The sequence below is a fragment of the Halomarina litorea genome (assembly GCF_024227715.1).
Taxonomy (GTDB): domain Archaea; phylum Halobacteriota; class Halobacteria; order Halobacteriales; family Haloarculaceae; genus Halomarina; species Halomarina litorea.
This window is the reverse complement of the sequence record NZ_CP100448.1, coordinates 982,588-1,197,097: the sequence shown is the minus strand read 5'-3', so window position 1 is coordinate 1,197,097 and position 214,510 is coordinate 982,588. Positions and strand designations below refer to the sequence as shown.

252 protein-coding genes, 3 tRNA genes, 1 other RNA gene and 1 pseudogene (2 of these 257 running past the window's edge) are annotated in these 214,510 nt (G+C 68.3%); 117 read left to right on the top strand and 140 right to left on the bottom strand.

Annotated features, from left to right (window positions below):
* The 4 genes from NKG96_RS06620 to NKG96_RS06605 all read right to left on the bottom strand — a co-directional run.
* Window positions 1-54, bottom strand: the beginning of a protein-coding gene (locus NKG96_RS06620; RefSeq protein ID WP_254537727.1) for a DUF7520 family protein. It extends 234 nt beyond the left edge of the window; the window shows 54 of its 288 coding nt (coding positions 1-54); the start codon lies at window positions 52-54; the stop codon falls past the left edge of the window.
* Window positions 55-405: 351 nt separating this feature from the next.
* Window positions 406-2,163, bottom strand: coding sequence for a cytochrome c oxidase subunit I (ctaD, locus tag NKG96_RS06615; protein WP_368409293.1), 1,758 nt, complete (start codon window positions 2,161-2,163; stop codon window positions 406-408).
* Window positions 2,164-2,355: 192 nt separating this feature from the next.
* Window positions 2,356-2,733: a DUF6684 family protein gene (locus NKG96_RS06610; RefSeq protein ID WP_254537726.1), complete on the bottom strand. Its 378-nt coding sequence runs from the start codon at window positions 2,731-2,733 to the stop codon at window positions 2,356-2,358.
* Between the two features lie 93 nt (window positions 2,734-2,826).
* Window positions 2,827-3,357, bottom strand: a complete 531-nt coding sequence (locus tag NKG96_RS06605) for a DUF6789 family protein (protein ID WP_254537725.1) — start codon at window positions 3,355-3,357, stop codon at window positions 2,827-2,829.
* 212 nt (window positions 3,358-3,569) lie between these two features.
* On the opposite strand from NKG96_RS06605, the gene coxB reads away from it, so the two are divergent.
* From coxB to NKG96_RS06575, 6 genes are all read left to right on the top strand, one after another.
* Window positions 3,570-4,346, top strand: coding sequence for a cytochrome c oxidase subunit II (gene coxB / locus NKG96_RS06600; protein ID WP_254537724.1), 777 nt, complete (start codon window positions 3,570-3,572; stop codon window positions 4,344-4,346).
* Window positions 4,343-6,865: a cbb3-type cytochrome c oxidase subunit I gene (locus tag NKG96_RS06595; protein WP_254537723.1), complete on the top strand. Its 2,523-nt coding sequence runs from the start codon at window positions 4,343-4,345 to the stop codon at window positions 6,863-6,865. Before coxB ends, NKG96_RS06595 begins: the two co-directional genes overlap by 4 nt.
* A 2-nt stretch (window positions 6,866-6,867) precedes the next feature.
* A complete protein-coding gene (locus NKG96_RS06590) occupies window positions 6,868-7,128 on the top strand; it encodes a cytochrome C oxidase subunit IV family protein (protein WP_254537721.1) in 261 nt (86 codons plus the stop codon).
* Window positions 7,125-7,442: a hypothetical protein gene (locus tag NKG96_RS06585; RefSeq protein WP_254537720.1), complete on the top strand. Its 318-nt coding sequence runs from the start codon at window positions 7,125-7,127 to the stop codon at window positions 7,440-7,442. Before NKG96_RS06590 ends, NKG96_RS06585 begins: the two co-directional genes overlap by 4 nt.
* The gene (locus NKG96_RS06580) at window positions 7,439-7,714 is read left to right on the top strand and encodes a hypothetical protein (RefSeq protein ID WP_254537718.1); all 276 of its coding nucleotides are present in this window, start codon (window positions 7,439-7,441) and stop codon (window positions 7,712-7,714) included. The genes NKG96_RS06585 and NKG96_RS06580 overlap by 4 nt, the downstream gene beginning before the upstream one ends.
* Window positions 7,715-7,785: 71 nt before the next feature.
* Window positions 7,786-7,983, top strand: coding sequence for a hypothetical protein (locus NKG96_RS06575; RefSeq protein ID WP_254537716.1), 198 nt, complete (start codon window positions 7,786-7,788; stop codon window positions 7,981-7,983).
* Window position 7,984: 1 nt separating this feature from the next.
* On the opposite strand, the gene NKG96_RS06570 is transcribed toward NKG96_RS06575, so the two are convergent.
* The 7 genes from NKG96_RS06570 to NKG96_RS06540 form a co-directional block, all read right to left on the bottom strand.
* Window positions 7,985-8,269, bottom strand: a complete 285-nt coding sequence (locus NKG96_RS06570) for a DUF7410 domain-containing protein (RefSeq protein ID WP_254537715.1) — start codon at window positions 8,267-8,269, stop codon at window positions 7,985-7,987.
* Window positions 8,266-9,651, bottom strand: coding sequence for a hypothetical protein (locus NKG96_RS06565; protein ID WP_254537713.1), 1,386 nt, complete (start codon window positions 9,649-9,651; stop codon window positions 8,266-8,268). The genes NKG96_RS06570 and NKG96_RS06565 overlap by 4 nt, the downstream gene beginning before the upstream one ends.
* Window positions 9,648-10,337, bottom strand: coding sequence for a DUF7546 family protein (locus NKG96_RS06560; protein ID WP_254537712.1), 690 nt, complete (start codon window positions 10,335-10,337; stop codon window positions 9,648-9,650). The genes NKG96_RS06565 and NKG96_RS06560 overlap by 4 nt, the downstream gene beginning before the upstream one ends.
* A 3-nt stretch (window positions 10,338-10,340) precedes the next feature.
* Window positions 10,341-10,802: a hypothetical protein gene (locus tag NKG96_RS06555; RefSeq protein ID WP_254537711.1), complete on the bottom strand. Its 462-nt coding sequence runs from the start codon at window positions 10,800-10,802 to the stop codon at window positions 10,341-10,343.
* A gap of 103 nt (window positions 10,803-10,905) precedes the next feature.
* Window positions 10,906-11,340, bottom strand: coding sequence for a DUF7541 family protein (locus NKG96_RS06550; protein ID WP_254537709.1), 435 nt, complete (start codon window positions 11,338-11,340; stop codon window positions 10,906-10,908).
* Between the two features lie 133 nt (window positions 11,341-11,473).
* Complete coding sequence (locus NKG96_RS06545) at window positions 11,474-11,644, bottom strand: hypothetical protein (RefSeq protein ID WP_254537707.1); 171 nt, start codon at window positions 11,642-11,644, stop codon at window positions 11,474-11,476.
* A 102-nt stretch (window positions 11,645-11,746) separates the two neighbouring features.
* Window positions 11,747-13,222, bottom strand: a complete 1,476-nt coding sequence (locus tag NKG96_RS06540; RefSeq protein WP_254537706.1) for an alkaline phosphatase D family protein — start codon at window positions 13,220-13,222, stop codon at window positions 11,747-11,749.
* A 226-nt stretch (window positions 13,223-13,448) separates the two neighbouring features.
* On the opposite strand from NKG96_RS06540, the gene NKG96_RS06535 reads away from it, so the two are divergent.
* Window positions 13,449-13,760, top strand: coding sequence for a hypothetical protein (locus tag NKG96_RS06535; protein ID WP_254537705.1), 312 nt, complete (start codon window positions 13,449-13,451; stop codon window positions 13,758-13,760).
* Between the two features lie 378 nt (window positions 13,761-14,138).
* Here the strand turns inward: NKG96_RS06535 and pan1 are convergent, their stop codons facing one another.
* Window positions 14,139-15,353: a proteasome-activating nucleotidase Pan1 gene (pan1, locus tag NKG96_RS06530; RefSeq protein WP_254537703.1), complete on the bottom strand. Its 1,215-nt coding sequence runs from the start codon at window positions 15,351-15,353 to the stop codon at window positions 14,139-14,141.
* Window positions 15,354-15,506: 153 nt separating this feature from the next.
* Between pan1 and NKG96_RS06525 the strand changes: the two genes are divergently transcribed.
* From NKG96_RS06525 to rad50, 4 genes are read left to right on the top strand one after another with little or no spacing between them, the layout of a single operon-like run.
* Entirely contained in the window at window positions 15,507-15,761 is a 255-nt protein-coding gene (locus tag NKG96_RS06525) for a helix-turn-helix transcriptional regulator (RefSeq protein WP_254537702.1), read from the top strand.
* Window positions 15,762-15,810: 49 nt separating this feature from the next.
* Window positions 15,811-16,110 carry a DUF7966 family protein gene (locus tag NKG96_RS06520; RefSeq protein ID WP_254537700.1) on the top strand — a complete coding sequence of 100 codons (300 nt, stop codon included), beginning with the start codon at window positions 15,811-15,813 and terminating at the stop codon, window positions 16,108-16,110.
* Window position 16,111: 1 nt separating this feature from the next.
* Window positions 16,112-17,434 (top strand): DNA double-strand break repair protein Mre11, encoded by a 1,323-nt coding sequence (mre11, locus tag NKG96_RS06515; RefSeq protein ID WP_254537699.1) that lies wholly within the window; start codon window positions 16,112-16,114, stop codon window positions 17,432-17,434.
* Window positions 17,434-20,109 carry a DNA double-strand break repair ATPase Rad50 gene (gene rad50 / locus NKG96_RS06510; RefSeq protein WP_254537697.1) on the top strand — a complete coding sequence of 892 codons (2,676 nt, stop codon included), beginning with the start codon at window positions 17,434-17,436 and terminating at the stop codon, window positions 20,107-20,109. Before mre11 ends, rad50 begins: the two co-directional genes overlap by 1 nt.
* Before the next feature lie 7 nt (window positions 20,110-20,116).
* Here rad50 and NKG96_RS06505 read toward each other — a convergent pair whose 3' ends face one another.
* The 3 genes from NKG96_RS06505 to NKG96_RS06495 are packed head-to-tail and all read right to left on the bottom strand — an operon-like array spanning window position 20,117 to window position 21,201.
* Window positions 20,117-20,554, bottom strand: coding sequence for a DUF7346 family protein (locus NKG96_RS06505; RefSeq protein WP_254537696.1), 438 nt, complete (start codon window positions 20,552-20,554; stop codon window positions 20,117-20,119).
* Window positions 20,555-20,578: 24 nt separating this feature from the next.
* Window positions 20,579-20,968: a DUF7322 domain-containing protein gene (locus NKG96_RS06500; protein ID WP_254537695.1), complete on the bottom strand. Its 390-nt coding sequence runs from the start codon at window positions 20,966-20,968 to the stop codon at window positions 20,579-20,581.
* 50 nt (window positions 20,969-21,018) lie between these two features.
* Complete coding sequence (locus NKG96_RS06495) at window positions 21,019-21,201, bottom strand: DUF7331 family protein (protein ID WP_254537693.1); 183 nt, start codon at window positions 21,199-21,201, stop codon at window positions 21,019-21,021.
* A 153-nt stretch (window positions 21,202-21,354) separates the two neighbouring features.
* Here NKG96_RS06495 and NKG96_RS06490 point away from each other — a divergent pair, with 153 nt between their 5' ends.
* From NKG96_RS06490 to NKG96_RS06460, 7 genes are all read left to right on the top strand, one after another.
* Window positions 21,355-24,129: a DNA-directed DNA polymerase gene (locus NKG96_RS06490; protein ID WP_254537692.1), complete on the top strand. Its 2,775-nt coding sequence runs from the start codon at window positions 21,355-21,357 to the stop codon at window positions 24,127-24,129.
* 162 nt (window positions 24,130-24,291) lie between these two features.
* A complete protein-coding gene (locus NKG96_RS06485) occupies window positions 24,292-25,212 on the top strand; it encodes an ABC transporter ATP-binding protein (protein WP_254537690.1) in 921 nt (306 codons plus the stop codon).
* Between the two features lie 27 nt (window positions 25,213-25,239).
* A complete protein-coding gene (gene sufB, locus NKG96_RS06480; RefSeq protein ID WP_254538123.1) occupies window positions 25,240-26,670 on the top strand; it encodes a Fe-S cluster assembly protein SufB in 1,431 nt (476 codons plus the stop codon).
* A 1-nt stretch (window position 26,671) separates the two neighbouring features.
* On the top strand, window positions 26,672-27,940 hold the full coding sequence (gene sufD, locus NKG96_RS06475; RefSeq protein WP_254537688.1) for a Fe-S cluster assembly protein SufD: 1,269 nt from the start codon (window positions 26,672-26,674) through the stop codon (window positions 27,938-27,940).
* Window positions 27,941-28,100: 160 nt separating this feature from the next.
* A complete protein-coding gene (locus tag NKG96_RS06470) occupies window positions 28,101-28,592 on the top strand; it encodes a ferritin-like domain-containing protein (RefSeq protein WP_254537686.1) in 492 nt (163 codons plus the stop codon).
* Window positions 28,589-29,038 (top strand): metal-dependent transcriptional regulator, encoded by a 450-nt coding sequence (locus tag NKG96_RS06465; RefSeq protein ID WP_254537684.1) that lies wholly within the window; start codon window positions 28,589-28,591, stop codon window positions 29,036-29,038. The genes NKG96_RS06470 and NKG96_RS06465 overlap by 4 nt, the downstream gene beginning before the upstream one ends.
* A 108-nt stretch (window positions 29,039-29,146) precedes the next feature.
* Window positions 29,147-29,250 (top strand) — tRNA-Gln (locus tag NKG96_RS06460).
* A 142-nt stretch (window positions 29,251-29,392) separates the two neighbouring features.
* Here the strand turns inward: NKG96_RS06460 and NKG96_RS06455 are convergent.
* The 3 genes from NKG96_RS06455 to NKG96_RS06445 all read right to left on the bottom strand — a co-directional run bounded on the left by NKG96_RS06455 (window position 29,393) and on the right by NKG96_RS06445 (window position 31,297).
* Window positions 29,393-29,599, bottom strand: coding sequence for a DUF1328 domain-containing protein (locus NKG96_RS06455; RefSeq protein ID WP_254537683.1), 207 nt, complete (start codon window positions 29,597-29,599; stop codon window positions 29,393-29,395).
* 170 nt (window positions 29,600-29,769) lie between these two features.
* Window positions 29,770-30,498, bottom strand: coding sequence for a GNAT family N-acetyltransferase (locus NKG96_RS06450; RefSeq protein ID WP_254537681.1), 729 nt, complete (start codon window positions 30,496-30,498; stop codon window positions 29,770-29,772).
* Between the two features lie 58 nt (window positions 30,499-30,556).
* On the bottom strand, window positions 30,557-31,297 hold the full coding sequence (locus NKG96_RS06445) for an alanyl-tRNA editing protein (RefSeq protein ID WP_254537680.1): 741 nt from the start codon (window positions 31,295-31,297) through the stop codon (window positions 30,557-30,559).
* A gap of 105 nt (window positions 31,298-31,402) precedes the next feature.
* Between NKG96_RS06445 and NKG96_RS06440 the strand changes: the two genes are divergently transcribed.
* Window positions 31,403-32,104, top strand: a complete 702-nt coding sequence (locus NKG96_RS06440) for an HD domain-containing protein (protein WP_254537678.1) — start codon at window positions 31,403-31,405, stop codon at window positions 32,102-32,104.
* A gap of 1 nt (window position 32,105) precedes the next feature.
* On the opposite strand, the gene NKG96_RS06435 is transcribed toward NKG96_RS06440, so the two are convergent.
* Together NKG96_RS06435 and NKG96_RS06430 are read right to left on the bottom strand one after the other, a co-directional pair.
* Window positions 32,106-32,732: a LysE family translocator gene (locus tag NKG96_RS06435; RefSeq protein WP_368409292.1), complete on the bottom strand. Its 627-nt coding sequence runs from the start codon at window positions 32,730-32,732 to the stop codon at window positions 32,106-32,108.
* A gap of 264 nt (window positions 32,733-32,996) precedes the next feature.
* Window positions 32,997-34,169, bottom strand: a complete 1,173-nt coding sequence (locus tag NKG96_RS06430; RefSeq protein WP_254537676.1) for a threonine synthase — start codon at window positions 34,167-34,169, stop codon at window positions 32,997-32,999.
* Between the two features lie 92 nt (window positions 34,170-34,261).
* On the opposite strand from NKG96_RS06430, the gene NKG96_RS06425 reads away from it, so the two are divergent.
* The gene (locus tag NKG96_RS06425) at window positions 34,262-35,524 is read left to right on the top strand and encodes an NAD(P)/FAD-dependent oxidoreductase (protein WP_254537675.1); all 1,263 of its coding nucleotides are present in this window, start codon (window positions 34,262-34,264) and stop codon (window positions 35,522-35,524) included.
* Between the two features lie 9 nt (window positions 35,525-35,533).
* Here the strand turns inward: NKG96_RS06425 and NKG96_RS06420 are convergent, their stop codons facing one another.
* The 3 genes from NKG96_RS06420 to NKG96_RS06410 all read right to left on the bottom strand — a co-directional run bounded on the left by NKG96_RS06420 (window position 35,534) and on the right by NKG96_RS06410 (window position 38,160).
* On the bottom strand, window positions 35,534-36,715 hold the full coding sequence (locus NKG96_RS06420; RefSeq protein WP_254537674.1) for a Vms1/Ankzf1 family peptidyl-tRNA hydrolase: 1,182 nt from the start codon (window positions 36,713-36,715) through the stop codon (window positions 35,534-35,536).
* A 130-nt stretch (window positions 36,716-36,845) separates the two neighbouring features.
* Window positions 36,846-37,544 (bottom strand): metallophosphoesterase, encoded by a 699-nt coding sequence (locus tag NKG96_RS06415; protein ID WP_254537673.1) that lies wholly within the window; start codon window positions 37,542-37,544, stop codon window positions 36,846-36,848.
* 4 nt (window positions 37,545-37,548) lie between these two features.
* Window positions 37,549-38,160, bottom strand: a complete 612-nt coding sequence (locus NKG96_RS06410; protein ID WP_254537671.1) for a J domain-containing protein — start codon at window positions 38,158-38,160, stop codon at window positions 37,549-37,551.
* Between the two features lie 69 nt (window positions 38,161-38,229).
* Here NKG96_RS06410 and NKG96_RS06405 point away from each other — a divergent pair, with 69 nt between their 5' ends.
* On the top strand, window positions 38,230-38,502 hold the full coding sequence (locus tag NKG96_RS06405; protein WP_254537670.1) for a DUF8075 family protein: 273 nt from the start codon (window positions 38,230-38,232) through the stop codon (window positions 38,500-38,502).
* Here NKG96_RS06405 and NKG96_RS06400 read toward each other — a convergent pair.
* The 5 genes from NKG96_RS06400 to NKG96_RS06380 form a co-directional block, all read right to left on the bottom strand.
* A complete protein-coding gene (locus NKG96_RS06400; protein ID WP_254537668.1) occupies window positions 38,490-39,230 on the bottom strand; it encodes a proteasome assembly chaperone family protein in 741 nt (246 codons plus the stop codon). The two genes, NKG96_RS06405 and NKG96_RS06400, sit on opposite strands and share 13 nt — an antisense overlap.
* A 5-nt stretch (window positions 39,231-39,235) precedes the next feature.
* Window positions 39,236-39,418 (bottom strand): RNA-protein complex protein Nop10, encoded by a 183-nt coding sequence (locus tag NKG96_RS06395; protein ID WP_254537667.1) that lies wholly within the window; start codon window positions 39,416-39,418, stop codon window positions 39,236-39,238.
* Between the two features lie 7 nt (window positions 39,419-39,425).
* Window positions 39,426-40,226, bottom strand: coding sequence for a translation initiation factor IF-2 subunit alpha (locus NKG96_RS06390; protein WP_254537666.1), 801 nt, complete (start codon window positions 40,224-40,226; stop codon window positions 39,426-39,428).
* A 107-nt stretch (window positions 40,227-40,333) separates the two neighbouring features.
* Window positions 40,334-40,510, bottom strand: a complete 177-nt coding sequence (locus NKG96_RS06385; RefSeq protein WP_254537665.1) for a 30S ribosomal protein S27e — start codon at window positions 40,508-40,510, stop codon at window positions 40,334-40,336.
* A gap of 4 nt (window positions 40,511-40,514) precedes the next feature.
* Complete coding sequence (locus NKG96_RS06380; RefSeq protein WP_254537664.1) at window positions 40,515-40,799, bottom strand: 50S ribosomal protein L44e; 285 nt, start codon at window positions 40,797-40,799, stop codon at window positions 40,515-40,517.
* Window positions 40,800-40,950: 151 nt separating this feature from the next.
* Between NKG96_RS06380 and NKG96_RS06375 the strand changes: the two genes are divergently transcribed.
* From NKG96_RS06375 to NKG96_RS06365, 3 genes are all read left to right on the top strand, one after another.
* Entirely contained in the window at window positions 40,951-41,217 is a 267-nt protein-coding gene (locus tag NKG96_RS06375; RefSeq protein ID WP_254537662.1) for an HAH_0734 family protein, read from the top strand.
* Window positions 41,218-41,425: 208 nt separating this feature from the next.
* A complete protein-coding gene (locus tag NKG96_RS06370; protein ID WP_254537661.1) occupies window positions 41,426-42,100 on the top strand; it encodes a halocyanin domain-containing protein in 675 nt (224 codons plus the stop codon).
* A gap of 454 nt (window positions 42,101-42,554) precedes the next feature.
* The gene (locus NKG96_RS06365) at window positions 42,555-43,484 is read left to right on the top strand and encodes an aldo/keto reductase (RefSeq protein WP_256558113.1); all 930 of its coding nucleotides are present in this window, start codon (window positions 42,555-42,557) and stop codon (window positions 43,482-43,484) included.
* A 69-nt stretch (window positions 43,485-43,553) separates the two neighbouring features.
* Here NKG96_RS06365 and NKG96_RS06360 read toward each other — a convergent pair whose 3' ends face one another.
* A complete protein-coding gene (locus NKG96_RS06360) occupies window positions 43,554-44,084 on the bottom strand; it encodes a type II toxin-antitoxin system RatA family toxin (protein ID WP_254537659.1) in 531 nt (176 codons plus the stop codon).
* 93 nt (window positions 44,085-44,177) lie between these two features.
* Here NKG96_RS06360 and NKG96_RS06355 point away from each other — a divergent pair, with 93 nt between their 5' ends.
* Entirely contained in the window at window positions 44,178-44,960 is a 783-nt protein-coding gene (locus tag NKG96_RS06355) for an FAD-binding protein (protein ID WP_254537658.1), read from the top strand.
* A 63-nt stretch (window positions 44,961-45,023) separates the two neighbouring features.
* Window positions 45,024-46,184, top strand: a complete 1,161-nt coding sequence (gene coaBC, locus NKG96_RS06350; RefSeq protein ID WP_254538122.1) for a bifunctional phosphopantothenoylcysteine decarboxylase/phosphopantothenate--cysteine ligase CoaBC — start codon at window positions 45,024-45,026, stop codon at window positions 46,182-46,184.
* A 12-nt stretch (window positions 46,185-46,196) separates the two neighbouring features.
* Here coaBC and mnhG read toward each other — a convergent pair whose 3' ends face one another.
* From mnhG to mbhE, 7 genes are all read right to left on the bottom strand, one after another.
* Window positions 46,197-46,586 (bottom strand): monovalent cation/H(+) antiporter subunit G, encoded by a 390-nt coding sequence (gene mnhG, locus NKG96_RS06345; RefSeq protein ID WP_254537657.1) that lies wholly within the window; start codon window positions 46,584-46,586, stop codon window positions 46,197-46,199.
* Window positions 46,587-46,590: 4 nt separating this feature from the next.
* Complete coding sequence (locus tag NKG96_RS06340) at window positions 46,591-46,890, bottom strand: MrpF/PhaF family protein (RefSeq protein WP_254537656.1); 300 nt, start codon at window positions 46,888-46,890, stop codon at window positions 46,591-46,593.
* Entirely contained in the window at window positions 46,874-47,455 is a 582-nt protein-coding gene (locus tag NKG96_RS06335; protein ID WP_254537654.1) for a Na+/H+ antiporter subunit E, read from the bottom strand. Before NKG96_RS06335 ends, NKG96_RS06340 begins: the two co-directional genes overlap by 17 nt.
* Complete coding sequence (locus NKG96_RS06330; protein ID WP_254537653.1) at window positions 47,452-49,029, bottom strand: complex I subunit 5 family protein; 1,578 nt, start codon at window positions 49,027-49,029, stop codon at window positions 47,452-47,454. The genes NKG96_RS06335 and NKG96_RS06330 overlap by 4 nt, the downstream gene beginning before the upstream one ends.
* A complete protein-coding gene (locus NKG96_RS06325) occupies window positions 49,026-49,406 on the bottom strand; it encodes a sodium:proton antiporter (protein ID WP_254537652.1) in 381 nt (126 codons plus the stop codon). The genes NKG96_RS06330 and NKG96_RS06325 overlap by 4 nt, the downstream gene beginning before the upstream one ends.
* Before the next feature lie 112 nt (window positions 49,407-49,518).
* The gene (locus NKG96_RS06320; protein WP_254537651.1) at window positions 49,519-50,037 is read right to left on the bottom strand and encodes an MnhB domain-containing protein; all 519 of its coding nucleotides are present in this window, start codon (window positions 50,035-50,037) and stop codon (window positions 49,519-49,521) included.
* 73 nt (window positions 50,038-50,110) lie between these two features.
* On the bottom strand, window positions 50,111-52,543 hold the full coding sequence (gene mbhE / locus NKG96_RS06315) for a hydrogen gas-evolving membrane-bound hydrogenase subunit E (RefSeq protein WP_254537650.1): 2,433 nt from the start codon (window positions 52,541-52,543) through the stop codon (window positions 50,111-50,113).
* Window positions 52,544-52,841: 298 nt separating this feature from the next.
* Here mbhE and NKG96_RS06310 point away from each other — a divergent pair, with 298 nt between their 5' ends.
* Genes NKG96_RS06310 through NKG96_RS06300 form a run of 3 tightly spaced genes read left to right on the top strand, consistent with a single transcriptional unit; the run spans window position 52,842 to window position 55,642 of the window.
* A complete protein-coding gene (locus NKG96_RS06310) occupies window positions 52,842-53,255 on the top strand; it encodes a type IV pilin domain-containing protein (RefSeq protein WP_254537649.1) in 414 nt (137 codons plus the stop codon).
* Between the two features lie 42 nt (window positions 53,256-53,297).
* Complete coding sequence (locus NKG96_RS06305; protein WP_254537647.1) at window positions 53,298-53,768, top strand: hypothetical protein; 471 nt, start codon at window positions 53,298-53,300, stop codon at window positions 53,766-53,768.
* A complete protein-coding gene (locus tag NKG96_RS06300; RefSeq protein ID WP_254537645.1) occupies window positions 53,765-55,642 on the top strand; it encodes a hypothetical protein in 1,878 nt (625 codons plus the stop codon). Before NKG96_RS06305 ends, NKG96_RS06300 begins: the two co-directional genes overlap by 4 nt.
* 40 nt (window positions 55,643-55,682) lie before the next feature.
* On the opposite strand, the gene NKG96_RS06295 is transcribed toward NKG96_RS06300, so the two are convergent.
* The gene (locus NKG96_RS06295) at window positions 55,683-56,687 is read right to left on the bottom strand and encodes a homing endonuclease associated repeat-containing protein (RefSeq protein ID WP_254538121.1); all 1,005 of its coding nucleotides are present in this window, start codon (window positions 56,685-56,687) and stop codon (window positions 55,683-55,685) included.
* 1,536 nt (window positions 56,688-58,223) lie between these two features.
* Between NKG96_RS06295 and NKG96_RS06290 the strand changes: the two genes are divergently transcribed.
* The 6 genes from NKG96_RS06290 to NKG96_RS06265 all read left to right on the top strand — a co-directional run bounded on the left by NKG96_RS06290 (window position 58,224) and on the right by NKG96_RS06265 (window position 63,959).
* Window positions 58,224-58,451, top strand: coding sequence for a hypothetical protein (locus NKG96_RS06290; RefSeq protein WP_254537644.1), 228 nt, complete (start codon window positions 58,224-58,226; stop codon window positions 58,449-58,451).
* A 305-nt stretch (window positions 58,452-58,756) separates the two neighbouring features.
* Window positions 58,757-59,233, top strand: coding sequence for a hypothetical protein (locus NKG96_RS06285; protein WP_254537643.1), 477 nt, complete (start codon window positions 58,757-58,759; stop codon window positions 59,231-59,233).
* Between the two features lie 100 nt (window positions 59,234-59,333).
* The gene (locus tag NKG96_RS06280; protein ID WP_254537642.1) at window positions 59,334-59,726 is read left to right on the top strand and encodes a type IV pilin domain-containing protein; all 393 of its coding nucleotides are present in this window, start codon (window positions 59,334-59,336) and stop codon (window positions 59,724-59,726) included.
* 79 nt (window positions 59,727-59,805) lie between these two features.
* Window positions 59,806-60,369, top strand: coding sequence for a hypoxanthine/guanine phosphoribosyltransferase (gene hpt, locus NKG96_RS06275; RefSeq protein WP_254537641.1), 564 nt, complete (start codon window positions 59,806-59,808; stop codon window positions 60,367-60,369).
* 95 nt (window positions 60,370-60,464) lie between these two features.
* The gene (locus NKG96_RS06270; RefSeq protein ID WP_254537640.1) at window positions 60,465-61,166 is read left to right on the top strand and encodes a type 1 glutamine amidotransferase domain-containing protein; all 702 of its coding nucleotides are present in this window, start codon (window positions 60,465-60,467) and stop codon (window positions 61,164-61,166) included.
* A gap of 84 nt (window positions 61,167-61,250) precedes the next feature.
* Window positions 61,251-63,959 carry a DUF2298 domain-containing protein gene (locus tag NKG96_RS06265; RefSeq protein ID WP_254537638.1) on the top strand — a complete coding sequence of 903 codons (2,709 nt, stop codon included), beginning with the start codon at window positions 61,251-61,253 and terminating at the stop codon, window positions 63,957-63,959.
* A 349-nt stretch (window positions 63,960-64,308) separates the two neighbouring features.
* On the opposite strand, the gene NKG96_RS06260 is transcribed toward NKG96_RS06265, so the two are convergent.
* From NKG96_RS06260 to NKG96_RS06250, 3 genes are all read right to left on the bottom strand, one after another.
* A tRNA-Met gene (locus NKG96_RS06260) sits at window positions 64,309-64,383 on the bottom strand.
* A gap of 80 nt (window positions 64,384-64,463) precedes the next feature.
* The gene (locus NKG96_RS06255; protein ID WP_254537637.1) at window positions 64,464-64,922 is read right to left on the bottom strand and encodes a GtrA family protein; all 459 of its coding nucleotides are present in this window, start codon (window positions 64,920-64,922) and stop codon (window positions 64,464-64,466) included.
* The gene (locus NKG96_RS06250; protein ID WP_254537636.1) at window positions 64,919-65,689 is read right to left on the bottom strand and encodes a glycosyltransferase; all 771 of its coding nucleotides are present in this window, start codon (window positions 65,687-65,689) and stop codon (window positions 64,919-64,921) included. The genes NKG96_RS06255 and NKG96_RS06250 overlap by 4 nt, the downstream gene beginning before the upstream one ends.
* A gap of 103 nt (window positions 65,690-65,792) precedes the next feature.
* Between NKG96_RS06250 and NKG96_RS06245 the strand changes: the two genes are divergently transcribed.
* Window positions 65,793-68,144, top strand: a complete 2,352-nt coding sequence (locus NKG96_RS06245; protein ID WP_254537634.1) for a DUF2298 domain-containing protein — start codon at window positions 65,793-65,795, stop codon at window positions 68,142-68,144.
* A 58-nt stretch (window positions 68,145-68,202) separates the two neighbouring features.
* On the opposite strand, the gene NKG96_RS06240 is transcribed toward NKG96_RS06245, so the two are convergent.
* From NKG96_RS06240 to NKG96_RS06230, 3 genes are all read right to left on the bottom strand, one after another.
* Window positions 68,203-68,382, bottom strand: a complete 180-nt coding sequence (locus tag NKG96_RS06240; protein WP_254537632.1) for a hypothetical protein — start codon at window positions 68,380-68,382, stop codon at window positions 68,203-68,205.
* Between the two features lie 95 nt (window positions 68,383-68,477).
* A complete protein-coding gene (locus NKG96_RS06235; protein ID WP_254537631.1) occupies window positions 68,478-69,563 on the bottom strand; it encodes a M42 family metallopeptidase in 1,086 nt (361 codons plus the stop codon).
* A 47-nt stretch (window positions 69,564-69,610) separates the two neighbouring features.
* The gene (locus NKG96_RS06230) at window positions 69,611-70,675 is read right to left on the bottom strand and encodes a polyprenyl synthetase family protein (protein ID WP_254537630.1); all 1,065 of its coding nucleotides are present in this window, start codon (window positions 70,673-70,675) and stop codon (window positions 69,611-69,613) included.
* Between the two features lie 351 nt (window positions 70,676-71,026).
* Here NKG96_RS06230 and NKG96_RS06225 point away from each other — a divergent pair, with 351 nt between their 5' ends.
* The 3 genes from NKG96_RS06225 to NKG96_RS06215 all read left to right on the top strand — a co-directional run bounded on the left by NKG96_RS06225 (window position 71,027) and on the right by NKG96_RS06215 (window position 73,649).
* A complete protein-coding gene (locus NKG96_RS06225; RefSeq protein ID WP_254537629.1) occupies window positions 71,027-72,352 on the top strand; it encodes a M28 family peptidase in 1,326 nt (441 codons plus the stop codon).
* Between the two features lie 31 nt (window positions 72,353-72,383).
* On the top strand, window positions 72,384-73,130 hold the full coding sequence (locus tag NKG96_RS06220; protein ID WP_254537628.1) for a diacylglycerol kinase catalytic domain-containing protein: 747 nt from the start codon (window positions 72,384-72,386) through the stop codon (window positions 73,128-73,130).
* 72 nt (window positions 73,131-73,202) lie between these two features.
* A complete protein-coding gene (locus NKG96_RS06215) occupies window positions 73,203-73,649 on the top strand; it encodes a DUF7313 family protein (RefSeq protein ID WP_368409287.1) in 447 nt (148 codons plus the stop codon).
* A 377-nt stretch (window positions 73,650-74,026) separates the two neighbouring features.
* On the opposite strand, the gene NKG96_RS06210 is transcribed toward NKG96_RS06215, so the two are convergent.
* From NKG96_RS06210 to NKG96_RS06175, 8 genes are all read right to left on the bottom strand, one after another.
* The gene (locus NKG96_RS06210) at window positions 74,027-74,284 is read right to left on the bottom strand and encodes a DUF7314 family protein (RefSeq protein ID WP_254537626.1); all 258 of its coding nucleotides are present in this window, start codon (window positions 74,282-74,284) and stop codon (window positions 74,027-74,029) included.
* 10 nt (window positions 74,285-74,294) lie between these two features.
* Window positions 74,295-74,633 carry a DUF7315 family membrane protein gene (locus tag NKG96_RS06205; protein ID WP_254537625.1) on the bottom strand — a complete coding sequence of 113 codons (339 nt, stop codon included), beginning with the start codon at window positions 74,631-74,633 and terminating at the stop codon, window positions 74,295-74,297.
* A gap of 48 nt (window positions 74,634-74,681) precedes the next feature.
* Window positions 74,682-75,443 carry a cytochrome b family protein gene (locus NKG96_RS06200; protein WP_254537623.1) on the bottom strand — a complete coding sequence of 254 codons (762 nt, stop codon included), beginning with the start codon at window positions 75,441-75,443 and terminating at the stop codon, window positions 74,682-74,684.
* A gap of 192 nt (window positions 75,444-75,635) precedes the next feature.
* Window positions 75,636-76,436, bottom strand: a complete 801-nt coding sequence (locus NKG96_RS06195) for a cytochrome b (RefSeq protein ID WP_254537622.1) — start codon at window positions 76,434-76,436, stop codon at window positions 75,636-75,638.
* A 29-nt stretch (window positions 76,437-76,465) separates the two neighbouring features.
* Window positions 76,466-77,302 (bottom strand): Rieske (2Fe-2S) protein, encoded by an 837-nt coding sequence (locus NKG96_RS06190; protein ID WP_254537621.1) that lies wholly within the window; start codon window positions 77,300-77,302, stop codon window positions 76,466-76,468.
* Complete coding sequence (locus NKG96_RS06185) at window positions 77,302-77,688, bottom strand: DUF7318 family protein (RefSeq protein WP_254537619.1); 387 nt, start codon at window positions 77,686-77,688, stop codon at window positions 77,302-77,304. The genes NKG96_RS06190 and NKG96_RS06185 overlap by 1 nt, the downstream gene beginning before the upstream one ends.
* A complete protein-coding gene (locus tag NKG96_RS06180) occupies window positions 77,688-78,368 on the bottom strand; it encodes a halocyanin domain-containing protein (protein WP_254537618.1) in 681 nt (226 codons plus the stop codon). Before NKG96_RS06180 ends, NKG96_RS06185 begins: the two co-directional genes overlap by 1 nt.
* A gap of 69 nt (window positions 78,369-78,437) precedes the next feature.
* A complete protein-coding gene (locus tag NKG96_RS06175) occupies window positions 78,438-79,280 on the bottom strand; it encodes a DUF7319 domain-containing protein (RefSeq protein ID WP_254537616.1) in 843 nt (280 codons plus the stop codon).
* Between the two features lie 97 nt (window positions 79,281-79,377).
* On the opposite strand from NKG96_RS06175, the gene NKG96_RS06170 reads away from it, so the two are divergent.
* Window positions 79,378-79,872 carry a DUF7321 family protein gene (locus tag NKG96_RS06170; protein ID WP_254537615.1) on the top strand — a complete coding sequence of 165 codons (495 nt, stop codon included), beginning with the start codon at window positions 79,378-79,380 and terminating at the stop codon, window positions 79,870-79,872.
* A gap of 16 nt (window positions 79,873-79,888) precedes the next feature.
* On the opposite strand, the gene nth is transcribed toward NKG96_RS06170, so the two are convergent.
* On the bottom strand, window positions 79,889-80,572 hold the full coding sequence (gene nth / locus NKG96_RS06165) for an endonuclease III (RefSeq protein WP_254537614.1): 684 nt from the start codon (window positions 80,570-80,572) through the stop codon (window positions 79,889-79,891).
* 137 nt (window positions 80,573-80,709) lie between these two features.
* On the opposite strand from nth, the gene NKG96_RS06160 reads away from it, so the two are divergent.
* Together NKG96_RS06160 and NKG96_RS06155 are read left to right on the top strand one after the other, a co-directional pair.
* Window positions 80,710-81,231: a hypothetical protein gene (locus NKG96_RS06160; RefSeq protein WP_254537613.1), complete on the top strand. Its 522-nt coding sequence runs from the start codon at window positions 80,710-80,712 to the stop codon at window positions 81,229-81,231.
* Window positions 81,232-81,254: 23 nt separating this feature from the next.
* On the top strand, window positions 81,255-81,782 hold the full coding sequence (locus NKG96_RS06155) for a GNAT family N-acetyltransferase (protein ID WP_254537612.1): 528 nt from the start codon (window positions 81,255-81,257) through the stop codon (window positions 81,780-81,782).
* Window positions 81,783-81,839: 57 nt separating this feature from the next.
* Here the strand turns inward: NKG96_RS06155 and NKG96_RS06150 are convergent, their stop codons facing one another.
* From NKG96_RS06150 to NKG96_RS06140, 3 genes are all read right to left on the bottom strand, one after another.
* Window positions 81,840-82,115, bottom strand: a complete 276-nt coding sequence (locus NKG96_RS06150) for a DUF6199 family natural product biosynthesis protein (protein ID WP_254537611.1) — start codon at window positions 82,113-82,115, stop codon at window positions 81,840-81,842.
* Window positions 82,116-82,201: 86 nt separating this feature from the next.
* The gene (locus tag NKG96_RS06145) at window positions 82,202-83,344 is read right to left on the bottom strand and encodes an acyl-CoA dehydrogenase family protein (protein ID WP_254537610.1); all 1,143 of its coding nucleotides are present in this window, start codon (window positions 83,342-83,344) and stop codon (window positions 82,202-82,204) included.
* A 66-nt stretch (window positions 83,345-83,410) separates the two neighbouring features.
* A complete protein-coding gene (locus tag NKG96_RS06140) occupies window positions 83,411-84,193 on the bottom strand; it encodes a DUF7537 family lipoprotein (protein ID WP_254537608.1) in 783 nt (260 codons plus the stop codon).
* A 164-nt stretch (window positions 84,194-84,357) separates the two neighbouring features.
* Between NKG96_RS06140 and NKG96_RS06135 the strand changes: the two genes are divergently transcribed.
* Entirely contained in the window at window positions 84,358-85,164 is an 807-nt protein-coding gene (locus NKG96_RS06135) for an RIO1 family regulatory kinase/ATPase domain-containing protein (protein ID WP_254537607.1), read from the top strand.
* 6 nt (window positions 85,165-85,170) lie between these two features.
* On the opposite strand, the gene NKG96_RS06130 is transcribed toward NKG96_RS06135, so the two are convergent.
* Complete coding sequence (locus NKG96_RS06130; protein ID WP_254537606.1) at window positions 85,171-85,491, bottom strand: hypothetical protein; 321 nt, start codon at window positions 85,489-85,491, stop codon at window positions 85,171-85,173.
* Window positions 85,492-85,537: 46 nt separating this feature from the next.
* Entirely contained in the window at window positions 85,538-86,041 is a 504-nt protein-coding gene (locus NKG96_RS06125; protein WP_254537605.1) for a DUF4112 domain-containing protein, read from the bottom strand.
* 131 nt (window positions 86,042-86,172) lie between these two features.
* On the opposite strand from NKG96_RS06125, the gene NKG96_RS06120 reads away from it, so the two are divergent.
* Window positions 86,173-87,714, top strand: a complete 1,542-nt coding sequence (locus tag NKG96_RS06120) for an aldehyde dehydrogenase family protein (RefSeq protein ID WP_254537604.1) — start codon at window positions 86,173-86,175, stop codon at window positions 87,712-87,714.
* Between the two features lie 429 nt (window positions 87,715-88,143).
* Here NKG96_RS06120 and NKG96_RS06115 read toward each other — a convergent pair whose 3' ends face one another.
* Genes NKG96_RS06115 through NKG96_RS06100 form a run of 4 tightly spaced genes read right to left on the bottom strand, consistent with a single transcriptional unit; the run spans window position 88,144 to window position 89,884 of the window.
* Complete coding sequence (locus NKG96_RS06115; protein ID WP_254537603.1) at window positions 88,144-88,941, bottom strand: carbon-nitrogen family hydrolase; 798 nt, start codon at window positions 88,939-88,941, stop codon at window positions 88,144-88,146.
* Between the two features lie 2 nt (window positions 88,942-88,943).
* Window positions 88,944-89,372: an SRPBCC family protein gene (locus tag NKG96_RS06110; protein WP_254537602.1), complete on the bottom strand. Its 429-nt coding sequence runs from the start codon at window positions 89,370-89,372 to the stop codon at window positions 88,944-88,946.
* Window positions 89,373-89,423: 51 nt separating this feature from the next.
* A complete protein-coding gene (locus tag NKG96_RS06105) occupies window positions 89,424-89,654 on the bottom strand; it encodes a DUF7123 family protein (RefSeq protein ID WP_254537601.1) in 231 nt (76 codons plus the stop codon).
* 38 nt (window positions 89,655-89,692) lie between these two features.
* Complete coding sequence (locus tag NKG96_RS06100) at window positions 89,693-89,884, bottom strand: DUF7525 family protein (protein ID WP_254537600.1); 192 nt, start codon at window positions 89,882-89,884, stop codon at window positions 89,693-89,695.
* A gap of 210 nt (window positions 89,885-90,094) precedes the next feature.
* On the opposite strand from NKG96_RS06100, the gene NKG96_RS06095 reads away from it, so the two are divergent.
* From NKG96_RS06095 to NKG96_RS06080, 4 genes are all read left to right on the top strand, one after another.
* On the top strand, window positions 90,095-91,399 hold the full coding sequence (locus NKG96_RS06095; RefSeq protein ID WP_254537599.1) for an MFS transporter: 1,305 nt from the start codon (window positions 90,095-90,097) through the stop codon (window positions 91,397-91,399).
* A 209-nt stretch (window positions 91,400-91,608) separates the two neighbouring features.
* Entirely contained in the window at window positions 91,609-92,625 is a 1,017-nt protein-coding gene (locus NKG96_RS06090) for a DUF7490 domain-containing protein (RefSeq protein ID WP_254537598.1), read from the top strand.
* Window positions 92,622-92,957 (top strand): DUF8060 family membrane protein, encoded by a 336-nt coding sequence (locus tag NKG96_RS06085; RefSeq protein WP_254537597.1) that lies wholly within the window; start codon window positions 92,622-92,624, stop codon window positions 92,955-92,957. Before NKG96_RS06090 ends, NKG96_RS06085 begins: the two co-directional genes overlap by 4 nt.
* A 91-nt stretch (window positions 92,958-93,048) precedes the next feature.
* A complete protein-coding gene (locus NKG96_RS06080) occupies window positions 93,049-93,489 on the top strand; it encodes a hypothetical protein (protein ID WP_254537595.1) in 441 nt (146 codons plus the stop codon).
* 36 nt (window positions 93,490-93,525) lie between these two features.
* Here the strand turns inward: NKG96_RS06080 and NKG96_RS06075 are convergent, their stop codons facing one another.
* Window positions 93,526-94,245: a DUF2797 domain-containing protein gene (locus NKG96_RS06075; RefSeq protein ID WP_254537594.1), complete on the bottom strand. Its 720-nt coding sequence runs from the start codon at window positions 94,243-94,245 to the stop codon at window positions 93,526-93,528.
* A gap of 447 nt (window positions 94,246-94,692) precedes the next feature.
* On the opposite strand from NKG96_RS06075, the gene NKG96_RS06070 reads away from it, so the two are divergent.
* On the top strand, window positions 94,693-95,304 hold the full coding sequence (locus NKG96_RS06070; RefSeq protein WP_254537593.1) for a VOC family protein: 612 nt from the start codon (window positions 94,693-94,695) through the stop codon (window positions 95,302-95,304).
* Between the two features lie 20 nt (window positions 95,305-95,324).
* Here the strand turns inward: NKG96_RS06070 and NKG96_RS06065 are convergent, their stop codons facing one another.
* On the bottom strand, window positions 95,325-95,687 hold the full coding sequence (locus NKG96_RS06065) for a winged helix-turn-helix transcriptional regulator (protein WP_254537592.1): 363 nt from the start codon (window positions 95,685-95,687) through the stop codon (window positions 95,325-95,327).
* Between the two features lie 68 nt (window positions 95,688-95,755).
* On the opposite strand from NKG96_RS06065, the gene NKG96_RS06060 reads away from it, so the two are divergent.
* Entirely contained in the window at window positions 95,756-96,418 is a 663-nt protein-coding gene (locus tag NKG96_RS06060) for an alpha/beta hydrolase (protein ID WP_254537591.1), read from the top strand.
* Between the two features lie 140 nt (window positions 96,419-96,558).
* On the opposite strand, the gene NKG96_RS06055 is transcribed toward NKG96_RS06060, so the two are convergent.
* On the bottom strand, window positions 96,559-96,756 hold the full coding sequence (locus NKG96_RS06055) for a hypothetical protein (protein ID WP_254537590.1): 198 nt from the start codon (window positions 96,754-96,756) through the stop codon (window positions 96,559-96,561).
* 280 nt (window positions 96,757-97,036) lie between these two features.
* Between NKG96_RS06055 and NKG96_RS06050 the strand changes: the two genes are divergently transcribed.
* Window positions 97,037-97,363: a BsuPI-related putative proteinase inhibitor gene (locus tag NKG96_RS06050; protein WP_254537589.1), complete on the top strand. Its 327-nt coding sequence runs from the start codon at window positions 97,037-97,039 to the stop codon at window positions 97,361-97,363.
* Here the strand turns inward: NKG96_RS06050 and NKG96_RS06045 are convergent.
* Complete coding sequence (locus NKG96_RS06045; protein WP_254537587.1) at window positions 97,353-98,291, bottom strand: NAD-dependent epimerase/dehydratase family protein; 939 nt, start codon at window positions 98,289-98,291, stop codon at window positions 97,353-97,355. The two genes, NKG96_RS06050 and NKG96_RS06045, sit on opposite strands and share 11 nt — an antisense overlap.
* Before the next feature lie 85 nt (window positions 98,292-98,376).
* Between NKG96_RS06045 and NKG96_RS06040 the strand changes: the two genes are divergently transcribed.
* The 3 genes from NKG96_RS06040 (at window position 98,377) to NKG96_RS06030 (ending at window position 99,697) form a co-directional block, all read left to right on the top strand.
* The gene (locus tag NKG96_RS06040; RefSeq protein WP_254537585.1) at window positions 98,377-98,937 is read left to right on the top strand and encodes a tRNA (cytidine(56)-2'-O)-methyltransferase; all 561 of its coding nucleotides are present in this window, start codon (window positions 98,377-98,379) and stop codon (window positions 98,935-98,937) included.
* 154 nt (window positions 98,938-99,091) lie between these two features.
* Window positions 99,092-99,490 (top strand): DUF8147 domain-containing protein, encoded by a 399-nt coding sequence (locus tag NKG96_RS06035; RefSeq protein WP_254537584.1) that lies wholly within the window; start codon window positions 99,092-99,094, stop codon window positions 99,488-99,490.
* Window positions 99,491-99,511: 21 nt separating this feature from the next.
* A complete protein-coding gene (locus NKG96_RS06030; protein WP_254537583.1) occupies window positions 99,512-99,697 on the top strand; it encodes a hypothetical protein in 186 nt (61 codons plus the stop codon).
* A 30-nt stretch (window positions 99,698-99,727) separates the two neighbouring features.
* On the opposite strand, the gene NKG96_RS06025 is transcribed toward NKG96_RS06030, so the two are convergent.
* Entirely contained in the window at window positions 99,728-100,108 is a 381-nt protein-coding gene (locus tag NKG96_RS06025; protein ID WP_254537582.1) for a hypothetical protein, read from the bottom strand.
* A gap of 99 nt (window positions 100,109-100,207) precedes the next feature.
* On the opposite strand from NKG96_RS06025, the gene tfe reads away from it, so the two are divergent.
* From tfe to NKG96_RS05985, 8 genes are all read left to right on the top strand, one after another.
* Window positions 100,208-100,738, top strand: a complete 531-nt coding sequence (gene tfe / locus NKG96_RS06020; protein WP_254537581.1) for a transcription factor E — start codon at window positions 100,208-100,210, stop codon at window positions 100,736-100,738.
* Window positions 100,739-101,407 carry a DUF2110 family protein gene (locus tag NKG96_RS06015; RefSeq protein ID WP_254537580.1) on the top strand — a complete coding sequence of 223 codons (669 nt, stop codon included), beginning with the start codon at window positions 100,739-100,741 and terminating at the stop codon, window positions 101,405-101,407.
* A complete protein-coding gene (locus tag NKG96_RS06010; RefSeq protein ID WP_254537579.1) occupies window positions 101,404-102,144 on the top strand; it encodes a DUF5803 family protein in 741 nt (246 codons plus the stop codon). Before NKG96_RS06015 ends, NKG96_RS06010 begins: the two co-directional genes overlap by 4 nt.
* Before the next feature lie 47 nt (window positions 102,145-102,191).
* The gene (locus tag NKG96_RS06005; protein WP_254537578.1) at window positions 102,192-102,887 is read left to right on the top strand and encodes a competence/damage-inducible protein A; all 696 of its coding nucleotides are present in this window, start codon (window positions 102,192-102,194) and stop codon (window positions 102,885-102,887) included.
* A gap of 216 nt (window positions 102,888-103,103) precedes the next feature.
* Complete coding sequence (locus tag NKG96_RS06000) at window positions 103,104-104,165, top strand: ATP-NAD kinase family protein (RefSeq protein ID WP_254537577.1); 1,062 nt, start codon at window positions 103,104-103,106, stop codon at window positions 104,163-104,165.
* 80 nt (window positions 104,166-104,245) lie between these two features.
* Window positions 104,246-105,280, top strand: coding sequence for a phosphate signaling complex PhoU family protein (locus tag NKG96_RS05995; protein WP_254537576.1), 1,035 nt, complete (start codon window positions 104,246-104,248; stop codon window positions 105,278-105,280).
* A gap of 193 nt (window positions 105,281-105,473) precedes the next feature.
* A complete protein-coding gene (locus NKG96_RS05990) occupies window positions 105,474-106,400 on the top strand; it encodes a phosphatase PAP2 family protein (protein WP_254537575.1) in 927 nt (308 codons plus the stop codon).
* Between the two features lie 57 nt (window positions 106,401-106,457).
* Window positions 106,458-106,814, top strand: coding sequence for a hypothetical protein (locus NKG96_RS05985; protein WP_254537573.1), 357 nt, complete (start codon window positions 106,458-106,460; stop codon window positions 106,812-106,814).
* Here NKG96_RS05985 and NKG96_RS05980 read toward each other — a convergent pair.
* From NKG96_RS05980 to NKG96_RS05965, 4 genes are all read right to left on the bottom strand, one after another.
* On the bottom strand, window positions 106,802-107,164 hold the full coding sequence (locus NKG96_RS05980) for a DUF7528 family protein (protein WP_254537572.1): 363 nt from the start codon (window positions 107,162-107,164) through the stop codon (window positions 106,802-106,804). The two genes, NKG96_RS05985 and NKG96_RS05980, sit on opposite strands and share 13 nt — an antisense overlap.
* Before the next feature lie 110 nt (window positions 107,165-107,274).
* Complete coding sequence (locus NKG96_RS05975) at window positions 107,275-108,534, bottom strand: LEA/WHy family protein (protein WP_254537570.1); 1,260 nt, start codon at window positions 108,532-108,534, stop codon at window positions 107,275-107,277.
* Window positions 108,535-108,576: 42 nt separating this feature from the next.
* Entirely contained in the window at window positions 108,577-109,680 is a 1,104-nt protein-coding gene (locus tag NKG96_RS05970; protein ID WP_254537569.1) for a glycosyltransferase, read from the bottom strand.
* Window positions 109,681-109,705: 25 nt separating this feature from the next.
* Window positions 109,706-110,755, bottom strand: a complete 1,050-nt coding sequence (locus NKG96_RS05965) for a glycosyltransferase family 4 protein (protein ID WP_254537568.1) — start codon at window positions 110,753-110,755, stop codon at window positions 109,706-109,708.
* Window positions 110,756-110,853: 98 nt separating this feature from the next.
* Here NKG96_RS05965 and NKG96_RS05960 point away from each other — a divergent pair, with 98 nt between their 5' ends.
* From NKG96_RS05960 to NKG96_RS05950, 3 genes are all read left to right on the top strand, one after another.
* Window positions 110,854-111,138 (top strand): ribonuclease P protein component 4, encoded by a 285-nt coding sequence (locus NKG96_RS05960; RefSeq protein WP_254537566.1) that lies wholly within the window; start codon window positions 110,854-110,856, stop codon window positions 111,136-111,138.
* Between the two features lie 73 nt (window positions 111,139-111,211).
* Window positions 111,212-111,457 carry a YhbY family RNA-binding protein gene (locus tag NKG96_RS05955; protein WP_254537565.1) on the top strand — a complete coding sequence of 82 codons (246 nt, stop codon included), beginning with the start codon at window positions 111,212-111,214 and terminating at the stop codon, window positions 111,455-111,457.
* Window positions 111,454-112,398 (top strand): mechanosensitive ion channel family protein, encoded by a 945-nt coding sequence (locus NKG96_RS05950; protein WP_254537564.1) that lies wholly within the window; start codon window positions 111,454-111,456, stop codon window positions 112,396-112,398. The genes NKG96_RS05955 and NKG96_RS05950 overlap by 4 nt, the downstream gene beginning before the upstream one ends.
* 201 nt (window positions 112,399-112,599) lie before the next feature.
* Here NKG96_RS05950 and ffs read toward each other — a convergent pair.
* Window positions 112,600-112,911, bottom strand: an RNA gene (ffs, locus tag NKG96_RS05945) — signal recognition particle sRNA.
* An 86-nt stretch (window positions 112,912-112,997) separates the two neighbouring features.
* Entirely contained in the window at window positions 112,998-113,420 is a 423-nt protein-coding gene (locus NKG96_RS05940) for a DUF7548 family protein (protein WP_254537562.1), read from the bottom strand.
* A 100-nt stretch (window positions 113,421-113,520) separates the two neighbouring features.
* Here NKG96_RS05940 and NKG96_RS05935 point away from each other — a divergent pair, with 100 nt between their 5' ends.
* The gene (locus NKG96_RS05935; protein ID WP_254537561.1) at window positions 113,521-113,898 is read left to right on the top strand and encodes a DUF5798 family protein; all 378 of its coding nucleotides are present in this window, start codon (window positions 113,521-113,523) and stop codon (window positions 113,896-113,898) included.
* A 30-nt stretch (window positions 113,899-113,928) separates the two neighbouring features.
* Here NKG96_RS05935 and NKG96_RS05930 read toward each other — a convergent pair whose 3' ends face one another.
* The 3 genes from NKG96_RS05930 to NKG96_RS05920 all read right to left on the bottom strand — a co-directional run bounded on the left by NKG96_RS05930 (window position 113,929) and on the right by NKG96_RS05920 (window position 115,963).
* Entirely contained in the window at window positions 113,929-114,339 is a 411-nt protein-coding gene (locus tag NKG96_RS05930) for a CoA-binding protein (protein WP_254537560.1), read from the bottom strand.
* A gap of 63 nt (window positions 114,340-114,402) precedes the next feature.
* Entirely contained in the window at window positions 114,403-115,008 is a 606-nt protein-coding gene (locus NKG96_RS05925) for an RAD55 family ATPase (protein ID WP_254537559.1), read from the bottom strand.
* Between the two features lie 106 nt (window positions 115,009-115,114).
* Complete coding sequence (locus NKG96_RS05920; RefSeq protein ID WP_254537558.1) at window positions 115,115-115,963, bottom strand: geranylgeranylglycerol-phosphate geranylgeranyltransferase; 849 nt, start codon at window positions 115,961-115,963, stop codon at window positions 115,115-115,117.
* A gap of 87 nt (window positions 115,964-116,050) precedes the next feature.
* Between NKG96_RS05920 and NKG96_RS05915 the strand changes: the two genes are divergently transcribed.
* A complete protein-coding gene (locus tag NKG96_RS05915) occupies window positions 116,051-117,010 on the top strand; it encodes a DUF4268 domain-containing protein (protein WP_254537557.1) in 960 nt (319 codons plus the stop codon).
* 380 nt (window positions 117,011-117,390) lie between these two features.
* A tRNA-Arg gene (locus NKG96_RS05910) sits at window positions 117,391-117,465 on the top strand.
* 131 nt (window positions 117,466-117,596) lie between these two features.
* Here NKG96_RS05910 and NKG96_RS05905 read toward each other — a convergent pair.
* The 3 genes from NKG96_RS05905 to NKG96_RS05895 all read right to left on the bottom strand — a co-directional run bounded on the left by NKG96_RS05905 (window position 117,597) and on the right by NKG96_RS05895 (window position 120,085).
* Window positions 117,597-118,880, bottom strand: a complete 1,284-nt coding sequence (locus tag NKG96_RS05905; RefSeq protein ID WP_254537556.1) for a thermonuclease family protein — start codon at window positions 118,878-118,880, stop codon at window positions 117,597-117,599.
* A gap of 154 nt (window positions 118,881-119,034) precedes the next feature.
* Complete coding sequence (locus NKG96_RS05900; protein ID WP_254537555.1) at window positions 119,035-119,373, bottom strand: retroviral-like aspartic protease family protein; 339 nt, start codon at window positions 119,371-119,373, stop codon at window positions 119,035-119,037.
* 76 nt (window positions 119,374-119,449) lie between these two features.
* A complete protein-coding gene (locus tag NKG96_RS05895) occupies window positions 119,450-120,085 on the bottom strand; it encodes a hypothetical protein (RefSeq protein WP_254537554.1) in 636 nt (211 codons plus the stop codon).
* A gap of 182 nt (window positions 120,086-120,267) precedes the next feature.
* Between NKG96_RS05895 and NKG96_RS05890 the strand changes: the two genes are divergently transcribed.
* Window positions 120,268-120,483, top strand: coding sequence for a hypothetical protein (locus NKG96_RS05890; RefSeq protein ID WP_254537553.1), 216 nt, complete (start codon window positions 120,268-120,270; stop codon window positions 120,481-120,483).
* Window positions 120,484-120,777: 294 nt separating this feature from the next.
* Here NKG96_RS05890 and NKG96_RS05885 read toward each other — a convergent pair whose 3' ends face one another.
* Both NKG96_RS05885 and NKG96_RS05880 read right to left on the bottom strand, forming a co-directional pair.
* A complete protein-coding gene (locus NKG96_RS05885; RefSeq protein ID WP_254537551.1) occupies window positions 120,778-121,068 on the bottom strand; it encodes a hypothetical protein in 291 nt (96 codons plus the stop codon).
* 97 nt (window positions 121,069-121,165) lie between these two features.
* Entirely contained in the window at window positions 121,166-122,059 is an 894-nt protein-coding gene (locus NKG96_RS05880) for an esterase/lipase family protein (protein WP_254537550.1), read from the bottom strand.
* A gap of 287 nt (window positions 122,060-122,346) precedes the next feature.
* Between NKG96_RS05880 and NKG96_RS05875 the strand changes: the two genes are divergently transcribed.
* Complete coding sequence (locus NKG96_RS05875; protein WP_254537548.1) at window positions 122,347-122,691, top strand: hypothetical protein; 345 nt, start codon at window positions 122,347-122,349, stop codon at window positions 122,689-122,691.
* A 9-nt stretch (window positions 122,692-122,700) separates the two neighbouring features.
* Here NKG96_RS05875 and NKG96_RS05870 read toward each other — a convergent pair whose 3' ends face one another.
* Both NKG96_RS05870 and NKG96_RS05865 read right to left on the bottom strand, forming a co-directional pair.
* Window positions 122,701-123,204 carry a gamma carbonic anhydrase family protein gene (locus tag NKG96_RS05870; RefSeq protein ID WP_254537547.1) on the bottom strand — a complete coding sequence of 168 codons (504 nt, stop codon included), beginning with the start codon at window positions 123,202-123,204 and terminating at the stop codon, window positions 122,701-122,703.
* A 91-nt stretch (window positions 123,205-123,295) separates the two neighbouring features.
* Window positions 123,296-123,430 carry a hypothetical protein gene (locus tag NKG96_RS05865; protein WP_438267393.1) on the bottom strand — a complete coding sequence of 45 codons (135 nt, stop codon included), beginning with the start codon at window positions 123,428-123,430 and terminating at the stop codon, window positions 123,296-123,298.
* Window positions 123,431-123,788: 358 nt separating this feature from the next.
* Here NKG96_RS05865 and NKG96_RS05860 point away from each other — a divergent pair, with 358 nt between their 5' ends.
* Together NKG96_RS05860 and NKG96_RS05855 are read left to right on the top strand one after the other, a co-directional pair.
* A complete protein-coding gene (locus NKG96_RS05860; RefSeq protein WP_254537546.1) occupies window positions 123,789-124,577 on the top strand; it encodes a BtpA/SgcQ family protein in 789 nt (262 codons plus the stop codon).
* Window positions 124,578-124,640: 63 nt separating this feature from the next.
* Window positions 124,641-125,618: a PLP-dependent cysteine synthase family protein gene (locus NKG96_RS05855; RefSeq protein WP_254537544.1), complete on the top strand. Its 978-nt coding sequence runs from the start codon at window positions 124,641-124,643 to the stop codon at window positions 125,616-125,618.
* 1 nt (window position 125,619) lies between these two features.
* On the opposite strand, the gene NKG96_RS05850 is transcribed toward NKG96_RS05855, so the two are convergent.
* Window positions 125,620-125,811, bottom strand: coding sequence for a hypothetical protein (locus NKG96_RS05850; protein WP_254537543.1), 192 nt, complete (start codon window positions 125,809-125,811; stop codon window positions 125,620-125,622).
* Window positions 125,812-125,905: 94 nt separating this feature from the next.
* On the opposite strand from NKG96_RS05850, the gene NKG96_RS05845 reads away from it, so the two are divergent.
* The 3 genes from NKG96_RS05845 to NKG96_RS05835 are packed head-to-tail and all read left to right on the top strand — an operon-like array spanning window position 125,906 to window position 128,189.
* Window positions 125,906-127,093, top strand: a complete 1,188-nt coding sequence (locus NKG96_RS05845; protein WP_254537542.1) for a cystathionine gamma-synthase — start codon at window positions 125,906-125,908, stop codon at window positions 127,091-127,093.
* A gap of 49 nt (window positions 127,094-127,142) precedes the next feature.
* Window positions 127,143-127,631 (top strand): cupin domain-containing protein, encoded by a 489-nt coding sequence (locus NKG96_RS05840; RefSeq protein ID WP_254537541.1) that lies wholly within the window; start codon window positions 127,143-127,145, stop codon window positions 127,629-127,631.
* A gap of 48 nt (window positions 127,632-127,679) precedes the next feature.
* Window positions 127,680-128,189, top strand: coding sequence for a cupin domain-containing protein (locus NKG96_RS05835; protein WP_254537540.1), 510 nt, complete (start codon window positions 127,680-127,682; stop codon window positions 128,187-128,189).
* Window positions 128,190-128,276: 87 nt separating this feature from the next.
* Here the strand turns inward: NKG96_RS05835 and NKG96_RS05830 are convergent, their stop codons facing one another.
* The 5 genes from NKG96_RS05830 to mvaD form a co-directional block, all read right to left on the bottom strand.
* Window positions 128,277-128,900, bottom strand: a complete 624-nt coding sequence (locus NKG96_RS05830) for a cupin domain-containing protein (protein WP_254537539.1) — start codon at window positions 128,898-128,900, stop codon at window positions 128,277-128,279.
* Between the two features lie 250 nt (window positions 128,901-129,150).
* Entirely contained in the window at window positions 129,151-129,540 is a 390-nt protein-coding gene (locus tag NKG96_RS05825) for a hypothetical protein (RefSeq protein WP_254537538.1), read from the bottom strand.
* Between the two features lie 111 nt (window positions 129,541-129,651).
* A complete protein-coding gene (locus NKG96_RS05820) occupies window positions 129,652-129,939 on the bottom strand; it encodes a hypothetical protein (RefSeq protein WP_254537537.1) in 288 nt (95 codons plus the stop codon).
* A gap of 36 nt (window positions 129,940-129,975) precedes the next feature.
* Window positions 129,976-130,344, bottom strand: a complete 369-nt coding sequence (locus tag NKG96_RS05815; RefSeq protein ID WP_254537536.1) for a hypothetical protein — start codon at window positions 130,342-130,344, stop codon at window positions 129,976-129,978.
* A gap of 108 nt (window positions 130,345-130,452) precedes the next feature.
* Window positions 130,453-131,421: a phosphomevalonate decarboxylase MvaD gene (mvaD, locus tag NKG96_RS05810; RefSeq protein ID WP_254537535.1), complete on the bottom strand. Its 969-nt coding sequence runs from the start codon at window positions 131,419-131,421 to the stop codon at window positions 130,453-130,455.
* A gap of 92 nt (window positions 131,422-131,513) precedes the next feature.
* On the opposite strand from mvaD, the gene NKG96_RS05805 reads away from it, so the two are divergent.
* On the top strand, window positions 131,514-131,780 hold the full coding sequence (locus NKG96_RS05805) for a hypothetical protein (protein ID WP_254537534.1): 267 nt from the start codon (window positions 131,514-131,516) through the stop codon (window positions 131,778-131,780).
* 21 nt (window positions 131,781-131,801) lie between these two features.
* Here the strand turns inward: NKG96_RS05805 and NKG96_RS05800 are convergent, their stop codons facing one another.
* Both NKG96_RS05800 and NKG96_RS05795 read right to left on the bottom strand, forming a co-directional pair.
* The gene (locus tag NKG96_RS05800; RefSeq protein WP_254537533.1) at window positions 131,802-133,061 is read right to left on the bottom strand and encodes a Glu/Leu/Phe/Val family dehydrogenase; all 1,260 of its coding nucleotides are present in this window, start codon (window positions 133,059-133,061) and stop codon (window positions 131,802-131,804) included.
* A gap of 81 nt (window positions 133,062-133,142) precedes the next feature.
* Complete coding sequence (locus NKG96_RS05795; protein ID WP_254537531.1) at window positions 133,143-133,973, bottom strand: HpcH/HpaI aldolase/citrate lyase family protein; 831 nt, start codon at window positions 133,971-133,973, stop codon at window positions 133,143-133,145.
* A gap of 175 nt (window positions 133,974-134,148) precedes the next feature.
* On the opposite strand from NKG96_RS05795, the gene NKG96_RS05790 reads away from it, so the two are divergent.
* The gene (locus tag NKG96_RS05790; RefSeq protein WP_254537530.1) at window positions 134,149-134,847 is read left to right on the top strand and encodes a hypothetical protein; all 699 of its coding nucleotides are present in this window, start codon (window positions 134,149-134,151) and stop codon (window positions 134,845-134,847) included.
* A gap of 66 nt (window positions 134,848-134,913) precedes the next feature.
* Window positions 134,914-135,369 carry a MaoC family dehydratase gene (locus NKG96_RS05785; RefSeq protein ID WP_254537529.1) on the top strand — a complete coding sequence of 152 codons (456 nt, stop codon included), beginning with the start codon at window positions 134,914-134,916 and terminating at the stop codon, window positions 135,367-135,369.
* A 143-nt stretch (window positions 135,370-135,512) separates the two neighbouring features.
* On the opposite strand, the gene NKG96_RS05780 is transcribed toward NKG96_RS05785, so the two are convergent.
* Window positions 135,513-135,842 (bottom strand): DUF5658 family protein, encoded by a 330-nt coding sequence (locus NKG96_RS05780; RefSeq protein WP_254537528.1) that lies wholly within the window; start codon window positions 135,840-135,842, stop codon window positions 135,513-135,515.
* 239 nt (window positions 135,843-136,081) lie between these two features.
* Between NKG96_RS05780 and NKG96_RS05775 the strand changes: the two genes are divergently transcribed.
* Entirely contained in the window at window positions 136,082-136,501 is a 420-nt protein-coding gene (locus NKG96_RS05775) for a DoxX family membrane protein (RefSeq protein ID WP_254537526.1), read from the top strand.
* A gap of 37 nt (window positions 136,502-136,538) precedes the next feature.
* Here the strand turns inward: NKG96_RS05775 and NKG96_RS05770 are convergent, their stop codons facing one another.
* The 5 genes from NKG96_RS05770 to NKG96_RS05750 form a co-directional block, all read right to left on the bottom strand.
* Entirely contained in the window at window positions 136,539-138,248 is a 1,710-nt protein-coding gene (locus NKG96_RS05770) for an acyl-CoA carboxylase subunit beta (RefSeq protein ID WP_254537525.1), read from the bottom strand.
* A gap of 55 nt (window positions 138,249-138,303) precedes the next feature.
* Window positions 138,304-138,687: a Zn-ribbon domain-containing OB-fold protein gene (locus tag NKG96_RS05765; protein WP_254537524.1), complete on the bottom strand. Its 384-nt coding sequence runs from the start codon at window positions 138,685-138,687 to the stop codon at window positions 138,304-138,306.
* On the bottom strand, window positions 138,684-139,856 hold the full coding sequence (locus tag NKG96_RS05760; RefSeq protein WP_254537523.1) for a thiolase domain-containing protein: 1,173 nt from the start codon (window positions 139,854-139,856) through the stop codon (window positions 138,684-138,686). Before NKG96_RS05760 ends, NKG96_RS05765 begins: the two co-directional genes overlap by 4 nt.
* A 114-nt stretch (window positions 139,857-139,970) precedes the next feature.
* Complete coding sequence (locus NKG96_RS05755; protein WP_254537522.1) at window positions 139,971-140,270, bottom strand: DUF7111 family protein; 300 nt, start codon at window positions 140,268-140,270, stop codon at window positions 139,971-139,973.
* A 49-nt stretch (window positions 140,271-140,319) separates the two neighbouring features.
* Entirely contained in the window at window positions 140,320-140,760 is a 441-nt protein-coding gene (locus NKG96_RS05750; protein ID WP_254537521.1) for a VOC family protein, read from the bottom strand.
* A gap of 114 nt (window positions 140,761-140,874) precedes the next feature.
* On the opposite strand from NKG96_RS05750, the gene NKG96_RS05745 reads away from it, so the two are divergent.
* Window positions 140,875-141,219: a PadR family transcriptional regulator gene (locus NKG96_RS05745; RefSeq protein ID WP_254537520.1), complete on the top strand. Its 345-nt coding sequence runs from the start codon at window positions 140,875-140,877 to the stop codon at window positions 141,217-141,219.
* Between the two features lie 77 nt (window positions 141,220-141,296).
* Window positions 141,297-141,611 (top strand): hypothetical protein, encoded by a 315-nt coding sequence (locus tag NKG96_RS05740; protein ID WP_254537518.1) that lies wholly within the window; start codon window positions 141,297-141,299, stop codon window positions 141,609-141,611.
* A gap of 161 nt (window positions 141,612-141,772) precedes the next feature.
* Here NKG96_RS05740 and NKG96_RS05735 read toward each other — a convergent pair whose 3' ends face one another.
* The 5 genes from NKG96_RS05735 to NKG96_RS05715 form a co-directional block, all read right to left on the bottom strand.
* The gene (locus NKG96_RS05735) at window positions 141,773-142,915 is read right to left on the bottom strand and encodes an acyl-CoA dehydrogenase (protein ID WP_254537517.1); all 1,143 of its coding nucleotides are present in this window, start codon (window positions 142,913-142,915) and stop codon (window positions 141,773-141,775) included.
* Window positions 142,916-143,146: 231 nt separating this feature from the next.
* Window positions 143,147-143,350 (bottom strand): hypothetical protein, encoded by a 204-nt coding sequence (locus NKG96_RS05730; protein ID WP_254537516.1) that lies wholly within the window; start codon window positions 143,348-143,350, stop codon window positions 143,147-143,149.
* A gap of 61 nt (window positions 143,351-143,411) precedes the next feature.
* Window positions 143,412-143,927, bottom strand: a complete 516-nt coding sequence (locus tag NKG96_RS05725) for a GNAT family N-acetyltransferase (RefSeq protein ID WP_254537515.1) — start codon at window positions 143,925-143,927, stop codon at window positions 143,412-143,414.
* A 46-nt stretch (window positions 143,928-143,973) separates the two neighbouring features.
* Window positions 143,974-144,834 carry a 3-hydroxyacyl-CoA dehydrogenase family protein gene (locus NKG96_RS05720; protein WP_254537514.1) on the bottom strand — a complete coding sequence of 287 codons (861 nt, stop codon included), beginning with the start codon at window positions 144,832-144,834 and terminating at the stop codon, window positions 143,974-143,976.
* Between the two features lie 57 nt (window positions 144,835-144,891).
* Window positions 144,892-145,533 carry an HAD family hydrolase gene (locus NKG96_RS05715; protein WP_254537513.1) on the bottom strand — a complete coding sequence of 214 codons (642 nt, stop codon included), beginning with the start codon at window positions 145,531-145,533 and terminating at the stop codon, window positions 144,892-144,894.
* 143 nt (window positions 145,534-145,676) lie between these two features.
* Between NKG96_RS05715 and NKG96_RS05710 the strand changes: the two genes are divergently transcribed.
* Both NKG96_RS05710 and NKG96_RS05705 read left to right on the top strand, forming a co-directional pair.
* Window positions 145,677-146,462, top strand: coding sequence for a class I fructose-bisphosphate aldolase (locus NKG96_RS05710; protein WP_254537512.1), 786 nt, complete (start codon window positions 145,677-145,679; stop codon window positions 146,460-146,462).
* Window positions 146,459-147,322, top strand: coding sequence for a class 1 fructose-bisphosphatase (locus NKG96_RS05705; protein ID WP_254537511.1), 864 nt, complete (start codon window positions 146,459-146,461; stop codon window positions 147,320-147,322). Before NKG96_RS05710 ends, NKG96_RS05705 begins: the two co-directional genes overlap by 4 nt.
* A gap of 11 nt (window positions 147,323-147,333) precedes the next feature.
* Here NKG96_RS05705 and NKG96_RS05700 read toward each other — a convergent pair whose 3' ends face one another.
* Window positions 147,334-148,122 carry an enoyl-CoA hydratase/isomerase family protein gene (locus NKG96_RS05700; protein WP_254537510.1) on the bottom strand — a complete coding sequence of 263 codons (789 nt, stop codon included), beginning with the start codon at window positions 148,120-148,122 and terminating at the stop codon, window positions 147,334-147,336.
* A 103-nt stretch (window positions 148,123-148,225) separates the two neighbouring features.
* Between NKG96_RS05700 and NKG96_RS05695 the strand changes: the two genes are divergently transcribed.
* Window positions 148,226-148,783, top strand: a complete 558-nt coding sequence (locus tag NKG96_RS05695) for a hypothetical protein (protein ID WP_254537509.1) — start codon at window positions 148,226-148,228, stop codon at window positions 148,781-148,783.
* A gap of 1 nt (window position 148,784) precedes the next feature.
* On the opposite strand, the gene NKG96_RS05690 is transcribed toward NKG96_RS05695, so the two are convergent.
* On the bottom strand, window positions 148,785-150,554 hold the full coding sequence (locus NKG96_RS05690) for a Rieske (2Fe-2S) protein (protein ID WP_254537508.1): 1,770 nt from the start codon (window positions 150,552-150,554) through the stop codon (window positions 148,785-148,787).
* Window positions 150,555-150,673: 119 nt separating this feature from the next.
* On the opposite strand from NKG96_RS05690, the gene dnaJ reads away from it, so the two are divergent.
* Window positions 150,674-151,816 carry a molecular chaperone DnaJ gene (dnaJ, locus tag NKG96_RS05685; RefSeq protein ID WP_254537507.1) on the top strand — a complete coding sequence of 381 codons (1,143 nt, stop codon included), beginning with the start codon at window positions 150,674-150,676 and terminating at the stop codon, window positions 151,814-151,816.
* A 1-nt stretch (window position 151,817) separates the two neighbouring features.
* On the opposite strand, the gene NKG96_RS05680 is transcribed toward dnaJ, so the two are convergent.
* Both NKG96_RS05680 and NKG96_RS05675 read right to left on the bottom strand, forming a co-directional pair.
* On the bottom strand, window positions 151,818-152,123 hold the full coding sequence (locus tag NKG96_RS05680; RefSeq protein ID WP_254537506.1) for a MazG nucleotide pyrophosphohydrolase domain-containing protein: 306 nt from the start codon (window positions 152,121-152,123) through the stop codon (window positions 151,818-151,820).
* Between the two features lie 47 nt (window positions 152,124-152,170).
* Entirely contained in the window at window positions 152,171-152,734 is a 564-nt protein-coding gene (locus NKG96_RS05675; RefSeq protein ID WP_254537505.1) for a hypothetical protein, read from the bottom strand.
* 121 nt (window positions 152,735-152,855) lie between these two features.
* On the opposite strand from NKG96_RS05675, the gene NKG96_RS05670 reads away from it, so the two are divergent.
* Together NKG96_RS05670 and NKG96_RS05665 are read left to right on the top strand one after the other, a co-directional pair.
* Window positions 152,856-153,572 (top strand): acyl-CoA synthetase family protein, encoded by a 717-nt coding sequence (locus tag NKG96_RS05670; RefSeq protein WP_254537504.1) that lies wholly within the window; start codon window positions 152,856-152,858, stop codon window positions 153,570-153,572.
* A gap of 202 nt (window positions 153,573-153,774) precedes the next feature.
* The gene (locus tag NKG96_RS05665) at window positions 153,775-155,238 is read left to right on the top strand and encodes a sulfatase (protein ID WP_254537502.1); all 1,464 of its coding nucleotides are present in this window, start codon (window positions 153,775-153,777) and stop codon (window positions 155,236-155,238) included.
* 7 nt (window positions 155,239-155,245) lie between these two features.
* Here the strand turns inward: NKG96_RS05665 and NKG96_RS05660 are convergent, their stop codons facing one another.
* Window positions 155,246-157,213, bottom strand: a complete 1,968-nt coding sequence (locus NKG96_RS05660) for an AMP-binding protein (RefSeq protein ID WP_254537501.1) — start codon at window positions 157,211-157,213, stop codon at window positions 155,246-155,248.
* A gap of 95 nt (window positions 157,214-157,308) precedes the next feature.
* Here NKG96_RS05660 and NKG96_RS05655 point away from each other — a divergent pair, with 95 nt between their 5' ends.
* Complete coding sequence (locus NKG96_RS05655; RefSeq protein WP_254537500.1) at window positions 157,309-157,887, top strand: GNAT family N-acetyltransferase; 579 nt, start codon at window positions 157,309-157,311, stop codon at window positions 157,885-157,887.
* A 9-nt stretch (window positions 157,888-157,896) separates the two neighbouring features.
* Here NKG96_RS05655 and NKG96_RS05650 read toward each other — a convergent pair whose 3' ends face one another.
* Window positions 157,897-158,838, bottom strand: a complete 942-nt coding sequence (locus tag NKG96_RS05650; protein WP_254537499.1) for a DMT family transporter — start codon at window positions 158,836-158,838, stop codon at window positions 157,897-157,899.
* A 183-nt stretch (window positions 158,839-159,021) separates the two neighbouring features.
* Here NKG96_RS05650 and NKG96_RS05645 point away from each other — a divergent pair, with 183 nt between their 5' ends.
* From NKG96_RS05645 to mce, 3 genes are all read left to right on the top strand, one after another.
* A complete protein-coding gene (locus NKG96_RS05645) occupies window positions 159,022-159,504 on the top strand; it encodes an Lrp/AsnC family transcriptional regulator (protein ID WP_254537498.1) in 483 nt (160 codons plus the stop codon).
* Window positions 159,505-159,793: 289 nt separating this feature from the next.
* Window positions 159,794-161,470: an acyl-CoA mutase large subunit family protein gene (locus NKG96_RS05640; RefSeq protein ID WP_254537497.1), complete on the top strand. Its 1,677-nt coding sequence runs from the start codon at window positions 159,794-159,796 to the stop codon at window positions 161,468-161,470.
* 89 nt (window positions 161,471-161,559) lie between these two features.
* A complete protein-coding gene (gene mce, locus NKG96_RS05635; protein ID WP_254537496.1) occupies window positions 161,560-161,943 on the top strand; it encodes a methylmalonyl-CoA epimerase in 384 nt (127 codons plus the stop codon).
* 279 nt (window positions 161,944-162,222) lie between these two features.
* Here mce and NKG96_RS05630 read toward each other — a convergent pair whose 3' ends face one another.
* The 5 genes from NKG96_RS05630 to NKG96_RS05610 all read right to left on the bottom strand — a co-directional run bounded on the left by NKG96_RS05630 (window position 162,223) and on the right by NKG96_RS05610 (window position 166,581).
* A complete protein-coding gene (locus tag NKG96_RS05630; protein WP_254537495.1) occupies window positions 162,223-162,492 on the bottom strand; it encodes a hypothetical protein in 270 nt (89 codons plus the stop codon).
* Window positions 162,493-162,541: 49 nt separating this feature from the next.
* A complete protein-coding gene (locus NKG96_RS05625; RefSeq protein ID WP_254537494.1) occupies window positions 162,542-163,945 on the bottom strand; it encodes an FAD-binding oxidoreductase in 1,404 nt (467 codons plus the stop codon).
* 119 nt (window positions 163,946-164,064) lie between these two features.
* Entirely contained in the window at window positions 164,065-164,622 is a 558-nt protein-coding gene (locus NKG96_RS05620; protein ID WP_254537493.1) for an NUDIX hydrolase, read from the bottom strand.
* A gap of 242 nt (window positions 164,623-164,864) precedes the next feature.
* A complete protein-coding gene (locus NKG96_RS05615; RefSeq protein ID WP_254537492.1) occupies window positions 164,865-165,881 on the bottom strand; it encodes an NAD(P)H-dependent flavin oxidoreductase in 1,017 nt (338 codons plus the stop codon).
* A gap of 43 nt (window positions 165,882-165,924) precedes the next feature.
* On the bottom strand, window positions 165,925-166,581 hold the full coding sequence (locus NKG96_RS05610) for an FAD-dependent oxidoreductase (RefSeq protein ID WP_254537491.1): 657 nt from the start codon (window positions 166,579-166,581) through the stop codon (window positions 165,925-165,927).
* A gap of 108 nt (window positions 166,582-166,689) precedes the next feature.
* Between NKG96_RS05610 and NKG96_RS05605 the strand changes: the two genes are divergently transcribed.
* Entirely contained in the window at window positions 166,690-168,453 is a 1,764-nt protein-coding gene (locus tag NKG96_RS05605; RefSeq protein WP_254537489.1) for a 2-oxoacid:acceptor oxidoreductase subunit alpha, read from the top strand.
* On the top strand, window positions 168,450-169,316 hold the full coding sequence (locus NKG96_RS05600) for a 2-oxoacid:ferredoxin oxidoreductase subunit beta (RefSeq protein WP_254537487.1): 867 nt from the start codon (window positions 168,450-168,452) through the stop codon (window positions 169,314-169,316). The genes NKG96_RS05605 and NKG96_RS05600 overlap by 4 nt, the downstream gene beginning before the upstream one ends.
* A 258-nt stretch (window positions 169,317-169,574) precedes the next feature.
* On the opposite strand, the gene NKG96_RS20880 is transcribed toward NKG96_RS05600, so the two are convergent.
* On the bottom strand, window positions 169,575-169,706 hold the full coding sequence (locus NKG96_RS20880; protein WP_256558112.1) for a hypothetical protein: 132 nt from the start codon (window positions 169,704-169,706) through the stop codon (window positions 169,575-169,577).
* Window positions 169,707-170,187: 481 nt separating this feature from the next.
* Here NKG96_RS20880 and NKG96_RS05595 point away from each other — a divergent pair, with 481 nt between their 5' ends.
* From NKG96_RS05595 to NKG96_RS05570, 6 genes are all read left to right on the top strand, one after another.
* Window positions 170,188-171,360, top strand: a complete 1,173-nt coding sequence (locus NKG96_RS05595; protein ID WP_254537486.1) for an MFS transporter — start codon at window positions 170,188-170,190, stop codon at window positions 171,358-171,360.
* A gap of 33 nt (window positions 171,361-171,393) precedes the next feature.
* On the top strand, window positions 171,394-172,158 hold the full coding sequence (locus NKG96_RS05590) for a hypothetical protein (RefSeq protein WP_254537485.1): 765 nt from the start codon (window positions 171,394-171,396) through the stop codon (window positions 172,156-172,158).
* Window positions 172,159-172,260: 102 nt separating this feature from the next.
* Window positions 172,261-173,535, top strand: a complete 1,275-nt coding sequence (locus NKG96_RS05585; RefSeq protein ID WP_254537484.1) for a digeranylgeranylglycerophospholipid reductase — start codon at window positions 172,261-172,263, stop codon at window positions 173,533-173,535.
* Between the two features lie 158 nt (window positions 173,536-173,693).
* On the top strand, window positions 173,694-174,482 hold the full coding sequence (locus NKG96_RS05580) for an aldo/keto reductase (RefSeq protein ID WP_368409291.1): 789 nt from the start codon (window positions 173,694-173,696) through the stop codon (window positions 174,480-174,482).
* A gap of 123 nt (window positions 174,483-174,605) precedes the next feature.
* The gene (locus NKG96_RS05575) at window positions 174,606-175,367 is read left to right on the top strand and encodes a hypothetical protein (RefSeq protein WP_254537482.1); all 762 of its coding nucleotides are present in this window, start codon (window positions 174,606-174,608) and stop codon (window positions 175,365-175,367) included.
* 32 nt (window positions 175,368-175,399) lie between these two features.
* Window positions 175,400-175,594: a DUF7333 family protein gene (locus tag NKG96_RS05570; protein WP_254537481.1), complete on the top strand. Its 195-nt coding sequence runs from the start codon at window positions 175,400-175,402 to the stop codon at window positions 175,592-175,594.
* A gap of 43 nt (window positions 175,595-175,637) precedes the next feature.
* On the opposite strand, the gene NKG96_RS05565 is transcribed toward NKG96_RS05570, so the two are convergent.
* From NKG96_RS05565 to NKG96_RS05540, 6 genes are all read right to left on the bottom strand, one after another.
* Complete coding sequence (locus NKG96_RS05565) at window positions 175,638-175,943, bottom strand: hypothetical protein (RefSeq protein WP_254537480.1); 306 nt, start codon at window positions 175,941-175,943, stop codon at window positions 175,638-175,640.
* Window positions 175,944-176,221: 278 nt separating this feature from the next.
* Window positions 176,222-177,178, bottom strand: a complete 957-nt coding sequence (locus NKG96_RS05560) for a phosphoadenosine phosphosulfate reductase family protein (RefSeq protein ID WP_254537479.1) — start codon at window positions 177,176-177,178, stop codon at window positions 176,222-176,224.
* A gap of 73 nt (window positions 177,179-177,251) precedes the next feature.
* Entirely contained in the window at window positions 177,252-177,434 is a 183-nt protein-coding gene (locus NKG96_RS05555) for a hypothetical protein (protein WP_254537478.1), read from the bottom strand.
* Between the two features lie 180 nt (window positions 177,435-177,614).
* Window positions 177,615-178,583, bottom strand: a complete 969-nt coding sequence (locus NKG96_RS05550; protein WP_254537477.1) for a phosphoadenosine phosphosulfate reductase family protein — start codon at window positions 178,581-178,583, stop codon at window positions 177,615-177,617.
* 246 nt (window positions 178,584-178,829) lie between these two features.
* Entirely contained in the window at window positions 178,830-179,438 is a 609-nt protein-coding gene (locus NKG96_RS05545; protein WP_254537476.1) for a DUF7110 family protein, read from the bottom strand.
* Between the two features lie 121 nt (window positions 179,439-179,559).
* Window positions 179,560-179,898: a glutaredoxin family protein gene (locus NKG96_RS05540; protein WP_254537475.1), complete on the bottom strand. Its 339-nt coding sequence runs from the start codon at window positions 179,896-179,898 to the stop codon at window positions 179,560-179,562.
* Window positions 179,899-180,025: 127 nt separating this feature from the next.
* Here NKG96_RS05540 and NKG96_RS05535 point away from each other — a divergent pair, with 127 nt between their 5' ends.
* Both NKG96_RS05535 and NKG96_RS05530 read left to right on the top strand, forming a co-directional pair.
* Entirely contained in the window at window positions 180,026-181,051 is a 1,026-nt protein-coding gene (locus tag NKG96_RS05535; protein ID WP_254537474.1) for an NAD(P)/FAD-dependent oxidoreductase, read from the top strand.
* A gap of 75 nt (window positions 181,052-181,126) precedes the next feature.
* Window positions 181,127-182,572 carry an amidase gene (locus NKG96_RS05530; protein ID WP_254537473.1) on the top strand — a complete coding sequence of 482 codons (1,446 nt, stop codon included), beginning with the start codon at window positions 181,127-181,129 and terminating at the stop codon, window positions 182,570-182,572.
* A gap of 22 nt (window positions 182,573-182,594) precedes the next feature.
* On the opposite strand, the gene NKG96_RS05525 is transcribed toward NKG96_RS05530, so the two are convergent.
* On the bottom strand, window positions 182,595-182,921 hold the full coding sequence (locus NKG96_RS05525; protein ID WP_254537472.1) for a 2Fe-2S iron-sulfur cluster-binding protein: 327 nt from the start codon (window positions 182,919-182,921) through the stop codon (window positions 182,595-182,597).
* A 117-nt stretch (window positions 182,922-183,038) separates the two neighbouring features.
* Here NKG96_RS05525 and NKG96_RS05520 point away from each other — a divergent pair, with 117 nt between their 5' ends.
* Together NKG96_RS05520 and NKG96_RS05515 are read left to right on the top strand one after the other, a co-directional pair.
* Window positions 183,039-184,409: a geranylgeranyl reductase family protein gene (locus tag NKG96_RS05520; RefSeq protein WP_254537471.1), complete on the top strand. Its 1,371-nt coding sequence runs from the start codon at window positions 183,039-183,041 to the stop codon at window positions 184,407-184,409.
* Window positions 184,410-184,717: 308 nt separating this feature from the next.
* Window positions 184,718-185,221, top strand: coding sequence for a DUF5797 family protein (locus NKG96_RS05515; RefSeq protein WP_254537470.1), 504 nt, complete (start codon window positions 184,718-184,720; stop codon window positions 185,219-185,221).
* Between the two features lie 6 nt (window positions 185,222-185,227).
* Here NKG96_RS05515 and NKG96_RS05510 read toward each other — a convergent pair whose 3' ends face one another.
* Window positions 185,228-186,271, bottom strand: coding sequence for a DUF5787 family protein (locus NKG96_RS05510; protein WP_254537469.1), 1,044 nt, complete (start codon window positions 186,269-186,271; stop codon window positions 185,228-185,230).
* The gene (locus tag NKG96_RS05505; protein WP_254537468.1) at window positions 186,272-186,763 is read right to left on the bottom strand and encodes a bis(5'-nucleosyl)-tetraphosphatase; all 492 of its coding nucleotides are present in this window, start codon (window positions 186,761-186,763) and stop codon (window positions 186,272-186,274) included.
* Between the two features lie 89 nt (window positions 186,764-186,852).
* Here NKG96_RS05505 and NKG96_RS05500 point away from each other — a divergent pair, with 89 nt between their 5' ends.
* Complete coding sequence (locus tag NKG96_RS05500) at window positions 186,853-187,182, top strand: uS10/mL48 family ribosomal protein (RefSeq protein WP_254537467.1); 330 nt, start codon at window positions 186,853-186,855, stop codon at window positions 187,180-187,182.
* Window positions 187,183-187,242: 60 nt separating this feature from the next.
* Here NKG96_RS05500 and NKG96_RS05495 read toward each other — a convergent pair whose 3' ends face one another.
* Window positions 187,243-187,752, bottom strand: a complete 510-nt coding sequence (locus tag NKG96_RS05495) for a hypothetical protein (RefSeq protein ID WP_254537466.1) — start codon at window positions 187,750-187,752, stop codon at window positions 187,243-187,245.
* 121 nt (window positions 187,753-187,873) lie between these two features.
* On the opposite strand from NKG96_RS05495, the gene NKG96_RS05490 reads away from it, so the two are divergent.
* Window positions 187,874-189,148 carry an amidohydrolase gene (locus NKG96_RS05490; protein WP_254537465.1) on the top strand — a complete coding sequence of 425 codons (1,275 nt, stop codon included), beginning with the start codon at window positions 187,874-187,876 and terminating at the stop codon, window positions 189,146-189,148.
* Window positions 189,149-189,283: 135 nt separating this feature from the next.
* Here the strand turns inward: NKG96_RS05490 and NKG96_RS05485 are convergent, their stop codons facing one another.
* Complete coding sequence (locus NKG96_RS05485) at window positions 189,284-190,174, bottom strand: coiled-coil protein (protein WP_254537464.1); 891 nt, start codon at window positions 190,172-190,174, stop codon at window positions 189,284-189,286.
* Between the two features lie 306 nt (window positions 190,175-190,480).
* Between NKG96_RS05485 and NKG96_RS05480 the strand changes: the two genes are divergently transcribed.
* Window positions 190,481-190,909: a DUF371 domain-containing protein gene (locus tag NKG96_RS05480; protein WP_254537463.1), complete on the top strand. Its 429-nt coding sequence runs from the start codon at window positions 190,481-190,483 to the stop codon at window positions 190,907-190,909.
* A 139-nt stretch (window positions 190,910-191,048) separates the two neighbouring features.
* A complete protein-coding gene (locus NKG96_RS05475) occupies window positions 191,049-191,906 on the top strand; it encodes an endonuclease III domain-containing protein (protein ID WP_254537462.1) in 858 nt (285 codons plus the stop codon).
* 38 nt (window positions 191,907-191,944) lie between these two features.
* On the opposite strand, the pseudogene NKG96_RS05470 reads toward NKG96_RS05475, so the two are convergent.
* The 3 genes and pseudogenes from NKG96_RS05470 to NKG96_RS05460 form a co-directional block, all read right to left on the bottom strand.
* Window positions 191,945-192,378 (bottom strand): annotated as a pseudogene (locus tag NKG96_RS05470) (disulfide bond formation protein B).
* Entirely contained in the window at window positions 192,375-193,160 is a 786-nt protein-coding gene (locus NKG96_RS05465) for a DsbA family protein (RefSeq protein ID WP_254537461.1), read from the bottom strand. The pseudogene NKG96_RS05470 and the gene NKG96_RS05465 overlap by 4 nt, the downstream one beginning before the upstream one ends.
* 58 nt (window positions 193,161-193,218) lie before the next feature.
* Complete coding sequence (locus NKG96_RS05460; protein ID WP_254537460.1) at window positions 193,219-194,391, bottom strand: 3-dehydroquinate synthase II; 1,173 nt, start codon at window positions 194,389-194,391, stop codon at window positions 193,219-193,221.
* A gap of 93 nt (window positions 194,392-194,484) precedes the next feature.
* Between NKG96_RS05460 and NKG96_RS05455 the strand changes: the two genes are divergently transcribed.
* A complete protein-coding gene (locus NKG96_RS05455) occupies window positions 194,485-195,162 on the top strand; it encodes an HAD family hydrolase (RefSeq protein ID WP_254537459.1) in 678 nt (225 codons plus the stop codon).
* A 7-nt stretch (window positions 195,163-195,169) separates the two neighbouring features.
* Here the strand turns inward: NKG96_RS05455 and NKG96_RS05450 are convergent, their stop codons facing one another.
* The 5 genes from NKG96_RS05450 to trpC form a co-directional block, all read right to left on the bottom strand.
* Window positions 195,170-195,943 (bottom strand): SDR family NAD(P)-dependent oxidoreductase, encoded by a 774-nt coding sequence (locus NKG96_RS05450; RefSeq protein WP_254537458.1) that lies wholly within the window; start codon window positions 195,941-195,943, stop codon window positions 195,170-195,172.
* 76 nt (window positions 195,944-196,019) lie between these two features.
* A complete protein-coding gene (locus NKG96_RS05445; RefSeq protein WP_254537457.1) occupies window positions 196,020-196,814 on the bottom strand; it encodes a 2-amino-3,7-dideoxy-D-threo-hept-6-ulosonate synthase in 795 nt (264 codons plus the stop codon).
* A 28-nt stretch (window positions 196,815-196,842) separates the two neighbouring features.
* The gene (trpA, locus tag NKG96_RS05440) at window positions 196,843-197,721 is read right to left on the bottom strand and encodes a tryptophan synthase subunit alpha (RefSeq protein WP_254537456.1); all 879 of its coding nucleotides are present in this window, start codon (window positions 197,719-197,721) and stop codon (window positions 196,843-196,845) included.
* Complete coding sequence (trpB, locus tag NKG96_RS05435) at window positions 197,718-198,989, bottom strand: tryptophan synthase subunit beta (RefSeq protein WP_254537455.1); 1,272 nt, start codon at window positions 198,987-198,989, stop codon at window positions 197,718-197,720. The genes trpA and trpB overlap by 4 nt, the downstream gene beginning before the upstream one ends.
* Window positions 198,986-199,747, bottom strand: coding sequence for an indole-3-glycerol phosphate synthase (gene trpC, locus NKG96_RS05430; RefSeq protein ID WP_254537454.1), 762 nt, complete (start codon window positions 199,745-199,747; stop codon window positions 198,986-198,988). The genes trpB and trpC overlap by 4 nt, the downstream gene beginning before the upstream one ends.
* Window positions 199,748-199,831: 84 nt before the next feature.
* On the opposite strand from trpC, the gene NKG96_RS05425 reads away from it, so the two are divergent.
* The gene (locus NKG96_RS05425) at window positions 199,832-200,476 is read left to right on the top strand and encodes an esterase/lipase family protein (RefSeq protein WP_254537453.1); all 645 of its coding nucleotides are present in this window, start codon (window positions 199,832-199,834) and stop codon (window positions 200,474-200,476) included.
* 66 nt (window positions 200,477-200,542) lie between these two features.
* Window positions 200,543-200,998, top strand: a complete 456-nt coding sequence (locus tag NKG96_RS05420; RefSeq protein ID WP_254537452.1) for a methylated-DNA--[protein]-cysteine S-methyltransferase — start codon at window positions 200,543-200,545, stop codon at window positions 200,996-200,998.
* A gap of 10 nt (window positions 200,999-201,008) precedes the next feature.
* On the opposite strand, the gene NKG96_RS05415 is transcribed toward NKG96_RS05420, so the two are convergent.
* Entirely contained in the window at window positions 201,009-201,347 is a 339-nt protein-coding gene (locus NKG96_RS05415; RefSeq protein ID WP_254537451.1) for a hypothetical protein, read from the bottom strand.
* A 130-nt stretch (window positions 201,348-201,477) separates the two neighbouring features.
* Between NKG96_RS05415 and NKG96_RS05410 the strand changes: the two genes are divergently transcribed.
* Window positions 201,478-202,386 (top strand): rhomboid family intramembrane serine protease, encoded by a 909-nt coding sequence (locus tag NKG96_RS05410; RefSeq protein ID WP_254537450.1) that lies wholly within the window; start codon window positions 201,478-201,480, stop codon window positions 202,384-202,386.
* A 4-nt stretch (window positions 202,387-202,390) separates the two neighbouring features.
* Entirely contained in the window at window positions 202,391-203,224 is an 834-nt protein-coding gene (locus NKG96_RS05405; protein WP_254537449.1) for an endonuclease V, read from the top strand.
* Window positions 203,225-203,227: 3 nt separating this feature from the next.
* On the opposite strand, the gene NKG96_RS05400 is transcribed toward NKG96_RS05405, so the two are convergent.
* A complete protein-coding gene (locus NKG96_RS05400) occupies window positions 203,228-203,548 on the bottom strand; it encodes a hypothetical protein (RefSeq protein ID WP_254537448.1) in 321 nt (106 codons plus the stop codon).
* 173 nt (window positions 203,549-203,721) lie between these two features.
* Here NKG96_RS05400 and NKG96_RS05395 point away from each other — a divergent pair, with 173 nt between their 5' ends.
* Window positions 203,722-204,543: an SDR family oxidoreductase gene (locus NKG96_RS05395; protein ID WP_254537447.1), complete on the top strand. Its 822-nt coding sequence runs from the start codon at window positions 203,722-203,724 to the stop codon at window positions 204,541-204,543.
* Between the two features lie 3 nt (window positions 204,544-204,546).
* Window positions 204,547-205,911: a glycerate kinase type-2 family protein gene (locus NKG96_RS05390; RefSeq protein ID WP_254537446.1), complete on the top strand. Its 1,365-nt coding sequence runs from the start codon at window positions 204,547-204,549 to the stop codon at window positions 205,909-205,911.
* Between the two features lies 1 nt (window position 205,912).
* On the opposite strand, the gene NKG96_RS05385 is transcribed toward NKG96_RS05390, so the two are convergent.
* From NKG96_RS05385 to NKG96_RS05375, 3 genes are all read right to left on the bottom strand, one after another.
* Window positions 205,913-207,019, bottom strand: a complete 1,107-nt coding sequence (locus NKG96_RS05385) for an ArsA family ATPase (RefSeq protein ID WP_254537445.1) — start codon at window positions 207,017-207,019, stop codon at window positions 205,913-205,915.
* 72 nt (window positions 207,020-207,091) lie between these two features.
* The gene (locus NKG96_RS05380; protein ID WP_254538119.1) at window positions 207,092-208,192 is read right to left on the bottom strand and encodes a pyridoxal phosphate-dependent aminotransferase; all 1,101 of its coding nucleotides are present in this window, start codon (window positions 208,190-208,192) and stop codon (window positions 207,092-207,094) included.
* A 58-nt stretch (window positions 208,193-208,250) separates the two neighbouring features.
* The gene (locus tag NKG96_RS05375) at window positions 208,251-208,799 is read right to left on the bottom strand and encodes a GNAT family N-acetyltransferase (protein WP_254537444.1); all 549 of its coding nucleotides are present in this window, start codon (window positions 208,797-208,799) and stop codon (window positions 208,251-208,253) included.
* An 84-nt stretch (window positions 208,800-208,883) separates the two neighbouring features.
* On the opposite strand from NKG96_RS05375, the gene NKG96_RS05370 reads away from it, so the two are divergent.
* Complete coding sequence (locus NKG96_RS05370; RefSeq protein ID WP_254537443.1) at window positions 208,884-209,408, top strand: CinA family protein; 525 nt, start codon at window positions 208,884-208,886, stop codon at window positions 209,406-209,408.
* Window positions 209,409-209,461: 53 nt separating this feature from the next.
* A complete protein-coding gene (locus tag NKG96_RS05365) occupies window positions 209,462-209,941 on the top strand; it encodes a metal-dependent hydrolase (protein ID WP_254537442.1) in 480 nt (159 codons plus the stop codon).
* 3 nt (window positions 209,942-209,944) lie between these two features.
* Here the strand turns inward: NKG96_RS05365 and NKG96_RS05360 are convergent, their stop codons facing one another.
* Both NKG96_RS05360 and NKG96_RS05355 read right to left on the bottom strand, forming a co-directional pair.
* Entirely contained in the window at window positions 209,945-212,044 is a 2,100-nt protein-coding gene (locus NKG96_RS05360) for a bacterio-opsin activator domain-containing protein (RefSeq protein WP_254537441.1), read from the bottom strand.
* On the bottom strand, window positions 212,041-213,615 hold the full coding sequence (locus NKG96_RS05355) for an ATPase domain-containing protein (protein ID WP_254537440.1): 1,575 nt from the start codon (window positions 213,613-213,615) through the stop codon (window positions 212,041-212,043). The genes NKG96_RS05360 and NKG96_RS05355 overlap by 4 nt, the downstream gene beginning before the upstream one ends.
* Before the next feature lie 173 nt (window positions 213,616-213,788).
* Here NKG96_RS05355 and NKG96_RS05350 point away from each other — a divergent pair, with 173 nt between their 5' ends.
* Entirely contained in the window at window positions 213,789-214,136 is a 348-nt protein-coding gene (locus NKG96_RS05350; RefSeq protein ID WP_254537439.1) for a DUF7344 domain-containing protein, read from the top strand.
* 52 nt (window positions 214,137-214,188) lie between these two features.
* Here NKG96_RS05350 and NKG96_RS05345 read toward each other — a convergent pair whose 3' ends face one another.
* Window positions 214,189-214,510: the 3' portion of a PHP-associated domain-containing protein gene (locus NKG96_RS05345; protein WP_368409290.1), read on the bottom strand. It continues 407 nt past the right edge of the window; only the last 322 of its 729 coding nucleotides appear in the window; its start codon lies off the right edge, out of view — the gene reads right to left on this strand; the stop codon is at window positions 214,189-214,191.

Sequence of the window (214,510 nt, the reverse complement as noted above, 5' to 3'; positions counted from 1 at the left end):
GTAGAGGATGAGGACGAACCAGCGACCGCCGAGTTCGCGCGCGTTCTCGCTCACGGCCGGGCTAGGGACGCGCGGACGATTACCCTTTTGTCTCGCGGTCCCCAACCCGAGACATGGAGGAGAAAGAGCTACTCCTGCTGATTCTGACCGGGGTAGCGGCGCTCATGTTCGTCACCGGTATCGTCCTCGTCATCAGTACCATCTCCTGACCGGGTCAGGAGTCGCCCTCCGAGATCACGCGCCGCCGAGCGACGGCGTCGTCGCGTCCCCGCGTCGACGTCGGGCCGGCGCGACCGCTCGTCAGTCGGAGGTCGTGAGAACGCGAACGTTCGTCGAACCGAAAACGAGTCGGACGCGAGCGGGTAGCGAGGTGAGTGAGAACCGCGGAAGACGAGGGCTGCGAGGTTACTCTTCGTTGCCGCCGTCGGTCACGACGTCCTCCTCACCACCGTCGGCGACGGCGGTCCGGAGGCGGTTGCGGTGCCACTCGAACTCGCGGCCGTACAGCGTGCTGTCCTCGAGGCCCCACGGGTCCTCGCCGACGTCGGGGCCCTCGTACCACGACTGGACGAAGTTGAACACCCAGACGATGGTGCCGAAGGCGATGAGGAACGCGCCCAGGGTCGCCACCTGATGGAGCGCCGTGATGACGTCGAGGTTCACGATTCCTGCGTCGAAGGTGTAGGTGGCGTACCGGCGAGGCATCCCCTCGTAGCCCAGCAGGAGCATGGCGAGGAACGTGAGGTTCGTCCCCACCATCCACAGCCAGAAGTGGGCCTTCGCCAGCGTACGCTGGTACATCTTCCCGGTAAAGATGGGATACCAGTAGTAGAGGCCCGCGAACCCGGCGAACGCGATGGCCCCCATGACGATGTAATGGAAGTGGCCGACGACGTAGTAGGTGTCGTGGAGGACGAGGTCGATGGGGATGGCGGCGAGGAAGACGCCGGTGACGCCGCCGATGATGAAGTTACTGACGAAGCCGATGCAAAACAGCATCGGCGTCGTCAGGCGAATCTTCCCGTTCCACATCGTCGTGATCCAGTTGAACGTCTTCACCGCGCTCGGTATGGCGATGGCCATCGAGACGGCCATGAACGAGGCGCGGACGCGGGGGTCGATGCCCGTACTGAACATGTGGTGGGCCCACACGCCGAAGGAGAGGACGCCGATTGCGAGCGTCGAGTAGACGACGAACTTGAAGCCGAACAGCTTTCGGCCGGAGAACTTCGGCAGCACGTAGCTGACGATGCCCATCGGGGGCAGGACGAGGATGTACACCTCGGGGTGGCCGAAGAACCAGAACAGGTGTTGCCAGAGGATGGGCGACCCCCCGTCGACGGTGAAGAACGTCGTCCCGAAGTTGCGGTCGAGCAGGAGCATGATGAGCGCGCTCCCGAGCAGGGGGAACGCGAACAGGATGAGCCCCGACTGCGTGAGGATGGTCCACGAGAAGATGTCGAGGTTCGCCCAGTTCACGTCGTCGCCGCGTTCGGTGAAGATGGTCGCGATGAAGTTGATGGCACCCATCGTCGCGGAGACGCCGGTGAGGTGCAAGCCGAGGAGCATCAGGTCCGTCGCGGCGTGGGTCTGCTCGATGGACAGCGGCGTGTACATCGTCCACGACGTCTGGGACGGTGCCATCCCCGGGATGAGGAAGCCGGCCCAGATGAGCAGGGCACCCGGCGGCAGGAGCCAGAACGCGATGGCGTTGATGCGCGGGAACGCCATGTCGTCCGCGCCGATGAGCAGCGGGACGAAGTAGTTCGAGAACGCGGCGATGATGGGCGTCCCGAAGAGGAACAGCATCGTGATGCCGTGGCTCGTCAACAGCCCGTTGTAGAAGCCGGCTTCGATGAGCGTCGCCGCGGGGTCGGCCAGTTCCGTCCGCATGATGAGGACGGCCAGTCCGCCCCAGACGAACGCGATGATGGCGTACGCGCCGTACAGCATCCCGATGTCCTTGTGGTCGACCGTCGTCAGCCAGCGAGTGATCCCGGAGGGCTTGTGCTGGACGGCGTGACCCGTCTCGTCGCCGTAGACGCCGCCGCTCGCGAGCGGCGTGTACGAGCGCCAGTCCTCGACGCGGGTGAGCAACACCGCGACGCCGACGAGGAACACCCCCATGAGGACCGTAAGCGCCAGTTGTCCCGACAGGTCCATGCCGGCTCCCTGGGCTGGCATCCCAGCGAGCAACTCTCTTGATAGGTCCATGGTACCCCTCCGGGTTGGTCCGTTAGAAAGGTTGTGTTCGCGTCTCGAGAGAGGAGGCGTCGGGCGGTTCGTGCCGGAGGCTCGGGGTCAGATTCCGCGGCCGCGACGGTGGCCGGGGACGGGCGGTCGGTGGTGCTGTCGTCAGTCCTGGTCGGAGGTCGAGCGGGTCTCGACGGCGCTCTCGGCGTCGCCCTCCGTCGCGTCGGGCGCGTCGGGCGCGTCGGGCGTCGACTCGCCCGCGTGTGCGCCCGGGGTGTCGTTCTCGGCGTGCGCGAGGTCGCCGCGCTCTTCCATCTTCGCCTCGGCCTCGGCGATGGCCTTCCCCGAGAAGTACGTCAGGATGGCCAGCCCGATGAACGGGATGACGAGCAACGCCATCTGAATCGTCGTGTCCACGAGGCTGTAGCCGAACGGCGCGACTGCCGCGAAGAGGACGATGAAGAACAGGATGATGAACAGCGGGATTACGTTGACCGAGAGGTCGAGCATCGTCTCCCGGTCGAACACGTCCGGTGCCATATCCGACCGTTACGGGGCAGCGATAAATAGGCTGTCCATTTGCGCTCGCCACGCCGTCGTCCACCTCGCTTCCGCGAGGGACCGCGAGGTGCCTCAGACGAGCGTCTCGGGCCGGTTGCCGAGGTAGTCGAAGACGGCGCCGAGGGTGAAGCCGTAGGCGAGGTGCGCGACGAACGTCAACACGAGGTAGAGCACCAGCGCGATACCCGACTGGGAGGTGTAGAACGCCATCGCGAACCCCGTCCAGAGGACGGCCCCGTACGGGAGTCCCTTGAGCGCGTAGGTCCTGCCGGGGAGGTACGCCCCCGTCGCGGCGAACAGGAGCGGCCACGTTATCATCCCGCCCGCGAGGAACATGAGGAACCCAACCGCGGGCGCGTTGGCCGGGAACACGACGTCGAGCGCGACGATCTGGGCGATCTCGGAGAACGCCTCGAACTCGAAGGCCCCGACCGTCGAGGCGACGAACAGTCCGACGGTGAGCGCGGCGGTCCCGACGAGGCCCCCGACCGCACCGATGAGACCGTCCGTGACGATGCCGGCCAGGTGGTCGAAGTCGGGTTCCGCACCCTCCTCTACGTCCACGTCGACGTCGGCGGCGAGCTCCGAAGGACTGTCTACCATGATACATGGTACCAAATAAAGTGACAAAAGCCTTGCTGGTCCTGTCACCTCCCGATACTGTTGTTCCGTGCGGTGGTACCGACGTTTGGATGACGGTCGGCGTCCCGTTTCACTCACGAGTGGACGAACGTCGTGTGGATTGGGACCGAGAACCGTGGTACACCTGCGCAATGTATAAGGCCCATGAAAGTTAATGAGCAACGTCGATAGCGATGTACGGAACTGACGTCTTCGCCGTGCTGGTGCAAGCCGACGGGTTGATTCCTCGTGGCTCCCGCGCCGAGGTGTTCGAGGAGATCTACTGGGTGTTCCTCGTCCTCGGGACCCTCGTCGGCGTCGTCGTCATCAGCTACATGGTGTACAACGCGTACAAGTACCGCGCGCGCGCCGGCGTGGACGCGGACAGCGCCGACCGGCCGAGCCTCGGGGAACTGCCGAGCGGGGGGGGCAAGGGCCGCAAACTGTTCCTCTCGCTGTTCATCAGCGCCATCATCGTCATCTCGCTCATCACGTGGACCTACGGGACCCTGCTGTACATCGAGTCGCCCGCCGACGACGCCTTCCAGGACGACACCGAGACGATGAACGTCACCGTCACCGGGCGACAGTTCATCTGGCAGTTCGAGTATCCCAACGGCCACCGCTCGACCGGCGAACTCCGCGTTCCGAAGGGCACCCGGGTCCAACTGTCCGTGACCTCCGCTGACGTGTTCCACAACTTCGGCGTGCCGGGACTCCGGGTGAAGACGGACGCCATCCCCGGCCAGACCACCGACGCGTGGTTCCTCGCCGACGAGGTCGGGACCTACACCGCCCAGTGTTACGAGCTGTGCGGGGCGGGCCACTCCGCGATGAACGCGCAGGTCGTCGTGATGGAACCGGAGGCGTTCGAGGAGTGGTACGCGGGGACGGGTAACGGGTCGAGCGACGGGTCCGGAAACGGCACGAACGCGACGAACGGCACGGCGAACATCGGGGTACCAGCATGACCGACGAGCACTCACGGACGGACGGCGGGACGGCGAGCGTCGACGGGGACCTCCCCGTCGGGACGGGCGACCGGACGGAGACCGACCACGGCCTCCCGCCGGTCACCTCGATACGCCGGTGGCTGGTCACGACCAACCACAAGGACGTCGGCATCCTCTACGTCGTGACGGCGCTGTTCTTCCTCGTCTTCGGGGGCGTCCTCGCCCTCCTGATGCGCCTCCAGTTGTGGACGCCCGGCGCGACGTTCCTCGCGCCCAACGCCTACAATCAGGCCGTCTCCCTGCACGGTCTCATCATGGTGTTCTGGTTCCTCTCGCCCTTTGCCTTCGGCTTCGCGAACTACGTCGTCCCCCTGCAGATCGGCGCGAAGGATCTCGCCTTCCCGCGCCTGAACGCCCTCTCGTTCTGGCTCTACCTCGCCTCGGGCGTCCTGCTGGGTATTTCGTTCTTCCAGGGGGGCACCTTCGCCGGCGGGTGGACGATGTACGCGCCGCTCAACATCCCCACCTACACGCCGAGTCTCGGCGGGTCCACGGCGATCCTCGCGCTCCTGTTGTTCGTCGTCTCGGTCACCGTCTCGTCGGTCAACTTCCTGACGACGATGCACCGCATGCGCGCGGAGGGGCTGACGCTCCGGCACCTCCCCCTGTTCACGTGGTCCATCCTGCTGACCGTCTGGATGATGCTGTTCGCGTTCGCGGCACTGCTGGCGGCGCTGATGATCCTCTCGGCGGACCGCCTGCTCGGGACGACTTACTTCGCCGCGACGAGCGAGGGCGGATCGCTGCTGTGGGCGCACCTGTTCTGGTTCTTCGGGCACCCCGAGGTGTACATCGTCTTCTTCCCGGCGCTGGGGGCGATGGCCGAGATGTTCCAGACGTTCACCGGGCGGCGCATCGTCGGGCGCAAGTGGTTCATCGCCGCGATGGTGCTCGTCGCCCTGCAGTCGTTCGTCGTCTGGATGCACCACATGTTCCTGACGGGCATCAACCTCCAGGTGAAGACGCTGTTCATGGCGACCACCATCGGCATCTCGCTCCCCTTCGACCTGATGGTGTTCTCGCTCATCTACACCATGATAAAGGGGAGAATCCGCTTCGACACGCCCTTCCTGTTCGCGTTCGGGGCGCTCCTGTTGTTCATCATCGGGGGCATCACGGGCGTCTTCCTCGGGGCCATCGTCCTCGACTACGAGTTCCGGGGAACCTACTGGGTCGTCGCGCACTTCCACTACGTGATGGTCGGCGGCGTCACCGGCCTCGTCGGGGCGCTGTACTACTGGTACCCGAAGATGACCGGGAAGATGTACGACGAGTTCCTCGGGAAGGTCCACTTCGCGCTGTACTTCGTCGGGTTCAACCTGCTCTACTTCCCGATGTTCGTCGCGTGGGAGACCCCCCGCCGGGTGTTCGACTACGCGCCCGAACTCGCGCCGTGGCACCAGTTGGCGACGGTGGGGGCATTCGTCCTCGCCGTCTCCTTCGCGGTGATGCTCTGGAACATGCTGACGAGTCTCTGGGCGGGCGACCCCGCCCCGGACAACCCGTGGGAGTACTCGACGACGGCGGAGTGGGCCGTCTCCTCGCCGCCGCCGCTGGAGAACTTCCCCGGGTCGCCCACCTACGGCGAGGGGTCGCTCTCCTTCCGTCAGCCGCGGGCCGCAGACGGCGGCGAGGGGGCGAGTCGGACCGACGGCGGCGTCGTCCACGCAGAGGGTGGAGCGCACGCCCACAGGGAGGAACACGCCAGCCACGCGAGCATCTGGCCGCTGGTCGTCGGCGTCGGGGCGCTGTTCACCTTCCTCGGTCTCTCGGGCCTGCAGGACGCCGCGTTCCCCGCCGGGATGGAGGGGATGTTCTACACGACGTCCCTGCTCGTCGGGTCGGTGGTCACCTTCGGGGCGCTGTTCTCGATGGCCCGCGAGCGGTTCCACGGCCCGGAAGTGGAGGAGGCCGGCGAGAAGTGGCCGTTCGCCGGCATCGAGAACATGAAACTCGGGATGTGGATATTCCTCGCCTCCGACGTGGTGCTGTTCGGGGCGTTCATCGGGTCGTACGTCTTCATCCGGGTCGCCTTCGGGTGGACCGAGTGGCACACCATCGCGGCGAACCCGATACCGGGGCTGATGAACACCTACATCCTGCTGACGAGCAGTTTCTCGGTCGTGCTGGCGCTGGTCGCCGCCGAGAAGAAGAACAAGTGGGGCGTCGTCGGCGGCCTCGCGGTGACGTTCATCCTCGGGGTGGGCTTCCTCGCCAACAAGGGCATCGAGTGGCTCCACCTCTACCACGAGGGCCACTGGCTGTCGACCGACATCCAGTCCTCGACGTTCTTCCTGACGACGGGCCTGCACGCCGCCCACGTCATCGCCGGCCTCGTCATCACCCTGTACCTGATCGCCCGCGCCCTCCGGGGCGCGTACCTGGAGGACAGCAGACCCGTCGAGTACTTCGGCCTGTACTGGCACTTCGTCGACATCGTCTGGCTGTTCCTGTTCCCGCTGTTCTACATCCTGTGACCATGGTATCCACGAAATTCTACACCGCCATCTTCGCCACCCTGTTCGTCTCCGCGACCGTACAGGTCGGCGTGGAGTTCGCCGGTCTCGACTACTGGACCGCCTTCGGAATCATCGTCGTGCTGTCGTTCGCGAAGGCGTTGCTCGTCGCCGCCTACTTCCAGCACCTCAGGTGGGAACCCCGGTCGCTGTCGTACCTGATGGTCATCGGCCTGCTGGCGGCGCTCGCACTGACCACCGCGGCGTCGTACTCCATCCTATGACGTCGCTCACGCTCCTGCCGTCGCTGACGCCGCTGGACTGGGGGCTGGTCGCGCTCGTCGTCATCCCCCTCGTCCAGATTCCCTGCGTGATCTACCTCTCGCGGTACGTCGACCGTGACGAGGGGGCCGTCGCCCCCACGCCGGCCCCGACTTACGGCCTCACCCCGTATCCGGGCCTCGCCGGAGGTGCGGAGTCGACGGTCCGGCCCCGGTGTGCCGACGGCGAGGGTCGGGTCGCCTGTCGGTTCTGCAGCGTGTGTAACGACGCGGCCTACGCGTTCTGCAGGGCCTGCGTCGGGAGGCTCCCGATGTGACGGCGGCGGACGGCACCACCGCCGACCGGCAGTCCCGAGACGGGGACGGTGGCGCGGTAGACCACCGAGGCCTCGACGCCCCGACCCGGACGAATCCGCTCTGGTACGTCGTCCTGTTCTCCGTCCCCCCCGGCGTCGGGATGGCGGGGTTCGTCGCCAGCGTGACCGGCGAGACGGTGAGCGCACTCTCCCTCGCGACGGGGCTGGTGACGACGCTCGCCATCGCCCTCTTCGTCCTCCTCGCCCTCCGGAGCGGGGAGGGCGCGGCGTAGGTCGCTGCGAATCGGGATCCCCGGTCGAACCGACTCGAAGGTTTATCATCGTGTGGGGTGATACCACGTCTATGGAGCAGGGTGCCTCACTCGTGGCGATGGTCGTCCTCGGCGTCGTGGCGGGGTTGCTCGTCCTCCTCTACGGGGAGGCTACGGGCGGGACGGAGGTGTTCGTCGTCGGCGGGGGCGTCGTCGTCCTCGTCTTCGTGGGCGTGTTGACCGCACAGATCGCGCGAACCGGCGAGTTGCCGGAGACGGAGACGCACTGACTCACCCGCTCACCGCGAGAACGACCATGTAGAGGACGACGAACGAGGCGTACAGCACCGTGAGCGCCGCGACCACCTTCAGGTGGAAGACGAACAGGTCGTCCTCCTCGTCTTCCCGCGCCGCCTCGTAGGCCTCGCGTTCGTCGGCCGTACAGGCCGCCACGTGACGCTCGCCGACGTGGAGCCACAGCGTGCGCTCGACGCGGAACGGACGTTCGCAGTACGGACACCGGACGGGGGCCTCACCGGCGTCGACGGCCGTCTCGGGGGTGACGTGGTGACTCATACGTAGGGTGGGGCGACGTAGGGTTGCGAGACGATCCACATGCTGGTCATCGTGTAGAAGACCATCACGAGGATGAACGGGTACTGGCTGCGGATGGGCTGGAGTCGTCCGGCGAACACCGCGAAGGCGAGCGAGTGAGCCACCCAGACGGCGACGAGGTGGCCGAGGACGACGAACCCCAACTGGAGCGTGCCGAACCACCCGGGCAGGACGAGCAGTCTGAGGTCCGGGGCGACGGCGAGGGGCGTCGCGAGCGACGCCGCGAGTGCGGGGACGAGCGTCAGGAAGTACCCGAGGAAGTGTGCGAGGTGGTAGCCCGCCGCTATGGGGAGGAGCGAGGGGACGAACCACCCGGCGATGAAGCGCGCCGAGACGTACGTCTCGGCCGTCTCGCGGGCGCGACGGGCGGCGAGTCGGTAGGCGACGAGGAACCCCGTGAACCCGACCACCAGCGCCAGCGCGTAGACGAGGAGTGCGGGGACGCCCGCATCGACGACCGGTCGGGCGAGCGACCGCCACGCGGGGGTGGAGACGAACCCGTCGAACGTCGTCACCCAGAGGAGGGCGACGACGAACGCCGTGTCGTCGCTCGATTCGGGGGCGTTCGCACGCGTGAGCGCACCGCCGGGGACCGTGAGTTCGACGCCCCGGTCGGTGCGCTGGAGGGGCGCGAGTCGCCCGTAGAACCGGAAGACGCGCGCGACGGGGTCCACCCGGTCGAACCAGACGTCCCGACCCACCGCGACGGCCCCGAGGACGGTGACGACGGTGTAGGCGACGACCACCCACGCGAGCACTCGGGGGCGTTCGGCGACGGGGCTGACGACCTCTAGGAGGACGAGTGCGAGGAGGCCGGCGACGCTCGGCCACGCGCCGAGTCGCTCGGGGTAGTCGACCCGAGGGAGTCCGGTCCCGAGGCGGTCGCCGACCCACGCGACTCCACCCGAGAGGGTGCGCCACGGGTCGAGCGCGGGCCACGTGTCGCCGACGAGGTAGACGCTCATCGTGTACCCGGCCCACCACCCCGCCCACACGAGCAGGACGGCGAGGTTGGCGACGGGGTTCTCGGGGCCGAACAGGCCGCTGACCACGACGAGTGCGAGGCCGACCACACCGAGCAGCCGGATGGCCCGGCGCGTAGCGGCCCGGAGGAGCGCGGGCGAGGGGAGTCCGAAGCGCCGGTCGTTGAGTTCCCGAATGAGGGCGTGGTCGGTCACGAGCGTCGTGAAGAGAAAGGAGGCCCCGATGAGGCCGCCCCCGGAGAGGACGACGAGCCACGAGGGGACGGGCACCGACTGGAGCGACCCGCTGAGCGACCCGGCGTGGAGGACGAGGGCCGGTGCGGGAACGAGGGCGACGGCGGTGGGGACCGAGACCGTCATCGGGTACCGGGCCGCCAGTAGAGGAGTGCGATCCCGGCGAGGAAGGCGGCCGTCGAGAGGTCGACCGAGTAGCCGGCGGCGGTCCCGGTCAGCGCGGCGGACCCGCCGACCACGCCGCCGAGGAGGGGAGTGACCGCGGGGAACGCACAGCCGATACAGGCCGCGACCCCGAGGACGCCGGGGAGGGGGCTAGCGCGGGCGTCGAGCAGGGCCGCGTAGAGCAGGTACGACAGCGAGAGGTAGCCGACGACCCGATACGGGACGAACGCGAGGTGGAACGCCTCCCCCGCGTAGGCGATTCGTGGTCCCCATCCGGGTGCGGAGGGCGTGAACTGGAACCCGACGACGTGGCCGTGGGCGTGACCGCTCGCCGCGGTAAACTCGAAGCCGACGAGGCCCGAGAGGTACGCCAGCGCGAGGAAGTAGGCGGCAGCGAGGGCGGCGGCGGCCCACCGATGAGGCCGGACGGCCGTCGGCGCGGAGACGTGTATCGCCGCCCAGACGCCGACGTTCATCCAGACGAAGGGGTACAGCGCGTAGCGGAGGGTCGTCGGGCGGGCCCCCGTCACGCCGAAGTAGCCGGCGAGCAGGAGGAGTTCCGCGGCGACGACGGCGACCAGCCACGCCCAGGCGGGGAGACGCTCCGCTCGACCCGGAACCGACACCGAGACGCTCGTGAGACCCACGGGCTACCCCGTCGCCGTCAGCAGTTGTATCGACACCGCGAGGACGAACAGGAGGCCGAACACCCAGAGGGCGACGGCCGCCGCCATCGGCCTGTAGAGGCCCTTCACCCGCACGACGCGGTAGACGGCGACGAAGAGGAACCCGGCGAGGAGGACGCCGAAGAGGACTGCGAGGGCGATGCCACCCATCGACACCATCGCCGGCGACGCCTCCCACCCGCCGAGGTACGCGACGGCCGTCCCCCCCGCCGCGAGGACGACGGCGAGGAACCCAACGACCCAGACCCGCTGACTGCTCGCGAGTCGGGCGTACTGGTCGTTGACCACGTCGAATCCGGACCCGCGCGGTTTGTCTGTCCCGGGTGAGTACGCCCGGGGCCGACCGGACCTGACGATGGTCCAGACGACGGCGACCAACAACAGCGCCATCAACACGCTACTCGCCAGGATGGAGACGGTTACCATGACATGAGACACCACGTCACGTGACGTACCCGACAGTCGTCGTTATGAATTATTAACCTTTGCGCCGGTGGCGGAGGCCGAGCGGCGACTCGTCGCGGGGGCGTCAGGCGGTTCCCGGGTCGCGGCGGGGTTCCATCACGACCGCGACCCTGCTCGCGACGAGGGCGATGGCGCCCGCGAAGGCGACGGAGAGACCGCGCTGGACGATAGCGTTGGCATTCGGCCCCGAGAACGCCCCGGTGACGGTGTCCGTGACGGCGGCGACGCTGACCGCCGAGACCTGCGTGGCGACGAGGACGCCGCCGAAAGCGACGAGTACCGCGCCGAGGCCGCCGAGGACGCCCCACGGCCGGTCGGTGTAGCCCGCCTCCTGGACGATGCCGGCGGTGGTGCCGACGAGGAGGAGGAGGCCGCCGACCGAGAGGGGCAGGATGTTCAACACGACGCCCACCTCGGAGATGGCGAGGCCGAGCGCGACGAACAGTGGCCACGGGCTGGCCATGCGGTACTGGTCGCTCAGTCCCGGTTGGTCGTCCATAGTGGAACGAGGGGGTAGACCCTCAAAGGGTCGTCGGATTGCGGGGCCGGTGCGTGCCAGACGAGGCACTTCGCGGGGACTCGCCTCCCTCGTAGGAGCTCTGCTCGACTGATAGATGCGTGCTGCGTGTGTATCAGGTGGACCGGGGCTGAAAGAGATATGCCCCTGCTGCTGCCCCTATCAATAAACCGATAATCGCACCCGGGAGTCCGTCAGTGAAGAACACTGCATAAATCAGCCCGCCGAACAGAGAGCCGAAATTCGCCATCGCGATGGTTATGAGGTCATACGTGGAGAGCGACATCACCTATGTGTACAACAATGTCTCCAGAGATAACTACATCGTCTATCCGATAGACCCACGCTCTCTATCTATCACTGGATATGTACCGTGTGCGACAGTCAGTCAGACGCCGGGAGACCCGTCTTCGACAGTGAAACTCGAATGGGTCCGCATCGGCGACCCCTCTTGGTCGACGTAGTCGAGGACACGGTAGTCAGTGGTCCAGGAAGAAGGCGTCACCGTACAGTGGACGTAGCCACGCTGATTGTTGTAATACTGGACGTTCTCATTGTCTCTGAGCACTTGCCGCCCGAAGTCGTTCATCACCTCCCCGTTCCCGCCGGAGGTGATGGACGTCGCGACGAACTCCGTCGCCACCGTCTCGGCGTCGGGGTCCTCGAAGTCTCGGCTAACGTCGCTCGCGAAGTTCGCGTGGAAGTCACCGGTGATGACCACGGGGTTACGCGTGTGTTCGTCGAACGCCCGCAGGACCGTCTCGCGGTCGTCGACGTAGCCGTCCCACTGGTCCATGCGGTAGCCCTCTTCCTCACCGGCCTCGAAGTCCATCGAAGCGAAGGGGACCTGGTTCGCGAGGACGTCCCACGTTGCGTCGGATTCCTCGAGGTTCTCGACGAGCCACTGTTCCTGGGTCTCGCCGAGGATCGTTCGGGACTCGTCGAACCGCTCCTCACAGCCAACGACGCTAAACGCGTCCTCACAGGCTTGGTCGGTCCGATACTCGCGTGTGTCGAGGACATTGAATCGGGCGAGATCGCCGAACGTGAAGTCTCGATAGAGTTTCTGGTCGGGACCATCCGGGCGCTGAGCCTGCCGGAACGGCATATGTTCGTAGTAGGCTTTGAACGCCGCAGCCCGGCGCTCGAGGAACGCCGCTCGGGTCTGGTCGTCGGGATCCTGCGGGACGTCGCCGGCCCAGTTGTTGTCTACCTCGTGGTCATCACGGGTGACGAGCCATGGCGCGCTGGCGTGGGCAGCCCGCAGGTTCGGGTCGGACTTATAGAGCCCATACTGGAGGCGGTAGCGGTCGAGTGTCTCCGTCTGGGAGCGAAAGACTGGTGGAACAGATGTCTCCCGAGCGCCGCCGTTCGGCCCGATAGCGTACTCATAGAGGTAATCACCGAGATGGACGATGAAATCGAGCTCGTCATCAGCCATGTAGTCGTAAGCGGTGTAGAACCCGTCGTCCCACGCTTGACAGGAGGCAAAGGCGAATCGCAGCACTTCGGGACTGGCGGTGGGGGCGGGCGCCGTCTTCGTCCGCCCGACGGGGCTTTCGTGGCCGCCAGCTGTAAACTGGTAATAGTACTCCGTCGCTGGTTCGAGGCCTGTCGCGTCCACGTGGACAGCATGGGCCTTCTCAGGTCGGGCGCGCACTTCGCCGGCGCCTGCTATCTTCGTCATGTCCTCGCGTTTTGATATTTTCCACTGGACGGGCACTTCCTCGTTCGGCATCCCGAAGCCCTCCTGAAGGGGGTTCGGCACCAGTCGGGTCCAGAGGACAACAGCGTTCGCGAGCGGGTCGCCCGAGGCAACGCCGAGCGTGTAGGGGTCTGATTCGAAGCGCCCCTCATCGTCCATTTTTGCGCTCGCGGTGCCAGCTCCAGACGCACCCACCGCAGCCAGCGCCGTCGCGGCGCCGGTGCGTTTGAGAAAGCGTCGTCGGCTGTGTGCTGTCGGGTCGGGGGTCGCCGGGTTCTCTAATTTCATGCAACCTGTCAGAGTCGCCCCTTTCATTTCACCTCTTATATTTTTGGTATATTCAAGAAACAAATGAACTGATACCCCTGTGAGACTCGGGAGTAGTATGTCAATGTGCATAGTGAAAGACACCGGCGGGGACTGGTCCGACGGCGGACAGTGGTGTCGCGTTCCCCCGAGCGTATCGTATTCAGGTTTGGTCGCGATATATGGCGTGAACTACGCCCACAGAGGGATGGGGAGCGTTGCAGACAGCAGTCGAGTGGGAGTACTCCGACGTATCACGACGGTCGAACTCGACGAGAAGGTAAGTATCGCCGACCGAAACCTCTCGAAACTGCTTCGGCGGACGACGACCAAATACGGCCGCTGGGAGACGTACCATTCGGACACGACAATTCCGTGGGTCGGCGAGTAGATACGAGCGACCTACCACTGCAAGACAGACGCTCTCTGTCTACCAGTAGGGGAATCTGCCGAGCAACCACACCTGAGGAGGAAACTACACGCGCTCAACGAGACCTCGAACGATAGACGGCTCGGTGGCCGGGAGTGCGTGTCCGAGCGACGCGAGGACCGCGCGACCCGGGGAAGGGCAGGGCTGTCGATGACCAGCAATCGTACCGCGAGTGAGTGAACCGAGTGAACGAACGAGCGGCACTCGAAGCGTGTCGCGCCGACTGGCGCGACCGCGCAGTTGGCCTGGTGGAATTGAAAAGGGCGAAGAACCGCTGCCAAGTGTCGGGAGCGCTCCGCGCTCCCGATGCGCGCTGCAGGCGCGCAGTTCTGAGGGCTTTCAGGCGAAGGTCTTGGACACGTCCTCGTCCTCGCCCTCCTCGTGTTGGATCTTCTCCCAGGCGGCCTCGAAGTCCTCCATCTTGACGGTGGTGCGGTCGTCGCGGATGGCGAACATCCCGGCCTCCGTGCAGATGGCCTTGATGTCGGCACCGGACGCCTGGTCGGCCTCCTCCGCGAGCGCCGCGAAGTCCACGTCCTCGGAGACGTTCATGTTCCGGGTGTGGATTTTGAAGATCATCTCGCGGCCCTCGGGGTCGGGTTTGGGCACCTCGATGAGGCGGTCGAAGCGACCGGGCCGGAGGATGGCGCGGTCGAGCATGTCGAAGCGGTTGGTGGCGGCGATGATGGAGATCTGCCCGCGCTCGTCGAAGCCGTCCATCTCGCTGAGCAACTGCATCATCGTGCGCTGGACCTCGGCGTCGCCCGACGTCTTCGAGTCCGTCCGTTTGGAGGCGATGGCGTCGATCTCGTCGATGAAGATGACGGCGGGTTCGTGCTGGCGGGCGAGTTCGAAGAGGTCGCGGACCAGTTTCGCGCCCTCGCCGATGAACTTGTGGACGAGTTCGGAGCCGGCCATCTTGATGAACGTCGCGTCCGTCTGATTGGCGACGGCTTTCGCCAGCATCGTCTTGCCCGTCCCGGGCGGCCCGTACAGCAACACTCCGGACGGCGGGTCGATACCGACCGCATCGAACATCTCGGGGGAGGTCAGGGGCATCTCGACGGTCTCGCGGACCTCCTCGATCTGTTCGTCGATGCCGCCGATGTCGGCGTAGCTGACCTCGGGCTTGCGCTCGACCTGCATGACGCGGGCGCGAACGTCGGTCTCGTTGGAGAGGCTCTTGACGATAGAGAGGGAGTTGTTGACCGCGACACGGGCGTCCGGTTCGAGTTCCTCGCGCATCTCGTCCGTGACCTCGGTGAGGGCCTCCTGGTTGTTCCCGTGCTGTTTGATGATGACGCCCTCGTCGGTGATCTCCTGGACCGTGGCGACGAACAGGGGGGACTGCTTGAGCTTCTTGTTCTCGTGGGTCAGTCGCTCCAGTTTCTGCTGGTACTTGTTGTTCTCGGCGTTGGCGTCCAGCAGTTTGTCCCGCATCTCCTCGTTCTGACGCTCGAGGATCTCCAGCCGTTCCCGGAGGGCTTCGATCTTGTCTTGCTGTGACGCGTCGTCGTCGTACGGCAGATCGACGTCGTCAACAGTGTCGGTCATTGCGGACCAGTAGCACGTGAATTCATAAGAGGTTTCGGGTCAGACTCCGGCGGAGGCCGTGTTCACGTGGCGCCCGGCGTCCGCGACACGGTTATTCACAGCAGTAATCTCTATATGGGAAATATTATCCCGTAGCATCCTGTACGGTGGAGCATGACCGCGGCCTGCCGTGACCCCGACGCGTCGCCGACTGACCGCCTCGCGGACCTCCCGCCGAGTGCGAAACTCGTCGCGAAGGTCCTCGAGTACGACGGGCCGCTGACCCAGTCCGACCTCTCGGAGGAGACGCTCCTCCCGACCCGGACGGTCCGGTACGCCCTGACCCGTCTGGAAGAGGTCGGCGCCGTGGAGTCGCGCGTCTCGTTCACCGACGCGCGCAAGCGCATCTACTCGCTGCCCGACGAGTAACCCGCTCACCGACCGAACGTTCAAGGGGGAACGGGGACCCACCGGCCCCATGGCCGACCCCGCCGCCGTCAAACGCGCCCTCGCCCGCCTCGCACGGGGCGAAGCGTCACCGCAGGAGCGACCCGTCGTCGCGCGCGCCGTCGCCGCCGTGGAGGACCTCCCCGCGGCCGCCGCGTTCGCCGAGTCGGGCGGCGTCGAACGCCTCCGGGAGACGCTCGCGGCGCAGTCCTCGCCGGACCCCGCCGGTGAGCGCGCCCTCCGAGCGTTCGAGCGCTATCGCGCCGCCTGCCACTTCCACTCCGGTCACGGAAGGGATTTACGAGGGCACCGGAAAGAGAAGGGCGACTGAAATGACGCGGGTCATCCACACGGGCGATACACACATCGGCTACCAGCAGTATCACCGACCCGAACGACGGAAGGACTTCCTCCGGGCGTTCGAGCGAGTCGTCGCCGACGCCGTCGACGCCGAGGTGGATGCCGTCGTCCACGCCGGGGATCTCTTTCACGACCGGCGACCCGACCTGCAGGACATCCTCGGGACGCTCTCCGCGCTCCGGACCCTCGCGGACGCCGACATCCCCTTCCTCGCCGTCGTCGGCAACCACGAGACGAAACGCGACGCCCAGTGGCTGGACCTCTTCGCGTCGCTCGGCCTCGCGGTTCGTCTCGGTCCCTCGCCCCACGTCGTCGGCGACACCGCCTTCTACGGACTGGACTTCGTCCCGCGCTCCCAGCGCGACGCGCTCGAATACGACTTCGAGTCACACGACGCCGAGCACGCCGCCCTCGTGACCCACGGCCTGTTCCAGCCGTTCGACTACGGCGACTGGGACGCCGCCGAGGTGCTCCGCGAGTCCTCCGTCGCCTTCGACGCGATGTTGCTCGGCGACAACCACAAGCCCGGCCGCAAGCAGGTCGAGGGGGCGTGGGTCACCTACTGTGGTTCCACCGAGCGCGCGAGCGCCGACGAGCGCGAGGACCGGGGGTACAACATCGTCGGCTTCGGCGACGGCGTCTCCATCTCCCGGCGGGGCCTCCCCACCCGCGAGTTCGTCTTCGTCGACGTGGAGCTGAACGCAGGCGAGGGCGCCGAACGCGTCCGCGAGCAGGTGGGTCAACACGACGTCGAGGAGTGCGTCGTCATCGTCGGTATCACCGGCGAGGGTGAACGCGTCGCGCCCGCGACCGTCGAGTCGTTCGCCGCCGAGCGCGGGGCGCTGGTCGCGCGCGTCACCGACCACCGCGAGTTCGAGGACACCGCGGACATCGAGGCCAACTTCGCCGACCCCGACGAGGCCGTCCGCGAGCGGGTCCGCGAACTCGGCCTCTCGGCGGCCGCACGCGACATCGACGAGACCATTCGGGCGAGCAAGGTGGCGGACTCGAACGTCACCGAGGCCGTCCAGTCGCGGGTCGCCGAACTCGTCGAGGATGCCGAGGCGTTCGCCCGCGCCGACCCGGAGACGGACGAGGAGACCGCTGAGGAGGAGCCTCCGGGAGCGTCCGACCCCGCACCACCGGACGAACCGGAGGGTGGCGACGAGGACCCGCCCTCCGCGGCGGCTCCTTCCCCGGCGGCGACGGCCGAAGCCGACGGCGGGGACGTCGCAGGCGACGGCGACGACGGTGAGGGTGACGGCGACGGGCAGGCGACGTGGGGTGACTACTGATGCGCTTCGAGCGGGTCCGACTGGAGAACTTCAAGTGCTACGCGGACGCCGACCTCACCCTCGGCCCGGGCGTGACGGTCATCCACGGCCTGAACGGGAGCGGGAAGTCCTCGCTCCTCGAAGCCTGTTTCTTCGCGCTGTACGGGGCGAAGGCGCTCGACACCACCCTCGACGAGGTGGTCACCATCGGCGCGGAGGAGGCCACCGTCGAACTCTGGTTCGCCCACGGCGGCGAGGAGTACCACATCGAGCGTCGGGTGCGCAACACGGGCGAGCGGGCGACCACCGCGAAGTGCGTCCTCGAGACGCCCGGCGACCCCGTCGAGGGGGCGCGCGACGTGCGCGGGTACGTCGCCGACCTCCTGCGGATGGACGCGGGCGCGTTCGTCAACTGCGCGTACGTCCGGCAGGGCGAGGTGAACAAACTCATCAACGCCTCGCCGAGTCAGCGACAGGACATGATCGACGACCTCCTCCAGCTCGGGACACTGGAGGAGTACCGCGAGCGCGCCAGCAACGCCCGCATCGGCGTCAATCGCGTCCTCGACGGCAAGCGGGAACTGCTGGACGACACCGTCTCGCGAATCGAGGAGAAGGAGGGGAAGGACCTCCACGCCACGCTGAACGAACTGGAGACCGAGCGCAACGAACTGGCCGAGAAGATCGAGGCCAAAGAGGAGAAGCGCAAACAGGCCGAACGGACCCGCGACCACTACGAGGGGGTCCTCGAGGAGGCCGCCGAGAAGCGCGAACGACTGGAGGAGGTCGAAGAGCGAATCGAGTCCCTCCAGTCGAAGATCGCGGAGACCGAACGCGAGCGCGACCAGCAACGGGAGCGCCTCTCGACGCTCCGCGAGGCGATCGAGGCGAAGGCCGACGAGCGCGACGATTTGCTGGCCGAGACCGGCCTCGACGCGGCGGACCCGGACGCCGCCGCCGACCGTCTCGCCGACCTCCGCGAGCGCACGGACGACCTGCGCGACCGCATCGAGGACCTCCGCCTGACCGCCCAGGAGGAGAGCGGCCGGGCCGACCGCCTCGTCGACGAGGCCGACGAGCGCGAGGAGCGCGCGGCGAGCAAACGCGAGGAGGCCGCCGACCTCGAATCGACCGTCGAGGACACCGAGGAGCGACTGGTCGAGGAGCGCGAACGGGTGGCCGACCTCGAGTCGACTCTGGAGGCGAAGCGCGAGGCGTTCGAGGACGCCCCCTGCGAGTTGGGCGCGGCGAGCGACCACCGCGAGTCGGTCGCCGAGACGGTCAGCGAGCGCCAGCAGGCCGAGGCGACCCGGAAGACCGAGCTGAAGAACGCCCGCGAGTCGCTGGAGGAGGCCGAACGCCTGAAAGCCGAGGGGAAGTGCCCCGAGTGCGGGCAGGCCGTCGAGGGGTCGCCGCACGTCGAGGCCATCGAGGAGCGTCGAGAGGCGGTCGCGGACCTCGAAGCCGCGCTCGACGACGCCCGCGAGGAGCGCGAGACCGCAGAGGCGCGCCTCGAACGCGCCGACGAACTGGTCGAACTGGAGGGCGAAATCGAGCAGGCGGCGTCCGACGTCGAAGCACGGCGCGAGCGCATCGCCGAGCGCGAAGCGACCGTCGAGAGCCAGCGCGAGCGCATCGCCACGCTCCGCGAGGAGGCTGAGACGCTGGAGACGGCGGCTGCCGAACGGCGTGAGACGGCCGAGGAAGCCGAGGCGGCCGCCGCCGAGGCGCGCGCCGCCATCGGGGAGGTCAACGGGGAGCGCATGAGCGTCAAGGAACGCGTCGAGACCCTCGAGTCGCTCCGGAAGGTCGTCGACGACATCGCTGATCACGAGGCCGAACGCGAGCGTCTGCGCGAGGATCGGGCGAAGGCCGACGAGGTCAACGAGGAGCGCCGCGAGCGCCTCGGCGAACAGCGCGAGCGCCGCGAGCGACTGGCCGAGGAGTTCGACGAGACGACGGTCGAGGAGGCCCGGGCGAACAAGCGGGGCGCGGAGGAGTACATCGAGTACGCCGACGAGGAACTGCTCCCGAAACTGCGAGGACGGCACGACGAGACACAGAGCCGCATCGGGGCGATTCGCAACGAACTCGACGCCCTCGCGGATCTCCGCGAGCGCCGGGAGGAACTCGCGGCCACCGTCGAGCGTCTCGAATCGCTGTCCGAGGAGACCGAGGAGCTACAGGCGATGTACGCCGACCTCAGGGCGGAACTCCGCCAGCGCAACGTCCGCAAGCTGGAGGCACTGCTCAATGAGACGTTCTCGCTCGTCTATCAGAACGACTCCTACGCGCGCATCCAACTCGACGGCGACTACGCGCTGACCGTCTACCAGAAGGACGGCGAGGCGCTCGAACCCGAACAGCTCTCGGGCGGCGAGCGGGCGCTGTTCAACCTCTCGCTGCGCTGTGCCATCTACCGCCTGCTGGCGGAGGGCATCGAGGGGGCCGCGCCCATGCCGCCGCTCATCCTCGACGAACCGACCGTGTTCCTCGACTCGGGGCACGTCTCGAAGCTGGTCGAACTCATCGAGTCGATGCGGCAGGTCGGCGTCGAACAGATCGTCGTCGTGAGCCACGACGAGGAACTGGTCGGGGCGGCCGACGACCTCGTGCAGGTCGAGAAGGACCCCACGACGAACCGCTCTGCGGTCACGCGGAGCGAGGCGGCGGCGGTGCTGACGAACGCGGACTGAAGGGGAACTACTCGTCCGTCCCGTCCTTCCCGCGCAGGTGCGCCAACCCCTCGCCTCCGAGGGGCGTCGTGTCGTAGCCGCGCTGACCGGCCACCGTCGCCTCCTCGACCAGCCCCGCGGCCCGGAACTCCGCCAGCAGGCCGTGAACGTCGCTCTCGCAGTAGTCGTAGTCGCCCATCAGGTCGACGGCGGCGAGGGGGCCGCGCCGGTCGAGTTCCAGCAGGAGGCCGAGCGAGCGGTCGTCGTGGACCGCGGAGAGGACTCGCCGGGCCGCCTCGGGGACCGCGCGGGCAGCCGTCTCCAGCGGTGACTCCCCGCCCGCGGGTTCGAGGTCGTCGTTCGGGAGGTAACGCTCCTCGCCGGTCGTCGGGTTTCGGACGAGCGAGGAGTCGCCGGACTGCTTGACGAGGAGGTAGCGCGTGCCGTCGGCGCGGACGCTTCGCATACCGGGAGGGACGGCCCGGCGGGGTTAGTCGTTGTCGTCCGTGGCGTCCGGCGTGTCGGCCACGTCGGGACCGTCCGACTCCGACTGTCCCTCCTCGTCCCCGCTCTGACCCTGGAATGCCCGGTAGCGCCGGTAGGTGAAGAGGAGGCCGAGGGCGCCGAGGGCGAAGACGAAGCCGCCGAGTTCGTACCGGCCCTGGAAGACGACGAGCATGAGGCCGAGGCTGGCGGCGAACAGGCCGAAGTTGGCGAGGAGGACCGCCGCCCAGAACGACTGGACCACGTCGTCGTCCGCGTCGCCGTCGAACGACGGTGCCTCGGGGATGTCCACCTTCGGCCCGATGCTGTCCGGGTCGAACTCCTTCGGCTCGTCGGGCCAGTAGTCGTCGCTGTCGTCCTCCTCGAAGGGACTCACGCCTCGTCTTCGAACCCCGGTGAAAAAAGTCTCCTCATCCGCGAAGTCGCTTACGCCGCGTCGTCGAGTCGCACCGCAGAGTTCGCCTGAATCCAGGCGAGGAGGTTGTCCCCGTCGAAGAGGACGATTCCGTCGTCGGTCTCGTAGGACTCCGTCGACGCGATGGCGTCGTCGGCCGCCTCGCTCGGTTCACCAAACGGCTCACCGTCCGACTGGACGTCTATATCGACCATTGTCGTCCCCACTGGTATGCTATCACATGGTAAAGGTCTTGTGTCTACTGCAACTCCCGCCACGGTGGGACGGGCCGCCGGTTCCACGCCCGCGGGCGGGGGCGTCGGTGGCGACCGCGGGGGTTTTTACCGGAGGAACCGAAGCCACCGTCAATGAACGCAGGACAGAGCAGCCTCTCGAATTTCGGGCGAGGGGAGCCTCAGGACGGCGACGACCGCCGCCCGACGGAGGCAGAAGCAGCGGAGGTCGCGGGCGACGGCGGCCTCGCCGCCGACGTGGTCGACACGTCGGACTACCGGTACCCCGACCCCGACGGCACCGTCGACATCGCCGTCACGCAGGTCGACTACACCGTCGAGGGGAGCGGTCGGAACGAACACCCGGTCCTTCACGTCTTCGGGCGGACGACGGACAACGAGGTCGAACACGTCCGGGTTCGCGAGTTCGACCCGTACTTCTACGCGCCCATCGACTCCTTCGACGGGTCCGGGTTCGACGAGGACCCCGTGACGCTCGACGACTTCGCCGACAGCCGTCTCCAGAACGACCGCCTCCGAGGGCTGGAGACCGAGGACGATGGCGAGACGGTCGTGCTCTACGAGGGCATCCGGGGCGAGCGACTCGTGAAGGTCCTCGGGCAGACGCCCCGCGACGTGGGCCAACTGCGCGACCGGTTCGACCACTACGAGGCGGACATCCTCTTCCCGAACCGCCTGCTCATCGACAAGGACATCACGAGCGGGATTCGGGTGCCCTGTCGGCGGTCCGACGACGGGGCCATCGACGTGCCCCACCAGGAGATACGGGCCGTCGACGTGGAGGCCGACCTCCGGGTGAACACCTTCGACATCGAGGTGGACGACCGACACGGCTTCCCCGAGGAGGGCGAGGAGACCATCATCTGCCTGACGAGCCACGACAACTACCGCGACGAGTACGTCGTCTGGCTCTACGAAGCACCCGACGGTGCCCCCGGCCCCGACGCCCTCGACGGCTACGAACCAATCGAGGACGCCGTGGACGTGGACGTCCGCCGGTTCGACACCGAGGAGGCGATGCTCGGTGCGTTCGTCGACTACGTCGAGGAGACGGACCCCGACGTACTGACCGGGTGGAACTTCACCGACTTCGACGCCCCGTACTTCATCGACCGACTGGAAGTGCTGGGCGGGGAGGGCGACCTCGACCCGGACCGCCTCTCGCGGGTGAACGAGGTGTGGCGCTCGGACTGGCAGGGGCCGAACGTCAAGGGCCGGGTCGCGTTCGACCTGCTGTACGCCTACAAGCGCACGCAGTTCTCCGAACTCGACTCCTACCGACTGGACGCGGTGGGTGAAGTCGAGTTGGGCGTCGGGAAGGAACGCTACCCCGGCGACATCGGCGACCTGTGGGAGGAGGAACCGGAACGACTGCTGGAGTACAACCTGCGCGACGTGGAGCTGTGCGTCGAACTCGACCGCAAACAGGACATCGTCGCCTTCTGGGAGGAAGTGGCCACGTTCGTCGGCTGTAAACTGGAGGACGCCACCACCCCCGGCGACGCGGTGGACATGTACGTCCTCCACAAGGCCCACGGGAAGTTCGCGCTCCCCTCGAAGGGCCGCCAGGAGGCCGAGGAGTTCGAGGGCGGAGCCGTCTTCGAACCCATCACGGGCGTCAAGGAGATGGTAAGTGTTCTAGACCTGAAAAGTCTCTATCCCATGTGCATGGTGACCATCAACGCCTCGCCGGAGACGAAGGTCGACCCCGCCGAATACGACGGCGAGACGTTCCACGCCCCCAACGGCCAGCACTTCCGGCGGGAACCGGACGGCATCATCCGGGAGATGGTGACGGAACTGTTGGACGAACGCGAGGAGAAGAAAGGTCTCAGGAACGAACACGACCCCGGCAGTCAGGCCTACGAGACCTACGACCGCCAGCAGGCGGCGGTGAAGGTCATCATGAATTCTCTCTACGGCGTTTCGGGGTGGGATCGGTTCCGCCTCTACGACAAGGAGAACGCCGCCGCCGTCACCGCGACGGGTCGGGAGGTCATCAACTTCACCGAGGAGTCGGTGAACGAACTCGGACATCAAGTCGCATATGGTGACACGGATTCGATTATGTTGGAGCTGGGGAAACAGGTATCGAAAGAGGAGGCAATCGAGCAGTCCTTCGAGATAGAGGAGGCGGTCAACGCCTCCTACGACGACTTCGCCCGCGAGGAGCTCGGGGCCGAGGAACACCGCTTCCAGATCGAGTTCGAGAAGCTGTACCGGCGGTTCTTCCAGGCGGGCAAGAAGAAGCGCTACGCGGGCCACATCGTCTGGAAGGAGGGGAAGGACGTCGACGACATCGACATCACGGGCTTCGAGTACAAGCGCTCTGACATCGCCCCCATCACGAAGGAGGTCCAGCAATACGTTCTCGAACTCATCGTCACGGGCGAGGGCGAGGAGTACCGCGAGGAGGCCAAGGAGTACGTCCACGGCGTCATCGAGCGGTTCCGCGACGGCGAGATGAGCGTCGAGGAGGTGGGCATCCCCGGCGGCATTGGCAAGCGACTGGACAACTACGACACGGACACCGCCCACATCCGGGGGGCGAAGTACGCGAACCTCATGCTGGGGACGAACTTCCAGCGCGGCTCGAAACCCAAACGCCTCTACCTGAAGAGCGTCCACAACGACTTCTACGAGCGCATCGAGGCGGAACTCGACATCGACGCCCGGTCGGACCCGGTCTACCGGGAGTTCCGCACGAAGGAGGACGTCATTTGCATCGAGTTCGCCGACCAGTTGCCCGAGGAGTTCGAGGTGGACTGGGAGGTGATGCTCGACAAGACGCTGAAAGGGCCCATCGAGCGGGTCCTCGACGCCATCGGCGTCTCGTGGGACGAGGTCCAGTCGGGGCAGACCCAGACGGGACTCGGCTCGTTCATGTAGGCGCGAGCGGTCCGCACGCCGGAACGACCCGTCGTCCCGACCCCACATCGACTTTGTCAAACGGCAATTTCAATTTCCGAACCGGGAAAACGAACGGGGTGAATACGAAACCATTAAACGGCCCACGACCCGAGTGATGGACGAACCCGACTGGTGCTCCTTATGGCACGATTAGAAATCAAGAACCTTCACGCGGAGGTCAACGAGGAAGACGGTGAGCAGATTCTGAACGGCGTGAACCTGGAGGTGGAGTCCGGCGAGATCCACGCGCTGATGGGTCCCAACGGCTCCGGGAAGTCCACGACGGCGAAGGTCATCGCCGGCCACCCGGCCTACCGGGTGACCGACGGCGAGGTCCTCATCCACCTGGAGGAGGGCGACTTCGGCGAGGACTTCGAGATTCCCGAGGACAAGCGCACGTGGAACCTGCTCGAGTTGGAGCCGAACGAGCGCGCCGCCCTCGGCGTGTTCCTCGCCTTCCAGTACCCCGCCGAGATCGAGGGGGTCACGATGGTCAACTTCCTGCGGACGGCCCTGAACGCCAAACTCGAGGAGCGCGAAGAGCTCTTTGAGGACGAGGAGAGCGAGGAGGCGGAGGCCGACGACGAAGAGGACTCGGGCTACGACACCTCACCGATGGAGGGGAACGTCGACGACGGTGCCGTCGGCGTCTCCGAGTTCCAGCAGCTGATGGCTGAGAAGATGGAGCAGCTTGACATGGACGAGAAGTTCGCCTCGCGCTACCTCAACGCCGGCTTCTCCGGCGGCGAGAAGAAGCAAAACGAGGTCCTCCAGGCCGCCATCCTCGAGCCGTCCATCGCGGTGCTCGACGAGATCGACTCCGGGCTGGACATCGACCGCCTGCAGGACGTCGCGACGGGCATCAACGCGCTTCGCGACGAACAGGGCACCGGCATCCTGCAGATCACGCACTACCAGCGCATCCTCGACTACGTCGAACCCGACCACGTCCACATCATGCTCGACGGGAAGGTCGTCAAGAGCGGCGGCCCCGAACTCGCCGAGCAGCTAGAGGACAAGGGGTACGACTGGGTCCGCGAGGAAGTGTACGAGACAGCCTGATAAGTCCACAGTCCCAACCCACATTACATCATGAGTTCCGAAGACCACCTCAAAGAGACGGACACCGAAGCTCGCTTCGAGTTCAAGAAGGAGCAGAAGTCCGCGTTCAAGACCGAGATGGGTCTCAACGAGGAGACCATCCGCGTCATCTCCGAAGACAAGGGCGAACCCGAGTGGATGCTCGACCGTCGCCTGCGCGCCCTCCGACAGTTCCAGGAGATGCCGATGCCGACCGACTGGCCGGGCCAGCCCGACCTGTCGGAAGTCGATATCGACGAGATCGTCCCCTACATCCGCCCGGACATCGAGACCCGCGGCGGCACCGACAACTGGGAGGACCTCCCCGACGAGATCAAGGACACGTTCGACAAACTGGGCATCCCCGAGGCCGAGAAGAACGCGCTCTCGGGCGTCGGTGCGCAGTACGAGTCCGAGATCGTCTACCAGAACATGCAAGAGCAGTGGGAGGAGAAGGGGGTCATCTTCTGTGACATGGACAAGGCCGTCCAGGAGCACGAAGACCTCGTCGAGGAGTACTTCATGACGAAGTGCGTCCCCCCGAGCGACAACAAGTTCGCCGCACTCCACGGCGCCGTCTGGTCCGGCGGGTCGTTCGTCTACGTCCCCGAGGGCGTCACCGTCGAGATGCCCATCCAGGCGTACTTCCGGATGAACTCCGAGGGGATGGGCCAGTTCGAGCACACGCTCATCATCGCCGAGGAGAACAGCGAGGTCCACTACATCGAGGGCTGTTCGGCCCCGCAGTACAGCAAGTTCAACCTGCACTCCGGCGGCGTCGAGGTGTTCGTCAAGGAGGGTGCCCACGTCCAGTACTCCACCGTGCAGAACTGGTCGAAGAACACCTACAACCTGAACACCAAGCGCGCCATCTGCGAGAAGGACGCCACGATGGAGTGGGTCTCCGGGTCGATGGGGTCGAAGGCGACGATGCTCTACCCCTGTACCATCCTCAAGGGCCCCGGCGCGACGGACAACCACATCACCATCGCGTTCGCCGGGAAGGGCCAGAACATCGACACCGGCGCGAAGGTGTACCACAACGCGCCCAACACGAAGTCGACCATCGAGTCGAAGTCCATCTCGAAGGACGGCGGCCGCACGAACTACCGCGGCCTCGTCCACATCGCGGACGGCGCCGAGAACTCCAGTACGAGCGTGGAGTGCGACGCGCTGATGTTCGACAACGAGTCCACCTCGGACACCATGCCGTACATGGAGATCGAGGAGTCGAAGGTCGACGTGGCCCACGAGGCCACCGTCGGGAAGATCGGCGACGAGGACGTCTTCTACCTCCAATCGCGCGGACTGGACGACGACGACGCCAAGCAGATGATCGTCGCCGGGTTCATCGAACCCATCACGGAGGAACTGCCCATCGAGTACGCGGTCGAACTCAACCGCCTCATCGAACTCGAGATGGAGGGGTCGCTGGGCTAACATGAGCACGCAGATACACGCCAACCTCACGGAAGAACAGGTGCGACAGATCAGCGAGGGCCTCGACGAACCCGAGTGGCTCCTCCAGACCCGTCTGGACGCCCTCGACGCACTGGCGGACCTCGACTTCCCCGACGTCATCCGCACGCCCGGTCGTCAGTGGACGAACCTCGCGAACCTCGACTTCGAGTCGTTCGTCGACCCGCTGAACGCCGCCGAGGAGAAAGACCAGGTCGGGCCCGACGACGTCGAGGTGCTCTCGATGGCGGAGGCCCTCGACTCCCACGAGGACCTCGTCAAGGAGCACTTCGGGAGCGTCGTCGACCCGCAGACGAACTACCTGACGGCGCTCTCGACGGCGCTGTTCTCGACGGGCACCGTCATCTACGTCCCGGAGGGCGTCGACGCGGAGGACGTCACCGTCCGGACGACGATGAACTCCCGGTCGCTGTTCAACTACACGCTCGTCGTCGCCGAGGAGTCCTCCTCGGTGACCATCCTCGAACGCCAGGAGACCGGCGGCGCGGCCGTCACGCCCGAGCGACGCCGGGCGAGCGACGACGACGCCGACTCGCGGACCGGCAACCGCTACTACTCCGGCATCGTCGAGGTCGTCGGCGGCGAGAACGCCTACGTCCAGTACGGCTCGTTGCAGGACCTCGACCGGACGACGTACAACTACCAGCTGAAGAAGGCGACCGTCGATACCTACGGGACGGTCAACGTCATCGACTGTAACATCGGCTCCCGGCTGACGAAGTCCTCCGTCGAGGCGAACCTCGACGGCGACAGTTCGGAGACGAAACTCATCGGGGCGTTCTACGGTCACGAGGACCAGCACTTCGACATCGACACGCGGGTGTGGCACAACGCCGAGCACACCACCGCGGACCTCGTCACGCGCGGCGTCATCGACGACCGCGCGCGCTCGGTGTACGAGGGCGTCCAGAACGTCGGTCGCGACGCCTGGGACACCTCCTCGTACCAGCGCGAGAACACGCTGATGCTGAGCGACGAGAGCGAGGCAGACGCCTCGCCGAAGCTCATCATCAACAACCACGACACGGAGGCCAGCCACTCCGCGACCGTCGGACAGGTCGACGCCGAGGACCTGTTCTACATGACCTCGCGTGCCGTGCCCGAACAGCTCGCGAAGAACATGCTCGTGGAGGGGTTCTACGTGCCCGTCCTCGAGGAGATCGAGGTCGACGAACTGCGCGAGGACCTGCAGAGTCGCATCCGCGACCGTCTCAAGGCCCGCGAACAGTAAGCGCCGTTCCGTCTGTCGTCGATTTTTCGCCCCGGACGCAACCGACCGACAGCGACCGCTTTTCGGCGCCGTGGTCGGACGAGGGAACGACTTAACTGTGCGCACGCGACAGTTCGAGTATGACCGAACCGTCCGCCGACCCCCCCGTCCGTCGCCCGCGATGAGCGTCACGCGACCGGTCGGGAGTGACCACCAACTGGCCCGACTCCTTCAGATCGGGATGGTCCTCGAGGAGGTGGTCGAGGCCCGGGCGCACAAGCACGCCCAGACGCTCGACGACGATGCCCTCGACGACGACGTGCGCGACCTCCTCTCGGAGGCCGCCGAGGAGTCCGCGGAGCACCGCGCGGCGCTGGCGTCACTGGTGGACGCCCTCGACGCCGAGCGGGTCCCCTTCGAGCAGATTCAGACACTCGTGGAGGCACAGTACGGCAAGACGAAGCCGGAGGACTTCGACGGCGTCCTCTACGACCAGTTGTGCAACGAGGAGACGGCGTACAAGTTCTACGACGACGTCATCGCCTCGCTCGAAGCTTCCGACGCGCAGTTCAGCGTGGACCGCGAGCGCGTCATCGAGGTGCTGAGCGACATCCGTGCGGAGGAGGCCGACGGCGTGGAGAAGGTGACCCGACTGATGGAGGAACGCGAATGAACACGGCAGACCAGTACCTCAAGGCCATCTACCTCGTCCAGGAGTCGGAGAACGCCCCCGCATCGACGGGTCGCGTCGCAGACCTGCTGGACGTGAGTCCCGCGAGCGCAAACGAGATGATCGGAAAGCTCGAGGCACGCGGCCTCGCGGACCACGAGAAGTACAAGGGCGTCTCGCTCACCAACGAGGGCATCGTTCGGGCGCGCGATGCCCTCCAGACGTACTGCATCATCGAGCGGTTCCTCTCGGAGGTGTTGGAAGTCGAGGAGTTCCGTGCGGAGGCCAAACAGCTAGAGAGCGTCATCGACGACACCGTCGCCGAGCGACTGGACACCATCATCAACCGCGAGTCGGAGTGCCCCGACTGCTTCGACCCCGAGGGCGACGTCTGCGCCCTCCTCGACGTGGAGTACCCGCAGGCGGCCGACTCGGAACTGGCGGACTGAAGCGGGCCACCTCGAAGCGTTGAAGTGCGACCCCCGGGTATCTCCCACTGCAGTCCCGTGATAGGAGCCGTCGCCCGGACGGCGAGGTAGACGGGACGAGCACCGCGAAGTCCCGTGGTGTAGTGGCCAATCATAGCGGCCTTTGGACGCGAGCGGTCACGAGCGCTCTCGAAAGAAAGCCGCTGACGGCGGTTCGAATCCGCCCGGGACTATGACAAATAAATTATTCATCTGCCCGACGCCGAACAGGAGTGCCGACGCGCCTACTGGCGTGACGGGGTGATCGCTCAGGGATCGGGTTCGAAAAGTCGGGTCGTTCGTCTCACTGTTCGTCGCTCCGGGCCGGGTCACGCGCTACAGGAGTAGCGAGATGACCGCGAGCACCAGGAACACGACGACGAACAGGCGCGCCGCGCTGGCGGAGATGCCGGCTACGCCGCGGAAGCCCACGAGGGCCGCGACGAGGGCGATGACGAAGAACACCACCGCCAAGTACAGGAAGTTGCCCGTGCCGAGTTGCATCGGGAGCGCCATCAACGCGTTCGTCATGGTCTGGAACATATTGTTCACCTTCGGGCGACCGTGTCGGGGGCGTCGCGACTCACGGTGGTGAGTCAGCCGCCATAACACGCGTTCGACCTGAGTCTCATAGAGGCGAGCCGAGGAGATAAACAGTGTAGCCGATTCGGCGTAGCGTCCGGCGGGCCGTCAGATTCCGGCGTCGGGTGGACTCAGAGGTACGCCGCGTCCCAGCGCGTCGCCTTGCTCGTGTTGCCACACTCGTTGCACTCGACGCGGCCCATCGTGTCGACGGCGACGTCGACGCCCTCGCAGTTCGTACAGTAGTAGCCGTAGCGCTCGTCGCGGCCGGCGTCCGCGTACACCGCGAGGAAGGGCGCGAGGGTGGCGCGGTCGGAGTCGTTGTAGTCGATGAACAGCTCCCGACCGTCGATGGAGATGGGTTCGAGTTCCTCGGGTTCGCTCTCGACGTAGACGTTCTCGACGTGTTCGGTGCCGTCGATGTCGATGGAGCCGTCCGCCACGCGGTTGAACCCCATGTGCTCGTAGAACTCGTTGCCGGCGGTGTTGTCGCGGAGGACGCGCCCGCGCATCCGGGCGGCCCCCTTGTCCATGAGACGCTCGCGGGTCGCGTCGAACAGGCGGCGAGCGATGCCCTCCCCGCGGTAGTCCGGGTCGACGTGGAGCCAGTTCATGTCGCCGTCGCCGTCCTCCGCGACGAGGACGGCCTCGCTGAACCCCCGAATGTCGCCGTCTTCCTCCGCGACGAGCAACACGGCGTCCGGGTCGTTCAGTTTCTCCTCGAAGGCCTCGTCGTCGTACCACTGCTTGACGGCCCCCTCGATGGTCTGCGGGCTGAGCGTGTACGACGCCTGCATGGACCGCAGCGACAGTTCGCGTACCGCCTCCACGTCGCGCTGCTCGGCTGCTCTGATTTCCATACCACGTCGTCACCCGCCGAGAAAATAAAGCTACGCGCGGCGGTTCCCGGCAGTCCCCTCACTCGAGGACGAACGAGAGCCGTTCGGCCTCCCGGCCCTGCGTGCTCCGCCCCGTCACGCGGAACCGCCCGAGGTCGGCGGTCGTCGTCACGTGCGTCCCCGCGCAGGCCGTCCGGTCGAAGGGGTCGTCGGCACCGTCCTCGCCGGCGATCTCGACGATTCGCAGGTCCGTGATGCTCTCGGGCAGGAGGTCGATTCGCGTCCGTTCGGAGTCGAGGGTCGCCTCCGCCTCCGCGCGGTCCGTCGTGTACCACGTCACGGCGAGGTCCCGCCCGACGATGTCGTTCATCCGGGTCTCGACGCGTTCGAGGTCCTCGGGCGTGAAGCGCTCGTAGCCCGCGTCGATGCGCGCGCGGTCGGCGTACAACTGGTTCCCGACGGTCGGCGCGTCGAACTGGTCGAGGAGAACCGCCGAGAGGAGATGCTGTGCGGTGTGATATCGCATGTGCGCCGCGCGGCGCTCCCAGTCGAGTTCGCCCGTCACCGTCGCCCCCTCCTCGGGGAGGCCGACGGTCCCGTCGACCGGTTCGAGGGTATGATAGATGGCGTCTCGCTTCTGGACGCTGACGACCCGCCAGCGGCCGTCCTCGGTGCTCACGGTTCCCCGGTCGGCGGGTTGGCCGCCGCCTTCGGGGTAGAAGTGCGTCCCGTCGAGGGCGACCCGGTCGTCGAGCGTTCGCTCGACACGCGCCTCGAAGCGCCGAACCGACGAGTCCGTGAGGTAGCGGGCCTCTGCCATAGTCGTTCGAGGATGTCGGTCCGTTTTTACCTGTCGTAAGCCTCAAGACTCGAACTGTAGTATTTACGGCCAATATGAACGAGCACGCCCTTCGGAGGTGGTACCGTGGGGGTTGAAATCCGCGAGTCGCCCGTCACGGATGCCGACTTCGAGCAGATGAAACGGTTCGTCCACGACTACCTCGCCGCCAGCGTCGAGAGCGAGGACGGCGGCGGTCGGATGCGCTGGTACCCGTGGCACTCCGCCGAGTACCGGTTCAACCACATCCTGAACGTCGTCGACCTGGCGACGCGCATCGCCCGCCGGGAAGGGGCGAACATGGACGTCGTCCGCGTCGCGGCCCTGTTCCACGACATCTCGAAACTGGAGGCCGACCAGGACGTCCACGCCGACGAGGGCGCGCGCGTCGCCCGCGAGTACCTCGAGGCGCACTGCGAGTACCCCGAGTCGTTCGTCGACGAGGTCTGTACGTCCATCGAGGAGCACTCCTATCAGGGACCGCTCTCGGACCTCCCCCTCGAGACGCGCTGTCTCATCGAGGCCGACCTGCTCGACAAGGTGGGAGCCAACGGGACGACGCTGATGCTCCTGCGGATGGGCTACGAGGCCCGCACGCACATGGACGCCTCCGAGATGGTCAAGCGCGTCCTCGAACGCGGCGAGGACGCCGTCCGGCGCATCGAGTCCGAGACGGCCGAGAGCATCGCCCACCAGCGCCTCAAGCGCGTACGCTGGTTCTGCGAGTGGCTGGAGAGCGAAGTCGTCGAGATGGAGTCCATCGACGACCCCACCGAGGACGAACGGTAACCTATAACACGGTCATCAGCGCGTCGTAGAGGAAGTAGACGCCGAACCCGCCGAGGACGACGGCGCTGACGCCCGCGACGACGGGCGCGAGGGCGTCCATGCGGCGCTCGGCGGCCACGAGCGCCGCGGGGAACCCGACCACCCAGACGGCGATGCCGCCGAACAGGCCCACGAGGAGCGCCGGGCTTCCGGTCCGTACCACGAGCAGGTCCGCCAGCGCACCGGAGAGCGGTTCCAGTACGTCAACGGTCCCCGGCGCGAGGAGGGCGACGCCGCCGGTCAGCCAGAAGACGACCTGATAGGGGTTGGTGATGGCGAGGACGAACGCCTTGCGAAAGCCCTTGCCGTCGGCCCCTTCGGCCCGGAAACCACTCTCCAGTTCTCTCGCCGCCCCGTAGCCGAAGTAGAGCATCAACACGCCGCCGACGCCGACCATCGCCCCCCGCACGAGCGGGTAACGCTGGACGAACGCGACGACGCCGAACAGGGCACCGAGGAAGAAACAGAAGTCCGCGAGCATCGCACCGAAGCCCGCACGCACGCCGGCGTCCCAGCCGCGGACGACGCTCTCCTCGGCGATGATGGCGTTCATCGGGCCCGGCGGGGCGGCGAGCGCCAACCCGAACACGACGCCCGCGAGCAAGGTGACGGCGACTCCCATTCACCCGCATTGCCGGGCGGCGGCCCGAAAAACACACCGAAAGCGTCGGGCGACGCGAGGGTTGAAGTACGGTTGCGGGACCACCCCCGCCGTGACCTGACGCACCGACGCGGGGCGGTCGCGGTCGGCGACGAGTCGACCGACAGCGACTGTGCGGCACGACGCCTCGCGAGCGGCACAGATACCCGCCGCCTGTTCGCCACACGACACCCACGAGCGACCGTTCCCGACTCAGAACCCCTGTCCCATCAGGTGACTGCGCAGGAGGTCCGCGTCCTTCGTCCCGGCGGAGGTGTTGACGAGGACGAGCGTGTCGTCGGGGCCGTACTCGTCGGCCACCGACCAGAGCGCGCTGGCCGCGCTCGCCGCCGAGGCGCTCATCTCGATTCCCTCCCGACTGGCGACGGCCGCCGCGCTCTCGAGGATGTCCTCGTCGTCCGTCGCGACGGCCCCGCCGTCGCTCTCGCGCAGCGCCGTCTGGACGAGTTCGCCGCCCGCCGGGTCGGGGAGTTCGATGCCGCCACAGACGGTGTCCGGGACCTCCCACGGGTCGTGACTCGACCGTCCCGCCTCGAACGCCTCCACGACCGGCGCACAGCCCGTCGACTGGCAGGCGTACAGCGGCGGCACGTCGTCGACGAGTCCCAACTCTCGGAACTCGCGTGCCCCCTTGTGCATCCCGACGAGGCCCGACCCACCCTCGAAGGGGTAGAAGACGGCGTCCGGGACCGACCAGTCCAGCTGTTCGAGGAGTTCGTACATCACGGGCTTCTGCCCCTCGTGACGGTAGGGCGTCGCGAACTCTTGCAGGGAGTACCAGTCCTCGTCGGCCGCCCCCTCCTCGAAGGCCGCCTCCGCGTCCGGGTAGCGCCCCTCGACGACGCGCATGTCGCCGCCGTGGACGTTTATCATCGCCTTCGTGACGAACGTCGACCGGGTCGGGACGAACGAGTGGCTCGTCAGTCCCGCGCGCGCGGCGTAGGCCGCCGCCGACTGCCCGCCGTCGCCCGTCGTCGCCAGCGCCACGTCCTCGGCGCCGTGCTGTCGTGCCGCCGCCACCGCGAGCGCTAGCCCCCGGTCCTCGAAGGTGCCCGTCGGGTTGCGCCCCTCGTCCTTGACGACGACGCGACCCACGCCGAGCGACTCCGCGAGCGCCGGTGCCTCGACCAGCGGCGTCGCTCCCTCGCCGAGCGTGAACCGCGCGTCCGGCGGGAACGGGAGCAGTTCGGCGTACTTCGCCGGCCCCGTGGGGCGCGATTCGAGTTGCTCGCGCGAGAGCGTCATCGAGTCGTAGTCGTACACCGCGTCCAGCGGCCGTCCCTCCGGGTGGTGGCTCGTCCCGGCGTCGAAGTGCTCGTCCGTCCCCGGACAGACCAGTCCCTCGAAGGCCGACGTCGTGTCCATACCGGCGCTAGCGCCGCGAGCGACTAAGCCGTGTCCGTCTCCGCCCGCGCCGCCCGCCGGTGTTTATACCCTCCCCGCGAGTGCTGTCGGCCATGACACGTGTTGCGGTCGTCGGTGGGGGACTCGCCGGGCTGGTGGCGGCACGGCACCTCGCGGTGGCGGGCGTCGACGTCCAGTTGTACGAACGCGAGGCGACGGTCGGCGGCAGGGTCAGAACCACCCACGAGGACGGCTTCACCTTCGACCGGGGGTTCCAGGTGCTGTTCACCGCGTACCCCGCCGCACGCCGGGAACTCGACTACGCGGCCCTCGACCTGCGGACGTTCACGCCGGGGGCGACCATCGCCCGTCCCGGCCACCGGAGCGTCCTCTCGGACCCCCTCCGCGACCCCGGCGCGCTGACCGAGACGCTGTTCAACACCGACGTGCGCCTCACCGACAAACTGCGGACGTTCCGCCTCCAGCGCGAACTCGAACACGAGGACGTCGACGCCATCCTCTCGGCCCCCGATACGGACATCCAGTCCTACCTCGCCGAGCGGGGGTTCTCCCGGCAGTTCGTCGAGAACTTCGCCGCGCCGTTCTACGGCGGCATCACCCTCGACCGCTCGCTCGGCACGTCGAGCGTCGTCTTCGAGTACACCTTCAAGATGCTCTCCGCGGGACGTATCGCGGTCCCCGCCGTCGGGATGAGCGCGATACCAGAGCAGGTGGGCGCGCGCGCCCGCGACTCGGGGGCGTCCATCGACACCGGCGTGACCGTCGAGGCGGTCCGCCCGGACGGCGACGGCGTGACGGTCGACCTCAGGGGCGAGACGGTCGCGTTCGACGCGGCCGTCGTCGCGACCGACCCCGCGTCGGCGGCCGAGTTGACCGGCGTCGAGACGCCCGAGGCGGCGAACGGCTGTGTCACCCAGTACCTCTCGCTGCCCGACCACGTCCCCCTCGACACCGGCAAGCGCCTGCTCCTCAACGCGGTCGACGACGCGCCCAACCAGGTCGCCCCGCTCTCGGACGTCGCGCCCGAGTACGCCCCCGACGGCCAGCAACTGCTCTCGGCGACGTATCTCGGGACGCCCGACGCGACCGACGAGGAACTCACCGAGCGGACCCGCGAGACGCTGGCAGCGTGGTTCCCGGTGCGGAACTTCGACGAGTTGACCCACCTGCGGACCGAGCGCGTCGAGTTCGCGCAGTTCGCCCAGCCACCCGGGTTCCGGGACACCCTCCCCGCCGTGGACGCGCCGGACGGACCGGTGTATCTCGCCGGCGACTACACCGAGTGGTCATCCATCAACGGTGCGCTGGAGAGCGGCAAGCGGGTCGCAGACGCGGTCGTCGACCGGGAGACGTAGCCCGGCGGCTCACTCGACGGGGAACCGCAGGAGCGCCCCGACGCCGCCGAAGCCGGTCTCGAACTGCTCGCCACGCTCGACGTCGGCGGGGACGACCACCACCTCGCCGCCGATGTCAGTGACGCGCTTCTCGTACTCGCCGAGTTCTTCGATGGAGAGCGACTCGGCGACGAGGAGCGTCTCGACGGCCTCGAACTCGATGGCCTGTGCCACGTCGTCGTGCCCGTAGACCACCGGGTCCGACTCCGTCCCTTCGTCGCCGCCGTCGTCCGTCGCCTCCCCCGACGCGCCGACCGCCGCGAAGAACCGGTCGAGCGTCTCGTGGGCGGCCCGTTCCTCGGGCGAGAGGAGGTGGCTCTCCCCCTTCTCGGCGAGTTGACGCAGCCCCTGCTCGGAGGCGTACTCGACGGGGAACGTCCCGCCAGCGACTCGCTCGCGCAGGCGGTGGTCGAGGAACTCGCCGGTCTGGAACTGGTCGACGGTCACGTCGGTCCCGCCGAGGAGGAGGGAGTCGACGGTCGGTTCGCCGCCTCGCTCGTCGTCGTCAGCGGCGGCTACGTCCTCCGTGGCGTTCCCGGTGGTCTCGGCGGGGAGGAACGCGCGGGCGGCGGCCTCGGCGACGGCCTCGAAGAAGTCCTCCTTCTGTTCCTCGCGCTTGCGCTCGAAGCGGTCGGCGGACTGCCCGCCGGCCCGCGTCTTCCCCATGACACCGCTCTCGACCGTCTCGACGTGTTCGACTCCGCCGTCTTCGAAGCGCCCGATCGCCCCGCCCCCGCGTTCGACCACGACGAGGCCGTGGGTTGCGTCGGGCGACGAGGCGGCTTCCAGCGGCCCCACGTCGAACGTGTTTGCCTGGGCGTACACCGAGGCGTCGACGGACCCGGGCAGGTCGTCGAAGATCCAGTCGGCCACCTCGCCGTCGACGACGCCCGCGTAGACGACGAGGCCGTTCGCGGGCGTTTCCTCGTACTCCCCCAGGACGCGCCGGACGCGTTCGAGGGCCTCGCGAACCGGCGCGTCGGTGCCGTCCGAGTCGATGTACTCCGCTTCGGCGTGTTCCGACTGGATGCGCTCGCGAGCCTCCGCGAGCGACCCGCCTGCCGGGAGCGAGAGCGTGACGAGTCGGTCCGTGTCCGCCTCGACGCCCGAGACCTGCTGGATGCGTTCGTGGAGTTCGTAGTCTGTGTGCATGCTGGTGTGCGTCGGCGGACGCGCGACGGGTCGTCGGGGACGTCGCGTCACGTCGCCGTTCAGTGGACCGTCGTACCGCGCCTTCGAGCGTGAAGCCGGCGCTTGCACAGGAAGCGTCCTCCCGGACGGGTCAGAGCAGGCGACGGAACTCCCCGAGCGGGGGGAACTCGTGGACCTCGTCGCTCGATTCGCTCGCGACCACCGGCCGGAGGACGTTCGCGTCCGTCACGAACGGCGACTGGAAGTCGCTCGCCCACATCCGGTTGATGACCACGCCCGCCGCGAGGCGGGTAAACGCCGGGAGCATCAGCACCTCGCTGCCTCGATGCTCGCCCCAGAGGTAGCAAGGGTGCGTGCGCCCCTCGATGGTGATGGTCGGGTGGTCGTGTCCGAGGACGTAGCGGGCGGCGTTCACGTCGGGGACCGCGTGGCCGTGACAGACGACGGTGTCGCCCTCGTCGCCGCCGACTCGGTGGGCGTCCGCGGTCGGGCCGTCCCACAGCGAAGCGAGCATCGTGTCGTGGTTCCCCGGCGTGACGACGAGGCGTGCGCCGGCCTCGCGGACGGCCCGCCGGAGCGCCGCCAGCGTCTCGGGCGTCTCCCGCGGTATCTCCGAGAACGAGTGGAGGACGTCGCCCGCGAACACGACCGTCTCGGGGGAGAACTGTGCCAGCAGCGCCTCGAGTCGCCCCGTCAGGTCGCGCCGCTCGCCGACGGGGAACGCGACGTCGCTCGTCGCGTCACGGCCGACGTGGAGGTCCGCGAGGACGAGCGTCGACGCCGGTTCGAGGTAGACGGCGCGGTCGCGGTACTGGACTCCCCCGGGCATCGCGTCACCCGGCGACCTGTTCGCGGGCGGTGGCGTAGGCCTCCTGAAGCTGTCTGAACTCGTCGGGGTCGCCCCCCTGGTCGGGGTGGACGGCCTTGACCTTCGCGCGGTAGGCCGCCCGCACCTCGTTCTCGCTTGCACTTGCCGGGAGGCCGAGGACGGCGAAGGCGGCCCGATCCCGGTCTACCTCGTCGTCCCGCTCCCCGTCGCCGAACCCGAGGTCCGGCGTCTCGAAGGGGAGGCGCGACCCGAGGAACATTCCCGGCATCTCGTGTTCGACGAGGACGGGGTACGTGTAGGCGGACCCGCGCTCGATGGCGTAGAACACCCGCGGGTCGAAGGTGATGGCGACGTCGCGTCGCGGCAGGTAGAACTCGACCGTCTCGCCGGCGACGACGTGGTCCTCCGCGAACGGTTCGTCGATGGCGCGGAGGTACTGGCGAATCTCGGCGCGACGACGCGTCTCGCCGCTCCGCCGGGGACCCGTCGACGGCGGGTCGGGGAACGCCCGCCGCCCGACGACGAACGCCCCGGCGACGAAGACGCTCAGGCCGATGCCGATGAGTATCCCGAGGAAGAGCCAGTTCGGCAGTACCGCCTGCGCCACCGTGTTCACACGCGAGGTAGGGATGGTACCCTCAAGAACCTCACGAAGGGTAAAGCGCTGGCGGCCCTCTCCTCACCCGTGCCAGTCATCAGGTTCGAGGCGGCTGACGGGGAGGAGTACACGGCCATCGGCGAGGGACTGACCCGACCCGCACGGGAGGCGGGACGACTCCGGACGGACGTGGAGGGCACGAAGTACGCCATCGACCACGCCGACGGCTGTGCGGTCTGTGGCGCGTCCGTCGGGGCGGGCGAAGCGTTCTACCTCGACAGCGAGGCGGGCGAGGTGCTCTGTGAGGGGGACGGCCGGGAACGGCGGGTGGAGAGGTCGCGGGACGGTCAGCCGATGTAGCGCAGGTCGTCGTCGCTCGGCGCCGCACCCTGTTCCATCTCCTGTATCTTCTTGACGACCTCTTCCATCTCCTCGGCGCGGTCCTCGAGGGAGTCGTAGCCCACCTCGAAGTCGACGATGTCCTGTAACACTTCGAGGACCGCGCGGGCACTCTTGGGGTCGACGAGGTAACCCGACGTCTCGCCCATCAGGCAGGCAGTCGGGATGCCACGACGCTCGCCGAGGCCGAGGAGAAGCCCCGAGACGCCGACGATGCCGCCGGCGGGTTCGTCCTCGCGGAACTCGACCATCGGTTCGAGTTCCTCCTTCAGGTCGGCGTCGGAGGCGGCGGCGATGACGTTGTACTCCTCGATGAGTTCGCCGGTGGGGACGCCGCCGAGCGCGAAGGCCCGCCCGACGCCGTGGTCCTCCGCGATGTCGAGAATCCGGTCGGTGAGGCGGTAGTGGCCGGCGTTGTCCTGGGCCTGATGGTCGCCCGTGAGGACGAGGAGGTCGACTTCGGGGATGGCGTGGAACTCGACACAGGCGAGCTGCGAGCGCCCCTCCTCGATGGTCACCTGCGGGGGGAAGTGCTCGGAGTAGAGGCGGGCCACGAGGTCGGCGTCGAACTCCTCGAGGAGGTGTTCCGCGGCGAGTTTCCCCACGTGCCCGACGCCCGGCAGCCCCTCGATGAGCACCGGCTCGTCGAGGTCCGGGTCGGCGACTCGCTCGATGTCGAACTCGTCCATACCCGCTACTCGCGGGTGCGGCGCTTAAGTGAACGTCGGTACTCGCCGTAGCGGTCCGTCGGGTCGAACGGGGCGGGCGCGCTGTTGACCGCCCGCCCCCCGCACTCGGGACAGGTGTCGGAGAGCGTGTACACGGGGCGCTCGTGGGTCTCGCGCCACTCCCCGCAGACCCGGATGTCGCTCTTCATCCGCTGACTACTCGTCTTCGAGCTGGCGCTCGCGGTGGAACTGGGCGGTGCCGCCGCGTTCGGCGATGGCGTCCCTCGCGCGGTCCGCGCTGGCTTCGAGGGCGTCCTCCGCCACCTTGTAGCTCGGGGCCTTCACCTTGATGCGGTACTCGGGGGCGCCGACGTAGGTGACGCTCAGTTCGACCTCGTCTGGCACCTCGCCGTTGCCCTCGGCGGCTTCGAGTGCCGCGCGGACGTCGTCGACGCCCTCGGGGTTCGGCGAGCGCAACTGGACGTAGCCCGTCACGTTGACGTACGGCACCGAGACGTTCTCGCGGGCCGTCGCGACGAGCGCCTCGATTTCCTCCTCCGAGAGGTCGGTCCCGTCGAGGGCCTCCTTGCCGTGGATGGCCGCCTGCTCGAAGCCGTCGTACAGCGACCCGTACTCGCCGAGCAGTCCGTTGGCGACGGTGGTGTACTGCTCGTCGCTCATGTCCTCGCCGAACGCGAGGCTCATCCACTTGTCGGCCTTGCGCTCGTTCTTCCAGTCTTGAATCTTGTCCGAGCGCTGGTGGTCGTTGACGTCCTTGATGGAGAGGTCGATCTGCTGGGAGCTCTCGTCGACCTCCAGCACCTTGCAGACGACCGTCTCGCCGGGGGTGACGTGGTCGCGGATGTTCTTGATCCACCCGCTCGCCACCTCACTGACGTGGACGAGGCCGCGTCGGTCCTCGTACTCCTCCAGGTCCACGAACACGCCGAAGTCCTCTATCTCGTCGACGTTGCCGACGACGAGGTCGCCCGGGTCGGGCCAACCGCTGTATTTCATAGGGTGGGGTAGCCGACTGGCGCGAATAAATCCACCGTCACGCCCGTCCGGGGAGAGCGCGGCCGCTGGTCGGGAGTAGCCGCGTCGAGAAGGGAGCGTCGCGCGGTTCAGGAACGCTGCTCGACGGTCTCTAAGACCTCGCCCTCGATGGTGGCCTTGCCGCCGCCGGGGCGGACGAGGACGTGACCGCAGACGGCACAGACGACCTCGGTGGAGGCCTTGCCGAAGACGACCTGTTCGTTCTCGCAGTCCGGGCACTTGACCTGGTAGAAGTTCCCTGCCATCGTCTTACTCCTGGAACTCCAGTCGGCCGGCGCGCCATCCCTCGCGCAGGTGGGCCTTGCCGCAGTCGCTGCACCGGTAGAGGAGGTTGGTCTTCTTGGTGGGCTTGTCGCCACCGGGGACCTTCGAGAACTTCCCCTTGTTACCGATGCCGGAGCCGCGACGGGCGCGCTGTCGGTCGTTGACCTTCTTCATGCCCGAGGAGCGCCCGGAGCGCACCTTCTCCACCTCGTGTTCGTGGTGGGTCTTGCAGTACGGACAGTACGTGTTGAACCGGCGTGGCATCTGCATGGTTGGTTGGTCGGTAGTATCGGACCGCGGCTTAAAACCGGTTTGGTTCGGAGGCCGTCGCCGTGCGGGAGACTGGCACGTCGCGCGCGAGGGACCCGACGGGCCTCCAAAACTCGAAGCGCTTAACCGGCCTTCAGTCCGAGTGTGTCGCATGCGCAACCTCATCATCAACGGGGACCCCGGCATCCGGAAGGACGCCGTCATCAAGTACGACGAGGAGGAGGTGACCTGTTTCTCGGTCAAGCGTCAGGGCGACTGGCACGGCCCGGACCGCGTCCAGTTGTGGTGTACCATCGGGACCGACGACGAGCGAGAGACCTTCGAGACGCGCGAGTACGTCCCGATGCACCTCCCGACGGACCACGTCGAGGCCGAGGCCATCGAGGTCGTGAAGGCGAAGGGCGACCTCGCCATCTGACGGCGTCGAGCACTCGACACCACTTCCGTTTTCAGTCGAACGTCCGCGCGAGGGCGAAGCACGAGCGCGGTTCCCCGACGGCGAGGCTCTGCCGAGCCGTCGGCCATTTTCAGCCTAGGTTTTTCGAGGAGCGGTGCGCCGGAGGCGCACCCGACGAAGAAAAAAGTGGAGTCGAAGCATTCAGTTAGCCCGGTTTCCAAGGGCCACCATGGACACAGATTCGGGCCTGAGTCGCCGTGGCTTCCTCCGTGCGGGCGGGGCGGGCGTCGCCGCCGTCGGCGCGAGTGCGACCGCCAGCGCACAGGAGGGCAACGGGAGCGGAAACGGGAGCGGAAACGGTTCGGGCGGCGGCGGTGGTGGCGGGAGTAGCGGTCCCATCGACTACGGTGGGTGGTTCTCGGACGTGCCCTACTGGGGCGGTCCCGGCAGCACGCAGGACATGACGGGCCAGTCGGAGGTGACCATCGAGGTCGGCGCGGACGCCAACGACGGCCTCTCCTTCGCCCCCGCTGCGGTCCAAATCGACGAGGGGGCGACGGTCATCTGGGAGTGGACAGGTGCGGGCGGCGCGCACAACGTCGAGGCCGAGTCCGGCGCGGACTTCGCCTCCGAGATCGTCGGCGAGGAGGGCCACACCTTCGAGTGGACCGCCAACACCACCGGCGTCGTGCCCTACTTCTGCAACCCTCACAAGGGCCAGGGGATGAAGGGCGCGCTCGCCATCGGCAGCGACCTGCCCACGATGGAACCCGCCAGCGGTGGTTCGGCCGAACCCGTCGTCGCCGACAGCGCGAAGACCCTCGGCATCGCGACGATGATCGCGATGGTCTCGACGCTCGGCCTCGCGTACTTCTTCCTGAAATACGGCGGAGACTACGAGTAACTCGACGCGGTCCCTCGCGTCGACTTTCGTAACATTTCGCCGTCCTTTCTTCCGGTTCGAACTGTCGAGCACTCGGGCGTTCAGCGGCGCCGACCGCGCTGAACGCGGCGAATACCGTCTGATTGTTGAGTGGTTTATCAGTTGCCACTTGTGCAACTGTGCGGCCCGATGTCCGCACTGCCACACGACGGGAACCCGCCCCCGTCGCGGGGTTTCGTCGTATCGTTGCTCCACCGTCTCGTCTTGAACCTCCGATTACTCGCGTTAGATGGCTCCTATTTCCGACCGTTCGGCACTGTACGCAATTCTCGGAGTGCGTCTCCGGAGTCGAAACCGTCACACGGAACAAATGACAACTATTCAGAGTTACAATTAATCATCTATTACACCCGCAGGTGACGTAATTACCAGATAACTAACCGTCGATGCGAGACATATAGCCTGAAACAACACTATGAGGGATGAGTGCGTATCTGTCAGCGAATCGAACGTTCCTTCGGTCGGGTTCGGTACCTACCAGATGGACCCGGAGGAGTGCGAGGCTGCCACCCGGGCGGCTCTCGAGACGGGCTATCGTCACATAGACACCGCGATGGCGTACGAGAACGAGGCCGCCGTCGGGCGGGCCATCAGGGACTCGGGCGTCCCGCGCGAGGACATCTTCCTCACGACCAAGGTCAAGGGGTACCCGGAGTACCTGACCCGCGAGGGGTTCCTCCGCGCCGCAGAGGGCTGTCTGGAGCGACTCGACACCGACTACGTCGATCTGCTGTTGGTCCACTGGTGGTTCCCGACGGGCGACATGGCGGGAGTGATGGACGCCCTGAACCAACTCGTCGACGAGGGGAAGGTCAGACACATCGGCGTGAGCAACTTCTCCATCGAACAGCTCAAACGGGCGATGCGGCTCTCGGACGAGCCCATCTTCACGAACCAGGTCGAGTACCACCCGTACTTCGACCAGGAGAAGATGCTCGCGTTCTGTCGGGCCAACGACGTCCTGCTGACCGCGTACAGTCCGCTGGCGCAGGGGCGCGTCGTCGACGACGAGGTGTTGACCCGCATCGGCGCGCGGTACGGAAAGACCGCCGCGCAGGTCGCGATTCGCTGGCTCGTCCAGCAGGAGGGCGTCGTCACCATCCCCAAGAGCGCCACCGAGCGCTACATCCGGGAGAACCGCGACGTGTTCGACTTCGCGCTCACCGAGCGCGAGATGCACGAGATAGACGAACTGGAGGGGCCGCTCCTCTACCGCCTCAACTCGGAGGGGGGACCCATCTACGAGTTCCGGGCGTTCGTCGGGCCGCTCCTCCCCTCGGGCGTCGTCGACGCGATTCGAACCGTCGGTGCCAGCGCCCTCACCCTGACACATCGGGGGCGCTAGCGAGAACGGTGTGACCGCCGGGCGAGTCGACGCCCGCCGGCCCGACGGCGAGTGGCGTCCCGACCCGGTTCAGATGGCGTCGGGCCGGTCGTGGACGACGATGTCCACCGGGCGCTCCTCGCCCTCCAGGTCGGCGACGATGCGCCGGACGATGTGCTCCGCCTCCTTCTTGATCTTCGGTTTGACCTTGTCGATGACCCACCCGAGCGAGACGAACGCGGGGAGGTCGATGGCGCTCCTGTTCGCCGACTCGGGACGGAACTCGACGTAGAACGTGACGCGGGTGGCGTGTTCCTTCCCGTCGGGGACCTCCTCGGGGACCGCGTCGATGAGCCACGCGCCCTCCGCGTCGATGTCCTTGACGATGGCCCAGTCGACCCGCTCGGGGGGGTCCACGCCCGTCACCTTCGACCGGGTCGTGTAGGTGAGCTTCCACCACGCGAAGGTGAGTTCGTACTCGGTGCCCGGCGACCCGTCGCCGTGACGGCGGACCTCCTGCAGGTGTTCGGAGTAGTTGGCGTAGCGCGGGAAGTCCACGAGGAAGTCGTAGACCTCCTCGGGCGGCAGGTAGACGAGGGTGCTGACTTCGACGGAGTCCACACCCGCGCTTCGCCCGCACGGTGGGTAAGTGTTCGCCCCCCGGCCGCGAACGCGATGCCTACCTTTGTAACCGGCGGGGGGAAACCGTCGGGTATGCCGAACGACGCGACAGACGGGCGGACCGACACCGAGACGACGGACGTACTGGTCGTCGGGGGTGGGGTGGGCGGACTGACCGCCGGCATCTTCACCGCGCGGGCGGGCCTCGACACCCTCGTCGTCCGGGCGGGTGAGTCCATCCTCCGGCGCAACGCCCACCTCGAGAACTACCCCGGTTTCCCCGCCGGCGTCAACCCCCGGACCCTGCTCGACATGACCGAGGCGCAGGCCGAACGCGCCGGGTGCACGGTCCGGGAGGGGACCGTCACGGCCGTCACCGAAGTCGAACGCGGGGACGGGGAGGAGCACGAAGCCGGATTCGACGTCTCCCTCGACGGCGAGAGCGTCCGAACCCGATTCGTCGTCGTCGCCACGAAGAACGACACGGGCTTTCTCGCGGACCTGCCGGACCTCGGCATCGTCACGCGCGGGTCGAAGACCTACGTGGACGCCGACTGGGAGGGCCGCACCGAGGTGGACGGCCTCTACGCCGCCGGGAGAGTGGCCGAACAGCCACACCAGACCGTCGTCGCGGCGGGCCACGGCGCGACGGTCGGTCTCGCCGTCGTCGAGGACAGCGACGTCCCCTACTACCACGACTGGACGGCCACGGAGGGCTACTTCACCGGGCGGGGGCGCGAGGTGCCCCCGGGATGCGAGGAAATCGACGACGAGGAACGCGAGCGCCGGGAACGCGAGTCCATGGAGGCCATGCGGGAGTACTTCGCGGAACCGCACCCCGACCCACCGACGCCACACCCGAGTCAGGAGGAGTGAGCGGGTGCGGGACGCGAATCGTACCCGGTTTTTAGTCGTCGCCCCCGAACCCCCGGTATGGGAGTGCTCGACGGAGTCAACGTCGCCCTCGGGGTGAGCGGGTCCATCGCCGCCGTGAAGACGGTCGAACTCGCCCACGAGTTACGCCGGGAGGGGGCCGCGGTCCGCGCGGTCATGACCGGGAGCGCGCGGGGTATCCTCCACCCGTGGTCGCTCCAGTACGCCACGGGCAACGACGTGGTCACCGAGATAACGGGTCGGGTCGAACACGTCGAACTGTGCGGCAACGACGGGTGGGCGGACGTCCTCCTCCTCGCGCCGGCCACCGCGAACACGGTGGGGAAGATAGCGCACGCCGTCGACGACACGCCCGTCACGACCTGTGCGACGACGGCCCTCGGCGCGGGCATCCCCGTCGTAATCGCCCCCGCGATGCACGAACCGATGTACGACCACCCGGGCGTCCTCGACGCCATCGACCGCGTCCGCGAGTGGGGGGTGGCGTTCGTCGACCCGCGCGTCGAGGAGGGGAAGGCCAAGATCGCCACCGAGGAGGCTATCGTCCTCGCGACGGCCCGGCAGGTCGGTCCCCGCCCCCTCGCGGGGAAACGGGTCGTCGTCACGAGTGGCGCGACGAGCGAGCGCATCGACCCCGTCCGCACGCTCACGAACCGGGCGTCGGGGCGCACCGGGCAGGCGGTGGCGAAGGCGTGCTACGTCCGCGGGGCGGACGTGACGCTGGTCCACGACGGCCCCGAGGTGCCCTACGCGACCGTCGAACGCTGCGAGGGGGCTGCCGAGATGACCGCCGTCGTCGCGGACCTCGCGGCCGAGGCGGACGCCCTCGTCTCCGCGGCCGCCATCTCCGACTACACCGTTTCTTCGACCGCCGACGAGAAGATTCGCTCGGGGCAGGACCTCACGCTGGACCTCGAACCGACGCCGAAACTCATCGACACGGTCCGCGAGTCGGCCCCCGACCTCCCCATCGTCGGGTTCAAACTGGAGACCAGCGGGGAGGACGAGGCGATGGTCGCCGCCGCCCGCGCGATTCTCGACCGGGCGGACCTGTCGTTCGTCGTCGCCAACGACGCCACCGTGATGGGCGCGGACACGACCCGTGCGCTCGTGGTGCGCGCGGACTCCGTCGGCGAGTACGAGGGCGACAAGGCGGGACTCGGCGGCCGGGTGGCCGACGAACTGGTCGCGGAACTGGACGGCTGAGGCCGCCCGGCCTCAGTCGGCGCTCTCGGCGTCGGACCCCTCGGGGTCGGCGTCGGCGGGTGCCTCCGGCGTGCTATCGGTCGCGCCGGGCCACGTCGCCCCGCCCGCGAACTCGACGCCCATCTTCTGGGCCGACCGCGATATCATGTGCGCGCCTGTCGGGGCCGTCAGGAACAGGAAGACGATACCGACGACGGCGGTGAGGCTCTCACCCTGCGGGCCGAAGAAGACGGCGCACGCGAGGAACATACTCGCCGCGCCGAGCGTCGTGGCCTTCGAGGTGGCGTGCATCCGGTTGTAGACGTCGGGCAGTCGCAACAGGCCCACGGTGCCGACGAGGAGGAAGAAACTCCCCACGACGATGAGGGCCGTCGCGACGACCGCTGCGATGGTTCCGACCATTGTGTTACTCGATGATGTCCCCCTCCGTCACGTAGCGCGCGACGGCGATGGTGCTGATGAAGCCGATGATGGCGAGCACGAGGCTCACGTCGATGAACAGCGCCTCGGTCGTCTCCAGTGCGAACAGGAGTGCGATGGCGACGACGTTCGTCCCGATGACGTCGAGTGCGACCACGCGGTCGGGCGTCGTCGGGCCGGTGATGACGCGGTAGCCGGCGACCAGGGTGACGCTGGACGCCACCACGAGGCCGACGAGGATGGCCCACTGGAGGTAGATGGGGACGCTCTCAGTCGCCACTGACACCACCCCCGATGTTCGGCGGTGTCTCGTCGGGGTCTCGGTCCTCGTCGAAGATGACCAGCGCGAGGTCCTCCCACGCCCGGATGGGGTCGACGACGGCGTCGTAGTTGCTGCCGCCCGTGATGGCGTGGACGTACAGCGTGTTCGAGGACTCGTCGTAATCCATCGTCAGCGTCCCCGGCGTGAGCGTGATGGAGTTAGCGATGGTCGTGATGGCGGTGTCGCCCTCGACGCGCAGGGGCACCGCGACCACGTCCGGGTCGATGGGCATCGACGGACTGAGCACGCGGTAGGCCACGTCGACGTTCGCCGTCAGCAGTTCCCGGAGGAACAACAGGACGTAGAGGGCGGCCGAGGGGACGACGCTCGCGACGTGTCCCGGCCGGTAGGAGTCGGCGTAGAAGTTCCGCGTCGCGTAGGCGATGGGGACGCCCACCGCGAGACCGACGAGGAACGTGCCGACGACGGTGGTGAGCAGGCCCAGCGGCGTCTCCGCCGACAGCTCCACCCCGTTGACGAACAGCCACAGGACCGCGAGCACGACCCCGACCGCTGGCCAACGCTTCATGCTTCACCTCCGAGGACGGCGTCGATATAGCCTTGTGTTTCGGTCGCGGCCACCGCCGCGTCCTCCGCGAGTTCGAGGAGCGGGCCGAAGCCCACTCCGAAGACGACGATGAGCACCGCGAGGACGGCGGCGACGCCGACGAGCGACCGGTCCGCGCGCGTCCCCTCGACGGCCATCCCCGGTTCGCTCCAGAACCCGCGGGACCACGCCAGCGTGAAGTAGGCGATGGTGAGGATGGCCCCGCCGAGCGAGACGCCGAGTGCGAGCGCCGACTGGGCCTGCACGGCGGCGTCGAACACCAGCAGCTTGCCGAAGAAGCCCGACAGTGGCGGGATACCGATGAGCGCCAGCGCGCCGACGAAGAACGTCCCTGACAGGAGGGGTTCGCGCTCCGCGAGGCCGCCGAGGTCCTCGAAGTCGACGGAGCCGACGGCCCCCTGGATCGCCCCGCTGACGAAGAACAGCAGGCTCTTGGCGATGCCGTGGTTGACCGAGTAGACCAGCGCCGCGACGACGCCGAGCGTCCGGATTGAGCTGTCGGCGGGGACGGAGGCCGCCACCGCCAGCGGCAGGACGATGAACCCCACCTGCCCGATGCTGGAGTACGCGAGCAGGCCGTCGAGGTCCTTCCGGGCGACGGCGCCGAACCCGCCGACGACGACGGAGCCGAGCGCCATCAGGAAGAACACCGGCCCGAAGAAGGCGAGGAAGCCGAGTTCCCCGCCGCCGCCGAACCCGGACAGGTTCGGAAGGCTCGCGGCCGCGAAGACGGTGAAGTACAGCCTGATGATGGCGTAGACGCCCACCTTCTTGACCACGCCCGCGAGCATCGCGGCGACGGGTGCGGGGGCGGCGCGATAGGCGTCGGGCACCCAGAACTGGAAGGGGACGATACCCGCCTTCAGCGCGAACACCGAGAGCAACAGCGCCGAGAGGCCGAGGACGGCCGGCAGGTCGACGCCGTACTGTCCCGGCGCGCCGAGGCGCTGGGCCATATCGGCCATGTTCAGCGTCCCCGTCGTGGCGTACAACCCGCCGATGGCGAGCAGCATCACCGCGCTCCCGATGAGGTTGAGGAAGGCGTAGTGGAGCGCCGCGCGCGTCTCCTCGGGGCCGCTGTAGAAGACGACGAGCACGTAGCTCGACATCAACATCACCTCGAACCAGACGAACAGGTTGAAGATGTCACCGGTGAGGAACGACCCCGTGATGCCGGCGACCATCAGGTGGTACAGCGGGTGATACGAGAGGCGCTGGCCCTCCTCGTCGATGTAGCGCGCCGAGAAGACGACGGCGAGCAGGGAGACGACGGCCGTCAGCGCGAGCATCAACACGGCGAGGTCGTCCGCCACCAGCGAGATGCCGTAGGGGGCCTGCCAGTTCGAGAGCTGGTAGACGAGATAGCCCGCCTCGTCGGCCCTGACGTCCCGAATCAATAGGGCGACCACGCCGAGGTAGAGGATGCTCCCGACCAGACTCGCCGCCCGCTGGACGGGCCCCCACCGACGGAGGGCGAGGGTCACGATGGCGGTGAACAGCGCCACGAGCAGGGGTCCGACGACGACGACGCTCATCGGTCCACCCCCCCGTCGGCCTCCGCCTCGGCGTCGGCCGCCCGCCCGAGGTCGTGGAGGTCGATGGTGCCGTGTTCCTCGTACACCCGGTAGGTGAGCACGAGGGCGAACGCCGTCGTCCCGAAGCCGATGACGATGGCCGTGAGGACGAGCGCCTGCACCAGCGGGTCAGTGACGGCCCCGGGCGCGCCGGGCACGCCGTGGCCGAGGATGGGGACGGTCCCGGAGAGGCCGCCCATCGTGACGAGGTAGACGTTCGCCGACTGGCTGATGATGGTCACCCCCCAGACGACGCGCACCACGTCCCGGCGGAGGACGAGGAACGTCCCCAGCGCGAACAGCAAGCCGAGGACGAGCGCCAGCACGACCTGTGTCACGCCGACCACCTCGCCGCCGGTGTCGGCTCGGGACGGTCCGATGCCGTCCCGACGGTTCGCCAGCCATCGGACCCTGTCGTCAGTGTCGTCTGTATCGTCTGTGTCGTGTCGGTCATTCTGCCCCCACCACCGCGAGGATGGTCAGCAACGCGCCGACGACCACGAAGTACACCCCGAGGTCGAAGAACAGCGCCGTCGGAATCTCTATCTCGTGATACAGCGGAACGTGCTCGACGAACACCACCGCCTGCGAGAGGAACGGGAACGGCTCGCCCCCGAGCGCCGCCGGGAGGACGATGGCCCCGGCCCCCGAGAGGGCCGCCAGCGCGAGGCCGAAGGTGAACGTCCGGCTGTACTCGCCGACCGCGCCGTCGAAGAACCCGTCCGAGGCGTCCGAGTGCAGGAGTTCGCGCTGGAGGTACTCCCGCCCGAAGATGACGTAGACCAGCGCGAACGCCGTCACCGTGAGTACGCCCGCGATGAACCCGCCGCCGGGGAGGTTGTGCCCCTGCAGGAGTAGCGCCACGGCGTTCAGCAGGATGATGGGCACCACCAGTCGGGTGACCGTGCGCGCGATGACCGTGGTGTCCGTGTCGGGGCCGGTCGGTCCCCGCTGGCCGGACTGGCTCACGCGAGGTCACCCCCGGCCGTCGGTCCGGCGTCGGCGAGCGTGAGCAGTGAGCGGTCGGAGGGAGCGATCGAACTCACGCGTTCTCACCCCGGTTTCGCATCCCCACCAGCGTGAGGACGGCGAGGGCGGCCATCGCCACCACCGATATCTCGCCCATCGTGTCGAGCGCCCGGAAGTCGACGAGGATGACGTTCACGACGTTCCCCCCGCCCCCGTAGTCGAGCAGGACGTGCCCGTGTTCGTCGGGCACGGGCGCGCGCTCGACGAAGAACCGGGCGATGGTGTCCGGGCGGTCCGTCGTCGTCGTCAGGACGGTGAACGTCACCGTGATGCCGACGACGGCGGCGACGAGGGCGTCCGGTATCGCCTCGCGCACGTCGAGGTCGCCGTAGAACGCCGGCAGTTTGTCGAGGACGAGCAGGAAGATGACCAGCACCAGCGTCTCGATGACCAACTGGGTCAACGCGAGGTCCGGTGCGCTCGCGAGCACGTAGAACACCGCGACCATGAACCCGAGGATGGAGAGCGTGAGCACGCCCGCGATGTGCGAGGGTGCGACGCTCACGGCCACCGCACCGACCAGCGCCACGCCGAGGACGATGGCGATGGCGAGGCCCGCGGGACCGGCGACGAACGCCGCCACTGACTGGGCCAGTTGACCGATGGCGGGGATGTCCGCGCCCGCGGCGGCGTACCCGCCCAGCCCGAGGGCACAGACGCCGAGCATGACGGTGGAGGCGTACGTCCGCAGCAGGCGCGTCTGGACGTACCGGGGGACGTAGTCGCTCACGGACACGAGGGCGGCGATGCCGCCGTCGTAGTACGCGTTCGGGCTGAGCAGGTCGACCGAGCGGACCCGCCGGACGCCGTGGTGCAGGCGGTCGTAGAACGGGTAGGCCACGGCCCCCAGCGCGATGGTGACGACGCTCATCAGCACGTACGGCGAGAGCTTCGTCGGGAAGTGGATGTCGAAGTGGTGGGCCTCCTCACCGGCGGAAACGCTCGCCAGCGCGGGGTCCGCGATGCCCGAGAGGAACACCTGCGGGAGGATGCCCGTGTAGGAGAGCGCCTGATAGCTGGCGATACCAGCGAGCAGGAGCGGCGGGGCGAGCATCGCCCACGGCGGGCGGTGGACCTCGCCGAGCCCCGACGGCTTCTCGCCGAAGAACAGCATGAGGAAGCGAATCGAGTAGAGGAACGTGAAGACGCTCCCGAAGACCGCAACGACGGGTAAGAGCCACCAGAGACCGCCGTGTTCGAGGCCCACTTCGTAGGTGGCCTCGAACAGCAGTTCCTTCGAGTAGAAGCCGTTGAACGGCGGCAGACCGGCCATCCCGAGAGCGGCGATGGCGGTGATGCCAGCCGTTATCGGGAGGTCCTCGCGGAGGCCACCCAGTTCGGCGATGGCCCGCGTGCCCGCCTCGTGGGCGACGATGCCAGCGACGAGGAACAGCGACGCCTTGAACACCGCGTGGTTGAGGATGTGGAGGACGCCCGTCTCGCCGCCGTAGACGTTGGCGATGCCGAATCCGGCGACGATGAGGCCGAGGTGGGAGGCAGTCGAGTACGCGAGGAGTTCCTTGATGTCCGTCGCGCCCACCGCGAGGATGGCGGCGACGGTCATCGTCACCAGTCCGAGGACGGCGAACGCCAGCATCCACTCGTCCGTTATCAACAACGGTCGGAACCGCCCGACGAGGTAGACGCCGGCCTTCACCATCGTCGCGCTGTGGAGGAAGGCGGAGACGGGCGTGGGTGCCTCCATCGCGTCGGGCAGCCAGATGTGGAGGGGCACCTGCGCGGACTTCGCCGCCGCGCCGATACCCACGAGCGCGAGGACGGGCAGGTAGAGGCCCGACTCCTCCAGCGCGGCGCGCATCGCCTCCGCGTTGGCAATCATGGAGTCGGGTGACCCGACGAGGGCGAACGTGGCCTGCCCAATGGCGTCGGCGGCGACGAAGCGAAGCAGGAGGAAGCCGACGAGCATGAACAGCCCCCCCGAGACGGTGATGAGCATCGACTTGCGCGCCGCGTAGCGAGAGGACTCGCTGCGCTGGTAGTGGCCGATGAGGACGAACGAGGCGACGCTCGTCAGCTCCCAGAAGACGAACAGCGCGATGAGGTCCGCCGCGAGGGCGACGCCGAGCATCGCGCCCATGAAGACCAGAAGCGAGGTGTAGTACTTCGCCTGCCACGGTTCGCCGTGCATGTACCCCCCCGAGTAGGTGAAGATGAGCACGCCGACGCCCGAGGCGAGCAGGGCGATGAGGAAGGCGAGTCCATCGAGGTACAGCACGAGGTTCGCGTTCAACTGCGGTATCCACTCGACGACGACGCGGCCCTCCATCCCGTACTGCGTGAACAGCAGCGCCAGACAGACCGCCGCGACGCCCGCGGCGAAGTAGGCCGTCCGCTCCCCCAGAACCCGGTAGACGAGAGGTATCAGCGCCGCACCGAGGAACGGGAGCGCGAGCACGGCGAGGAGAACCGCCGGTTCCGGTTGCACACCTCACTCACCGGGTGTCGGCCGCTTAATCGTTCTGAATGTCGTCGCCCGTGGCTCAGTACTGAGAACGGGTGCTGTGACCCACGTGCCACCTGCCTGCTAACGCTCCGCTGAACAGTCCTCGGCGCCGAACACATAGGAATAGCGGAAGGGTTTATGTGTGATTGGTTCGTTTCCATGAATAACACGCGAGTCAAAGAACTCGGCTGGCAGTACTGTCGCGCCGCGCGGCGCGAGTCCACGATGGCACGTGGGACCCGGCCGGATTCGGCGGCTGAGCGTGGGAGAACCAACAACAATGCAACTCAAGGAATTCCTAACGGGCGACGAACGCGCCGTCTCGCCGGTTATCGGCGTGATTTTGATGGTGGCCATCACGGTCATCCTGGCCGCCGTCATCGGGACGTTCGTCCTCGGACTGGGCGACAATGTGCAGAGTAACGTGAACGCTGGTGCGAATATCAACTTCGACGATGCGAACAACGCAGTCGACGTTACGTGGACTACCAAAGGGACTGCAAGTAAGCTCCAAGTTGTCGTCGAGGACATTGACGGAGGAAGCAGTACCGTTAATAGTGGCTCTACGACGCTCAACGACGTTGGACAGGTTCACTCATTTAGTGCAGAAGATACCGACGAGCTAAGAGTCACCATTACCGCAATAAAAGACGGACAGAAGACCGTCATCCAGCAGACTACCGACTCGGTCTGATTCGACAGCCCGCATCGGCTACCACCTCACTACTCTCACCTTATGGACGTCCCATCACCCGACAGCATCGCGTACCTCACCGCAGGCATCCTCGTCGTCGCGACGATACTCTCCGGACCGGGGGTCGGCCTCCTCGACCTCACCCGGGATGCCGGGTGGGGGGAGGTCTCCACCGAGTCGGTTCCCGAGCGGGCACTCATCGAGTCGATTCCCGACAGCGAGACGCGGATGGCCTTCGACATCGAGCCTGCGACGTTACGGGCGTCGAACGTGACCGGTAGTCCCGTCGTCGCCTACAAAGTACATATCCCGGCGCTTCAGTTCTACACGACCGGCATCACGTTCCTCGATGCTGATAGTGAGCAGCCCACTGTCGGCGCGCCGGAGACGACCCTCCCACGGAATGAAATCGCGAACGAATCGTACACCGGTACCGTGACGCTCGAACTCCGCGCGGGCGAGCGCGTTGAGACGCTCTACGCAGGGAACGTCACCGTCGAGGTCCGCGAATGAGCACCGAGACGCTCCTCGATCACACCACGGGCGACACGCGCGAGCGGTTCGAGGCCCTCAGGGCGCACCTCCGCCGGGCGCTGTTCGGCGACCGACTCGGCCTGTGCGTCTTCCTCGCGACGGTTATCTTCGGGTCGGTGTTCTGGCGCACGGGGTTCGTCATCAACGACAACTGGACGATAGCGAACACGCTCGTCGGCGTCGCGGACGGCCACCTCCACGTCGGCGAGGTGCGGTACGCGCAGGCGAACTCGCCGGGGATGCACCTCGTGGACGGGAAGCTCTACGGCCGGAACTACGGCCACGTCTTCCTCGCGCTCCCGTTCCTCTGGACGCTGGAGGGGGTCGCGACGGTCGCCGACCCGCGGGTGGCGTTCGCCGCCCTCTGGAGCCTCCTCGTCCTCACGCTGGCGGTGCTCCTCGGCCGCGAGTTCGACCACGAACGCGAGGCGACCCTCGCGGGGAGCGCCCTCGCACTCGGCGCGTTCGCGGCGAACCTCGCCGTCGCCACCCCGCTCACGGAGCAGTGGTTCGCGCTGCTCGCCCTGGAGGTGAGCACCACCCTCGCCTCGGCCGCCGTCGCCCTCCTGCTCTACCGTTTGCTCGCGCGGATGCACTCGCGGCGGGCAGGCGTGTTCGCCGGGGTGGCGACGGTCACGGCGACGGGCTTCGGCTTCTGGGCGAACATCCCCAAGCGCCACGCGGTCGTGGCGGCACTCCTGCTGGCGACGCTGTACTGCCTGTACCGGTCGCGCGAGACCGATAGCTCGGGGAGCGCGGCGCGGTTCCGCGCGCTCGCGTACGTGTGGGTCGGGTTCGTGACGTGGATCAACGCGATGGAGGGCCTCGTCCTGTTCGTCGCCCTGCTCGCCGTTGACCTGCCGACCGCACGCTCGAACGACGTACGGACGCTCACAACCGTGGCGGTCGCCTTCGGCCTCTCGCTCGTGCCGTTCTTCCTGACGAACTACCTCGTCGTCGGGAGTCCGGTCACGCCGGCGAACCTGTGGCCGGCGTACAACGGCGAACCGCTGGCCTCCGACGGGAATACCGTCACGCCCGGCGAGACGGGCGCCACACGCTCTGGAAGCGACGGCGGCGCGAGCAGCAAACTGCTCATCCTCGTCGAGTACTTCACGGGGGGACTCACGGTCATCCTCCAGGAACCGCTCCGACTCGTCGGGACGTTCCTCCGGAGCGGGGATGTGGCCGCCCCGTTCATCGACAAGGGCACCCCGGCCGTCGAACTCTCTATCCTCGAGACCACGCCGCTGCTCGGCGTGCTGGTCGCCTTCCCTGCACTCGCGGTTCGTCGCCTCCGCAAATCCACAGCACTCCCCGACCGCCACGACCCGCTGGTCGTCGCCGACGTGTTCATTGTGCTCACGGCGCTGTTGTTCACCCTCGTCTACATCCGCGTGCTCCCGCTGCACGCGCAAATCGGCGTCCGCTACCTGCTGATGTTGTACCCGCTGGGCGTCTACGGCGTCGTCAGGATGGGCGTCGTCCGCGAGGTCCTCGACACCGAGTTCGGGACTGTCGGCTGGACGACCGCAGGGGGAGTGTTCATCGGCGCACAGCTGCTGTTCGTCTACCTCCATTACTCGTCGACGTCGGGTGGCGACCTCCTGCAGGTCCACGCGTACATCGGCCTCGCACTGGGTACCGTCGTGGCCGTGTGGGCGCTCGGTGCCCTCTTCGGCACACTGTCCTCGAACCCCAGGTACCAGCGCGCCGGCGCGGTCTGCATCGGCCTCGCACTTGGCGCCGGGACGAACTTCATCCTCCTGACGAGCTTCAACCACTTCGCCTCGGCGGGGGATTTCGTCCTTCCGGCTGCCCGCTGGCTCGCGTTGCGACTGTTAGTCGCGTAGCTCACTTCGCTAATCAAACGTGGTTACTCACGCTTTAGAACTAGTCCGGGGAGCCCTGTCGCTCCCACTTGGCGTGATGGGGACGGCAGAGCGTGATCAAGTTCGACAGTTCGTTTGCAGTTTCCGGATCGTCGAACGTCCTGAACTTGGTCACATGGTGGACCTCCAGTCCCCATCCGAATGTCGTCTGGTGGTCCTCCTCAGTTACTGAGCAACCCGGATGCTGGCACGACCAGTCGTCGCGTTCGAGGGCCTTCTCTCGCTGGACAGACCAGCCTTTGCCGTACTGCAGTGCATCCATGAGCGCGTCGTATTCCTTATTCACGGAAAGACCGGCTGCTCGAACGGCATCGTTGTACGAGCCGAACGCATGGAGATATGGCCATACGGAAAACGACCCCTGTTCGTTGAGTTCCATTACCGTCGGCGTGTAGCCGAGATCATCGGCAAGCGACCGTAGCGCTTCGAGGAGCCGCTCGTCTGATGTGCCGTAGCTGCGATCGGCAGTCAATCCGGCGGCGTCAAGCGCCTCGTCCCAGGAATCCCACTTCCGATAAAACGGACGCTGTGAGAATTCGCCCAGTTCGTTCATCTCCGACTGTGTCGGCGCCTTTCCGAGTTCCTGTGCCAACTCGACGAGCGCGTCGACCAACTCCTCACGCTCGATACGGCGACTCGTTCGTGTCTCTCGCCGGAGCCCCGCCGCGACCTTCGCCTCGGGCCACGAGCCCCACCGTCGCATGTACGTATGCCCCGAAAATGCCCCTCGCTCCTCCATATCCTCGAATCGAGGGACACGCTCCAACAGCTCGTCGAGTCGCTGTAACTCGGCGACGAGTTCCGCCTCGGGGACGCCGTTACGATGGTTCGTCCTCAGTCCGGCCGCCGCCAACGCGTCGTTCCACCCGCCGAACTCACGGTAGTACGGCTGGCTGGAGTATGGCCCGTCCTCGTTCATCGCCGCTCGGGTCGGTGGCCCACCGAGCTCGTTGGCGAACGCACGGAGCGCACGGAGCAATTCACCGCGCGAGAGTCGAGACGTCACGCCCACCACCGGCAGACCTGCATCTATAGGGAGAATAGTTGCGAATTCTGATATAAACTCTCGGCCAGACGTCGCGGACGAGTGACCAGCGTCGCTTGGTGGAATGTGAACCGTCCGAGGCCAACTCGTCGTGACCCCGCACTACGCTGTTCGGTTGGCTGGGATAACTCTCGACCAGCTCAGCACTCTGTGTAGACGTCTGGATACGGCCCCGTTCTCTTGCTACTGCAGCTGACGAATAGGCGAACGGGAGTAGCGGGTGGTGTTCGGTACCTCGCCGTCACTTCTAACGCAGACGTTCGGAAGATTCGGTCCAGACCGATGGTAACTACGTATCGATAGGTGCAGCACTGTTGTTCGCTCGACGAGTCCCCCCGTAGCCGAAATGTTGCGCGCGTCGCTCCGATTATAATCGACAGAGTACTGGGCCGATCCGATTGTGAACGCCAATCTCGACGAGAGCTATGGTCCGCGGATAGCTCGATCACGAGCGTGCCGATTTTGGTCTTCAGAGAGGCTATAAGCATCGTCAAGAAGACTCAGCTCGCCATGGCAATCTACCGACGTATGGCTGAAATCTCACAATCGGATTTGGCTGCTTTCAGGGAAATATCCGGGGGAGTAGCCAAGCGCTACCGACTGTCGCGGCCATGACAGCGATCTGACTTCCCCTGGATATCAGGAGCAACAGACCTGCTGCGTCGCATTTGTAGAATGTGAAGAAGCTGATTTGTGCAGTACTCTTGAGCAGTTCCCGATCAGTGTATGCGTCCGCAAGAAGGTGGCGGACCAGAGACCAGATGGTGAACTAGGACGTCAATGAGCGAGCGGACAGCGCGCGTGCACTCCCACGACCGAGAGATGCCGAGAAAGGCGCTCTCGTGGAGGTCTAGAACAGGCGATATAGCCCGCGCGAGGTGGCAAGGTGAGCGAGGCAGAAACAGGAAGCCACACGGCTGCGCCCGGTTATGAACTCATGCGAGGAGTCGATCGGCCGCCAGACGTAGAGGGATAGCTGGCGGCCGGATTACTTCCGAATCGGCAGATAATCGAGAGACCGCCTCGAACGGTCGTGAGCGGAAATGCAAGTCGCCGAGGCCAACTGTGTGTAGACGACTTGATGGACTCCACAAAGGGAACAGTAGTGTCAGTTGCTGCCACGTTCGTGCGCCCACAGTGGGGTACAACTCCTAGTTCGGGTTTGCCACATGGAACTCTCCGTTCTTGCGGACCAGCGAAAACGCTTGTGAGATGATTCGGCCGTCTCTGCCCAGGTGTGATCACCACGGGCGATTAGCTGAATTAACCGTGCCGCCAGATCGTGATAGCTGGTACCGAGATGGCCGACAAGCATGGCGATCGGCCACTGGAGCACTCAGTCGTCGCTCCGTCCTTACTAACCGGTTTAACCCCTCGTTCGACGGCACGTAACGCGACCTCACCAGGTGACTAACCGGCCATCAGCCATACTCGTTCCCGAATACGGACGAGTCGAGAACGGCGAGGATTCAAACCGGCGGCAGGGAGGACTCGCGCGTGGTGAACGAGGTCCTCCTCACGTGTGCCGTCCTCGTCCTCTTCGCGGGCATCGCCCTCCCGTCCATCGGCGCGCTGGAACACACGACCGAGCGGCCGACGGTCGCCCTCGGGACCGCCTACGATACTGAGACCGGCACGCTGGCGGTCACGCACATCAACGGCGAGGCGTTCGGCGGCGGGGCGGTGTACTTCGTCGGGGCGGACGGTGCCACCCTCGGGACGTAGGGAGAGGACCGAGTCGAGGTGGACGACCGGGTCGCGCTTCGCGTCCCGGCGGGCGAGGAGGTCCGGGTCGTCTGGCGCGGCCCCGACGGACGGACCCACCTCCTCGCGGTCTGGAGCCCCCGCTTGTAGCGACTCCCCCGCGATACGTCGAGTAGGAACAAAAGAGGGGACGAACCGAAAGAACGACCGCCGGCCGTGTGGCCAGCTCGCTCATCGGCCGGGGTACGCGCCCGTCGCGCGGGCGCTCCGGACCAGGTCCGCCACCGAGGCGTACCAGACCGGCCTCGGACTCCCGGAGGAGGTCCGTGATCGGCCGGTCCGGGTCGACGTCCATCGCGCGCAGCGTCGCGACGACCTCGGGGTCGGGGTCGAGAGCGACCGGCGGCCCGTCGGTCGCCGTCCGCCCGGGCGCGCGCCGACGGCCCCGGCCGCGAGCAGTCCCCCGACCCCAAGGAACGCCCATCGGTTCGTCGTCATCGGCCCCCGCTGTCCGCGTTCCGGGCGAGCGTGACGAGTTCGGCCGTCATCAGTTCGGGGCCGACACCGAGTTCGCGGAGGCGGGCCTCGTCGTCGCGAGCCTCGTCGCCGCGTGGACGCTCGCGACGCGGGTCGGCGTGCTGGGCGGCAGACGGTCGGTTCGCGTCGGCGCGGTGGTCCTCGGCGTGGCCGTCGCGACGGGCGTCGACTTCCTCCTCCTCGCGGGGTTCGACCACTTCGCCTCCATGGGCGACTTCGTCCTCCCGGCCGCGCGGTGGCTCGCGCTCCGCCTCCACCTCGCGTGAACCGGGCCTAATCGCCCGTTTCGTCCGTCTGACGCGACGACGTGCGTCTGACGAACCACCGATTAGCTATCCCCGGGGCCGACTTCCCTTCGGTCGATCGATGGGACTCCGCACCGACAGGAGAGGTGACTCGCGCGTAGTGAGCGAGGTGCTCCTCGTCGGTATCGTCCTGCTCCTGTTCGCCAGCATCGCCGTCCCGGCAGTGGGCGTCCTCGACCACACCGCCGAGCGACCGAACGTCGCCGTGCGGACGTCGTACGACGCGGGAACCGGGACGCTCTCGGTCACGCATCTCAACGGCGACGGCTTCGACGGGGGTCGAGTCCACTTCGTCGGGGCCGACGGCACCTCCCTCGGGACGTGGGGCGAGGGGAGAGTCGAGGTCGGCGACCGCGCGAGTGTCGCCGTCTCGCCCGGCGAGACGGTCCGGCTGGTCTGGCGCAGCCCCGACGGTCGGACCGAACTGCTCCTCGTGTGGACGGGGGCCGGCTAGCGTCGGGTGCGTCGTGCCACGGCAACACACGGCTCAGTCGTACCACGCCTGTTTTAGTCCCCCGCTGGATACGGGCGACATGGACCGGCTGGCCCAGTCACTGCGCGAGGCTCCGATCATCGAGAAGGGCGACTACGAGTACTTCGTCCACCCCATCAGCGACGGGGTCCCGATGCTCGACCCGCGCCTCCTGCGCGAGATCACCATCCGCATCATCCGCAAGGCCGAACTGGAGAACGTCGACAAGATCGTCACGCCCGCCGCGATGGGCATCCACATCTCCACCGCCGTCTCGCTGATGACCGACATCCCGCTGGTCGTCATCCGCAAGCGCCAGTACGGGCTGGAAGGCGAGGTCAGCCTCGCGCAGGTGACGGGCTACTCCGAGAACGAGATGTTCATGAACGACGTCGCGGAGGACGACCGCGTCCTCCTGCTCGACGACGTGCTCTCGACGGGCGGCACCCTGCTCGGTATCACGCAGGCCCTGGAGGAGGTCGGCGCGGACGTCGCGGACATCGTCGCGGTCATCAAGAAGGTCGGCGGCGGGAACGAGATGACCGACTACGACGTGAAGACGCTCATCAACGTGGACGTCGTCGACGGCGAGGTCGTCATCGTCGACGAACACGGCGACGGGTAGACCCCGGCCGACGAGCCGACAGGTCACTCGGGAAGGAAGCCTCGGTATTTTCAGGTACTCCGGGCCTTTTCCGTGTCAGTCCCCTCGATACTGGTATGACGAAAGCGCTGTTCGTCGTCAGCGAGGAGGGGTACTGGGCCGAAGAGTGCATCGAGCCGCTCACGACGCTCTCGGACGCGGGCGTCGAGATTACGGTCGCGACGCCGAGCGGCGACGAACCCGTCGTCGACGAGCGCTCGCTCGACCCCGAGAGCGCCGACGGGGAGGAGCGAGTCGAGGAGTTGAAGGAGATCATCGAGAGCGACGAGCGACTGAACGACCCCGCCCCCGTCGCGGGCGAGGACGCCGCCGACTACGACGCCGTCGTCTTCCCCGGCGGCCACGGCACCGAGTGGGACATCAATCAGGACGTCCACGCACGGGGCCTCCTCGCCGACGCCGTCGAAGGCGAGGACGGGACGGCACTCGTCGTCTGTCACGCCGTCGGTATCCTCGGATTCACGTGGGGCGACGGGGAGGGCCGCCTCGTCGAGGGCCGCGACGTGACCGGCTTCCCCAACGAGTGGGAGGAGGACATCGTCGACGAGTACGACCGGATGCCCGACGGGCGCAAACTCCCCTACTGGGTCGAAGACGAGGTGAAGGCGGCAGGCGGCAACTGGGACGCCGAACTCGACGCCGACGAGAGCGTCACGGTCGACGGCGACCTCGTCACCGCTCGCGGCCCGGGATCCTCGGCGGCCGCCGCCGAGACGCTCCTCGAGGAACTCGGCGTCGACGCGCCGGCACAGACCTGAGGGGACGACACCTCGGGGACCCGATGCCCGCCCGTCGCTGAGGTCACAAGAGATTTACCCGCGGTGCGGTTCCGAACGATGTGAATGGAGTACCACCTCGCCGCCCTGTGGTTCCTCGCGTTCGCCGCCCTCTCCCTCCTCGGCCAACCGCTGGCCGCGCGGCTCTTCCCCCGCTTTCCCCGCCTCGGGAGTGCCTTCGGTCTCCCGCTGGCGCTCGCCGTTCTCGGCCTCGTCGCCTTCTGGGTCGGCCGCCTCTCGCTCGCCGCCGGGACGTGGGGCGGCGTCGCCCTCCTCGTCGCCCTCGCCGCCACCCTGACCCGCAGGGGCTACGAGTTCGACGCCCGCGCGGTGGGTGAGACGCTCGCCGTCTTCGGCGTCGCCTTCGCCGTGATGGTCGCCATGCGCGCTCTCGACCCCGCCGCGCACGCCGCGGGCGGGGAGAAGTTCCTCGACTTCGGCCTCCTGCGGAGCCTCCTCCGGGCCGACCACCTCCCCGTCGAGGACTTCTGGTTCGCGGGCGAGTCGCTTCGCTACTACTACGGCGGCCACCTCGTCGGGAGCGCCCTCGCGCGCCTCACGTTCACTCCCGCGAGCTACGCCTACAACCTCCTGCTGGCGGGCTACTTCGGCGCGCTCGTGAGTGCCGCCTACGGCCTCGGTGGAGCGCTCGTCGCCCAGCGGGAGTCCGCACGCAGACGGGAACACGACGCCGTCGGCGGTCTCGCCGGGTTCGTCGGGACGCTCCTCGCCCTCCCCGCCTTCCTCGCCGGACTCGTCGTGCGGGCGGGCGCGTTCGTCCTCCTCGTCCCCCTCACGGTCCGCGAACAACTGACCGGCGAGGGGGGAAACGGCGTCGAACGGGTCCGCCGCGCGCTGGAGTGGCGCGAGCGGTTCGCGGGAGTCCCGATTCCGGGGTGGACTGCGGTCCACGAGGTCGCGACGACCTCGCGACGACGCACGGCGGGCGTCCTCGCCGCCTTCCTCGTCGGGTTCACCGGCACCCTCGCCACGCCCGCCCGGATGCTCCTTGGCGTCGCCATCCGTGACTTCGGTCTCTCGCCCGAGACTCGACGGACCGTCGGCGAGGCCGTCCTGGGCGGAATCCGCGCACCCCTCGACGCCGTCCTCGTGAGCCAGACCACCCCGTTCACGTTCAACTACTGGTACGGCCGCTACGTGATTCCCGACGCTATCACCGTCTTCCCCCTCTGGGAGTGGGTCAACGGCGACCTGCACGCCCACATGATGAGCACGCCGTTCCTGCTCACGGTCGCCGCCTGCTGTCTCGCCTACTTCCGGACGCCCGCCCGCGAACGCGGCCAGCGCTGGCTCCTCCTGTCGACCGTGGGCCTCCTCGCCGGCCTCCTCGCCCTCGTCAACCTCTGGAGCCTCCCGACCGCCCTCGGCCTCTCCGCGCTCACGGTCGCACTCGCGCCCGCCCACCCGGTGACGCTCCTGCCCGGCCGCGAGCGCTTCGGCGGGTCCCGCACGCTCGACGAACTCTCTCGGCCGTTTGCGGCCGTCCCCGTCGCCGGGGTACTCGGCGTCCTCGCCGTCCTCGTCGGGTCGCCGTTCCTCCTCTTCCACCGCCCCGAGAGCCAGGGGATCGGCTGGCTCCCGCCCCGGAGCGCGATGGTTCCCCTCTTCCTCGTCTACGGGGCGTTCCTGCTGGTCTTCGCCGGCGTCCTCCTCGCACGCGTCAGGGGTCGCCTCGGGACGCCAGCCGCTGTCGTCGCCGCCCTCGTCGGCCTCGCGGGCGTCGTCGTCGCGGGCCTGACCGACCTCGCCGTGGTGGGCCTCGTCGGTCCACTGCTCGGCGGCGGGTGGATGCTCGCGCGGGCGGGCGCGTCCGACGCCCCGGACGACCCCACCGCCCGACACCCACTCGGTACGACAGAATCCGACGGGGGGCGGACCGCGCTCGCCCCGTACGAACCCGTCCTCCTCGTTGCGGGCGCGGGTCTCGTCGTCGCCGTCGAGTTCGCCTACGCGAAGGTGTGGCCCCACGACCCCAACGCCATCCGCTGGAACACGGTCTACAAGGTGTCGATGCAGGTGTGGCTCCTCTGGGGCGTGGCGACCGGGGGGTTCCTCGCCCGGGCGCTCGGGGGCCTGCGAGACCGGACGGCCAGCACCGCATCGGACGGCGACGGCTACCTCTCGCGTGCCTCCGGCGCGTGGGCGCTCCGGGCGGGTATCGCCCTCCTGCTCGTCTCGGCGGGCGGCTTCGGCGTCCTCGGCGGCGGCTGGCAACTCGCCGGCCCGTTCGTGAGCTACAACGACACCTCCGGCGAGGTGACGTGGACCGGAGACGACGTCCGCGCCACCCTCGACGCGACGCGGTTCGTCCGCGACTGGCACCCCCGGGAGGCCGAGGCCATCGAGTGGCTGAACGCCCGCGAGGGCACGCCCAACATGATGACGATGCCGGGGGTCCGCAGCCCCGAGTACGGCTGTACCGGCATCTATCAGTGGGTGAACGCCCCCTCGACGTTCAGCGGCGTCCCCACGCTCGCCGGGTGGGAGCACGAACGCGGCTACCGGGGCGACGAGGCGTACTTCGAGCGCGTGGACGCCGTCGTCGCGGTCTACATCGGCTCGTGGGCCGACGCGACGGAGACCTTCCGCGAGTACGACGTGGAGTACGTCTACGTCGGCCCGAAGGAACGCGAGTGCTTCGGGCGCGACCTCAGGGAGTTCGAGGGCCACAGCGGCATCTCGACGGCCTTCGAGAACGAGGGTGTGACCATCTACGAGGTGAACCGGACGGCGCTGAACGCGAGCGAGGGGTGAGCAGTGCTGTGCAGTGGCTGTCGACGGTTCGCGGGTGAAAATAGCGGGAGGTGAACTGTCCGAGCCGAATCTCGGACGTCCCGCGGGTTACGCTAACACGCCATCACTGCCATCGGCCAGCGTCTTTACGAGCGCCCGCTGTTCGGTCACCCTCGTTACTGGAGCGTGACCCGTTCGAAGTAAGAAGGTATCGCGGACCCGAAGACGGCGCGTGAGTAGCGGGTGGTAGATTTGAACGACGCCTGCTCGCTCCGCTCGCAGTCTCGTTCCAATCTACTTGTGCTATGAGTGCCGAACACGCCGGTCGGCGCCGAGACGCCTCGCTCGACGGTCAAGTTCGGCAAAATCATAGCGGGAGGTAGATTTGAACTACCGATCTCCGGGTTATGAGCCCGGCGGAATCTCCTGGCTATCCCATCCCGCTACCTCTTCGTACCCGAGTCGCATAGGTAAGGGTTGTGGTTCGTCCGTCCCCGCGTCACGTTGTACCGTGGCGCCGTCGGGCTATTCCGGGTCGACAGCCACCCGCCACGTGAACAGGCTCTCGAAGACGTAGTTGACGAACATCGAGGCGACGATGGCGATGGGGAGGGGGATGAGATTCCACAGTTCCACGCCCAGCACCTCGGCGGAGAGCGGGAGGGACGTCAGCGAGCGGACGACGAGCACCTGGACGAGGACGCCGCCACTGCGGACGAGGTTCGACGTCAGCAGTCGGCGGAGGGTGGGGAGGACACCGCCGGCACCCTCGTCGGCGAACGTCCAGTTGTCGTTGATGAAGAACATGACGACGATGGCCACCTCCGCGCCGACGAGCTTCGCCAGCTCCGGGGCGAACCCGGCGAGGACGATGAGCGCCGTCGAGACGGAGAGGTCGAACACCGCGCCGACGGCGCCGACGGAGACGAACTGGCCGAAGCGGACGCCGGAGAGGAGTGCACGGGCGCGCGACCCGACACTCATCTGTCGGTCCCACCCTGCCGGTCGACCAGCGCCGTCGTGTCGTCGGCGGGCAACGCGCGGTGGAGGCCGTGGTCCTGCAGGCGCTTCGCGCGGTGGCGGGCGGTGAGGAGGCTCCGTCCCATCGAGACGGCGGTTCTGACGGGCGAGACAGTCGAGTTGGGGCTGTCACACCACGTTACCGGGACCTCGCGGATGCGGTACTCGAAGGCGGCCGCGATGGCGACGAACTCGATGTCCCACGCGAATCCGGGTTCGTAGAGGTGCTGTCTGACCGTCACCCAGGCGTCGCGGGTGAGCGCCTTCGCCCCGCACTGGTAGTCGTAGAGGTCCGCTTCCAGCGCCCGGCGGGCGAGCCACGCGAACGCGTCGCCCATCCGCCTGCGCGCGTGCGTCTGGTGGCTCTGGACGACCGCCTCCGGGTGGCGACGCGACCCGACGCAGACGTCCACCTCGCCCGTGAGGAGGGGGGTGACCACGTCGACGATACTCCTCGCGGGCGTGCTCCCGTCCGCGTCGGCGAACGCGAGGATGTCGGTGTCGAGCGCCTCGAACCCATCGGTGATGGCCGCCCCCTTCCCCCGACGGTAGGGGAAGGCGTTGACCGTCGCCGGGAGGTCGGCGAGTCGCCCGACCAGTTCGGGGGTCGGGTCGTCCAGTTCGATACGGATGGTCTCGGGGGCGAGGTACTCGTCGAGCGCCCGGACGTAGGTGGACAGCGCTCGGGGGTCCGGGCTGAACGCGGGGATGACGAGACCGACGGTCGGCATTACCCGAGTCGAACGCGCGTGCGAGGCAAAAGCGGTTCGGCTTCGCCGAGCACCGCCCACGCGCTGTCACAAGGGATATACACAGGCGAACCCGTCGTGCGATATGGAATACGGTCTCGTCGCGCTGTGGCTGGCGACGTACCTCTCGCTTCTCGTCGCCGGCGTCCCCCTCCTCGCGGCCCTCTGTCCCCGCCTCGCGGACCGGGGTGCGGGCGTAGCCCTCCCCGCCGCACTCGCCATCGTCGGGTTCGTCGCGTGGGCCGTCGGCCACGTCTCCTTCGGGTGGCCCGCGCTCCTCGCGGGCAACGTCGTCCTCGTCTCCCTGCTCGCCCTCGCGGTCCGTCGCGGCGCGCTGGTGGGGGTGGAGTGGGAGGCCGTGGCGGAGACGGCCGTCGTCTTCACGCTCGCCTTCCTCGCGATGGTCGCGGTCCGGGCCGTCGACCCCTCGGTCCACGCCACGATGGGCGAGAAGTTCCTCGACTTCGGCCTCCTCAAGAGCCTCCTCCGGGCCGAGAGCGTCCCCCCGGGGGACTTCTGGTTCGCCGGGGAGGCGGTGCAGTACTACTACGGCGGCCACCTGCTCGCGGCACTGCTCGCGCGCCTCACGTTCACCGAGGCGCGCTTCGCGTACAACCTCGCGCTGGCGGGCTTCTTCGGCATGTTCGTCACCGCGGCCTACGGCCTCGCGGGGAGCGTCGGCGCGCACATGGGGGCGAACCGGACGACGGCGGGCGCCCTCGGCGCGTTCTTCGTCGGCCTCGCCTCGAACCTCTGGACGCCCCTCAGACTGCTCGGCGGCGTCCTCCCCGACGGTCTGGTGAACTGGGCCGCTGGAGTGGGTGGCATCGAGGGCTTCACGGCCGCCGGCTACGACCCCGTCGGCGAGTTCACCTACTGGGGCGCGAGTCGCGTCATCCCGGGGACCATCAACGAGTTCCCGCTGTTCGCCTACCTCAACGGCGACCTGCACGCCCACATGATGAGCACGCCGTTCCTCCTGCTGGCGGCCACCCTCGCGTACAGCTACTACCGCACCCCCGAGGCAGAGGTGGGCCGCCGGTGGCTCCTGCTCGGGTCCCTCGCCCCCCTCTCGGCGCTCGTCGCCGTCGTCAACACGTGGTCGTTCCCCACCGTCTTCGGCGTGGCGTGGCTGGCAGTCGCCTTCGCGCCCGCGGACCCCCTCTCGCTGGTCGGCCTCGGGGGCGACGAGACCCGCCGGCCCGACTCGTGGCTCGCCCGCGAACTCCGGTGGACCGGCGGCGCACTCGGCGTCGTCGCCCTCCTCGCCGTCGGCGGCGTCCTCCTCTCGCTTCCCTTCTGGCTGGGGACGGCGAGCGGTCGGGCCGTCGCCCTCGTCGAGGACCACAGCCCGCTCGTGGGACTGCTCGTCGTCCACGGCACCTTCCTGCTCGTCACCCTGCCGTATCTGCTCGGGTGGGGTCGACGCGCCGTGGACGCCCGGACGCTCGGCCTCGGCGTGGCCGGCATGCTGTTCGTCGGGTCGTTCGCGTGGCTCCTCGGGTTCGCCGCGTTCCTCGTCGCCGGTCCCGTCGCCCTCGGGGCGTGGGCGCTGCTCCGTCTCGCCCCGCGCGAGGCCGCCACCGACGCCGACGGACCGGGGTTCGCCGCCGTCCTGATGCTCGCCGCGACGGGCCTCGTCCTGCTGGTCGAACTCGTCTACATCCGCGAGGAGGCTGGGCCGGGGCGGATGAACACCGTCTTCAAGACCTACGCGCAGGTGTGGGCGCTCTGGGCGCCCGCCGCGGGCGCGGCCCTCGGAACCATGCTCGCGCGCGGGCGGCCCGCCCCCACCCTCACCCCCTTCCGGAGCGCGGACCGCGCGGCGTTCGGCGACGTGGGCCTCGTGCAGGTCGGCGTGGTCCTGCTCGTCGTCTCGACGTCCGCCTACGGTGCGCTCGCGGCCGCCGACCACTTCACCGCCGAGGGCCACTACGACGCCGACGCGCAGGAACTGTACCCGCGGACCGACGACCCGACGCTCGACGCCCTCGCCTTCGTCGACACCTACCGCACGGAGGAGGCCGCCGCCATCCGGTGGCTGGACGAACGACCCGGTCGGGTCGTCGTCGCCGAGGCTCCCGGCAGGCAGCCCTACACGTGGGCTAACGCGCCGACGACGCTCACCGGCCACCAGAGCGTCGTCGGGTGGGCCCACGAGATCGGCTACCGCGGGCGCGAGGCGTACACGGAGCGCGCGAGGGACGCCGACTGGATATTCGGCGACTCGCCGCGCCGCACCGCGAAGTACCTCGCCGCCTACGACGTGGACTACGTCTACGTCGGGCCGCGCGAACGCGCCGCCTACGGCGAGGTGTCCTTCGACCGCGTGCCGGGCGTCACCGTCGCGAAGCGCTTCGACGGCGTCACTATCTACCGGGTGGACCAGTCCGCACTGGAGACGGGCGGGGCGGCTGCGAATGGGTCCGCCGGGTGAGCGGGCGCGAGGGGCCGGCGAGCGTCACGACTGGAATGGAGTGTGGTCGCCCTCTCGGTCACGCCTCGTCGTCGCCGGACGCGAGTTCGACGACTTCCACGTCCCACCCGGGGGCGTCGTCCGGCCCCGTCACCACCCACCCGCCTTCGATGGCGACGCCGTTTCGGTCCGCCTCCCGGACGAGCGAGCGGAGTGCCTCGGCGAAGTCCTGTTCGGAGTCGATGGAGGAGTTGCACATTGGTTGGTAAACCTAGAGAACCGGCCGCGGGCCTTCTGATTCAGTAGTTTCCGAAGGGAAATAAACGTTCGCGATGGGGCGCGTGTCGCCTCGACTCAGAGCGTGTAGTCGTGGGCGCCCGTCTCTGTCTCCATGAACGCCGAGAGGAGGTCGATGGCCGCCGTCACGTCGGCGTGGTGGGCGCTCTCGGTGACGGTGTGGAGGTACCGCGTCGGGATGGAGATGGCCCCGACGGGTTTCGCCCCGCCCGCCTTCTGGAACCCGGCCGTGTCGGTGCCGCCGCGAGGGAGCACCTCCAACTGGTGGGGGATGTCGCGGGCCTCTGCGAGGGCGCGGAGCCGTCGGTTCACCTTCGGGTTCGTGATGACGGAACTGTCCTTGAGTTTGACGGCGGCCCCCTTCCCGAGGCGGGTCACCCGGTCGCCCTTCTCGAAGCCCGGCACGTCGTTGGCGACGGTCACGTCGAGGGCGACGGCGAGGTCGGGGTCGAGGTCGACGCCGAGCGCCTGCGCCCCCCGGAGACCGACCTCCTCTTGGACGGTGGCGGCGAAGTGGACGGTCACGGCGGGGTCCTCCAGTCGGCGCGCCGCCTCGAGCATGGCGAACAGGCAGACGCGGTCGTCGAGGGCCTTCCCGGTGACGTGGTCGCCGACCGTCGTGGTCGTCTGGCGCATCGTCACGAGGTCGCCGACCGAGACGCGTTCCTCGATGGCCTCGCCGTCCATCCCCATGTCGACGTACACGTCCTCGACGGTGCGCTGTCTGGCTTTCTCGTCTTCGTCCTGCGTGTGCGGGGGCGGCGACCCGATGAGACCGAGCAGGTCGCCGGCCTCCGTGTGGACGGTGACTCGCTGGGCGGCCAGCACGCGCGGGTCCCACCCGCCGAGGGCGTCCACCTGCAGGAACCCCTCGTCGGTGACGTGCCGGACCATGAACCCGATCTCGTCCATGTGGGCGGTGACGACGAGTTCGTAGTCGCTCTCGCCTTCGATGGTGCCGACCACGTTGCCCATCGCGTCGGAGCGTACCTCGTCGGTCGCCGCGTCGAGTTCGCGCCGGACGATGTCGCGGATGCGGTCCTCGTAGCCGGGGACGCCGCTGGTCTCGGTCAGTTCGCGGAGCAGGTCGAAGTCGAACCCGAAGTCGGGGGCGGCCTCCCCCTCGTCGGCTGCGGGAGTCATGCGGGACCGTCCGGTCGGACCCTACAAGAAACGTCTGCAACCGCGCCTCAGACCTCGCGGTCGATGACGAAGCGGGTGAACGAGGAGAGCTGTTCGGCGGGGCCGGGCGCGAGGTCCAGCCCGTCGAGTTCGTCGCGCGCGCGCTGGCTCAGCCGTTCGGCCTGTTCGCGGGCGTACTCGACGCTCCCCGTCTCGTCGAGGATGTCGACGACCTCGCGGACCTCCTCCTCGCTGGTGTCGTCGGCCCAGAGCAGTTCCTCCAGTCGCGCGACCCGTTCGGCGGGCGCGTTCGCCGCGGCGTGGATGACCATCAGCGTCTTCTTGCCCTCGCGGATGTCGTTGCCGATGCCCTTCCCGAAGTCGCCGCCGGCTTCGAGTGCCGTCTCCACGTCGAGGATGTCGTCGCCGATCTGGAAGGCGACGCTCATCTGCTCGGCGTAGCGCGCGAGCGCGAGTTCCGTCTCCCGGTCCTGTTCGGTGACGATGGCGGCGAGGCGGGCGACGATGCGCCCGAGACATCCGGTCTTGCACGCGCACATCTCGAGGTACTCCAGTTCGGAGATGTCGATGGTCTCGCGGTTGTGCCAGCAGATGTCCATCCCCTGGCCGAGGTGCGTGCGGTTGAGTTCGTGCATCAGCATCTCGTAGGCCGCGAGTCGCGTCTCCGCGTCGAGGTCGCCCGGGTTGCGCGTGATGACCTTCAGCGGGAGGAAGTACATCGCGTTCCCGGCGTTGAGCGCCACGTCCGTGCCGTGGACGTGGTGGAGCGCCCGTTCGCCCCGGCGCATGGACGCACCGTCCTCCACGTCGTCGACGATGATGGTGCCGTTGTGGAGTATCTCGGGGATGCACGCGTAGGGGAGGTACGCCTCCGGGTCCTCCCCGAGCGCCTCGACGACGAGCAAGAAGAGGACCGCGCGCCAGCGTTTGCCCCCTCGGTCGAGCAGGTTCCAGATGGGCGCCGAGAGCGCCTGCTGGATGGCGTCGGGGTCGTACTCGTACGACGGCGACCCGAAGAACTCCGTCAGGTACTCCTCGTCGACCGCTCGCGGGAGTAGTCGCTCAATCTCCCCGTCGATGACCGGCCGCCACTCGGCGAGTACGTCCCGCATGATGTGCGTGCTGATAGGGCGAGAGGCAAAAACCTCGCCATTCGCCCGCCGTCACGTGAACCGAGTCAATAACGTATTATTTTTTATTTGAATTAAATATGGAATAAATTAGAATTAGTATACTATGGGGGCGAGTATAGAATGTAATGTCCGCAGCAAGCGACTCTCACGACGTCGAATCGTTCGTCCGCGACCGTCAGCCCCGTCGGGCCGTCGACCGCCTCGAGCCGGAGGTACCGCCCTGTTCCTGCCACGGTTGGTCGCAGATGCGCGCACGCCGTGAAAAATATACGGACACGTGAATAGCCCACGTGACACAACGCTTAGGCGCGCCCCGGCCACAGCGTCGCCATGAGCGACAGCAACTGGATCGGCGTCACGTTCACCAGTCGCGCGGGCTGGGAGCACCTCGAGACCCTCGTCGACATCGGAAACCGCATGGCCGGGAGTGCGGGCGAACGCGCCGCCGCCGAGGCGACCCGGGACGCCCTCGGCGAGGCCGGCGCGCGCGACGCGCACCTCGACGAGTTCCCCGTCCAGGGGTGGACGCGGGGGTCGAGCGCGGTTCGGGCGGGCGAGGAAACCGTGGCCGACGAGTACACGTGGGACTGCATCGCGCTCCCCCGGTCGCCCGCGGGTGAGGTGACGGGCGAACTCGTCGACCTCGGCTACGGCCTCCCCGAGGACTTCGACCGCGACCTCTCCGGGGCGGTCGTGATGTGCTCCTCGACGGTCCCTGACTACCACGACCGGTTCATCCACCGCCGCGAGAAGTACTACCGGGCGGTACAGGCGGGAGCCGCGGCGTTCGTCTTCCGCAACCACGTCGAGGGCTGTCTCGCCCCGACCGGGAGCGTCGGAACCGCCGACGCCCCCATCGGCGAGGTGCCCGCGGTGGGCGTCTCCAGCGAACTCGGCGCGCGCCTCGCCCGCCGCTTCGAGGGCGAACAGGTGACGGTCGACGTCGACTGCGAGTACGAGGAGACGACGAGCCAGAACGTCCACGCGGTCCTCGGGCCGGACACCGACGAGGAACTCCTCGTCACGAGCCACGTCGACGCCCACGACATCGCGGAGGGCGCGATGGACAACGGCGCGGGGACGGCGATGGTCGTCGAACTCGCGAACGCGCTGGCGATGCGCGAGGACGACCTGGAGACGCGCGTGCGCTTCGTCGCCTTCGGGAGCGAGGAGGTCGGCCTCTGCGGGGCGGAACACGAGGCCGACCGCGTCGACCTCGACTCGGTGAAGGCCGTCGTCAACAACGACGGCGTCGTCCGGGGACGCACCCTGAACGGGTTCACCCACGGCTTCGAGGACCTCGACGCGGCCATCGCCTCCACGGCCGACCGCTTCGACCACCCCATCGAGACCAACCCCGGGCAGGGACCCCACAGCGACCACTGGCCGTTCGTCCTCGAGGGCGGCGTCCCCGGCGTCCACTTCATGAGTGAGACGGGCGAACGCGGGCGAGGGTGGGGCCACACCCGTGCCGACACGCTGGACAAACTCGAACCGCGGAACCTCCGCGAACAGGCGGTCCTCCTGACGGACCTCGTCGTCCGCCTCGCGCGCGAGGAGACGACCCTCGCCCGCCAGTCCCGCGAGGACATCGTGGCTCACCTCGAACGCGAGAACCAGGCCGAGGGGATGCGCATCACGGGCGACTTACCGTAGGCTTTTGCCCGAGGCACCCGACCGGACGGGCATGAGCGACGAGGGAGCGGGGCCGCGGGCCGCCGGGGCGGGACGACGCGGGTCGACCCGACTGGCGATCGTCGGCGACGACCCGATCATCGCGGCCGCCGCCGCCGACGCCGGCGACGTGGTGGACGACCCGGCGGACGCCGAGGCGGTGGTCGCCGTCGGCGAGTCGGCCCTGCTCTCGCTCGTCCCCGACGGCGCGCGCCCGACGCTCGCCGTCGACGTCTGCGGTCCCCTCTCGTTCTCCCGGGAGCGGGCCGCCGCGGCGCTCTCGCACCTCGCCCGCGGCACGCTGGAGACCGTCGACCAGTCGGTCGTCGCGGTGGAGTACCCCGGCGGGCGCGAGCACGTCCTGACCGACGCGATGCTCGTCACCGCCGAACCGGCGCGCATCTCCGAGTACTCCGTCCACCACCGGGGCCGCGAGGTGGCGCGCTTCCGGGCGGACGGCTGTGTCGTCGCCACGCCCCTCGGCAGTCACGGCTACGCGGCGGCCGCCGGCGGCCCCTCGCTCGCGCCCACCGCCGGCGTGGCCGCCGTCGTCCCCGTCGCCCCGTTCGCCATCGACACCGACCGCTGGGTTCTCCCTCTCCCCCTCTCGCTGTGCGTCGAACGCGACGAGGCCGACGTGGAACTGCTAGCCGACGACCGGCGCGCGGGGTCGATTCCGGCCGGCGAACCCGTCCGACTGGGGCGCGCCGGTGACCTCCCGCTGGTCGACCCGAGGTCGGTCCCGACGGGACCGGAGTGACCCGCGCCGGCGGGCCCGAGCGCCCCCGCCGGATTGGAAAACCTCTAATGGGTGCGCGACTGCGGATAACGTATGCAACTGGAGCCGTTCGCCTCGCTATTCGGCCCCGTCGATGCGCTCCTCGCCCCGTACATCGAGTACGTCGTGCTCGTGCTCGTGGTGGCGAACATCGGCGCCCGGGCCGCCGAGTACCGTTCGATCGTCAAAGCGGCCGACGAGGGCGGCACGGAGGCCATCTCGCGGAGCGCAGCGCGCGTCGCGACGAACATCCTCCTCGTCGTCGCGTCGTTCTACCTCGTGACCGTCCAGTACCAGGCCGGGATGGTCCTCTCCATGCTCGTCGTCGGGATGGTCATCACCGACCTCTTCGAGTTCGAGTCGCGCCTCGTCGAGGCCAGACAGGGCATCCCCATCGAGCGCCCCAAGGGAGCCATCGCCGCCTCGATGCTCGTCCTCGCGTACGCCGCCTACACGGCGCTGTTCTTCCTCGTCAAGGGCGTCTGGTCCTCGATCGTCTGAGGCGGACGCCCGCTTCGTTCTGCCAGCCTGCGACGGACCGCTACCGGAGTGCTACGAACCGCTACGGGCCGCTGCAGACCGCTTCTCGTCGCTCCCCGACCGAGAGCAGGACGCGCCGATTCCCGTTCGACCCGGCGCCGTTCGTCTGGTTCGACTGTGCGAGCGCGCCGAGTGCGTCGGCTCTCCCGGGACGAGTGGTCCGCCCGCGCCGACCGGAGCGCGCGAGACGCGCCGTTCCCGGGAAGTCGGTGGGGGCGCGTCGGCGCACTCGCCGTACGCGGGCGGAGCCGTCCGGGCGAGGCGCGGGTGGCGAAGTCACTCCGGAAGGGGCGTGACGGCGGTGCCGCCGAGTCGGGTCGGCGGGGCGGAGAAGTGAGTCAGTTGGCGTTGCGGCCGCGGTACTCGCTGATCGCCGGGAGGACCAGCCAGAACGTCACCGGTCCGAGGACGGCCGCCCAGAAGAACCCGTCCCGGAGGACGTAGGCGACCTGGTCGTAGAGCGTTCCGGCACCGGAGGTCGCGCCCGTCAACTGGGCCGCCTCGAACCCCGGCGTGTTGTACCAACCCGCGAGGACCATCCATCCCAGCCCGCAGACGATGAGGATGGCGAGCCCCTTCATGAATTCGTCAGCCATTGCCGAATCGTTAGTCAGCGTCGTCTTTATGGTTTCCCATTCCCTCGGTGCGGAACCGCGTCCCGAGGACGTAGGTGCCAGCACCGGCACCGATGAGGAGGATGCCGGCCAGCGCGAACGCTATCTCCAGGGCCCCCTCGTCAGCGCGCAGGCCCACCGCGGCAAGCAGGTCGGTGAACGCCCGCCGGAGGAGACTCGCGTCGAGCGTGGCGGCGTCGAGCAGGATGAACCCGAAGACGACGCAGAAGACGGCGATGAGCGTCGAGAAGACGGTGACGACCTTGTACAGCTCCATCGGGACGACCACGTCACCGTCTGCGCCGCGCCGTGGCTCGTCGGCGTCTGCCATACTTCGAAAGAAGGGTTCCGGCTACTTCACTCCGTCACTTCCGCCCGACTACTTCGGGGGACGGAGGCGGTAGTACCGGCGGTTGAGTTCGAACATGTAGCCCTCGCGCATCGTCTTCAGCGCCCCGTAGGCGATGAACCCCGCCACGAACGGCAGGAGGAACGTCAGGTCGAACAGCAGGTTCGGGTCCATCGGCAGGAGGTTCTTCACCGACAGCATCGCGACGGTGATGGAGAACACGACGCCGAAGACGCCGACCGCCGCCCAGAACGGCTGCTCGACGGGTCGACGGGCGCTCCCCTTGTTGAGGAACGGCACGATGGCGATGAACCCGACGACGACCAGGTTCGCCAGCACGCCGTACGTCCGGTCGGCCATCAGCTTCTGCCCGCCGAGGATGGTGAGGTCGGGGTTCAGCGGCCCCAGCTTTAGCAGGCCGAACGACCAGTACAGATACCAGTCCGGCAGGATGACCGCCGGCGTCTGACTCGGGTTCGCCGGCGGGCCGATGTGCGGCGGGAGCGTCGCCGCCAGGAAGATGATCATCCCGACGAAGAAGCTGGTAATCGCGAGGTTGCGAATCATCTCGTGGGGCCACGTCGGGAACCCGAGCACGTCGCGTTCGACGTAGCTCGACTCCGTGCGGAGGTCCTGGTCCTCCCGACGGGCGCGTTCGAAGTACTCGTAGGTGAGTCGAGAGAGGCCCTGCGAGCGGGACTTCCGCTCGCTCCAGGTCGGGGTCTCGTCGTCCGGCGCGACGATACCCGTCCCGTCGGCGCGGACCTCACCCTCGTCGTCGCTCGGTGCCATGTCTTAGTTCAGCTAGCGGCCCGCCAATCATCAAGGTTGTGTTAGCCGCGCCGCCGTCCCGGCGTTCTCGGCGGTTTCCGTCGTGCTCTCGGGGTCGTCACCGTCCGGCGGACCGCGCGGTATCGAGCGGCCAGCGGGTGTGGAACGCGACGAACCGAGAAGAGCGGCGAAGTGCGCCGCGAGAGCGCCGAATCAGTGGGGCTCGGCGATGCCCTGCATCCAGACGATACCGATGTGGATGGCGATGAGCGCCGTCGTGATGAACGGCAGGAAGAACACGTGCAGGATGTACATCCGCATGAGCGTGCTCTGGCTCAGGGTGAACCCGCCGAACAGGAGCTGTGCGACCCACTCGCCGGCCAGCGGGATGGACAGCGACATCTCCACGCCGATCTGGCCGGCCCAGAAGGCGAGCTGGTCCCACGGGAGCAGGTAGCCGGTGTACCCGAAGACCATCGTCAGCGAGATGAGCACGATGCCGATGATCCAGTTGAGTTCGCGCGGCTCCTTGTACGCGCCCGTGAAGTAGACCCGCAGCATGTGCAGGAAGACGGCCGCGACCATCACCTGCGCGCTCCACCGGTGGAGCGACCGGAGCAGGAACCCGAAGTTCAGCTCCGTCATGATGAACGTGATAGAGGAGTACGCGACGGTCCCAGTCTCGGCCGCCGCCGTCGACGGCGAGTAGTAGAAGCCGAGCAACGCACCGCTGATGGCGGCTACTACGTAGGCGATGGTACTGAACGACCCGAGCGCGTACAGGGGGTACCAGTACCAGAACTTGTTGTCGAGGTTGTACTGTTCGGTGTGACTCTTCGGCATCTGCAGGTTCGCCTTGTAGTAGAGGTTCTCGAGAATCTCGAGGTAATCGACGATGCGCAGACGCCGGTCGAGCCAGATGAGCACCGTGAGGTAGCCCTTCTCGACGGGAGAGAGCTCGCGGCCCTTCATCCAGCCCTTGTGGTCGTGTTCGTCCTTTCGTTCCAGACTCATTGTGTTGTGCTAGTGGTGGGTCGTCTTGTTCATTCCGGACGGGGCAGGGCGACGAACGACTTCTCGACGATCTCGAACGGGTCGTACACCGACTGGTGGCACTGGCAGTACACCTTGTTCGCCGCGCCGAAGTTCGCGGACTGCGCGTACGCCTTGTAGGCGGGGACACAGCAGAAGTGGGTGCACTTGTCGAGCCACGCCATCACGCCCTGGTCGGTCGCGGCGGCCATGAACTCGTCTTCCTGTGCCAGTCGCTCGACCTGCGGGGCGCGGAGAACCTGCACCGGGATGGTGTTCTCGCCCTCCTCGGAGCGCCACGTACACATGGCGGGCTTGCCGAGACCGGCCTTGCCGATGCCCGTGCTGAACGTCCGGTAGTCCTGGAAGTCACGGATGTTGATGGGGTCTCCCTCACCATAGACCTCCTCTTGCCAGGCGTACGGTGGACTCGGTGCGGACTTGAACAGGTTGTCGGACTCGTAGCTCGGCTGGATACCGGCGTACGTCTGGACGCCACAGTACTGGAACCACTCGGAGGTGTAGGTCACCCCACCGAGTTCCATCTCGGCGATCTGGATCGTCCGGCCAGCCTCCTCGACTTCTTTCACCTCCGGCCAGACCCCCTTGATCGTGCCGTCGTCCTGAATCTCGACGGGGACGATGGGCATCCCGCGCGGGGCGGGGCCGTCGGTGTTGGCGATTCCCTTGAACGTCGTGATACCACCGCCCGCGCCGGTCGGCGACGTGGCGGTGTTGATAGCGGCCGCGGCACCGGTCCCCACCGCGGCGAGGGAGCCAGCGCCGACGACGCCCTTCACGAAGCGCCGGCGGCCGGTTTCGCTCGGATACTTGTCTTCGTCAGCCATTATTTCTTGTAGTAGGGGTAGACCGCACGTTTCACGCTCTCCCAGGCGTCACCGGTCGAGTCGGTACCATACATGTCCTCCTCGCGGATGTAGAGGTCCTCCCACTTGCGACGGCGCTTCTTGACGACCATCACGTCGGGCAAGAACTCCTTGCGGTACAGCAGGAGGATGAACGCGAGGTCCACGAAGATGACGGCCAGCAGGCCGCCGAGGAACATGTTTCCGAACTCGTCGAAGCCCCACCCGGTGGCGAGGCCGTAGCTGAACATCCCGACGAACACGATCTCGACGACCGTCAGCAGGACGATGGCGATGGCCGCCGCCGTGCTCTCGCGGGCCGGTTCGTAGCGGTGGATATCGCCGTAGGAGTTGTTTCCGGAACTCATCAGTTGTTCCCTCCCTTCGTGTGGGCACTCTCACCGTACTTCAGGAGGAAGAAGGTGAAGATGAGCGACGAGACGACCATCAGCACCGTCGCCAGACCCACGAAGTGCGCCTGGATGGGGACACCCATGTGCTCGGGGTCGACCGGCGTCGCCGCACCGCCCGCCGCCTGTCGTGGCAGGTCGCTGCCGATGGCGAGCGCGCCCTTCATCCCCTGGCCCTTGTGAGGGTTGCAGAAGTAGGGCACGACGCCGGTGGTGTTGGCGGTCCACTCGAAGGTGTGGCCCTCCTCGCCGACGATCTCGGAGGCGAAGTCCGCGCCGGACTCGGCCTCGACGTTGTGCGCGCCGCCCGCACCTGTCCACTCCCAGATGACCGTCGCCCCCTCGTCGATTTGGACCGCAGCGGGGGCGAAGGAGAGGCCGTCGTTGGCGTCCGCGCCGACCTCGATGGTCACCTCCGACTGGCCCGTCATGTCCTGCGTGCTGCCGGGACCGCCCCAGTAGGGCACGTCCGAGAACCACCCACCGTAGTCGATGGGACCGCTACTCCCGCCACCACCGCCGCCGCCCGAACCGTTTCCGCCGCTGGAGTTGTTACCCTCCTGTGCGGTGGCCGCTCCCGAGGCGGCAACGGCACCGGCGGTGCCGCCGGCGGTCATGAGAAATTCCCGTCTATTCATGCACGTCACGGATTCGGTGTCGTGTTCGTATAAACCCACCGAACGCGCGTAGAGCGGCGCTGTGGCCCCTCAGGCCGACTCTTCGTCGAGGTCGGATTCGCCCCCGTCGCGCCCCGGCAGTCGCCCCCGTTCGAGGTCGTCTAAGAAGGCCGGTCGCTCGTCGGAGTCCAGCCCGACCGCGCGGAGTCGGTTGCGGTACTCCTCGGCCCGGAACTTATCGGAGAGTCTGGCGTTGGCGACGACGAGGAACAGGAGGCCGCCGATGACGAGAAATCCCAGTCCGGCGACCAGCGCCACCACCCACGAGCGCCCGAGGTCCACGACGAGCGGCGAGAACACCAGCGCGACGCCCATCAGCACCTGCACCCCCGCGACGACCTGTAACACCTGATTGCCCAGTTCGCCGGTCCCCTCGGGCACCTCCAGCGGTCGAGGCAGCACCTCGCCCTCGGGCATCTCGGGCACGTCGTAGTCGTCCATCGAGGCCAGCGCCACCGAGGGCTTGACGTCCCGGAGGACCGTCCCCATCCCCTCGACGGTGCCGTCCTCGTAGACGACGGCGTACCCCTCGTCGGAGTACGCGACCAGTCGGTCGGGGTCCGAGAAGCGTTCGACGCGGGCGAACACGTCTCGCTGGACGACGCGGGTCTTCACGTCGGCCTCGACCCGGTCGAGCAGTTCGGGACCCGTGATCCACGAGTCGGGGTCGAAGACGGCGTCCCACTCGCGGGCCGTCATCTGCGCCATGTCCCGCGGGCCGAAGTTGTCGAAGTCGTACTTCTCCTCGACCTGCGCGCGGAGTTCCTCCAGCGACAGGTCGTCCTCGAAGTTCTCGGAGGAGTCGTCCGGACGCGACCCGTCGGGGACCGTCCGCTCGTCGTCCGTGGACGGGGCGGAGTCGGGGTCGGCCATGTGCCACGGGTACGGCCGCGAGCGGTTTATCGTTTCCGAGGACCGGCGGGGACGCCGCTTCCGGCACCCTCAAGCGCCCGCCGGTCGAACATCGAGTATGTTCGGGCTGAGCGACGGACAGATCGCGACGCTCGTCGCCGGGGCGGTGACCCTCTCGTTCCCCCTCTTCCTCTACGGCGCGTGGATCATGATCGACGCCGAGGAGGTGACGTGGGACGTCCTCACCTACCACCTCAAGTTCATCGTCACCGGCCTGACGCTCACGACGGTCCCCGTCGTGTTCTGGATGGCCCCTCGACTGTTTGACCAGTTGAGCGGCCTCGCCGCCATCCACGCCTTCTTCGGCCTGCAGGCGTACGCCATGCTCGGCTTCGGCGGGACCGGCATCGTCCGCATCTTCCGGGCGAAGTGGGAACACGACCTCTACCACGACTACGACGAGGACGTCCTCCTCGACGAAATCGGCGACGAGAACATGCGCTTCTGGCGGCGACGACTCCGGGTCGGCGTCTTCGGCTACGTCTTCTTCTGGCTCCTGGCCTACGTCATCGGCATCGGACGGTACGTCAGCAAGTACGACGTGCTGTTCTGACTCCTCTCCGAGCTGCTCACCACGGCTCGCCGCTGGCGAGGTCGACCTCGCTGTCGAGTTTCGAGGAGGGACAGATGTCCTCCAGCACGCAGTCGGCGCAGTCGGGGTTCCGGGCCGTGCAGGTCGCCCGTCCGTGGTCGATGAGCAGGTGGGTGAACTGCTGCCAGTGATCCTCGGGGACGGTGGTCATGAGGTCCGTCTCGATGGCCTCGGGCCGTTCCTCCTCCGTGAGTCCGAGTCGCCGGGAGATGCGCTGGACGTGCGTGTCCACGACGATGCCCTCCACGATATCGTGACCGTGCTGGAGCACCACGTTCGCCGTCTTCCGCCCCACGCCGGGGAGGCTCTGGAGGTCGGTCATCGTGTCGGGCACCTCGCCGTCGAACTCCTCGACGATTCGCTCGCCGATGCCCTGCAGGTAGCCGCCCTTGTTGTTGTGGAACGTGATGCCGTAGATGGCGTCCGCGAGTTCGTCCTGTGTCGCGTTCGCGTAGTCCTCCGGCGTGCGGTAGGTCTCGAAGAGGTCCTCGGTCACGGAGTTCACGCGCTCGTCGGTACACTGCGCCGAGAGGACCACCGCCACGAGGAGTTCGAGGCGGTTCGAGTAGTTCAGCGAGATGGTCGAGTCCGGATACGCCTCGCGGAGGCGGTCGACGACCTCCTCTGCCTGCGCCTCACGGCTGTCGAGGGGAACGCCCATGCGGGGACCCCGCGCGGCCCGGACTTGGGCGTGTCGCTACGCGGGCGGTCCCCGCCGGATTAGGACTCATACCCGACGAGTTCATACGCCCCGTCGCCCGACTCGCGGGTATGTCCGGGTCGCCAGGTCGACGCGTGGTGCACCTCCCCCGCGCCGGAACCGTCGCACTCCTCCTCTCGGCGGCAGGCCTCTACTTCCTCCTCGACCGCACGACGCTCCTCGATGGACTCGCCGGCGTCCTCTGGGCGCTGGTGGGCCTCGCGTTCGGCTACCAGCTTCGCCGACAACTCAGGACCCGCCCGGTGCGGGCGGGCGACCCCGACCGCCTCCGGGCGGCACTCGACGACCGCCGCCCCGGTCCCGTCGTCCAGACGGCCGCCGTCTTCGCCGCGGTGGGCGGCGCGGGCGTCCTCACCGTCGCCGGCGACGGCTTCTTCCGCGCGCTGGAGCGCATCGGGCGAGCGCTGGCCGCGCTCGGCGCCCTCCGGGACCCCTCGTCGCTCGGGCTGTTCGACTTCTGGACCGTCGCCGCCTTCCTCGGCGGGTTCGCGCTGTTCGCCTGCGGTCTCGACCAGTTGCTCGTCGGGGCGTATCGCGAGGCGCTGTACCGCCGCCACGCCGACGAGACGGAGACGCCTGTCAGACGGGAAGCGAGATAGCCGTCCGCCGCGTGGGAGCGCGTATGCCCGACGCCACGTTCCTCGAAGGTGACAGCGTCCGACTGAGTCCCGTCGAGGAGGGCGACCGGCCCTTCCTCGTCGACCTCCGCAACCACCCCGACGTGCGGCGGTCCACGTCCGGCGACGTCCCCAGAAACCGGCGGTCACAGGAGCCGTGGTTCGAGTCGCTCGGGGAGAGCGACAGCGTCGTCTCGCTCGCCCGCGTCGACGGGGAGCGGGTCGGTCTCGTGAGCCTCGACGGGGGGGTCGAACCGTGGGGCCGCGCGGAGGTGGGCTACACCGCCGCCCCCGACCACTGGGGGAACCGCTACGTCACCGAGGCGGTCGAACTCCTCGTCGACTACGCCTTCCGCGAGCGACGGCTGAACAAGGTGGCGGCGCGGACCTACGCCACGAACGCGGCCTCCGAGCGCGTACTGGAGAAGGCGGGGGTCGAGCGGGAGGCCACCCTCGAACGCGAGGCGTTCGTGGAGGGAGCGTACGTGGACGTCGACTGCTGGCGGCGGTTCGCGGACGAGAAGCGGGAGTGAGCCGGCGCTACGAGAGCTGGATCGCACGGCTTCGCTGCGCTTCCCGTTCTCGTTCGCTCACGGAAACACGCCCGCAACCATCGCGAGACCGATGACGGCGAACACCGCGCCTATCACCCGCGTCGCCACCTGCTGGACGCCGGTCGGTTCGACGGACGCCTCGTAGCCCGTGTTCGTGCGGATACGCCGGGTCCCCATCCCGCGCGGGAAGAGGACCGCGAGGATACCCATCACGGCGAAGACGAGGCCGAACAGGCGGAACATCGTGAAGAAGCCGTCGAAGCCAGGACCCATCGTGGGGTCCGGGCCGAACTGGAGGAGGGTGAGGTCCATACGTCACGTATACGCGGACAGTTTAGCGCAAATACCTGTCGAGCGGTGTGTGAGCAGGTCGCGAGAGGACAGTCGACCCCTGGCGTTCAGAGGCCGAGTTCGCGCCCGAGGACGAGGCGCTGAATCTCCGAGGTGCCCTCGCCGATTTCCATGAGCTTCGCGTCGCGGGTGAACCGCTGGGGGGCGAAGTCGGTCGTGTAGCCGTAGCCGCCGAGGACCTGAATCGCGTCTTCACCCACTTCGCGGGCCGTCTCGCTGGCGTCGAGTTTCGCCAGCGAGGAGATGCGGGTGACGTCCTCCCCGTCGTCGTACATCGTCGCGGACTTGTGGGTGAGCAGGCGCGAGCGCTCTATCTTGCGGTCCATCTCGACGATCATGTCGCGGACGGCGTCGAACTTCGAGATGGGCTGACCGAACTGCTCGCGCTGTTTGGCGTAGTCGCGTGCCGCCTCGAAGGCACCCTGCCCGAGGCCGGTCGAGAGCGCCGCGATGGAGATGCGCCCGCCGTTGAGCGTCTTCTTCGTCTGGTCCCAGCCGTCGCCCTCCTCCCCCAGAAGCCGGCCCTCGGGGATGCGACAGTCCGTGAACTTGATCTCGCAGGTGGGCGAGGCGTTCAGGCCCATCTTGTCCCAGACGGTGACGACCTCGAAGCCGTCATCCTCGCGCGGGTCGACGATGAACGTCGAGATGCCGTCGTAGCCCGCGCCGGGTTCCGTGACGGCCTTCACGAGGATGGAGCCGGCGACGTTCGCGTTCGTGATGAACTGCTTCGTGCCGTTCAGCACGTACTCGTCGCCCTCTCTCTCGGCGCGGGTGTCCATGTCGCTCGCGTCGGACCCGCTGCCGGGTTCGGTCAGCGCCCACGCACCGAGGTACTCGCCGGAGGCGAGGGGTGTCAGCCAGCGCTCTTTCTGTTCCTCGGTGCCGAAGGCCTCGATGGGCTTCGATGCCAGCGAGGTGTGGGCGGCATAGGAGAGGCCGATGGAACCGGAGACGCGACCCAGTTCCTCGGTGACGAGCGCGTACATCAACTGGTCGCCGCCGAGGCCGCCGTACTCCTCGGCGACGGGGACGCCCATCATGTCGAGGTCCGCGAGGGCCTCGAACACCTCCTCGGGGAAGCGGTGTTCGTCCTCGATGTCCTGCGCGATGGGGGCGATCTCCTCCTCGCAGAACTCCCGGACGGTGTCGCGAATCATCCGGTGCTCGGAGGGTAGGCTGAAGTCCATGCGGGGAATCGCAATGCGACGCCCATAAACGCTCCGGCAAGTGTTGCGCGACGGCACTGACGACGCTCACGCGGCCCACGCGGGTCGCTCGACGGTCGTCTCCCCCACGTCGACGTACCGGACCGTGAAGGTGAGCGTCGCGTCCCCGCCGTCGAGGAAGTGCCCCTCGTAGCGGACCGCCATCGACCGGACGACGCCGTCCATCCCGACGACCAACTCGTAGGTGAACGGCGTGTCGGCGACGAACCCGCGCGGACGGGGCGCGCCGACGCCTACGGGCGACTCGCTGCGGACCGTCACGAGGAACCGGGTCTCGCCATCCCGTTCGACGCGTTCGACCGTGCGCCGCCCGTCGCCGGTGAGGAGCGGTCGGAACCGCCCCCCGTCGGGCCGGGTGAGGAACTCCCGGCGGTCGGCCCCGTGGCCGGGCGAGAGTTCGAGGACGCGCGCGTCGTCGCGCCCGTACCGGAGGAGCGTCCGGTTCCCGTCGGACCACGACTCGACGTGTTCTTCGCCGAACACCGCCCCGGGCGAGACGTCGCGGTCCTCGACGTGCCGGTAGGTCCCGTCCGCCCCGACGAGCGTGGTCACCGTCTCGCGGACGTACACCGTCCCGTTCGGCGCCCGGACGAGGTACTCCCGGCGGACGGTAAAGGAGGTCCCCGAAAGGGCGGCGTCGTGGGCGTCGACGAGCGCCGAGGCGTTGGCCACCGACTCCTCGCCCAGTCCCGGCGGGACGGGCCGGTCGGTGGGGACGGCCGCCGGCGTCGCCGTCGGGGACGACCCGCCCCCGGCGCTACACCCGGCGAGCACGAGGAGGACGACGCAGGCGAGTGCGGCCCGTCGCATACGTCACGATGGGCGGCCAGTACGAAAGGCGTCTCGCCGCGGGGGGCGCCCGCCCTCACCGTGTCCCCCGCACCCGTCGCGTCGTCACGTCCTCGCGTCCTCGCGCCGTCGCTCGACACGGGGTGGCAACACACTCATACCGTCGGGGGGTGTCAGAGACGACAATGGCGTTCCGGCGGTTGCTGAAGGGGCAGGTCGAGTGGGACCTGCTGGAGGGGGTGGCCCGCGAGGTGGGCCGACGCTACGGCCAGTCAGACCTCCGCGTGGAGTTCCTCGACGCCGACAACTGGCTGTCGACGCCCTTCGTCGTCAACGGCCGCTGGTTCGTGAAGGTGATGACCGACCAGCACTCCCTCCTCCACGCCGTCCTCACTACAGGCCGGAACCTCGGGGCGTTCTCCAGCGGCCGGGAGGGGTTCTTCGAACACGTCGCGGACCCCCTGGAGATGGCCGAACGCGAACTGGAGGCGACCCGGAAGATGCGCGACATCGGCCTGCACGTCCCCGAACCCGTCGAGGCGTTCGCCCACGAGGGACTGGGCGTCCTCGTCGTCGAGTACCTTCCCGAGTTCCGCACGCTCTCGGACCTCACGCCCGACGAGGTGGGCCGCTACGCGCCGGACCTGTTCAGCGCCCTCGCGCGGATGCACGCCGCTGGACTGGCACACGGCGACCTGCGGGCGGAGAACGTCCTCGTCGCCCGCGACACGCTCTATCTCATCGACGCGACGAGCGTCCGCGCGGACGCGGCGGACCAGGCGCGGGCGTACGACCTCGCGTGTGCCATGGCCGCACTCGAACCCCGCATCGGGCCGCGCCGGGTGGTCGCCGCCGCGAGCGAGCACTATCCCATCACCGACCTGCTCGCCGCCGAGGACTTCCTCGACTTCGTCAACATCCGCCCGGACCACGACTTCGACGCCGCGAGCGTCAAGGGCGAGATAGAGAAGAACGCGACGGCGGGTGCCTGATTCGACCTACGCCCACACCGTCGCGGACACCGAGAACCCGAGGAGCCACCAGACGGCGAACGCGAGTGCCGCGACGATGACCGACCAGTGGAGGGGCACCTCGCGTTCGACACGGCCGTAGAGTGCGAGGCCGACCAGTCCGGCCGCCGGCCGGACGAGGAAGAGGGCGGCGAGACCGAGGACCCACGCGGGCGTGTGGTCCCCGTCCGGGGGTTCGGCGTGGCGACGTATCTGGAGCAACCAGTAGCCGAGCAGTCCCGCCGTCGCGGTGGCGAGGGCGAGGAAGTAGAGGGTGGTGAGGGTGAAGCCGTCTCCGAGGGGGACCATGTCCGACCGTGACGGGTCGGCGTACTAACCGTTGTTGGTCGGAGCCTTAGTCGTCGACGTCGATGACGATACCGCCGTCATCGTCGTCGTCCGTGTCGGAGTCGAGACCGAGTTCGTCGTCGGCCTCCACGTCGAAGTCGCCGAGGTCGACGCCGAGTGCCTCCTCGACCATCCGGACGTTCCACGTGTTGGCCTTCCAGAACGTGTCGAAGATGGTCCCGAGGACGGGCACCGACCCGCCGGCGGTGTCGATGGCGACGTTTCCGAGCATCTTCACGACGACGTCGTAGGGGACACCGAGGTTCGCCGCCTCGAGGACGATGTACAGGGAGATGCCCGCGCTCACCGCGTCCCCCGCGCCGGGGATGACCCCGAGGAGGGGGTCCAGACCGACCTTGATACCCGTGCCGGGAATCTCGACGGCCTCGTCCATGAGGTCCGCCACGGCCTGCATCCGGCGGAGCGCTGCCTCGTCCACCTCGGGTGGGACGCCCTCGGCGTCGGGCGACTCGATGCTCACCGGGATGTCGTACTCGTCGTCGGAGTCCATATCCCGTCGGACGACCGCCAACGGGAAGAACGTGGTGCCTGACGCGCCGGACAGTCCCGAACGGGGACCAGAACCCGACCGCCCGGAGGGTGGGTCTTTTTGAGGCGACCTCGCGCAAAACTTACCACGCTATGAGCCAGCAAGTCCAGGAGGTCCACCAGCACTACATCGCCGGCGAGTTCACCGAGGGCGAAGGCGACGAGACGTTCGAGTCGGTCAACCCCGCGACGGGCGAGACCATCGCGGAGTTCCACCGTGGCACCGAGGCGGACGTCGAACGCGCCATCGAGGCCGCCGACGCCGCCGCCGAGGAGTGGCGCGAACTCTCCTACATCGACCGCGCGGAGTACCTCTGGGAGATCTACCACGAACTGCGCGACCGCCACGAAGAACTCGGGGAGGTCGTCACCCGCGAGTGCGGCAAGGAGATCAGCGAGGGGAAAGCCGACGTCACCGAGGCGTGGCACATGGTCGAGTGGGCGGCGGGCGACGCCCGCCACCCGCAGGGCGACGTGGTCCCCTCCGAAATCGCCGCGAAGGACGCCTACATGCGCCGGAAACCGCGCGGCGTCGTCGGCTGCATCACTCCGTGGAACTTCCCGGTCGCCATCCCGTTCTGGCACATGGCCGTGGCGCTCGTCCACGGCAACACCGTCGTCTGGAAGCCCGCCGAGCAGACTCCCCTCTGCGGGCAGGTCATCGCCGAGATGTTCGAGGAGACCGGCATCCCCGAGGGCGTCTTCAACATGATTCAGGGCTACGGCGACGCCGGCGCGGCCATCGTCGACTCGCCCGACATCGACACCGTCCTCTTCACCGGCAGTGCGGAGGTCGGCCACTCCATCGCCGACGCCGTCGGCGGCGAACCCGGCAAACTCGCGGCCTGCGAGATGGGCGGGAAGAACGGCATCGTCATCACGGAGAGCGCGGACCTCGACATCGCCGTCCACTCCGCCGTGATGTCGAGCTTCAAGACGACCGGACAGCGCTGCGTTTCGAGCGAGCGCCTCATCGTCCACGAGGACGTCTACGACGAGTTCAAGGAGCGCTTCGTGGAGGTCGCGGAGGGCATCTCGGTCGGCGACCCACTCGAGGAGGAGACGTTCATGGGGCCGGCCATCGAACCGGAGCACGTCGAGAAGATTCAGAAGTACAACGACCTCGCCCGCGAGGAGGCCACGGAGGTCCTCGTCGACCGCACGGAACTCGCTGACGACGAGATTCCCGACGGTCACGAAGCGGGCAACTGGGTCGGCCCGTTCGTCTACGAGGTCGACTACGACGACGAGGGCGAACTGCGCTCCATCCGCGAGGAGGTCTTCGGCCCGCACGTCGCCCTGATGAAGTACAGCGGCGACATCGAGCGAGGGGTCGACATCCACAACGACACGCCCTACGGTCTCGCCGGAGCCATCGTCTCCGAGGACTACCGGCAGGTCAACTACTTCCGCGACAACGCCGAAATCGGCCTCGCGTACGGCAACCTGCCGTGTATCGGCGCGGAGGTCCACCTCCCGTTCGGCGGCGTGAAGAAGTCCGGCAACGGCTACCCCTCGGCCCGCGAGGTCATCGAGGCCGTCACCGAGCGCACCGCGTGGACGCTCAACAACTCGAAGGACATCCAGATGGCACAGGGGCTCTCGGCGGACATCAAGACCTCGGACGACGAGTAACAGCGAGGACCGCTCCGCGTGTCCGAGCAGTAGTCGGACTCCGAGCAGGACGACGAGTGACGGAGCGACCCGCCGGAAGCGTGGTCGGTCCGGTGTATCGGCCCCCGAACCGGCGACGAGTCGGATTCTTTCGAGACCACACGACCAGCGACGCTCGTCGGTGAGAGAGGTGACGAAGACGGAGAGGGGGTGGGGTGGGCGCGGATGCGGTCACCGGGGTCCGGGCACACCCCGGGTGACCGCTGTGGGTGGCGGTCGTCCGTTGTGCCGGTGCGACGAGAAAAGCGTCGTTCCGGCATTCATCCATTGTTCCCTACGCCGTATAAAGGTTGCCGACCTGCCTCGCCGATGCCCCGGCAGTACCAGTCGTCCGTCGTCCCCGGAGCGGCGGGGAGACCCGCGTAGCACTCGACTGCGGCGAGGAGCGCGTCAGCGCCGCCGGTCGGCGAGCGCCGGGAACTCCTCGCGGACCGCTTCGACCCGGTCGGGGTCGCAGTCCGCGACGACGAGTGCGGGGTCGTCGCCGCTCCCGGCGAGCGTCGTCCCCCAGGGGTCGTAGACGGCGGAGCGGCCGAGCAGGGTGGCCGACTCGAACTCGCCGGAGCCGTTCGCGGCCCCGACGTAGAACTGGTTCTCCACCGCACGCGCGCGCGTGAGGAGCGTCCAGTGTTCGACCCGCGGATAGGGCCACGCGCTGGGGACGCAGACGAGCGTCGCGCCCGCGTCGACCAGTCGCCGGTACAGTTCGGGGAACCGGAGGTCGTAACAGGTGGTGACGCCGACGGTGAACCCGTCGAAGTCAACCGTGGGCACCTGCTCGCCGGGGACGAGCAGTTCCGCCTCGGCGGAGTCGTAGCCGAAGAGGTGGTGTTTCCGGTAGACGGCCCGTCGGTCGCCGTCCCGGTCGAGGAACACCGAGGTGTTGGCGAGGCCCTCCTCGGCGGGGCCGCCCTCGGTCGTCGCGAGGTCCTCGACGATGCTCCCGGCGACGACGCCCACCTCGTGGTGGCGGGCGGCGTCGGCGACACGCGAGAGCGTCGGCCCGTCGAGCGACTCGGCCTCGCGGGCGTAGCTGTCGAAGGCGAAGTACCCCACGTTGAACAGTTCCGGGAGGACGACGAGGTCGGCCCCGCGGTCGGCGGCCCGGGCGATGGCGTCCTCCGCGCGCGAGATGTTCCCCTCCACGTCGCTTCCCTCGACGACGAGTTGGGCGAGTGCCAGGCGCATGGTCAGGCGGTAGCGAGGTCACGCCGGATGGCGTCTTCGAGGTTGTCCAGTTCGCCGTCGAGGTTCCGCTTGAAGAACTTCTCGACGCCGGGAAGCTTCCCGTCGACGGTGAAGCGGTTGGTGAGGCGGGTTCCGCCGCCGTCGACGGCCTCCAGTTCGTGCTCGCCGACGACGCGCATCACCTTCGAGCGCCCAACGAACCGGACGTACTCCGGTTCCCGGCGGTCGGTCTCGCGCGTCTCGATTGGGATGGTCCGATTGACGAGCGGGATGGGGAGTTTGACGTGCCACGTGGCAGTCCCCTCGCCCGTCTCCTCGAACTCCGTGACGACGCTGATTGGGCGGGCGCGTTTGGCCGGGTCCGCGATGAACGACCAGACGTCCGCGGGGGGTGCATCGAGTTCGAACGTACGCTCTACCCGGACGGTCATGGACACCCTTCACGCCCCGGCGTAAAAACCTCCTCGGGGTTGCCGGAACCCCTACGCGCCGCCGGGAGTCACGCGCCACGTGGTCGAGCGAGCGCGACCCCACTTCTCGATCTCGACGTCCTCGGTGCTGTCGGCGAGACGCGGGAGTCGGGACCCCACCTGCTTCGCCGACAGTCCGATGCTCTCGGCGATGCGCTTGGCCCGGAAGTAGCGGTCCCCCCGCGCCACGCTCTCGCGGAGGTGGTCGAGGATACGCTGGTCTTCGTCGCTCAACTCTGCCATACCCATCGATAAGGGATTCGGCGGATTAACGATTTCGGCTACCCGTAGAGGTGGAGCGCCGCGATGAGGATGCCGCCGGCCAGCATCGCCGCCGCGAAGCCCCACCCCGAGAGCACCTGATCGTGGCCCGTCGCCGCGACGTACATCACGAACGCGCCGCCGATTCCGAGCAAGCCGAACACCATCGCGAGTCCCATCTCCATGTCGGTCCCCGACGCGGATTCTGTCATACCACCTCTCGCGCGTCGAGCGGGTAAAAACCTCCCCGATTCGACGAGCGTGGTGGAGTCGTCATACATCGTATGCCGCGATAGCAAATGGGCGGTCGAGAGTTCTTCGCTCGACATGACGCCCGGCGACAGCGAGGTGTCGCCGGACCACCCCTGAGAAAAGGTGACACACCTCGCAGGATTCATGCCCCGACCGGTCGAGAACGCTCTATGGTAACGGAACGGGAGTCGAGCGACGTCGACGTCCTCGACTCGTTCCGGCAGTTCTTCGCGCTGGAACGCGACGTGCTCGCCCTCTCGCTGGCGATGCTCGCGTTCAGCCTCGCCTTCCAGATGACGAGCCGATACGTCCCGGAGTACCTCCGGGTGCTGGGTGCGAGCGCCGCCGTCGTCGGTCTCTACGGGAGCGTCGGCAACCTCGTCGGGGCGCTGTACCCCTATCCCGGTGGGGCGCTGTCGGACCGAATCGGCTCGCGGGTCGCGCTGACGGCCTTCGGGAGCGTCTCGACGCTCGGCTTCGTCGTCTGGTACCTCGCGCCGACGTTCCCCGACAGTCTGGGGGGCCTCGCCCTGCCCGCGTGGACGTGGGTGTTCGTCGGCCTCTTTCTCACGCAGGGCTGGAAGTCGTTCGGCATCGGGGCGACGTTCGCCATCGTCAAGCAGAGCGTCCCGCCGGACCGACTCGCGATGGGCTTCGCGAGCACCGAAATCTTCCGCCGGGTCGGGTTCCTCCTCGGTCCCCTCATCGCCGCCGCACTTCTGGCGACTACCGCGGGCTTCCTCGACGGGTTTCAGGCCGTCCTCCTCGTGGCGGTGGGGTTCGGCGCGGCGGCGACCGTCGCCCAGCACTACCTCTACGACGCGAGCGAGGACACCGTCGGCAAGCGGTTCGAAGGCGTCCGACAGGTGCTCGCGGACCTCCGAACACTCCCCGCAACCCTGCGGCCACTGCTCGTCGCCGACACCCTGATTCGGTTCGCCAACGGGATGGTGTACGTCTTCTTCGTCATCGTCGTCACCGAGTTCCTGGGGGTAGGATTCGCGGGCTTCGGCGTCACACTCCGGCCCGACGCCTTCTTCGGCGTCCTCCTGGCCGTCGAGATGGTCGTCGCCATCGCGACGAAAGTTCCCGTCTCGAAACTCGCCGAGCGCACGGGGCTGAAACCCGTCGTCGCCCTCGGGTTCGCGGTGTACGCCGTCTTCCCGGTCCTCCTGATTGTCGCCCCGCCCGACCAGTGGGTGCTGGTCGCGCTGTTCGCCTTCTCCGGCCTGCGGTTCGCCGGCCTCCCCGCCCACAAGGCGCTCATCGTCGGCCCGGCCGAACGCGACGCGGGCGGGCGCGTGACCGGGACGTACTACCTCGTGCGCAACACCGTCGTCATCCCCTCGGCGCTCCTCGGCGGGTGGCTCTACGGACGGGACCCGCAACTGGCGTTCGGATTGGCGACAGCAGTCGGTCTCGTCGGCGTGGGCTACTTCCTCGCCTTCGGCCGTGAGTTCGAGGCGTACGCCTGACCCGGCGACACCCGCGGTCGAACGGCGCGAAGGGCGGTCCGGTCACGGCACTCACTTCCCGACGGGGAGTCCGGAGTGCGGCCCTCGCCCACCGCAGGAGGTGCCGGGTCGAGCGAGCGATAGCGCGCGCACAGAAGCGAGGCACGACGGGTTTTGGCGACGAACTGTCCGCACACAAAGCATATTACTGCCCTGTCGAGTGTCACGGCATGGACACGAGAACCCTCCTCGTCGCGGCGGCGGTCGCCGTGACGGTCCTCTCGGTCGGCACCGCGGCGGTCGCACCCGACGTGGTGGCCGACCCGCCCACGGACCCGCCGCCGGAGAGCCACCTCTCCGTCACCGAGATGACTATCGGTCCCGGCACGGTGACCGGCGAGACGGCGACGCTCCGGGTCGAGACGTTCCTCGACCACCGCGGCGGCCCGGCGGAGAACGTGACGGTGCTCGTCCGGGCCGTCGACAGCGAGTCTGGGATGCTGGAGACAGTCGAACGGGTCCGCGTCGGTGACCTCACCGCGGCCCGCGAGCGGGGCGTGCCCGCGAACCTCACCGTCGCCCGCGAGGGCGGCTACCGCATCGAGTCGGTCGTCTACGTCGCCGACCGGCGCGTCGAGACTGCCGCCCGGACCGTCAGCGGTCTCGACGGCCTCCGGCCCCCCTACCTCCGGTCGGGCCTCCAGTTCCACCGGTTCTCGGGGGCCGACCTCCCCGCAGTCGAGTTCAGCGTCCGTTCGGCGGGCGACGGCCGGACGACCCTCGACGTCTCGGCGTTCTTGACGAACACCGGCGACGACCCGGCGACCGACCTCGAACTCGTCGTGAAGGCCCGGCAGGCCGACTCGAACATCGTCGCCGACGAGGCCCGCGTCGCCATCGGCGAGGTGCGCTCCGGCCGGACCGTCACTCCCTCGGTGAACCTCACCGTCCCGACCGACTACAACTACTACCTCGACGCGGTGTTGCTGCGCGACGACGTCGTCGTCGACACCGTCCGCGCGCCCGCCGCCCTCGACCCCACGGAGACCATCAGCGTGAACACCACCAGACGGGAGGTCGACCTCGAAGTGAGCGACTTCGAGTCCGACACGAACGGTCAGGACAGCCCACAGCCCACCCCGAGTGACAGAGCCACGACCAGCGGCGACGGCCCCGGCTTCGGCGTTCTCGCCGCACTCGCCGCACTGCTCGCCGCCGTCGGCATCGCCCGGAGGCGGTCGACGTGACCGAGACTGGTACGCCGGAGACGGACGCGGACGGGGAGACGGACCGACGGTCCGGGGTCGCGGGCCGGTCGCAGTCCCGGTCGGCGCCGGACGGCGGCAGCGGCCTGCGCTCGCTCGACCGCGGCGAACTCGTGCGGTACGTCCAGTACGGCGCGCTGGCTGTGCTCGTACTGGTCGTGCTGGTGGCGACGGCCAACCTCTACACGAGCGTCTCGGCGGCCATCGACGTCTGGGTGAGCGACCGGTACCGACCGCTCTACCACGCCGCGTTCAACGCCGTCGTCCTCCTCGTCGCCGCCTCGGGCGTCGTCGCCGTCCTCCGGCGGCGCTGAGGTCCGCGGTCTACCGACCGGCTTTCTTTCCGTCGAGGTCGGCCCGACGGAGTGCACCACGTTTTTGTGACGCGCACGAGAACCACCGGTCATGGCTGAAGACGACGAGACGCCGACCGAGGAGTCCAGCGACGACGCCGGGGAGGAGAAGTCCTTCCGAGAGCGCGTCGAGGAGATCCGCCAGCAGCGAGCGGAGGAGCGCGACGGCGAAGAGGGCGAGGGCTCCCCCGAGGAGCGACTCGAGGAGGCCTTCGGCGGCGGTGGCGGCCCCGGCGGCATGGGCGGCGGCAACCCCTTCGCCCAGATGATGGGTGGCATGATGGGTGGCGGCGGCGGCCCCGGCGGCATGGGCGGCGGTCCCCCCGGTATGGGTGGCGGCCCCGGCGGTCCCGGCGGCCGTGGCCGCGGCCCCGGTGCCAGCGAGGAGGGTGGCAACGAGGAACTCGTCCGCGAGATCCGCAAGACGCGCGACGAACTCCACGACCTGCGACGCGAAGTCGGCCGCATCGCGGACGCTCTCGAAGAGCGGTAGACGGACACCGACGCACGACCCTTCGTTTTCGCGGCCTCAGAAACTCGTGAGGCTCGCCTGTCGCGCCCGGTCGTCGGGACCCTCACGCAGGTCGTAGCCCACGAGGTCACGCAGGTCCACGGCGTAGACCGTCCCCTCGCGTTCGAGGACGAGCAGTCGACCCTTCGTCCCGACGACCCGACCCGTGAGCATCGTTTCCGCGACGGGCCGGCCCGAGAGGTCGAACCCGTAGTCGAAGTCGAAGCGCTCGATGACGCGGAAGTCGGCGAGGAGCGCCTCCCACGCCCCGTCGTCGACCGCCCGGTGGAGGCCGGCGAGTTTCGTCGCCACGCGCACCTGGTCGCCCACCTCGCGGGCGATGTCGGCTTCCACCTCGCGGGCGACGCGCCCGTCCGAGACGGTGTGGACGTGCGCTGCGCGGTCGGCCCCCTGTTCTTCGAGTCGCGTCGGGAGTCGCCACGACCGGGTGACGCCCACCTTGAACGTCGCCGGGGCGAACGCGGCGAGGTAGACCGCGTGTTCCTCCTCGGAGTCCGCGTTGCTCGCCACCGACCACGGCACGGTGTGGGTGGGACAGTAGGGCGCGCCGGGGTTCGAACAGGGGGCGTGGCGGCCGTTCTGGACGGTCCCGGCGCAGTGACGTTCCCCCAGTCGGAAGGCGAGGTCCGTCCCCGGCGTCAGCGGGAGGGCCTCGACGACGTCGTCGCTCGCCACGCGGAGCGACGGGTCGAGGGGGCGATAGCCGACGACTTGCACGCACCGTCGTACGCGCGCGAGGGTGAAACGCTGTTCGAATCGGCCGACCCGTCAGCCGCCCGACAGCCGCCCGTCCGATGTCGGCCAGAAGAGCCATACTCGGCACAGTAGCGCTACAGACAGCTTTTTAGCGCGGTTCGCTGTATCAGTCGGTTGCAACGATGGTCCCCCTGCAGCCCGCGACCCAGTTCGTCCTCGGGATGCTACTGGCGAGTCTCGTCGCCTTCGTCGTCGGCACGCGCGTCTTCCTCCCCGACACCTCGCCCTCTTCGCCGTCCTCCTCGTCGTCCCCGCCTACTACCTCTCGCGGCGGGTCGACCCCGAGTGCGTCCTCGGGTTCGCCTCGCGTGGGCAGTGACCCGGCCCCCTCCGCGAGGTGACGTCCACGTCACCCGCCGACACTCGCGTCCGCGGGGAGCTATACCCCACGAGGACGTATCCACGGGTATGCGCGAGGACCCGCTAGTCACCGCCGACACGCCCGAGAGCACCGTCCACGTCGCGGGGACGGACCACGTCACGCTCGTGGGGAGCAACGTCGAGGACACCGTCGGGTTCTACCGCGACGTCCTCGGGATGCCGCTGGTGATGCGCCAACCGAACCTCGACGACGACGAGGTCGAACACCTCTTCTTCGACTCGGGGGACGGCCGCCTCGTGACCTTCTTCTGTGACGGGTCGGAGAGCCACGACGGGGCACAGCGACCGGAGACGGGCGCGGTCCACCACCTCGCGTTCAGCCTCGACCCGGGGCGGTTCCGCGAGACCCGCGAGAACCTGCGGGAGGCGGGCCACCGCTTCTCGGAGTTCGACCGCGGGGCGTTTCACTCGCTGTACACCCGCGACCACAACGGCCTGACGATCGAACTCGTCGCCGACAAGTTCGCCATCCCCGAGGACAGGTACGGGGAGGTGCTGGCGACGGCACAGTCGCTCAGGGAGGCGGCGGGCGCGGAGTACGTCCGGGGCGAGGACCTGCGGGCGGCGCTGGAGGAACTGGGCATCGAGGTGGTCGAACACGACCTGCCCGACGCGCCGACGGGGACGAGCGTCGAGTGAGGGGAAGAAGACGACGCCCGTCAGGCCGACTCGGCGGGGGGCGTCTCCGGGTCGACGATGGACTCGCCCAGCCACTCATTCGCCCAGCACTCGATTTCCGCGAAGACGGGCTCGAGCGACTTCCCCTTCGGCGTGAGACTGTAGAACGTCGCCACGGGGGCGTCCTCCTCCAGTCTGCGGTTCACGAAGTCCGTCTCCTGCAGGTCGTCGAGGACGCGCGAGAGGGTGCGCGAACTCGCCCCCGTCGAGCGCTTGAGTTCGTTGAACCGCTTCTCGCCCTCCTGCAGGTCGTGGAGGACAATGAGTCGCCACTGGGAACCGATCTGTTCGAGGGAGTCGATGACCGTACACGCACCCTCGCTGTAGCGTTCGTCCGATGGCATAGATGTCACCTGGTGACGTGTACGTCCGGGAACGTACATAGGAGTTCGTATCGTAATCAGGTATACGAATGTCACCAGACACGCCCGAGGCCGGTCCGCACCAGTCGGAGCGACTCGTGACGGGCGGAACGCCCGTCGAAGAGGCCGACGCGGCCCTCGTCGCCGTCCACGGCCGGGGGGCGACCGCACCGAGCATCCTCGAACTCGCCGACGAGGTGAGTCCCGAGGGGGTCGCCCTCCTCGCGCCGCAGGCCGCCCGTAACACGTGGTACCCGAACTCCTTCCTCGCACCGACGGCGTCGAACCAGCCCGGACTCGACTCCGGTCTGCGGGCCGTCCGGAACGCCGTCGGGACGGCCACCGAGGCCGGTATCCCGCTGGAGAAGGTGGTCGTCCTCGGGTTCTCGCAGGGGGCCTGCCTCTCCAGCGAGTTCGTCGCCCGGAACGCCGACAGATACGGCGGCCTCGTCGCGTTCTCGGGCGGCGTCATCGGCCCCGACGACACCCCCCGGGACTACGACGGGGACCTCGACGGCACGCCCGTGTTCCTCGGCTGTAGCGACCGCGACCCCCACATCCCTCTCGAACGCGTCCACGAGACGCGCGACGTGTTCGAGGGGCTCGGTGGGAGCGTCGAGGAGCGCATCTACGAGGCGATGGGACACGGCGTCAACGAGGACGAACTGGCCTACGCGAGGGACCTGATAGAATCGGTCGTGGACGGGGAGTAGTTTCGGGAACTGACCCGTGGTCGGGGCCCGTCTACGGTCATCTCTCCGCACACCGGGCCACGAGCTCCCCTGCCGACTCTCTCGGGCGAGGGCACTACCGGACGGGTCGGGGTCGATAGTCGCGTTCACGCGGCCCGCCGTCACACGTTCAGGGACACGACCGACGGGTCCGCCTCGTCCAACCCGACCACACAGAGACCGGCGTTCGCCGCCTGTCTACCTTCGAGCGCCCTGGACTCCAGTACGACGGACTGGCATTCCTCCGGGTGCCCGACGTTCCGGACGAGGACGCCGATGGTCGGCAGGCCGAACGTCTCGACACCCGAACGCCGTTCCATTCGGGAGCCGTCGTGACGGCCGTCGATTGTAACCCATCGGCTTCTCTCCCCTCGGGCGGTTGACCGAGGACCGGAGGTGCGTTGAGTGACGATACCTCGCACGGCACTCGATTCACGATAGAGTCCTCGAACCCTCTGTCCGCGTTCGCTGGCCTCGGAGGCGAGCAGTTAGCCCACGCATGAGGGGACCGGGTGGCCCTGCCGACGGAACCAGTTGGATATAGCGACTATCGATTCATCCGACCCACACCTGTTTCCCCCCGGGAGACCAACGCACCCCATGCTCACGGGTGACCTCAGCGTCGAGACGGACGACGTCGTCCGGTTCGTCTTCGCCGTCCGGAACGACGGGGACGGCCCTGCGGACCTGACGTTCCGCGACTCCTGTCACGCGGACTTCGCGGTGTACAACGGCGAGGGGGAACGCTGGCGCTGGTCGGACGGGCGGATGTTCATGCAGGTCATCGAACACCGGACGGTGGAACCGGGCGGCGAGGAGACGTTCGAGGGCGAGTGGGAGTCGCCCGAGTCGGGCGAGTTCCTCGCGCGCGCCGAACTGTGCGCGCAGGACGAGTCGTGCGAGGCGGAGACGCGCTTCAGCGTGTAGCCGACATCCCGACCAACTGTTCGGCCGCCCGCCGCACGGACTCGTCACTGGAGAACTCGGGTTCCCAGCCGAGGTCTGCCAGCCTGTCGATGGGGAGGAACACCTTCGGGACGTCGCCGGTCCACCCCCGGTCGCCGCCGGTGTACTCGTAGTCGGGGTCGAGGCCCATCACGTCGCTCACGATGTCGGCGACGCGGGTGACGTCCGTCGTCGTCCGCGTCCCGAGGTTGTAGGTGTTCAGGTCGGCGTCGGCGTGTTCGACGACGTAGCACATCGCCGCGACGCACTCCCCGACGTGCATGTAGGACTTCTCCTGTTCGCCGTTCCCGAGGATGGTCAGGGTCTCGGGGTCGGCCCGCAGTTTCTCGACGAAGTCGGGGACGACGCCCGCGCCGAAGCGCGGGCCGACGATGTTGGCGAAACGAAACGCCCAGACGGTGAGATCGTAGGAGTGGGCGTACACCGAGCAGACCGCCTCTTCGGCGAGTTTCGTCGCGCCGTAGACGCTGATTGGCTCCATCGGGGCGTAGTCCTCGGGGGTGGGTTCGCCCGCCTCGCCGTAGACGGTACACGAGGAGGTGAACGCGAAGTTCCCCACCCCCACCTCGTCGGCGCGTTCGAGCAGCGAGTGGGTCATCCGGGTGTTGGCCGCGAACTGTTCGCGGGGTTCGTCCGTGTCGACGTACTTGTCCGCCGCCGCGAGGTGGAAGACGCCGTCCACGTCCGGGGTGACGACGTCCGCCACGACGCTCTCGTCGAGCAGATCGCCCTCGACCAACTCGGCGTCGTCGGGCACCGACTCGCGCCGCCCGTTCGAGAGGTCGTCGACGACCAGTACGTCGTTGTCCCGCGCGAGTCGGGCGGCGAGTTCCGAGCCGACGAGTCCGGCACCACCTGTGACCACGAGGCGCTGCCCAGCGAGGTTCATGGCGCCAGTCGTCGCGGTCCGGGCAAGTCGTTTGCGGTCAGTTCTGGAACGAAACCGCTTCCCGACCCGACCGCCCACTCGGGCCATGGAAGGCAACGAGGTCACGGTGCTCCGTCTCGGCCACCGCGCCGGGCGGGACAACCGCATGACCACCCACGTCGGACTGACCGCGCGGGCGCTGGGGGCGGACCGCGTGGTCCTCACGGGCAACGCCGCCGGGCCGCGCGGGACCATCGAGGACATCACCGACCGGTTCGGCGGCCCGTTCACCGTCGAACTGACCGACGAACCCAAACGACTCGTCCGGGGCTTCCCGGGGAAGGTAGTCCACCTCACGATGTACGGCCTGCCCGTACAGGACGTCGAGGGCCCCATCCGCGACGCCCACCGCGAGGGATCCCTGCTGGTCGTCGTCGGGGCCGAGAAGGTCCCCTTCGACGTGTACGAACACGCGGACTGGAACGTCGGCGTCACCAACCAGCCACACTCGGAAGTGGCCGGGCTCGCGGTGTTCCTCGACCGACTGTTCGAGGGACGCGAACTCGACCGGGCGTGGGAGGACGCGGACAGACAGGTCGTCCCGATGGCGACCGGCAAGCAGGTCGAACCAGTCGACCCGGACGTCGCCTCCGACGACGCCGAGTAACGCTACCGCGTTCTCGCGTGAGTCCTCGACGACGAGTGGTGCGGTCCCCGTCTCGTCGATGAATCACGTGATGCGATACGAAATCAGGAAGGCCGATTCTCTCCCGGTGAGAGCCGGGAGCGACGTTCACGTCCGTTCCCGACGTACACCGACCATGAACCTGCGAACGGTCACTCTCGGACTGGCCAGTGCCGTCACGACCTTCCTCCTCGTCGGCGCGATACTCCTCGAAGTGCTCGGCGGCCTGTACGGCGAGAGTCCGGGCGTGGGCATCCTCGGCGTGTCAGTCGGCTTTGCAGCGGGTCTCGGGGCAGGTGTCGTCGTCGCGGCCACCGCCGACCGACTCTCGGGAGTCACCGCCGCGGCGCTGATCGCGTACGGGGCCTTCGGCGTCGCGTTCCTCGCCGTCGCCGGACTGCGGTACGTCAACGTTCCCGGTGCGGACGAAGTGTTCACCCTCCCGGTCCACCTCGCCGTCAGTCTCGTCGTCGCCCTCGTGGCGGCGGCACTCGCCGAACGCACGCAGGCGGCCGATGGGACGACGAGCGCCTGACCCCCGTTCCGGGTCGCCGGTATGCACCGCGAGGAACTGGGGGCGATGGACGCCGACGAGTCGTTCGACTGGGGGACCGACCACAACGAACTGGCGGCTCGCGCGGTCGAACACGCTCCGGACCGGGCGGACCTGCGTGCGGTCGACATCGGTGCCGGAGAGGGTCGCGACGCCGTCCACCTCGCCGTCTTCCGGAACCCGGCGTGAGTCGGGAGACCCGCCGTCGTCCTCCGGTCGTCATTCTTCGGGGTCGCTGGGTCCCGTCCCGTCGGCCGACCCCGCGTCGTCCCGGTCTTCGACCCGGCCGACGAGCGACCAGTGGCGGCGTTTCCCGTCCCGGTGCGGTTCGGTCGTGACGTGGTAGACGTAGACGGCGCCGGAGGCCCCGTCGTCGCGCTGGTGACGCATGTGGACCTCGGTGTACCCCTCGTGTTCGAGGACGCGGACGACTTCCTCGCCGGCGCCCGGTTCGACATCGGGGAGCTGTTCGCTGCGGGCGCGGAGTAGTTCCTGCGCGTAGACGATAGCTTCCCGCAGATCGTGGCCGTCGAGGCCCCGGAGGCAGTCGGCGACGTCACTCGGCAGGTCCACGGGCGGGGTGGGGTCGGAGTCGTCCATACGCCGTCGAGGGACCCGAGGGGCAAAGCCGTGTTCCGGGCGGGGCCGACGGCCGGTGGAGCGGAAGTTTTACCCGGGTACCTCGCCCAGATTTCCGTAATGGCTTTCGAGGAGCTACTGAACGACCCCGTCATCCAGAAATATCTCCACGAGCTGGTTGGCCCGACGGGGATGCCCGTCGCCGCGGCGCCCCCCGACGGTGAGGTGACCGACGAGGAACTCGCGGAGGAACTCGGCCTCGAACTCAACGACGTGCGCCGAGCGCTGTTCATCCTCTACGAGAACGACCTCGCCTCCTACCGCCGCCTCCGCGACGAGGACTCCGGCTGGCTCACCTACCTGTGGACCTTCGAGTACGAGAACGTCCCCGAGAAACTCGAAGAGGAGATGTACCACCTGCTGGAGTTGCTGGAAGAGCGCCAGGAGTACGAGACCGACAACGAATTCTACCTCTGCCCCGAGGAGTCCATCCGCTTCGACTTCGGGGAGGCGATGGAGTTCAACTTCTCGTGTCCCTCCTGTGGCGCCGATCTGGAGTCGATGAGCAACGACCGCCTCGTCGAGGCGATGGAAGAGCGCATCGCGGAACTCCGGGACGAACTGAACGTGGAACCGGAAGCACAGGCCTAGATGGTCGTCCTCGCAACCAAACTGTACGTGGAGGGCGACGCCCGCGAACGCTCGCTGGACTCGCTTCGCTCGCTGGTCGGCAACGACCTCGGCGACCTCGACGTCGACTTCGACGTGGGGCTCCGGGGCGACGGCTTCCCCTCGGTCACCGTCGAGGGTGAGGACGAGGTGGTCGCCCGCAACCTCCTGCGCGAGACGTGGGGGGAGGTGACCGACCAGTTCGAGGACGGCGAGGAGTACGTCGGCACCCTCGAATCGTGGGACGAGGACGGGTTCGTCCTTGACGCCGGGACGCGCGTTCACATCCCCGCCGACGGCATCGGCCTCGGACAGGGGACGCCCGAGCAGATTCGCAAGCGCTTCGGCCTCGTCCAGCACCTCCCGATGCGGTTCGTCTACGGCGAGGAGGGATCCCGACTCGCGGACGACGAGCGCGACCGCCTCTACGAGTGGACCCGCGGCGACGGGCGCGTGAACGTCAACAGCGCCACCCGTGCGGAGGTTCGCGCGACGGTCAACCGCGCGGGCCACGCACAGGACATTGTCACCGTCGAGCGCCTCGGACTGCTCGAACAGAGCATCGTCTGTCGCGAGGGGACCGACCCGCCCGGCCTCCTCGCGAGCATCGGGAAGTACGTCCCCGCGGAGTTGCTCTGCGTCGTCCCATGAGGCGACTCGCCGCGCTCGCGTTGCTCGTCTTCCTGACGGTGAGTGCGGGGTGTACCAGCCTCTTCGGGCCCGGCGAACTCAGCGACGACCAGTTGAACGAGCAGGCGACCTACGACTGGGACCGCCGAGCGACGGTCACCATCGACATCCACACGAACAACTACACCGCCGTCTACCGGGTCGAGAACCGCACGCTGGAGGTGTATGGCAACGACGCCCTCGGACTGGAGCGACCGCTCGACGTGCAGGGCGTCCGGTTCCGGTACGCGAACGGGACCGTCGTCGCTCCCGCCGACACGCCCGGGTTCAACATCACGCAGGGCCGCGAGCGCCTGACCATCACCACCCCCGCGGAGAACGGGTCGGTGGCGTTCACGGTGCCCAAGACGGGCAAGACGGTGACGGTGCCGGTGTTCATCGAGGACGCCTCCCACGAGGTCATCATCCCGCCGGAGACGGACGTGGCGGTGCCCCTCCTCGGGAAGGTCAGACCCGCGCCCACCTCGACCGAGGACGTCGACGGCCGCATCCACATCTACTGGGAATCGGTCAGCGCGGGGGCCATCTCGGTGCGCTACTACCTCGACCGCGACCTGCTCATCTTCGGGTCGCTCGTCGGCGTCATGACCATCGCCGGCATCGCCGGCGCGGCCTACTACCTCCGGCAGATTCGCGAACTCGAACGTCGAAGGGAGGAGGTGGGACTGGACGTCGACACGGGCGACGACCGGCCCTGACCGGCCCGACCGCGGCCCCTTTTACCGCCCCGCTCGTAGCGGACGTCATGCGCGTCGCGCTGGTCACCGTCGGTGACGAACTCCTCGCAGGCGAGACCGTGAACACGAACGCCGCGTGGCTGGGCGAACAGTTGACGGAACGCGGCGCGAGCGTCGAGCGAGTCGTCACGCTCCCCGACCGCGAGGCGGACATCGCCCGCACCGTCAACGAGTACCACGCCGAGTACGACGCCGTCGTCGTCACCGGTGGGTTGGGACCGACCCACGACGACCTGACGATGGCGGGCGTCGCGGCGGCGTTCGGCCGCCCGCTCGAACGGAACGAGGAGGCCCTCGCGTGGCTGGAGGACCACGGCGGTTACGCCCGCGCCGACCTCGCGGCGGGGACCGCTGACCTCCCCGCGGGGGCGCGCGTCCTCCACAACGAGGCGGGCGTCGCACCGGGGTGTGTCGTCGAGTCGGTGTATGTCCTCCCGGGCGTGCCGAGCGAGATGAAGGCGATGTTCGAGTCGATACGCGAGGAGTTCGAGGGCGTTCGACTGCACGTCGCCACCGTCGAGGTGGACGAACCGGAGAGCGCGCTGGTCGACCGGTTCGAGGAGGTACAGTCGGCGTTCGACGTGACCCTCGGGAGCTACCCCGGCGACCACGTCACCGTGCGGGTCAGGGGCGAGGATGAGGCGGCAGTCGAACGGGCCGCGGCGTGGCTCCGCGAGCGAGTCGAACTACTGGACGAGGAGTGACTCAGCGCGTGAGGTAGAACAGCCACGCGGCGGTGAGCGCCAGCCCGCCGAGTCCGATAATCCAGCCCGCGACGTCGATGATACCCGTCTGGACCCCCTCCTGCAGCAGCACGTACATGGATGCGGGTTCCCGGCGCGCTCTCATAAGCGTTGATACCTGTGTGGACCCTCCCCCCGACCCGGGGCGCTTTAGTCGCCCGTGACGAACGACGTACCGTGCGAACTATCGGATTCGTCCTCAACCCCATCGCGGGGATGGGCGGTCGGGTCGGTCTGAAGGGGACCGACGGGAAGGTCGCCGAGGCCCGCGAACGCGGCGCAGAGCCACGCGCCCCCGGACGCGCCCGCGAGGCACTCGACGCCCTGCACGACCGGGCACCGGACGCGCGCGTCCTGACCGCCGGGGACCCGATGGGCGCGTCCGTCGCCCGCGCGGCGGGCTTCGACCCCGAGGTGGTCTGGACGCCCGACGGGGAGGAGACGTCGGGCGAGGACACCCGGCGCGCGGTGGAGGCCCTCGTCGCTGCGGGCGTGGACCTCGTCCTGTTCGTCGGCGGGGACGGCACCGCCGTGGACGTGGCGCGGGCCATCGGCGACTCGGGGACGCCCATGCTCGGCGTGCCCGCGGGCGTGAAGATATACTCCTCCGTGTTCGCCGTCACCCCACGGGCGGCGGGGCGCATCGCCGTCGACTACGACCGGGTGGCCGAACGCGAGGTCAACGACATCGACGAGGACGCCTACCGGGGCGGCGAGGTGGTCACGGACCTGAAGGCGGTGGTGCAGGTCCCCATCGCGAGCGAGGTGCAGTCCTCGAAGCAACTCGGCGGGGGAAGCGTCGAGAGCCTCGCCGCCGGGTTCGCCGACGAGGTGGAATCGGGCGTCACGTACGTCCTCGGACCGGGGTCGACCGTCGGTGCCATCAAGCGCGAACTGGGCTTCGAGGGGTCGCCGCTCGGCGTCGACGTGTGGAGAGATGGGGAGGTACTCGTCCGCGACGGCAGCGAATCCGAGATTCTCGACGCACTCGGCGACCGGAACGTCGTCGTCGTCTCGCCCATCGGGGGACAGGGGTTCGTCTTCGGGCGGGGCAACCAGCAACTCTCGCCCGCGGTCCTCCGACGGTCGGAGGTGCAGGTGGTGGCCTCGCCGTCGAAACTCGACGGTATCGGGGAGTTGCGCGTCGACACGGGCGACCCGGACCTCGACGAGGAGTTGCGAGGGTGGCGAAAGGTCCGCGTCGGGCGGTTCGAACAGCGACTCCTCCGTACCGTGTGACTCGCACATCCTAGTATGTCATCGTCGACTATGGGGGCTGTTGAGATATCCTTAAGGTAGCTGAGCGCTCCTCCACATCCATGGAGACGCGCAAAGTCCAGCGCCTCGGTCCCTCGACGCTGGCGATGACGCTGCCGGCCGAGTGGGCCAAGGAGTACGACGTCCAGAAGGGCGACGAGGTGTCCATCCGCATCGGCGAGAAGGGGATGCTCACCGTCATGCCCGAGTCGGTCCAGCAGGAGGAATCGGAGGCCATCATCCACGCGAGCAGCCTCGACGCCGACGCCGTCGAACGGGCCATCGTCGCCCAGTACGTCCTCGGTCGTCGGGTCATCCACGTGGAGGCCGACGAGGACGAGACGCTCGACAGCGCCCACATCAACGCCGTCTACAACGCCGAGACGCAGTTGATGGGCCTCGGCGTCATCGAGGAGACGCCCGAGCGAATCGCCATCCGGTGCTCGGTCGACCCCGAGGACTTCACGCTCGACAACCTGCTCGAACGCCTCGAGTCGACGGGCCAGACGATGCGCAACGAGGCCATCCGCGCGCTCGCCCACGGCAACCCGGACCTCGCACAGCGAGCGCTCAACCGCGAGCGGCAGGCGAACAAGATCTTCGTCCTCCTGCTCCGCCTCATCTTCACGGCCTACCAGAACCCCAACCTGACGAACGCGCTCGGACTGGACGACGGCTTCGCGCTCATCGGCTACCGCTCCATCGCGAAGAACCTCGAACTCACCGCGGACAACGCCGAAGACATCGCCGAAATCGCGCTCAACGCCGAGGGTCACACGCTGAACGTGGACGACTCGACGATGCGAAAGATCCGGGAGTTTACCGACCAGGTCAACGAGATAACGGAGAAGGGCGTCCGCGCGGCCGTCGAACGCGACTACGACATCGCCATCGACGTGCGTCGCCTGTTCGCGGAGATTCAGAACCGCGAGCGCGAGATACTCAGCGAACTCCCGGAGATGGAGAACGCCGACCTCCTGCAGGTCCGCGAGGTGCTCGTGAGTCTCGGTCAGACCGCCCAGTACGCGGTCCGGAACGCCGAAATCGCGACGAACCTCGCGCTCAACTCCGAGAGCGACCACACCACCATCAACTGACGGGCCACGCCGTTTCCCTTCGCCGTCCCGGTTCGCAACCACATCAGCAAAGGGGCCGGGAGCCGTACTGCCCGCTAGAAACCCTGCTCGATGATTCGACGACCGACGACGGGGCCGTCCGTCACGCCGCGTTCTACTAGCCTCGGGAGGCGTGGGAGCTTCGACCGACCAGTCACCCGGAGGGAGCCGTAGCGTGCAGGCTATCGGTCGGAGCCTCGGCGTGACGGAGTTCATCGAGGCGATGTTCACCGGGAACTGGGAGGTCGTGTTCGCGGCGCTGACGCAGTTGGGCGACATCTGGTTCCTCTTCCTGATGGGCGCGACGGTGTACGCCGCCTCGGCGCGCATCGAGGGCGTCGACCGTCGGCAGGGGGCGTTCGTCCTCGCGCTGGCGCTGTTCTACGTCGCCACCGTACAGGCGCTGAAGGGCGTGTTCACGCTCCCGCGACCGACCAACGCCGCCGTCGCGCCCGTCGTCGAGTGGATACCGCAGGTGCTCGTCCCCGTCTTCGAGAACACGGCCACCGCGACGGGCTACGGCTTCCCGAGCGGGCACGCACTCGGGACAACGCTCGTCTGGGGCGGGGTAGCGCTGGCGCTCGACTACGGCACCCGGCGGAGTCGCCTGTTCGTCGCGGGCACCGTCGCCGCCCTCGTCTCGGTCTCGCGGCTCGCACTCGGCGTCCACTTCCTCGTCGACGTTCTCGCGGGCGCCGCCCTCGGCGCGGCCCTCCTCGCCGCGCTCTACCGACTCGCGGACGGGGGGCGGGTCCCCGACAGGGTCCTGCTCGCGGCCCTCGCCGTCGGCGTCCTCGGGGTGCTGAACACGGTGGCCTTCGACAGCGTCTCGGCGCTCGGCGCGACCCTCGGCGGGTGGCTCAGTTGGCGCCTGCTGGTCGACGAACGCCCGACGCCCTCCTCGGAGACGGGCGTCCTCGCGGTGAGCGCCGCCGTCTTCCTCTTCGCGGGCGTCGGCTTCGCCGTCGTCTACTTCTCGGAGCCCGGACTCCCGGCGGGGTTCGTCGGAAGCTTCCTCGCGGCGGGCGCCATCGTCGGCGCGCCGGACATCGCAGGACGGGTCGTCCGCACCGTCGGGACGGGGACGGCGCGGGCCACCTGAGCGCCGCGCCAGCAGGCCGCGCACAACGGTTATCAGCGGGTACGACGTTCCGGCCGTGTGAACTCTCACGCAGCACACCCCACCCCCCGGTTCGACGGAGCCGCCGGCGTCGTGACGGGCGCGGTCGGACTGGCGGTCCTTCTGTACGGCCTCGTCCTCCTCCCGGCGTCCCTGCTCGGCGGCCTCCACGTCGCGGCCGTCGGCGCGTGCTTCCTCGCGGCGGTCCTCGTGGGGTCGACGTGGGGTCGGCGACGGCTCGGCCTCGCGCCCGGGAGCGGCACCTCGGCGGCGGTGGCGTTCCTCGCGACGGGCCTCCTGCTCGCGGCCCTCTTCCTCGCGCTCGACGTGATGAGCTTCGGCGGCCCCTTCGCCGAGGAGGGCACCAGTTCGGGGTCGCTCGCTCACTTCTTCTGAACCGCCAGCGGGTTCTCGGAGACCAGTTCGCAGTTGTAGTCGGGGTGTTCGACGAAGAAGCGCACCAGCAGGTGTCTCCGCGACCCGGAGACGCGGGTGACGTCGCTCGCACCGAAACGCTCGGGCAACGCGCCGTAGAGCACCCGCACCTCGCCCGGTGAGTCGAACACCACCTCGGTGCCCGCCGACGTCCCGCGCCGCCGCGAGACGACGAACCGGCCGTCGCGGCGCGTCTCGCAGGCGGTGTGGACGAACTCGGAGCGGTCGCTCAACGCCTCGTGGATGTCTGCGACCAGCGCCCGCGCCGCCTCGGGGGTGAGAGCGTGGCGGGTGCCGTCGATGGTGACCACGACGTGGCCGTCACGTCGGGCGGTGGAGAACGCGACCAGGAGCGGTTGGACGCTGCATGGTTCCCGTACCCCGTCGCGCCCGCAAAACGCTTCCGCAGGGGTGGGCCGTGCTACCCGAGGACACCGTCGTCGGTGCCGTTCTCCGACCCCTCCCCCGAGTCGTTCCCGCCGCCGAGCAACCCGCCGTCGTCCGTCATGGTGGTCGTGCCGGTCGTGGGCGTCGGAGTCGGCGTGGAGGTGGGTGTCGACGTGGGCGTGCTCGTGGCCGTGTCTGCCCCCGTCGCGGTTCCCGTCGTGGCCCCGCTGTCGTCGGTCGGTCCGTCCGACCCGTCCGTCGTCTCGTCCCCGTCGCCCGACCCGTTCGAGGCAGGTGTCGCAGTCGTCCCCGACCCGTCACGGGTCCCGTCGGGGGCGTCGGAGTCGTTCTTCGTCCCGAGGATGTCCGTCTCGATGGTCTTGGTGTAGGTGAGTTCGTCGAGGGGGACGCGGACCGTCGTGCCCCCGATTCTGACCTTCGCGTAGAAGTCGATGCGGAGGTCCGTCGTCTGGTTGCGCTCCAGATGTGAGACCCACCAGTCGTCGAGGCGGGCGTTCTCGATGCCGGCGGTCGCCCGGACCGTCGTCTCGCTGTTGGCCGCGAGGACGTAGGGGTCCTCCGTCGCGCCCGACCCGACGGTGAGGTTGTTCATCGTGATGTTGTAGCCGAGCTCGGTGATGGCGTAGGAGACGGCCTTCGGGTTGAACACGACGAACTCCATCTCGATGGGCGTCGTCTCGCTCGTGACCTCGCCCCACTCGGCGTCCGTCTCCCGGACGACGAGGACGGGATCCGAGACGAGCGGCTGGTCGGCGTCTATCGGGCGCTCCTCCGTCGAGCGGAACTGCCCGATAACGTCCGTCTCGATGGTTCGCTCCTGTGGGAGGTCGAACGAGCGGTCGAGCAGCGAGGAGTGGACCGTCGCGTCCACCCGGACCTGCGTGGTCTCGCCGTTCCGGATGTGCGTGACCCACCACTCGGGGATGCGCTCGTTGACCATCGTCGTCGTGAACGGGACGCGGTTGGTCCCCGGGCGGACGTCGACGCCCTGCTTGCTCCCACTGGCCATCGCCACGTCGTTCATGTACACCGTGTAGTCGATGGCCGTCCCCCCAAGTTCGACGCCGACGGGGTTCGGGTTCTCGACGACGAGGTCCGTGTAGACCGTCGTCTCGTTGCGGTCGACGGGACCGAACGAGTTCTCGACGCCGGTCACCTTCGGTGCGCCCACGACGCCGAGCGTGTACGCCCCGCCGACGGACGCCGTGAGGACGAGGGCGACCACGAGGACCACCCGACGCTTCGACCCGAACAGGAATCGCCGTAGACCCATTGTCGTCCGAACGTTCTCGCATCCCGATAAATGCCTTCCCACTCAGGTGTTAGCCCCGTCGAGGATTCCGTCGTACACCGCCTCCAGCGTGTCGACCGCGTGCTCGACGCTCATCGCGTCCCGACGGGCGAGACACGTCTCGTGGAGGGAGCTTCGGTCGTCGAGCGCCCGTCCGATGGCCGCCCGAAACGCTCCGATATCCCCGGGGGGGTAGTGGACGCCCGTCTCGCCGTCGCGGACGGTGTCCGCGAGGCCGCCCGCGTCGACGGCGACGACGGGCGTACCGCAGGCCGCGGCCTCCAGTGCGACCAGTCCTTCCGTCTCGACGGGACTCGGGTGGGCGAACACGTCGAGCGCGGTGTAGAAGGCGGGCAGTTCCTCGCGGTCGAGGAAGCCCAGAAAGCGCACGTCGACGTCGCTCTCGGCGGCCTGTGCCTCCAGGTCGGCGCGGGCCGGGCCGTCGCCCCCGAAGACGACGGTGACGTCCAGTCCCTCACAGGCGGTGATGACGTCCGACAGTCGCTTCTCGAAGCCGTGGCGGCCCGTGTAGCCCACGAGCGTCCCCGAGAGGTCGTAGCGCTCGCGGAACGCGGGACCGTCGGTGGGCCGGAACCGGTCGGTGTCGATGCCGTTCGAGACGACGGTGACGGGCGTGTCGACGCCCCGGTCGAGCAGTCGGTCGCGGGCGCTCGGGGAGGGGGTGATGACGTGGTCGGCCCGTCCGAGGTAGGCGTTCTCGTAGCGGTCGGCTGCCCGTGAGACGACCGTCGCCAGTCCGTCCGAGAGGTAGTTGGCGTACTCGGAGGTAGGCGTGTGAAAGGAGGCGACGAACGGTTTCTCCGACCGGCGGGCGAGGCGATAGCCCCCGAGACCGATGCCGAAGGGGGTGTGCGAGTGGACGAGGTCCACGTCGCGGACCGTGTCGGGGACGAGGGGGCCGGCGATGCGGAAACCGTCGTAGAACGGGAAGGGGAGGCTGAAGACGGGAAACTCCCGGTCGCCGGGGACGTGGCCACTCTTCGGGTAGACCACGTCCATCCGGCCGCCGCGCGCCCGCCAGCGGTCGCGCCACGTCTCGATAGTGTAGGTCACGCCGTTGACCGTCGGGAGGTACGTGTCGGTGAAGACGGCGACGGCGGGACGCATTTCCCGAGATTCCTTCGTGGGTCCTCTAAGGTGTTGTGACTTCCCGGTAGGCGCGTGTGAGTTCCTCCCCCACGCGCGCGAGCGAGTGCTCGCTCGCCGTCTCGCGGGCGTTCGCCCCCAGACGCTCGCGTTCGGCGGGGTCCTCCAGTCGTTCTAGCGCCGCGCGGAACTCCTCGCGGGTCGAACAGAGCAGGCAGTCCTCGCCGTCGGTGAAGAACTCGCGGAAGACGGGCAGGTCGCTGAGGACGACGGGCTTCCCGCAGGCCATCGCCTCCAGCACCGCGATGCCCTGGTTCTCGTCTTTCGTCGGGAAGAGGTAGACGTCGCCCGCGCCGAACGCACCGCGCTTGTCGTCGACCCACCCCGTGAACGTGACGTTCTCGGGCGGGTGTTCGGTCCAGTAGCGCACCGACTCGCTGGCCTGCGGGCCGGTCTCGTAGGGGCCGAACCACGCGAACTCGTAGTCGGCCTCGCGGGCGAGTTCGCAGAACGTCGTCAGGCCCTTGCGCTCGAAGACGTTACCCAGCGAGAACACGACGAGGCCGTCGAGGTCGAACCGTTCGCGGTACTCGGTCCGGAGGTCCTCGAACCCCGCGAGCGACTCCGCGTCCACCCCGTTCGTGATGGGACGGATGGGGGCGTCGACGGGGTACGCTTCGAGGAGGCCTCTGGTGTACTCGCTCGGGCAGAGCACGAGGTCGGCCTGCGAGTAGAACCACCGGAGGTAGACGCCGAGTGCGGGCGCGACTTCGGTGGAGAGGCGGAAGGACTCACCGAAGTCCTCCTTCGTCATGTGGGCGTGGAGAACGACGGGGACGTCCTCACGCTTCGCGTGGCGGACGGCGGCGAGACTGCCCGGCCCGACGAAGTTGCAGTGGAGGAGGTCGAACGCCTCGAACGCGCCGTCGCCGACGAGGGCGTGCTGGACCGCTCGCAGGGGTGAACCGCCCCGCCACGGCGAGGAGAGCACCTCCCAGTCCGTGTCGGCCAGCGCCTTCCGCTGGTGGGCCGCGGAGGTTCCCATGCCCGACCGGACCAACTGCGACTCCAGTTCGAGGTAGTTGCAGACGCGCATCTACCGTGTCGTGTTCGGAGGGACTGTTAGGTGTAGTGGAACCCGGCCGCGAACGACAATCGCTATCCGCCTCGCGGAGGAACCGGCGGACGACCCCGATGACCATCGCCGAGGAGCGCATCGAACGGCTCCACGCCCTCGCCCGCCGGGCCGTCGCGGAGGGCCACGAGGAGCGCTCGCGGTCGTACGTCCGGCGGGCGCGCCGGGTCGCCGAGCGCAACCGCTGTGGCCTCCCGACGCGGTTCAAGCGATTCACCTGTGACCGCTGTGACGTCTACCTCCGGCCGGGCCGGAACGCCCGCGTGCGGACGCGGGACGGCCACGTCGTCGTCACCTGCGAGTGCGGGACACAGAAGCGCTACCCGTACCGTCCCGGCGGGTAGCCCCGCGGTCCGGTCTCCGACCGCGCGGGCGCGACAAGAAAGGTTCAACCGCGCGGGCTAGTTACGACGGCCAATGGCCGACGACCTGAAGGCACGCGCCCACGACCTCGACGTGACCGTCTGGGTGGGCAAGAACGGTATCGACCCCGTGGTGGACGAACTGAACGACCAGCTCGCCCAACGCAACCTCGTGAAGGTGCGCTTCCAGCGGGCGGCGCTCGGTGGCACCGACGCCGACGAACAGGCCGACGCCCTCGCGGACCGCGTCAACGCCGAGGTGATCGACGTTCGCGGCCACACGGCCGTCCTGCATCGATGACTCCGCTTCCGGTCCCGCTCCAGACCCCGCAGGACGACGGCCCGACCGTCGGGACGGAGAACGTCGTCGGGGACCTCCTCCAAGAGTTCGGTGCCCCCGCCGACTTCGCCAACCCCGTCGGGCAGGTGCTCATCTTCGTCGTGGTGTTCGCGGCACTGTACGCCCTCGGACGGGCGGTTCTCAAACCGCTCGTCGGGCGACTGCTCGACCGGCGGGGCCTCGGCGAACACGCGAAGACACCGCTCCTGAAGGCAACGGGTATCGTCGTCGTCTTCGTCGCCGTCGCGGTGGCGTTCGGCACCGCCGGCTTCGGCGACTTCCTCACCTCGCTGGCAACCATCGCGGCGGCCGCCACGCTCGCCATCGGGCTGGCGATGCAGGACGTCCTGCAGAACTTCGTCGCCGGCGTGTTCATCTACACGGACAAGCCGTTTCGCATCGGCGACTGGATCGAGTGGGACGACGGGACGTACTCCGGCATCGTCGAGGACATCTCGCTGCGCGTCACGCGCGTGCGCACCTTCGACAACGAACTGCTGACCGTCCCGAACAGCCAGCTCACCGACGGCGTCATCAAGAACCCCGTCGCGAAGAACAAGCTCCGCCTCAAGTTCGTCTTCGGCATCGGCTACGAGGACGACGTCCAGACCGCCTCCGACATCATCGTCCGAGAGGCCGAGGAGCACGGGGAGATACTCTCGGAGCCCGCCCCCTCGGTGCGCCTGACGGAACTCGCCGACTCCTACGTCGGCCTCCAGTCGCGCATCTGGATCCCCGACCCCTCGCGGGCCGACTTCGTGCGCATCCGCGGGGAGTACGTCACGAACGTCAAGCGGGCGTTCGACGAGGCGGGCATCAGCATTCCGTTCCCCCAGCGCGACCTCTCGGGCGGCCTCGCACTCGCCAACCCGCAGGTCGCACGGGCCGAGTCGGACGACTGACTCCCCGTCTCACTCCTGTCGCTTCCGTCGCTTCGTGCGCACCCTGACCAGTGCCGTCCGCGGTATCGCGTCGAGGGCGTTTCCGCCGTCAGAACTCGTCGAGCGCCGGTCGTCGGCCGGAACGGGTCCCGTCGGTTCGGTGACGGTCCGGACGGAACGATGGACGAGCCGTCGGCTCACGAGTGTGAACATCGGATGAATGAGAGGACAGCGGGATTGCCCGGTCGTTCCGATACGGGGCATCCTGCGCACCTTCTCCACCCCGCGACCCTTCGAGCGACGGGTGTCCGCGAGTCCGCTGCTCGCTTCCGCGCCTGGCGGGGTGCCCGCGACTAACCGTGGTGAGACGCCCCTGCAGGCGTCACGCCACGGACCGCCGCCCCCGAAGGACGAGGCTTCTCTGTTGGCTTGCAGGGCCCGCACCGGTCGGACCGGACGCACCCGGGTTCGGTCCCAGCTCAAGACCATAGCGCTGGCGGGAAGCAGGGCCTAACTGCCTGACCTAGTCCACTCAATCTACCCGACTGCACCATAAACGCCTTTCGGTACGGCGATTTTTTCGAGGTGGTACGAGAGGGGGAGGGCGGTCACGAGACGCCTCAGACGAGGCCCAGCGCGCGGGCGTACCACGCCGCCGCGGCGGGGACGAACAGCGAGACGAGCGTGACGACGTAGGGGTGGTACTGGAGGGTCTGGACGAGTCCCGTCTCGTCGAGCGAGAGGATGACCTCGGTCGGGCCGCTGGCGAGCCAGACGACGCAGAACGCCACGATGAACAGGCCGAAGACGAGCGCCGCGCCCGCCGCCAGCGCCGGGTCCGAACGGTCCTCGCGGCCTGCGGCGAAGACGATGACGGCGACGAGCGCGAACAGCCCCGCGAACAGCGGGTTGACGGCCCCCGACGAGTAGTACGTCGCGACGGCACCCGGCGTCCGGACGAGGGCGAAGGGGACGACGAGGACGACGACGAGGGCGAGACAGGCGGCGATGCCGACCGTTGGCGCGAGGCGGGTCCGCTCCATAGCGGACGCGCGTCCGGCGGCACCATCAAGCCGACGCTCCGACGCTCCGGCCCTCGCACGGAGCGCAAGGCACACAAGCCAGCGTACCGCCTACGAAGATATGGTAGGACTCGGCGGTACGGCGGAGAAGTTACAGAAGGTCGCGTCGATGGCGGAGGACGTCTACAAGAAGCTCAACGAGATGCGCAAGGAGCTGAACGCCCTGCGCGAGACGGTCGAACGCGTCGACGACCAGACGACGCAGAACCGCGCGCTGCTGGAGGCACTCGCCGACCAGCAGGGCATCGACGTGGACACCGTCCTCGCGCAGACGGCCATCGAGGAGGCCGAACCGACGGCCGACGACGGGACGGAACCGGGGGCGGCGGACGAGACGGGGACGGCGACCGACGACACCTCGGACTCCCCGACCGACGCCGCGAACGCGAACGGCGGCACCACCGGCGCGACGGACGACACCACCGACGGGAGCGCGTAGTCGCCCCGACGCGGTGATTCCCTTCCGTGGTCAGTCCACGAGCCGTGCGTGTTCGACCTTGAGGCACTTGTCCTGGACGAACCTGCGACCCGAGGACTCGACGCGCTCGCCGGCCTCCTCGTCGCGGATGCCGAGTTGGAGCCACACCGCCTCGACGTCCTCGCGGTCGAGCACCTCGTCGACGATGCCGGACACCTCCTCGCTGGGGCGGAACACGTCGACGAGGTCGACGTCCTCCTCGACGTCGGCGAGCGAGTCGTAGGCCTCGCGGCCGAACATCTCGTCGGCGTAGGGGTTCACCGGAACGACGTCGTAGCCGTGCTGGCGCATGTACTTCGGGATCTCGTGGGCGTCCTTGCCGGGGGTGGCCGAACAGCCCACGACGGCGATGGTCTCCAGTGCCAGAATCTCGCGGAGTTCCTCGTCGCTCTCGGTCGGCATGGGCCACCTACCCTACGGAGGTGCAAAAGCGTGCCGTCGGTCGCCCACGGCGGACGGACGACGCTACGTGGTCGGCGTCGGGTCCGAGTCGAGCGAGAGCGTCGCCGGGGCGTCCTCGCTGGTCGTGATGTGGCCGTCGAAGAGGCACCCGACGACCGACACGTCGCGGTCGGGGTGGGCGGTGGTGTCCATCGTGAACACGCCGAGGGCGTCCATCGTCTCGATGCGACTGACGAGGACGCGGAGGAACCGGAAGACGGTCTGGATGTCGGCGTAGACGAGCAACGGCGTGAGGGAGTCGAAGACGACCCGAAGGCCGTCACCCTCCCGGGCGACCGTCCCGACGAGTTCGGAGAACTCGATGCCGATGCCGGTCATGTCCTCCGGCGAGGAGGCGTACCGCAGGCGGTCGGTGGGCGACGCCGAGAGGCCCAGGTGTCGGGTGACGCAGTCGATGACGGCGACCTCCTCGGCGCGGAAGGGGGCCATCGACAGGACCTGGTCTGCGGTGACGGTCGTGGTCACGAGGATGCAGGCGTCGCCCTCGTCGAGTCCACGCTGGATGACGTCGAGACCCAGGCGTCGCTTCCCGGTCAGCGGCGGCCCCCCGACGAGGAGACTCGCGCCTGCCGGAATCGTGCTGTCGAACGGCGAACCGAGGTCGAACATACTCTCTCACCCCCGACACTCCCCGTGTCGCTGCCCGTACAGGGACCCCGCGGAGTCAGTCGGCTGAGTACTGGCTTCTGGCGTACAAAAAGACTGTGCTCGACCGTTACACGGCGATCGACCGACCGACGAGGAACGCCGCCGCCGCGAGGAACATCCCGTACTTCATGTGTTGCTGGGCGTCCGAGGGATCGGAGAAGGCCTCTGCGGCCGCCCCGAGCATGAGGAGGTCAGCGGGGACGACCACCGCGAGGTACGCGAGGCCGAGCGACTCCCGGAGGTACGGGACGGGGCTGGCGAGGACGGCGACGACGAGTGCCGCCGTCCCGACGGCCAGTGCCCGTCGCTCCCCGACGGCGATGGGGAGGGTGTTCAGGCCCTCCTCTCGGTCGCCCGCGAGATCCTCGACGTCCTTGATGACCTCGCGGGTGAACGTCGAGAGGGCCGCGAGCGCCGCGAGGGTGGCCGCCGTGGCGAGTGCGCCCTCGACGGCCGCCCCGCCGAAGAGGAACGTACTCCCCCCGAGGTAGGCGACGAGGAGGTTCCCCACCCCTGGCAGGCCCTTGAACAGTTCCGTGTAGGCGACCAGCGCCAGCAGGTTGAACCCCGCGATGGCGAGTGCGAGGACGGGCAGGGTGAGCGCGAGGACGACTGCCCCGGCGAACAGGACGACGCTGAAGAAGAGTGCGCCCCCCGGCGAGACGGCCCCGCGCGGGATGGCCCGGTCGGGCGCGTTGATGGCGTCGATGTCCCGGTCGAAGTAGTCGTTGATGGCGTTGCCCGCGCCCGTCGCGAGGACGGTGGCGAGGACGGCGGCCGCCCCCTGCAGGGGGAACGCGGCGAGGCCGCCGCCGTCCGCCCCGGAGACGTACGCGCCGATGAGGGTGAGGACGCCCGCGGCGACGGCGTTGACCGGCCGCGTGAGTTCCAGCAGTCCGCGGAGCGTCTCGCGCATATCCCGTGGTGTGAGGGGCGGGCGATAAATGGCGCGAAGCAGAACAGCGACCAGAGACGTTAATAAGAAGAGACTGACACTTATGGCGTGGCTGAACCACAGTTCGCCTCGCTCGAATTACAGGACGCGAGGGAGTACTGGAAACACGAATCGAGAGACTTCACGCCGTGGCTCGCGGAAAAGATCAAGGCAGAGGCACCTAGCAAGCTGGAAAGGACTCTCGGGCTGGATTTAAACTTCATTGAACGCGAGAAGAGCGTCGGCAAGTACAGCGTCGACATCCTCGCGGAAGCTGCCGATGACGGACGGAACGTCGTTATCGAAAACCAACTCACGACCTCGGACCACGACCACCTCGGAAAGTCAATCGCGTACGCCGCAGGAGTCGATGCTGACATCATCGTTTGGCTGGCCCCACAATTCAACGACGAACACCGTGATGCAGTTCAGTGGCTCAATGAACACAGCCGCGAGGCCGTTGACCTGTTCGCACTGCGGCTGGAAGTATGGCAAATTGAAGACTCGCCCCCTGCCGTTCGTCTAAACGCAGTCGTCGAACCCAGTACGTGGAAAGAAAAGGCGCAGCGCTCGGCGGATGCGTTGACGGAGACGGAACAGCTTCAAGAGGCATTCTGGACTGAGTTCCGAAACAGGGCCAAGGAAACGGACACCCCGATGGGTTCTCGGAAGCCGAAGGCGCTACACCGATACAACTGTTCTATCGGTCGGTCAGGATTCACAGTCTCATTTGTCGTAGATATGAGCGACGACCTCCTGCGTGCGAGGCTCCTGATTACGGACGACGCCGAAGCGTTTCGAGAGCTGAAGTCCCAGCAGGAGGCCATCGAGAACGAGGTCGGTGAGGGACTCAAGTGGGACACCCCCATGGAAACGAGTTCAGGGAACCTGCGGAGCCAGATCTACCTCACCCGGCAAGGTGACATCACCGACAGGGAGAACTGGGACGAATACATCGAGTGGATGGTCGAGATCGGAGAAGAGTTCTATGAGGCATTCGGGGACCGGATTCAGGAGATCGACACCTGAGGGCAGAACAGAGCTCGTGTGACCGATTTCCGCCTATTACTACGATACGCGACTCTGTTCCTACTGAGGACCGGCCTACCACCAGTACCCCGCCCCCCGAACGTGTGCTATTGTTTGTCTGGTAGCACCAGTACACAGCCTCGATGTATCCACCACACCATGGGGGCTACTGAGGACGCCTATTAAGAGACCCATAGCAAACGGCGAAAATCCAAGACGGCCAGTGGCACAGCGAACCCGCTTAGCTTGGAGAAACCCTTGGCAGTCGGACCAAGGATGCACATTATTGCTTTCACTCATCCTAGGTGGGACGCACGCGGACTGCGCCGGACGGAACCGATGGACAGAGTTAAATCGGTCCTGCCGTTCGTTGGTGGTAAGGGCGCTTAGCTCAGCCTGGACAGAGTGACTGGCTTCGGACCAGTTTGTCGGGGGTTCGAATCCCTCAGCGCCCGTTTTCCTGCGAACGAGGTGAGCAGTAAAAACGGTGCCTGTGGATTCGAATCAGGGAGCGACTGCAAGGAGCGACCGTGGTTCGAATCCCTCAGCGCCCGTTCTGCGTGTCGCGAGTAGTCGGTGTGCAAAGCTACTGCAACGACTCGCACGCGATGCCGTCGTCGTCGCCGTCGAGTCCGTGCGGGTCGCTCGGGTCCCGTTCGAGGACGTACTGCGCCTGTTCGTGGGTGTCGAAGTCCCCACAGTTGTAGTCGCCGTCGGGCGGGAGGGGCGGCAGGTCCGGTGCGTCGCCCGGCGTGGGTGTCGGGTCCGGCGTCGGCGTCGGATCCGGTCCCTCGTACCCCCACACGCCGACGTTTCGCCGTTGCGCCGTCGCCTCGATGTCGGTGAAGCGACCACGCTGCGAGAAGGAACTCTCGTACAGTCGAGCGTACCCCTCCTCCAGCAGTCGCGCGTTGAAGTTCTCGCCGTCGACGTAGACGTACACCAGCAGTCGACCGAAGCCCCCGCGGCGGTCCGCGGTCGGGTCGACGGCGATTCGGACCCGTTCGCCGTCGAGTTCCCGCGTCGCGAACTGCGAGGCACGCTCGCCCCACTCGTAGAGCCAGTCGCGCCCGCCTGTCGTGTCGGGGATGCCCTCGAACTCGTCGGGGCTGACCCGGCCAAGCGTCGTCTCAGGAGTGTCGACGCCGAGGAGTCGCAGCGTGTCCGTCTCCCCGTTCGGGAACCGGACCTCCAGCGTGTCACCGTCGACGACGCGCGTGACCGTCACCGTCCACTCGCCCCCCTCGCTCGGCCCTCGGGGTGCCTCGGTCGTCGTGGCGGGCGTGGGAGTCGGCGACGGCGTGGGCGTCGGTGCCGCCGTCTCCGTCGGTGTCGATGTCCGCGTCGGCGCGGGCGTCGCCGTCTCCGTCCGCGGGGTCCGTCGCTCGGTCGGTTCGGTCGTCGTGGGGCCTTCGCTCGGTGTCGTCGCCGTGCCGTCCCCGGTCGTCCCCTCCGTCCCAGCACCGTCAGTCGGCGTGGCCGTGAGCGTCTCGCGTTCGGGGGATGCGGTGTCGTCGTCCGCGGTCGCGACCGCGCCCTTCGCGCCGGTGTCGGGGGCGGACGGTCCGGCGTCCGGTGACCCGGCGTCGGACGGGAGTGCGGCGAAGACGACGCCGACGAGGACGAACAGGTAGACGAACGCCACCGCGGCGGTCTTCACTCCGGGACCGCCGATCCCCGGGACCCGCACGAGCGGAGACCCCGCGAGAGCGTCCCCGACCCCGCCGCGGTTCGTGGCGAGGACGGTGGGTACGTAGAAGAGCGCGAAGACGAGCGTGAGCGGGAAGAGGACGACCGCGAGGAGGCCCAGAGCGACGTTCCGGCGCGTCGCTCCCGGTATCATCCCGGGGATGTGTGTAGTAATCGCCATTTTCTCCGTAGATACACGACAGCGAATCGATAGATAAGCCTGTTTTCACGGATTCGGGACTGTCGCCGCACGCGTCAGCGGAGTGCTGGCGACGGGGTGTGCGGTCCGTGGGAGTGTGCGCGGGTGTCGAGTCCCGTACCGGTACGACACTTGCCTACGCTCGCGAAGCATCGACCAGATACGACGAGAGGACGTCCCGTCCGAGAATCGCGTCGTAGCGCATCGCGCTGCGGTCGGTGACCGACGCGAGGACATCGTGTGTCCGTCCCCGGAGTTCGACGGTGAAGGGATGGACCGCCCGCGTCTGGACGCCGTTGCTGGAGCGGACCCGCACCGTCTTCGTCCCCTCGCCTGCGCCGATGGTGCGGGCCACGTCGCTGTCGAGCGACGTTCGCCTGGCGCCGGTGTCACACTTCACGAGAACGCTCGCCGACGAGTGCGTGCCGGTGAAGACGGTTCGTTCGACGAGGCCCACAATGGGGCTCGGAGTCATACGTCCACTCCGGCAGGTGTCGGATATTAATTGTTTCGTGAATATAGTCGAACTCGAACGAGACTTCGGGGGGCGTTCACACCGTCGCCAGCACCACCGTCCCCACCACCAGCACCGTCACGAGCACCGAGTTCGTCGCGAAGTGGACGGCGTAGGCGGCGTCGAGACCGTGACGGTCGTAGATGCGCTTGTAGACCAGCCCCACCGTGAAGATGGGGATGACGGCGAAGAGGGGGATACCCATCACGAGGTGCAACACCGCCCAGACCCCCACCGACCGGTAGGAGTCGCGATACTGGCGCTCCTCCTCGTAGTTGAACAGGAGCATGGCCGCGACGATGACCGGGACGAGCGCGAGGGGGAGTAGCGCGCTCCAGTCCACCCCCGGCGTGCGACCGGCGTCGGCCGGCGGGGCGAGGGGTGCGGCGATGATGTTCGCGCCGAGCCACCCCCACCGGAGGAGCGGAACCAGTTCCGCGAGGACGAGTGCGCCCGCGGCGGCGGCGAAGAGGACGACCAGCGAGAGGGGGACGTAGCCCGCGCGCCACCAGCCACGGGCGGTGAGGCGTCGCCACCCGCGGGCGAGGGCGGCGAGGCGGCCCGGGAGGTACGCCCGGTTGAGGTAGACGGGGACGACGACGAGGAGGACGAACAGGAGGTACGTCCCGAGGGTGGTGAGCGTCGACCAGAGGTCCGGCGGGATGTCGTACATGGCCACGTGCGTCCCCGACACTCACCGCTCGCCCCTCAAGTACGTCCGGGTTCGCCCGCGTCCGGGTCGAGCCGCCGAGTGACGAACGACCAACAGATATACGTGAGCCCGCACTAACTCTCGCGTACTACTCTGTGCCAGTCTCGTATCGCTTCCGACCACCACCCATCTCTACCCACCCGATGGCACACTCGACCCACCGCACGACGGACGCACCGAACCAGGAACTGTACATCGCTGTCTACGAGGTGACCGACAGCGCCGGCTGGTCGAGCCGGTACGTCGACCAGATTCGCGCGAGCGACCTCGAGGCCGCCCGCCGGTCGGCGGAGGCGAGCAAACCGGGCGCGGCGAACGACACCTGCCGACTGGTCGAGGTCGTCCGGAAACACGACTGACCGGTCTCGACGAACGCTCTTCGCTCCGCGTACGCCCCGACGACCGACCCGGTAGCGACGCCGACGGCGATACCGAGGGTGAGGCCGACGCCGGACACCGCCGGCTCGAGGTCCTGGAACACCGCTATCGTGACACCCCCACCAGCATCCCCACGACCAGCCCCAGCGCTCGCCCGCCCTCCAGCGGACCATCCCTGCGACTCGTGACACCGAGTATCACTCGATCGACAAAACGCCGACACGACAGAATCGTCGGGGAGCAGTCACGGAGGACGAGGACGGGGAAAGACGGGTTCAGAGGCCGCTCGCGGGGAGTCGCCACCCGCCGAGGAGCGAGAGCGGGTCGGTGAACAGGCCCCGGTCGTGGTCGTCGCGGGCCCGTTCGCCGGCCCCGGAACAGGGGCACTCGTTGGGTTTGCACTCCTCGCAGATACAGTCGGTACAGCGACACGCCGGATCGTTCGGCGGGTGTTCGACGGCACAGACCGCACAGGCGTGGACGGCGGTTTGCTCGTCGGCGCGCGCTGTCGGCGTGGCGTCGTGAGGAGTCGGTTCGGTGGCGTCGTCGGGTGGTCGCTCCGCCATCACCCTCCCTCGGCGCTCCGGGATAGATATACGTGCCGCGTCACCGTGTCGCACGCGTTCGCGAGGGCGGGAGAACGTCGGACGGGAGGTCCCGTCGTCAGTCCGCCGCGTTCTCGGCCGACTCCGGCAGGCCGACGTGGTGGCGCAGGTCGTAGGGGTCGGTCCCCGAGACCCACTCGAAGACGTGTTCGATGGCCTCGCGGTCGGTTCTGACGCCGTCGTGGTCGACGGGGAGTTCGAGGTTGACGGCGCCATCGAGTTCGGGGCTGCGCTCGCAGCGCCAGAACAGGGGGTCGTGGCTCCCCCGGATGGTGTAGTAGTCGACGTCGCCGGGCGTCTCGTCCTCGTTGAGTTTCGCGAGCGGGTGGTCCTCGCGGATGGCGTAGTCCGCTCGGAGGAAGGGGCTCATCTTGTACGTCCCGCTCGTGAGGCCGGCCGTGGCGCACCACGAACTCAGAACGGTGCCGTGGTTGGCCCCCGCGAGGCCGACGAAGGTGTCCACCCAGTCGTACCGGTCGCGGTCGTAGAGCCAGTGGCGGACGCCGGTGACGCCGAGGCTGTGGGCGACGACCGACACCTCCTCGACGCCCGCGTGCTCGCGGACCTTCCCGACGAAGTGGTCGAGTTGCGAGGCCATCGCCCGGTGGGTGGGACTCCCGTCGTCGAAGGAGATGGCCCACAGTTCGTCGCCGGTGTAGCTGCGCTTGAGGAAGAACTCGGCGTGTTCCTCCCAGTCACAGGCGTCGCGCTGGTTCCCGTGGACGAACACGACCGGCGTCCGGTCGGTTCCGGGGTCGGTGCCGTGGAACGCGTGACCCCCCCAGCCGCCATACCGGTCGAACGCTTCCCACGGGAGGCGCGCGTCGTCGGTCCTGCGCGACCGACACCCGACCGAACAACCACCCTGCTGTCGTGCACGCTGGAGCCCCCGGAGGTTGCCGAGCAAGCCCTCCGGTGGCCCCCGGTCGTGGTTCAGGTTGCCAAGAGACACGTTAGTCCTACTCACATTGGCACATCGTAAATAGATTGAGGGTCACATGGTAGAGATTGTCAATAGAGAATCACTCCTCGGTTACAGTTGGTGTCGGCGGCCGGCCCGACGCCCCGTCCGGACACCACGGTCGCTCCTTGCAGTCGCTCCCTGCTTCGAATCCCAGCGGTTCGTTCACCAGCCGCTCGCCGTTCGGCTCGCGGCAGGATGAACGGGCACTGAGGGATTCGAACCACCCCGCAGGTGCCACGACAACCCCTATCCGACGCGCGGGAGTCCCGTCGAGTATGGTATCAGACGACGCGATAGCGGCCGCGCGGCACGCCGGCGCGAGCGACCTGTTCGTCGCGTTCGTCCGGCGGGCGGACGACCACGAACTGGCGCGGGACCTCCAGGCGGAGTACGAGGGCAACCCAAGCGAGGTGGGGCGGGTCGCGACGGACGCCTTCGGGCGGGCCGTCTGGGACGGGGCCGCGGACGAGGCCCGTCGCCGCGCGGACGACGGCGAACGCGCCGTCCTCGAGGCGGTGGCCGGGGACGGGCCGGACGCCGACCGTTATGGGGCGACCCGGGACGGCGAGGCGACCGACGAGTCCCCGCGCGACGACCCCGAGAACCACGACGCCGCCTGAGGCGCGTCCTCAGTCGAGGCGCTCGCTCGTCGCCATGTGTTCTCGCGAGAGGTCGACGTAGCGGTCGCCCGCGGCCGTCCACGGCGAGTCGCTCACCTCCTTTATTACCTCGGCGGGGGTGCCCGCGACCAGCGTCTCCGGGGGCACGTCGGTCCCCTCGGTGACGACGCTCCCGGCGCCGACGAGCGCTCGTTCCCCGACCGTCGCGCCGTCGAGGACCACCGCGCCCATCCCGACCATCGCCCGCTCTCCGACGGTGGCGGCGTGGACGATGGCGGTGTGGCCAACGGTGGCGTACGGCCCGATTTCGGTCCCCTCGTGGCAGACGGCGTTGTCCTGGACGTTCGCGCCCTCCCGGAGGACGATGGCGCCGTGGTCCCCCCGGAGGGTGACGTTCGGCCAGACGCTGGCCTCGGCTTCGAGCGTCACGTCCCCGACGACGACCGCCGACTCGTCGACGTACGCCGACTCGTGTATCTCCGGTTCCACCCCGTCGAACGAACGGATGACCATGCCCGAGGGGCGGACGGCGCTCGCTTAACCGTTGCCCGTGAGACGGCCTGGCCCCGCCTCGGCGGGTCCCAATCGGCCCGTCCCCGCCGTCTCACTCCCCGGCGACGATGGCCGCCACCCGGTTCCGGTCGAACAGGCGTTCCGACCCGGGGACGGCCGGGTAGGCGCCGCCGTCGGCCCCCGGCCACTCGCCGAAGCGCTCGGAGTAGAGCTGTTTGGCCGTCATCTCCAGCACTTCCGGCCCAGTACCGCGTGTATCCCGTGCCACGTCGCCCGCCACTCCCGGACGTCGTCCGGCCCCTCCGACTCCCCGGTCCCGCAGGTCCCGTCGGTCATCGCCCCCCGTAGGCCGTCCGCCGGGAAAAGTCGTGTCGGGCGCTATCCGCGCGGATAGCACCTGCCCGGACGATCACTGCCGGCTTCATCCTCCTGCGGTACCTCCCTCCGAACGCGATGAACCGAACCGACTGCACCCGCGAAGCCGAACCGACCGCCGACAGCTGCCCCGAGTGTCCCCCCGAGTGCTGTCCGCCCGGGTGTTGCTGAGCGGTATCGCTTTTCTCCCCGACTGCCCGACCCCCGGTATGTTCGACACCTGCGAGGGACTGCTGGTCGGGATGGTCCACCTGCCGACCCTGCCCGGCGCGCCGGGGTACGAGGGGTCCCGTACCGGACTCCGTGACCGCGCCGTCGCGGACGCGCGCGCCCTCGAATCCGGCGGGATGGACGCGCTGCTGGTCGAGAACTTCGGGGACGCGCCGTTCTACCCCGACGACGTGCCCGACCACACCGTCGCCGAGATGACCGCCGTCGTGGGGGCGGTGCGCGACGCCGTCTCGCTGCCGGTGGGGGTGAACGTCCTCCGGAACGACGCCCGCGCGGCCCTCTCGGTGGCCGCCGCGACGGGAGGCGCGATGGTCCGCGTGAACGTCCACGCGGGCGCGCGGGTGACCGACCAGGGGGTCGTCGAGGGCCGCGCCCACGAGACGATGCGCCTGCGCGACCGACTCGACTGCGACGTGTCTGTCCTCGCGGACGTGGCGGTGAAACACAGCAGCCCGCTCGGCGAGGAGAACGTGGAGAGCGAGACCCGAGACGTAGTCGAACGCGGCCACGCGGACGCGGTGGTCGTCTCGGGGCGAGGGACGGCCGAACCGACTAACGCCGACCGCCTCTCGCGAGTCGCGCGCGTGGCGGCGGAACTCGACGTCCCCGTCCTCGCAGGGAGCGGCGTCACCCCCGAGACGGTCTGGGAGGTCCTCTCGGTCGCGGACGGGGCCATCGTCGGGTCGGCGCTGAAGGAAGGAGGCGCCCCGACGAACCCCGTCGACGAGGCCCGGGTCCGGGCGCTGGTGACCGCCGCGCGGGGGTGAGCGAGGCGGTGACGCCGCCGGACACCGGCACCTTATTGGGCGCGATGCTGCAATATTTGCCAGATGACGACCCACCGCGAACCGTTGCCCTCCGTCCTCGATACCATCGGCGAGACGCCACTCGTCCGGGTGCACGTCTCGCCCGACGAGGTGCCCGTCTACGCCAAACTGGAGTCGTTCAACCCCGGCGCGAGCGTCAAGGACCGCATCGGGCGATACATGCTCGAACGGATGCTGGAGGAGGGGACCCTCGACGGCGGGGGGACCATCGTCGAACCGACCGCTGGGAACACCGGCATCGGTCTCGCCCTCGCCGCCGGGCAGTTGGGCGTCGAGGCGGTGTTCGTCGTCCCCGAACGGTTCAGCGTGGAGAAACAGCGACTCATGCGCGCGCTGGGCGCGGAGGTGGTGAACACGCCCACCGCGGACGGCATCGCGGGGGCCATCGACCGCGCCGAGGAACTCGCCGAGGAGCGAGGCGGTGTCGTCCCCCAGCAGTTCTCGAACCCGCTGAACGCGGAGGCGCACTACGAGACCACCGCACCCGAAATCGACGAGGCACTCGACGGCGAGGTGGGCGCAGTCGTCGCCGGGTGCGGCACGGCGGGGACGCTGATGGGGATGGCGCGGTACTTCCGGGAGCGAGAGCCGTCGACGTTCGTCTCTGCGGTCGAACCCGAGGGGTCGGTGTACCGCCGCACGGTCGGCGAGGACCCGCCCCACGGCGAGTACAAGACGGAGGGCATCGGGACGAGCGACGCCGCCACGAACGAACTGTTCGACGTCGACCTCGTGAGCGAGATCGCCACCGTGACGGACGAACGCGCACAGGAGGAGTTGAAGCGACTGGCCCGCGAGGAGGGCCATCTCGTCGCCTCCTCGTCGGGTGCGGCGAGCGTCGCCGCCCTGAACGTCGCCCGACGCATCCGCGACGGGGAGCTAGACGCCCCCTACGACTCCGTGGTGACGGTGTTCCCCGACTCCAGCGAGCGCTACCTCTCGAAGGGCATCTACGGGTCGTTCGAGGAGTGGCAGGGGTAGGTCACTCCCCGGAGACGAACGTGACGCCGGTACAGGCCGGACACTCGACCGCGTCCGCGTTCTCGGCGGTGACGGCGTCGACGGTCCCGTAGACGAAGGCGTGGTCGGTCGGGTCGGGGACCTGCCGTTCGCACAGCGGGCACTCGACGACGCCCGCCCGCAGGTCGTCGCGGCGAATCTCGTTTCGTGTCACGGACGGTTCGGAACGTCGAGGACGGGCCGCGTAGCCCTGACGGTCGCCCGCGCCGAACGGCAAGAGTCACACTCGGGGCCGTTCACCCTCCTGCATGAGCGACGAGAGCCACGAGAACGGCGGAGACGAGGACCACCGCATCGAGACGCGCGCCGTCCACGCCGGGCAGGAACCGGACGCGGAGACGGGCGCGCTGATGACGCCCATCTACGCCAACTCGACGTACGTACAGGACGGCCCCGGCGACCACCGGGGCTACGAGTACTCGCGGACCGGGAACCCCACCCGGACAGATTTGGAGGCGAACCTCGCGTCGCTGGAGGGGGGCGAGTACGGCCGCGCCTTCTCCTCCGGGATGGGCTCTATCAACGCCGTGGTGAACCTCCTCGAGTCGGGCGACCACGTCGTCACCGGCGACGACGTCTACGGCGGGACCCACCGCCTGTTCACGCAGGTGTACGACCAGTACGACGTCGAGTTCTCCTTCGTCGATATGACCGACGCGGACGCCGTCGCCGACGCGATGCGCGAGGAGACGGAACTCGTCTGGATGGAGACGCCCACGAACCCGCTGATGCAGGTGGTGGACGTCGCCGCCGTCTCGCAGGTGGCCCACGAGGGTGGGGCGCTCTGTGCCGTGGACAACACCTTCGCCACGCCGTACCTCCAGCGCCCGCTCGAGCACGGGGCCGACATCGTCAGCCACTCGCTGACGAAGTACCTCGGGGGCCACTCGGACGTCGTGGGGGGTGCGCTCGTCACCGACAGCGAGGATCTGGACGAGCGCCTCGGTTTCTACCAGAACGCGGTGGGGGCGACGCCGGGCCCCTTCGGCTGTTTCCTGGTCCTCCGGGGGACGAAGACCCTCCCCGTACGGATGGACCGCCACTGCGAGAACGCCCGGACCCTCGCGACGTGGCTCGAGGACCACCCGAAGGTGGACGCGGTGTACTACCCCGGGCTGGACTCGCACCCCCAGCACGACGTCGCCGCCCGGCAGATGGACGACTTCGGCGGGATGCTGAGCTTCGAACTCGACGGCACCCTCGAGGAGGCGTCCGCCCTCGTCTCGAACACCGAGGTGTTCACCCTCGCGGAGTCGCTGGGCGGCGTCGAGAGCCTCATCGAACAGCCGGCGGCGATGACCCACGCCGCCGTCCCGTCCGAGGAACGCGAGGCGGCGGGCCTCGACGACGGCCTCATCCGCGTCTCGGTCGGCGTCGAACACGTCGAGGACCTGCGGACCGACCTGGCGCAGGCCATCGAGACGGCGACGAACTGACCCCCGGCGACGCCGGGGTTTTTGTCGGCACCACCCTCACCACGGGTACATGAAGAGAGTCGCACTCGACGACGTCCGCAACGAACCCAATCCCCTGAAGGTCCACGAGGTCCGCAAGCCCGTCTCGAAGGTTCTGGGCACCGAGGACTTCGCGATGAACTACTTCGAACTCGAACCCGGCGAGTCCTTCTCCGGCGGGATGCACACCCACCACGACCAGGAGGAGGTGTTCTACATCCAGGAGGGCACCGCGACGTTCGACGTGCGCCAGTCCGTCGAGAGCGAGACCGAACAGGTGGAGGTCGGTCCCGACGCGGCCATCCGCTTCGACCCCGGCGAGTACCAGCAGGGCGTCAACCGCGGCGAGGAGCAGGTGACCGGACTGGCCCTCGGCGCGCCCGGCGCGATGCACGACTGGGACGACATCGAGTCGGTCGTCTACTGTCCCGACTGCGAGCAGGAGACGGGCCACGACCTCGACTTCGTGGAGGGACGCTTCGAGATGACCTGCGGGGAGTGCGGCTACGAACACTCGTAAGGCCCCGCCAGCACGTTTTTCGTCTGGTGGTACGTGGTACCGACAGCCATGCAGAAGGTCACCGTCGGCGACGTGGAGGACGTCCCGCACTTCATGGGCGCGAACACGGTCAGGAAGCCCCTCTCGCGGGCCATCGACGGGATGGGGTTCGCGATGACGTACTTCGAACTCGAACCCGGCGAGGCGTTCTCCGGGGGACTGCACACCCACCGCGAACAGGAGGAACTGTTCTACGTCCTCTCGGGGACGGCCACCTTCGAGACGCGGGAGACCCCGGACGGCGAGAGCGAATCCCTCGAAGTGAGCGCAGGGGAGGCCATCCACTTCGAGGCGGGCGACGTCTACCAGACGGGCCGGAACGAGGGAACCGAGGGAGTGGTGGGCTTCGCCGTCGGCGTCCCCGGCGCACGCCACGAGTGGGACGACGTCGAGGCGGTTGTCGAGTGCTCCGACTGTGAGAAGGGGACGGTCCACAGCGTCGCCCCGGCCGAGGAGGGCCAGCGGATGCCCGACGGAGACGTGACTATCGCCTGTGAGGAGTGCGGACGGGAACGCTGAACGGGACGAGGGTCACTGACGCCGTCGACGTCGGGGCCGGCGTGGACGTTCGACGCGTGCCGATTACGTACTGTCGACGCCGCTCCGTCAGCACTCCACTGGTTCGACCCATATCGTCGCCGGTTTGCCATCAGGTACGCCGAGGAACGTCGCGTACGCGACCGCCTGTTCGGTGGTACTCGGGTTCGCTGCGATGTGGACGTTCCCCTGTCCGGGGTCGATGAACGCCTCGCCCGCCGTGTAGGTTCGAGTGACGCAGTCACGCTCGTTGATGAGTTCGAGTTCCCCCTCGGTGATGGTCACGACGACCGGCCCTGGGTGGGTGTGCCACCCGGAGGTCCCCCCCGGCTGCCAGGTCACCTTCGCGAGGACGACACTGGACGCATCGAACGGGAGCAGCGACGTGATCGGTCCCGAGTCACTCCCCTCGTAGTCGACCACGAACCCCGCAGCGACGCTGTCCGGGAAGGTCGCGTGAGGTGCGAGTACTTCGACGCTGAATCCCTCGGGTTCGTCGACTTCATCTGTAGTCGCCGAGTCGTCGTCGGAGCGGGACTGACCCGCTGCTACCGGTGCGTTCAACATGAGCGCACCGACCACGACTGCGCTGGTTTTCAGTACCGTCCGACGCAACACACCACCCACCGACTCCGTCGCAGTAGTCGTCTCGTCGTCTGATTCACCGTTCTGCGGACTCTCGATCAACGACATGATATGTTTGGTATGTTACCAACCGTGATAAACTAGTCAGTCAGACTATAATTAAGAGTGTCCGTCTGGTGGCACGCTCTCGTGGAAGCGCGGCTTGACTCTGGGGCGTCGGCACGCGCTCTCTGTGTAGTGTTCGACGCGTGCCGCGAGTGTATCGTCAGGATTGCGATTCGTTATCTCCCCACGTCGACTCGTCAGCAATCGAAAAGTCTCGCGTGTAGCACGACCCGTCTTCGGTGACCCGGCGTAATCACACAGTGTCGGAGTCGACAATCCGAGCAGTCAGCGCGTCGCCTGCGAAGTCGTTGCTACAGTCCAGCGTCAGTGGTGCGGTTTCTCGTGGGCCGTTCCTGACCCACGCTGTAACGTCGAGGTGGGTTCCGTCAGGCAGTTCCTCGAGTGCGATCGTCGTCTCCATCGCGGGGGCAACGGGCGACTCCGCGGCAGGCATTTCGAGATACTGACGAATCAGTTCGTCTCCACCGTCCTCGATGAGGAGGTGGAATCGATGGCGTTCCTCCGAATTGTTGATGACTATCATCCGGAGCGATTGCTGTGGGCCGGAGACGGCCGAGCACCCAGCAAGCGCGGCGATTCCTCCGGTACCTGCACGGAGAAACTGTCGACGAGTGGAGGGCATACGACACTCTTTGCGTATCGCGGCATAGGTTGTTCCCGAGAAAACGTAACTACGCGAGCGATAAACCCACGCACGCTCTCTATGTATCGTTCGACGCGCCTCGCGAGTGGTTCACTCCGGTAGTCGTCGATACACGGTTCGTAACAGAGCGACGCCCAGCAGCACACCGAGACCGGACAGACCAGTTTCGACGTTCTCACCACTACTGAGGAACTGACGACCGGTTTCGCTGAACACTACGTAGCCGTCGTCGGTCGCGATGATACGGTTCGCTTCCGGGAGCGGTTCGTCCGTCCTGAGTCCGCCGACGAGAAGCGCCGCTCGAAGCCGGAGCGGTAGCCGGGAGTCGCGGACGGCGATGGCATCGAGAACCGCCTGCTCGTCGACGGGGTCGAGCACGATTGTACTGTTACCTGCCAGCCGGTCCGTCAGCCGCTAGTAGTACATCGGTTCACCGTCTACGGGATGATAGACGTACGAGGCATCGCCCCGGACGTTCGGATACGTCTCGTTGAGGGAGAGCAGTCCGGCTTGGACGCGGCTTCGCTCGTACGCGCACTTTGTCGAAATCAGCCAGCTCGAACAATCGATGAACTGAAACGCGGTGTCGGGGAGTCCGTCGTTCGCGACGGTGATGCGCCCGTCTTCGATGCCGACCGGTTCGACCGAGTAACGATACCCAGAGAGGTCGAGGTTGAAGAGGCCGATGTACATCGGGTTCGCGATGAGCAGTACGGCGACCGCGAGACGAAGGCCGAGGTGCTGACGCCTCGTGAGCGACCACCCCCGACCGAGCCAATCCATAGAGACGAACTCTGTTCAGCAATCAGGTACTTTCCGTGTATAATAATGATAGACCCACACTCTCTGTCTACCAGTCGCCGCCGACGGACGCGACGGCCGACCTTTCGCTCAGAACAGCGCCTCGTCCTCGTCGAGGATTCGTGCCGGCCCACCCACTTCCCACACCCGCGTCGGGGCGAGGTCGCTCAGTTCGCCCTCGACGCGGTCGACGTACTCCGCCGTCGTGTTGACGTACACCGACGCCCCCGTGTCCGTCGAGAAGTAGACCGGGACGCCGTCCTCGCGCATCCCGCGCACCGCCTCGAAGATTTCGAGCGTCGTCGGCTGCCAGTACACCCACCCGGCGGGGCCGGTCATGGTCGTCGCCGCGAGCGACAGCGAGTCGTGTTCGGCGAGTTCGAAGGCGTCGTCGAAGTCCGCCCGGCGGAGGGCGTCGCGCATCTCGGCTATCTGGCCGTGGATGTGGGCCATCCGCGCCTCGAACATGTGGCTGTCCGCGGCCTCCTTGTGGGCCTCCTCGGTCTCCTTGTAGGCGGGCACCTCGCAGGCGACGATTCGCAGGTCGTCCTCCAGGTCGGTCGCCAGCCGCTCGGCCCTGCAGTCCTCGTCGTTCAGGCCGGTGTGGAGGATGGAGAACGCGCCCGTCACCGCGCGCGCTGCCGAGGACGAGCCTCGGCGGGCGACGGTCGAGATCTCGGGTCGGGTCATGTCCAGTCCGGCGGCCCCACAGAGGGCCATCGCGGCGGCGGCAAAGCCCGACGAGGAGGAGCCGAAGCCGATGTTCGTCGGGAACGACGACTCGCTCTCGAAGCGTACGGGGTGGTCGATTCCGGCGAGGTCGCGGACGTGCTCCACTACGAGTTCGACGCGTTCGCGGCCTCGACCGGTGGCCTCCTCGCCATCGATGACGATGCGGTCCCCCTCCAGCGACTCGTCGAACTCGACGGTCGTGGTGGTGTTCGAGGAGGCGGTACAGACGCTGATGGAGTCGTGGTAGGGGAGTCGAAGCTCCGGGTCGCGCATCCCGTGGTACTTCACGAGTCCCTGAATCGGGTGGGCTCGTGCGGTGGCTTTCATACCCGAGGGTCCGCGGGCCGGGCCTTTGTAGTTGCGTTGTCTGCCGGTGTACCACCGCAACCGGGAAGCCGGTCGGCGTGCCACCACTTCCCGTGAACTTCGCCGTCAGCGCCGTCCTGCTGTTCTCGGCGGCGACCACCGCGCTGTTCGGGTGGGCGGTCTACCGCGGCGACACCTCGCTCGTCGCCGGATACGACTCCGACCGGGTGAACGACGAGGCGGGACTGGCGCGGTTCGTCGGGCGCTGGGTCCTGAGCGCGTTCGTGACGACGACGCTCCCGCTGGTCGGCGGGTACGTCGCGTTCACCCTCGCAATCACGGGGTGGCCCGTGGTGGGGACGAGACGGTTCGAGGACTGAGTTCGCGGGAAACGAGAGACGTTACGGCCAGCTCCCGCCCTGCTGGAAGGCGTCGACGACGCGCCGGATGGCGACGACGTAGGCCGCGGTCCGGAAGTTCGAGAGGTCGTTCTCCTCGTAGGCGTCCGTGAGAGCGTCGAACGCCTCGGTGATGACGCGTTCGAGTTCGTCGTTGACGCGTTCCTCGGTCCAGTAGAAGCGCTGGCGGTTCTGGACCCACTCGAAGTAGCTCACGGTGACACCACCCGCGTTCGCGAGGATGTCGGGGAACACCTCCACTTCGCTCTCGGTGAGGATGTCGTCGGCGTCGGGCGTGATGGGACCGTTCGCGGCCTCCACGACGACGTCCGCCCGCACGTCCTCGGCGATGTCGGCGTCGATGGCGTTCTCCAGTGCGGCGGGGACGAGGAGGTCGACGTCGAGGGTGAGCAGTTCCTCGTTCGTCAGTTCCTCCTCCGCGCCCTCGAAGCCCGTGACGGAACCGGTCTCGTCCTTGTGGTCCTTCGCGGCGGCGGCGTCGAAGCCGTCCTCGTTGTAGATGGCTCCCGAGGAGTCGCTGACGGCGACGACCCGCCCATCGAGTTCCTCCTCGATGAGGCGGGCCGCGACGGACCCGGCGTTGCCGTAGCCCTGCACGGCGACGCTGGCCCCCTCGATGTCCTTTCCGAGGTACTGGAACGCCTCGCGGGCGGTGAGCATCGTCGAGCGACCGGTGGCCTCGACGCGGCCAGCAGAGCCGCCGGAGTCGAGCGCCTTGCCCGTGATGACGCCCGGCGCGGTCGTGTTCTCCAGTTTCTCGTAGGTGTCCTTGATCCAGTTCATCTCCCGCTGGCCGGTGTTGACGTCCGGCGCGGGGATGTCCTTGTTCTCGCCGATGATGGGACGCAGTTCCGTCGCGAACGAGCGGGTGACGCGTTCGACCTCCGCGTCAGAGTACTCGCGCGGGTCGATGACGATGCCGCCCTTCCCGCCGCCGTAGGGGATGTCGACGATGGCCGTCTTGTAGACCATCCACCCCGAGAGCGCCTTCACCTCGTCGCGGGAGACGCCGGGGTGATAGCGGATGCCGCCCTTGTAGGGGCCGCGATCGCCGTTGAACTGCGAGCGGAACGCCTTGAACGTCTCCAGCGACCCGTCGTCGAGTTCGATCGTGAGGTTCGTCTCGAGGATTCGTTCGGGGTGTTTGAGTCGTTCGAGCACGTCCTCGCGGACGTCCAGATGAGCAGCGGCGTCGTCGATCTGCTCCTGGAGGCTCTCGAACGGGTTTGCCTCGTCGGACATACACCCTCCGTCGAAGAGTCGCCGGTTAAGTATGTCGGAGGCGCGCATCGGTCGTGCCGAGACACACCAGACCGACCGGGCTCAGTCCCCGCCCGCCCGCTCGAGGACTCGCTCCGCCCGGGCGATGAGCGGTGCGTCGATCATCTCGCCGTCGACCCGGAAGACGCCCTCGCCGTCGTGGTCGTCGCGGGCCGCGAGCACCCGTCGCGCCCACGCTACCTGTTCGTCGCTCGGCGTGAACGCCTCGTTGACGACCGGCACCTGCGCGGGGTGGATGAGTAGCTTCCCGTCGTAGCCCAGGTCGCGGGCGAAGTTCGTCTCCTCGCCGAGGCCGTCCGTGTCCTCGATGTCGGTGAAGACGGTGTCGAGGGCGTCGACACCCGCCGCGCTCGCCGCGAGGACGACGTGTTCGCGCGCGTAGAGCACCTCCGTCCCCTCCCGGGTGCGGTTCGCGCCGATGTCCGCCGAGAGATCCTCCGCGCCGAAACAGACCGCGGTGGTGGCGTCCGCGGCCGCGACGTCCTCGGCGTGGAGGACGCCCGCCGCCGTCTCGCAGAGGGCGAAGACGGGCAGGTCGGCGTCGCGTTCGGCGAGGAGGGCGGCGAGGCCGTCCACGTCCGCGCCGGACTCCGCCTTCGGGAGCATCACGGCGTCGATTCGGGGGTCGTCACGCAACACCGCGTCGAGGTCCGCGGGGGCCTCGGCGACCGAGACGCGGACGCACACCTCGCAGTCCGGGTCGAAGTCGGGGTCCGTGAGCACCTCGCTGACCGCATCGCGGCCGGCGTCCTTCCGTTCGGGCGCCACGGCGTCCTCGAGGTCGAAGACGATCACGTCCGCGCCGGTACCGGGGGCCTTCCGCATCAGGTCGGGCTTGTCGCCCGGAGAGAACAGCACGCTTCGTCGGGGCATGGTCGGAGATGCGTCCGGGGGGTGTTGAACGTTCGTCTCGACGTCGCCGCGCGCCGGTAGCGTGGTACCATACAACTAGCCACGCACCCGGGCCGGCACGACACCCGTAGACGGTACGCGAATCCCCGTGTCCGCGCTCGGTTCGACGGACGTCCGGTCGACGGGCAGCACACACATGGCAGACACCGACCACGCCTCGCCGGATCCGGGCATCGACCACCCCGACCCGCGAGTCGACCCGGAGTTCGTCCGCCGGGTCGGGGAGGACCGCCCGCTCTACCTCGTCGGGACCGTCCACGGCCACCCGGCCAGCGCCTACCGGGCGCGGGCCGTCGCGGCCGCCGTCCGCCCCGGCGTCCTCGCCCTCGAACTGTCGCCGACGGCGCTGCCCGCGTTCCGCGCGGGCCGGTCGGACGACGAGATGAGCGCGGCGATGGCGGGAGCGCCCGGGGCGCGTCACGTCGGTATCGACGCCGTCGACGGCCCGTTCCTCACCTCGCTGGCCCGCCGTCTCGTCGCGGAACGCGTCGATCGAGGAACCGTCTGCACCGTCGTCCGGAATCTGACCGGCGTGGTGCGGCGGTCGCTCGAACACCGGGTCAGGGGACGCACCCCGGCCGTCGAACCCGAGGCGACGTACGACTGTACCATCGAAGACCCGCCCGCGGAGCAGGCAGCGAACGAACGCGCGCACGTCCGGAAGTGTGCGACGCTCCTCGGGGCGACGGTGTCGCCGCCCGCCCAGCGAGTCACGAACGCGGCCCGGGAGGAACGGATGGCCCGCCACCTCGACGCCCTCCGGCGGGAGGGGAGCGTCGTCGCCGTCGTCGGGTGGGGACACGTCGACGCCCTCGCGGCCCTGCTCGACGGGTAGCGGCGCCGAATCGAATCGAGTCGAGCGCAACGGCTTTCCCCCGCCCGGGGGAGTCCGCAGACAGCGATGCCCGGACTGTACTACGAGGAGTTCGAGGTCGGCGAGACCATCGAGCACCGCACCCGACGGACGGTCAGCGAGAGCGACAACCAGCGCTTCTGTGACATGACGATGAACCAGCAACCGCTCCACCTCGACGAGGAGTTCGCCGCCGAGACGCAGTTCGGCGAGCGTCTCGTCAACGGCATCTACACGATGGCGCTCGCCGTCGGCGTCTCCATCCCCGAGACGACGGACGGCACCATCGTCGCCAACCTCTCGTACGACGACGTCCAGCACCCGACACCCGTCTTTCACGGCGACACCATCCGCGCGCAGTCGACGGTGACCGACAAGCGCGAGACGAGCGACGGTGAACGCGGCCTCGTCACGATGCACGTCGAGGCGTTCAACCAGGACGACGAACTGGTCTGCGAGTTCGACCGGACGGTGCTGTCGCTGAAGCGCGAGAACGCGGAGTAGTCGAACTGGTGGCGGCCGTTTTCCGTGCCATTGTGAGATGCGGAGCGTCCCGTAGACTCCCAGAAGCCGTGCTTGCTGGGAGAGGGTTTTGCGCCGAGGGGTTCCCGCAGGCGCGGCGAAGCCGCGCCGAGGAAATCGGTGCTCTAGAGAACGCTCGCAATCATCACGACGTTGATGCCCGCGGCGAGGAGCCACGGCGTGGCGAGGGCGAGCGGGACGAACGGGGCGACGTCGCGCGGGACGACGTACCACCCGACGATGGCGACGGCGAAGCCCGCGAATTTCATCGCTGTCATCCCGAGGACCCCGTAGTCGGCGATGATGCCCGCGGCGACGGGATTCATCTCGGTCAGGCCGAGACGCAGGCCGTAGGCGGTGAGCGCGATGTCGAGGACCATCGCGAGGACGGCGACGGCCCAGAGTATCCGTTCGTAGCGTGCCGCGCCGTCGAGGAACCACTGTGAGGTGGTCACGGCGTCGTGCGTTTCGGTGTGGGACGTGGGCATGGTGAGCGATGGCTGGTCCCGCGGTCCGGGTGACGGGTGGGACCTCCGTACGACGGGGAACGTCATCCCGAGCTATTGTTACCGCCCACCTACAGGACCGCCGGCGACGGTAAGCCGCGCGGTAACACGGCGAAGCGCGCCGATAACGGCCGGTTAGGGGAGGGGGACCGGTCGGCCTTTGGCCCCGGAACCCGTCGGGGAAGGTGATGGACACGTTCGAACGCGCCGTCGAGAGGTCGCGGGCGCTCGCACGCGACGGGCCGGCCCCCACGACACTCTCGCGGGTCGCCCTCGGCGCGATGGTCCTCCTCGCGGGGGTGCACAAGGTGCTCGACCCCGGCGCGTGGGCGGTCTACGTGACCGACTGGCTGGCGCCGTGGCTCGTCGTCTCGCCGGAGACGTTCATGCTCGTCAACGGCGTCCTCGAAGTCGGTTTCGGCCTCGCCATCCTCGCGGACCGCTACACGGCGTTCGCGGCGGGCGTAGCGGCCGTCTCACTCACGGCGACGGTCGGCTACCTCGCCGTCGTCTGGGCGCTCTCGGGGCGGTTCGGGGACGTCCTCGCCCGCGACGTGGGACTGGCGGGACTGGCGTTGGCCGTCGCGGTGGCGGCGTTGCGGGACTGAGATGAGTCCGTACGCGGACCCGACGAAGGGGACGGCGCTACAGGACCGTGCCGTGTTTCTTGTCGGGGAGGTCCTTCTCGACCGTCTCGTAGAACGCGAAGCGGTTGGCGAGTTCCTCGCGCAGCGAGGAGGGCGCGACGATGTCGTCGATGACCATCTCGCTGGCCATCCGATGGACGTCGATGTCCTGTCGGTACTCCTCGCGGAGTTCCGCCTCCAGTTTCGCCCGTTCCTCGGGGTCGTCGATGGCGTTGAGCTTGTTCGCGTAGACGGCGTTGATGGCCGCCTCGGGACCCATGATCCCGATCTCTCCGGAGGGAAGGCCGATGGTGCTCTCGGGGTCGTAGGCGGGGCCGGACATGGCGTAGATGCCCGCGCCGTAGGCCTTGCGCACGACGACGCACTGTTTCGGCACCGTCGCCGAGGAGGTGGCGTAGATCATCTTCTTGCCCTTCTCCAAGATGCCCTCCTTCTCGACGCCGGACCCGGCCATGAAGCCGGGCGTGTCCGCGAGGTAGAGGAGCGGGACGTTGAACGCGTCGCACTTCCAGATGAACTCGGCGGCCTTCTCGGCGGCGTCGGGGAAGATTGCCCCCGCGCGCGCGGCGGGCTGGTTGGCGACGATGCCGACCGGTCGGCCGTCGATGCGCGCGAACGCGGTGAGGATCTCGGGGCCGTACTCCGGTTGGAGTTCGAAGTAGGAGTCGGCGTCCACGACCCGGTCGACGAGGTCACGCATGTCGTAGCCCCGGTTCGGTTCCTCGGGGATGACGCGGTCGATGCCCATCGGCGACTCGGCGGGCGCCTTCGGTTCGGCGCGCGGCGGCTTCTCGTCGGAGTTGTTCGGGAGGTAGCTCACCAGTTGAGCGACGAGTTCGCGGGCGTGTTCCTCGTCGCGGGCGACGAGGTCCGCGCTGCCCGAGTGGCGGGTGTGGACCTCCGGGCCGCCGAGGTCCTCCATCGAGATGTCCTCGCCGGTGACCATCTTCACCATCCGCGGGGAGGCGATGGCCATCGCGGACATCCCCTCGACCATGATGGTGAAGTCGGCGAAGACGGGCGTGTACGCCGCACCCGCGATACACGGCCCGTAGAGGACGCATATCTGCGGGACTCGCCCGGAGAGCATCGAGTGGTTGTAGTAGTACTTCCCGATTCCCTCGCGGTTGGCGAAGAAGCCCGTCTGCTGGTCGATGCGACCCCCCGAGGAGTCCATCAGGTAGAGGACGGGTTTCGCGGTCTTCAGCGCGCGCTGTTGCATCCGGAGGAACTTCTCGACGCCCTTGGCGGCCATCGACCCCGCCTTGACGGTGAAGTCGTTGGCCATGAAGTGGACCTCGCGGCCCTCGAAGTCGGCCGCGCCGGTCAACAGGCCGTCCGCGGGGATGCGGTCCTCGGCGTCGAACTCGGCGAACTTGCCGTCTTCGAAGAGCAGTCCGTCCTCGAACCAGAGGTCCAGTCGGTCCCGGACGAACAGTTTGCCCTGGTCGGGCAGTCGCTCCTTGTACTTCTCGGGACCACCCTGTTCGATGGCCGCTATCTCCTCCAGCAGGTCGATTTCCCGCTGAGTGGGACCGATGTCGTCGTTGGGGACGGCGTCACCGACCCGGTCGGCGTCGTGGACGACGGCGGGGTCGTCGTCCGCACCGACGTACACCTCGACTGCCTCGACGGCGTGGCGGGCGAGTACGGCGGCGATGGCTCGGGCCTCCTCGTCGCTCGCGCCCTTCGCGATGCGCACCTTCATGCTCCCCGGTGCGCGGAGGGACGTGAAAACGGTTGTCTTGTTTGGGGGGGTCCGACTACCGGGGCGTGAACTCGATGACCCGCGCCCGCTCCGTGACGGACTCGCCGACGCCGACGCCGACGGTCGTGCCGGTCTTCACGTCCTCGGGGTCGGCGTCGACGATGCCGGTCACTCGAACGGGGCCGAAGTCGACCACGGCCGTCGTGTAGGGCGTGTCCTCGGCGAACTGCGGCGCGGCGACGCGGACGACGGTGTACGTCGCGACGGTGCCCGAGTCGGGGAGCGGTTCGTCCGAGAGTTCGCGGGACCCGCAGTGCGGGCAGACCCGTCGCGGCGGAAGCATCCCGTGGCCCTCGGCGCACTCCAGATAGTAGCCCTCGCCGGCCTCGATGGCGTCCAAGAGGTCGTCGTACCCCTCGTCGCGGACTCGGTCGCTCATTCGTCGCTCACCTCCTCTAGCACGTGGACGGTCGCACTCGCGACGGTCCCACCCGCGTTGTGGGCGACGCCGATTTTCGGCGTGGGGATGTCCGGCGAGCGCGGGTGGTCGCCGCGCAGGAGGCGCGTGACGGCGACGATCTGTGCGACGCCCGTCGCGCCGACCGGGTGGCCCTTCGCCTTCAGACCGCCCGAGAGATTGACTGGTAAATCTCCGTCGCGAGTGGTCTCACCGCGCCGGGCCGCGCCGATTCCCTCGCCGGGTTCGTAGAAGCCGAGCGACTCGATGGCCATGACCTCCGCGATGGTGAAACAGTCGTGGACCTCCGCGACGTCGACGTCCTCGGGGCCGATGTCCGCGTCCTCGTAGGCCATCTCGGCGGCCTTCGTCGCGGCGGGACTCCGCGCGAGGTGCTTCCGGTCCTGCAGGGCGAGGTTGTCGCCGCCCTGTCCGGACCCGGTGACCGCGACGCCGGCGTCGATGCCCTCGCGGTCCGCGAAGTCCTCGCTGACGACGACGATGGCCGCCGCACCGTCCGTGATGGGGCAGGCGTCGTAGAGGCCGATGGGGTCCGCGATGCGCGGCGCGTCGAGGACGTCCTCGACGGTGATGGCGTTGCGGAACTGGGCGTGTTCGTTCGGGAGGGCGTTGTCGTGGTTCTTCACCGCGACGTGCGCGAGGTCCTCGGCGTCCCCGCCGAACTCGTCGAAGTACGCCTGCGCCATCAGCGCGTAGGCGGCGGGGAACGTCATGCCCCCGCGAATCTCGTAGAGGTCGTCGGCCGCGATGGCCAGTCCCTCCGTCGCGCGGGCCGTCCCGAGGTTGGTCATGCGCTCCATCCCGCCGGCGACGACCACGTCGGCCTCGCCCGAGCGGACGGTCTTGACCGCCTCGCGGACCGCCACCCCGGCGGACGCGCAGGCCGTCTCCAGTCGCGTCGCGGGCGCGGTGACGCCGATTGCCTCGGCCATCAGCGGTCCCTGGTGGCCCTGATGCTCCGCGAGTTCGCCCATGAAATTCCCGAAGTACAGGTGTTCGACCGCCGTCGGGTCGATGCCCGCCTCGTCGATAGCCGCCAGTCCGGCCTCCGCGAACAGGTCGCGGCCGGTCCGTTCGGGGAACTGCCCGAACTTCGTCAGGCCGGTGCCGGCGACTCGTACCCCTGACATGACCTCACGTATTCGGTTCCGCCCTATATGTCTGCCGTCAGTGGCACGTCTCGCGTGCGCGACAGTCGTCGTGCGGGCTATCGACGGCGGTCGAGTTCGATCGAGTCCGCCGAATCACATCCCCATGTCGCTCGCGGCGTCGGGGACCGGCAGGTCGTTCACGCCCACGCCGAGGAGTTCGGCGGCGTGGTCCAGTGCCATGTCGAAGCCGTAGTAGCGTTCGAGTTCGTCGCCGTCCGGCGTCGGTCGGACCTTCAACATGGCGTAGCCGTCGAGGTTCTGGGCGATGGCGGCCGTCCGACCCTCCCGGTCGAAGGTCAGCACGCGTTCGCCGTCCGTCTCGTAGTAGGTGGCGGTGACGTCGCCCGCCGTCGCCGTCGTCGTGGCGTCCGCGTCGTCCCTGTCGTCGCTCATGGCGCGGCGTAGGGGTGGCCGCCCTACCCGTCTATCGGTTCTCCCCGACTCAGGCCGCGGGGTCCGTCCCCTCGGCGAGCGCCGCCATCGCCGCCTCGTCCATCTCGTGGGGTTCGAGCAGGTCGAACCGGTTGCCGTACAGGTCCTCGAAGTACACCTCCACGCCCCACGGCTGTTCGGTGGGCTGTCCCTCGAAGGCGACGCCGGCCGCCGAGAGCCGTTCGTACTCCTTCCGGCAATCGTCGGTGGTGAGCACGAACGCGGTGTAGCCGGGGACCTGCCGACCGACCGCCTCGCGCTGGGCGTCGTCGTCCGCGCCCATGAGGACGAGCTGTGGGAAGTCCGTGTGCGGGAGGCCGACGGTCAGCCACCGGCCGTCCGGGGTCGGGACGTCATCGCGCTTCTCGAAGCCGAGGGTCCCGGTGTAGTAGTCGAGCGCCTCGTCCTGGTCCTCGACGAGGACCGTCACGTGGGTGATGCCGGTCAGCATGGTCGGTTACTGTTGGCTTTCCGAGGACAAAAGGTCGCGCCGAGCGGGGCGGTAGTGAACGGGTCGGCCTGCGCGAAGCGCAAGGCACGAGTCGTCGCTTCCCGACACACCGCCATGAAGTGGCTGGAGAGCGGCACGCGCCGGGACATCTGCGCGCTCCTCTACCGGGGCGGTGAACTGCGCGGGCAGGCGCTCAAGACGCACCTCGAACGGCACTACGACCTGCAACTCGACCCGAAGCGGTTCTACGACCGGATGGACGCCCTCGTCTCGGCGGGCCACGTCGAGAAGCGCGCAGACGGCCTCCACGACGTGTACGCGCTGACCGAACAGGGTGAGCGGCGACTACTCGACCACCACGAGTGGCTCTCGGGGTGCGTCGAGGCGGGGAAGGGGGATGGTGATAGTGACGACGACGACGGCAGGGAACGGAGGAACGACTCCGACGCCGACGAGTAGCGTTCAGGCTCCCGGTGTGCGCGGTCCGGCAACGTACGGGGCGAGGGTTCAAGTGGGGAGTCGGGACCAGACGCCCCATGCGAGAGACGCTCCGACGACTGGACGACATCGTGGAGGCGGGCGGAACCGGCGTCACCCTCCTGCTCTGGGTGGTCGCGGTGGTCGCGGGAGCCGTCGCCGTATTCGACGCACTGCTGCTGGACGCACTGCTCGCCCGCCTCGGGCGCGCCGGGGGAGGACCGCCGCTGGCGACCCAGTTGCTCGTGCGTGAGGCCGTCGAGGCGGTGGCCGACGTCACCTTCCTCGTCGGCGGGGTGTGTAGCACGCTCGTCTGGCTTCGGTTCACAGACCGACGGCTCTCGGACCTGCTCTACACGATAGCTGACGACTGAGTGCGCGAGACGGGAAACAGACGGAGCAGACGCGGTTTCAGCCCGTGCGCGCGACCCGCAGGGCGACGAGTGCGACGGGCAGTCCCCCGACGACGGCGAGGGCCGTCGCGGTGAGCAGACCGACCTTGTACTGGAGGGAGGCGTCGAGGAGGCTCACCCGCTCAGTTCAGCAACTGGGCGGCGATAGTGTTGCGCAGGACCTCGCTGGTCCCCTCGTAAATCTCGTTGAGCTTCGCGTCGCGGTAGAACCGTTCTGCGGGGAAGTCCTTCGTGTAGCCGTAGCCGCCGTGGATCTGGATGCCCTCGTTTGCGACCTCGCGGGATATCTCGGAGGCGTAGAGCTTCGCCTGTGCGGCCTCCTTGACGAAGTTCTCGCCGCGAATCTTCCTGTCGGCGGCCTGGTGCATGAGCAGGCGGGCGGCCTGCAGTTTCGTGTCCATGTCGGCGAGTTTGTGCTGGATGGCCTGAAACTCGCTGATGGGCTGGCCGAACTGCTCTCTGTCCTGGCTGTAGCGCAGGGCCTCGTCGAGGGCGGCCTGCGCGATGCCGACGCCGCGGGCGGCGATGGTGATGCGCCCGCCGTTGAGCGTCTTCAGGGCGTGGACGAACCCGCGGCCCTCCTCGCCCAGCCGGCGCTCTTCGGGGATGCGCAGGTCGTCGAAGCGGAGTTCGGCGGTCGGACAGCCCTTGTCGCCCATCTTGTGCTCCGTCCCCTCCACGAAGAAGCCGTCGTCCTCCTCGGGGCGGACGATGAAGGAGGAGATGCCCTTGTTGCCCGCGTCGGGGTCCGTCTTGGCGAACAGCGTGACGGTGTCCGCGACGCTCCCGTTAGAGATCCAGAGCTTGTTCCCGTTGATGACGTACTCGTCTCCCTCCTTCTCGGCGGTGGTGCCCATCGCGGGCACGTCGCTGCCGGCCTGCGGTTCCGAGAGCGCGAACGCCCCGATGTCGGACCCCTCCGCGAGGGGTGTGAGGTACTCCTGTTTCTGCGCTTCGTCCCCGAACTCGTAGACCATGTTGCCCGCCAGCGAGATGTGGGCGGCGACGATGGTGCCCAGACCGCCCGACCCCCGGGCGATCTCGGAGAGGCCGATGGCGTAGGAGTGGTAGTCCAGACCCGCGCCGCCGTACTCCTCGGGGAACGGCATCCCCATGAGGCCGAGGTCGGCCATCTCGCCGACGAGGTCCGCGGGGAACTCGTCGTTCTCGTCGATGTCGGCCGCGACCGGAACGACCTCCTCGTCGACGAAGTCGGACACCATGTCCTCGATCTGTTTCTGTTCTGGCGAGAGGCTGAAGTCCATACCCGGCGTCGGGGCGGTGCGGACTTGACTGTTATCACCGCGCCCCGAGGCTTATCCTCCCTACGCCGAATCGTGTCCCATGATGGCACAAACCGATCTGTGGCATCGATATTCTCTCCCGACTCGCCGGGTCGATTCTGCTCCCGCTTTCCTCCTCCTCGTCGAGGTATTTCTCGTTCGAATCACGTGAACCCGCCAGAGACACCGAAAAGGGTGTGACTGTTTGCTGGTTCACCGCATCCGCTGGTAGAGCTGGATGGCCACCTGCGCGACCATCCCGACCCACGACGTCCGGTAGGAGAGCACCGCCGCGCCGACGAGGAGTGCCGCGACCTTCGTGTTCCCCCGGTACAGCGCGAGACCGGCCTGCACGAGCGTCGACAGCGCGCTCAGCGTCCGCGTGTTCTTCGACGAGAGGATCTCTGAGAGTCCCATACAGTCCGGTCTGGTCCCCGAGGACAAAAGGTCGCAGCCCGCAGGTGCCCCCGCCCGCGACTCAGAGCGCCTTGGTGTAGCAGCGGACCGGCGCGGCACCCGGCCGGAGGGGCCCCTGCCGGTACTCCTCGTAGTCCAGCGACTCGCACAGCCGACGGGCGGCGAGCGGTTCGCTCGTGTCGATGACGACGCGCCGGAACCCGCGCCGGCGGGCGGCCCGTTCGAGCGCCTCGGTCAGGCGACGGCCGAACCCCCGGCACTGGTACGACGGGTCGACCCGCAGGCCGGTGAGTTCGGCAGTCCACCCCCCGACGGGGAGGACGCCCCCCGTGGCGACGATGCGGGTGCTCCCCTGCTGGTCGCTCGGACTCGGCCCCCTCGCGGTCCACAGGCCCGCGGGCACCTCGCCGACGAGGAACTCCCCCTCGGGGAAGTACGTCTCTTCGACGTGGTGCAGGTCGGCGTCGGCCACCGGGTCGAACGCCGGGAGGGCGTCGCGGACCGCCGCCTCGTGGACGGCCCACACCGCCCCGGCGTCGGTCGGCCGGTACCGACGTACGTGAAATTCTGGAAACACGTCTATGCTCGTGACTTATAGATTGATAATACTTTCGAGTGATCGCCTACTCGTAGTCGTAGAACCCGCGACCGGTCTTCTTGCCGAGGTCACCGGCGTCGACCTTCCGCTTGAGGAGGTAGGCCGGCTTGTAGCGGTCGCCCAGTTCCTCGAAGAGGGTCCGACTGGCGTCCAGACAGATGTCGAGGCCGATGTGGTCGGCGAGCGTCAACGGTCCCATCGGGACGTTCGTCCCGAGGGTCATCCCGCGGTCGATGTCCTCCTTCGAGGCGACGCCCTCGTCGAACGCGCGGATGCCCTCGTTGATCCACGGCATGAGGATGCGGTTGGTGACGAAGCCGGGCTTGTCGTCGGACTCCCACGTCTCCTTTCCCAGCGCCTCCGAGAACTGGTGGGCCAGTTCGACCACGTCGGGGTCGGTCTTCTCGCCGACGACGACTTCGACGCCCGTCATGACCGGGACGGGGTTCATGAAGTGCAGGCCAACGACCTGTTCGGGGCGGTCGGTGACGCTCGCGATGGTCGTGATGGAGAGCGTCGAGGTGTTCGTCGCGAGGACGACGTCGTCGGGACAGACCTCGTCGAGGTCCGCGAAGATGTCCTGTTTGACCTCCATGTTCTCGAGTGCGGCCTCCACGACGAGGTCGCAGTCCGCGAGGTCCGCGAGGTCGGTGGTGCCCTCGATGCGGTCCATCGCCTCGTCGGCTTCGTCCTGCGTCAACGACTCCTTGCGGACGAACCGCGAGAGACTGTCCTCGATGGCCGAGAAGCCCTCGTCGAGGAACTCCTGTTCGATGTCGCGCACGACGACGTCGTAGCCGTTCGTCGCCGCCACCTGCGCGATACCGCCGCCCATGGTGCCCGCGCCGACGACGCCGATACGGTCGATGGAGTCGAATCCACGCATACCCGTCCGTGTCCCTCGGGGGGAGTAAAGCGTGCCGCTCGGTTCGCGTACCGCTCCTCAGACCAGCGCCGGGAGTTCGCCGAGGCTCTCGATGCGGTGGGTGGGCGTACACTCGGGGGCGTCCGCGCCCCGCGCGATGAGGACGGAGTCGATACCCGCGCGGTCGGCGGCCTCCACGTCGACGGCGCTGTCGCCGACGTACACCGCGTCCCGCGTGCCGAGGTCGGCAATTGCCCGGTCGAGGTAGTAGGGGTCGGGTTTCATCCGACGGAGCCCCTCGGGCGTGAACGGACAGCCGTACACCGCGTCGAAGCGCTCTTCCAGTCCGAAGTGCTCGACGACGAAGGTGACCGCCTCGTGCTGGTTGTTGCTCACGAGGCCGAGCGAGCGGTCGAGCGACCAGAGGACGCTCACGTCGTCGTACAGGGTTCGGACGCCTTCGCGGAACTCGCGTTTCTGCTCGCGGACGGCCTGGCTCGCCGCCTCCAGACAGAACGCGCCCGGGTCGACGCGCCCCTCGCGACAGAGCTGTCGGATGCGCTCGACGTTGCCCGCGACGAGGGCGTGGACCTCCTCGCGCGTCGGGCGGCGCAGGTCGAACGCGCTGAACGTCCGCTCCGCGGCCCGGCGCAGCGCCTCGCGTCCGGGCAGTTCCGTCAGCACGCCGTCGTTGTCCAGCAGGACCGCCTCGTAGGTCACGGCCGCCCCCACCCCCGATGTCGCCAACCCCGTGTCATTGCTCTGTTCGGGTCCGTCGCCGTTCGGAGATATCAATCTGTCCGAAACGATACGAGCATCGATGCAAGAACAATATTATACCCAGTTACCGAACACCCACGCGTATGCTCGACATCGACGACTCCCCGCTCACGCGGGACGGGAAGGTGCTCATCCTCGCGTACGACCACGGGCTGGAACACGGCCCCGCCGACTTCACGGGCCTGCCCGAGAGCGCCGACCCCGAGCGGACGTTCGAGGCGGCGACCCACTCCGCCGTCACCTCCATCGCGGTCCAGAAGGGCATCGCGGAGGCGTACTACCCCTCCTACGAGGACGACGTCGACCTGCTGATGAAGCTCAACGGCACGTCCAACCTCTGGATGGGCGAACCCGACTCGGCGGTCAACTGCTCGGTCGAGTACGCCTACGACGTCGGCGCCTCCTCCGTCGGCTTCACCGTCTACGGCGGGTCGAACAACGAGATCGAGATGGTCGAGGAGTTCCGGCAGGCCCACGAGACGGCCCGCGAGTACGAACTCCCCACCGTCATGTGGTCCTACCCGCGCGGGCAGGGCCTCAAGAACGACACCAGCGAGGAGACCATCGCCTACGCCGCCCGCCTCGCCCTCGAACTCGGCGCGGACGTGGCGAAGGTGAAGTACCCCGGCAGCAAGGAGGCGATGGAACACGCCGTCCGCATGGCCGGTAAGACGAAGGTGGTCATGTCCGGCGGGTCGAAGACCTCCGACCGCGACTTCCTCGAGTCGGTCAAGGCCACGATGGACGCCGGGGCGAAGGGTCTCGCCGTGGGCCGCAACGTCTGGCAGCGCGAGAACCCCGAGGGCATCCTCGACGCGCTCGAACGGGTCATCTTCGAGGGCGCGTCCGTCGACAGCGCCCTCGAATGAGCGGACGCTCGGACTCCGCGGACGCCGTCGACGAGATATTCGAGACGGTCGCCCGCACCGCTCCCGAGATACGCGAGAGCCTCGTCGGCCGTCGCCAGTACGAGAGCGAGGAGAACCCCTCCGGCGAACAGCAGCTGGCGGCCGACGTGTACGCCGACGAGTTGTTCGAGGAGCGACTGCTCGCCATCGACGGCGTCGGGAGCTACGCCAGCGAGGAGCGAGAGGACGTCATCGAGGGCGGAGAGGGGGAGTACCACCTCGCGCTGGACCCCCTCGACGGCTCCTCGAACGTCAAGTCGAACAACGCGATGGGAACCATCGTCGGCGTCTTCGACGAACCGCTCCCCGCGGGGGGCGAGTCGCTCGTCGCCGCCGGGTACGTCCTCTACGGCCCCCTGACGACGATGATGGTCGCCCGCGACGGGCAGGTCGAGGAGTCGGTCGTCGACGACGGCGAGCGTCACGTCGGGGACAGCGACCTGACCCTGCCCGACGACCCCACGGTCTACGGGTTCGGCGGGCGTGTCCCCGAGTGGACCGACGAGTTCGCCGGCTACGTCGAGTCGGTCGAACAGGAACTGAAGTTGCGCTACGGCGGCGCGATGATCGGTGACGTCAACCAGGTGCTCACCTACGGGGGTATCTTCGGCTACCCCGGCCTCCGGGACCGCCCGGAGGGGAAACTCCGCCTGCAGTTCGAGGGCATCCCCATCGCGGCCATCGTGGAGGCCGCGGGTGGCGCATCCTCGGACGGGTCGGGGTCGCTCACGGAGCGAGAACCCGCAGAACTCCACGAGCGAACGCCGGTGTTCGTCGGGAACGCCGAGTACGTCGAGCGACTCGAACCAGCGCTGGACTGACTTCGGCCCCCTTACTTCCCGGTGAACTCCGGGTCGCCCTTCTCGAAGAACGCCTCGTAGCCGCGTTCGTAGTCCTCGCTGTACGTCGCGCCCGCGATGACGTCCGTCTCGGCGGCCATCTGGTCGGCGAGCGAGCGCTCGAAGCTCTCGGTCATGAGGCGCTTGGTCGCGCCGAGTGCGCTCGTCGGCCCCTGTGCGAGTCGGTCGGCCACGTCGTGGAAGCGCTCCTCGAACTCGCCGGCGGGGACGCTCTCGGTGACGAGGCCGAGCGAGACGGCGTAGTCGGCGTCGATGGGTTCGTCGAGGAGGGCGATCTCCTTCGCGCGGCGGAGTCCCACGAGGCGGGGGAGCCAGAACGTCGACCCGCCGTCGCCGGTCAGGCCGATGCGCCCGTAGGCGTACTCCAGTCGCGCCTCGTCGCTCATCACGACCACGTCGCCCGCCAGCGCCATGCTGAAGCCCGCGCCGGCGGCGACGCCGTTGACGCCCACGACGAGGGGCGTCTCCGCCTGGTGCAACTGGAGGATAGCGTCGTGCAGGCTGGAGGCGAGACGGCGCAGTTCGGGCGCGTCGCGTTCGTCGCCGTCCAGACTGGCGAGGTCCGCGCCGGCACAGAAGACGCCGTCGGTGCCGGTGAGCGTGATACAGCGCACCGAGTCGTCCTCGTTCAGTTCGGTCGCGACGTGGACGAGTTCCTCGCCCATCGTCGAGTTGAGCGAGTTGAAGTTGCTCGTGCTGTCGATAGTGACGTGCGCGACGCCGCCGTCCTGGTCCAGCCTGAGGTTCTCGTAGTCGGCCATGGCTCGGCGTTAAAGCGCATCTGAGATAAAACAAGTGGAGTCGTGTCGGGCGGGCAACGAGGATTGCCCGCGAGTTTATATTCCTCGTGACAGACACGGTTCCATGAAGGAAATCGCGGTCACCGACGAGCAGTACGCGTACATCGACGGCCTCCGCGAGGCGCTGAAGACGGAGCGGGTGGGTCGGTACGGCCACGTCCGGATGCAGGACGCCCTCCAGTACCTCGTGGACACGCACGCGCCCGTGGCCGACGATGGCGAGGACCCGCCGGTCGGTCGCATCGACGCCGACCCGGAACGGGACGCGCTCGATGCGGCGGACCCGGAGGTGGCCGGGGGGTCGGGGGCGTCGAGCGAGGCGGACGGAGAGGACGAGGGCGACGAATCGGGCGAGGTGGACGAGACGAAAGACGGCGAGGACGGAGACGCCGACGACGACGGCAGAGAGGGCGAAGACGCCGACGACGAGAGCGAGGACGGCGAGGGCGACGACGGGGACCGCCTCTCAGCGATGATGAACCTGCTCGATACGCACACCGAGAAGTGGGGCGAGACGCCCTCCGAGCAGGGACGCTACGAGGTGAAACTGCCCGACGGCGAACTCGAAGTGGTCCAGACGAAAGACGACGTGCGGGCGGTTCTGTTCAAGAACTACCGCTGACTCACTCCACCTCGTGGAGCCGTTCGCCCTGATGGAGGCGGGTGGCGATGGAGAACGTCCCCTCCGCCTCCCGCCGGGTGGGGAAGTGCGCGGCCATGTAGCGGGTGGGGGCCATCAGCGCGACCCGTCGCTCGAAGCCCTCGTCGGGACCGCCGTCGCTCACCGCGTCGAAGCGCTGGAAGCCCGCGGTGACGTTCTGGAGCGTGTGGAAGCCGGCGTCCTCGCGCAGGAGGCCGCGACCGAGCGTCCGCTTCAGGTCGGCGGGGTCGCCGCCCGCGTCGAAGTGCTCGCTGACGAGGCTGGCGGCGCGGTTGACCTGCCCCTGTTCGTCGAAGCAGGCGAGGAGGTCCTCGCGTATCGCGGTCGGGTCGCGGTCCGACTCACCGGGGTCGGGCATCGGCGCGCGCGGCGCGTTGAGAAAGCGGTCGAGGTAGACGGACATCGCGCCGTCGAAGCAGGCGCGATACAGTTCCGTGGCGTCCGTCCGTCGGGTGGCGCGGTGGACGGCGTTCGCGTAGGTGAACGTGTGGTGGACGGTGTCCCAATCAGAGAACTCGTTGTTCGTCGCGAAGTACATCACCCGGCGGGTGGCGGCGCGGGCGACGGCGTCGGCCAGTTGCGTCGTGGTCGCCCCCTCCCGAATCGCGTCGGTCAGGGCGTCGATGCTCGCCTCGGGGTCCTCGCCGAGGAGCGTCTCGACGAACCCCTCCGGGCGCTCCCACTCCTCGCCCGCTCCCGCGGCGACGAGGTCCGGGAGCAGGTCGTTCGCGTCGGCGCACAGTCCCGCGATATCGACGGGCGTGCGCCACGAGGAACGCTCCTCCGAGCGCGCGGCGTCGGTTATCTGGTTCACCGTCGAGGCGAGGACGTTGTCGGCGTGTTCCTCCCACCCGAGTTGGTCCAGCGTCTCGAACGCCGTGTTGATGAAATCGAGCGTGTGCCCGGCGCTCATGTAGCGGTGGTCCGTCGCGGCCGCGAACAGGAGTTCGGCGACGTCCTCGCGCGGGAGGTTGGCGATGGCCGTCAGCAGGACCCGTTCCGCGCCGTCGCCGTCGCGCACCTCGCAGTTGTCCCGGAACCAGCTTTTGAGGCGTTCCTTGGGGACCTCGCGATTGTCGAAGGCGTACTGCTGGAAGCGCGGCGGTTCGCCTGCGCACTCGTCGGCCACCTCGCGGACGCCGAGGAACATCGCGCGGCGCTTGTCGCGCCCGCCGACCTCACCGTGGAGGTTCGCCATACAGCCGAGGGTGGTCAGCCCGCGGCCCCAGCCCATGTCCCGGTACTTCGTCCCGAAGTTCACGGCCGTCTCGATGGGCGTGTGGAAGCCCTCTCCCCCCTCGTCCAACCCGATGATCGCCTTCGCCATCACGAGCGAGAGGTTCTCCTGGAGGCCGTCGGCGAGGCGGTTGCGCCAGTGGACCTCGGGCGGGACGTCCGGGTCGGGGTTCGGGTCGAGGAACACCGCGCCGTCGCGCACCTCGACGGGGAACGTCTGGACGTCGTCGGCCCAGATGTCGAAGGTGTCGCCCTCCTCGAGTTCGAAGCGGGCGTGGTGCCAGTGACAGGTGAGGATGCCGTCCTCGACGGACCCCCGCGTCAGCGGGAACCCCATGTGCGGACAGCGGTTGTCGACGGCGAACACCCGGCCGTCGTGGTGGAAGAGGGCGATGGCCTGGCCGTCCTCGCTGACGACCTGCTGACCCTGCGATTCGAGGGTCGCGAGGTCCGTGACGCGGACGAACCGCCCGTCCGTGTCGGCGTCGGTTGCCATACCTGATGGTGTGAGAGGCACCCACAAAACGGTTCGCTGAAGCCGATTTTTGCCCGTGTGCTGACAGGATGCGGAGGCGGTCTGTTCAAGTGGTTCAACGGACAACGAATGGCCAACGAATGAGCCAGGACTTCTACGAGGTCCTCGGCGTCTCCCGCGACGCCGACGAGGACGAGGTCAAACAGGCCTACCGGAAGAAGGCCGCCGAGTACCACCCCGACGTGAGCGACGACCCGAACGCCGAGGAGAAGTTCAAGCAGGTCAAGAAGGCGAAGGAGGTCCTCACGGACGAGGACGCCCGGCAGGCCTACGACCAGATGGGCCACGACCGGTTCGAACAGGCCGAGAAGCGCGGCTTCGACGCCAGCCAGAACGGGGGGCAGGGCAACCCCTTCGGTGGCATGGGCGGGGGACAGGGCAGTCCCTTCGACGACATCTTCGAGCAGTTCTTCGGCGGCGGCGGGCAGGGCCAGCGCGGCCCCCGGCCCGGCCGTGACCTCCGGACCGCCCTCACCATCGACCTCGAGGACGCCTACTTCGGCAAGCAACAGCAGATGACGCTCACCCGCCCGGAGCGCTGTTCCGACTGCGACGGCGAGGGCCACCCCCCGGAAGCCGACGCCGAGACCTGTCCCGCCTGCAACGGGCAGGGCCAGCAGACGCACGTCCAGCAGACGCCCCTCGGGCGCGTCCAGCAGACCCAGACCTGCCAGCGCTGTGGCGGCGACGGCACCCTCTACAGCGAGACGTGCGACACCTGCGACGGCGACGGCGTCGTCAACGAGGAGACGACGCTCAACGTGGACATCCCGGAGGGCATCCGCGACGGCCAGACCCTCCGCATGAACGGCGAGGGTGCGCCGGGCGAGCCGGGCGCGCGCGACGGCGACCTGCTCATCGAGATAACCATCGACGCCCACCCGGACTTCGAACGCGACGGCGACGACCTGCTCTACCGGATGCCCGTCTCCTTCCCGCAGGCCGTCTTCGGCGACGAGGTGGAAGTCGAGACCCTCGACGGCACCGTCTCGATGGACGTCCCCAAGGGCACCCAGAGCGGCGAGACGTTCCGCCTGAAGGGCAAGGGGATGCCCCGCCTCCAGCGTCGGGGACACGGCGACCTCTTCGTGCGCGTGCAGGTCGTCACCCCCGAGGACCTCAACGAGGAACAGCGCGAGGCCCTCGAGGCGTTCGCCGAGGCCGGCGGCGAGGACATCGACGTCGAGGAGGGGTTCTTCGAGAAGATTCGCAACTCGTTCTGACTCACTCCCCGCTTCCGGCGTCGCCCGTCTCCGCCAGTCGCGTCTCGTACTTCTCCAGTGCGGTCTCCAGCGCCTCGCTCGCGTCCGTGTCCGTCTCCTCGCAGAGGGCCAGCAGGGCGAACAGGGCGTCCCCGAGTTCGTCCTCGGCCACGCTGACCTCGTCGGGCGACGCGCCGTAGCCCGTCGAGGTGGTCACCTCCTTGGCCACCTCGCCGAGTTCGGAGGTGAGGTCCAGCAGTCGGTAGGCGGGCGGGGCGTGGAGGTCGTTCGACTCGACGAACTGCGCGACGCGGTCCTGTGCGTCCATGGTCGGGCAGGCTGGCGGAGGCACCTCAGTCCACCGGTACGGGGGCGTCAGCAGTCGAGGAACGTGGCCGACCCGTCGTCCTCGCCGACGCGAATCACCCAGTCCGTCGTCACGGCGTCGCCCTCCATCGGTAGGCCCTCCCCGTCGACGAGGTCCACGACCAGTCGGAGACGCAGCGCACGCTCCCGTGGCGGGTGGTCCGCGCCGAACGAGGCGAAGTCGACCGGCCCGAGGGTGGTGTTCGTGAGGACGCAGTGCGGGGACGCGAACGCGAAGCGGGCGTACCCCTCCATCCCGGGCGACTCCAGCGGGAGGACCTCGGTCGCCACCGGGTCGAAACCCACCTCCTCCGTCGGGAGGGCGGCGAGGAGCGTCGCGCCGACCTCGACGGGGGACCGTCGGAGGCCGGCCCACGCGCACTCCGCCGACGGGCGGACCCTGAGTGCGTCCGGTCGACCGTCGGTGACGTCGACGCGGACGTCGCTCGCGGCGAGCGACCGCGGTTCGATTCGGAGGGCTGCCCCCGAGTCGGCGGCGACCGACGCGGCACGCTCCACGACCGCAGGGCGGGACTCCCCGTCGGACCACTCGACCTTGTCACTCCGGGACATATATTAATATTCGAGAATTACTATAATAAAAAACTTTCCTAGGAGGCAGTAATGGTCGGCGGCGAGCGCGCGTCGAGGCGTGCTCCACATCGGTTTTGGCCGGGGCGTCCGAACCAGTCGCATGGAGTTCACCGTCCTCGGGGACCTGGTCGCGCGGGAGCGACGCGGCGGGACACCGGCGCTCTCCGTTCCCGGATCGGGCCGGGAGTACGACTACCGGCGGTTCTGTACCACGACGTGGAAGGTGGCGCACTTCCTGGCGCACCTCGGCGTCCGGGCGGGCCGACCCGTCGCCGTCGCCGCCGACCCGGCCCCGGAACCCGTCCTCACGTGCTACGGCGCGGCCCTGCTGGGCGCGCCCGTCGAGTTCTTCGAGGGGGACCCGCCCGACGACGCGCGGGCGGTCGTGGTCCCGACCGGTGCCGCCGAGGGACTGGCGACAGTCCCTGGACGGAAGCGCGTGGGGTACGGCGACGCTCCCGACGACCCCGACGTGGCCCACTTCGAGCGCGACGTCTGGAGCGAGAACCCCACAGAGCCACCGGACCGCGTGACGCCCGACCGGACGCTCCTCCGGTCGGCGTCGGGAACCCACGATCACCGGACCGTCCTGGCGGCGGCCTCGCGGGTCGCCGAGGGCTGGTCGCTCGGCCCCGGCGACCGGGTCGTCGTCCGGGCACCGCTGACCCGTCCGGGCACCGTCGCCGCGGGACTCGTCGCGCCCGTCCTCTCGGGCGGCGTGGTGGTCTTCCCCGACGACGACACGGTCGGCGAGTTCGCGGTCGGGGACGGGGAGTCGCCCGAACCGACGACTCTCGCCCCCGGTGCCGTGCTCTAGGCGCCCGGAGTTCGTCTCCGGCGGTCGGCCGAGTGTGCCGGTTCTCGGGGAGTCCGGATCGCACCCGATCACCACCCGTCCACTCGTCGAAGCCGTTCCCCGTAGCAGCATTCAGGTGAAAATTTCTTGGATGAAGCAGACGTATCGGTCTAATAACTATTTCTCAGCAACATATAAGTACGCGTGTGAGAATACCTGCTCTATGACGGAGACGCCCCCGAGCGTAGTATGGCTGACTCTGGAGAGCGTTCGGTACGACGCCACGTCTCTCTCCGGCTACCACCGGGACACGACGCCCAACCTGCGCCGCATCGCGAACGCGCCCGACGGCGTCTCCTTCGAGAAGGGCTTCGCCCAGTCGCTCTGGACGCCGGCGTGTACCGCCTCCATCCTCACGGGGACCTACCCGGTGGTCCACCGGGTCGGGATGGACGGCCTCGCGAAGGAGCCACTGCCGGAGTCGGTCCGGACGCTCCCCGAACTGCTCTCGGCGGCCGGCTACCGGACCACGGCCATCTCCCCGAACGCCTACATCAGCGGTGCGACCGGGCTGGACCGCGGGTTCGAGCGCTTCGAGTGGTTCGACTACCGGAAACTGTTCGAGCGCGACTCGCTCGGCCCGTGGCTGAAGTACTTTGCCAACATCCGGTCGTACGGTCCCCCCGCCATCCACCGGCGGTACTACGAGGAGGGGAACCGGTTCTACCAGGCGCTCCAGCGGGTCCTGTTCTACGGCGTCTCGACGTTCACCCTCGCGGACGTGTTCGAGGGGTGGCTCACCGAACTCGCCGCCGGGGACGACCCCTTCTTCAGCTACATCCACCTCCCGAACCCGCACCACCCCTACAACCCCCCGCGGAAGTTCATCGACCGCTTCACCGACGACATCGAGTACTCGACGGCGGAGGCGCTCCGCCTCTCGTACGACCTCTTCGGCAGTTCGGCACAGATGAAACGGCGCATCGCCACTGGCAACGGGACACCCCTCGACGACGCCGAACGCGAGGCGCTGCGCGCCCTCTACGACGCCGAACTGCTCTACGTCGACGAGACGGTCGGCCGACTGTTCGACCACGTCAGGGCGCTCGACGAGGACGTCATCGTCGTCGTCACCGGCGACCACGGCGACCTCTTCGGCGAACAGGGGGTCATCGGCCACAACCTCGTGCTCCACGACGGACTGACGAACGTCCCACTGGTCGTCAGCGGCCTTCCCGGCATCGAGCGGGCCCGCGACGGGTTCGCCCAGCACATCGACGTCACGAGGACGCTCGCCGACCACCTGGGGGTGAGCGACCCGCAGTTCCAGGGGACGAACCTCACCGAACGCTCGCTCGACCACGCCATCAGCCAGCGCGGCATCGCCCACTTCGACAACTACCTCGAACACAACTACCGGTTCGACGTGTCCCCCTACCACCGCGAACCGATCACGGCGCTGCGGACGGACCACTTCAAGTACGTCGTCAGCGACGAACGCGAGGAGCTGTACGTCTTCCCCGTGGAGGGCGAGGACGTCAGCGACCAGTTCCCGGCGGTCTGCGAGCGCTTCCGCTCGCATCTGGTGCAGCGATTCGCCGACGTCGATGCCGACCTTCCCAGCGCGGGGCGCGTCGAACTCTCGCCGGAGATGGAAGAACAGCTCCAGCGACTGGGCTACCTGTAGGCCGGCGTCACCGCGCGTCCTCGATGTCCTCCAACGCGTCGGGGTTCTCGATGGAACTCATGTCCCCGAGGTCCTCCCCGCGGTAGATGGAGGCGATGGCCCGCCGGATGATCTTCCCCGACTGGGTCTTGGGGAACTCGTCGACGAACAGCACCTCGCGGGGGCGAAACGGCTTGCCCAGTTCCTCGCCGACCTGTTCGCGCAGTTCCGCCCGCAGGTCGTCGGACTCCTCGACGCCGTCTTCGAGGATGACGTAGGCGACGACGGCCGTCCCCGTGGTGTCGTCGGGCGCGCCGACGGCGGCGGCCTGGTTGACCGCCTCGTGGTCGATGAGTGCGCCCTCCACCTCGGCGGGACCGACCTTCCGACCGGCCACGTTGAGGGCGTCGTCCGCCCGCCCGTGGAGGAACCAGAAGCCCTCGTCGTCCTGTTGTGCCCAGTCGCCGTGGTCCCACATCGGTGGCTCGGTGAAGGTGGACCAGTACTCCTCCAGATAGCGCTCGTCGCCCGACCAGAGCGACTTGGTCATCGAGGGGTTGGAGTCGCGCGCGACGAGGAACCCGCGTTCGCCCTCGTCCGCGACGGACTCGCCCTCGCTGTTCACGATGTCGACGGACATCCCGAGGCCAGGCTTGCCGAGCGTACACGGCTTGAGGGGCATCCCGGGGAGGGGCATGAGGAAACAGCCGCATATCTCGGTCCCGCCGGAGATGTTGATGATGGGCGTGTCGCCGCCCCCGACGTGCTCGTAGAACCACATCCACGACTCGGGGTCCCACGGTTCGCCCGTCGAGCCGAGCAGTCGGAGCGAAGAGAGGTCGTGGCCCTCCAACCAGTCGTCGCCCTGCTTGCGGAGGGCGCGAATCGCGGTCGGCGAGATGCCGAACACCGACAGCGAGTGGCGGTCGATCATCTCCCAGAAGCGGTCCGGTTCGGGGTAGTCGGGCGCGCCCTCGTACATGAACACCGTCCCGCCGAAGGTGTGGTTCCCGATGAGCGACCACGGCCCCATCATCCAGCCGATGTCGGACACCCAGAAGAAGCGGTCGGAGTCCCTGTGGTCGAACCCGAAGTGAATCTCCTTGGCGGTCTGCATCTGGACGCCCGCGTGAGTGTGGACGATGCCCTTCGGCTTCCCCGTCGTCCCCGACGAGTAGAGCAACATGGACTCCTGGTTCGCGTCGAGTTCCGCCGTCTGGTAGTCGTCGTCCCGCGCCTCGACGGCCTCGCCCCACCACGCGTCCCGCGAGTCGTCGAAGGGCACGTCCGCCCCCAACCTGTCGAAGACGACGGTGTGTTCGACGTGGCCGGCCTCCTCGATGGCCTCGTCGGCGGCCTCCTTCAGGAGAATCTCCTTGCCCCGACGGAGGAAGCCGTCGCCGGTGAACAGCACGGAACACTCGGAGTCGGCGATGCGGGTGGCGGTGGCGTCGACGCCGAACCCGGAGAAGATGGGGACGGCGATTGCGCCGACCTTGAAACAGCCGTAGAGGATGGAGACGACCTCGGGGACCATCGGCATGTAGAGCCCCACCGTGTCGCCCACTCCGACGCCGACCGACTCGAGGTAGTTGGCGACCTTGTTCGTCTGGCGCTGGAGTTCGTGGTACGTTATCTCCCGGACCTCGCCGTCCTCGCCCTCCCAGATGGTGGCGACCGAGTTCCGGCGTTCGTTGTCAGGGGCGGCGTGGCGGTCGACGGTGTTGTGCGCGACGTTGATGCGCCCGCCGGGGTACCACTCGGTGAACTGCGGGCCGTCCGTGTCGTCTCGGACGCTGTCGTAGTCCTCGAACCACTCGACGCCGAGGTAGTCGGGCAGTTCGTCCCAGAACCACTCGACGTCCTGCGAGCGTTCGACGAGTTCGTCGTACGTGTCGATGCCGTGTTCGTCCATGAACGCGCGGACGTTCGTAGACCGGGCGAACTCCTCGTCGGGTTCGTAGACGACTTCGTCGAGGTCGGGAAGGCCGCTCATGCCCCTGAGTCACACCCCCTCCGGCAAGTAGTTTTTCGCGAGAGGGCGCGCCGGGACCGGTAAACGCTTTTCCCGCCGCACGGCCAAGCCGGGGTATGTACGTCCGGGACGCGAAGAACCGCGAGGAGGTCTGGCTCTTGGACCACATCGAGGCGATGAGTCTCGACGGACAGGCGTTCCGGTCCCGCGACTACGTCATCGCCATCGACGAGGAGTCGAACGCGAAGGCGGGGTTCGGGCGCTACCGCGTCCACACCACCGACGACGGCGAGGTCTGCGAACTGACGAGCATCGGCGTCCTCGACGGCTGGCGGGGCCAGGGCGTCGGCGCACACGTCATCGAACGCCTCGTCACCACGGCAGGCGCACAGGGGTTCGACCTAGTGTACGCCCTCGCCGACCAGCCGAACTACCTGACGCAGTTCGGCTTCGAGGCGATTGAACGCGACCGACTCCCCGAGGTGCTCCGGAAGCGCCTCGACGAGAAGCGCGAGACGACGACGCCCGACGCCATCCCGCTACGTCTGCAGGTCGAGCGCTTCCGGATGCCCGAGGAACTGCGCGAACGGTTCAAGGTGGCGGCGGAGCGGAGCGAACCGGAACCCGAGGAGTCGCCCGAGGATTTCGGCATCGACAGCGAGACGGCGACCTACAAGTACGACACGGGTGGCTGACTCGCCCTCTCAGGACCGCGTCCCCGTCCGCACCGAGAGCGCGACGTCCAGTAGCAACTCGCGCTTGAGGAGGGCGAACCCGAGGAAGATGGCCGCGAAGCCGACCACCGTGGAGGATTCGACGAGTTCGCCGAGGAGGAGCCAACTCATCAGCGTCGCCACGACCGGTTCGAGGTAGCCGATGAGGTTCAGTTCCGTCGGCCCGATCTCGTCCAGCAGGTGGAAGTACAGCATGAACGCCACCACGCCCGAGACGAACGTGAGGTAGACCAGCGAGACGATCGTCGGGACCGTCCACTCGACGGCCGCGAACGTCTCGCCGCGGGCGGTCCCGGCGACGTGAAGCATCCCCGCGCCGAGGAGCATCGCCCACGCCTGCGTGGTTCGCGCCGGGAGCGTCGTCTTGAGGGGCCGCGAGAGGACCGACCCGAGGGCGAAACACGTCGCGCCGGCGAAGACGAGACCCACACCGGCGAGGTTCGCGCCCGCGAGGCTCGACGGGTCGACGTCCGCGACGACCACGACGCCGATGAAGCCGAAGAGGAGGCCGACGACGCCCAGTCCGCGGATGCGTTCCTCCGAGAGGGCGACGCTGGCGAAGACGGCGGTGAGGACGGGCGCGAGGCTGACGACGATGGCCGCGACGGCCCCCGAGACGTGCTGTTCGCCGAGGTAGAGCAGGGCGTGGTAGCCCGCGATGACGAACGCGCCCGCGATGAGGACCGAGAGCCACTCGTGGCGGCCCTTCGGTCGCCAGCGGTCGACCGTGAAGACGGCGTACGCGAGCATCACCAGTCCGGCCACGTCGTAGCGCACCGCCGCGAACAGCACGGGCGGGAAGTGTTCCAGTCCGATCTTGATGAAGACGAAGGAGGTCCCCCACATCGCCGCGAGCAACACGAAGAGCACGGGGACGAGTGGGAGCTTTCTCCAAACTCGTGCGTGGACCATTGTTCTCAGTTCAAGGTTCAGAACGTGCCGTAGTTAAATTCTTCTACAACAGCTGTAGCTGTTGGACGAATTCTATACAATAGTTCGAGACAGATTCGGAGTAACGTCTCATCGATTCCGGTCGTCCCGGATGGTCGGCCTCACCGGTAGTTTACTGACGGTCCGCCCGAGAGTGGCACGCACATGGACGAACGCGACATTCGGCTCCTGAAGGCCATCTCGGACCTCGGGACCGGCAGTCCGGAGAAGCTCCACGAGGCGACGGACATCCCCGTCTCGACCATCCACTACCGGCTGAACAACCTGCGGGAGGCCGGCATCGTCACGAACGACCTCTACGACGTTGACCTAGAGGCGTTCGGTCTCGGCGTGACGGTCATCGTGGAGGTGCTCGCGGACTACAGCGGCTCCCACGAGGAGGTGGGAGAGAAGATAACCGCTATCGAGGGGGTGACGCAGGCGTTCTTCACGATGGGCGAAACGGACTTCGTCGTCCTCGCCCGGTTGCCTCACAGCGACGCCGTCGAGCGCCTCATCAGCGACTTCGAGGCCATCCCCGAGGTCGAACGGACCAACTCCACGTTCGTCATCTCGACGCTCAAGGACAGCGCCCGGTCGCTCCAGAGCTACGACCTGGAGACGCTGCTGGCGGAGTTCGTGGAGTAGGGAGGTTTGGAGCCGAGTGGGACGACTCTGCCGTTCCACTGGAAACCGGCGACCCGTCGCCGGTGACGAGCGAAGCGAGCGAGAACCTCCGAACGCGAACGGCGAATGCAACGAACCGTGAGCGGCGCGGGGGTCTGACGTACCGCGTCAGAGACCCGCGAGGCAACGGAGTAGGGGGGGTTCGGAGGTGAGAAGCGCCGAGAACCATCTGCGGGGATGTCGGCATGCCGAGGGGTGCGTGACGTGCGACCCGTTAACCATTAAGCACCCGGGCGGCCACCGTCGAAGCATGTTCGACGACGAGGACCTTCGCGAGATCCGCGAGGGCCGCGAGGAGTGGGAGGAAGAGTCGCTCGGGCCCACGGTGGAGCGCTTCGGCGAGCGAAAGGAGTCGTTCACCACCGACACGGGCGGCCGGGAGGTGAAACCGCTCTACACGCCGAACGACATCGCGCCGAAGGACTACGACGAGGACCTCGGGTTCCCCGGCGAGGACCCCTTCACGCGCGGGGTGTACCCCACGATGTACCGGGGGCGGCTGTGGACGATGCGCCAGTACGCCGGGTTCGGGACCTCGGAGGAGACCAACGAGCGCTACCACTACCTGCTCGACAACGGGCAGACGGGCCTCTCGATGGCGTTCGACCTGCCGACGCAGATGGGCTACGACTCCGACGACGCGATGGCCGCCGGCGAGGTGGGGAAGTCGGGCGTCGCCATCGACTCCCTGCACGACATGGAGACGGTGTTCGACGGCATCCCGCTGGACGAAGTGTCGACCTCCATGACCATCAACGCGCCCGCCTCGGTCCTGCTCGCCATGTACATCGCCGTCGGCGACCTGCAGGGCGTCGACCGGGAGGAACTGCGCGGGACCATCCAGAACGACGTGCTGAAGGAGTACATCGCGCGCAACACCTACATCTACCCGCCCGAACCGTCCATGCGAATCATCACGGACATCTTCGAGTTCTGCGCCGAGGAGGTGCCGAGTTTCAACACCATCTCCATCTCGGGCTACCACATCCGCGAGGCCGGGTCGACGGCGGCACAGGAGATCGCGTTCACGCTCGCCGACGGCATCGAGTACGTCGAGGCGGCCGTCGACGCCGGACTGGACGTCGACGACTTCGCGCCGCAACTGTCCTTCTTCTTCGCCTCGTACAACAACGTCCTGGAGGAGGTGGCGAAGTTCCGCGCGGCCCGCCGCATGTGGGCGAAGATCATGGAAGAGCGCTTCGGCGCGGAGAACCCCAAGTCGAAGCAACTGAAGTTCCACACCCAGACCGCCGGCTCCACCCTGACCGCCCAGCAGATCGAGAACAACGTCGTCCGAGTCGCCTACCAGGCGCTCGCGGCCGTCCTCGGCGGGACGCAGTCGCTGCACACCAACGGGAAGGACGAGGCGCTCTCGCTGCCCACCGAGCAGTCCGTCCGCACCGCCCTGCGCACCCAGCAGATTCTCGCCCACGAGTCGGGCGCGGCGGACACCATCGACCCCCTCGCCGGGAGCTACTACATCGAGTCGCTCACCGACGAACTGGAGGAGGAAGCGTTCTCGCTCATCGACGAGGTGGACGACCAGGGCGGGATGCTCCGGGCCATCGAGGAGCAGTGGGTCCAGCGCCAGATTCAGGACACCGCCTACGACCGGCAGGAGGAGATCGAGAACGGCGAACGCGTCATCGTCGGCGTCAACGAGTTCACCACCGACGAAGAACCGGAGGAAGACGTCCAGGAGGTCGACGAGGACGACGAGAAGCGCCAGCAGGAGCGCCTCGCGGGCGTGCGCGAACGTCGTGACGAGTCCGAGGTCGAAGCGACCCTCGACGCCCTCCGCGAGGCCGCCGAGGGCGACGAGAACGTCATGCCCTACATCATCGACGCGGTGAAGGCTTACGCCACGACGGGCGAAATCTGCGACGCCATGCGCGAGGTCTTCGGCGAGTACAACCCCGGCTACTGAGTCGGGACCGCTACCGCCCCACCGACCCACCGACGGACCACCGCGAACCGGGGCCGGTGTTTATGCCCCGCACGGTCGCACGCTCGACTATGTACTTCGACCACGCCGGAATCGCCACCGAGGACGCCGACGCCCTCGCCTCCCTGTACGCCGACCTGTTCAACACGCGCGTCGCCCACGAGGAGCAGTTCGGCGACCTTCGCGTCGTCTTCCTCCCGTTCGGCGAGAGCTACTTCGAACTGCTCGAACCCACCGACGGCGGAACCGTCCAGCGCTACCTCGACGACAACGGCCCCGGCATCCACCACCTCGCACTCGGCACCGACGACATCGAGGCGTCGCTGGCGCGCGCGAAGACCAGCGGGGCGGAACTCATCGACGAGGAACCCCGCCCCGGCGCGTGGGGTCACGACGTGGCCTTCCTGCACCCGAAGTCGACGGGGGGCATCCTCATCGAGTTCGTCGAACACTAACCCGAAAGCCCTCGGAACTGCGCGCCTCCGGCGCGCACTCGGCGGCTTCGCCGCCGAGCGATTGCCATCGGTTCCTCGCCCTTTTCATGTCCGCCAGGCACGCGTGCGCGGTCGCGCCGGTCGGCGCGACACGCTCGGAGTGCCGCTCGTTCGTTCACTTCGTTCACTCACTCGCGGTACAGTACACAGGCATCAGCCTACCCTTCCCCGAGTCGCGCGGCCCTCACTTCGTTCGGACACGCGCTCCCGGCCACAGCAGGAGGGTGATTCTCGAAACCGTCACATCCCGCCCTGTCCACCGCGATGGACGACCGACCTGTCGAAATCGACCGGGACGACCTGTCCCGCGACGGCCTTCCGGACGAAGTAACCCGTCAGCCCGCAGGTGACGAACAGGCCGACGCCGAAGAGGACTCCCATCGCGCGAGGGGCCGTCGGGCCGTACAGGACCATCTCGCCGACCATCCAGAGGGCGTAGAGCGGACCGACGACGGCGAGGGCGAGAAAGGCGAGACCGAGCAGTCCCGCGAGCCGTGATGTCAGGGACATCTCGTCTCGGAATTGCGCGCACGCCGGTACGGGTCTTTCCCCCGTGACACTACGCGGCGGGTCTCACGTTCTGGTTCGACCGGAACAGGTTCTCGGGGTCGTAGCGGGCCTTCACGCGCGCGAGTCGCTCGTAGTTCCCGCCGTAGGTGGCGCGGACGCCCGCCGTCCCCTCCTCGCCGAGGCCGGGGAAGTTGACGTAGCCACCCTCCGCACCGTACGGCCGCATCGCCTCGATGGTCTCGCGCGCCCACGCGACATTCACGTCGTCCTCGCTCTCCGCCTCCCAGTTCGCCTCCGGACAGAACAGGAACTCGACGTCCCGGTGGGCGTACGCCGTCTCGTCGGCCGGAATCCGCGCGATAGCACCCCCGAGGTGCCAGACGTCGACCGTCGAGCGGTGCGAGGGGGCGCGTTCGGCGGCGGCGACGAGTGTCTCGATCGCCCCGTCGGAGAGGCCGTCGAGGTTGAGCGACTTCCAGTAGTAGCGCATCCCGTCGGGGTAGTCGGCGTCGAGGAATTGCTGGAACTCGGTGTACTGGTAGGGGCCGCTCAGATCGACCAGCGAGTCCGCGAACGCCCGAACCGGCGCGAGGGCGCGTTCGCCCTCCTCGACGCTCCCCGAGTGACACCCGAGGAAGGCGACGGCGGGACGCCCTCGAACCGCCTCGGGGAACTCCTCGGCGTCGGGCACCCACGCACAGAAGGCGACGACGCTCGCCTCGTCGGGGGCGTCCTCGGCGTACGCGCGGAATTGCCGGAACAGGTCGACCGCCCGGTCGAAGGGGTGGAAGACGAGCAGGCCGAACACCTCGGGACCGACCGGGTGCAGGTCGAAGGTGAACTCGGTGACGACGCCGAAGTTCCCGCCCCCGCCTCGGAGCGCCCAGTAGAGCTCCGGGTGGTCGTCCGCGCTCGCGGTGACCACGGACCCGTCGGCGAGGACCACCTCCATCGAGACGACGTTGTCACAGCTCAGCCCGTACTTCCGCCGGAGGTGCCCGAGGCCGCCCCCGAGCGTCAGGCCCCCGACCCCGGTGTCGGAGACGAGGCCGCCGGGCGTCGCCAGTCCGTGACGCTGCGTGGCGGCGTCCACCTCGGCCCACGTCGCGCCACCCGCGACCCGCGCGGTCCGCGCCTCGGGGTCGACGACCACCGCGGTCATCCCGGAGAGGTCCACGACGAGGCCGTCGTCGCAGACGGCGGTCCCCGCGACGTTGTGTCCCCCGCCCCGGACCGCGACGGGCAGGTCGTACTCGCGGGCGGTCGCGAGGGTGACCACCACGTCCTCCGTGATCTGACACCGGACGACGACCGCGGGGTGGCGGTCGACCGTCCCGTTCCAGACCGCCCGCGCCTCCCCGTAGGCCGCATCGCCGGGTGTGACGACCTCGCCCGAGAGGCGTTCCCGCAGCGATTCTACCGCGTCCTTCGGGAACCGTTCGGCTACTGCCATAGCACCTAGAGGGAGGGCGGGGGCGGATATCGCCCTTCCCGACGGCGAACGGGACGCTCGCACCCGACAGACCGTCCCGACCGCCGACTTGCGCGCGACGAGGGGACGACCGAGGCGAGTCAGCCCTCGAACCAGTCGTCCGCCTTTCCGCGGGCGAACGCGACCACGCTGTCGGGTCGCTCGTCGAACCAGCGGGCTTCGAGAATCTCGTCGTCGTCCGCCAGTTCGAGCGACCCGTCGACGTATCGCGCCTCGAAGTTCGCGTCGAGCAGGTAGTAGCGCCGTTCGGGGTCCTCGCCGAGGACGATGCGCTTGCGTTCGGCGCGCCAGACACCCGAGAGGGCGCAGACGACGCCCGTCTCCTCCCGTACCTCGCGGGCGGCCGTCCCGTCGAGTCCCTCCTCGGCCTCGCGGGCGCCGCCGGGGAGACACCACTCCTCGGGCGCGTCGGCGTGCCGGACGAACAGCACCCGGTCGTCGGCGTCGCTGACCCACGCGCCGGCGGCACCGATCCAGCCCTCACGGGCCACGTCCATCCCGTGCAGGAAGTAGTCCACCTCGTTCTCGACGGTCCGTGATTCGACGGGGAACTCGCCGTAGCGCCGGCGCAGGCGGGCCAGTTCGACCTCGACGCCGAGTCGGGAGCGGACCGCGAGGGGCGCGTCGGAGTCACTCATGGAAAGGGGTCGGGGCGAACCACGCTTCCGCCTTGCGCTCGCTCGCCGGGGGTCCGGGCGCGAACGTTCAAGAACCGTGGCGGGACCAGCCTCGCCGATGCGCTGACCGCCGCCACGGGCCGCCCCGCGGGTTCCGAACCCGAACCGTCCGACGCACCCCGGACGCCGCACGGCGCACCGGTCCGTGGTCCCTCCGCGCCGTCTGCTCGCCCCCCGGGTGCCGACCGACGATACCGGAGCGCTCACCGGTCCGAGCGTGTCGTGTGGAGGCGGTCGACGACCGCCTCGGTCCCGTCCACGAGTTCCTCGACCACCTCGCCGGCCGGGACTACCTCCCCGACGCCGCCGACGCCCTGCCCGGCGTAGAGTGCCATCGCCTCGGCGTCGCCCTCGGCCACCGACAGGGGCGGGTCGTCGTCGTAGCGCGCGATGTCGTAGTCCCCGATGCTCGCCACCGTCTCGCCCTCGCCCGGCCTGTCGCCGGAGGTGGGCCGCTCCGCCGTCTCCCACGCGTCGACCGTGGAGTTGCGCAGGACGCGGTGGTCCCGGCCGGGCCACCCGCCGTCGAAGCAGTCCGTTCGGACCGTGGCCGTCTCGTCGGCGTTCAGGAGGAGTCGTCGGTACTCGGGGTGCGAGAGGGCCTCCTCGGTGGCGACGAAGCGCGTCCCGAGGTACGCGCCGTCCGCGCCGAGGGCGAGAGCGGCGGCCAGTCCCCGCCCGTCGGTGATGCCGCCCGCCGCGAGGACGGGCACGTCCACCGCGTCGGCGACCCGGGGGACGAGGGCCACCGTGGATACCTCGCTGTCGAGGTGACCGCCGGCCTCTGCGCCCTGCGCGACGACGCAGTCGACGCCCGCCTCGGCCGCGTCGCGGGCCGCCTCCGCGCTCCCGACCATCGCCAGTGCGAGGGCGCCGGCGTCGTGAACCCGGTCGACGTACGGCGCGGGGTCGCCGAACGAGAACGCCACGATTGGCGCGCCCGCGTCGAGGCAGGCGTCGAGGTGGTCGTCGGTCGGGAACTGGACGGTGGCGTCGTCGAGGGCGAGGTTCACCGCGAAGGGGGCGTCGGTCAGGTCGCGCGTCGTGCGGATGGACCGGCGGGTGGCGTCGGGCGGTCGCCACGTGACGGCGAGACTGCCGAGGCCGCCCACCTCGGAGACGGCCCCCGCGAGTGCGGGGCAGGTCACGCTCCCGACGGGGGCCTGTGCGACCGGGTGGTCGAGACCGAACAGGTCGGTGAACGGGGTGGCGAGTGACACGCTTCCCGGTGGCGGCCGGGGGAGAAAAACGTCGGGGGCGGCGTCACTCGGGTGCGGGGCCGAAGCTCTCCGTCTTGACCGTCTCGGGGTCCACGCCGCTGTCTGCGAGGGCGTCGAGGGCGTCCTCCAGGAAGCCCGCGAAGCCGTAGACGAACGCCTGCGCGCCGTCGTCGGCCGCATCGGTGACCGCGTCCGCGAAGTTCGCGGGGTCGTCGACGAGGTGGACCGTCGCCCCCTCCTCGGCGAGGGTCGAGAGGCGGTCCTCGTGGATGGGGTTGTCGTCGAGGTAGACGACGGCGGCCTCGCCGCCGTCCGCGAGGGTACGTTCGGCGATGCCGACGGCGGGGCCGACGCCCGGCCCGCCCGCGAGGACGAGCGTGTTCGACTCGCCCTCGTAGTAGGCGTCCCCGAAGGGGCCAGCGACGCCCACCGAGTCGCCCGGTGAGAGCCCGGCGAGACGGGGGCCGAGGGCTTCCTCGTCGGCATTGGGGTCGTAGGTGAGCGTCACCTCGAAGGTGTCTCCCACGTCGGGCGAGGAGATGGTGTAGAAGCGCGACTCGCGTTCGCCCTCGATTTCGAGCGAGAGGCGGACGAACTGGCCGGGGTGGGCCTCGAAGCCATCGGGCGTCTCGACGTCGAGGGCGACGGCGTTCGGTCCGACTTCGGTGACTCCGGCGACGGCGGCGTCGGTCTGGTCCATACCCGAATTGACGTTCGCCCGCTTCGAAGGGCGTTTCGGTCCCGACGAGTGGACACGCCTCCACTATTCAGAAGCCTTTTGCGGTGTGGAGAGGTAGCCCCGACTAGTATGCCAGAGGACCTCAACTGGGCCATCGGTGGGGAGGCCGGCGATGGCATCGACTCGACTGGGAAGATCTTTGCCCAGGCGTTGTCGCGTGCGGGTCGCCACGTCTTCACCTCCAAGGACTTCGCCTCGCGGATTCGCGGGGGCTACACCGCCTACAAGATTCGAACGGCCGTCGACCCCGTCGAGAGCGTCGTCGACCGCCTCGACATCCTCATCGCGCTCACCCAGCGCACCGTCGAGGAGAACATGGACGAACTCCACGAGGGGAGCGTCATCATTTACGACGGCGAGCGGACGACGATGCAGGACCTCGAGATTCCCGAGGAGATGGTCGGCCTCGACGTCCCCCTCAAGTCCCTCGCAGAGGACGCCGGCGGGGCCATCATGCGCAACATCGTCGCGCTGGGCGCGGCGTGTGAGGCGACGAACTTCCCCATCGAGAACCTCGACGAGTCCCTCGAGAAGCGCTTCGGGGGGAAGGGCGAGTCCATCGTCGAGAACAACAAGGAGGCCGCCCGACTCGGCCAGGAGTACGTCGCAGAGGAGTTCGACCACGACTTCGACTACGACCTCGAGACGACGGACGACGACTACGTCCTGCTGAACGGCGACGAGGCCATCGGCATGGGCGCGCTCGCCGCCGGCTGTCGCTTCTACTCGGGCTACCCCATCACTCCCGCGACGAACGTGATGGAGTACCTCACCGGACGCATCGAGCGCTACGGCGGGACCGTCATCCAGGCCGAGGACGAACTGTCGGCCATCAACATGGCCCTCGGCGCCGCCCGCGCCGGTGCGCGCGCCATGACCGCCACGTCCGGGCCGGGCATCGACCTCATGACCGAGACGTTCGGGCTGGTCGCCACCACCGAGACGCCGATGGTCATCGTCGACGTGATGCGCTCGGGGCCCTCGACGGGGATGCCGACGAAGCAAGAACAAGGCGACCTCAACATGCTGCTGTACGGCGGGCACGGCGAGATTCCCCGCTTCGTCGTCGCGCCGACGACGGTCAGCGAGTGTTTCCACAAGACCGTCGAGGCGTTCAACTTCGCCGAGAAGTATCAGACGCCGGTGTACCTCGTCGCCGACCTCGCGATGGCGGTCACCGAACAGACGTTCCCGCCCGAGGAGTTCGACATGGACGCGGTCGAGATCGACCGCGGCAAGGTCGTCGACGACGCGGCCATCGACGAGTGGCAGAACGAGAAGGGACAGTTCCAACCCCACCTCGCCACCGAGGACGGCGTCTCGCCGCGCACCTTCCCCGGCACGGCCGGCGGCGCGCACATGACGACCGGCCTCGAACACGACGCCCTCGGGCGTCGGACCGAGGAGGAGGAGGTCCGCCTCGAACAGGTCGACAAGCGGAACCGCAAGGTCGAGACCGCGAAAAACGAGGAGGACTGGAGCTACCGAGAGTTCGGCGACAGCGACTCCGACAAACTCGTCATCTCGTGGGGGTCCAACGAGGGCGCCATCCGCGAGGCCATGGAGTTCCTCGAAGAGGACGACATCTCCATCCGCCTCGTCTCGGTCCCCTACATGTTCCCGCGCCCCGACCTCTCGGAGGACGTGGAGGCCGCGAACGACGTCATCGTCGTCGAGTGTAACGCCACCGGGCAGTTCGCCGACGTCGTCGAACACGACACGCTGACGCGCGTCAAGCGGGTCAACAAGTACAACGGCGTCCGGTTCAAGGCGGACGAACTGGCCGAGGAGATCAAGAACGCCCTCGCGGAGGGCACGGAGGTGGAAGCATGAGTTCCGACGTTCGATTCACAGACTTCAAGAGCGACAAGCAGCCCACGTGGTGTCCCGGGTGCGGTGACTTCGGGACGATGAACGGCATGATGAAGGCGCTGGCGAACACGGGCAACGACCCCGACAACACGTTCGTCGTCGCCGGCATCGGCTGTTCGGGTAAGATCGGCACCTACATGCACAGCTACGCGCTCCACGGCGTCCACGGGCGCGCACTCCCCGTCGGCATCGGCGTCAAGGCCGCCAACCCGAACCTCGAAGTGATGGTCGCGGGCGGCGACGGCGACGGCTACTCGATCGGCGCGGGCCACTTCGTCCACGCCGTCCGGCGGAACATGGACATGACGTACGTCGTCATGGACAACCGCATCTACGGGCTGACGAAGGGCCAGTTCTCGCCCACCTCACGCGAGGACTTCGAGACCTCCACCAGCCCCGACGGCACCCACCAGCAACCCGTCAACCCCCTCGCGCTGGCACTGGCGGCGGGCGGCACGTTCATCGCCCAGTCGTTCTCCTCGGACGCACAGCGCCACGCGGAAATCGTCCAGCAGGCCATCGAGCACGACGGCTTCGGCTTCGTCAACGTCTACTCGCCGTGTGTCACGTTCAACGACGTCGACACCTACGACTACTTCCGCGACTCGCTCGTGGACCTCGGCGACGACGAGGACTACGACCCCAACGACTACGACCAGGCCAAGGAGGCCATCCTCGACCGGTCGAAGGAGTATCAGGGCGTCATCTACCAGGACGAGGACTCCCGGTCGTACAACGACCGCATGGGCCTGACCGAGGACCTCTCGGACATCCCCGAGGGCGCGCCCGAGGACGCGATGGACCTGGTGCGGGAGTTCTACTAACGCACCTTTTTCGTCGTCGGATGCGCCTCCGGCGCACCTCTCCTCGAAAAATCTGCACCAAAAAGGACCGATTCCGAGCGCGAAGCGCGAGGAATCGGTGAACCGCGCTCGCTTCGTTACCGGCGACTGAAGTCGCCGGTTTCCAGCGGGACCTCCGGTCCCGCGCGGCTCGCGCGGATGCTCTACTTCCGTCGTGGGAGTCGAGTTCTATCGACTTCGATGGGCCGTTCGGACCCGTCCGTCAGTTTCCGACTCCCGCTAACTGCTCACCAGCCAGTAGAGTGCCACCCCGAGTATCGCCTCTGGCGGGCCGACCAACACCGACCCGAGGAGGAACGGGATGGACACGAGCGTTCCGAGTGTGCCATCGATGGAGGGGCGAAGCCGCATCACGAACGCCTGTTTCACCGGCAGGAGAGAGGTGTCGTCGACCTGTGAGGCGGTCCGTCCCGTGACCTCGAAACGACGAGCTGTGCCGGTCGCTCGTCGGTGTCGGCTTCGACCACAATCCCACGGGACACACCGCTCTCCGGGGCGCATCGACGGCTCCTCGACCGCTGCAGAATCAGAGGGACGTCGGAAGACCAGTTCCGTGACGCAACACGCTCTGACAGTCCGCACCGACGGGTAGAACGGTGGGGGTAGTGAACGCTGTATCTAAACAGATTGGTGGTCGCGACGGGTGTGCACAAGAGCTATCGTGAAACAGACACGTCCGTCGCTGTGAACAGTCCTCCGCTCGTGAGGGGGTGCACGGTATCCCACCGGCAGCATTTCTGCGGGATTGACAGTCCGGCACTAGAGTAGATTGGGACCCACGTTCCTGCCCCTACCGTCGCCGTTTTCACGGCCCGCGCCGCTGTGTGTACACGTGACCCACACCCCTCGCCGCGCGTGGCTCGTTCTCGCCGGGTGCTTCGTCATGGCGACGGGGTTCAACGCCTACCTCCTCGGGCCGGCGAGTCTCATCCCCCTCATCGTCGGGGAGTTCCCCATCGACAAGCCGGCGGCGGGCCTCGCCATCAGCGCCGTCTTCCTCTCGTGGACGCTGTTCCAGATTCCGGGCGGCCTGCTGATGGACCGCTACGACAACCGCCTGCTGGTGTGGGGCGGCGTCGGCATCTTCGGGCTGGCGGCCGTCGCGGGCACCCTCGTACCCACCTACGACCAGTTCCTCCTCACGCGGTTCGTGGGGGGTATCGCCGCCGTCTTCCTCTGGACGGCGAACGCGAACATCGTCGCCCAGCGCTTCCCCGAGTCCGGGCGGGCCGTCGCGACCAGCCTGTTCGTCACCAGCGCACCGGCGGGCGCGACCATCGCGCAGTTCGCCGGGCCGCGCATCGCCGCGGCCGCCGGGTGGCGGTCCGTCCTCGTCGTCTACCCACTCGTGACGCTGCTGGGCGCGCCGCTGTTCTACGCCGCCCTGCGAGACCCGGTCCGTAACGAGGCAAGCCTCGACCTCTCGACGTTCGCCCGGACGCTCCGTCGCCCGGCCATCCTGCTCGTCTCCCTGTCCAGTTTCTGTGCGTACTCGCTGTTCGTCTTCTTCAACTCGTGGATGCCCACCTACGCCACCGAGGTGATGCGCGTCGACCTCGCGAGCGCGGGAGCGATGACGGCGCTCGTCCCCCTCGTGGGCTTCCTCGCCCGCCCCGGCGGCGGGTGGCTCTCGGACCGCATCGGCGGGCGCCGTCGGCCGGTCATCGCCGCCGCCTTCGCCCTCGCAATTCCGGTGTTCGTCGCCATCGGCACCGTCACCTCGCTGGCGGGGTTCGGCGCGTTACTCCTGCTCGCCGGGCTGGCCTCCCAGTTGGGCACCGGCGTGTTCTACGTGTTCGTCAACGAACTCTCCTCGCCCGAGACGCAGGGGACGAGTCTCGCGGTGCTCACCACGCTCTCGATGGCGGGGGCGCTGGTCGCGCCCGTCGTCGCCGGGTGGCTCATCGAGAGCGTCTCGTGGACGGCGGCGTTCGCCTTCGGTGGGGCGCTGGCGCTCGTCGGTGTGGGCAGCATCGCCCTCGCGCCGCGGACCACGGCAGGGTGAGCGTTTACCCGCCCGGCCGCACTGCACTCGGACGTGTCCGGAGCAGTCCCCCTCGCGGCGACGGGCGGCGGCCCGTCCGCGGCGCTCGTCGTCCTCGGTGCGCTCGTCCTCGCGGGCGTCCACGTCCTCGCCGGACGGTTCACCGCGTTCGACGCCGTCCCCCGCAGCCGGTGGCTCTCCGGAGCCGGCGGGGTGAGCGTCGCCTACGTGTTCGTCCACGTGCTCCCGGAGCTGTCGGCGAGTCGTGAAGCAGTCGAGGAGGGCGGGTCGGTCCTCACGGTGTTCTTCGAACACCACGTCTACCTCGTCGCGCTCCTCGGGTTCGTCGTCTTCTACGGCCTCGAACAGGCGGTCCGCCGGCGGAGCGAGCGGGACGGGGACGGCGGGGATTCGGACGACGCGACGGGTCTGTTCTGGATTCACGTCGGGTCGTTCGGCGTCTACAACGCGCTGGTCGGACGACTGCTCGTCCACCAACCCGACGCCCGGACGCTGGCGCTGTTCGCCGCGGCGCTCGGTCTCCACTTCGTCGTCAACGACCACTCCCTCCGTGACCACCACGCCGCCCGCTACCACCGGTACGGTCGCTGGATACTCGCGGGGGGCGTCCTGGTCGGCGCGGCGGAGGGACTGGTGACCACCATCACCGAGACGACGGCGGCGCTGGTGTTCGCGTTCGTCGCCGGCGGCATCGTCCTGAACGTCATCAAGGAGGAACTCCCCGAGGAACGCGCGAGCAGTTTCCCCGCGTTCGCCCTCGGCGCCGCCGGTTACACGGCGGTGCTGGTCGCAATCTGACTCGTGAGAGCGCGACAGAGCGCCGCGAGCGGAGCGGGAGACTGATACTCGGCGGCCACCCAACCGAAACGCATGACAGGGGTGACGACGGCATCTAGTAGTATGACCGGAGACGAGAACGACCACTTCGATGTCGTCATCGCCGGGGCGGGGCCTGCCGGGGGGCAGTGCGCCCGTGACCTCGCCTCGCGCGGGTACGACGTCGTCGTCCTCGAGACCGAGGCCGAAGACGGCTTCCCACGACAGAGCAACAAGTCCACCGCGGGGACGTTCCCGTCGATGATGACGAGCTTCGGCGTCCCCGACCGACTCGTCGAACAGTTCACCGACAGCGTGGTCGTCGAATCGCCGAACGAGCACTACAAGAAACCCCAGTCCGGGGCGGTACTCGACTTCGCGGCGCTCAAGCGGTGGCTCGTCGAGGACGCCCGCGAACGCGGTGCCGAGGTCCGCTTCGGGTCGCGCGTCAACGCGCCCATCGTGGAGGAGGGGCGCATCGTCGGGGTGCGCTACGCCGGATCGGAGGAGGTCTACGCCGACATCGTCGTGGACGCGACCGGCCCGAGCGCACCGCTCGCGAAGAAACTGGGCGTGACGAACCTCCACCGCAAGAACCAGGCCATCGGCATCGACTACAAACTGGAGGGACTCGACCTCGACCACGAGGGGTACGCCGACCTCCGTGAGTCGATGATGCTCCGTCTCGACCACGACATCGCGCCCGGCGGCTACTCGTGGATCTTTCACACCGGCGGCGACACCGCGAAGGTGGGCGTCTGCTACATCCAGAACGAGCGCCACGACGAACTCGCGAGAGACGGGATGCGCATCGACGACTACCTCGACTACTGGATGGACACCGACCCGCGCTTCGCGGACGCCGAACCCGTCGAGGACGGTCACGTCCTCCGGGGGTCGGCACACATCCAGATGCCCGGCGACCTGAGCACGGACGGGTTCATGGCCGTCGGCGACACCGTCCCGACCATCGACCCCCTCTGGGGCGAAGGTATCAACCAGGGGATGGAATCCGGTCGCGCGGCCGCCATCACCGTCGACCACTGCCTGACGCCCGACCCGTCCGACACCTCCGCCGAGCGGATGGCGACCTACGACGACCTCTGGCACGACCGTGTCGCGCCGAACATGCAGAAGCGACTCCTCATGACGGAGTTGCTCTACCTCGTCCCGAACGAGCGCTACGACCAGTTCGTCCGGGACCTCGCCCGTCTCCCGCCCGAGACGCTGACGGACGCCAACGCGGGAAGCGTCCGCTCCATCCTCCGTCTCCTCTCGCTCGAAGACCTCCGGTACGTCGCGAAGCTCCTGCAGGGTCGAATCACGGACCCCCACCACCGCTGGAACCCCCTCTCGTAAGCGCCACGGTAGCGCTACCCACACCTCCGCCCTCGGGGACGCCGTGTGACTCCATATCTTCCCCTTCCACAACGCCTAATCAGTCGGCACCCTTGGAACGGAACACGATGAGCAACCAGCAGCAGCTTTCCCCCGACGACGTCCCGTCCACCCAGGGCATGCCGATGCTCGGCCTCGGCACGTGGCAGAACGACGATCCCTCCGAGTGTACCGAGTCCGTGAAGACGGCCCTCGAGATGGGCTACCGCCACATCGACACGGCGCAGGCCTACGGCAACGAGGAGGCCGTCGGCGAGGGCATCGAGCAGGCCGACGTGGACCGCGAGGACGTCTTCCTCGCCACCAAGGTCTGGATCGACCAGCTGAACCACGACGACGTCGTCGAGTCCACGAAGGAGTCGATGGAGAAACTCGGCGTCGACTACCTCGACTTGCTGTACATCCACTGGCCGTCGGGCGACTACGACCCCGAGGAGACCCTCGGCGCGTTCGACGAACTCGTCGAGGAGGGCCTCATCGAGCGCATCGGCGTCTCGAACTTCACGCCCGACCACCTCGAGGAGGCCATCGAGACCGCCGAGAACCCCATCTTCGCCAACCAGGTCGAGATGCACCCGCTCCTCCCGCAGGAGGAGCTCCGCGAGTTCGCCGAGGAGAACGACGTCGAACTCGTCGCCTACTCGCCGCTGGCCCGCGGCGACGTGATGGACGTGGACGTGCTGAACGACGTCGCCGAGAAACACGACGCCAGCGCGGTGCAGGTCAGCCTCGCGTGGCTCCGCGAGAAGGGCGTCACCGCCATCCCGAAGGCCACGAGCGAGGAGCACATCCGCGACAACTGGGAGTCGCTGGCCGTCGACCTCGACGAGGAGGACGTCCAGGCCATCGACGACATCGACGAGACCGACCGCAAGGTCAACCCCGACTTCGCGCCCGACGCCTGGTAAGCGCGACGACCCCGACGCGGTGACTCTCGGGGGAACTGACGAGTGGCCGACGGCCCGACGGTCACCCCCACCATATACTATTGTAGTCCGAACGTTCAGGGTGCCCGAGTACAGTTCGGGTGTATGGTCGTCGAGCGCGAACAGTACGGAATCGTCTCCGGGGTGCGGGCGGACGTCCAGCAGTTGCACGACTTCTGGATGGCCATCGTCTTCCCGAAGCTCCGCCGGACCCACGCGGTGATGGGTCGCTGGCGACCCTCCGGGGTCGGCCAGCGCGCCGCGTTCTACCTCTGGGCCGTGGTGGGTGCCCTCGCCCTCGTCCTCGCGTACCCCCTGCTCCTCCTCGGGTTCGGGACGCGCTTTTACTCCCGGCGCATCGACTCGACGACGACGCGTCTCGGCCTCGCCGGAACCGTCGTCCTCGCCGCCGTCGTCTGGGGCGGACTGACGCTCCTCGCGCGCTATCGCTTCTCGCCGGAGGGCTTCCTCGCCGTCGCCGCCGCGAGCGTCGTCGCCGTCGTGAGCGCCGGCCTCGCCGTCACGTTCACCCGCGTCGGCGGGCGGGCGACGACGGTGGTGCTCGCCTACCCGTCGGCGATGAACGCGCTGTTCCTCCCGCCCGTCGTCGCGGCGCTCTACTCGCCGACGCTCGCGGGCGTCGTCTTCCCCGAGAGCCTCACGCTGGCGCGCTGGTTGCTCGACAACGTCCTCGTCGTCGGCGACCTGAACACCGCGCTGCGCACCCGCTTCGACCTCGAAGGGGCGGCGTACGTCGCCATGTGGTTCGGCCTCGCCGTCCCCCTCGGGTGGCTCCTCGGTGCGGTGGTCACCCTCGCAGACACCGTCCGCCCCACTCCGAAGACCGGCGAGACGGCCGCTTCCTGAACTCTTATTCCGCTCTCGCCCGTAGCGGAGGCATGGAATTCGACGGACCCCGGACGATCGGCATCTTCGTCGTCCTCATCGCGGTGGCCGCCCTCGGCCTCCTCGGGATGGGCGTCATGGAGACGAGCACCGTCCTGATGATGGTCCTGCCCTCGATGGTCGTCGGCGGACTGCTGTTCCTGTTCCTCGGCGTCAAGCACGGCGAGTACCGCGCGTCGGGTCGGTAGAAGGCGGACGGCGTTTCTGTCTCTCGAACCTCCGCCCCGAGCGTCAGCGACGTTCCCGGACACGGTTGCTCGTCTGCGTCTGCACGTCGAGTTTCGCCGTCTTGCGAATCCAGTTCAGGTAGCCCTGCAACGGCCTCGCGTCCCGGAGGGCGTCGAGGGTGTCGTAGTCCTCCCGTAACTCCTCGTTGGTGAACGTCGCGTGGACCTGCGCGTGACAGGGCCGACAGAGCGTCACCGTCGGACTCTCCTTCCGGTTCTCGGGGACGAGGTGGTGGCGCTGGATGGCCTGCGGGTCGGTGAGCAGTTCGTCGGGAAATCGCCGCCGACAGAGCTGGCAGGTCGTCGCCATGAAGTGTTCAGTCTACGAGCGCAGACCGTATGAGTGTGTCACCGGAGGCAGTGCGGTCTCCCCAGTGTGTTCTGCCGTGAGCGAGTGAAACGAGCGCGCGGCCTTTTTTCGTGCAGGATTTTTGACCGAGCGGTGCGCGGGTTGCGGGCCTTCGGCCCGCAACCGGATGTCGTGGCGTTCACGAGAACTGCGTTCTCGTGCGCTCACGAGACGCATCGTGTCTCGTGAACGGCGGAGCCGCCACGCGAGGCGCACCCGAGGCGAAAAGCCGTGCAGTTCTACATGTAGCCGAGGTCGCGCAGGCGCTCCATCAGGTTCTCCTTGTCCTGGGCGCGGCCCTGACGCTCGGTCGTTCCTTCGAGGTCCTGTAGCCACGCGGGGAGGTCGGCGGACTTCGCGGAGCCCTTCTCGGTGCCGAGCGAGCGGAAGCCCTCGAAGTACTTCGGCGAGACGGGGATGTCTGTCGGCGAGAAGTCCTCGGGCATGTCGTCGTAGTCCTGTGGGGCGTGGCCGTCCTCGGGCCACCCGTCGACCGTGTCGGGGACGACGTAGTACCACATCGTGTCCCAGACGGCCCGCTCGTCGAACTGGAGGATGGAGTGGATTCGGTCGTGGGGCGGGTACTTCTCGGAGTCGTGGCGCGGCGAGAAGAACGTCTCGTCAGCACGCGCCTCCTGTTCGTCCCAGCGGACGCCCGAGAAGATGCCGTCGAAGCCGTGTTCCTCGATGACGTGGTTGAGCGCGACGGTCTTGAGGAGGTGGTTCCCGCCGAGGCTGTCGGCCTCGAAGCGGAACGTCTCGCCCTCGTGGTCGGCGCGCTTCAGTTCTCGCTGGTTCTCCCCGGTGAGCGAGGCGACGGGCACGTCGTCGCCGGGGGTGTAGCTGGCGAAGACGGGGTCGTCGTTGCGCGCGACGACGAGGTCGAGGCCCCATTTCTCGGCCCACTCGTGGACGAAGTCGGTCACCGCCTCGAAGTGCTGGTAGTGGTCGATGAAAACGACGGGGGGCACCTCGTGGCCGTACTCGCGGGCGACTTCCGTGACGAAGTAGAGCACGAGCGTCGAGTCCTTCCCGCCCGTCCACATGACGGCGGGGTTGCGGTACTGTTCGAGGGCCGTCCGGGTCACCTCGACGGCCTTGCCGAGTTTGTCCTCCAGCGTCGGGTAGTCTGCGGCCGTCTGGCCGCGACCCTCGTCGTAGTCGAGCGAGAGGTAGGCGGGGAACTGTGTACTCATCGGACGATAGTATCACCGCACGGAGACATCTACCTTCCGGCAGCGCTGCCAGCACCCGTCACGCGCCGTCGTCTCACTCCTCGCTGACGAGCATGCCGTGTTCCTCACGCTCCTCGAACGTCCGCACCACGAAGTCCACCAGGTCCTCGCGGGCGTGGTCCGCGCTCAGGTGACGGCGCAGGCCATTCTCGCGCTCGAACTCCGCCCTGCAGAGGAGACACTCGATTCGTGGCTGGTACGCGCCAGTGTCGGACATACGTCGCACTAGTGGACGGTTCGGGCAAGAGTTAGCTGGTTGCAAGCGAAAGGAAAGCCACCTCTCGTCTGGTGGTTCTGCCTCTCTCGGTGCTGTTGGGGCGGTCACGCCAGCCTACTGTACCGCGAGCGAGAGCGCCGCGGAGCGGCGCACGAGCGAGCGGCCTTTTTTCGTGCAGTTCTACATGTAGCCGAGGTCGCGCAGGCGCTCCATCAGGTCCTCTTTGTCCTGGGCGCGGCCCGCGCGCTCGGTGGTGCCTTCGAGGTCCTGCAGCCAGGCGGGTTCCTCGGCGGACTTGTCCGTCGAGACTTCGCTGCCGAGCGAGCGGAAGCCGGCGAAGTACTTCGGCGAGACGGGGATGTCCTCGTGGGTGAGGTCGTTCGGCAGGTCGTCGTAGGACTGCGGGACGTGACCCGCGGGGTAGCCCTCGACCGTCTCGGGGACGACGTAGTTCCAGAACGCGTCCCAGACGGCCCGCTCGTCGAACTGGAGGATGGGCTGGATGCGGTCGTGGGGCGGGTAGACGTCGGGGTCGTGGCGCGGCGAGAAGAACGTCTCGTCGGCGCGCGCCTCCTGTTCGTCCCAGCGGATACCCGAGAGGATGCCGTCGACGTCGTGGGCCTCCAGCGCGTTGTTGAGCGCGACGGTTTTCAGCAGGTGGTTGCCGACGTAGGTGTCGAGCAGGAACGGGAACGTCTCCTCGTCGTACTCCAGCAGGTTGCGGACGTGATGCTGGTTCTGCTCGTTGAGGTCGCCGATGGGGATGTCGTCGCCGGGCGTGAGGCCGTTGGCGTCGACGTACTGACCGACGTCCTCGTTGCGAGCGTAGACGACGTCGAGGTCCCACGCCTCGGCCCAGTGCTCGACGAAGTCGTGGAGTTCGTCGAAGTGCTGGTAGTGGTCGATGAAGACGGCCGGCGGCATCTCCAGGTCGAACTGCTCGGCCACCTCCTTGACGAAGTAGAGCACGAGCGTCGAGTCCTTCCCGCCCGTCCACATGATGGCGGGGTTGCGGTACTCTTCGAGGCCGCGACGGGTGACCTCGATCGCCTTCTCGACTTTGTCCTCCAGCGTCGGGTAGTCCTCGGGGGACTCGCCTTCGCCGGCGCTGTAGTCCACGTCGAGGTAGTCGGGGAAGTCCTCTGCCATCTCGTAATTAGATATTATTACCCGGCCTAAACCGTTTTCGACATCCCACGGACGCTGCCGTCCGCCCCGTCCCGGGGTGCCGCGACACGGTGCGGGACGGGCGCGTCGGGAAGTGCGGGCCTCGACGCGGGAGGTACGCGTCGCTCGACGTCGTCGCAGACGGTGTGAGAGGGCCGTCGGGTGCCCGAGGCCCGACGGCGCGACCGGTCACAGTCCACGCGCGGTGTCGCGCGCGGGATGAGGGAATCAGCTGATGAACTTGTTGTCCCGCCAGTTGACGCCGTTCGTGGCGGCGTTCTCGCGGGGGTCCTCGACGACTTCGAGGGTCGCAGCGCGGTCCTCGCCGTCGACGATGCGCGTCGCCTCGAGTTTACCGTCGCGTGCGGTGACGGCGGTGAGCGACCCCTTCTCGCACTCGCGCGCGAGGTCACAGAGGACCTCGAACATCGGATACTGGAGCGCGGTGTTCTGGAGCACCGTCTCCCGGTCGCCCTTGAAGCAGGCGTACTCGACGAGTTCGGACGGTCGCTCCATCTCCTCTTCTTGCTGGCCGAACGCGCCCCACTGCGGGGCGCCGGACGGGCCGCCGCCGCCGAACGGGCCGCTCTCGTCGTCGTCTTCCTCCTCGTCCAGATAGATGCGGTTCTCCGTGACGCTGGCTTTCAACTGGGCCGTCGGGGTGTACTTGCTGATGTTGTCCTCCGCCGCCACCGCGCTCACGATGAGCGTGTTGTTGCGGCGCGTGATCTCCACGTCGGCGATCTCGACGGGCAGTGTGGCGTCCTCAAAGAACTCGTGGACGTCTTCGAGTGGCAGTTCGAGCGTCGAATGGATGGTGTATACGTGACTGGTCATAGTGTAGCGTGGGCTAACCGGGGCGAGTCCCTCGCCGCGACCGGAACTGGTCGACTCACTCTAAGGACTTGTAGCTTATATTTTCTGCCCTTTTTGTCACCCGTGAACAAGGGGGTGGATACTACTGGAGCGTCGCCGCGAGTTCCCCGCGTTCGTCGAGTTCCGCGAGAATGTCGCTCCCGCCGACGAACTCGCCGTTCACGTACGTCTGGGGGATGGTCTCCCAGCCGCTGTGCTCTTTGAGCGCCGCGCGGTAGGCATCGAGGGCCTCCAGGACGTCCACCGTCTCGACGTCCTCGCGGTGTTGCTGGATGAGACCGACGGCCCGTCGCGAGTAGCCACACTGGGGCATGAGCGGCGTCCCCTTCATGAACAGCACCACTTCGTTGTTCTCGATGGCCTCGTCGACGCGTTCGCGCGCCTCCTCCTCGCTCAGACTCGCCGTAGGGTCGAACGTCATACCTCTCGTATCGCCTTCCCGCAAAAACACCTTTCGACCGTAACGGTCGGTAGCCCGTGGCGACTGGTCGTGGGGGGCACACAGGCGACCGGGCCGTTATAATCGAGGCCCTCTAACGTGGGTGCACATGAGCGAGGAGTACCAGGTAACGGTCGTCGGCGGCGGTCCCGCGGGACTGACGGCGGCGCTCTACGCGACACGACTCGGCCACGACACCATCGTCATCAACCGCGGCGGCGGCCGCGCGGCGATGATGCTCGACACGCACAACGTCATCGGCGTCACCGAGGAGGTCAGCGGCAACGAGTTCCTGCAGACGGCCATCGACCAGATAGAGGGCTACGGCGCGGACTACGTCCAGCAGACCGTCGAGTCCGTCGAACGGACCGACGACGGGCGCTTTCGCGTCACGGCCGGCGATACCGACGTCGTCACCGACGCCGTCGTCCTCGCGACGGGATTCAACGACGTGCGCCCGGACCCGCCACTCCCCCGGACGGGTCGCGGCCTCCACTGGTGTCTGCACTGCGACGCCTACATGTTCGTCGACGAACCCGTCTTCGTGATGGGCGTCTCCGAATCTGTCGCGCAGGTAGCGATGATCCTCCTCAACTTCACCCCCGACGTGGACATCCTCACGCGCGGCGAGGACCCCGAGTGGAGCGAGGACACCCAGAGACAGCTCGACGCCCACCCCGTCGATATCGTGGAGGAGGACATCGAGAGTCTGGAGAAGGGCGACGACGGCTGGCTCGAAGCGTTCGTCTTCGAGGACGGCACCCGCCGGGAGTACCGCGGGGGCTTCCCGATGTACGGGTCGGACTACAACAACGGACTGGCGGACTCCCTCGGCTGTGACCTCAACGACGACGGCACCATCGCCGTCGACGACCACGGGCGCACCAGCGTCGAGGGCGTCTACGCCGTCGGCGACCTGACGCCCGGTCACAACCAGATTCCCGTCGCCATGGGCGAGGGTGCGAAGTGCGGCATCGGCATCCACTACGACTACCGGGAGTTTCCCCGCTCGCTGGAGGACATCGAGGCCGAAGGCGAAGTCACCGCCGAGGACGTCCCCGGCATCTCCGAGCGCCTGCGCGAACGCGCCCACGAACACAACGTGGAGGCGCCCGCGCCCGCCGACGACGACTGACCGCGACACCGCTCTTCTCGTCACTCGGTACCGCGACCCACGACTATTTGTGACGCCCGTCCGACGGGTCGGTCGATGTCCACCGACCCCTTCCGCTCCGCGAGCGACCTCGCGGCCGCCGTCCGTTCGGGTGACGTCTCGCCGGTCGACCTCGTCGACAGCTACCTTGACCGCATCGAGTCGCGCGGCGACCACACCACCGCCTTCGTCACCGTCGTCGAGGAGTCGGCGCGCGAACGCGCCCGAGAGGCGGAACGCGCCGTCGAGGCGGGCGAGTACCTCGGCCCCCTCCACGGTGTCCCCGTCGCCATCAAGGACCTCGCCGACGCAAAGGCGGGCGTCCGCCACACCTTCGGGATGAAACCGCTCGCGGACAACGTCGCCGACCGCACGACGGTGGGGGTAGAGCGACTGGAGGCGGCCGGAGCTATCGTCGTCGGGACGACGAACACGCCCGAACTGGGCCACACGGTCAGGACGCTGAACGAACTCGTCGGGCCGACGGCGACGCCCTTCGACGCCGACTACAACGCGGGTGGCTCCTCGGGCGGGTCCGCGGCCGCCCTCGCGGACGGCCTCTGTGCGCTGGCGACGGGGTCGGACGTGGGTGGGTCGCTTCGCACCCCCGCCGCCTGCTGTAACGTCGCCTCCGTCAAGCCCACCTTCGGCCTCGTCCCGCGCGACGCCCGCCCGGACGCCTTCCGCGGCCACACCCCCTTCGGCGTCCTCGGACCGATGGCGCGCACCGTCGACGACCTGGCCCTCGCGCTGGACGTCCTCGCCGGGCAGGACGACCGCGACCCCTACAGCGTCCCCAAACCCGACGAGTACGCCGACGCGACCGACGCTTCGGCCGACGAGTTCACCGTCGGCTACAGCCCGGACCTCGACCGCTTCCCCGTCGAACCCGCGGTTCGGGAGACGGTCGGGGACGCCCTCGACGCGCTGTCGAGTGCGGGCGCGACAGTCGAGGAGGTGTCCGTCGGCGGTCCCGAGAGGGGTGATCTCGTCTACGCCTACGGCGTGACGGCGACGACGCTGTTCGCCACCGTCGTCCGCGAGATGAACGAGGCGCGCGGGATGGACCTGCTGGCAGACCACGCGGAGGACCTCTCACCAACGTTCGAGCAGACGGTCCGGATGGGACAGGGCGGCGACGCCGTGGAGTACACCACCCGGGACGTGACCCGGACCGCGTGGTACGACGCCGTCGAGGACGCACTGGAGGGGAACGACGCGCTGGTCTGCCCGGCGCTGGCGACGCCACCGCTCACGCACGACGAACCGCTCCCGACGGAGATAGACGGCCAGTCGGTCGGTGGCCTCCCGATGGACTGGGCGCTCTCGTGGCCGTTCAACCTGACGGGCCACCCCGTCGTGACGGTGCCCGCGGGCCTCGTCGACGGTCTGCCCGTCGGCCTGCAGATCGTCACCCGGCGGTTCGACGAGCGCACCGGACTCGGCATCGCGGCGGCGTTCGAGGACGCGAACCCGTGGGCGGACCGCTACCCGGACGCGTAGGGGTGCGAGCCGTATCGAGAAATCAGTCGTCCGCGGCGGCCGGTTCGTTGGCGTCTTCCTCGATGCTCGGGGGGTACTTCCCGCGGTCGAGTTTCAGGTCGGAGGCGGGGCGGGCCATGCACGTCAGCGCGTACGTCTCGGCTTCCTCCTCGGTGATGCCGCGGGCGACGGCCACCTGCTGTTCAACCTCCCCCTCCACGATTTCGGCCGAGCAGGCCAGACACATCCCGACGCGACAGGAGTACTCCTGTGCGATTCCCTCCTCGATGCACCGGCTGAGGATGGTCTGCTTGTCGGAGACGGTGATGGTCTCGCCGGTCCCGACGAACTCGACGGTGTAGTCGGTCATGACTGGGCTTGGTCGAAGCGCGACAAAACTCTTGTTCGACGGTTCCGTCTCGTTGCGGGCGACGGAAGCGACGGGGGATTCGGTAAACGTTTTCCTGCGCGCGGGCCACCTTTAGTCATGACCACTCACGAGTACGACGTGTGTGTCGTCGGTGCGGGCACCGCCGGGTGTTACGCCGCCGCGACGGTCGCCCGCGAGGGCTACAGCGTCGTCATCGTCGAGCGCAAGACCGCGGAGGAGGCGGGCCACATCGCCTGCGGTGACGCGCTCAAGGGAGCCGCGAACTTCCCCGAGGCCATCCCGAAATCCGACATCGAACCGGCGTTCACCAACACCGAGGTCGACCACGGGCGCTTCGAGATTCCGAGCGAGGACGCCGTCCTCGACATCCCCGTCCCCGGCGAAATCGCCGTCATCGACCGATGGGAGTACGGACGACGGCTCATCGAGACGGCCGAACGCGTCGGCGTCGAGTTCCACTACGACACCGTCGTCAAGTCCGTCGAACAGGACGACGACGGCCGCGTGACGGGCGTCTCCGGCGTCCACAAGGGCGACCCCGTCACCTACGAGGCGGAGGTGACCATCGACGGCGCGGGCGCGCTCTCCATCCTGCAGGACAAGGCGGACCTCTCGGACGCGACGTTCGACACGAACGTCCGCTACTCGCAGTTCTCCTCGGCGTACCGCGAAATCGTCGAAGTCGAGGAACCCGTCGAGTGGGAGGACGCCCTCGTCCTCAAGCCCACGAAGCGGTCGGCGGGCTACCTCTGGTACTTCCCGCGCACGCCCACCGAGATCAACGTCGGCCTCGGCTTCCAGATGAACGAGGAACCGATGAAGCTCGTCGGCGACCTCCGCGAGGACCTCCAGAACCGCGAGGAGTTCGTCGGCGCCACCGTGAAGGACAAACTCGGCGCGGCCCTCCCGACGCGGCGCACCTACGACTCCGCCGTCGCGCCGGGGTTCATCGCCGCCGGCGACGCCGCCGCCCACGTCAACCCCATCACCGGCGGGGGCATCGCCGGGGCCGCCTACTCCGGGCAGTACGCCGGCGAACAGGCCATGGAAGCCATCGAGAACGGCGATGTGAGCGAGGACGCCCTCTGGGAGTACAACGAGCGCGTGATGGACCACTACGGCGGGCGCTACGCCGCCCTCGACGTCTACAACATCTTCGCCACCGCGAACGGTCTCGACGACCTGATGAGCCTCCTCGCCGCCATGCCCGGCGAAGAACTCTCCGAGGCGCTGTACTCCGGCACCGCGGGCGTCTCGCCCCTGCTCGCCGCGAAGACCCTCTGGAAGTCCCGCGGTCACTGGGATACGGTGTACGGCCTGTTCAAGACCAAGCGCCTCGCGGACCGCCTGCTCGCCCACTACGAGAACTACCCCGATAGCCCCGAGTTCTTCCGAAACTGGCAGCTGAAACGCGACCGCATCATGGACGACGTCTACGAGACAACCGGGGCGGACGCGAAGTACTAGAACCGCACCGGCTTACTCGTCGGGTGTCCTCGCGCCGGCTTCGCCGTCGCTGCGGGCACCACTCACCACGGGCGACTCACGGGTCGCCCGTGGGGAAGCGAGACGGCTCCGCCGTCTCGCCCTCCTCGTAAAACCCTGCACGAAGAAAGTCGGTCCTCGCTCGCTCGGTTCGGAGGAGTGCGCTGGCGTACCGCAGACCGCACCGCTCAGCGACGCGACTACGGGCTTCACCGTGCCTCGCGCGTGTCGGGTCGGACCTCCCATCGACCCGCAACGAAATTGTACTACCTCTACATACCTCCCGGATAGTGACGCTTTCAGAGGAAGCGAAAGGCCGGCTGAAGGACATCGTGGAGCTTCAGCCGACGAAGAACAAGGAGCTACAGCAGCGCTGGGAGATGGAGAGCGGCAGCGAGGTCCACCAGTACCTGGAGTCCGAACTGAAAGAGTACTACTTCCGCGACGAGAACAGCCTCATCCGGGCGACACAGGACGCCGCGGGCGTCGTCGGCATCGAGATGGACCCCGAGGTGGTGAAGGTCCCGCCCCTGCAGGTCCGCATCACCGAGGTGCTCGCCGGCCCCGACGAGGACAGCGAGAGCGTGGTGAGCGTCCTCCACAAACTCCGGGACGCGGGCGTCGAGAGCGACACCGATTCGGTGCGTTCGGGCCTGCGGCGACTGGAGGACAAGGGACTCGTCGACGTGGTCCAGAAGACGGTCCCCACGTTCCGACTCGCCGTCGAACGCGAGGACCTCAACGTCGAGGCCCTCGACGAGGAACCGGCGGACGAAGCCGGAGCCGAGGACTGACCCCGCTCATGGGCGGCGCGTCCGGTCGCGCTGGCGGTCGAGCAGCCGCCTGAACCCCTTCCCCGGCCCGCCCTCGATTGGCCACCCGCGGGTCCGCCACGCGGGCGGTTCGGGCGTGAACTCCGGACAGGACCCCGAGCACTCGCGGGCCGTCGGGCTGTGACCCTTCGCCGCACACCACGGGAGCGTATCGCCCGCCCGCTCCCGGAGTTCGAAGTGCCGACAGTCCGGACGCATCGTGCCGACGTAGGCGCGCCACCCGCGCTCGTAGGCGCGCTCGGCGATTTCGAGGCGCTTCTCGCGTTTCCACTCGGCGTCGACGTACTCGAAGCGGGCGGCCGACTCGTCGTGGGCGTTCCCGGCGGGCCGCTCCTCGATGCGCGTCCCCGGCGCGTCCACGTCGAGCGAGTTGGGGTGCCACGCCACGTTCGCCGTCCCCGCCTCCGAGTCGAACGCGAGCAGTCCGACCTCCACGGGGAGGCGTTCGAGCAGGGCGGGTTCGACGGACTCGCCCGTCGCGCGCGTGGCGACCCACACCTCGTCCGCGAGCGAGAGCGCCACGTCGCGTTCCATCTGGTCTGCGAGGCGGCGGGCGGCGCTGGCGTCGAGGTCCGGCTTGTTCTCGATGGCGATTACCCGATGAACCCAGTCGGGGTAGTGCCACTTCCGGCGAATCTCGATGCGGTTGCCCGCGCGGCGCGTCTCGACGATTCCACGCTCCTCGGCCGTGTGGATGGCCTCGCGGACGTAGCGCCACGGGTAGCCGGGATGGGGGAGCGCGTCGCGGTAGAACGCCCACTCGCCGGGGGCGTCGCGAACGACGTGCAGGAGGTCCGAGTCGAGTCGGTCGGATCCGAAGACGGCGCGCGCGGCGAGCGCGTCGCTGTCGCACTCGACGACGAGGGTGTCCCAGCGCCGCCCGCGCGTGCCGAGCTGGCGGGCGACGAGGGCGGTCCGGTCGTCGGGGAGCGACCGCTCGGGGGGCCAGTGGCGTTCGGCCCACTGGCAGACGCGGAGTTCGAAGGTGAACTCCGACTCCGCCCCGGGCATTCAGTTCTCGGCGCTCGTCGCGTTGTCGTCGCTCGCGCCCTCGCCGCCGCCGTGGTGCCCGTTTCGTTCGTCCAGTCCGCCGTTGTCGAGGAACTCGTGGGCCTGTTCGAGTATCTCGCGGGGGCCGTCCTGCGTGATGGTGTTGACGGCCTGCTCGTAGTCGCGCCACTGCAGGTCGCGGTGCTCGCGCGAGAGTTCGGCGCTCGCCTCGAAGGACTTCGCGATGAACAGGTGGACCGTCTTGTGGATGGTGTTCCCGTTCGCCTCGAAGATGTAGTCGTAGTCCTCGCGGAAGCCGTCGACGAGTCTGATGTCCTCGATGCCGGCTTCCTCTGCGATTTCCCTGATGGCCGTCTGCTGTAGCTCTTCTTCCCCTTCCACACCGCCCTTGGGGAACTCCCAGTCGCCCGTGCGCGACTTGAGCAGGAGGTACTCGCGACGGCCACGGGTATCGCGGAACAGGATCGCTCCGGAGCTCGTGGCCTCTATCATGCCTTCCGTTACTGTGTGGGACTTTAAGAGAATATCGCCATCCGGGCGGCGATGAGTGCGTTTTAGTCGTTCGCCGCGGACAGAGGGGTATGGCCTTCGTCACGACGCTCACGTTCACCAGCGGCGACCGGAACGTCCTCGAATCGGTCGTCTCGGACATCAAGACCAGCGCCGCCCGCAAGGGCGTCGAGTGCAAGGGTCCCCACCCGAGGCCCCCGACGGAGTATCGCGTCCCGCAGCCCAAACGCCTCCATCCCGACGGCGGCGAGTTCGAGTCGTGGGACTACTCCGTGTACACCCGGACCATGCGCATCGTCGGCCACGACGAGTTCGCCCGCGACGCCGCCCAGCGAAGCTTCCCCGACGGTATCCACGTCGAAGCCGAGGTCGAACAGGTCAAGGGCGCGGGCCGGACGTAGGGCGCGCCGCCCGCGGGAGCCGCGCGTGAGGGGGAGGTCGGACCGCCGGTCGCGGGCCGTTCAGGCGACCAGGCGGTTCTCGGCCGGGTCGTCCTGTCGCTGTTCGTTGACGTACCAGAGGAACTCGTCGACCTGTTCGCCACGCGAGATGTGAAGCGAGAGAGTCACGCCCGAGGCGTGGACGACGAGGCCCTGCTGGCGGCGGTAGAACGCGTAGGCGACGACCCCTGCGCCGACGAGCAACATCAGCAGGGCCATCCCCGGGGAACTGAGCAAGCTGACGAGGCCGAGGACCATGAGGACCGCCCCGGCGCCGATGGCGAGGAGGTTCAACTGACGGCCGTACTCCACGGAGGTAATGTTCTCGATGGGCAGGTCCTGAAAGTTGAACCCGCCGGTGACGTTGACGTACTCGATGAGTCGCTGGTCGGTCAGATACCAGTGGGTCGTCCCGATGCCGAACTGCGATTTCACCCAGTTCGTGAACCCGGTCGGTCGGTGGCTGAGGGTGTACGTGACCGTCTCGTCGCGCGAGAGATACTCGGTCACGTTTGATTCGTCGGCTGACATTCCGTCCCGGTCGAAGGAAAGCCGGTTGATAAATCCTCCGAACAATCATTATTTCGTGAAATTTTCCGAGGGAGAGAGAACGGTGACGTAGGACTAAGCCTCTCCCCCCGTATCCTCCCGCATGAGCGTCTCGAGAGACCGCCTCGTGGCACTGCGCCGTGACCTCCACCGCCACCCCGAACCCGCCTGGCGGGAGTTCTGGACGACGAGTCGCATCGTGGACGAACTCGAAGCCATCGGCGTCGACGAACTGTACGTCGGGAGCGAGATGCTGGTCCCCGAGGAGCGAATGGGCGTCCCCGACGACGAGGAACTGACCCGCTGGCACGACCTGGCCCGCGAAGCGGGCGCGCGTGAGGACGTCCTCGAACGGACGGAGGGCGGACTCACCGGCGCACTCGCCGTCGTGAAGCAGGGCGAGGGACCCACGGTCGGCCTGCGCGTCGACATCGACGCCCTCCCCCGCCTCGAATCCGAGGACGCGGCCCACGTTCCCGCATCGGAGGGCTTCCGCTCGGAGACGGGCGCGATGCACGCCTGCGGGCACGACGCCCACGTCACGTTCGGCATCGGCGTCCTCGAAGCCGTGAAAGCGAGCGACTTCTCGGGCACACTGAAAGTCGTGTTCCAGCCCGCGGAGGAGGTCATCGGCGGCGGGAAGGCCGTCGCCGAGTCGGGCCTGCTCGACGACTGCGAGTACTTCCTCGCGGCGCACGTCGGCCTCGAACACCCCACGGGCGAGGTGGTCGCGGGCATCGACGGCTTCCTCGCGGTCCACCACTTCGAGGCGACGTTCACGGGCGAACCCGCCCACGCGGGCGCGAACCCCGGCGACGGGCGCAACGCCAATCAGGCGCTCGCGGCGGCCGTCCAGAACCTCTACGCCATCCCGCGCCACCAGGACGGCGCGACGCGCGTCAACGCCGGCGTCATCCGCGGGGGGAGCGCGACCAACATCATCCCCGAGGAGGCCCACCTCGAAGGCGAGGTGCGCGGCGAGACGACCGAACTGAAGGAGTACATGCGCGAACGCGCCGTCCGGGTCATCGAGTCGGCGGCCCGGATGCACGACTGCGAGGTCGAACTGGAAACGGCCGGCGACGCCCCCAGCGCAACGAGCGACGAGGCCATCGTCGACGTGGTGTACGACGTCGCCCGCGGGACCGACGCGGTGAACTCGCTGGTCCGCCGGGACGCCCTCGGCGGGAGCGAGGACGCCACCTACCTCATGCAACGCGTCCAGGAGCACGGCGGGAAGGCCTGCTACGTCGGCGTCGGCACCGACCACCCCGGCGGCCACCACACCGCCACCTTCGACGTGGACGAGGACTCCCTGCCCATCGGCGTGAGCGTCCTCACGGAGTCCATCCGACGGCTCTCGCACGCGCGGGTCTGAGCCGTCGCTGGTCAGAGCGGTCGCTGCAGAGCGGTCGCTGGTCGGTCCGTGAATTCCGTCAGAACGGCGCGGTCGCTCTCCCGTCGGGCGTCGTGAAAAACGAACGTAGAACGCGGGAAGACCCCGGTGTCCCGCTTAGAGCAGCCCGGACTTCTGGAGCTTCATCAGGTCCTCGGTGTCGAGGGTCTCGCCCTCCTTGAACTTCTGATAGATCTCCTCGGCCTCCTGCTTGGCCTCCTCGCGCTTGGCGGCGCGCTCGTCCTTGCGCTCTTTCTCCTCCTCCTTGTCCATCTCGCGCAGGCGCTTCTGGACGCGGACGAAGTCCTCGTGGTGGCGGTCGGCGGCCTCCTGGGCGTCGACGAACTTCTCGTGCCACTCGTCGGCCTCGTCACGGATGTCGTCGGCCTCGCGGTAGGCCTCGATCATCTGGTTGTGGTGTTCCTGGGCCTCGTCGGCGAGTTCGGTGACCTTCTGGTGGTGCTGGCTCGCCTCGGCGCGGACCTCCTGGGCCTCCTCTTTGATCTCGTCGATGCCGTCGGTGTCGTCGAGCTTCGACTTGCGCTCTTGGTACTGGTCGCGCTTCTTCTCGATCTTCTCGATGAGTTCGCGCTCGTCCTCGGAGCTCAGAACCTCGGTCTGCTGTCGAAATTCGAGCTTCTCGATCTCCTCTTTGAGCTGGTCGAGGCTCTTGCCGTCGTCGAGGTCGAGGTCGGACTTGGCGTCGTCGACTTCCGAGAACAGCTCGTTGGCCTTCGCGTTGAGATCGTTGCGCTTCTGCTTGTGCTCCTGAACCTGCTCGTTGAGCTCGTCGCGCTTCTCGCGGTGTTCCTGGGCCTCGTCGACCTTCTCGCGAGTCTTGGCGTTCAGCTCGTCGCGCTTGGACGCGCGCTCGGACGCCATCTGGTTGAGCTCGTTGCGTCGGTCACGGAGCTGACCGGCGCGCTTGATGAGCTCGCCTTTGGATTTGGTTTCGAGGTCCTCTTCGGTTAGTTCTACGTTCTTGGATTCGTCGATAGTCTCTGCCATGGTTAAGCTACTGTCCATTACCGACTCCGAGAGCCCGGGCTCGCGGGGGTGTCGCAACCGGTCGATAATCAGGGTCTCCTGTCATTCTGGTCGCCGTGCGATACACCGGGACGCGCGGAGGCGTTCTGGTACGTAGTAGTATTGGGACGCGACACTTAAAGGTTTCCTAGTTCACAGCACCCGAGGCGTCTAGGGCCACCGAGCGGCCGGTTCGACACTGGTTCACACGGTACACGTCCGAGGTATAAGTAGGTCGCACCGGGAACGACCGCCTCAAGTGTGCGGGGCGAGGACCACGCGGCAATGATGGCATCCGACGAGCGGTCCGTGACGGTCCACGCCGCCGGCCACGAACACGTGAGTGCGACCCACGAGAGCACCTTCGAGGTGACGAGCGACGACTGGCTGACCCCCGCCGGCGACTGCATCCTCGGCGTCGAGGCCGACTGCACCCCCGCGGCCCTCGACGAGGGGTTCGTGTCGGCCTGCCGCGACCGCGGCGCGACCATCACCGCGACGCTCACCGCCGGGGACCACGAACAGACCGTCACGGGCCGGGGGCACCCGGACCTCACCTTCGAGGACGACCGGAGCATGGTCTTTCGCACGAGCGACTACGCCGACGACCGCACCGTCATGGTCGGGGCCGACGCCAGCGCCGACGACATCGACCGCGACCTCGTCGCCGCCCTCGCCGACGGGGCGGACCTGACAGTAACCCTGCGCGTGGAGTGAGCGGTCGGGCGTACCGTCGCGGCGGTGGTCGCCACCTCGGGGTGGCGAGGCCCCGAGAGCGTACGGCCGACAGCGACGAGACACCGGCAACCTGCACGCCGACGCGAGGGGGTTTCCGCCCGCACCCCGAACGGGTAGTATGAGCGAGGACGAACCCGCGGAGAACATCTCCGGCGGCGAGACAGGCGGCGGGCGGTTCGACCAGTTCCAGCCAGGGGACGGAACCTCCCGCGCGGAGACGGTCGTCGACCGACTCGGGGACCTCTACTGGCAAAAGACGTACGGGGTTCGCGAATCGCAGAGCGATTCGCGAGCTAACCAGAACGCAGAGCGTTCTGGTGATGGACAGGACGCCTTCGAGTGTCTGGTCCGCACCATCCTCTCGCAGAACACGAGCGACAAGGCGAGCCAACCGGCCCACGACGAGTTGATAGGGCGCTATGGTGGTGGAGACCTCGCGGAGTCCCTCGCGACCGCCGACCGAGACGAACTCGCCGAGACCATCTCCGCTGCGGGTCTCTACAACCAGAAGTCCGAGACCATCACCCGAATCGCGCGGCGGGTCGAAGAGGAGTACGGCGGCGCGACCGAGTTCGACGCGTTCGTCCGCGAGGAGGACTACGACGCGGTGCGCGAGGCCCTTCTCGACATGAAGGGCGTCGGGCCGAAGACGGCCGACTGCGTCCTCCTGTTCGCGGGCGGACGGGGCGGCGTCTTCCCCGTCGACACCCACGTCCACCGCATCTACCGGCGGATGGGAATCGCGCCCGCCGACGCCGATCACGAACAGGTGAGGCAGGTCCTCGAATCACAGGTCCCCGCCGAGAAGTGCGGCTTCGGCCACACCGCCTCCATCCAGTTCGGGCGCGAGTACTGCTCCGCGCGGAACCCCGCGTGTCTGGACGACCCGGAGGCCTGCCCGATGGCGGACCTCTGCGAACAGGTGGGCGTCTCCCCCGAGACGGGCGAGGTCGTGGACCCCGCGGAGGCCGAGTAGCGGTCCTCGATGATCGCCGGTATCGCCGCTCTCACCACTCAGCGCCGTGGTTCTCGGTCGCTCCGAACCGCGCCGACCACGAGTATCGTCACCAGCAGGAACCCCACGAACGAGAGGTGCGGAATCGACAGCCCCAGCACAGGCAGTCGGTACTGGACGACGGCACAGGACCCGCCGAACGAACAGAACGCGTCGGCGGTCAGTTGCAGGTACGAGTGGTAGGCCGCGATGCCCCTCCTAGCGCCGACAGGGACAGGACGGTCCGGAACACGCCCACGCGGTCCTCCTCCCACGTCGCCACGCCGAAGATGACCACCAGCGGGTACATCAGCACGCGCTGGCACCAGCAGAGTTCGCAGGGGACGAGTCCCATCCCGAGGCTGAAGTAGAGGCTCCCGGCCGTCGAGACGAGGGCGGTGAGGGTCGCCGCGGCGAGGACTGGCCGGGCGGCGAGTCGGGTGGGCCGGGTCATCCCTCCGCGAGCGAGTCGAGCAGTTCGTACATCTCCGGATTGGCGACGATGTCGCCGCTCTCCCGGGCGAAGGGGCTGACGACGGTCCCGTCGACGAGGAGCGACGGGGTGCCGCGGAGTTCCAACTCGCTCGCGCGGGCGCTCGTCTCCTCGACGGCCCGCTCGAACGCCTCGTCGTCCAGTCGCTCGCGGACGGCCTCGGGGTCCGAGACGCCCGCGGCGCGGGCGAACTCGACGAGGCGGTCGGCGGTGGCCCACTCCCGCGCCTCGGACGGTTGGTTGGCCATGACGTACTCGTGGTACGGCCAGTAGCGCTCGGGGTCGACGGCCCAGACGGCCAGTCCCGCGCGGGTCGCCCGCGGCGCGTCCGGCCCGAGGAACGGCTCGCCGTTGACGTACGCCAGCCCCCGGTACTCCATGTCGAGTCGGCCCGAGGCGACGTACTGCGTCACGAGGTCACCGAGGATGTCGACGCTGAACCGGGCACAGAAGGGGCACTTCCAGTTGCCGAAGTAGGTGAACGTCGGCAGGTCGCCGGACCCCATCCGCGCGTAGGTGAACTCCCCGGGGTCGTTGGGGACGGGGGCGTTCGCGATGGGGCCGTCGACCTCGGCGGGCGTAGTCGTCGAGGCCGACCCGTTCCCACCGGCGTCGGTCCCGTTCGAACCGCTCGTCTCGTTCGGGTCGTCGGGCGCGTCCCCGCCGAGACCGAGACAGCCACTCAGGCCGACCGCGGCCGCGCTCCCCCCGGCGAGGAGGAGGCGGCGTCTGGAGAGCGTCATCGCCCGGGAGTACCCGGCAGGCGAGAAAGAGCGTTGTGGTCGGGGCGTCGAACGGGACCTACTGCTCGATGATGGACTCCTCGACCTGTTCGCCGAAGTGGCGGGCGGTGTCCTCGTAGTGGACGAGAACCTCGTCGCCCTCCTGTAGGTCGGTGACGGCCGTCCGGCCCTCGCGGGTGGCGACCTTGATGGTCTCGGCGTTCTGGAGGAGCGTCTCGATGCGGTCGCCTTCGACCTCCGCCTGCACGCGGAACATCGGGCGTTTCTCTATCTTCGAGCGCCCGACGATGGCCTCGCGGGTGTTCCCCTCGGTGTCGACGACCTGCACCTCGTCCCCGCTCGTGAGTTCGGCGAGGTACTTCGTCTTGCCGTCGGGCGTGCGGACGTAGGCGTGGACGGCACCCGCGTTCACCCGGAAGGGGCGGGAGGCGACGTACGGCGACTCGGCCGTCTCGGCGTGGACGAAGAACAGCCCTCGAGACATCGACCCGACGAGCATCCCTTCGTCGTGGTCGAACAGGCTCCCGGTGTCAACGCAAACGCGGTCCGCGCTCCCGGTCTGTTCGATGGCCGTCACAGTGGCCCACGTCAGGTCGAGGTGTTCGCGTTCGGCCGCGTCGCGCAGGTCGACCGTCTCCCGGATGACGTCCGGGTCGTCCGTGTCGAGGAGGACGGCGTCCGCGCCGAGTTCGAGCGTCTCGAAGGCCGTTCGGGCCTCCTCGGCGGTGGTGACGCCCGCGACGAGGTCCGTCTCCTCGCCGATGCGGGCGATGAGGTTCTCCAGCGGGATGATCTTCCAGTCCTCGCCGACGACGATGGTGAAGTCGGCGTCGCGGGCCGCCTCCTCCGCGAACGTCTCGTAGCGCTGGTCGCGGATGCGGACGTAGACGCCCTGTGCGCCGTTTCGGCGGACGGCGGTGAGGTCCGCCGACCCCGAGAGGTCGTTCGGCAGGTCGACCGTGCCGTCTCCCTCGGTTCCCTTCCCGACGACGAGGGCGTCGGGGGTGGCGTCGTGGTCTGGTTCGGCGTCGGGTTCGGCGTCCATCACGTGGACGTCGTCGCCCGCGAACGCCGCGACGTTCACCTGCCCGAGTTCCCGGACGCGAGCCACGTCCTCCCGGTCGACGAGCACCCAGTCCACGCCGGCTTCGAGGCCGGCGGTGATTCGCTGGCGTCGCGCGTCCCAGTCTCCCACCTCGTCGTCTGCCTTCAGCCAGACGGCACGTGTCATTGTCGGTGGCTTGCGACGGGCGCTATTGAACGTGGTGGAACCGGTACTGGCGTACACGCAACCCTTTTCGTCGCGAACCGGGTAGAGTCGTCAGTGACGGTCCCCCCGACTGCGGTTCTCTTCGACCTCGACGACACCCTCTGTGAACACCGCCGCACCCTCGCCGAGCGACTGGCCGCGGCGGCAGACCACGCCGACCTCGCCCTCCCGTTCGACGCTGACGCGGTGCGCGCGGCGTTCGCCGACGTGCCGACCGCCGCCACCGCCCACGAGTTCTACACCTACCTGTTCGCCGCGGCGGCGCGACGGGTCGGCGGCGACCCCTCCCTCGCGCCGCGCCTCGCCACCGCCTTCAGAGTGGCGTCCGACCCCGCGGCGGTCCGGTTTCGCCCCGGCGCGACAGACGCACTCGCCGCCGTCCGCGACCGAGACGTGGCCGTCGGTCTCGTCACGAACGGCGGGCGGACGACCCAGTCGGCGAAACTCGCCGCCCTCGGCATCGAGGACGCCTTCGACGTGCGCGTGTTCGCCACGCCCGACCGGGGACTGAAGCCCAGCGCTTACCCCTTCCGTCGGGCGCTCGCCACTCTCGACGCCGACCCGGCGCGCACGCTCTACGTCGGCAACTCCCTCCGGGCGGACGTGACCGGCGCGAACCGCGAGGGCCTCCGGTCGGTGTGGTATCCGACCGCGGACGAGCGCACCCCGGACCCGCATCCCGCGCCGGACCACACGCTCGACACCCTCGCAGACCTGCCCGCGTTGCTGTAGGGCGCGCTCACACCTCGCCGTGCACGCCCCACCCGCCGTCGACGGCCAGCAGTTCGCCCGTGGCGAACGACGCCCCCTCACTGGCGAGAAAGAGCGTCGCGGGGACGACATCCTCGGGGAACCCCGGCCGCCCGAGGGGGACGCGCTCTTCGATCTCCGATAGTTCGTCCCCGTCGCCGACGCAGGCCGCGCCCGGCCCCGGCACCACGGCGTTCACCCGGACCCCCGCCCCGGCGAGTTCGCGCGCCGACTCGCGGGTGAGCGTCCGCACCGCCCCAGCGGCTGTCACGGCGGCGACGTCGTCGCTCGTCGGGGTCGACGCCCCGACCGGGACCACGTTGACGACACAACCCTCGACGCCTCGCTCGGTGAAGTCCCGGGCGGCGGCCCGCGTCCCCAGGAGCGTCCCCCGGGTGGCCGTCTCGACGACCAGGTCGAACGAGTCCGGGTCGGCGTCCAGCAACGACCCGCCAGCGACCGCGCTCGCGGCGTTGACGAGGACGTCGAGGCCGCCGAACTCGCGGGTCGCCTCGACGAGCGAGTCCACCGCCTCGACGTCGGTGACGTCCGTCTCGACGAACGCCGCGTCCCCGCCGCCCTCGTGGACGACGCGGTGGGTCGGCACGCTCGCGTGCTGGTCGGCCGGGCGCTCGCGCAGGTCGGCGACGACGACGCTCGCGCCCGCGCGGGCGAACGCCAGCGCGACGGCCCGCCCGATGCCGCTCGCGCCGCCCGCGACGGCGACGGTGTCGCCCTCGAAGTCGTACGAGACCGTTCCCATGGGTGGTGCGTGGGCAGGGGAGGGGAAAGGCGTACCCGTCGCCGACGGGCCCGGGCAGTCGTGAGGAGGGGTCGGTTCAGACCGGCGTGGAGAAGCCCGCGCGTTCGAGGGCGTCCTCCGCGCTGGCGTCGTCGTGGACGACGGCGCTGACCGCGCGGGTGATGGCCTCGGGGTCGTCGTGCTGGAAGATGGAGCGGCCCATCGAGACGCCCGCGCCGCCGGCGTCCATCGCGCCGCGGACGGCTTCGAGGGTGGCCTTGTCGCCCTCGGGTTCGCCGCCCGCGATGACGACCGGCAGGCGCGTCGACTCCACGACGTGTTCGAAGCTCTCGGCGTCGCCGGAGTAACCCGTCTTGATGACGTGTGCGCCGAGTTCCTCGCCGAGACGGGCCGCGTGACCGAGCGCCTCGGGGTCGGACTCGTCCACCCCGGGACCGCGGGCGTACGTCATCGCGAGGACGGGCATCCCGAGGCGTTCGGCCTCGTCGGTGACCCGCGCGAGGTCCTCCATCTGTTTGCCCTCGTAGTTACTGCCGACGTTGAGGTGGACGGAGACGGCGTCGGCGCCCGCGCGGACCGCCTCCTCGACGGTGCCGGTGACGCGCTTGTCGTTCTCGTCCGGGCCGACGACCGTCGAGGCGTTGAGGTGGACGATGAAGCCCGCGCCGTTCGTGTTGCCGTGGACGCGCGGGGCGATGCCCTTCTGGGTGAGGACGGAGTCCGCGCCGCCGCGCGTCACCGCGTCGATGGTCGATTCAATGTCCTTGAGACCTGTTACCGCACCGAGCGTGATGCCGTGGTCCATCGGGACGACGAGGAACTTCCCGTCTGTCCCGATGCGGTCGAGTCGTGCCTGGATACCGGTGTTCATTGATGTGTGAATCTGTGGCAGGTTCCGTTCAAGTCCGTTCCGGTCGCGTCCGTGCTTGCGCTCCCGCGAGTGCGCCCTCCTTCAGTTCGCGCGCCTTCTCCTCCAGTCGGGCGGCGACCTCCTCGGTGCTGTCGCCGTTCTCGTGTCCTTCGGCGACGTCGCCGGACTGCGTCCGGCTGGCTGCCGAAGTCCCTTCGGCAACGATGTCGACGAGGGCGCTCCCGACGATGACGCCGTCCGCGCCCGCCGCCACGACTTCGCGGGCCTGCTCGCCCGAGGAGATGCCGAACCCGACGGCCTTCGGGACGTCCCACTCCGACAGTCGGTCGAGGCTCTCGCCGGTCTGGTCGCTCACGTCCGCCTTCGCGCCCGTGACGCCGAGGCGAGCCTGCACGTAGACGTACCCGGAGGTCTGGTCCATGAGGCGTTCGAGGCGCTCGCCGCGGGTCGTCGGCGCGACGATGAATATCAGGTCGAGGCCGAACTCGTCGCAGGCCTCCCTGAGCGGCCCGGACTCCTCGGCCGGTAAGTCCGGGACGACGAACCCCGACAGCCCCACCTCGGCGGCGCGTTCGACGAACGGCCGTGGCCCCGCCTCCTCGCCGAACTGGTAGATGAGGTTGTAGTAGGTCATACAGACGAGGGGCACGTCCACGTCGAGGTCCTCGACCGCGTCGAGGAACTTCGTGGGGGTCATCCCTCCTTCGAGCGAGCGGACGACGGCCGACTGAATGGTGGGGCCCTCCGCGATGGGTTCGGAGAACGCCAGACCGAGTTCGATGACGTCCGCACCGCCGCGTTCGAGGGCCTTCACGTATTCGAGAGACGATTCGAGGTCCGGGTCGCCCAGTGCGAGGTACGGGACGAACGCCGGGCCGTCGGCGAAGGCTTCGTCGAGTCGGCTCACTCCGAACCACCCGCGCCGGACGCGGAGAACACGTCCATGTCGGGGGCGTTCTCGATGTCGCGCTTCTCCGTCTCCTCGATGACCGATTCGAGGTCCTTGTCGCCCCGCCCGGAGACACAGACGACGACGCTGTCGCCCAGTTGGTCGGAGGTGGCGTCCTCCAGCCACGCGACGGCGTGGGCGGTTTCGAGGGCGGGGATGATGCCTTCCTCCTGCGAGAGGCGGTGGAACCCGGCGAGTGCAGCGTCGTCGTCGACGGTGACCGGCGTGACCCGCCCCTCGTCGACGAGGTGGGCGAGTTCCGGCCCGACGCCCGCGTAGTCCAGCCCCGAGGAGATGCTGTGCGACTCCACGATCTGCCCGTCACCGTCCTGCAGGAGACGGGTGCGCGCGCCGTGGAGGACACCTTCCGTCCCCGTCGAGAGCGAGGCGGAGTTGGGCGCGACGCCCGTCTCCTCGTCGACTTCGAGCGAGGACCCGCCCGCCTCGACGGCGAACAGCGAGACGTCCTCGTCGGACACGAACTCCGCGAAGGCCCCCATCGTGTTCGACCCGCCGCCCGCACACGCGACGACGCTGTCGGGGAGGCCGCCGGCCTGCTCTCGCATCTGCCGGCGCGCCTCCTCCGAGATGACCGACTGAAACTCCCGGACCATCGTGGGGAACGGGTGGGGACCAACCACGCTCCCGATGACGTAGTGGGTGTTCTCGACGGTGGTGGCCCAGTCCCGCATCGCCTCGCTGATGGCCTCCTTCAGGGTGCCCCGGCCCGCGGTGACGGGTTCGACCTCGGCACCGTTGAGGCGCATCCGGAAGACGTTGGGTCGCTGCCGGTTGATGTCGCGCCGGCCCATGTAGACGACGCAGGGCATGTCGAGGTGGGCGGCGGCCATCGCGGTGGCGGTGCCGTGCTGGCCGGCGCCCGTCTCCGCGACGATTCGCTCCTTGCCCATGTACTTCGCGAGGAGGACCTGCCCGAGGGCGTTGTTGAGTTTGTGTGCCCCGCCGTGGAGGAGGTCCTCGCGCTTGAGGTAGACGTCCGTATCGTAGCGCGCGCTCAACTGCTCGGCGTACTGGAGCGGGGTGGGTCGCCCGCCGAAGTCCCGGATGCGCTCGCGGAACTCGTCCACGAAGCCGCCCTCGTTCTCCAGGACGTAGCGCCGGAAGGCGTCGTCCAGTTCCTCGATGGCCGGCATCAGGGCCTCGGGGACGTACTGGCCGCCGTAGTCGCCGAACTTACTCGGGTTCTCGTTCGTGTTCGAACTCATGTCTGGGGTGTCGTGAGGCGTCGGGTGCTCGCTTCGACGCTGTCGCCGCGCATGATGGCCGTCCCGACCAGCAGGCCGTCAGCGCCCGCCCGGCGCATCCGGGCGGCGTCCGATGGCGTGGCTATGCCGCTCTCCGCAATGAGAGTCACGCTGTCGGGTGCGTGTCTCGCGACGTCCACGAACGTCTCCAGGTTGACCACGAGGTTCGCCAGGTCGCGGTTGTTGATTCCGACGATGTCCGCGCCCGCGTCGAGCGCCTCGCGGAGTTCCGCCTCGGAGTGGACCTCCACGAGCACCTGGAAGCCCCGGTCGCGGGCCGCCGCCAGCATCCCCGGCAGGTCGTCCACGAACCGGGCGATGAGGAGGACGACGTCCGTCTCGACGGCGTCGAGGTGCGCCTCCTCCAGGAGGAAGTCCTTTCGGAGGACGGGCACGTCCACGGCCTCGCGGACGCGTTCGAGCGTCTCGACGGATCCGCCGAAGTGCTCGGGTTCGGTCAGTACCGACAGCGCCGCCGCGCCCCCCGCGACCATCTCGCGGGCGAGGTCGACCGGGTCGCGGTCGTCGCGGCCCTCGGTCGTCGGACTGGTCGGCTTGACCTCCGCGATGACGGGGACGCGGCCGTCGCGGTCGGCCGCCGCCAGCGCCTCGGGGAGACGCCGAGGGGACACCGACACCCGCCCCTCGGGTGGCTGTCGCCCGCGCGCCGCGTCGAGAATCGACGCGACGGCCGGGGCGAGCTCCTCGTTAGTGTTCATCGTTGTACTACGATGGACTAGAATGGACATAAGACTTGTGTGTTCCCCCGCTCCCTTTTCCGTCCGCTCGGCCTCCCGGGCGTGATGGACGCGAACCGCGAGGGGAGGGACGGCCCGCCCGGCGACGAACCGGTCCTCCTCGTCCACGGGTACGGCGACACCGGCCACTCGCCGTGGTGGCGGACGCTCGCCGACCACTTCTACGACTCGGGGTACACTCGGGACGCCGTCGAGACGCTCAGCCTCGGGTGGCTGCCCGGAACGACCGTCGGGTCCCCCGAACGCTACGCCCGGCGAATCGGTCGGGCCGTCGAACGCCTCCGGGACCGACACGACTCCCGGGTGGACGTGGTGGCCCACTCGATGGGCGGCCTGGGCGTGCGCTGGTACGTCGAACGCGAGGACGGCGCGCCCAACGTCCACGACCTCGTCACCCTCGGCACGCCCCATCAGGGGACGGCGCTCGCCCGCGCGGGGTCGTGGACGCCCGGCGGGCGGGCGATGCTCCCCGGGAGCGACTTCCTGCGGACGCTCAACGGTCGTCGCCTCCCGCGCGCGGTGAACTACACCGCCGTCTGGAGCGAGGACGACGAGGCCGTCCTGCCGGGCCACCGCGCCCGCCTCCCGTTCACGGCGTCGAACGTCCGGAACGTCCGCGTGCGGGGCCCGGGACACATCGGACTCGTCACCAGCCACGACGTCTTCGACTCGTACGCGGAGACGCTGTGAGGGCGCGGCGGCGGAAGCCGCTAGCGCCGGACTAACTTTCATAGGTGGCATCGACCTGTAGGTAGCATGGACGACGCCGGCATCTACACCCGCGAGTCCGAGTACCTCGACTGCTACGTCCAGCTCGGCCTCGCGAGCGACCGCGTCCTCGCCGTCTCCTTCCCCGAGGAGTCCGACGACGAGGACGCGGACCACGCCCTCCTCGACCGCATCGACGCGTACCTGGAGGGCGAACGGGAGGAGTTCGACGACGTGGCCGTCGCGCTGACCGTCCCCACCGACCAGCGGGAGGTACTGGAGACCACCCGGGAGGTCCCCTACGGCGAACAGGTGTCCGTCGAACGGCTGACGCGGATGACGCCCGGCCTCGACGCCAGCAGCGACGAGGACCACGACGCCGTCCGGACCGCGCTCGCGGCCAACCCCGCACCCCTCGTCATCCCCGACCACCGCGTCCGCGACGGGCCGAGCGGTGCGCCCCCCGAGATAGAACAGCGCCTCCGTGCACTCGAAGGACTCTGACCCCGGCGAGTCACGCCGAGACGGCGCCCACGAGGACGCCGACGGCGAAGACGACGCTCCCCGCCTCCCCGACGAGCGACGCCCCGAGGAGGTAGCCCGCGCTCCCGACGAGGGTACCGGAGAGGAGGAGCGCCACCTGTACGGTCGTCTCCCGCGAGTCCCGCCCGAGCGCCCGGCGACAGGAACACCCCGGCAGGGCCGCGAGGAAGACGAGCGCGAAGGCGGGCATGGCGAACCCCCAGACCCACGCGGTCCCGTAGTCGAGTGCGGCCCCCGCAAGCGAGCAACACGCGAACGCGCCCGCGCCACCCAGCAGGGTCAGGTCGCTCGTGCTGTGCGACGACTGCATACACGGACGGTGTCGACGGCGAGGCTTGAACGGTTCGGAGTCCGTCGAGCGCCGCGAACGCCTCCGCAGCCGGGAGGAACCGCCGCGCCACACCCCAAATCCCTTTGCTGACAGCATCGTAGCGGTGGCAATGGCAACGTGCGACGTGTGTGGGCGAGAGGAGAGCATGCCGTACCGCTGTCGGCACTGCGGCGGCACCTACTGCTCCGACCACCGCCTCCCGGAGAACCACGACTGCGCCGGCTTGCAGAACTGGGGTGACCCGAGCGGCGTCTTCGACAGCGGCTTCGACGACAGCGTGAACCAGCAGGGGCGGGCGAAGAGCGTCGCTTCCCGCGTCACGTCCACCGGCGGTCCCCTCTCCTATTTCCGGGGGAACATGACCTACCCCTTCCTCGGCCTGATGCTCCTGACGTTCGTCGCGCAGTACGGCATCGCGCCGGCACTCGGCATCCCCGCCGGGTCGGCGGCGTGGCGGGACCTGTTCACCCTCTCGACGGCCAATCCCCTCTACGTCTGGACGTGGGTCACCTCCATCTTCGCCCACGGCGGGTTCGGTCACATCTTCGCCAACGGCATCGCCCTGTTCTTTTTCGGCCCCATCGTGGAGCGACACGTCGGGTCGCGGGCCTACACCGCGCTGTTCTTCGTCAGCGGGATGGCCGCCGGCCTCGGACAGATCGGCCTCAGCCTCCTGTTGAACACCCCCTCGGCCGTCCTCGGGGCCAGCGGCGCGGTCATGGCCGTCCTCGCCGTCCTCACCGTCCTCAGCCCGGACATGCGGGTCCTGCTCTACTTCTTCATTCCCGTCCCCATCTGGGTCATTACGTTCGGCTACGCCGGCCTCTCGGTCCTCGGGATGCTCTCGCCGACGACGAACGTCCTCGGCGGCAACATCGCCCACGCGGCCCACCTCACCGGACTGGTCATCGGTCTCGCCTATGGCGAGTACGTCCGCAGACAGGGCGTCAGCGGCCCCAGCAACCTCCAGTTGGGCGGCGGCGCTGGCGGACCGGGACGCGGCCGCGGGCCCTTCTGAGCCGATGGACGTACCCCACCCCGAGTTCCGGCCCGACCCGTCGATGAGTCGCGCGGAGATGGAGGCACTGCAGGACGACATCGCCGCGAGCGCCCGCTTCGAGGACGACTTCCCCTTCGACGCGCGGGCGGTCTGCGTCGGGGGCGACGGTCCCGGAGAGCAGTCCTCGTTCGGCGACGCGGCCGCGTTCGGCGGCCACGAGGGCGACGGAGGGGAATCGGACCCGCCCCTCGTCGCGGGCGTCGACCAGGCGTTCCTCGACGAACGAGTCGTGAGCGCCATCGTCGTCCTGCGGGGGAGCGAGGTGGTCGAACGCACCTACGCCGTCTCGCCGATGGAGTTCCCCTACATCCCCGGCCTGCTCTCGTTCCGCGAGGGCGGCCCCATCCTCGACGCCTTCGAGACGCTCGAAACCGAACCGGACGTCGTGTTCTTCGACGGGTCCGGGCGCATCCACTACCGACAGGCGGGGCTGGCGACACACATGGGCGTGGCGCTGGACGTGCCGTCGCTCGGCGTCGCGAAGAACCTCCTCTGTGGCGTGCCAGTAGAACCGACGGACGAACTCGACGCGGGCGAGCGTGTGGCCGTAGAGGCGGACGACGACGTGAGCGCCCCCGCGGGGACGGTCATCGGCTACGCCGTCCAGACTCGGCAGTTCGACACCTCCTTCCGCATCAACCCGGTGTACGTCTCGCCGGGCCACCGCCTGAGCGCGGAGACCGCCGCCGACCTCGTCGACCGCTTCCGGGGCGGGTACAAGCTCCCCGAACCGACGCGGCTGGCCGACGAGTACGCCGACGCGGCGAAGGCCGAGGTGGCCGGCGACCGAGCCTGACCGTCAGCGCGACTCGCGGACGACGATCAGCGGCCGGTCGCTGTCGCGCAGTTCCCGTAGCAGGTCGGCGACCTCCTCGGCGGCCCGGATCTGATCCGTCGGCGTCGTCGGGGCCACCGTGCTGAAGGCGTCGATGAGCGCATCGAGCAGCGCGTCGCTGGCCGGCGCGCGCGACTGGTCCGGGACCAGACGGTGCTCGGAGGGGTGGAGCTGTCCCTCGACGACGCTCTTCGGCATCACGTACTCCTCGCCGACGCGTCTGATGGCGTCGCTCCGGCGGGTCTGGTCGATTCGGTCGGGGGCGTCCGAGTCGTTCGTGCTCATGGATAGTCTGTGAACGGACGGGGCGGGACGGCGCACCCGACGACCGGGCGCGGGTCCGGACCCGTCATTTCGTCTATCGAATAGTGGGGCCTCCAGAGGGAACTGCTTTGGCTTGCGAACGCCGCCGCCCCTCGACCGGCGACCCTTAAGTGCGGGGCGCGAGACTCGCGGACATGGCAAAGACCGTGCTGATTACAGGGTGCTCGTCCGGTATCGGTCGGGCGACCGCCCGGGCGTTCCGCGAGGAGGAGTGGACGGTCTACGCGACGGCCCGCGACACGGCCGACGTGCAGGACCTCGCCGACATCGGCTGTGAGACGGCGGCGCTCGACGTGACCGACGCGACGCAGGTGGAGGGCGTCGTCGACCGCATCGTGGAGGAACAGGGCCGCATCGACTGCCTCGTCAACAACGCCGGCTACGGGCAGTTCGGCCCCGTCGAGGACGTCCCGACCGACGTGCTCCACCGACAGTTCGACGTGAACCTCTACGGCCCCCACCGGCTCATCCGGGCCGTCCTCCCGCACATGCGCGAACGCGAGTCGGGGCGCATCGTCAACGTCTCCAGCGTCGCCGGGCGTGTCTCCACGCCCGGGATGGGCGTCTACTGCGCCTCGAAGTTCTCGCTGGAGGCGCTGACCGACGCGCTCCGCAACGAGGTCGAACCGTACGACGTGGAGGCCGTCCTCGTCGAACCCGGGCCGGTCGAGACGGCGTTCGCCGACCGGACGGACGACCAGTTCGCCCCCCTCGACCGCTCGGGGGCCTACGAGACCATCTACCGCCTCTACGAGGACAGCACCGTCTTCGGCGGGCAGAGCCCCGTCGCGGTGACGCCCGACCAGGTGGCGGAGGTCATCCTCGAGGCCGGCCTCACGCCGGATCCGGAACCGCGCTACCCGGTCGGGGCGTTCGCCGACCTGACACTGAAGGCCCGCTACCTGCCCGACCGACTGCAGGACACCGCCTACGGGCTGCTCAACCGCCTGCTCTGAACCATGTCACGTGACGTCGCGGAGGCGTGTATCGAGGCGGGCGTCGCCGCCGCCGACCCCGAGCGGGCGGTCCGCGAGCAACTGCACGTCGAGGCCGAGCGGCTCCACGTCGGCGGCGAGACGTTCGACTTCGCGGACTACGACCGCATCGTCGTCGCGGGCGGCGGGAAGGCGGCGGCCGCCGTCGTCCGCGGCCTCGGTGCGGTCCTCGGGCAGCGAATCACCGAGGGCGTGGTCGTCACCGACGGGGACACCGAGGGACTGCGACCCGTCGAGGGCGACGACACGGACGAGGAGGGGGACGGCGCGGAGGACGTCACGGGAGACGACGAGAGCGCTAGAGACGACGCGGAGGACGAGGAGAACGTCCCTCCGCGCGTCGAGGCGCTCGTCGGCGACCACCCCGTCCCGAGCGAGCGGAACGTCGATGCCACCGAGCGGGTGCTGGACCTGTTGGAGCGCTGTGACGAGCGAACGCTCGTCGTCGCGCCGGTCACGGGCGGCGGGAGCGCTCTGCTGGCCGCGCCGACCGTGCCCCTCGACGCCTTCCGCGAACTGACCGAGGCGCTGGTCGAGAGCGGCGCGGACATCCACGAGATAAACGCCGTTCGCAAGCGCCTCTCGCGGGTGAAAGGCGGGGGGCTGGCGGCCGCCGCCGCCCCCGCAACCGCCCTCGCCCTCCTCGTCAGCGACGTGGTGGGCGACGACCCCGGCGTCATCGCCAGCGGGCCGTTCGCGCCCGACGAATCGAGCGCGGAGGAGGCGCTCGCCGTCCTCGACCGCTACGGCATCGAGGCCGACGAGTCGGTGCGGGAGGCACTCCGGACGGGCGGCGAGGCGGCCACCGACCTCGACCACGTCCACACGCACCTCCTCGTGAACACGCGGACGGCCATCGACGCGGCCGCCGACCTCGCCTTCGAGTCGGGGTACGACCCGCTCGTGCTCTCCTCGTCGATGCGCGGGGAGGCCCGGGAGATCGCCCTGGCGCACGTCGCCGTCGCCGAGGAGGTGGGCGCGGCGGGCGACCCCGTGGCGCCGCCCGCCGCCGTCCTCTCGGGCGGCGAGGTGACCGTCACCGTCGCGGGCGACGGCGAGGGCGGCCCGAACCTCGAACTCGCGCTGGCGGCGGCCCTCGACCTGCCCGAGGGTGTCACGCTCGCCAGCGTGGACACCGACGGCCACGACGGCGGGACGGACGTGGCGGGGGCCGTCGTCGATTCGGGGACCGTCGGGGACGACGCGGACGCCGCCCGCGAGGCCCTCGCGGACAACGACGCCCTCCCGTTCCTCCGGGAGCGGGACGCGTTGCTCGACGTCGAGAGCACCACGAACGTCAACGACCTGCGACTCGTGCTCGTCGAGTAGGTCAGGCGAGGCAGGCCGCGACGACGCGCAGCATCGTCTCGCCGCTGACCTCCTCGGCGAACAGCGGGACCCGCTTCACATCGTGGCCCCGGAACACCTCCTGCGCCCGCGAGAGCGCCTCCTGCTGGCTCTCCCAGCGCTTCGCACAGAACTCGCAGTTCTCGGGGTTCGGGCTGACGACCCACCCGCTCTCCACGTCGACGACGTTCTCGAGGTCCTCCGTCACCCGGTTTACCACCACCGTCGAGACGGGGATGCCGAAGTCGTCCAGCTCCCGGATGAGGCGTTCGGACTCGACGACGCTCAGGCGCTCGGGGACCATCACGACTCGGAAGTCGGTCCGTTCGGGGTCCTGCAACGCGGCGCGGAGGCGTTCGATTCTGTCGGCGAACTCGCGCAGGCCGTCCACGTCGGCAGCGTCCCCGTCCCCGAACGGACCGGGCATGTCGCCGAGCATCCCGCTCATCTGCTCGCGGAACTGGAGGACGCGACCCATCATCGAGTCGAGCGCCTCCGGGAGCTGGAGGAGGCGGAGCGTGTGGCCCGTCGGCGCGGTGTCCACGACGACGCGGTCGAACCGGTCGTCGTCGAGGTACTCGAGGAGCAACTGCATCGCCGCCGTCTCGTCCGCGCCGGGCATCGCGCCCGCCGACATGGGGTTCATCCCGCCGAACATCGCGTCGGCCTGTCCCAGTCCCTCGCCGACGCCCATGCCGCCGAGGGGGCCGTCGCCACCGTCGTCCGAACCCGCGCCGCCCGGTCCACCCGCACCGCCCGCCCCCATCCCGAGACCGGCACTCTCCAGCGGCGAGTCCGCCGCCTCGGGGTCGATTTCGACCGCGTAGAGCGGCATGTCCTCCCGGATTCTGGTCGGTTCGCTCGGAATGTCGGTTTCCAGGACGTCCGACAGCGAGTGGGCTGGGTCGGTCGAGATGGCCAGCGTCGCCGTCCCGTCGTTGGCGCTGGCGAGCGCCGACGCCGCGGCCATCGTCGTCTTCCCGACGCCGCCCTTCCCGCCGTAGAGGACGTACTCGGGGGCGTCGAGGCCCTCCGGCGTCACCTCGTCGGCGTCGAGAGAGTCGACCGCCTCGACCTCGATGGAGCTCATACCGGCGCTACCCGACCGAGGCTTGTGTACTCGTTGGTAGCGCGTTGCACCTCCTGTCAGCGGGGGTCACGGTCAGCCCATCGACTCGGCCAGTCGCTCGGCGGCCTCCTCCACCCGGTCGGTCACGAGCGCGTAGCGGAACCACCCGCTGGTCGTCTCGCCGAACGCGTCGCCGGGCATCCCCGCCACGCCCGTCTCGTCGACGAGCCGTTTCGCGTTGTCGAGGGTGCCCTCCATCCCCTCGAAGCGCGCGAGGACGTAGAACGCGCCGTCGGGGACGACGTACTCCGCGCCCGCCCTGTCGAGGGCGTCGGTGAACACGCGGACTCGCTCGCGGAGCAGGTCCCGGTTGGCCTCGTAGTACTCCGGCCCGGTGTCGCGAAGCGCGGAGAGGACGGCACGCTGCCCCGGGTGGCTCCCAGCGACGTTCACGAGCATGTGGCGGGCGCGCGCCGGTCCTACCAGCGCCTCGGGGAGAATCGCGTAGCCCACCCGGAGGCCCGTGATGGCCATCGACTTCGAGAACGACCCGGTGACGACGCGGTTCTCGGATTCGACGGCGAGTGCGCTGGCGAAGCGCCCGGAGTAGTCGAAGTGGTCGTACACCTCGTCGCTCACGAGGAGGGCGTCGTGCTCCTCGGCGATTCCGACGAGTTCCGCGACGGTGTCGGCGTCGTACACCGCCCCGGTCGGGTTGTTCGGCGAGTTGACGACGACGAGGGCGGTGTCCTCGCTGGCGCGTTCGCGCACGTCCGCGGGGTCGAGGTCTCCCGTCGGGCCGACGGGGACGTACCGCACCTCGGAGCCGAGCATCGCCGCGCGGTCCGGGTAGTAGGGGTAGGTGGGGTCCGTGAGGAGCGTCTCGGTCCCCGAGAAGGCGTCCAGCCCGCAGGCCATCGCGAGGTAGTTCGCCTCGCCGCCGCCGTTCGTGACGACCACGCGGTCGACGTCCACCCCGCGCCGCGTCGCTATCTCCTCGCGGAGGTCGCCGAGGCCCTCGCTCGGCGGGTACTGGAAGTCGGCGGGCGGGCCGTCGGCGTACTCGCGGAGGCCCTCCCGCAGGGCCTCGGGTGGCTCCCAGTCGGGGTTGCCGCTGACCATGTCAACCACGTCGCCCTCGGCGGCGTCGGCGTAGGCCATCACGTCGAAGAAGACGGGCCGGTCGAAGTCCATGCCGCGAGTGGTACACGGGGCGTCGTCGTTCTTTCGCTCTCTCACCTACCCCCGCGACCTACCCGCGCCACTCCTCGCGGAGCAGGCCGTACTGGACCATGTCGCGGTACTCCCCGTCGACGTACATGAACTTCCGACGACAGCCCTCCTCGGTGAACCCGAGCGATTCGAGCAGGCCCCGCGAGGCGTCGTTCGAGGCGAACGCCCCGGCGCCGATTGCGGGCACGTCGTAGGTCCGAAAGGTGTAGTCGACGGCCAGCGAGACGGCCTCCGTGCCGTATCCTTCGCCGTGGACCGACGGGACGAGCCAGTAGCCCAGTTCCGGGCGCTTCCAGTCGGCGTCCTGAACGCTCACGACGCCGATTGGCTCCGTGTCGCCCTCGTCGGGCGCGCCGGGTGGGGCGTCCGGCGCGTCGAGACAGACGACGAAACGGTCGTCCGAGCGGTCTTCGAAGCCCTCCTCCAGTTCCGTCCGGTTCTTGACGGGAGTCCCGAGGGGGTATCTGAGGTCGGGGTCGGTACAGGCGCGCTGGACGAACGACAGGTCCCCGCGTTCGAGGGTTCGGAGGGCGACTCGCTCGCCGCGGGTGACGCGTGCGCCGGGCATGGGGAGTGCGGTCGGAACCGAGGTATAGGTCTTCTGTACACGTAGGGGCGAACGATTCTTTCCCCGTCCAGGCGAGGGTGGGGTATGAGCGACGAGAGCGGTGACGGCGACGACGAACCCATCGAGAAGCGGGTCGGCGAGGTCCTCCGCGAACGAGACGCCACGCTCGCTATCGCCGAGTCGTGTACGGGCGGTCTCGTCGGGTCCCGCATCACGGACGTGTCGGGGGCGAGCGACTACTTCGACCGGAGCGTGGTCTCGTACTCCTACGACGCCAAACGGGACCTGCTGGCCATCTCGCGGGAGACGCTGGACGACCACGGCGCGGTGAGCGAACCCGTCGCCCGGCAGATGGCCCGCGCGGTCTGTGACACCGCCGACGCGACGTGGGGGCTGGCGACGACGGGCATCGCGGGGCCCGACGGCGGCACCGACGAGGACCCGGTCGGGACGGTGTACGTCGGCGTCGCGAACGCCGCGCCGTGGGGGACCGGCGAGTCGCGGACCACGGTGAAACGGCACGTCGTGGAGGGCACACGCGAGGAGGTGAAGGCGGGGTTCGTCGACCGGGCGCTCACGGACCTGCTGGAGCGAATCGAGTCCGGTTGAGTCGCCACCCGGAGAGAGACAACGTTTTAGGCGCGCTCGCGCCACCGACGGGCGTGAACAAGGACGGACACGTCATCAACGGCCTCCTCCTCGGCGTCGGGTTGGGGTTCATCCTCGAACCGTCCGGCGGAACGGAGACCCTGCGGACCGTCGCCGCGGTGACCGTCCCCGTTGTCCTCGGTGCGCTGTTCCCCGACGTCGACACCGCCTTCGGGAGCCACCGCAAGACCCTCCACAACCTCCTCACGCTGGGGGTGTTCCTCGCGTTCCCGTTCGCCTTCGACAACCTCCACTGGGTCTGGGTGGGCGTCCTCACCCACTACGTCCTCGACGTGGTGGGGAGCAAGCGGGGTATCGCCCTGTTCTATCCCTTCCCGAAGGAGTACAGCCTCCCGACAGGCGTGGCGACGAGCAGTCGGTTCGCCAACGCGGTGACACTCGCGGTGACGGCGGTCGAACTGGCCGTCGCCGCGGGCGTCGTCTGGTACGGGCCGTCTGCGCTCGCGACGGCGGGGGCGGCGCTCGGACTCTGACCCCTAGCCCTCCAGCAGTGCCTCGAGCAGTTTCCGCTCGGCGGCCCGGAGGTGCTCGTGGAACGTCGACGGCGAGACGTCGAGGGACTCCGCGACTTCCTCGCCGGTGCTGGAGCGGGGCCAGTCGAAGAACCCCGCGAAGAACGCCGTCTGGACGACCTCCCACTGGCGGTCGGTGAGCCGTTCCTGAAACGACGCCCAGAGCTCATGGCGCGAGGTGAGCGCGTGTTCCGTCTCGCGCTGGGCGAGGAGGCTCGCCGCCTCGTAGCGTTCCTGGAGCCCCGTCGTGATGGCGTGGATATCGCTCTCGAAGGGGAGTTCGACGGTCACCTCGTAGCGCCCGTCCTCGACGACGAGGTCCACGACGCGCGCGCCGAGTCGGCCGAACGCCTGTACTACCTGCTCCTCGTCGAAGACGAACTCGAAGAGCGCCTCCCCCCCGTGTTCGCCCACGAACCGGGCGTAGCTGATGGCGGGTTCGGTCTCGGCCTGTTCCAGCACCGCCTCGGGGTCGCAGTCCACGACGGCGAAGTACTCCAAGAACGACCCGTTGGTCGCGGCGACGACGCCCTCCAAGCGGAACTGGCAGTCGATGTCCGCCGAGATGTGGTGGAGCGCGGAGTCGGGTTGATCGATGGCGAACTCCAGTTCGACGACCCGGTCCGCCAGCAGGGCGCGGCGGCTCTCGGCGGCGTTGACCGCGTGGCCGATGGTCTCGCCCAGTTCCTCGAGGACCGACACCTCGTCCGCGTCCTCGAACGCGCCGGGGCGGTCGGCGAACAGGCCGAGCGCCCCGTACTGCGTGTCCTCGTAGGTGAGCGGAACGGCGATGGCCGCGCCGAATCCCTGGGCTGCGGCGGCCGCCTGCCACCGGCCCCCCTCCGTCGCCTGCAGGTCGTCCACGACGACGACCGACCGCGTGGCGAGGGCCTGTCCGACGGGGTCGCGGACGCCGTCGCCGCCACCCGTCGAGATGACCACCTCGTCGAGGTAGTCGTCGGCCGCCCCCGTCGCGGCGTGCGGGGTGACGGCGTGTCGCGTCGCGCTGTCGGTCCCGATCCACGCGGCGACGTACCGCCCGCTCCCGACGAGGCGGTCGCAGACGGTGTGCTCTATCTCCGCGCGGTCCGTCGCCCTGACGAGCCCCTGGTCGATGTCGCGGATGAGGGCGTTCAACCGGTCGAGCGTCCGCAGCGCGTCGCGCTGGCGGGTTATCTCCTGTTCGCGGAGGTGGCGCTCGGTGACGTCGCGGACGACGAGTTGGACGGCTGGCCGGCGATCGTAGGTGATGGCCGCGGCGATGAGTTCCGCGTGGCTGACCTCGCCGTCCGTCACCACGCGCGCCTCGATGGCCCCGCGGGGACCGTCGTCCCCGGTCGCCTCGCCCGGGGCGCACTCGTCGGAGTCGCCGACGCCACCGACGAGCGACCGCACCGCCTCGCGGTCCGCCTCGTGAATCGCGTCGAACAGCGACTCGCCGTAGAGCGCCTCGGGGTCGTCGACGCCGAACAGTTCCGCCCCGCGGCTGTTGAGGTACCGGACGGTCCCGTCGGAGTCGACGGTGGTGATGGTCTCCGGCGCGACGGACAGCAGGCGGCGGTACTGCTCGCGCTGGTCACGGAGTCGCAGGGAGAGCTCCCGCGAGTTGAGCAGGTTTGAGAGCCGACCCTCCAGTTCCGCCTTCTTAATGGGCGTGGTGATGAGTTCGTCCACCCGTTCGCGGACGACGCCGTCGATCTGTTCCCAGACGCCCGGCCCGAGACGGTCGAGTTCCTGCTGGGAGACGACGAACAGGAAGGGCAACAGGACGGGTCGTTCGCGGCGCTTTCGCTCCATCAGCGGTTCCTCGTGGTGGGCGAGGGCGACCCGGTCGACGACGGCGAGGTCGAACGACCCGTCGAGGTCGTCGGGCGACGACGCCGTCACCACGTCGTAGTCGGTCGCCAGCCACTCCGCGAGGAGCCGCCGGTTCTCGTCGTGGGCGACGAAGACGACGACGCGCGGCGTCCCCGTCGGTCCCCCGAGGAGGGGTCGCTGCCGGTCGCCGCAGCGTTCGGCCGCGACCGCGTGTGTCCCGTCGTCCCCCGATGACGGGTCGGTCACTGCGATCGGTCTCGGTCGGCGTCGAGCCAGCGTGACGACCCGTCAGGTCCGCCGTGGCCGTCGGGGATCTGGTCAGCCCTTGGAGGGAACGATTCGGCCGCAGAGTCGTGGGCGAAAGCGTCGTCACCTGGCGCGCGCGTCGGGTTCCCGGTGAGGATGCCGTCGAGACCCGTCAGCGGTTCGCCGATACGGATGCCGTACTCGGTGATGCGGAACTCACGGACGGTCCGCTCGAAGTCGCTCGTGCGTTTCTTCAGGACGCCGATGACCTTCCGCATCCGCGAGTCCATCTCGATGTGCTGGATGAAGACGATGGTGTCCGAGAGGTACGACAGCCCCTCCTGGGTGAGCGTGAAGTCGCCCGTGATGGTGCGTATCTCGTTCATGAGGATGACGGTCACTCCCATGTTCTTGAGGAAGCGACAGAGCGAGTGGAGTTCGCGCGTCAGGTTGTCGTTCTCGTCGCGCAGGGCCTGCTTGTACCCCTCGACGCCGTCGATCATGACGATGCGGGCGTCACGCTCTTCGACCTCCTCGCGGACGGCGTGAGCGAACTCGGTCGCCGAGAGCTGGAGCGCCTCCACCTCCTCGATGGCGAGCGTCCCGCGGTCCATCATGTCCGTGATGGGCATGTTGATGGACTCACAGCGGTGGACGAGCGTGCTCCGGGCCTCCTCGAAGGAATACACGACGGAGCGCTCGCCGCGACCCGCGGCCTCCTTCATGTACTGGAGGCCGGTGGTCGTCTTGCCGACGCCGGGCGACCCGGAGACGATGGTGACGGTGCCACGCTCGAGGCCGCCGTTGAGCAGTTGGTCGAGTTCCGGCACCCCCGACGGGATGGACTCGGCGAAGAACTCCTTCTCGTAGTCGCGTGGGACGATACGCGGGTAGACGGTCATCCCCTCGTCGGAGATGCTGAGGGCGTGGTCGCCGTTCTCGACGCCGGACCCGCGGAACTTCGATACCGAGACGGTCCGGCCGCGCGAGGTGCGGTCGAGTTCGACCACGCCGTCGCACATGAACTGCAGGTCGTCGTCCGGCGTCGCCTGCGTCGCCTGCGAGGTGAACACCACCGTCGCCCCCTGCTCTTTCAGGAACCGCATGAACGACAGCACCTCCTTGCGGAACTGGAACTCGTCCGGCGAGAGCTGTCGCATCTGCGTGATGGGGTCGACGAAGATGCGCGTCGGCGACTCCTCCCGGACCCGTTCGGTGATGCGGTCGGTGAGGACGTCGCCTTCTACCTCGTCGGGGCTGAAGATGTCGTACGAGAGGTCCTCGGTGAAGAACTCCGAGTCGGGACTCATATCGAGGAAGTCGATGTCCGAGACGTCGACGCCGAGCGACGCCGCGTTCTCGCGTATCTCGCGGACGGGTTCCTCCATGTTCACGTACATGACGTCCTCGCCCGCGGCGACCCCCTCCACGAGGAAGTGGAGTCCGAGGATGCTCTTGCCCGCGCCCGGTTCTCCCCGAATCATGTACGTCCGGTTCTGGATGAACCCCCCGTAGAGCACCTCGTCGAGCCCGTCGATACCCGTCGAGACACGTTCCAGCGCCTCACTCATGAAACCAACCGAGACAGGAGGTAGTAATATCTGTTACGACCGGGGAGGTGCCGCGGGGTCGACCCCGACATCCTCGAGAAACTATCAGCCCGTCGCCACCACCGGGCCGGACTGACCCGGTCCCAAATCCTTGGGGGTGCTGAGCTAATGCGTACAATCTTGAGACTGTTCGTATGGAGAGTCAGACCACTTCCATCGCCGCCGCCCGACCGCCCCAGTTCGAGACGAGCGAACAGTCCCGCGACGCGCTGTGTCGCGTCTTCGCGAACGCCCGCCGTCGCGCCACCCTGCGCGTCCTGGCCACGCACGACGACGCGATAGAAATAGACGCGCTGGCCGAGGCCGTCGTCGGCGAGGAGTTCGAGGACGAGGGCGACGACGAGCGCACCGACCGCGTGCTCGTCTCGCTGTACCACAACCACCTGCCGATGCTGGCCGACTGCGACCTGCTGGAGGTCGACCGCCGCGGCGAACGCGTGTTCGTCCACCCGAACACCGCGGACATCGCCGCCCTCCTGTAAGCGCGTCGGATCGTCACTTCTCGGAAAACCCCGCGCCCGCCAGCCGACGCGCTCAGTAGACGCGGACGTCGTCGAATCGACCGTCGTACGCGATGTGCCCCGGGTGGGTCGCCTCCGTCGCCGACAGGAGGACGCGGTCTATCTTCCCCCAGGTGTTCTCGTAGACGAGGTGGGCGGCCTCCACCGTACAGCGCAGGCGGTGTTCGAGGCCGTCGCGGTGACAGACCCGGCGCGGGGCGCGTTCCTTGAGCAGGTCGGCGAGACCCGAAGCGTCCGTGACGGGCTCCTCGAAGGTGGTCCACGCCTCGCCGATGGTCCCCCGGAGGTGGGCGTACGAGGAGGTAAAGCCCGGCAGACCCGTCTCGCGGGCGATT

What these genes read in the sequence shown, in the direction of transcription:
- ctaD (WP_368409293.1), bottom strand. Translation starts at nt 2,163, where the DNA reads ATGGACCTGTCGGGACAACTGGCGCTTACGGTCCTCATGGGGGTGTTC.
- NKG96_RS06610 (WP_254537726.1), bottom strand. Translation starts at nt 2,733, where the DNA reads ATGGCACCGGACGTGTTCGACCGGGAGACGATGCTCGACCTCTCGGTC.
- NKG96_RS06605 (WP_254537725.1), bottom strand. Translation starts at nt 3,357, where the DNA reads ATGGTAGACAGTCCTTCGGAGCTCGCCGCCGACGTCGACGTGGACGTA.
- coxB (WP_254537724.1), top strand. Translation starts at nt 3,570, where the DNA reads ATGTACGGAACTGACGTCTTCGCCGTGCTGGTGCAAGCCGACGGGTTG.
- NKG96_RS06595 (WP_254537723.1), top strand. Translation starts at nt 4,343, where the DNA reads ATGACCGACGAGCACTCACGGACGGACGGCGGGACGGCGAGCGTCGAC.
- NKG96_RS06590 (WP_254537721.1), top strand. Translation starts at nt 6,868, where the DNA reads ATGGTATCCACGAAATTCTACACCGCCATCTTCGCCACCCTGTTCGTC.
- NKG96_RS06585 (WP_254537720.1), top strand. Translation starts at nt 7,125, where the DNA reads ATGACGTCGCTCACGCTCCTGCCGTCGCTGACGCCGCTGGACTGGGGG.
- NKG96_RS06575 (WP_254537716.1), top strand. Translation starts at nt 7,786, where the DNA reads ATGGAGCAGGGTGCCTCACTCGTGGCGATGGTCGTCCTCGGCGTCGTG.
- NKG96_RS06570 (WP_254537715.1), bottom strand. Translation starts at nt 8,269, where the DNA reads ATGAGTCACCACGTCACCCCCGAGACGGCCGTCGACGCCGGTGAGGCC.
- NKG96_RS06565 (WP_254537713.1), bottom strand. Translation starts at nt 9,651, where the DNA reads ATGACGGTCTCGGTCCCCACCGCCGTCGCCCTCGTTCCCGCACCGGCC.
- NKG96_RS06555 (WP_254537711.1), bottom strand. Translation starts at nt 10,802, where the DNA reads ATGGTAACCGTCTCCATCCTGGCGAGTAGCGTGTTGATGGCGCTGTTG.
- NKG96_RS06550 (WP_254537709.1), bottom strand. Translation starts at nt 11,340, where the DNA reads ATGGACGACCAACCGGGACTGAGCGACCAGTACCGCATGGCCAGCCCG.
- NKG96_RS06545 (WP_254537707.1), bottom strand. Translation starts at nt 11,644, where the DNA reads ATGTCGCTCTCCACGTATGACCTCATAACCATCGCGATGGCGAATTTC.
- NKG96_RS06540 (WP_254537706.1), bottom strand. Translation starts at nt 13,222, where the DNA reads ATGGACGATGAGGGGCGCTTCGAATCAGACCCCTACACGCTCGGCGTT.
- NKG96_RS06535 (WP_254537705.1), top strand. Translation starts at nt 13,449, where the DNA reads ATGTCAATGTGCATAGTGAAAGACACCGGCGGGGACTGGTCCGACGGC.
- pan1 (WP_254537703.1), bottom strand. Translation starts at nt 15,353, where the DNA reads ATGACCGACACTGTTGACGACGTCGATCTGCCGTACGACGACGACGCG.
- NKG96_RS06525 (WP_254537702.1), top strand. Translation starts at nt 15,507, where the DNA reads ATGACCGCGGCCTGCCGTGACCCCGACGCGTCGCCGACTGACCGCCTC.
- NKG96_RS06520 (WP_254537700.1), top strand. Translation starts at nt 15,811, where the DNA reads ATGGCCGACCCCGCCGCCGTCAAACGCGCCCTCGCCCGCCTCGCACGG.
- mre11 (WP_254537699.1), top strand. Translation starts at nt 16,112, where the DNA reads ATGACGCGGGTCATCCACACGGGCGATACACACATCGGCTACCAGCAG.
- rad50 (WP_254537697.1), top strand. Translation starts at nt 17,434, where the DNA reads ATGCGCTTCGAGCGGGTCCGACTGGAGAACTTCAAGTGCTACGCGGAC.
- NKG96_RS06505 (WP_254537696.1), bottom strand. Translation starts at nt 20,554, where the DNA reads ATGCGAAGCGTCCGCGCCGACGGCACGCGCTACCTCCTCGTCAAGCAG.
- NKG96_RS06495 (WP_254537693.1), bottom strand. Translation starts at nt 21,201, where the DNA reads ATGGTCGATATAGACGTCCAGTCGGACGGTGAGCCGTTTGGTGAACCG.
- NKG96_RS06490 (WP_254537692.1), top strand. Translation starts at nt 21,355, where the DNA reads ATGAACGCAGGACAGAGCAGCCTCTCGAATTTCGGGCGAGGGGAGCCT.
- NKG96_RS06485 (WP_254537690.1), top strand. Translation starts at nt 24,292, where the DNA reads ATGGCACGATTAGAAATCAAGAACCTTCACGCGGAGGTCAACGAGGAA.
- sufD (WP_254537688.1), top strand. Translation starts at nt 26,672, where the DNA reads ATGAGCACGCAGATACACGCCAACCTCACGGAAGAACAGGTGCGACAG.
- NKG96_RS06470 (WP_254537686.1), top strand. Translation starts at nt 28,101, where the DNA reads ATGAGCGTCACGCGACCGGTCGGGAGTGACCACCAACTGGCCCGACTC.
- NKG96_RS06465 (WP_254537684.1), top strand. Translation starts at nt 28,589, where the DNA reads ATGAACACGGCAGACCAGTACCTCAAGGCCATCTACCTCGTCCAGGAG.
- NKG96_RS06455 (WP_254537683.1), bottom strand. Translation starts at nt 29,599, where the DNA reads ATGTTCCAGACCATGACGAACGCGTTGATGGCGCTCCCGATGCAACTC.
- NKG96_RS06450 (WP_254537681.1), bottom strand. Translation starts at nt 30,498, where the DNA reads ATGGAAATCAGAGCAGCCGAGCAGCGCGACGTGGAGGCGGTACGCGAA.
- NKG96_RS06445 (WP_254537680.1), bottom strand. Translation starts at nt 31,297, where the DNA reads ATGGCAGAGGCCCGCTACCTCACGGACTCGTCGGTTCGGCGCTTCGAG.
- NKG96_RS06430 (WP_254537676.1), bottom strand. Translation starts at nt 34,169, where the DNA reads ATGGACACGACGTCGGCCTTCGAGGGACTGGTCTGTCCGGGGACGGAC.
- NKG96_RS06425 (WP_254537675.1), top strand. Translation starts at nt 34,262, where the DNA reads ATGACACGTGTTGCGGTCGTCGGTGGGGGACTCGCCGGGCTGGTGGCG.
- NKG96_RS06420 (WP_254537674.1), bottom strand. Translation starts at nt 36,715, where the DNA reads ATGCACACAGACTACGAACTCCACGAACGCATCCAGCAGGTCTCGGGC.
- NKG96_RS06415 (WP_254537673.1), bottom strand. Translation starts at nt 37,544, where the DNA reads ATGCCCGGGGGAGTCCAGTACCGCGACCGCGCCGTCTACCTCGAACCG.
- NKG96_RS06400 (WP_254537668.1), bottom strand. Translation starts at nt 39,230, where the DNA reads ATGGACGAGTTCGACATCGAGCGAGTCGCCGACCCGGACCTCGACGAG.
- NKG96_RS06395 (WP_254537667.1), bottom strand. Translation starts at nt 39,418, where the DNA reads ATGAAGAGCGACATCCGGGTCTGCGGGGAGTGGCGCGAGACCCACGAG.
- NKG96_RS06390 (WP_254537666.1), bottom strand. Translation starts at nt 40,226, where the DNA reads ATGAAATACAGCGGTTGGCCCGACCCGGGCGACCTCGTCGTCGGCAAC.
- NKG96_RS06385 (WP_254537665.1), bottom strand. Translation starts at nt 40,510, where the DNA reads ATGGCAGGGAACTTCTACCAGGTCAAGTGCCCGGACTGCGAGAACGAA.
- NKG96_RS06380 (WP_254537664.1), bottom strand. Translation starts at nt 40,799, where the DNA reads ATGCAGATGCCACGCCGGTTCAACACGTACTGTCCGTACTGCAAGACC.
- NKG96_RS06375 (WP_254537662.1), top strand. Translation starts at nt 40,951, where the DNA reads ATGCGCAACCTCATCATCAACGGGGACCCCGGCATCCGGAAGGACGCC.
- NKG96_RS06370 (WP_254537661.1), top strand. Translation starts at nt 41,426, where the DNA reads ATGGACACAGATTCGGGCCTGAGTCGCCGTGGCTTCCTCCGTGCGGGC.
- NKG96_RS06365 (WP_256558113.1), top strand. Translation starts at nt 42,555, where the DNA reads ATGAGGGATGAGTGCGTATCTGTCAGCGAATCGAACGTTCCTTCGGTC.
- NKG96_RS06355 (WP_254537658.1), top strand. Translation starts at nt 44,178, where the DNA reads ATGCCGAACGACGCGACAGACGGGCGGACCGACACCGAGACGACGGAC.
- mnhG (WP_254537657.1), bottom strand. Translation starts at nt 46,586, where the DNA reads ATGGTCGGAACCATCGCAGCGGTCGTCGCGACGGCCCTCATCGTCGTG.
- NKG96_RS06335 (WP_254537654.1), bottom strand. Translation starts at nt 47,455, where the DNA reads ATGAAGCGTTGGCCAGCGGTCGGGGTCGTGCTCGCGGTCCTGTGGCTG.
- NKG96_RS06330 (WP_254537653.1), bottom strand. Translation starts at nt 49,029, where the DNA reads ATGAGCGTCGTCGTCGTCGGACCCCTGCTCGTGGCGCTGTTCACCGCC.
- NKG96_RS06310 (WP_254537649.1), top strand. Translation starts at nt 52,842, where the DNA reads ATGCAACTCAAGGAATTCCTAACGGGCGACGAACGCGCCGTCTCGCCG.
- NKG96_RS06305 (WP_254537647.1), top strand. Translation starts at nt 53,298, where the DNA reads ATGGACGTCCCATCACCCGACAGCATCGCGTACCTCACCGCAGGCATC.
- NKG96_RS06300 (WP_254537645.1), top strand. Translation starts at nt 53,765, where the DNA reads ATGAGCACCGAGACGCTCCTCGATCACACCACGGGCGACACGCGCGAG.
- NKG96_RS06280 (WP_254537642.1), top strand. Translation starts at nt 59,334, where the DNA reads ATGGGACTCCGCACCGACAGGAGAGGTGACTCGCGCGTAGTGAGCGAG.
- hpt (WP_254537641.1), top strand. Translation starts at nt 59,806, where the DNA reads ATGGACCGGCTGGCCCAGTCACTGCGCGAGGCTCCGATCATCGAGAAG.
- NKG96_RS06270 (WP_254537640.1), top strand. Translation starts at nt 60,465, where the DNA reads ATGACGAAAGCGCTGTTCGTCGTCAGCGAGGAGGGGTACTGGGCCGAA.
- NKG96_RS06265 (WP_254537638.1), top strand. Translation starts at nt 61,251, where the DNA reads ATGGAGTACCACCTCGCCGCCCTGTGGTTCCTCGCGTTCGCCGCCCTC.
- NKG96_RS06255 (WP_254537637.1), bottom strand. Translation starts at nt 64,922, where the DNA reads ATGAGTGTCGGGTCGCGCGCCCGTGCACTCCTCTCCGGCGTCCGCTTC.
- NKG96_RS06250 (WP_254537636.1), bottom strand. Translation starts at nt 65,689, where the DNA reads ATGCCGACCGTCGGTCTCGTCATCCCCGCGTTCAGCCCGGACCCCCGA.
- NKG96_RS06245 (WP_254537634.1), top strand. Translation starts at nt 65,793, where the DNA reads ATGGAATACGGTCTCGTCGCGCTGTGGCTGGCGACGTACCTCTCGCTT.
- NKG96_RS06240 (WP_254537632.1), bottom strand. Translation starts at nt 68,382, where the DNA reads ATGTGCAACTCCTCCATCGACTCCGAACAGGACTTCGCCGAGGCACTC.
- NKG96_RS06235 (WP_254537631.1), bottom strand. Translation starts at nt 69,563, where the DNA reads ATGACTCCCGCAGCCGACGAGGGGGAGGCCGCCCCCGACTTCGGGTTC.
- NKG96_RS06230 (WP_254537630.1), bottom strand. Translation starts at nt 70,675, where the DNA reads ATGCGGGACGTACTCGCCGAGTGGCGGCCGGTCATCGACGGGGAGATT.
- NKG96_RS06225 (WP_254537629.1), top strand. Translation starts at nt 71,027, where the DNA reads ATGAGCGACAGCAACTGGATCGGCGTCACGTTCACCAGTCGCGCGGGC.
- NKG96_RS06220 (WP_254537628.1), top strand. Translation starts at nt 72,384, where the DNA reads ATGAGCGACGAGGGAGCGGGGCCGCGGGCCGCCGGGGCGGGACGACGC.
- NKG96_RS06215 (WP_368409287.1), top strand. Translation starts at nt 73,203, where the DNA reads ATGCAACTGGAGCCGTTCGCCTCGCTATTCGGCCCCGTCGATGCGCTC.
- NKG96_RS06210 (WP_254537626.1), bottom strand. Translation starts at nt 74,284, where the DNA reads ATGGCTGACGAATTCATGAAGGGGCTCGCCATCCTCATCGTCTGCGGG.
- NKG96_RS06205 (WP_254537625.1), bottom strand. Translation starts at nt 74,633, where the DNA reads ATGGCAGACGCCGACGAGCCACGGCGCGGCGCAGACGGTGACGTGGTC.
- NKG96_RS06200 (WP_254537623.1), bottom strand. Translation starts at nt 75,443, where the DNA reads ATGGCACCGAGCGACGACGAGGGTGAGGTCCGCGCCGACGGGACGGGT.
- NKG96_RS06195 (WP_254537622.1), bottom strand. Translation starts at nt 76,436, where the DNA reads ATGAGTCTGGAACGAAAGGACGAACACGACCACAAGGGCTGGATGAAG.
- NKG96_RS06190 (WP_254537621.1), bottom strand. Translation starts at nt 77,302, where the DNA reads ATGGCTGACGAAGACAAGTATCCGAGCGAAACCGGCCGCCGGCGCTTC.
- NKG96_RS06185 (WP_254537619.1), bottom strand. Translation starts at nt 77,688, where the DNA reads ATGAGTTCCGGAAACAACTCCTACGGCGATATCCACCGCTACGAACCG.
- NKG96_RS06180 (WP_254537618.1), bottom strand. Translation starts at nt 78,368, where the DNA reads ATGAATAGACGGGAATTTCTCATGACCGCCGGCGGCACCGCCGGTGCC.
- NKG96_RS06175 (WP_254537616.1), bottom strand. Translation starts at nt 79,280, where the DNA reads ATGGCCGACCCCGACTCCGCCCCGTCCACGGACGACGAGCGGACGGTC.
- NKG96_RS06170 (WP_254537615.1), top strand. Translation starts at nt 79,378, where the DNA reads ATGTTCGGGCTGAGCGACGGACAGATCGCGACGCTCGTCGCCGGGGCG.
- nth (WP_254537614.1), bottom strand. Translation starts at nt 80,572, where the DNA reads ATGGGCGTTCCCCTCGACAGCCGTGAGGCGCAGGCAGAGGAGGTCGTC.
- NKG96_RS06155 (WP_254537612.1), top strand. Translation starts at nt 81,255, where the DNA reads ATGCCCGACGCCACGTTCCTCGAAGGTGACAGCGTCCGACTGAGTCCC.
- NKG96_RS06150 (WP_254537611.1), bottom strand. Translation starts at nt 82,115, where the DNA reads ATGGACCTCACCCTCCTCCAGTTCGGCCCGGACCCCACGATGGGTCCT.
- NKG96_RS06145 (WP_254537610.1), bottom strand. Translation starts at nt 83,344, where the DNA reads ATGGACTTCAGCCTACCCTCCGAGCACCGGATGATTCGCGACACCGTC.
- NKG96_RS06140 (WP_254537608.1), bottom strand. Translation starts at nt 84,193, where the DNA reads ATGCGACGGGCCGCACTCGCCTGCGTCGTCCTCCTCGTGCTCGCCGGG.
- NKG96_RS06135 (WP_254537607.1), top strand. Translation starts at nt 84,358, where the DNA reads ATGGCGTTCCGGCGGTTGCTGAAGGGGCAGGTCGAGTGGGACCTGCTG.
- NKG96_RS06130 (WP_254537606.1), bottom strand. Translation starts at nt 85,491, where the DNA reads ATGGTCCCCCTCGGAGACGGCTTCACCCTCACCACCCTCTACTTCCTC.
- NKG96_RS06125 (WP_254537605.1), bottom strand. Translation starts at nt 86,041, where the DNA reads ATGGACTCCGACGACGAGTACGACATCCCGGTGAGCATCGAGTCGCCC.
- NKG96_RS06120 (WP_254537604.1), top strand. Translation starts at nt 86,173, where the DNA reads ATGAGCCAGCAAGTCCAGGAGGTCCACCAGCACTACATCGCCGGCGAG.
- NKG96_RS06115 (WP_254537603.1), bottom strand. Translation starts at nt 88,941, where the DNA reads ATGCGCCTGGCACTCGCCCAACTCGTCGTCGAGGGAAGCGACGTGGAG.
- NKG96_RS06110 (WP_254537602.1), bottom strand. Translation starts at nt 89,372, where the DNA reads ATGACCGTCCGGGTAGAGCGTACGTTCGAACTCGATGCACCCCCCGCG.
- NKG96_RS06105 (WP_254537601.1), bottom strand. Translation starts at nt 89,654, where the DNA reads ATGGCAGAGTTGAGCGACGAAGACCAGCGTATCCTCGACCACCTCCGC.
- NKG96_RS06100 (WP_254537600.1), bottom strand. Translation starts at nt 89,884, where the DNA reads ATGACAGAATCCGCGTCGGGGACCGACATGGAGATGGGACTCGCGATG.
- NKG96_RS06095 (WP_254537599.1), top strand. Translation starts at nt 90,095, where the DNA reads ATGGTAACGGAACGGGAGTCGAGCGACGTCGACGTCCTCGACTCGTTC.
- NKG96_RS06090 (WP_254537598.1), top strand. Translation starts at nt 91,609, where the DNA reads ATGGACACGAGAACCCTCCTCGTCGCGGCGGCGGTCGCCGTGACGGTC.
- NKG96_RS06080 (WP_254537595.1), top strand. Translation starts at nt 93,049, where the DNA reads ATGGCTGAAGACGACGAGACGCCGACCGAGGAGTCCAGCGACGACGCC.
- NKG96_RS06070 (WP_254537593.1), top strand. Translation starts at nt 94,693, where the DNA reads ATGCGCGAGGACCCGCTAGTCACCGCCGACACGCCCGAGAGCACCGTC.
- NKG96_RS06065 (WP_254537592.1), bottom strand. Translation starts at nt 95,687, where the DNA reads ATGCCATCGGACGAACGCTACAGCGAGGGTGCGTGTACGGTCATCGAC.
- NKG96_RS06060 (WP_254537591.1), top strand. Translation starts at nt 95,756, where the DNA reads ATGTCACCAGACACGCCCGAGGCCGGTCCGCACCAGTCGGAGCGACTC.
- NKG96_RS06055 (WP_254537590.1), bottom strand. Translation starts at nt 96,756, where the DNA reads ATGGAACGGCGTTCGGGTGTCGAGACGTTCGGCCTGCCGACCATCGGC.
- NKG96_RS06050 (WP_254537589.1), top strand. Translation starts at nt 97,037, where the DNA reads ATGCTCACGGGTGACCTCAGCGTCGAGACGGACGACGTCGTCCGGTTC.
- NKG96_RS06045 (WP_254537587.1), bottom strand. Translation starts at nt 98,291, where the DNA reads ATGAACCTCGCTGGGCAGCGCCTCGTGGTCACAGGTGGTGCCGGACTC.
- NKG96_RS06040 (WP_254537585.1), top strand. Translation starts at nt 98,377, where the DNA reads ATGGAAGGCAACGAGGTCACGGTGCTCCGTCTCGGCCACCGCGCCGGG.
- NKG96_RS06035 (WP_254537584.1), top strand. Translation starts at nt 99,092, where the DNA reads ATGAACCTGCGAACGGTCACTCTCGGACTGGCCAGTGCCGTCACGACC.
- NKG96_RS06030 (WP_254537583.1), top strand. Translation starts at nt 99,512, where the DNA reads ATGCACCGCGAGGAACTGGGGGCGATGGACGCCGACGAGTCGTTCGAC.
- NKG96_RS06025 (WP_254537582.1), bottom strand. Translation starts at nt 100,108, where the DNA reads ATGGACGACTCCGACCCCACCCCGCCCGTGGACCTGCCGAGTGACGTC.
- tfe (WP_254537581.1), top strand. Translation starts at nt 100,208, where the DNA reads ATGGCTTTCGAGGAGCTACTGAACGACCCCGTCATCCAGAAATATCTC.
- NKG96_RS06015 (WP_254537580.1), top strand. Translation starts at nt 100,739, where the DNA reads ATGGTCGTCCTCGCAACCAAACTGTACGTGGAGGGCGACGCCCGCGAA.
- NKG96_RS06010 (WP_254537579.1), top strand. Translation starts at nt 101,404, where the DNA reads ATGAGGCGACTCGCCGCGCTCGCGTTGCTCGTCTTCCTGACGGTGAGT.
- NKG96_RS06005 (WP_254537578.1), top strand. Translation starts at nt 102,192, where the DNA reads ATGCGCGTCGCGCTGGTCACCGTCGGTGACGAACTCCTCGCAGGCGAG.
- NKG96_RS05995 (WP_254537576.1), top strand. Translation starts at nt 104,246, where the DNA reads ATGGAGACGCGCAAAGTCCAGCGCCTCGGTCCCTCGACGCTGGCGATG.
- NKG96_RS05975 (WP_254537570.1), bottom strand. Translation starts at nt 108,534, where the DNA reads ATGGGTCTACGGCGATTCCTGTTCGGGTCGAAGCGTCGGGTGGTCCTC.
- NKG96_RS05970 (WP_254537569.1), bottom strand. Translation starts at nt 109,680, where the DNA reads ATGCGTCCCGCCGTCGCCGTCTTCACCGACACGTACCTCCCGACGGTC.
- NKG96_RS05965 (WP_254537568.1), bottom strand. Translation starts at nt 110,755, where the DNA reads ATGCGCGTCTGCAACTACCTCGAACTGGAGTCGCAGTTGGTCCGGTCG.
- NKG96_RS05960 (WP_254537566.1), top strand. Translation starts at nt 110,854, where the DNA reads ATGACCATCGCCGAGGAGCGCATCGAACGGCTCCACGCCCTCGCCCGC.
- NKG96_RS05955 (WP_254537565.1), top strand. Translation starts at nt 111,212, where the DNA reads ATGGCCGACGACCTGAAGGCACGCGCCCACGACCTCGACGTGACCGTC.
- NKG96_RS05950 (WP_254537564.1), top strand. Translation starts at nt 111,454, where the DNA reads ATGACTCCGCTTCCGGTCCCGCTCCAGACCCCGCAGGACGACGGCCCG.
- NKG96_RS05940 (WP_254537562.1), bottom strand. Translation starts at nt 113,420, where the DNA reads ATGGAGCGGACCCGCCTCGCGCCAACGGTCGGCATCGCCGCCTGTCTC.
- NKG96_RS05935 (WP_254537561.1), top strand. Translation starts at nt 113,521, where the DNA reads ATGGTAGGACTCGGCGGTACGGCGGAGAAGTTACAGAAGGTCGCGTCG.
- NKG96_RS05930 (WP_254537560.1), bottom strand. Translation starts at nt 114,339, where the DNA reads ATGCCGACCGAGAGCGACGAGGAACTCCGCGAGATTCTGGCACTGGAG.
- NKG96_RS05925 (WP_254537559.1), bottom strand. Translation starts at nt 115,008, where the DNA reads ATGTTCGACCTCGGTTCGCCGTTCGACAGCACGATTCCGGCAGGCGCG.
- NKG96_RS05920 (WP_254537558.1), bottom strand. Translation starts at nt 115,963, where the DNA reads ATGCGCGAGACGCTCCGCGGACTGCTGGAACTCACGCGGCCGGTCAAC.
- NKG96_RS05905 (WP_254537556.1), bottom strand. Translation starts at nt 118,880, where the DNA reads ATGGCGATTACTACACACATCCCCGGGATGATACCGGGAGCGACGCGC.
- NKG96_RS05900 (WP_254537555.1), bottom strand. Translation starts at nt 119,373, where the DNA reads ATGACTCCGAGCCCCATTGTGGGCCTCGTCGAACGAACCGTCTTCACC.
- NKG96_RS05895 (WP_254537554.1), bottom strand. Translation starts at nt 120,085, where the DNA reads ATGTACGACATCCCGCCGGACCTCTGGTCGACGCTCACCACCCTCGGG.
- NKG96_RS05890 (WP_254537553.1), top strand. Translation starts at nt 120,268, where the DNA reads ATGGCACACTCGACCCACCGCACGACGGACGCACCGAACCAGGAACTG.
- NKG96_RS05885 (WP_254537551.1), bottom strand. Translation starts at nt 121,068, where the DNA reads ATGGCGGAGCGACCACCCGACGACGCCACCGAACCGACTCCTCACGAC.
- NKG96_RS05875 (WP_254537548.1), top strand. Translation starts at nt 122,347, where the DNA reads ATGGTATCAGACGACGCGATAGCGGCCGCGCGGCACGCCGGCGCGAGC.
- NKG96_RS05870 (WP_254537547.1), bottom strand. Translation starts at nt 123,204, where the DNA reads ATGGTCATCCGTTCGTTCGACGGGGTGGAACCGGAGATACACGAGTCG.
- NKG96_RS05865 (WP_438267393.1), bottom strand. Translation starts at nt 123,430, where the DNA reads ATGACGGCCAAACAGCTCTACTCCGAGCGCTTCGGCGAGTGGCCGGGG.
- NKG96_RS05860 (WP_254537546.1), top strand. Translation starts at nt 123,789, where the DNA reads ATGTTCGACACCTGCGAGGGACTGCTGGTCGGGATGGTCCACCTGCCG.
- NKG96_RS05855 (WP_254537544.1), top strand. Translation starts at nt 124,641, where the DNA reads ATGACGACCCACCGCGAACCGTTGCCCTCCGTCCTCGATACCATCGGC.
- NKG96_RS05845 (WP_254537542.1), top strand. Translation starts at nt 125,906, where the DNA reads ATGAGCGACGAGAGCCACGAGAACGGCGGAGACGAGGACCACCGCATC.
- NKG96_RS05840 (WP_254537541.1), top strand. Translation starts at nt 127,143, where the DNA reads ATGAAGAGAGTCGCACTCGACGACGTCCGCAACGAACCCAATCCCCTG.
- NKG96_RS05835 (WP_254537540.1), top strand. Translation starts at nt 127,680, where the DNA reads ATGCAGAAGGTCACCGTCGGCGACGTGGAGGACGTCCCGCACTTCATG.
- NKG96_RS05830 (WP_254537539.1), bottom strand. Translation starts at nt 128,900, where the DNA reads ATGTCGTTGATCGAGAGTCCGCAGAACGGTGAATCAGACGACGAGACG.
- NKG96_RS05825 (WP_254537538.1), bottom strand. Translation starts at nt 129,540, where the DNA reads ATGCCCTCCACTCGTCGACAGTTTCTCCGTGCAGGTACCGGAGGAATC.
- NKG96_RS05815 (WP_254537536.1), bottom strand. Translation starts at nt 130,344, where the DNA reads ATGGATTGGCTCGGTCGGGGGTGGTCGCTCACGAGGCGTCAGCACCTC.
- mvaD (WP_254537535.1), bottom strand. Translation starts at nt 131,421, where the DNA reads ATGAAAGCCACCGCACGAGCCCACCCGATTCAGGGACTCGTGAAGTAC.
- NKG96_RS05800 (WP_254537533.1), bottom strand. Translation starts at nt 133,061, where the DNA reads ATGTCCGACGAGGCAAACCCGTTCGAGAGCCTCCAGGAGCAGATCGAC.
- NKG96_RS05795 (WP_254537531.1), bottom strand. Translation starts at nt 133,973, where the DNA reads ATGCCCCGACGAAGCGTGCTGTTCTCTCCGGGCGACAAGCCCGACCTG.
- NKG96_RS05790 (WP_254537530.1), top strand. Translation starts at nt 134,149, where the DNA reads ATGGCAGACACCGACCACGCCTCGCCGGATCCGGGCATCGACCACCCC.
- NKG96_RS05785 (WP_254537529.1), top strand. Translation starts at nt 134,914, where the DNA reads ATGCCCGGACTGTACTACGAGGAGTTCGAGGTCGGCGAGACCATCGAG.
- NKG96_RS05775 (WP_254537526.1), top strand. Translation starts at nt 136,082, where the DNA reads ATGGACACGTTCGAACGCGCCGTCGAGAGGTCGCGGGCGCTCGCACGC.
- NKG96_RS05770 (WP_254537525.1), bottom strand. Translation starts at nt 138,248, where the DNA reads ATGAAGGTGCGCATCGCGAAGGGCGCGAGCGACGAGGAGGCCCGAGCC.
- NKG96_RS05765 (WP_254537524.1), bottom strand. Translation starts at nt 138,687, where the DNA reads ATGAGCGACCGAGTCCGCGACGAGGGGTACGACGACCTCTTGGACGCC.
- NKG96_RS05760 (WP_254537523.1), bottom strand. Translation starts at nt 139,856, where the DNA reads ATGTCAGGGGTACGAGTCGCCGGCACCGGCCTGACGAAGTTCGGGCAG.
- NKG96_RS05755 (WP_254537522.1), bottom strand. Translation starts at nt 140,270, where the DNA reads ATGAGCGACGACAGGGACGACGCGGACGCCACGACGACGGCGACGGCG.
- NKG96_RS05750 (WP_254537521.1), bottom strand. Translation starts at nt 140,760, where the DNA reads ATGCTGACCGGCATCACCCACGTGACGGTCCTCGTCGAGGACCAGGAC.
- NKG96_RS05745 (WP_254537520.1), top strand. Translation starts at nt 140,875, where the DNA reads ATGAAGTGGCTGGAGAGCGGCACGCGCCGGGACATCTGCGCGCTCCTC.
- NKG96_RS05740 (WP_254537518.1), top strand. Translation starts at nt 141,297, where the DNA reads ATGCGAGAGACGCTCCGACGACTGGACGACATCGTGGAGGCGGGCGGA.
- NKG96_RS05735 (WP_254537517.1), bottom strand. Translation starts at nt 142,915, where the DNA reads ATGGACTTCAGCCTCTCGCCAGAACAGAAACAGATCGAGGACATGGTG.
- NKG96_RS05730 (WP_254537516.1), bottom strand. Translation starts at nt 143,350, where the DNA reads ATGGGACTCTCAGAGATCCTCTCGTCGAAGAACACGCGGACGCTGAGC.
- NKG96_RS05720 (WP_254537514.1), bottom strand. Translation starts at nt 144,834, where the DNA reads ATGCGTGGATTCGACTCCATCGACCGTATCGGCGTCGTCGGCGCGGGC.
- NKG96_RS05710 (WP_254537512.1), top strand. Translation starts at nt 145,677, where the DNA reads ATGCTCGACATCGACGACTCCCCGCTCACGCGGGACGGGAAGGTGCTC.
- NKG96_RS05705 (WP_254537511.1), top strand. Translation starts at nt 146,459, where the DNA reads ATGAGCGGACGCTCGGACTCCGCGGACGCCGTCGACGAGATATTCGAG.
- NKG96_RS05700 (WP_254537510.1), bottom strand. Translation starts at nt 148,122, where the DNA reads ATGGCCGACTACGAGAACCTCAGGCTGGACCAGGACGGCGGCGTCGCG.
- NKG96_RS05695 (WP_254537509.1), top strand. Translation starts at nt 148,226, where the DNA reads ATGAAGGAAATCGCGGTCACCGACGAGCAGTACGCGTACATCGACGGC.
- NKG96_RS05690 (WP_254537508.1), bottom strand. Translation starts at nt 150,554, where the DNA reads ATGGCAACCGACGCCGACACGGACGGGCGGTTCGTCCGCGTCACGGAC.
- dnaJ (WP_254537507.1), top strand. Translation starts at nt 150,674, where the DNA reads ATGAGCCAGGACTTCTACGAGGTCCTCGGCGTCTCCCGCGACGCCGAC.
- NKG96_RS05680 (WP_254537506.1), bottom strand. Translation starts at nt 152,123, where the DNA reads ATGGACGCACAGGACCGCGTCGCGCAGTTCGTCGAGTCGAACGACCTC.
- NKG96_RS05675 (WP_254537505.1), bottom strand. Translation starts at nt 152,734, where the DNA reads ATGTCCCGGAGTGACAAGGTCGAGTGGTCCGACGGGGAGTCCCGCCCT.
- NKG96_RS05670 (WP_254537504.1), top strand. Translation starts at nt 152,856, where the DNA reads ATGGAGTTCACCGTCCTCGGGGACCTGGTCGCGCGGGAGCGACGCGGC.
- NKG96_RS05665 (WP_254537502.1), top strand. Translation starts at nt 153,775, where the DNA reads ATGACGGAGACGCCCCCGAGCGTAGTATGGCTGACTCTGGAGAGCGTT.
- NKG96_RS05660 (WP_254537501.1), bottom strand. Translation starts at nt 157,213, where the DNA reads ATGAGCGGCCTTCCCGACCTCGACGAAGTCGTCTACGAACCCGACGAG.
- NKG96_RS05655 (WP_254537500.1), top strand. Translation starts at nt 157,309, where the DNA reads ATGTACGTCCGGGACGCGAAGAACCGCGAGGAGGTCTGGCTCTTGGAC.
- NKG96_RS05650 (WP_254537499.1), bottom strand. Translation starts at nt 158,838, where the DNA reads ATGGTCCACGCACGAGTTTGGAGAAAGCTCCCACTCGTCCCCGTGCTC.
- NKG96_RS05645 (WP_254537498.1), top strand. Translation starts at nt 159,022, where the DNA reads ATGGACGAACGCGACATTCGGCTCCTGAAGGCCATCTCGGACCTCGGG.
- NKG96_RS05640 (WP_254537497.1), top strand. Translation starts at nt 159,794, where the DNA reads ATGTTCGACGACGAGGACCTTCGCGAGATCCGCGAGGGCCGCGAGGAG.
- mce (WP_254537496.1), top strand. Translation starts at nt 161,560, where the DNA reads ATGTACTTCGACCACGCCGGAATCGCCACCGAGGACGCCGACGCCCTC.
- NKG96_RS05630 (WP_254537495.1), bottom strand. Translation starts at nt 162,492, where the DNA reads ATGTCCCTGACATCACGGCTCGCGGGACTGCTCGGTCTCGCCTTTCTC.
- NKG96_RS05625 (WP_254537494.1), bottom strand. Translation starts at nt 163,945, where the DNA reads ATGGCAGTAGCCGAACGGTTCCCGAAGGACGCGGTAGAATCGCTGCGG.
- NKG96_RS05620 (WP_254537493.1), bottom strand. Translation starts at nt 164,622, where the DNA reads ATGAGTGACTCCGACGCGCCCCTCGCGGTCCGCTCCCGACTCGGCGTC.
- NKG96_RS05610 (WP_254537491.1), bottom strand. Translation starts at nt 166,581, where the DNA reads ATGGACCAGACCGACGCCGCCGTCGCCGGAGTCACCGAAGTCGGACCG.
- NKG96_RS05605 (WP_254537489.1), top strand. Translation starts at nt 166,690, where the DNA reads ATGCCAGAGGACCTCAACTGGGCCATCGGTGGGGAGGCCGGCGATGGC.
- NKG96_RS05600 (WP_254537487.1), top strand. Translation starts at nt 168,450, where the DNA reads ATGAGTTCCGACGTTCGATTCACAGACTTCAAGAGCGACAAGCAGCCC.
- NKG96_RS20880 (WP_256558112.1), bottom strand. Translation starts at nt 169,706, where the DNA reads ATGCGGCTTCGCCCCTCCATCGATGGCACACTCGGAACGCTCGTGTCC.
- NKG96_RS05585 (WP_254537484.1), top strand. Translation starts at nt 172,261, where the DNA reads ATGACCGGAGACGAGAACGACCACTTCGATGTCGTCATCGCCGGGGCG.
- NKG96_RS05580 (WP_368409291.1), top strand. Translation starts at nt 173,694, where the DNA reads ATGCCGATGCTCGGCCTCGGCACGTGGCAGAACGACGATCCCTCCGAG.
- NKG96_RS05575 (WP_254537482.1), top strand. Translation starts at nt 174,606, where the DNA reads ATGGTCGTCGAGCGCGAACAGTACGGAATCGTCTCCGGGGTGCGGGCG.
- NKG96_RS05570 (WP_254537481.1), top strand. Translation starts at nt 175,400, where the DNA reads ATGGAATTCGACGGACCCCGGACGATCGGCATCTTCGTCGTCCTCATC.
- NKG96_RS05565 (WP_254537480.1), bottom strand. Translation starts at nt 175,943, where the DNA reads ATGGCGACGACCTGCCAGCTCTGTCGGCGGCGATTTCCCGACGAACTG.
- NKG96_RS05560 (WP_254537479.1), bottom strand. Translation starts at nt 177,178, where the DNA reads ATGAGTACACAGTTCCCCGCCTACCTCTCGCTCGACTACGACGAGGGT.
- NKG96_RS05555 (WP_254537478.1), bottom strand. Translation starts at nt 177,434, where the DNA reads ATGTCCGACACTGGCGCGTACCAGCCACGAATCGAGTGTCTCCTCTGC.
- NKG96_RS05550 (WP_254537477.1), bottom strand. Translation starts at nt 178,583, where the DNA reads ATGGCAGAGGACTTCCCCGACTACCTCGACGTGGACTACAGCGCCGGC.
- NKG96_RS05545 (WP_254537476.1), bottom strand. Translation starts at nt 179,438, where the DNA reads ATGACCAGTCACGTATACACCATCCATTCGACGCTCGAACTGCCACTC.
- NKG96_RS05540 (WP_254537475.1), bottom strand. Translation starts at nt 179,898, where the DNA reads ATGACGTTCGACCCTACGGCGAGTCTGAGCGAGGAGGAGGCGCGCGAA.
- NKG96_RS05535 (WP_254537474.1), top strand. Translation starts at nt 180,026, where the DNA reads ATGAGCGAGGAGTACCAGGTAACGGTCGTCGGCGGCGGTCCCGCGGGA.
- NKG96_RS05530 (WP_254537473.1), top strand. Translation starts at nt 181,127, where the DNA reads ATGTCCACCGACCCCTTCCGCTCCGCGAGCGACCTCGCGGCCGCCGTC.
- NKG96_RS05525 (WP_254537472.1), bottom strand. Translation starts at nt 182,921, where the DNA reads ATGACCGACTACACCGTCGAGTTCGTCGGGACCGGCGAGACCATCACC.
- NKG96_RS05520 (WP_254537471.1), top strand. Translation starts at nt 183,039, where the DNA reads ATGACCACTCACGAGTACGACGTGTGTGTCGTCGGTGCGGGCACCGCC.
- NKG96_RS05510 (WP_254537469.1), bottom strand. Translation starts at nt 186,271, where the DNA reads ATGCCCGGGGCGGAGTCGGAGTTCACCTTCGAACTCCGCGTCTGCCAG.
- NKG96_RS05505 (WP_254537468.1), bottom strand. Translation starts at nt 186,763, where the DNA reads ATGATAGAGGCCACGAGCTCCGGAGCGATCCTGTTCCGCGATACCCGT.
- NKG96_RS05500 (WP_254537467.1), top strand. Translation starts at nt 186,853, where the DNA reads ATGGCCTTCGTCACGACGCTCACGTTCACCAGCGGCGACCGGAACGTC.
- NKG96_RS05495 (WP_254537466.1), bottom strand. Translation starts at nt 187,752, where the DNA reads ATGTCAGCCGACGAATCAAACGTGACCGAGTATCTCTCGCGCGACGAG.
- NKG96_RS05490 (WP_254537465.1), top strand. Translation starts at nt 187,874, where the DNA reads ATGAGCGTCTCGAGAGACCGCCTCGTGGCACTGCGCCGTGACCTCCAC.
- NKG96_RS05485 (WP_254537464.1), bottom strand. Translation starts at nt 190,174, where the DNA reads ATGGCAGAGACTATCGACGAATCCAAGAACGTAGAACTAACCGAAGAG.
- NKG96_RS05480 (WP_254537463.1), top strand. Translation starts at nt 190,481, where the DNA reads ATGGCATCCGACGAGCGGTCCGTGACGGTCCACGCCGCCGGCCACGAA.
- NKG96_RS05475 (WP_254537462.1), top strand. Translation starts at nt 191,049, where the DNA reads ATGAGCGAGGACGAACCCGCGGAGAACATCTCCGGCGGCGAGACAGGC.
- NKG96_RS05465 (WP_254537461.1), bottom strand. Translation starts at nt 193,160, where the DNA reads ATGACGCTCTCCAGACGCCGCCTCCTCCTCGCCGGGGGGAGCGCGGCC.
- NKG96_RS05460 (WP_254537460.1), bottom strand. Translation starts at nt 194,391, where the DNA reads ATGACACGTGCCGTCTGGCTGAAGGCAGACGACGAGGTGGGAGACTGG.
- NKG96_RS05450 (WP_254537458.1), bottom strand. Translation starts at nt 195,943, where the DNA reads ATGGGAACGGTCTCGTACGACTTCGAGGGCGACACCGTCGCCGTCGCG.
- NKG96_RS05445 (WP_254537457.1), bottom strand. Translation starts at nt 196,814, where the DNA reads ATGAACACCGGTATCCAGGCACGACTCGACCGCATCGGGACAGACGGG.
- trpB (WP_254537455.1), bottom strand. Translation starts at nt 198,989, where the DNA reads ATGAGTTCGAACACGAACGAGAACCCGAGTAAGTTCGGCGACTACGGC.
- trpC (WP_254537454.1), bottom strand. Translation starts at nt 199,747, where the DNA reads ATGAACACTAACGAGGAGCTCGCCCCGGCCGTCGCGTCGATTCTCGAC.
- NKG96_RS05425 (WP_254537453.1), top strand. Translation starts at nt 199,832, where the DNA reads ATGGACGCGAACCGCGAGGGGAGGGACGGCCCGCCCGGCGACGAACCG.
- NKG96_RS05420 (WP_254537452.1), top strand. Translation starts at nt 200,543, where the DNA reads ATGGACGACGCCGGCATCTACACCCGCGAGTCCGAGTACCTCGACTGC.
- NKG96_RS05415 (WP_254537451.1), bottom strand. Translation starts at nt 201,347, where the DNA reads ATGCAGTCGTCGCACAGCACGAGCGACCTGACCCTGCTGGGTGGCGCG.
- NKG96_RS05410 (WP_254537450.1), top strand. Translation starts at nt 201,478, where the DNA reads ATGGCAACGTGCGACGTGTGTGGGCGAGAGGAGAGCATGCCGTACCGC.
- NKG96_RS05405 (WP_254537449.1), top strand. Translation starts at nt 202,391, where the DNA reads ATGGACGTACCCCACCCCGAGTTCCGGCCCGACCCGTCGATGAGTCGC.
- NKG96_RS05400 (WP_254537448.1), bottom strand. Translation starts at nt 203,548, where the DNA reads ATGAGCACGAACGACTCGGACGCCCCCGACCGAATCGACCAGACCCGC.
- NKG96_RS05395 (WP_254537447.1), top strand. Translation starts at nt 203,722, where the DNA reads ATGGCAAAGACCGTGCTGATTACAGGGTGCTCGTCCGGTATCGGTCGG.
- NKG96_RS05390 (WP_254537446.1), top strand. Translation starts at nt 204,547, where the DNA reads ATGTCACGTGACGTCGCGGAGGCGTGTATCGAGGCGGGCGTCGCCGCC.
- NKG96_RS05385 (WP_254537445.1), bottom strand. Translation starts at nt 207,019, where the DNA reads ATGAGCTCCATCGAGGTCGAGGCGGTCGACTCTCTCGACGCCGACGAG.
- NKG96_RS05380 (WP_254538119.1), bottom strand. Translation starts at nt 208,192, where the DNA reads ATGGACTTCGACCGGCCCGTCTTCTTCGACGTGATGGCCTACGCCGAC.
- NKG96_RS05375 (WP_254537444.1), bottom strand. Translation starts at nt 208,799, where the DNA reads ATGCCCGGCGCACGCGTCACCCGCGGCGAGCGAGTCGCCCTCCGAACC.
- NKG96_RS05370 (WP_254537443.1), top strand. Translation starts at nt 208,884, where the DNA reads ATGAGCGACGAGAGCGGTGACGGCGACGACGAACCCATCGAGAAGCGG.
- NKG96_RS05355 (WP_254537440.1), bottom strand. Translation starts at nt 213,615, where the DNA reads ATGAGTGAGGCGCTGGAACGTGTCTCGACGGGTATCGACGGGCTCGAC.
- NKG96_RS05350 (WP_254537439.1), top strand. Translation starts at nt 213,789, where the DNA reads ATGGAGAGTCAGACCACTTCCATCGCCGCCGCCCGACCGCCCCAGTTC.